The organism is Paraburkholderia sp. BL9I2N2, from assembly GCF_004339745.1.
Lineage (GTDB): Bacteria > Pseudomonadota > Gammaproteobacteria > Burkholderiales > Burkholderiaceae > Paraburkholderia.
In genome coordinates this window covers 2,356,767-2,587,452 of record NZ_SMGP01000001.1, presented here as the reverse complement: position 1 = coordinate 2,587,452, position 230,686 = coordinate 2,356,767, and the positions used below count along the sequence as shown (strand labels likewise).

The 230,686-nt window shown below is 62.0% G+C and carries 189 protein-coding genes, 4 tRNA genes and 13 pseudogenes (2 of these 206 only partly in view); 121 read left to right on the top strand and 85 right to left on the bottom strand.

Annotation, left to right across the window (positions count from 1 at the left end):
• Together recB and B0G74_RS11945 are read left to right on the top strand one after the other, a co-directional pair.
• Nucleotides 1–2,849, top strand: the 3' portion of a protein-coding gene (gene recB / locus B0G74_RS11950) for an exodeoxyribonuclease V subunit beta (RefSeq protein WP_132374963.1). 844 nt of this gene lie to the left of the window's left edge; only the last 2,849 of its 3,693 coding nucleotides appear in the window; its start codon lies beyond the left edge, outside the window; the stop codon is at nucleotides 2,847–2,849.
• A complete protein-coding gene (locus tag B0G74_RS11945) occupies nucleotides 2,846–5,080 on the top strand; it encodes an AAA family ATPase (protein WP_132374962.1) in 2,235 nt (744 codons plus the stop codon). Before recB ends, B0G74_RS11945 begins: the two co-directional genes overlap by 4 nt.
• A 152-nt stretch (nucleotides 5,081–5,232) precedes the next feature.
• Here B0G74_RS11945 and B0G74_RS11940 read toward each other — a convergent pair whose 3' ends face one another.
• Nucleotides 5,233–5,874, bottom strand: a complete 642-nt coding sequence (locus B0G74_RS11940) for a VC0807 family protein (RefSeq protein WP_132374961.1) — start codon at nucleotides 5,872–5,874, stop codon at nucleotides 5,233–5,235.
• Between the two features lie 154 nt (nucleotides 5,875–6,028).
• On the opposite strand from B0G74_RS11940, the gene arfB reads away from it, so the two are divergent.
• Nucleotides 6,029–6,433 carry an alternative ribosome rescue aminoacyl-tRNA hydrolase ArfB gene (arfB, locus tag B0G74_RS11935; RefSeq protein WP_012432640.1) on the top strand — a complete coding sequence of 135 codons (405 nt, stop codon included), beginning with the start codon at nucleotides 6,029–6,031 and terminating at the stop codon, nucleotides 6,431–6,433.
• Here arfB and B0G74_RS11930 read toward each other — a convergent pair.
• The gene (locus tag B0G74_RS11930; RefSeq protein WP_243658166.1) at nucleotides 6,430–7,752 is read right to left on the bottom strand and encodes an EAL domain-containing protein; all 1,323 of its coding nucleotides are present in this window, start codon (nucleotides 7,750–7,752) and stop codon (nucleotides 6,430–6,432) included. The two genes, arfB and B0G74_RS11930, sit on opposite strands and share 4 nt — an antisense overlap.
• A gap of 517 nt (nucleotides 7,753–8,269) precedes the next feature.
• Here B0G74_RS11930 and B0G74_RS11925 point away from each other — a divergent pair.
• A complete protein-coding gene (locus B0G74_RS11925) occupies nucleotides 8,270–8,560 on the top strand; it encodes a putative quinol monooxygenase (RefSeq protein WP_132374960.1) in 291 nt (96 codons plus the stop codon).
• A gap of 75 nt (nucleotides 8,561–8,635) precedes the next feature.
• On the opposite strand, the gene B0G74_RS11920 is transcribed toward B0G74_RS11925, so the two are convergent.
• From B0G74_RS11920 to B0G74_RS11910, 3 genes are all read right to left on the bottom strand, one after another.
• On the bottom strand, nucleotides 8,636–8,893 hold the full coding sequence (locus B0G74_RS11920) for a hypothetical protein (protein ID WP_007182306.1): 258 nt from the start codon (nucleotides 8,891–8,893) through the stop codon (nucleotides 8,636–8,638).
• A 253-nt stretch (nucleotides 8,894–9,146) separates the two neighbouring features.
• A complete protein-coding gene (locus B0G74_RS11915; protein WP_132374959.1) occupies nucleotides 9,147–9,383 on the bottom strand; it encodes a hypothetical protein in 237 nt (78 codons plus the stop codon).
• A gap of 261 nt (nucleotides 9,384–9,644) precedes the next feature.
• Entirely contained in the window at nucleotides 9,645–10,433 is a 789-nt protein-coding gene (locus tag B0G74_RS11910) for a YdcF family protein (protein WP_243658165.1), read from the bottom strand.
• 197 nt (nucleotides 10,434–10,630) lie between these two features.
• Between B0G74_RS11910 and B0G74_RS11905 the strand changes: the two genes are divergently transcribed.
• Nucleotides 10,631–10,954, top strand: coding sequence for a hypothetical protein (locus B0G74_RS11905; RefSeq protein ID WP_132374957.1), 324 nt, complete (start codon nucleotides 10,631–10,633; stop codon nucleotides 10,952–10,954).
• Nucleotides 10,955–11,291: 337 nt separating this feature from the next.
• Here the strand turns inward: B0G74_RS11905 and B0G74_RS46555 are convergent, their stop codons facing one another.
• Together B0G74_RS46555 and B0G74_RS11895 are read right to left on the bottom strand one after the other, a co-directional pair.
• Nucleotides 11,292–11,546 carry a hypothetical protein gene (locus B0G74_RS46555; protein ID WP_132374956.1) on the bottom strand — a complete coding sequence of 85 codons (255 nt, stop codon included), beginning with the start codon at nucleotides 11,544–11,546 and terminating at the stop codon, nucleotides 11,292–11,294.
• A 307-nt stretch (nucleotides 11,547–11,853) separates the two neighbouring features.
• Nucleotides 11,854–12,240, bottom strand: a pseudogene (locus B0G74_RS11895) (transposase); the annotation flags it as partial.
• A 409-nt stretch (nucleotides 12,241–12,649) separates the two neighbouring features.
• Here B0G74_RS11895 and B0G74_RS11890 point away from each other — a divergent pair.
• From B0G74_RS11890 to truB, 9 genes are all read left to right on the top strand, one after another.
• Nucleotides 12,650–13,552, top strand: coding sequence for a LysR family transcriptional regulator (locus B0G74_RS11890; RefSeq protein WP_132374955.1), 903 nt, complete (start codon nucleotides 12,650–12,652; stop codon nucleotides 13,550–13,552).
• Between the two features lie 303 nt (nucleotides 13,553–13,855).
• On the top strand, nucleotides 13,856–15,082 hold the full coding sequence (locus B0G74_RS11885) for a pyridoxal phosphate-dependent aminotransferase (RefSeq protein WP_132376923.1): 1,227 nt from the start codon (nucleotides 13,856–13,858) through the stop codon (nucleotides 15,080–15,082).
• 370 nt (nucleotides 15,083–15,452) lie between these two features.
• The gene (scpB, locus tag B0G74_RS11880) at nucleotides 15,453–16,655 is read left to right on the top strand and encodes an SMC-Scp complex subunit ScpB (protein WP_132374954.1); all 1,203 of its coding nucleotides are present in this window, start codon (nucleotides 15,453–15,455) and stop codon (nucleotides 16,653–16,655) included.
• Between the two features lie 64 nt (nucleotides 16,656–16,719).
• Nucleotides 16,720–18,597: a 23S rRNA pseudouridine(2605) synthase RluB gene (rluB, locus tag B0G74_RS11875; protein WP_132374953.1), complete on the top strand. Its 1,878-nt coding sequence runs from the start codon at nucleotides 16,720–16,722 to the stop codon at nucleotides 18,595–18,597.
• 536 nt (nucleotides 18,598–19,133) lie between these two features.
• The gene (gene rimP / locus B0G74_RS11870; RefSeq protein WP_007182297.1) at nucleotides 19,134–19,592 is read left to right on the top strand and encodes a ribosome maturation factor RimP; all 459 of its coding nucleotides are present in this window, start codon (nucleotides 19,134–19,136) and stop codon (nucleotides 19,590–19,592) included.
• On the top strand, nucleotides 19,589–21,064 hold the full coding sequence (nusA, locus tag B0G74_RS11865; RefSeq protein WP_091794906.1) for a transcription termination factor NusA: 1,476 nt from the start codon (nucleotides 19,589–19,591) through the stop codon (nucleotides 21,062–21,064). Before rimP ends, nusA begins: the two co-directional genes overlap by 4 nt.
• Before the next feature lie 93 nt (nucleotides 21,065–21,157).
• Complete coding sequence (gene infB, locus B0G74_RS11860; RefSeq protein ID WP_132374952.1) at nucleotides 21,158–24,124, top strand: translation initiation factor IF-2; 2,967 nt, start codon at nucleotides 21,158–21,160, stop codon at nucleotides 24,122–24,124.
• A 214-nt stretch (nucleotides 24,125–24,338) separates the two neighbouring features.
• Nucleotides 24,339–24,704, top strand: a complete 366-nt coding sequence (gene rbfA / locus B0G74_RS11855; RefSeq protein WP_042324072.1) for a 30S ribosome-binding factor RbfA — start codon at nucleotides 24,339–24,341, stop codon at nucleotides 24,702–24,704.
• Between the two features lie 93 nt (nucleotides 24,705–24,797).
• On the top strand, nucleotides 24,798–25,733 hold the full coding sequence (truB, locus tag B0G74_RS11850) for a tRNA pseudouridine(55) synthase TruB (RefSeq protein WP_132374951.1): 936 nt from the start codon (nucleotides 24,798–24,800) through the stop codon (nucleotides 25,731–25,733).
• A gap of 115 nt (nucleotides 25,734–25,848) precedes the next feature.
• Here truB and B0G74_RS11845 read toward each other — a convergent pair.
• The 4 genes and pseudogenes from B0G74_RS11845 to B0G74_RS11830 all read right to left on the bottom strand — a co-directional run.
• Nucleotides 25,849–27,423: pseudogene (locus B0G74_RS11845) on the bottom strand (DHA2 family efflux MFS transporter permease subunit); the annotation flags it as partial.
• Between the two features lie 19 nt (nucleotides 27,424–27,442).
• Nucleotides 27,443–28,726, bottom strand: a complete 1,284-nt coding sequence (locus B0G74_RS11840; protein ID WP_132374949.1) for an EmrA/EmrK family multidrug efflux transporter periplasmic adaptor subunit — start codon at nucleotides 28,724–28,726, stop codon at nucleotides 27,443–27,445.
• A gap of 81 nt (nucleotides 28,727–28,807) precedes the next feature.
• Complete coding sequence (locus B0G74_RS11835) at nucleotides 28,808–30,316, bottom strand: efflux transporter outer membrane subunit (RefSeq protein ID WP_132374948.1); 1,509 nt, start codon at nucleotides 30,314–30,316, stop codon at nucleotides 28,808–28,810.
• Between the two features lie 49 nt (nucleotides 30,317–30,365).
• Nucleotides 30,366–30,881, bottom strand: coding sequence for a MarR family winged helix-turn-helix transcriptional regulator (locus B0G74_RS11830; RefSeq protein WP_132374947.1), 516 nt, complete (start codon nucleotides 30,879–30,881; stop codon nucleotides 30,366–30,368).
• Between the two features lie 318 nt (nucleotides 30,882–31,199).
• On the opposite strand from B0G74_RS11830, the gene typA reads away from it, so the two are divergent.
• From typA to B0G74_RS11800, 6 genes are all read left to right on the top strand, one after another.
• The gene (typA, locus tag B0G74_RS11825) at nucleotides 31,200–33,026 is read left to right on the top strand and encodes a translational GTPase TypA (protein WP_132374946.1); all 1,827 of its coding nucleotides are present in this window, start codon (nucleotides 31,200–31,202) and stop codon (nucleotides 33,024–33,026) included.
• 375 nt (nucleotides 33,027–33,401) lie between these two features.
• Complete coding sequence (locus B0G74_RS11820) at nucleotides 33,402–36,263, top strand: 2-oxoglutarate dehydrogenase E1 component (protein ID WP_132374945.1); 2,862 nt, start codon at nucleotides 33,402–33,404, stop codon at nucleotides 36,261–36,263.
• A gap of 140 nt (nucleotides 36,264–36,403) precedes the next feature.
• A complete protein-coding gene (gene odhB, locus B0G74_RS11815) occupies nucleotides 36,404–37,690 on the top strand; it encodes a 2-oxoglutarate dehydrogenase complex dihydrolipoyllysine-residue succinyltransferase (protein ID WP_132374944.1) in 1,287 nt (428 codons plus the stop codon).
• A 161-nt stretch (nucleotides 37,691–37,851) separates the two neighbouring features.
• The gene (gene lpdA, locus B0G74_RS11810) at nucleotides 37,852–39,282 is read left to right on the top strand and encodes a dihydrolipoyl dehydrogenase (protein WP_132374943.1); all 1,431 of its coding nucleotides are present in this window, start codon (nucleotides 37,852–37,854) and stop codon (nucleotides 39,280–39,282) included.
• Between the two features lie 88 nt (nucleotides 39,283–39,370).
• A complete protein-coding gene (gene zapE, locus B0G74_RS11805) occupies nucleotides 39,371–40,468 on the top strand; it encodes a cell division protein ZapE (RefSeq protein ID WP_132374942.1) in 1,098 nt (365 codons plus the stop codon).
• Between the two features lie 160 nt (nucleotides 40,469–40,628).
• Nucleotides 40,629–41,078: a transposase gene (locus B0G74_RS11800; protein ID WP_132374941.1), complete on the top strand. Its 450-nt coding sequence runs from the start codon at nucleotides 40,629–40,631 to the stop codon at nucleotides 41,076–41,078.
• Nucleotides 41,079–41,190: 112 nt separating this feature from the next.
• On the opposite strand, the gene B0G74_RS11795 is transcribed toward B0G74_RS11800, so the two are convergent.
• The 3 genes and pseudogenes from B0G74_RS11795 to B0G74_RS11785 all read right to left on the bottom strand — a co-directional run bounded on the left by B0G74_RS11795 (nucleotide 41,191) and on the right by B0G74_RS11785 (nucleotide 42,949).
• Complete coding sequence (locus B0G74_RS11795) at nucleotides 41,191–41,676, bottom strand: DUF2147 domain-containing protein (RefSeq protein ID WP_132374940.1); 486 nt, start codon at nucleotides 41,674–41,676, stop codon at nucleotides 41,191–41,193.
• 264 nt (nucleotides 41,677–41,940) lie between these two features.
• Nucleotides 41,941–42,171, bottom strand: a pseudogene (locus B0G74_RS11790) (ShlB/FhaC/HecB family hemolysin secretion/activation protein); the annotation flags it as partial.
• A 163-nt stretch (nucleotides 42,172–42,334) separates the two neighbouring features.
• Nucleotides 42,335–42,949 (bottom strand): hypothetical protein, encoded by a 615-nt coding sequence (locus tag B0G74_RS11785; RefSeq protein ID WP_342960495.1) that lies wholly within the window; start codon nucleotides 42,947–42,949, stop codon nucleotides 42,335–42,337.
• 93 nt (nucleotides 42,950–43,042) lie between these two features.
• On the opposite strand from B0G74_RS11785, the gene B0G74_RS11775 reads away from it, so the two are divergent.
• Entirely contained in the window at nucleotides 43,043–43,765 is a 723-nt protein-coding gene (locus B0G74_RS11775; RefSeq protein WP_132374939.1) for a DUF2968 domain-containing protein, read from the top strand.
• A gap of 377 nt (nucleotides 43,766–44,142) precedes the next feature.
• Here the strand turns inward: B0G74_RS11775 and B0G74_RS11770 are convergent, their stop codons facing one another.
• The gene (locus B0G74_RS11770) at nucleotides 44,143–44,331 is read right to left on the bottom strand and encodes a hypothetical protein (RefSeq protein WP_132374938.1); all 189 of its coding nucleotides are present in this window, start codon (nucleotides 44,329–44,331) and stop codon (nucleotides 44,143–44,145) included.
• Between the two features lie 331 nt (nucleotides 44,332–44,662).
• Between B0G74_RS11770 and B0G74_RS11765 the strand changes: the two genes are divergently transcribed.
• The gene (locus B0G74_RS11765; RefSeq protein ID WP_132376922.1) at nucleotides 44,663–44,893 is read left to right on the top strand and encodes a hypothetical protein; all 231 of its coding nucleotides are present in this window, start codon (nucleotides 44,663–44,665) and stop codon (nucleotides 44,891–44,893) included.
• Nucleotides 44,894–44,913: 20 nt separating this feature from the next.
• Here the strand turns inward: B0G74_RS11765 and hfq are convergent, their stop codons facing one another.
• Nucleotides 44,914–45,405 carry an RNA chaperone Hfq gene (gene hfq, locus B0G74_RS11760; protein ID WP_132374937.1) on the bottom strand — a complete coding sequence of 164 codons (492 nt, stop codon included), beginning with the start codon at nucleotides 45,403–45,405 and terminating at the stop codon, nucleotides 44,914–44,916.
• A gap of 352 nt (nucleotides 45,406–45,757) precedes the next feature.
• Here hfq and B0G74_RS45730 point away from each other — a divergent pair, with 352 nt between their 5' ends.
• The 6 genes from B0G74_RS45730 to B0G74_RS11735 all read left to right on the top strand — a co-directional run bounded on the left by B0G74_RS45730 (nucleotide 45,758) and on the right by B0G74_RS11735 (nucleotide 50,134).
• The gene (locus B0G74_RS45730; protein ID WP_165923847.1) at nucleotides 45,758–45,895 is read left to right on the top strand and encodes a hypothetical protein; all 138 of its coding nucleotides are present in this window, start codon (nucleotides 45,758–45,760) and stop codon (nucleotides 45,893–45,895) included.
• A 14-nt stretch (nucleotides 45,896–45,909) separates the two neighbouring features.
• Entirely contained in the window at nucleotides 45,910–46,440 is a 531-nt protein-coding gene (locus tag B0G74_RS11755) for a sigma-70 family RNA polymerase sigma factor (protein WP_132374936.1), read from the top strand.
• Entirely contained in the window at nucleotides 46,440–47,291 is an 852-nt protein-coding gene (locus B0G74_RS11750; protein WP_132374935.1) for an anti-sigma factor, read from the top strand. The genes B0G74_RS11755 and B0G74_RS11750 overlap by 1 nt, the downstream gene beginning before the upstream one ends.
• A gap of 270 nt (nucleotides 47,292–47,561) precedes the next feature.
• Nucleotides 47,562–48,035, top strand: a complete 474-nt coding sequence (locus tag B0G74_RS11745) for a hypothetical protein (protein WP_132374934.1) — start codon at nucleotides 47,562–47,564, stop codon at nucleotides 48,033–48,035.
• 39 nt (nucleotides 48,036–48,074) lie between these two features.
• Nucleotides 48,075–49,652, top strand: a complete 1,578-nt coding sequence (locus tag B0G74_RS11740) for an FAD-binding oxidoreductase (RefSeq protein ID WP_132374933.1) — start codon at nucleotides 48,075–48,077, stop codon at nucleotides 49,650–49,652.
• Between the two features lie 41 nt (nucleotides 49,653–49,693).
• A complete protein-coding gene (locus B0G74_RS11735) occupies nucleotides 49,694–50,134 on the top strand; it encodes a hypothetical protein (RefSeq protein WP_132374932.1) in 441 nt (146 codons plus the stop codon).
• On the opposite strand, the gene B0G74_RS11730 is transcribed toward B0G74_RS11735, so the two are convergent.
• The 8 genes and pseudogenes from B0G74_RS11730 to B0G74_RS11695 form a co-directional block, all read right to left on the bottom strand.
• Nucleotides 50,131–51,009: a DUF1571 domain-containing protein gene (locus B0G74_RS11730; RefSeq protein ID WP_132376921.1), complete on the bottom strand. Its 879-nt coding sequence runs from the start codon at nucleotides 51,007–51,009 to the stop codon at nucleotides 50,131–50,133. The genes B0G74_RS11735 and B0G74_RS11730 overlap by 4 nt on opposite strands.
• Before the next feature lie 196 nt (nucleotides 51,010–51,205).
• Entirely contained in the window at nucleotides 51,206–53,020 is a 1,815-nt protein-coding gene (locus B0G74_RS11725; RefSeq protein WP_132374931.1) for an AMP-binding protein, read from the bottom strand.
• Between the two features lie 135 nt (nucleotides 53,021–53,155).
• A complete protein-coding gene (locus B0G74_RS11720) occupies nucleotides 53,156–54,457 on the bottom strand; it encodes an acetyl-CoA C-acetyltransferase (protein ID WP_132374930.1) in 1,302 nt (433 codons plus the stop codon).
• Between the two features lie 140 nt (nucleotides 54,458–54,597).
• Complete coding sequence (locus B0G74_RS11715; RefSeq protein ID WP_132374929.1) at nucleotides 54,598–55,533, bottom strand: MaoC/PaaZ C-terminal domain-containing protein; 936 nt, start codon at nucleotides 55,531–55,533, stop codon at nucleotides 54,598–54,600.
• Between the two features lie 2 nt (nucleotides 55,534–55,535).
• A complete protein-coding gene (locus tag B0G74_RS11710; protein ID WP_132374928.1) occupies nucleotides 55,536–56,957 on the bottom strand; it encodes a 3-oxoacyl-ACP reductase in 1,422 nt (473 codons plus the stop codon).
• 156 nt (nucleotides 56,958–57,113) lie between these two features.
• Nucleotides 57,114–59,613 (bottom strand): annotated as a pseudogene (locus B0G74_RS11705) (acyl-CoA dehydrogenase).
• Nucleotides 59,614–60,037: 424 nt separating this feature from the next.
• Nucleotides 60,038–60,904 (bottom strand): TetR/AcrR family transcriptional regulator, encoded by an 867-nt coding sequence (locus B0G74_RS11700; protein WP_132374927.1) that lies wholly within the window; start codon nucleotides 60,902–60,904, stop codon nucleotides 60,038–60,040.
• A gap of 346 nt (nucleotides 60,905–61,250) precedes the next feature.
• Nucleotides 61,251–62,471 carry an MFS transporter gene (locus B0G74_RS11695; protein WP_132374926.1) on the bottom strand — a complete coding sequence of 407 codons (1,221 nt, stop codon included), beginning with the start codon at nucleotides 62,469–62,471 and terminating at the stop codon, nucleotides 61,251–61,253.
• 400 nt (nucleotides 62,472–62,871) lie between these two features.
• Here B0G74_RS11695 and B0G74_RS11690 point away from each other — a divergent pair, with 400 nt between their 5' ends.
• The 3 genes from B0G74_RS11690 to B0G74_RS11680 all read left to right on the top strand — a co-directional run bounded on the left by B0G74_RS11690 (nucleotide 62,872) and on the right by B0G74_RS11680 (nucleotide 65,224).
• Nucleotides 62,872–63,246, top strand: a complete 375-nt coding sequence (locus B0G74_RS11690; RefSeq protein ID WP_132374925.1) for an MAPEG family protein — start codon at nucleotides 62,872–62,874, stop codon at nucleotides 63,244–63,246.
• 165 nt (nucleotides 63,247–63,411) lie between these two features.
• Nucleotides 63,412–64,743, top strand: a complete 1,332-nt coding sequence (locus B0G74_RS11685; protein WP_132374924.1) for a chloride channel protein — start codon at nucleotides 63,412–63,414, stop codon at nucleotides 64,741–64,743.
• 157 nt (nucleotides 64,744–64,900) lie between these two features.
• Nucleotides 64,901–65,224, top strand: a complete 324-nt coding sequence (locus tag B0G74_RS11680; protein WP_132374923.1) for a hypothetical protein — start codon at nucleotides 64,901–64,903, stop codon at nucleotides 65,222–65,224.
• A gap of 92 nt (nucleotides 65,225–65,316) precedes the next feature.
• Here the strand turns inward: B0G74_RS11680 and B0G74_RS11675 are convergent, their stop codons facing one another.
• Nucleotides 65,317–66,225 carry a helix-turn-helix transcriptional regulator gene (locus tag B0G74_RS11675; protein WP_279388576.1) on the bottom strand — a complete coding sequence of 303 codons (909 nt, stop codon included), beginning with the start codon at nucleotides 66,223–66,225 and terminating at the stop codon, nucleotides 65,317–65,319.
• 266 nt (nucleotides 66,226–66,491) lie between these two features.
• On the opposite strand from B0G74_RS11675, the gene B0G74_RS11670 reads away from it, so the two are divergent.
• From B0G74_RS11670 to B0G74_RS11615, 11 genes and pseudogenes are all read left to right on the top strand, one after another.
• Nucleotides 66,492–67,550: a porin gene (locus tag B0G74_RS11670; RefSeq protein WP_132374922.1), complete on the top strand. Its 1,059-nt coding sequence runs from the start codon at nucleotides 66,492–66,494 to the stop codon at nucleotides 67,548–67,550.
• 338 nt (nucleotides 67,551–67,888) lie between these two features.
• Entirely contained in the window at nucleotides 67,889–69,145 is a 1,257-nt protein-coding gene (locus tag B0G74_RS11665; protein WP_132374921.1) for an MFS transporter, read from the top strand.
• 70 nt (nucleotides 69,146–69,215) lie between these two features.
• A complete protein-coding gene (locus B0G74_RS11660) occupies nucleotides 69,216–70,064 on the top strand; it encodes a dihydroorotate dehydrogenase electron transfer subunit (protein WP_132374920.1) in 849 nt (282 codons plus the stop codon).
• Nucleotides 70,057–71,007: a dihydroorotate dehydrogenase gene (locus B0G74_RS11655; protein WP_132374919.1), complete on the top strand. Its 951-nt coding sequence runs from the start codon at nucleotides 70,057–70,059 to the stop codon at nucleotides 71,005–71,007. The genes B0G74_RS11660 and B0G74_RS11655 overlap by 8 nt, the downstream gene beginning before the upstream one ends.
• Before the next feature lie 89 nt (nucleotides 71,008–71,096).
• The gene (locus tag B0G74_RS11650; protein ID WP_132374918.1) at nucleotides 71,097–72,350 is read left to right on the top strand and encodes an allantoate amidohydrolase; all 1,254 of its coding nucleotides are present in this window, start codon (nucleotides 71,097–71,099) and stop codon (nucleotides 72,348–72,350) included.
• Nucleotides 72,351–72,377: 27 nt separating this feature from the next.
• Entirely contained in the window at nucleotides 72,378–73,433 is a 1,056-nt protein-coding gene (gene pyrC / locus B0G74_RS11645; RefSeq protein ID WP_132374917.1) for a dihydroorotase, read from the top strand.
• 23 nt (nucleotides 73,434–73,456) lie between these two features.
• Nucleotides 73,457–74,593: pseudogene (locus tag B0G74_RS11640) on the top strand (aspartate ammonia-lyase); the annotation flags it as partial.
• Nucleotides 74,594–74,689: 96 nt separating this feature from the next.
• Nucleotides 74,690–75,310, top strand: coding sequence for a response regulator (locus B0G74_RS11630; RefSeq protein ID WP_132374916.1), 621 nt, complete (start codon nucleotides 74,690–74,692; stop codon nucleotides 75,308–75,310).
• A 369-nt stretch (nucleotides 75,311–75,679) separates the two neighbouring features.
• Nucleotides 75,680–76,783 (top strand): porin, encoded by a 1,104-nt coding sequence (locus B0G74_RS11625; RefSeq protein WP_132374915.1) that lies wholly within the window; start codon nucleotides 75,680–75,682, stop codon nucleotides 76,781–76,783.
• 84 nt (nucleotides 76,784–76,867) lie between these two features.
• Nucleotides 76,868–79,420, top strand: a complete 2,553-nt coding sequence (locus B0G74_RS11620) for a glucose/quinate/shikimate family membrane-bound PQQ-dependent dehydrogenase (RefSeq protein ID WP_132374914.1) — start codon at nucleotides 76,868–76,870, stop codon at nucleotides 79,418–79,420.
• A gap of 380 nt (nucleotides 79,421–79,800) precedes the next feature.
• Entirely contained in the window at nucleotides 79,801–85,308 is a 5,508-nt protein-coding gene (locus B0G74_RS11615) for an ATP-binding sensor histidine kinase (protein WP_132374913.1), read from the top strand.
• A 44-nt stretch (nucleotides 85,309–85,352) separates the two neighbouring features.
• Here B0G74_RS11615 and B0G74_RS11610 read toward each other — a convergent pair whose 3' ends face one another.
• From B0G74_RS11610 to B0G74_RS11600, 3 genes are all read right to left on the bottom strand, one after another.
• A complete protein-coding gene (locus B0G74_RS11610; protein ID WP_165923846.1) occupies nucleotides 85,353–85,694 on the bottom strand; it encodes a response regulator in 342 nt (113 codons plus the stop codon).
• Nucleotides 85,695–85,914: 220 nt separating this feature from the next.
• Complete coding sequence (locus tag B0G74_RS11605) at nucleotides 85,915–86,562, bottom strand: response regulator (protein WP_132374911.1); 648 nt, start codon at nucleotides 86,560–86,562, stop codon at nucleotides 85,915–85,917.
• Nucleotides 86,563–86,833: 271 nt separating this feature from the next.
• Nucleotides 86,834–87,310 (bottom strand): hypothetical protein, encoded by a 477-nt coding sequence (locus tag B0G74_RS11600; RefSeq protein WP_132374910.1) that lies wholly within the window; start codon nucleotides 87,308–87,310, stop codon nucleotides 86,834–86,836.
• 994 nt (nucleotides 87,311–88,304) lie between these two features.
• Between B0G74_RS11600 and B0G74_RS11590 the strand changes: the two genes are divergently transcribed.
• Together B0G74_RS11590 and B0G74_RS11585 are read left to right on the top strand one after the other, a co-directional pair.
• Nucleotides 88,305–88,598, top strand: a complete 294-nt coding sequence (locus tag B0G74_RS11590; RefSeq protein ID WP_165923845.1) for a DUF3331 domain-containing protein — start codon at nucleotides 88,305–88,307, stop codon at nucleotides 88,596–88,598.
• Nucleotides 88,599–88,934: 336 nt separating this feature from the next.
• The gene (locus B0G74_RS11585; RefSeq protein WP_132374908.1) at nucleotides 88,935–89,957 is read left to right on the top strand and encodes a LysR family transcriptional regulator; all 1,023 of its coding nucleotides are present in this window, start codon (nucleotides 88,935–88,937) and stop codon (nucleotides 89,955–89,957) included.
• Nucleotides 89,958–90,164: 207 nt separating this feature from the next.
• On the opposite strand, the gene B0G74_RS11580 is transcribed toward B0G74_RS11585, so the two are convergent.
• A complete protein-coding gene (locus B0G74_RS11580) occupies nucleotides 90,165–90,875 on the bottom strand; it encodes an SDR family oxidoreductase (protein ID WP_132374907.1) in 711 nt (236 codons plus the stop codon).
• Between the two features lie 479 nt (nucleotides 90,876–91,354).
• Here B0G74_RS11580 and B0G74_RS11575 point away from each other — a divergent pair, with 479 nt between their 5' ends.
• Entirely contained in the window at nucleotides 91,355–92,029 is a 675-nt protein-coding gene (locus tag B0G74_RS11575) for a VOC family protein (RefSeq protein WP_132374906.1), read from the top strand.
• 41 nt (nucleotides 92,030–92,070) lie between these two features.
• Here B0G74_RS11575 and B0G74_RS11570 read toward each other — a convergent pair whose 3' ends face one another.
• Nucleotides 92,071–93,027 carry an enoyl-CoA hydratase/isomerase family protein gene (locus B0G74_RS11570; RefSeq protein ID WP_132374905.1) on the bottom strand — a complete coding sequence of 319 codons (957 nt, stop codon included), beginning with the start codon at nucleotides 93,025–93,027 and terminating at the stop codon, nucleotides 92,071–92,073.
• 515 nt (nucleotides 93,028–93,542) lie between these two features.
• On the opposite strand from B0G74_RS11570, the gene B0G74_RS11565 reads away from it, so the two are divergent.
• The 4 genes from B0G74_RS11565 (at nucleotide 93,543) to B0G74_RS11550 (ending at nucleotide 97,371) form a co-directional block, all read left to right on the top strand.
• Entirely contained in the window at nucleotides 93,543–94,868 is a 1,326-nt protein-coding gene (locus B0G74_RS11565; protein ID WP_132374904.1) for an epoxide hydrolase family protein, read from the top strand.
• 294 nt (nucleotides 94,869–95,162) lie between these two features.
• Nucleotides 95,163–95,363, top strand: a complete 201-nt coding sequence (locus B0G74_RS11560; protein WP_132374903.1) for a copper chaperone — start codon at nucleotides 95,163–95,165, stop codon at nucleotides 95,361–95,363.
• 652 nt (nucleotides 95,364–96,015) lie between these two features.
• Entirely contained in the window at nucleotides 96,016–96,957 is a 942-nt protein-coding gene (locus B0G74_RS11555) for an aldo/keto reductase (protein WP_132374902.1), read from the top strand.
• A 30-nt stretch (nucleotides 96,958–96,987) separates the two neighbouring features.
• A complete protein-coding gene (locus tag B0G74_RS11550) occupies nucleotides 96,988–97,371 on the top strand; it encodes a nuclear transport factor 2 family protein (protein WP_132374901.1) in 384 nt (127 codons plus the stop codon).
• Nucleotides 97,372–97,446: 75 nt separating this feature from the next.
• Here the strand turns inward: B0G74_RS11550 and B0G74_RS11545 are convergent.
• Nucleotides 97,447–97,632 (bottom strand): annotated as a pseudogene (locus tag B0G74_RS11545) (RidA family protein); the annotation flags it as partial.
• Between the two features lie 294 nt (nucleotides 97,633–97,926).
• Here B0G74_RS11545 and B0G74_RS11540 point away from each other — a divergent pair.
• Nucleotides 97,927–99,891 carry a beta-galactosidase gene (locus B0G74_RS11540; RefSeq protein WP_132374899.1) on the top strand — a complete coding sequence of 655 codons (1,965 nt, stop codon included), beginning with the start codon at nucleotides 97,927–97,929 and terminating at the stop codon, nucleotides 99,889–99,891.
• A 45-nt stretch (nucleotides 99,892–99,936) separates the two neighbouring features.
• On the opposite strand, the gene B0G74_RS11535 is transcribed toward B0G74_RS11540, so the two are convergent.
• The gene (locus B0G74_RS11535) at nucleotides 99,937–101,934 is read right to left on the bottom strand and encodes an enterotoxin (protein WP_243658163.1); all 1,998 of its coding nucleotides are present in this window, start codon (nucleotides 101,932–101,934) and stop codon (nucleotides 99,937–99,939) included.
• Nucleotides 101,935–102,381: 447 nt separating this feature from the next.
• Here B0G74_RS11535 and B0G74_RS11525 point away from each other — a divergent pair, with 447 nt between their 5' ends.
• Nucleotides 102,382–103,323 carry a LysR family transcriptional regulator gene (locus B0G74_RS11525; RefSeq protein ID WP_132376918.1) on the top strand — a complete coding sequence of 314 codons (942 nt, stop codon included), beginning with the start codon at nucleotides 102,382–102,384 and terminating at the stop codon, nucleotides 103,321–103,323.
• Nucleotides 103,324–103,450: 127 nt separating this feature from the next.
• Here the strand turns inward: B0G74_RS11525 and B0G74_RS11520 are convergent.
• Together B0G74_RS11520 and B0G74_RS11515 are read right to left on the bottom strand one after the other, a co-directional pair.
• A tRNA-Leu gene (locus tag B0G74_RS11520) sits at nucleotides 103,451–103,537 on the bottom strand.
• A gap of 241 nt (nucleotides 103,538–103,778) precedes the next feature.
• A tRNA-Leu gene (locus B0G74_RS11515) sits at nucleotides 103,779–103,865 on the bottom strand.
• A 338-nt stretch (nucleotides 103,866–104,203) separates the two neighbouring features.
• Here B0G74_RS11515 and rnr point away from each other — a divergent pair.
• From rnr to rpiA, 3 genes are all read left to right on the top strand, one after another.
• Entirely contained in the window at nucleotides 104,204–106,705 is a 2,502-nt protein-coding gene (gene rnr, locus B0G74_RS11510; protein WP_132374898.1) for a ribonuclease R, read from the top strand.
• A 195-nt stretch (nucleotides 106,706–106,900) separates the two neighbouring features.
• Nucleotides 106,901–107,644 (top strand): 23S rRNA (guanosine(2251)-2'-O)-methyltransferase RlmB, encoded by a 744-nt coding sequence (gene rlmB / locus B0G74_RS11505; protein WP_007182197.1) that lies wholly within the window; start codon nucleotides 106,901–106,903, stop codon nucleotides 107,642–107,644.
• Between the two features lie 65 nt (nucleotides 107,645–107,709).
• A complete protein-coding gene (gene rpiA, locus B0G74_RS11500) occupies nucleotides 107,710–108,405 on the top strand; it encodes a ribose-5-phosphate isomerase RpiA (RefSeq protein WP_132374897.1) in 696 nt (231 codons plus the stop codon).
• Nucleotides 108,406–108,439: 34 nt separating this feature from the next.
• Here rpiA and B0G74_RS11495 read toward each other — a convergent pair whose 3' ends face one another.
• Nucleotides 108,440–108,646, bottom strand: coding sequence for a hypothetical protein (locus tag B0G74_RS11495; RefSeq protein WP_243658162.1), 207 nt, complete (start codon nucleotides 108,644–108,646; stop codon nucleotides 108,440–108,442).
• 245 nt (nucleotides 108,647–108,891) lie between these two features.
• Between B0G74_RS11495 and B0G74_RS11490 the strand changes: the two genes are divergently transcribed.
• The 3 genes from B0G74_RS11490 (at nucleotide 108,892) to B0G74_RS11480 (ending at nucleotide 111,081) form a co-directional block, all read left to right on the top strand.
• Complete coding sequence (locus tag B0G74_RS11490; protein WP_132374896.1) at nucleotides 108,892–110,100, top strand: glycosyltransferase family 4 protein; 1,209 nt, start codon at nucleotides 108,892–108,894, stop codon at nucleotides 110,098–110,100.
• A gap of 262 nt (nucleotides 110,101–110,362) precedes the next feature.
• Nucleotides 110,363–110,662: a type II toxin-antitoxin system HigB family toxin gene (locus tag B0G74_RS11485; RefSeq protein ID WP_132374895.1), complete on the top strand. Its 300-nt coding sequence runs from the start codon at nucleotides 110,363–110,365 to the stop codon at nucleotides 110,660–110,662.
• Nucleotides 110,659–111,081, top strand: a complete 423-nt coding sequence (locus B0G74_RS11480) for a transcriptional regulator (protein WP_132374894.1) — start codon at nucleotides 110,659–110,661, stop codon at nucleotides 111,079–111,081. The genes B0G74_RS11485 and B0G74_RS11480 overlap by 4 nt, the downstream gene beginning before the upstream one ends.
• Before the next feature lie 246 nt (nucleotides 111,082–111,327).
• Here B0G74_RS11480 and B0G74_RS11475 read toward each other — a convergent pair whose 3' ends face one another.
• The 8 genes from B0G74_RS11475 to B0G74_RS11440 form a co-directional block, all read right to left on the bottom strand.
• Nucleotides 111,328–112,281, bottom strand: a complete 954-nt coding sequence (locus tag B0G74_RS11475) for a glycosyltransferase (protein WP_132374893.1) — start codon at nucleotides 112,279–112,281, stop codon at nucleotides 111,328–111,330.
• A gap of 2 nt (nucleotides 112,282–112,283) precedes the next feature.
• Nucleotides 112,284–113,669: an undecaprenyl-phosphate glucose phosphotransferase gene (locus B0G74_RS11470; protein WP_132374892.1), complete on the bottom strand. Its 1,386-nt coding sequence runs from the start codon at nucleotides 113,667–113,669 to the stop codon at nucleotides 112,284–112,286.
• Between the two features lie 36 nt (nucleotides 113,670–113,705).
• Entirely contained in the window at nucleotides 113,706–114,440 is a 735-nt protein-coding gene (locus B0G74_RS11465) for a Crp/Fnr family transcriptional regulator (RefSeq protein WP_006048767.1), read from the bottom strand.
• Between the two features lie 629 nt (nucleotides 114,441–115,069).
• The gene (locus B0G74_RS11460; RefSeq protein ID WP_132374891.1) at nucleotides 115,070–117,694 is read right to left on the bottom strand and encodes a glycoside hydrolase family 2 protein; all 2,625 of its coding nucleotides are present in this window, start codon (nucleotides 117,692–117,694) and stop codon (nucleotides 115,070–115,072) included.
• A 40-nt stretch (nucleotides 117,695–117,734) separates the two neighbouring features.
• The gene (locus tag B0G74_RS11455; RefSeq protein ID WP_132374890.1) at nucleotides 117,735–118,802 is read right to left on the bottom strand and encodes a DUF1839 family protein; all 1,068 of its coding nucleotides are present in this window, start codon (nucleotides 118,800–118,802) and stop codon (nucleotides 117,735–117,737) included.
• Nucleotides 118,799–119,863 carry an amino acid--[acyl-carrier-protein] ligase gene (locus B0G74_RS11450; protein ID WP_132374889.1) on the bottom strand — a complete coding sequence of 355 codons (1,065 nt, stop codon included), beginning with the start codon at nucleotides 119,861–119,863 and terminating at the stop codon, nucleotides 118,799–118,801. The genes B0G74_RS11455 and B0G74_RS11450 overlap by 4 nt, the downstream gene beginning before the upstream one ends.
• Before the next feature lies 1 nt (nucleotide 119,864).
• Nucleotides 119,865–121,151, bottom strand: a complete 1,287-nt coding sequence (locus B0G74_RS11445) for an acyl-CoA dehydrogenase family protein (protein WP_132374888.1) — start codon at nucleotides 121,149–121,151, stop codon at nucleotides 119,865–119,867.
• Complete coding sequence (locus tag B0G74_RS11440) at nucleotides 121,148–121,399, bottom strand: acyl carrier protein (protein ID WP_132374887.1); 252 nt, start codon at nucleotides 121,397–121,399, stop codon at nucleotides 121,148–121,150. The genes B0G74_RS11445 and B0G74_RS11440 overlap by 4 nt, the downstream gene beginning before the upstream one ends.
• Nucleotides 121,400–121,746: 347 nt before the next feature.
• Here B0G74_RS11440 and B0G74_RS11435 point away from each other — a divergent pair, with 347 nt between their 5' ends.
• The 7 genes from B0G74_RS11435 (at nucleotide 121,747) to lepB (ending at nucleotide 128,566) form a co-directional block, all read left to right on the top strand.
• Nucleotides 121,747–122,280 (top strand): GNAT family N-acetyltransferase, encoded by a 534-nt coding sequence (locus B0G74_RS11435; RefSeq protein WP_132374886.1) that lies wholly within the window; start codon nucleotides 121,747–121,749, stop codon nucleotides 122,278–122,280.
• A 460-nt stretch (nucleotides 122,281–122,740) separates the two neighbouring features.
• The gene (locus B0G74_RS11430; RefSeq protein ID WP_132374885.1) at nucleotides 122,741–123,574 is read left to right on the top strand and encodes a class I SAM-dependent methyltransferase; all 834 of its coding nucleotides are present in this window, start codon (nucleotides 122,741–122,743) and stop codon (nucleotides 123,572–123,574) included.
• A gap of 95 nt (nucleotides 123,575–123,669) precedes the next feature.
• Complete coding sequence (locus B0G74_RS11425) at nucleotides 123,670–124,884, top strand: sugar phosphate nucleotidyltransferase (RefSeq protein WP_132374884.1); 1,215 nt, start codon at nucleotides 123,670–123,672, stop codon at nucleotides 124,882–124,884.
• Nucleotides 124,859–125,476 carry a flavin reductase family protein gene (locus tag B0G74_RS11420; protein ID WP_132374883.1) on the top strand — a complete coding sequence of 206 codons (618 nt, stop codon included), beginning with the start codon at nucleotides 124,859–124,861 and terminating at the stop codon, nucleotides 125,474–125,476. Before B0G74_RS11425 ends, B0G74_RS11420 begins: the two co-directional genes overlap by 26 nt.
• Before the next feature lie 332 nt (nucleotides 125,477–125,808).
• Nucleotides 125,809–126,528, top strand: a complete 720-nt coding sequence (locus tag B0G74_RS11415) for an FCD domain-containing protein (protein ID WP_132374882.1) — start codon at nucleotides 125,809–125,811, stop codon at nucleotides 126,526–126,528.
• A gap of 145 nt (nucleotides 126,529–126,673) precedes the next feature.
• The gene (locus tag B0G74_RS11410; protein WP_132374881.1) at nucleotides 126,674–127,672 is read left to right on the top strand and encodes a Gfo/Idh/MocA family oxidoreductase; all 999 of its coding nucleotides are present in this window, start codon (nucleotides 126,674–126,676) and stop codon (nucleotides 127,670–127,672) included.
• 195 nt (nucleotides 127,673–127,867) lie between these two features.
• Nucleotides 127,868–128,566: a signal peptidase I gene (gene lepB / locus B0G74_RS11405; RefSeq protein ID WP_132374880.1), complete on the top strand. Its 699-nt coding sequence runs from the start codon at nucleotides 127,868–127,870 to the stop codon at nucleotides 128,564–128,566.
• Between the two features lie 18 nt (nucleotides 128,567–128,584).
• On the opposite strand, the gene B0G74_RS11400 is transcribed toward lepB, so the two are convergent.
• From B0G74_RS11400 to B0G74_RS11370, 7 genes are all read right to left on the bottom strand, one after another.
• On the bottom strand, nucleotides 128,585–129,244 hold the full coding sequence (locus B0G74_RS11400) for an amino acid ABC transporter permease (RefSeq protein ID WP_132374879.1): 660 nt from the start codon (nucleotides 129,242–129,244) through the stop codon (nucleotides 128,585–128,587).
• A 107-nt stretch (nucleotides 129,245–129,351) separates the two neighbouring features.
• A complete protein-coding gene (locus B0G74_RS11395; protein WP_132374878.1) occupies nucleotides 129,352–130,146 on the bottom strand; it encodes a cystine ABC transporter substrate-binding protein in 795 nt (264 codons plus the stop codon).
• A gap of 132 nt (nucleotides 130,147–130,278) precedes the next feature.
• Nucleotides 130,279–131,340, bottom strand: a complete 1,062-nt coding sequence (locus tag B0G74_RS11390) for a quinone-dependent dihydroorotate dehydrogenase (protein ID WP_132374877.1) — start codon at nucleotides 131,338–131,340, stop codon at nucleotides 130,279–130,281.
• A 96-nt stretch (nucleotides 131,341–131,436) separates the two neighbouring features.
• The gene (locus tag B0G74_RS11385; protein WP_132374876.1) at nucleotides 131,437–132,258 is read right to left on the bottom strand and encodes an arginyltransferase; all 822 of its coding nucleotides are present in this window, start codon (nucleotides 132,256–132,258) and stop codon (nucleotides 131,437–131,439) included.
• Nucleotides 132,259–132,374: 116 nt separating this feature from the next.
• Nucleotides 132,375–133,112, bottom strand: a complete 738-nt coding sequence (gene aat, locus B0G74_RS11380) for a leucyl/phenylalanyl-tRNA--protein transferase (RefSeq protein WP_132374875.1) — start codon at nucleotides 133,110–133,112, stop codon at nucleotides 132,375–132,377.
• 9 nt (nucleotides 133,113–133,121) lie between these two features.
• On the bottom strand, nucleotides 133,122–133,667 hold the full coding sequence (locus B0G74_RS11375; RefSeq protein ID WP_132374874.1) for an NUDIX hydrolase: 546 nt from the start codon (nucleotides 133,665–133,667) through the stop codon (nucleotides 133,122–133,124).
• Between the two features lie 377 nt (nucleotides 133,668–134,044).
• Nucleotides 134,045–134,121 (bottom strand) — tRNA-Met (locus tag B0G74_RS11370).
• Nucleotides 134,122–134,359: 238 nt separating this feature from the next.
• On the opposite strand from B0G74_RS11370, the pseudogene B0G74_RS11365 reads away from it, so the two are divergent.
• Nucleotides 134,360–134,859: pseudogene (locus B0G74_RS11365) on the top strand (heme-degrading domain-containing protein).
• A pseudogene (locus B0G74_RS11360) lies at nucleotides 134,786–135,142 on the top strand (multidrug efflux SMR transporter); the annotation flags it as partial. The pseudogenes B0G74_RS11365 and B0G74_RS11360, both read left to right, overlap by 74 nt.
• Before the next feature lie 95 nt (nucleotides 135,143–135,237).
• Here B0G74_RS11360 and B0G74_RS11355 read toward each other — a convergent pair.
• Nucleotides 135,238–135,630 (bottom strand): annotated as a pseudogene (locus B0G74_RS11355) (hypothetical protein).
• A gap of 75 nt (nucleotides 135,631–135,705) precedes the next feature.
• Nucleotides 135,706–135,898: pseudogene (locus tag B0G74_RS11350) on the bottom strand (hypothetical protein).
• A gap of 332 nt (nucleotides 135,899–136,230) precedes the next feature.
• Here B0G74_RS11350 and B0G74_RS46550 point away from each other — a divergent pair.
• Nucleotides 136,231–136,477 (top strand): annotated as a pseudogene (locus B0G74_RS46550) (hypothetical protein).
• A gap of 176 nt (nucleotides 136,478–136,653) precedes the next feature.
• Nucleotides 136,654–136,939 (top strand): annotated as a pseudogene (locus tag B0G74_RS11340) (DUF1488 domain-containing protein).
• 48 nt (nucleotides 136,940–136,987) lie between these two features.
• On the opposite strand, the pseudogene B0G74_RS11335 reads toward B0G74_RS11340, so the two are convergent.
• Nucleotides 136,988–137,986, bottom strand: a pseudogene (locus B0G74_RS11335) (NAD-dependent epimerase/dehydratase family protein).
• Between the two features lie 135 nt (nucleotides 137,987–138,121).
• On the opposite strand from B0G74_RS11335, the gene B0G74_RS11330 reads away from it, so the two are divergent.
• Complete coding sequence (locus tag B0G74_RS11330) at nucleotides 138,122–139,000, top strand: TetR/AcrR family transcriptional regulator (protein WP_132374871.1); 879 nt, start codon at nucleotides 138,122–138,124, stop codon at nucleotides 138,998–139,000.
• 46 nt (nucleotides 139,001–139,046) lie between these two features.
• Nucleotides 139,047–140,180 carry an enoyl-CoA hydratase/isomerase family protein gene (locus B0G74_RS11325; RefSeq protein WP_132374870.1) on the top strand — a complete coding sequence of 378 codons (1,134 nt, stop codon included), beginning with the start codon at nucleotides 139,047–139,049 and terminating at the stop codon, nucleotides 140,178–140,180.
• A 90-nt stretch (nucleotides 140,181–140,270) separates the two neighbouring features.
• Here the strand turns inward: B0G74_RS11325 and B0G74_RS11320 are convergent, their stop codons facing one another.
• A complete protein-coding gene (locus B0G74_RS11320; RefSeq protein WP_132374869.1) occupies nucleotides 140,271–140,696 on the bottom strand; it encodes a hypothetical protein in 426 nt (141 codons plus the stop codon).
• 504 nt (nucleotides 140,697–141,200) lie between these two features.
• On the opposite strand from B0G74_RS11320, the gene ssuD reads away from it, so the two are divergent.
• The 4 genes from ssuD to B0G74_RS11300 are packed head-to-tail and all read left to right on the top strand — an operon-like array spanning nucleotide 141,201 to nucleotide 144,522.
• Nucleotides 141,201–142,361, top strand: coding sequence for an FMNH2-dependent alkanesulfonate monooxygenase (gene ssuD / locus B0G74_RS11315; RefSeq protein WP_132374868.1), 1,161 nt, complete (start codon nucleotides 141,201–141,203; stop codon nucleotides 142,359–142,361).
• A gap of 56 nt (nucleotides 142,362–142,417) precedes the next feature.
• Nucleotides 142,418–143,260 (top strand): aliphatic sulfonate ABC transporter permease SsuC, encoded by an 843-nt coding sequence (gene ssuC, locus B0G74_RS11310; RefSeq protein ID WP_132374867.1) that lies wholly within the window; start codon nucleotides 142,418–142,420, stop codon nucleotides 143,258–143,260.
• Nucleotides 143,257–144,258 (top strand): ATP-binding cassette domain-containing protein, encoded by a 1,002-nt coding sequence (locus B0G74_RS11305; RefSeq protein WP_132374866.1) that lies wholly within the window; start codon nucleotides 143,257–143,259, stop codon nucleotides 144,256–144,258. Before ssuC ends, B0G74_RS11305 begins: the two co-directional genes overlap by 4 nt.
• Before the next feature lie 48 nt (nucleotides 144,259–144,306).
• Complete coding sequence (locus B0G74_RS11300) at nucleotides 144,307–144,522, top strand: molybdopterin-binding protein (RefSeq protein WP_012432764.1); 216 nt, start codon at nucleotides 144,307–144,309, stop codon at nucleotides 144,520–144,522.
• Nucleotides 144,523–144,528: 6 nt separating this feature from the next.
• Here the strand turns inward: B0G74_RS11300 and B0G74_RS11295 are convergent, their stop codons facing one another.
• A complete protein-coding gene (locus B0G74_RS11295; RefSeq protein ID WP_132374865.1) occupies nucleotides 144,529–144,843 on the bottom strand; it encodes a hypothetical protein in 315 nt (104 codons plus the stop codon).
• A 150-nt stretch (nucleotides 144,844–144,993) separates the two neighbouring features.
• On the opposite strand from B0G74_RS11295, the gene B0G74_RS11290 reads away from it, so the two are divergent.
• The 3 genes from B0G74_RS11290 to B0G74_RS11280 all read left to right on the top strand — a co-directional run bounded on the left by B0G74_RS11290 (nucleotide 144,994) and on the right by B0G74_RS11280 (nucleotide 146,006).
• A complete protein-coding gene (locus B0G74_RS11290) occupies nucleotides 144,994–145,191 on the top strand; it encodes a hypothetical protein (protein ID WP_132374864.1) in 198 nt (65 codons plus the stop codon).
• A 112-nt stretch (nucleotides 145,192–145,303) separates the two neighbouring features.
• Nucleotides 145,304–145,549, top strand: a complete 246-nt coding sequence (locus tag B0G74_RS11285) for a hypothetical protein (RefSeq protein WP_132374863.1) — start codon at nucleotides 145,304–145,306, stop codon at nucleotides 145,547–145,549.
• An 88-nt stretch (nucleotides 145,550–145,637) separates the two neighbouring features.
• On the top strand, nucleotides 145,638–146,006 hold the full coding sequence (locus tag B0G74_RS11280) for a glyoxalase superfamily protein (protein ID WP_132374862.1): 369 nt from the start codon (nucleotides 145,638–145,640) through the stop codon (nucleotides 146,004–146,006).
• A 149-nt stretch (nucleotides 146,007–146,155) separates the two neighbouring features.
• Here B0G74_RS11280 and B0G74_RS11275 read toward each other — a convergent pair whose 3' ends face one another.
• Nucleotides 146,156–146,422 carry a hypothetical protein gene (locus B0G74_RS11275; protein WP_091794641.1) on the bottom strand — a complete coding sequence of 89 codons (267 nt, stop codon included), beginning with the start codon at nucleotides 146,420–146,422 and terminating at the stop codon, nucleotides 146,156–146,158.
• 313 nt (nucleotides 146,423–146,735) lie between these two features.
• Here B0G74_RS11275 and B0G74_RS11270 point away from each other — a divergent pair, with 313 nt between their 5' ends.
• From B0G74_RS11270 to B0G74_RS11255, 4 genes are all read left to right on the top strand, one after another.
• Nucleotides 146,736–146,960 carry a hypothetical protein gene (locus B0G74_RS11270; RefSeq protein WP_132374861.1) on the top strand — a complete coding sequence of 75 codons (225 nt, stop codon included), beginning with the start codon at nucleotides 146,736–146,738 and terminating at the stop codon, nucleotides 146,958–146,960.
• Between the two features lie 89 nt (nucleotides 146,961–147,049).
• Entirely contained in the window at nucleotides 147,050–147,295 is a 246-nt protein-coding gene (locus tag B0G74_RS11265) for a hypothetical protein (RefSeq protein ID WP_132374860.1), read from the top strand.
• A 117-nt stretch (nucleotides 147,296–147,412) separates the two neighbouring features.
• Nucleotides 147,413–148,414: a tRNA dihydrouridine(20/20a) synthase DusA gene (gene dusA, locus B0G74_RS11260; protein ID WP_132374859.1), complete on the top strand. Its 1,002-nt coding sequence runs from the start codon at nucleotides 147,413–147,415 to the stop codon at nucleotides 148,412–148,414.
• Between the two features lie 88 nt (nucleotides 148,415–148,502).
• Nucleotides 148,503–148,578: transfer RNA gene (locus B0G74_RS11255), tRNA-His, on the top strand.
• A gap of 76 nt (nucleotides 148,579–148,654) precedes the next feature.
• Here the strand turns inward: B0G74_RS11255 and B0G74_RS11250 are convergent.
• Complete coding sequence (locus B0G74_RS11250) at nucleotides 148,655–149,023, bottom strand: hypothetical protein (RefSeq protein WP_132374858.1); 369 nt, start codon at nucleotides 149,021–149,023, stop codon at nucleotides 148,655–148,657.
• Nucleotides 149,024–149,372: 349 nt separating this feature from the next.
• On the opposite strand from B0G74_RS11250, the gene B0G74_RS11245 reads away from it, so the two are divergent.
• From B0G74_RS11245 to B0G74_RS11235, 3 genes are all read left to right on the top strand, one after another.
• The gene (locus B0G74_RS11245; protein ID WP_132374857.1) at nucleotides 149,373–150,965 is read left to right on the top strand and encodes a sulfotransferase; all 1,593 of its coding nucleotides are present in this window, start codon (nucleotides 149,373–149,375) and stop codon (nucleotides 150,963–150,965) included.
• The gene (gene cysC, locus B0G74_RS11240; RefSeq protein ID WP_132374856.1) at nucleotides 150,962–151,501 is read left to right on the top strand and encodes an adenylyl-sulfate kinase; all 540 of its coding nucleotides are present in this window, start codon (nucleotides 150,962–150,964) and stop codon (nucleotides 151,499–151,501) included. Before B0G74_RS11245 ends, cysC begins: the two co-directional genes overlap by 4 nt.
• Nucleotides 151,502–151,608: 107 nt before the next feature.
• Entirely contained in the window at nucleotides 151,609–152,259 is a 651-nt protein-coding gene (locus tag B0G74_RS11235; protein WP_132374855.1) for a trimeric intracellular cation channel family protein, read from the top strand.
• A gap of 66 nt (nucleotides 152,260–152,325) precedes the next feature.
• Here B0G74_RS11235 and B0G74_RS11230 read toward each other — a convergent pair whose 3' ends face one another.
• Both B0G74_RS11230 and B0G74_RS11225 read right to left on the bottom strand, forming a co-directional pair.
• Complete coding sequence (locus B0G74_RS11230) at nucleotides 152,326–152,571, bottom strand: hypothetical protein (RefSeq protein ID WP_132374854.1); 246 nt, start codon at nucleotides 152,569–152,571, stop codon at nucleotides 152,326–152,328.
• Between the two features lie 207 nt (nucleotides 152,572–152,778).
• Complete coding sequence (locus B0G74_RS11225) at nucleotides 152,779–152,991, bottom strand: DUF3820 family protein (protein ID WP_132376917.1); 213 nt, start codon at nucleotides 152,989–152,991, stop codon at nucleotides 152,779–152,781.
• Nucleotides 152,992–153,147: 156 nt separating this feature from the next.
• On the opposite strand from B0G74_RS11225, the gene B0G74_RS11220 reads away from it, so the two are divergent.
• Nucleotides 153,148–154,200, top strand: a complete 1,053-nt coding sequence (locus tag B0G74_RS11220; RefSeq protein WP_132374853.1) for an NADP(H)-dependent aldo-keto reductase — start codon at nucleotides 153,148–153,150, stop codon at nucleotides 154,198–154,200.
• Between the two features lie 138 nt (nucleotides 154,201–154,338).
• Here the strand turns inward: B0G74_RS11220 and B0G74_RS11215 are convergent, their stop codons facing one another.
• Both B0G74_RS11215 and B0G74_RS11210 read right to left on the bottom strand, forming a co-directional pair.
• On the bottom strand, nucleotides 154,339–155,622 hold the full coding sequence (locus B0G74_RS11215; protein ID WP_132374852.1) for an MFS transporter: 1,284 nt from the start codon (nucleotides 155,620–155,622) through the stop codon (nucleotides 154,339–154,341).
• A gap of 64 nt (nucleotides 155,623–155,686) precedes the next feature.
• A complete protein-coding gene (locus B0G74_RS11210; protein WP_132374851.1) occupies nucleotides 155,687–157,090 on the bottom strand; it encodes a M20 family metallopeptidase in 1,404 nt (467 codons plus the stop codon).
• A 226-nt stretch (nucleotides 157,091–157,316) separates the two neighbouring features.
• Here B0G74_RS11210 and B0G74_RS11205 point away from each other — a divergent pair, with 226 nt between their 5' ends.
• Nucleotides 157,317–158,279, top strand: coding sequence for a LysR family transcriptional regulator (locus tag B0G74_RS11205; protein WP_132374850.1), 963 nt, complete (start codon nucleotides 157,317–157,319; stop codon nucleotides 158,277–158,279).
• A 342-nt stretch (nucleotides 158,280–158,621) separates the two neighbouring features.
• A complete protein-coding gene (locus B0G74_RS11200) occupies nucleotides 158,622–159,044 on the top strand; it encodes a hypothetical protein (protein ID WP_106283591.1) in 423 nt (140 codons plus the stop codon).
• An 86-nt stretch (nucleotides 159,045–159,130) separates the two neighbouring features.
• Here B0G74_RS11200 and B0G74_RS11195 read toward each other — a convergent pair whose 3' ends face one another.
• Both B0G74_RS11195 and nodI read right to left on the bottom strand, forming a co-directional pair.
• Nucleotides 159,131–159,958 carry an ABC transporter permease gene (locus B0G74_RS11195; protein ID WP_132374849.1) on the bottom strand — a complete coding sequence of 276 codons (828 nt, stop codon included), beginning with the start codon at nucleotides 159,956–159,958 and terminating at the stop codon, nucleotides 159,131–159,133.
• A gap of 94 nt (nucleotides 159,959–160,052) precedes the next feature.
• Nucleotides 160,053–160,967 carry a nodulation factor ABC transporter ATP-binding protein NodI gene (nodI, locus tag B0G74_RS11190; protein WP_132374848.1) on the bottom strand — a complete coding sequence of 305 codons (915 nt, stop codon included), beginning with the start codon at nucleotides 160,965–160,967 and terminating at the stop codon, nucleotides 160,053–160,055.
• 288 nt (nucleotides 160,968–161,255) lie between these two features.
• On the opposite strand from nodI, the gene B0G74_RS11185 reads away from it, so the two are divergent.
• Nucleotides 161,256–161,720 carry a universal stress protein gene (locus tag B0G74_RS11185; RefSeq protein ID WP_091794608.1) on the top strand — a complete coding sequence of 155 codons (465 nt, stop codon included), beginning with the start codon at nucleotides 161,256–161,258 and terminating at the stop codon, nucleotides 161,718–161,720.
• 49 nt (nucleotides 161,721–161,769) lie between these two features.
• On the opposite strand, the gene B0G74_RS11180 is transcribed toward B0G74_RS11185, so the two are convergent.
• The 3 genes from B0G74_RS11180 to lexA form a co-directional block, all read right to left on the bottom strand.
• Nucleotides 161,770–162,396: a DUF2939 domain-containing protein gene (locus tag B0G74_RS11180; protein WP_132376916.1), complete on the bottom strand. Its 627-nt coding sequence runs from the start codon at nucleotides 162,394–162,396 to the stop codon at nucleotides 161,770–161,772.
• A 161-nt stretch (nucleotides 162,397–162,557) separates the two neighbouring features.
• Nucleotides 162,558–162,902, bottom strand: a complete 345-nt coding sequence (locus tag B0G74_RS11175) for a hypothetical protein (RefSeq protein ID WP_132374847.1) — start codon at nucleotides 162,900–162,902, stop codon at nucleotides 162,558–162,560.
• Nucleotides 162,903–162,974: 72 nt separating this feature from the next.
• Complete coding sequence (gene lexA, locus B0G74_RS11170) at nucleotides 162,975–163,625, bottom strand: transcriptional repressor LexA (protein WP_012432789.1); 651 nt, start codon at nucleotides 163,623–163,625, stop codon at nucleotides 162,975–162,977.
• Between the two features lie 313 nt (nucleotides 163,626–163,938).
• Here lexA and B0G74_RS11165 point away from each other — a divergent pair, with 313 nt between their 5' ends.
• The 6 genes from B0G74_RS11165 to B0G74_RS11140 all read left to right on the top strand — a co-directional run bounded on the left by B0G74_RS11165 (nucleotide 163,939) and on the right by B0G74_RS11140 (nucleotide 170,399).
• On the top strand, nucleotides 163,939–164,979 hold the full coding sequence (locus B0G74_RS11165) for a sulfate ABC transporter substrate-binding protein (protein WP_132374846.1): 1,041 nt from the start codon (nucleotides 163,939–163,941) through the stop codon (nucleotides 164,977–164,979).
• Nucleotides 164,980–165,117: 138 nt separating this feature from the next.
• Entirely contained in the window at nucleotides 165,118–166,020 is a 903-nt protein-coding gene (gene cysT, locus B0G74_RS11160; RefSeq protein ID WP_132374845.1) for a sulfate ABC transporter permease subunit CysT, read from the top strand.
• Nucleotides 166,017–167,066, top strand: coding sequence for a sulfate ABC transporter permease subunit CysW (gene cysW, locus B0G74_RS11155; RefSeq protein ID WP_207915637.1), 1,050 nt, complete (start codon nucleotides 166,017–166,019; stop codon nucleotides 167,064–167,066). The genes cysT and cysW overlap by 4 nt, the downstream gene beginning before the upstream one ends.
• Entirely contained in the window at nucleotides 167,066–168,124 is a 1,059-nt protein-coding gene (locus B0G74_RS11150) for a sulfate ABC transporter ATP-binding protein (RefSeq protein WP_012432793.1), read from the top strand. Before cysW ends, B0G74_RS11150 begins: the two co-directional genes overlap by 1 nt.
• An 83-nt stretch (nucleotides 168,125–168,207) precedes the next feature.
• Nucleotides 168,208–169,134: a CysB family HTH-type transcriptional regulator gene (locus tag B0G74_RS11145; protein WP_106283582.1), complete on the top strand. Its 927-nt coding sequence runs from the start codon at nucleotides 168,208–168,210 to the stop codon at nucleotides 169,132–169,134.
• A gap of 221 nt (nucleotides 169,135–169,355) precedes the next feature.
• Nucleotides 169,356–170,399: an asparaginase gene (locus tag B0G74_RS11140; RefSeq protein ID WP_132374844.1), complete on the top strand. Its 1,044-nt coding sequence runs from the start codon at nucleotides 169,356–169,358 to the stop codon at nucleotides 170,397–170,399.
• 159 nt (nucleotides 170,400–170,558) lie between these two features.
• Here B0G74_RS11140 and B0G74_RS11135 read toward each other — a convergent pair whose 3' ends face one another.
• The 4 genes from B0G74_RS11135 to gcl form a co-directional block, all read right to left on the bottom strand.
• Nucleotides 170,559–170,960 (bottom strand): DUF3597 domain-containing protein, encoded by a 402-nt coding sequence (locus B0G74_RS11135; RefSeq protein ID WP_132374843.1) that lies wholly within the window; start codon nucleotides 170,958–170,960, stop codon nucleotides 170,559–170,561.
• A gap of 555 nt (nucleotides 170,961–171,515) precedes the next feature.
• Nucleotides 171,516–172,424 (bottom strand): 2-hydroxy-3-oxopropionate reductase, encoded by a 909-nt coding sequence (locus tag B0G74_RS11125; RefSeq protein WP_132374841.1) that lies wholly within the window; start codon nucleotides 172,422–172,424, stop codon nucleotides 171,516–171,518.
• A 96-nt stretch (nucleotides 172,425–172,520) separates the two neighbouring features.
• The gene (hyi, locus tag B0G74_RS11120; protein WP_132374840.1) at nucleotides 172,521–173,330 is read right to left on the bottom strand and encodes a hydroxypyruvate isomerase; all 810 of its coding nucleotides are present in this window, start codon (nucleotides 173,328–173,330) and stop codon (nucleotides 172,521–172,523) included.
• Nucleotides 173,331–173,436: 106 nt separating this feature from the next.
• Nucleotides 173,437–175,212, bottom strand: coding sequence for a glyoxylate carboligase (gcl, locus tag B0G74_RS11115; protein WP_132374839.1), 1,776 nt, complete (start codon nucleotides 175,210–175,212; stop codon nucleotides 173,437–173,439).
• A 157-nt stretch (nucleotides 175,213–175,369) separates the two neighbouring features.
• Between gcl and B0G74_RS11110 the strand changes: the two genes are divergently transcribed.
• The 12 genes from B0G74_RS11110 (at nucleotide 175,370) to B0G74_RS11055 (ending at nucleotide 186,706) form a co-directional block, all read left to right on the top strand.
• Complete coding sequence (locus B0G74_RS11110; RefSeq protein ID WP_132374838.1) at nucleotides 175,370–176,284, top strand: LysR family transcriptional regulator; 915 nt, start codon at nucleotides 175,370–175,372, stop codon at nucleotides 176,282–176,284.
• A gap of 144 nt (nucleotides 176,285–176,428) precedes the next feature.
• Nucleotides 176,429–177,163, top strand: a complete 735-nt coding sequence (locus tag B0G74_RS11105; RefSeq protein ID WP_132374837.1) for an RNA polymerase sigma factor — start codon at nucleotides 176,429–176,431, stop codon at nucleotides 177,161–177,163.
• Nucleotides 177,153–178,097, top strand: a complete 945-nt coding sequence (locus B0G74_RS11100) for an anti-sigma factor (protein WP_132374836.1) — start codon at nucleotides 177,153–177,155, stop codon at nucleotides 178,095–178,097. The genes B0G74_RS11105 and B0G74_RS11100 overlap by 11 nt, the downstream gene beginning before the upstream one ends.
• Nucleotides 178,098–178,376: 279 nt before the next feature.
• Nucleotides 178,377–178,751, top strand: a complete 375-nt coding sequence (gene rpsF, locus B0G74_RS11095) for a 30S ribosomal protein S6 (protein ID WP_006048823.1) — start codon at nucleotides 178,377–178,379, stop codon at nucleotides 178,749–178,751.
• A 50-nt stretch (nucleotides 178,752–178,801) separates the two neighbouring features.
• The gene (gene priB, locus B0G74_RS11090; RefSeq protein WP_007182110.1) at nucleotides 178,802–179,101 is read left to right on the top strand and encodes a primosomal replication protein N; all 300 of its coding nucleotides are present in this window, start codon (nucleotides 178,802–178,804) and stop codon (nucleotides 179,099–179,101) included.
• A gap of 2 nt (nucleotides 179,102–179,103) precedes the next feature.
• Entirely contained in the window at nucleotides 179,104–179,379 is a 276-nt protein-coding gene (gene rpsR, locus B0G74_RS11085; RefSeq protein WP_007182109.1) for a 30S ribosomal protein S18, read from the top strand.
• 27 nt (nucleotides 179,380–179,406) lie between these two features.
• Nucleotides 179,407–179,859: a 50S ribosomal protein L9 gene (gene rplI / locus B0G74_RS11080; RefSeq protein ID WP_132374835.1), complete on the top strand. Its 453-nt coding sequence runs from the start codon at nucleotides 179,407–179,409 to the stop codon at nucleotides 179,857–179,859.
• 174 nt (nucleotides 179,860–180,033) lie between these two features.
• A complete protein-coding gene (locus tag B0G74_RS11075; RefSeq protein ID WP_064269887.1) occupies nucleotides 180,034–181,419 on the top strand; it encodes a replicative DNA helicase in 1,386 nt (461 codons plus the stop codon).
• Nucleotides 181,420–181,868: 449 nt separating this feature from the next.
• Nucleotides 181,869–182,873 carry a site-specific integrase gene (locus B0G74_RS11070; RefSeq protein WP_165923844.1) on the top strand — a complete coding sequence of 335 codons (1,005 nt, stop codon included), beginning with the start codon at nucleotides 181,869–181,871 and terminating at the stop codon, nucleotides 182,871–182,873.
• A gap of 535 nt (nucleotides 182,874–183,408) precedes the next feature.
• Nucleotides 183,409–184,623, top strand: coding sequence for an ImmA/IrrE family metallo-endopeptidase (locus B0G74_RS11065; protein WP_132374833.1), 1,215 nt, complete (start codon nucleotides 183,409–183,411; stop codon nucleotides 184,621–184,623).
• Nucleotides 184,616–185,689, top strand: coding sequence for a beta family protein (locus tag B0G74_RS11060; RefSeq protein ID WP_165923843.1), 1,074 nt, complete (start codon nucleotides 184,616–184,618; stop codon nucleotides 185,687–185,689). The genes B0G74_RS11065 and B0G74_RS11060 overlap by 8 nt, the downstream gene beginning before the upstream one ends.
• Nucleotides 185,690–185,860: 171 nt before the next feature.
• Nucleotides 185,861–186,706 (top strand): hypothetical protein, encoded by an 846-nt coding sequence (locus B0G74_RS11055; protein WP_132374831.1) that lies wholly within the window; start codon nucleotides 185,861–185,863, stop codon nucleotides 186,704–186,706.
• A gap of 192 nt (nucleotides 186,707–186,898) precedes the next feature.
• Here the strand turns inward: B0G74_RS11055 and B0G74_RS11050 are convergent, their stop codons facing one another.
• Nucleotides 186,899–187,498 (bottom strand): recombinase family protein, encoded by a 600-nt coding sequence (locus B0G74_RS11050; RefSeq protein ID WP_132374830.1) that lies wholly within the window; start codon nucleotides 187,496–187,498, stop codon nucleotides 186,899–186,901.
• Nucleotides 187,499–187,847: 349 nt separating this feature from the next.
• Entirely contained in the window at nucleotides 187,848–188,198 is a 351-nt protein-coding gene (locus B0G74_RS11045; protein ID WP_132374829.1) for a hypothetical protein, read from the bottom strand.
• 107 nt (nucleotides 188,199–188,305) lie between these two features.
• Between B0G74_RS11045 and B0G74_RS11040 the strand changes: the two genes are divergently transcribed.
• Genes B0G74_RS11040 through B0G74_RS11030 form a run of 3 tightly spaced genes read left to right on the top strand, consistent with a single transcriptional unit; the run spans nucleotide 188,306 to nucleotide 191,689 of the window.
• The gene (locus B0G74_RS11040; protein ID WP_132374828.1) at nucleotides 188,306–189,886 is read left to right on the top strand and encodes a recombinase family protein; all 1,581 of its coding nucleotides are present in this window, start codon (nucleotides 188,306–188,308) and stop codon (nucleotides 189,884–189,886) included.
• The gene (locus B0G74_RS11035) at nucleotides 189,879–190,793 is read left to right on the top strand and encodes a plasmid partitioning protein RepB C-terminal domain-containing protein (protein ID WP_132374827.1); all 915 of its coding nucleotides are present in this window, start codon (nucleotides 189,879–189,881) and stop codon (nucleotides 190,791–190,793) included. Before B0G74_RS11040 ends, B0G74_RS11035 begins: the two co-directional genes overlap by 8 nt.
• Nucleotides 190,790–191,689, top strand: a complete 900-nt coding sequence (locus B0G74_RS11030) for a plasmid partitioning protein RepB C-terminal domain-containing protein (RefSeq protein WP_132374826.1) — start codon at nucleotides 190,790–190,792, stop codon at nucleotides 191,687–191,689. The genes B0G74_RS11035 and B0G74_RS11030 overlap by 4 nt, the downstream gene beginning before the upstream one ends.
• A gap of 153 nt (nucleotides 191,690–191,842) precedes the next feature.
• Here B0G74_RS11030 and B0G74_RS11025 read toward each other — a convergent pair whose 3' ends face one another.
• Both B0G74_RS11025 and B0G74_RS11020 read right to left on the bottom strand, forming a co-directional pair.
• On the bottom strand, nucleotides 191,843–192,583 hold the full coding sequence (locus B0G74_RS11025) for a hypothetical protein (protein ID WP_132374825.1): 741 nt from the start codon (nucleotides 192,581–192,583) through the stop codon (nucleotides 191,843–191,845).
• Nucleotides 192,584–192,705: 122 nt separating this feature from the next.
• Nucleotides 192,706–192,927, bottom strand: a complete 222-nt coding sequence (locus tag B0G74_RS11020; RefSeq protein WP_132374824.1) for a hypothetical protein — start codon at nucleotides 192,925–192,927, stop codon at nucleotides 192,706–192,708.
• Nucleotides 192,928–194,177: 1,250 nt separating this feature from the next.
• Here B0G74_RS11020 and B0G74_RS11015 point away from each other — a divergent pair.
• The 8 genes from B0G74_RS11015 (at nucleotide 194,178) to B0G74_RS10980 (ending at nucleotide 213,788) form a co-directional block, all read left to right on the top strand.
• Nucleotides 194,178–196,298, top strand: a complete 2,121-nt coding sequence (locus B0G74_RS11015; protein ID WP_243658261.1) for a filamentous hemagglutinin N-terminal domain-containing protein — start codon at nucleotides 194,178–194,180, stop codon at nucleotides 196,296–196,298.
• 44 nt (nucleotides 196,299–196,342) lie between these two features.
• On the top strand, nucleotides 196,343–198,160 hold the full coding sequence (locus B0G74_RS11010; RefSeq protein WP_132374822.1) for a ShlB/FhaC/HecB family hemolysin secretion/activation protein: 1,818 nt from the start codon (nucleotides 196,343–196,345) through the stop codon (nucleotides 198,158–198,160).
• Nucleotides 198,161–198,170: 10 nt separating this feature from the next.
• Nucleotides 198,171–199,088: a peptidyl-prolyl cis-trans isomerase gene (locus B0G74_RS11005; protein ID WP_132374821.1), complete on the top strand. Its 918-nt coding sequence runs from the start codon at nucleotides 198,171–198,173 to the stop codon at nucleotides 199,086–199,088.
• Nucleotides 199,089–199,172: 84 nt separating this feature from the next.
• Complete coding sequence (locus B0G74_RS11000) at nucleotides 199,173–199,796, top strand: hypothetical protein (RefSeq protein WP_132374820.1); 624 nt, start codon at nucleotides 199,173–199,175, stop codon at nucleotides 199,794–199,796.
• Nucleotides 199,797–199,928: 132 nt separating this feature from the next.
• The gene (locus B0G74_RS10995) at nucleotides 199,929–211,469 is read left to right on the top strand and encodes a filamentous hemagglutinin N-terminal domain-containing protein (protein ID WP_243658159.1); all 11,541 of its coding nucleotides are present in this window, start codon (nucleotides 199,929–199,931) and stop codon (nucleotides 211,467–211,469) included.
• Nucleotides 211,466–211,903, top strand: coding sequence for a replication initiation protein (locus tag B0G74_RS10990; protein ID WP_132374819.1), 438 nt, complete (start codon nucleotides 211,466–211,468; stop codon nucleotides 211,901–211,903). Before B0G74_RS10995 ends, B0G74_RS10990 begins: the two co-directional genes overlap by 4 nt.
• A 919-nt stretch (nucleotides 211,904–212,822) precedes the next feature.
• On the top strand, nucleotides 212,823–213,116 hold the full coding sequence (locus B0G74_RS10985) for a hypothetical protein (RefSeq protein ID WP_132374818.1): 294 nt from the start codon (nucleotides 212,823–212,825) through the stop codon (nucleotides 213,114–213,116).
• A 3-nt stretch (nucleotides 213,117–213,119) separates the two neighbouring features.
• A complete protein-coding gene (locus tag B0G74_RS10980; RefSeq protein WP_132374817.1) occupies nucleotides 213,120–213,788 on the top strand; it encodes a hypothetical protein in 669 nt (222 codons plus the stop codon).
• 42 nt (nucleotides 213,789–213,830) lie between these two features.
• On the opposite strand, the gene B0G74_RS10975 is transcribed toward B0G74_RS10980, so the two are convergent.
• Both B0G74_RS10975 and B0G74_RS45725 read right to left on the bottom strand, forming a co-directional pair.
• A complete protein-coding gene (locus B0G74_RS10975) occupies nucleotides 213,831–214,082 on the bottom strand; it encodes a helix-turn-helix transcriptional regulator (RefSeq protein WP_132374816.1) in 252 nt (83 codons plus the stop codon).
• Between the two features lie 220 nt (nucleotides 214,083–214,302).
• A complete protein-coding gene (locus B0G74_RS45725) occupies nucleotides 214,303–214,791 on the bottom strand; it encodes a hypothetical protein (RefSeq protein ID WP_165923842.1) in 489 nt (162 codons plus the stop codon).
• A 548-nt stretch (nucleotides 214,792–215,339) separates the two neighbouring features.
• Between B0G74_RS45725 and B0G74_RS10965 the strand changes: the two genes are divergently transcribed.
• Nucleotides 215,340–215,861 (top strand): hypothetical protein, encoded by a 522-nt coding sequence (locus B0G74_RS10965; protein WP_132374814.1) that lies wholly within the window; start codon nucleotides 215,340–215,342, stop codon nucleotides 215,859–215,861.
• Nucleotides 215,862–216,487: 626 nt separating this feature from the next.
• Here the strand turns inward: B0G74_RS10965 and B0G74_RS10960 are convergent.
• From B0G74_RS10960 to B0G74_RS10950, 3 genes are all read right to left on the bottom strand, one after another.
• Entirely contained in the window at nucleotides 216,488–217,273 is a 786-nt protein-coding gene (locus B0G74_RS10960) for a hypothetical protein (RefSeq protein WP_132374813.1), read from the bottom strand.
• Nucleotides 217,274–217,389: 116 nt separating this feature from the next.
• Nucleotides 217,390–217,977: a hypothetical protein gene (locus B0G74_RS10955; protein WP_132374812.1), complete on the bottom strand. Its 588-nt coding sequence runs from the start codon at nucleotides 217,975–217,977 to the stop codon at nucleotides 217,390–217,392.
• 1,487 nt (nucleotides 217,978–219,464) lie between these two features.
• The gene (locus B0G74_RS10950) at nucleotides 219,465–220,274 is read right to left on the bottom strand and encodes a DUF6602 domain-containing protein (protein WP_132374811.1); all 810 of its coding nucleotides are present in this window, start codon (nucleotides 220,272–220,274) and stop codon (nucleotides 219,465–219,467) included.
• 266 nt (nucleotides 220,275–220,540) lie between these two features.
• Here B0G74_RS10950 and B0G74_RS10945 point away from each other — a divergent pair, with 266 nt between their 5' ends.
• The gene (locus B0G74_RS10945; protein WP_243658158.1) at nucleotides 220,541–221,407 is read left to right on the top strand and encodes a hypothetical protein; all 867 of its coding nucleotides are present in this window, start codon (nucleotides 220,541–220,543) and stop codon (nucleotides 221,405–221,407) included.
• 163 nt (nucleotides 221,408–221,570) lie between these two features.
• Here the strand turns inward: B0G74_RS10945 and B0G74_RS10940 are convergent, their stop codons facing one another.
• From B0G74_RS10940 to B0G74_RS10925, 4 genes are all read right to left on the bottom strand, one after another.
• Nucleotides 221,571–223,367 (bottom strand): ATP-dependent helicase, encoded by a 1,797-nt coding sequence (locus B0G74_RS10940; protein WP_132374810.1) that lies wholly within the window; start codon nucleotides 223,365–223,367, stop codon nucleotides 221,571–221,573.
• Nucleotides 223,368–223,604: 237 nt separating this feature from the next.
• Nucleotides 223,605–224,480, bottom strand: coding sequence for a hypothetical protein (locus tag B0G74_RS10935; protein WP_132374809.1), 876 nt, complete (start codon nucleotides 224,478–224,480; stop codon nucleotides 223,605–223,607).
• 107 nt (nucleotides 224,481–224,587) lie between these two features.
• Nucleotides 224,588–226,195 carry a hypothetical protein gene (locus B0G74_RS10930; RefSeq protein ID WP_132374808.1) on the bottom strand — a complete coding sequence of 536 codons (1,608 nt, stop codon included), beginning with the start codon at nucleotides 226,193–226,195 and terminating at the stop codon, nucleotides 224,588–224,590.
• Nucleotides 226,192–226,605, bottom strand: a complete 414-nt coding sequence (locus tag B0G74_RS10925; RefSeq protein WP_132374807.1) for an AlpA family phage regulatory protein — start codon at nucleotides 226,603–226,605, stop codon at nucleotides 226,192–226,194. The genes B0G74_RS10930 and B0G74_RS10925 overlap by 4 nt, the downstream gene beginning before the upstream one ends.
• 664 nt (nucleotides 226,606–227,269) lie before the next feature.
• On the opposite strand from B0G74_RS10925, the gene B0G74_RS10920 reads away from it, so the two are divergent.
• The gene (locus B0G74_RS10920; protein WP_012432805.1) at nucleotides 227,270–227,896 is read left to right on the top strand and encodes a DUF47 domain-containing protein; all 627 of its coding nucleotides are present in this window, start codon (nucleotides 227,270–227,272) and stop codon (nucleotides 227,894–227,896) included.
• On the top strand, nucleotides 227,896–228,906 hold the full coding sequence (locus tag B0G74_RS10915; protein ID WP_132374806.1) for an inorganic phosphate transporter: 1,011 nt from the start codon (nucleotides 227,896–227,898) through the stop codon (nucleotides 228,904–228,906). Before B0G74_RS10920 ends, B0G74_RS10915 begins: the two co-directional genes overlap by 1 nt.
• Nucleotides 228,907–228,961: 55 nt before the next feature.
• On the opposite strand, the gene B0G74_RS10910 is transcribed toward B0G74_RS10915, so the two are convergent.
• A complete protein-coding gene (locus B0G74_RS10910; RefSeq protein ID WP_132376913.1) occupies nucleotides 228,962–229,768 on the bottom strand; it encodes an SDR family oxidoreductase in 807 nt (268 codons plus the stop codon).
• 128 nt (nucleotides 229,769–229,896) lie between these two features.
• On the bottom strand, nucleotides 229,897–230,686 hold the 3' portion of the coding sequence (locus tag B0G74_RS10905; protein WP_132374805.1) for a C40 family peptidase. It continues 410 nt past the right edge of the window; only the last 790 of its 1,200 coding nucleotides appear in the window; the start codon falls outside the window, past its right edge; the stop codon is at nucleotides 229,897–229,899.

Sequence of the window (230,686 nt, the reverse complement as noted above, 5' to 3'; positions counted from 1 at the left end):
CGCAGGGCGACTGCCATGCGCCGCCGCCGAGGGCCGCGTTGAAGCTGACGGCATCGGCGTTGAAGAAGGCCACCAAGGTCAAGTTCGAACCGCCCGAACATGCGTTCTTCGAGCACGCTGAAGCGCTGGCGGCAGCCGTGATCGCGGCCGAAGCCGCGCAACGCGCGCGCTGGCTCTCGCTCGTGCAAACCTGGCTCGACTACGCGCCCGCTGAACTGGTGGCGCGCAAACGCACGCGTCGCGTCGTCTCGTTCGACGATCTGCTGTCCAATTTGTACCGCGCGCTCGCGGCGCATCCGTGGCTTGCCGATGCGTTGCGCACGCGTTACCCGGCAGCGCTGATCGACGAGTTTCAGGACACCGATCCGCTGCAGTTCGCGATCTTCAGCCGCATTTTCGCGCCGGCCGGTCCGCTGTTTCTGGTTGGCGACCCGAAGCAGGCCATCTACAGTTTTCGCGCGGCGGATCTGCACACCTATCTGGCGGCGCGTGAGGCAGCCTCCGCGTGCTACACGCTGGCCGTCAATCAGCGCTCGACCGCGCCCATCGTCGAGGCTTGCAACCGGCTCTTCGAAGCGAATCCGCAAGCGTTCGTGCTGGATGGCCTCGACTATCAACCGGTGCGTGCGGGCGAACGGCGCAGGCTGCCGTTTTCCGATCCGGACACGAGCGCCGGCGATTTCCGTATCTGGACCTTGCCGCAAGGCGACGCCGCGCTGACCAAACGCGAGGCTCAGCGTGAAGCGAGCGAAGCGTGTGCCGCCGAGATCGTGCGGCTCCTGCGCGGTGCGCGCGAAGGCGCGGTGACGATCGGCGATGCGCCGCTCGCGCCGGGCAACATCGCGGTCCTGGTGCAAACGCATAAGCAGGGCAGTCTGATCAAACGCGTGCTGGCCGCGTGGGGTGTCGGCAGCGTGGAGCTGGCGCAGGCGTCGGTGTTCGCGACGCTCGACGCCGAACAGATCGAACGCGTGCTGGCCGCCGTCGATACGCCTGGTGATCTGCGCCGTCTGCGCGCGGCGCTGGCGACCGATTGGCTGGGCCTCGACGCCGCGGCGCTGTGGCGGCTCGAGCAGGTCGCCGACGCGCCATCGGTCGCCGACGATCCCGCGCACGCCGCCGACGCGATGGGCTGGGTCGAACGTTTTTCGCGCTACCGCACGCTGTGGCACGAGCGCGGCTTCGCGGTGATGTGGCGCACGCTGATGCGTGAGCTACGCGTCGCGCAACGGCTGGTTGCCGCAGCGGACGGCGAGCGGCGCCTGACGAATGTGAACCATCTGGCCGAACTCGTGCAGGCGCGCGCCGCGACGCAGCCCGGTATCGCGCCGACCTTGCGCTGGCTCGCCGCGCAACGCACCCAGGGCGGTGGCGACGACGCGCAGTTGCGACTCGAGTCGGATCGCAACCTCGTGCAGATCGTCACGGTCCACAAATCGAAAGGGCTCGAATACGCGGTGGTGTTCTGTCCGTTCCTGAACGACGGCGCGTTGCGCGAGCCGCCGTCGTCCGGTTTGCCAGATGCGCGCGAGTATCACGACGAGACCGGCGATGCGGTGCTGCACTACGGTTGCGACGACGCGGAGGCCGAGCATGCGTCGCGTTACGCGGTGCGCGAACAGGCGGCGGAACGGGCGCGGCTCGTCTACGTGGCGTTGACGCGTGCGGTATACCGCTGCTATCTGGTCGCCGGCACGTATCTGTCGTCGCGCTCCGGCAAGGAGTCGCGCCGCAGCGTGTTGAACTGGCTCGTGGCTGGCGGTGGTCATGATTTCGGCGACTGGCTCGCCGAGCCGCCCGACGAAGCCGCGTTGTCGGCACGCTGGCAGGCGCTGGCGGGTGGCCCGATCACGTTGCAGGCGCTGCCCAGGCCGCAGCGCCGCGTGCCGCTCGAAAGCCTTCAGGACCGCGGCGCGCGAATGCAGGCGCGAGCCAACCGCAGGCCGTTGCGCGATCAGTGGCGCATGGCGAGTTTCAGCGGCCTGACCGCCGCTGGCAGTAAAGCCGAAGAGATGCACGCGCTGGCGGAAGAGGTGCGTCCCGATCACGACGAGATTGCCGACGCGCTCGTCGTCACGCCGGCGCCCATGCCACAGGCGCCGGCCTACGATGAAGACGACATCCTCGCGTTTCCGCGTGGCGCCGCGGCGGGCGATTGTCTGCATCGCATGTTCGAACTGGCTGATTTCACCGAGCCACGTACATGGACCGACGCCATCCGCGGGGCGTTGCGCGAGCGTCCGGCTCCGGCTGTGCCTGGACTCGCCGCACGCTTGCCGGCGATGATGCACAACCTGCTCAGGGACGTGGTCACTGCCGAACTGCAGCCCGGCATGACGCTCGCCAAACTGAACCCGCGCCGTCGCCTGAACGAACTCGAGTTTCTGTTCGCAGCGCCGTCACTGGATTTCCCTGCGTTGCGTGAACTGCTGATCGAACACGGCTATCCCGACGTCGCACTGGAACCCGGCGTGTTGCGCGGGTTCGTCAAAGGATTTATCGACATGATCGTCGAGCACGACGGACGGTTCTGGATCGTCGACTGGAAGTCGAACCATCTGGGCGACACCGCCGCCGACTACGCCGCCGCGCCGCTCGAAGCGGCCATGGCGAGCCACGCGTATCACCTGCAGGCACTGCTTTATACGGTCGCGCTGCATCGTTATCTGAAAACGCGGGTGCGCGATTATTCGTACGACACGCACATCGGCGGCTATCTGTATCTGTTCGTGCGCGGCGTGCGTCCGCATTGGCGCGACGCGGACGGACCAGCGGGCGTACATATGCGGCGCCCCGCATTCGAGCTGGTTGCGCTGCTCGATGCGGCCATGATCGGGGGTGTCGCATGAGCGCGTTCGAACAGAGCACATCGGCGCCGCCTGAGCTCGACGACATCGGCGTGAATCTGCCCGCGCCGGCGGATTTCAGTATCGCGCTCGCCGAAGGTTTCGCGCGCCGCATCGGCGCGCTGGCGCGGCGTGGCGGCGCGTCGGCTGAGGCGGTCAAGTGGGCGGCGCGGGGTGCATTCGCCGCGAGCCGCGCGACGGCTGAAGGGCACGTGTGCGTGCCGCTTGCGGTGCTGGCGCGACGCTTCGAGGCGTCGAGCGCCGAAGCTCGCGCGGCCTTGTTCGCTAGCGGCATGGCGAGCGATGGTTCGCAAAGCGCTGCGGCGTTGCGGCCGCTGGTGGTCGATGGGCAAGGGCGCTTGTATCTGGCTCGCTATTACGACTACGAGCGGCGGCTTGCACGCGCGCTGGTGGCGCATGCGGAGGCGGGGGCGGAAGCGGAGCAGCGGGCGGAGGCGCGGACTCGTGCGCTTGACACTGCGCACGACGATTCTCACGCGGGATTGTTTGCCGGCGCTTACGCCGATGCGCGTACAGGCGCGAGAGCGAGCGCTGCGGCCAACGTTGGCGCCGACGCTGGCGCGGGTGCGGGAACCAGAGTGAACACGAGCGCGAGCCCCGACGCCCAAACGCTACACGAGCGTCTCCTACGCTATTTCGGTCCGCCCAAAGACAACGAAGTCGACTGGCAACGTGTCGCGGCGGTCATGGCGCTGTCTGGGCAACTCACCGTCGTCAGCGGCGGACCCGGCACCGGCAAGACCACCACCGTGGTCGGCGTGCTGGCCTGCCTCCTCGATGCGCGTGCGGATTTGCGCATCGCACTCGCGGCGCCCACGGGCAAAGCCGCGCAGCGCATGCAGGAGGCCTTGCTCGCGCGCGCCGGCGATTTGCCGCCTGAACTGGCTGCGCGTTTGCCGCAGACGTCGTACACCCTGCATCGTTTGCTCGGCTCCGGTCCGGGAGGACGCTTCCGGCATCATCGGGACAATCCGTTGCCTTACGACGTCGTCGTGATCGACGAGGCGTCGATGATCGACGTCGCCATGGCCGCGCATCTGCTCGACGCCATTGCCCCGCAGACGCGTCTCGTGATGCTCGGCGACAAGGACCAACTCGCCGCCGTCGAGGCCGGCGCGGTGTTCGCCGAACTCAGCGCGCGTCCGGCTTTTACGCAAGGTGGTTTGCGGCGGATCGCCGAGGCGCTCGGCATCGACGAGACAGGGCTTACGCAGGCATTGCCGGGTGCATCGCGGGGCTTCGGCGCGGAGCCTAGCGATTTGTTCGCGCCGGACGACGATCTGTTCGCCTATACAGGTTCGCCGGATGCTTTCGATGAACCACCGGCGAGTGACCTTTTCGAAAGCGCAGCACCAGCGCCGACGTCCACCTCGTCCACGCAAAGCCCGCTTGCCGATTGCGTCGTCTGGCTCGAGCGCAACTATCGGTTCGGCCTGGAGTCGCCGATCGGCCGACTGTCGCTCGCGATTCGCAACGGCTCGGCGAGCGCCGCGCTCGATGTCTTGCACACCGATCCCACGGAAACTTGCGCTGCAGCGCTTCACGAAGATACGCATGCGACGCTTGCCGAGCGCACCGTCGCACGGCTCGCCGCAGGTTTCGCGCCCTACGCCGAGGCGCTTGCCACAGCGCTAGCTGCCGAAACGCCTGACCCATTGCCGCTGTTCGACACGTTGAATCGTTTCCGCATTCTGTGCGCGACCCGCTCCGGGCCACGCGGCGTCGATCAGGTGAACGCGGTGATGGCGACGCAGGTGCGGCGCGCGGCGGGGGTGACGCTGGCAGTGGGCGCGCAGTGGTTCGCCGGGCGTCCGGTGATGGTGACGCGCAACGATTACGCGCTGGGTCTCTTCAACGGCGATATCGGCATTGCGCTGCCGGGCGCGAGCGGCGCGTTGCGTGTGTATTTCCGGACCGGCGACGGCGGTTTGCGAGCGGTGTCGCCGGCGGCGCTTCCACCGCACGACACCGCGTTCGCGCTCACGGTTCATAAGTCGCAAGGCTCGGAGTTCGAGCACGCGGTGCTGATGCTGCCGTCGGTATTTAGCCGGGTGTTGTCGCGCGAACTGGTGTACACGGCGATCACTCGCGCGCGAGAACGGGTGGAAGTGATCGGCGGGCGCGCCGTGCTGGCGCAGGCGATTGCGACGCCGACACAGCGCGACTCAGGGTTGGCCGCGCGGATAGCGGAGGTGTGGCGCGGCGGTAAATAGTAGGTGCGGCTAGCGCGGGCTGCTTGGCGGCCCGATCACGCAAATTAAGCTGCCGGAACGGCAGAACGGCAGAACGGCAGAACGGCAGAACGGCAGAACGGCAGAACGGCAGAACGGCAGAACGGCAGAACCGCATTCCGCACCGAACCCGCTCAACTAGCAGCGCCACCCGACTGCACACGCGCCTCGACGCGCCCACGCATGCTCTTTCGATACCAGAAGGTCCACAGCGTGAGGCCGCCATAAATGCCGTAGCCGATAAACGGCGAGACCACCAGGAAGCGCTCGATCGGCCACGTTAGCGCCATCCACGCACGCAGCGTCGTTTCGCCAGTCAGGCCGATGCCCCACACCAGCGTCATCAGCCGCATCGCGCTGACGAGAGCGGGCTGCTCCTGCCACAGCGCTTCGAAGCGCGCCGCGCCGCCCTCCATTTCGCGGGCGACGGTGGCGCGCGCGAGATAGAAGATCAGTGGGCGGCGCATCGGCAACGAGAGCAGAAACACCACGCCGACCGCGCCGGACACCAGCGACTCGCGCAACAGCAGCATGCGCGGACTGCCACCGAGCGCCATCGCCGCGACCGAGAGCACGATGCCGGTCACCACCAGCACGCTCAGCGCGTCGACGCGCCGAAAACGCACGAGTTCGATCAGACTCCAGACGATCGGCGGCACGGCCGACGCGATCAATGCGCCGGTCTCGCCCAGGCGCGGCAGCGCAAGCCGGTACGCGAGCCACGGCAACAAAAAGTTGACGGCCAGTTCCAGCACAAAACCTGGACGGAGTTTCATGTGAATTTACGCTGTAAGCGAAAAAACGCAGTATCGATGAACTGGCCGCGTGGACGCAAATAGTTTTTCGCATCGGCAGACGCGCTCGATAGTCCGTAGTCGGTGATCGGTCGCGCGCTGTGTACACTCATGTATCCCGATTCAAGCTCGCGTCATGACATCCCGCTATCCAATCCCGCCGAACGAAATCGAACTGACCGCAGTGCGCGCGCAAGGAGCGGGCGGCCAGAACGTCAACAAGGTCTCGAGCGCCATTCACCTGCGCTTCGATGTGCAGGCTTCGTCGCTGCCCGAAGTGTTGAAAATGCGCCTGCTCGCGCTGTCAGATCATCGGCTTACGCGTGACGGCGTCGTGATCATCAAGGCGCAGGAGCATCGAACTCAGGAGATGAACCGCGCGGCGGCGCTGGCGCGGCTCGATGAACTGATCGAAAGCGTCAGCGTGACGCGCAAGCCGCGCGTCGCAACCCGGCCGACGCGCGCGTCGAACCTGCGGCGCCTCGACGGCAAGGCAAAACGCAGTGAGATCAAATCCGGCCGCGGCCGGGTGGACGATTAGCGCTTGCTGCCGCGCCCCGTCGGGCGCGCATCCGCGGTCGTGGCAGCCGGCACGAAGTCGACGCACAGTACATGCGTGCCGTCGTCGTACTCGAAGGCGAGGGCCGCGGTGTAGCAGTCCTGACCGTCGGCGAGCGAATAATGCGGACCCATCATCGCGACGCGCCCCGGTGCGGCGAGCGCATGCTTGAAATAGGCCCGCCGTGACCAGTTGCTGCGGGTATCGGTGTAGAGCGGCGCGAGCCGTAGCGGAGGCGGCGGCACCGAGGCGGCTGTGACCGAGGGCTGGGTCTGCTCGCCCTGTCCGTCGGTGATGAACACACGGCGTGCTTCGCGCAGATGCCAGACCTTTTGCGCCGCCTGGCGCAGATCGCCGGTGGACTTGTAAGTCTCGGCGGCCGCCAGCACTGCTTCAGCGAAGCCTTCGAAACCGAGGCGCTGGTGGCCGGCATGCTCGCGTTCGTAGTCGGCGAACTTGCCCCACATCGATTCGATCAGCGCAGGCACCTTCGCGCAGGCCGCCTGCACGGAACTCTTCGGTTGACCGAGCCAGAAACCCTGGACGAAATCGACGTCGGCCTCCATCAGGATCATCAGCTCTTCGTCGGTTTCGACGCCTTCAGCCAGCACCAACGTGCCGGATTGATGCAGCATCGAGACCAGGTGGCTGATCATCGAGTCGTCGCCTTCACGCTTGCCGGCGCGCGCGACCAGCGAACGGTCGAGTTTGACGATGTCAGGGCGGAAGCGCCACACGCGATCGAAGTTCGAGAAGCCGGTGCCGAAGTCGTCGATCGCGATCAGGAAGTCGCGCGGCTGCGACGCGGCGAGCATGCTGGCGACGGCGGATTCGTCGTCGGCGGGCTGCTCGAGCACTTCGATCACAATGCGCTCCTGCGGCAGACCGAAGTGCGCCGACAGTTCGTCGATGAACGCGCGTTGCGGCCAGCCGGTTTCGAACACCTGCGGGCGTGTATTCAAAAACAGCCAGCCGGTGCTGATGCCTTGTTCCATGAAATTCGCCACATGCAGGCAGCGTGCGATGCGGTCGAGCTCGCGGGCGTCGGCCGCCGAGCGGGTGCCGGAAAAGAGCACGTCAGGCGAGACCGGCAGACCGACCGGATCGAAAGCGCGCAGCAACCCTTCATACCCGACCACGCGCTGGTGTGTCACCGACAACACCGGCTGGAACACGCTGTGCAAAGTCAGCGCGCGCCACGTCGCGGTCCAGCCGGACTCGTCCCGGACCAGATGCGGGAGCAGGCCGCTCAGGGTCAATTCGCTGACGGATGGCATAAAGGCAGGCAAGAGAGCGGACATGGCGACATCGCGGCAAGCGGGTGACGGGACGCGCCAGGCCATTCGGCGCGCAACGGATGCACGGCCCACACGTGCGCTGGGCAGGTCGGATAAAGCCCGGAAACGCGGAGAGCGATGCCAGCCATGCTGGACTCCGGCGAATTAGTCAAAACCAGTCTAACAGTTTGCAATTCGCGTGAATGTGCGGGTAATCACAGACGCGGGGTCATATCCGCGGTGCTGCCGATCTCGACGCCAATCGGCCGTCTGGCGTGAGTTTTGCGCCCGTTTGCCCCGCGCAAAGCGCTTGCGCCTGGCGCTCTCAATCGCCTGTATGAAACCGAGCGTAACAGGGCGGCAAGCGGACACCCGCCAAACTCCAGGCAAGGACGGTACTCGGACGTCTGGAGGTTCGAACGGGTGATCCGGTCAGCGCGGCCGAAACCTGAACAGGCACGCCGCTGCCTTGCGCGCAGGCCACCAGCAGGTTCGGCGGGCGGCGGGTATGCTGCTGCTTTTCGTGAAAGGGAGGTCAGGCATGTCGGAAATCGCGGTGGTCGCAATCTCGGTGGCGAAGCCGGGCTATGAAGAGCAATTGCGGCAGGCGCTCGAAGGGCTGGTCGGGCCGACGCGCAAGGAGCAGGGAGCGCTTCAGTACGATTTGCACCGCGACGTGCAGGAGCCGCGCCGGTTCGTGTTTGTCGAGCGTTGGGAAAGTCAGGAAGCGCTCGCGGTGCATGCCAGATCGGCGCACATCGAGGCGTACAAGAAAGCGGCGGCGGACTGGCTGGAACACGCGGAGATTCGCGTCGTGTCGAAGATCGCCTGAACCTTCAGGCGAGTTGCACAACGGCGAGCGAACTGCCGGGCGCGATTAGCCCGGCACGGTGCTCGCCGTTTGTTTTTAATGCGTGGCTTGCGGGACGTCGAGAATCAGGATGATGGTCCAGTCGGCGTCGCCATCATGGTGATACTGGCGTTCCGCGACGATGAACGGCTGCTGCTTGCCGTCCGGGCCGAGAAACAGCACGTCGCCTTCCATCGGCAGGCATTCGACGGGCGGCAGCGCCAGAAACGCTTCCTGACCGCCGCGCGGCATCAGTTTTTCGATTTTGCGAGATGCCGCTTCAGTCCATTCGATATCAAGCTGGATGTTGCTCATGCTTCCTCCGCACCAAGGTGCGCACGGGTTAGGGGAGTCCGGCCAGACGCCGGTCGGTGCGCGACTTTAGCACACCGCCAGTTGGGCGCCGCCGGCCTTGAGCCGCCGGCGCGGGACAAGCCGTTGCGGTGCGCTGCTCCGCGTCTGGCGAGTCTTTTGCCAGTCCATTAAACAACAAAAAGCCGGAGCCGGCGGTGCCGGCTTCGGCTTTTCACCTTCGCGGCGCGGCCGCGGGTGAGTCGGGTAACCGCGCTTAGGAGCCGGCGTCGGCCTTGGGGGCCTTCTTGTGAGGGGCCGACTTGTGGTGTTTCATCGGCTTGGCCGGTGCGCTCTCCATTGCTTGCTGGCGGTTTTGCAAATCTTGCGCGCGCTGCTCGACGTCGGCGGCCTTGGCCGGATCGGTGCTCATCATGACGCCGTTGTCCTGCGCATAAGCCGCACCCGTTACGGCACTGAGGGAAACCAGGATCGCCAGGGACACTTTCTTCATCGCTACCTCCGCAGAGTGGTTGTGGACCCGAGTACTTGCCTGTCCAAACGGAAAGACAATGCATTCTAGCCAGCAATATCCGCTCCAACAGACGGTTTTGTAACTGCAATGACAATTCGTTACATCTTGTTACGCTCAAACCGCGGTCGCGATGCGCGGTGAGTCGAGCGGGAAGTCACGATAACCGGTTGCCGCTCAAGAGCATTCTTCGTATGTCTAAATAAATCGGCCTGTGACGCGGTTTGAGTTTCAGTATGAATTTCAGAACCAGCCGATCGCGCGATAGACGTGAAATTGCGCGATGCCGATCAATTCGTGCAGCGCAGTCTCCGCGGACACCAGGTTGTCATATCGCGGCAGTACACCGAGACGTGCGCCTATCGCGTTCGAGATCAGCGGTTGCGGCGCGAGGCCGAAGCGGTGGAAGTCGAGCAAGGCGCGCGGCATCTGGTAGGCGGAGGTGATGAGGATCAGCGAATCGTAATCCGAGCCCTGCAAGATGGTGGAAACGTTGCGCGCGTTTTCGTAGGTCGTGAGGCTGCTGTTCTCCAGCACGATGTCCGAGCGTGGCACCTGTCGGCGCAGCAGGTAAGGCAGATAGGTGTCGGCTTCAGTCGCGCGATGCCGCTGCGGATTGCCGCCGCTCACGATCACATGGCAGGTATCCGCCGCGCGTTTGCAGGCGGCGTAGTTCTCGGCGCTCGCCGCAATGCGCGCAAGCACGTCGCGCGGGGGCACGAGGACGTGGTCGTCGTCGTAGATCGTGCCGCCGCCCAGCATGATGATCGCGGTGCGCGGCGCGAACGTGGCGGGCGTCTCGGTCCGCCAGTGCGGCTGCGCCAATTTCAGCAAGGGCGCGGTGAGCCAGCCGGCGGCGAGCAGCCAGAAGAAGGCGACGGTGCAGACGGCTAGAGGTCGGCGTGCGCCTTTCCATAGCACGATTGCTGCAAAAAAAAGCGCTAATAAAGTGAATAGAATCAATTTAAATGCGGTAACGTATGTCTTTCGGGACAAATCCACGGGCTTGCTATGGCGCCGCACCGGTTGCATCGCCAGTTCGTGGACAGAACGCTAACATGCCGTTCAGACGGGGGTTCCGAAAACGAGACCAGGCAGCACCTGGCGGAATTCGACTGCACGAGTTGCGGTCAGCTTCCAGCCAAGGGCGGGTGCTACGCGCGTCACTGGTGGCGCGGTGACGTGTTGGGCATAAATGTGTCATAGCTGCACTTTAAGAAAGAAGTGAGATGACCACGTATTCCAACGAAGCGGTACTTGAAGCGCTGCGGCGGGCGCAATATCGCCAGGTCCCATGGGCTAGAAGGCCGGGTGTTTTCCAATATCTTCGCGCACTAGGCTTGATGGACACCGTTCGGCAGCGCACTGTCGCGCCGGCTCCGGGTTTCCACGCACCTGTCGATATCGCGGTGCTCACTGAGCGGGGCAGAGCCGAGTTCGCGAGGCTCGCCCATGACGAACGTCTGCTCACCTGGACAGCACAGCGCATGAACGACTACGTTGTCGCTACAGCCGACACGCGGCCCACCGCCGCGCTCGAAGTCCGGCCTTAGGTCCGGCGGGCTGGCAGGCGTTGTTTTCCGGCCGCTTCGCGCGGCTGGCGGTGTCTCCATTGCTGCGTCCGTCCGCTTCATGACACTTGCGTCGCGCCGTGCCTCTTGCGCGCCCGCAGGCGTCGCGCAGGTATCGCGCAGCCATCGATCACGCAGCGAAAGCCTGAAAAAAAGCCCGTATCGCGAGGATACGGGCGTACCGGAATTACTACTGCCACGCTGTGCTAATGGCGTTAAATCAGACTGGCACAACGCGCGGTGGTTCCCCCAATTATTCAATATGCGCTACGGAGTTTCGCGAGTGAGCCCCGTGGGCTTTGCTCACGTTCGACTCCGCCTAACGCCGGTGCGTCGGATCCTGGCGAGGCGCCTCCGGTCGTGTGCGCACGTTGCTGGCGATATCACCGCGCAAGTCTCCGCGCGGCGCCGGCGGTGTGAAATCGCGGGCGCGCGAATCGCTTTGCTGCCAGGCTTCGATGGTAGCCGGACGATCCGGCCGCCAGTTCCAAGCCTGTTGGCGCTGCTGGGCAAGCGCCGGTGCGGCCATCGATGAAACGACAATGCCGCACAGAAGCAGTGACATTGGTTTCATGCTGAGCTCCCGTCAAGCCGATCGACTCAAGGCCTGTTTGCATACACATAAGGTATGCCCAGTCGCGAAAGCACGCTGTAAGTAATAGTAAATGGATGTTTCACCAGCAACTATCGCGCTGCTTCAGACGTCTGAAGCAGCGCGCAAGCAGGCTGGGTGTAACGGGAAGGGACGACTGTGTTGGGCGCGCCGAAGAGCGGTGCCCATGACAGGTACGGCGTGCGTCAAGACGCGTCGACCTGAGGATTGATACGCGCCGGGCGCCCGCAGGCGCCCGGAGGAAAAGCAAGGTGCGTCAGGCCATCTTGACCGGCGCGCGCCACGATTCCGGATTGGTCCAGAACGCGCCGCGCAGGCGGTCACGGCTCGGCGGTGCCGGCGGTTTCGCGGCGGTCGCGCCAATTCGGCCGCGCAGCGAAATTTCACGGCCGCTCGTGCCGAGTCGCTTAACTATTTCGGCGAGCGTACCATCGGCCTGCCACTCGTCGAAGCGACGGCGGCAAGTCGGCGGCGACGGATAGCGGCCCGGCAGTTTGGACCAGCCTTCGCCTGTCGATAGCACCCACAGCACGGCGTTGACAACCGCGCGCGCTTCCACGCGTGGCCGACCGCGCCGTTCGCTCCGTGCTGGCTCCGCACAGAACAACGCCTCGACCAGCGCCCACTCGTTGTCTCTCAAATCGTCGAACAGCATCATGTTTCACCTCAGCGAAGCTAACTCCGGTGCGCTGCCCCGCGCCGCGCACTCTCCATGCACTCGATAGGCGAGTGCCAAGGAGGGTCGGGCTTGCCACGGTCTGCTATGCAGTCAGAATCATGGCGCCGACCCTTGTCTGCAGATAAACGCAGGAAGTGTGCCAAGTTGAGTCCAACCGCCTGAAAGCCCTGTGACGGCGGGCCAGCGCGGGCGCTAGCTAGGGGCGTATAAGAATCCAAAAAACCCATCTCGCAAATCGGGACAATCACCAATCTTGTGCAATCAGGCCCGGCCAGCGTGCGTTTGCGCCTTATCGCTGCATTGCAGCGAGATTGCGAAAAGCGACTGTGGCGCTATCTTTAGCCTTACAATACGCATCAAATGATGCAATTGATGAGGTTGGTAAATGAATGTCACGCTCCGCCAGCTCAGGGTTTTCATCGAGGTGGCCCGTTTGCAGAGCTTCAGCCGGGCCGGCGATGAAATCGGCCTGACGCAGTCGGCGGTCAGCCGTTGCGTGCGCGAACTGGAGGGCGAGATCGGCCTGAAGCTGATCGATCGCACCACCCGCGAGGTGCAACTCACGGATGTCGGCGGCAACCTCGTGTCGAGCGTGTCGCGTCTGCTGACGGATCTGGACGACGCGCTTCGCGAGATTCGCGAAATCGGCGAACAGCGCCGCGGACGCGTGGTGGTGGCCGCCAGCCCGACGGTGGCGTGCCGGCTCATGCCGCGCGTGGTGGCCTCGTGCGGGCAGCAATTCCCCTACATCGCGCTGGGCCTGCGCGACGACGTGCAGAGCGACGTGGTGCGCAAGGTCAAGTCGGGCGAGGTCGATTTCGGCGTGATCATCGGTCCGTTTTCCGCTGACGACCTGCTCAGCGAATCGCTGATGACCGATACGTTCTGCGTCGTCTTGCGCGACGATCATCCATTGGCGGCGAAGGAACGCGTGGCGTGGGCGGACCTCGACGGCCAGCAGCTCGTGATGCTCGATTACGCGTCGGGCAGCCGGCCGATCATCGACGCCGCGATGCAGGAATATGGCGTGAGCGCCACGGTGGTGCAGGAGCTCGGGCATTCCGCGACCGTTTTTGGGCTGGTCGAAGCGGGCGTCGGCGTGAGCGTGCTGCCGTGGCTGGCGTTGCCGTTGCCGGCGGGCGCGTCGCTGGTGGCCAGGCCGCTCGTGCCGCGCGCGGAGCGCACGGTCGAACTGGTGCGGCGGCGCGACCGGTCGCTGTCGCCGGCGGCGGAGGCGGTGTGGGGACTGATTCGTCAATTGCCGGGACGGGCGGAGGATTTGAGCTAGTCGGCGGTGGTGGGGCGTGCGTGACGTTCCCCAGGGCGGCAAAGGCGCCGTCGCGCGGGGAGTGCGATATTCCCGTGGGCAGTAAAGGTGCGGTCGCGTGAAGCGCGCGACGCCGCACGATCGGAGAGGGTGCGATGGGACGAGTGTTGCCGTTCTCGAAGCACGGCGCTTGGCCCATCCGCGACCGCCTCGTCCCGCCACGCATCTTATCCGCCGACTTCGCCGTCCCAAAAAGAAGCACCAAGCTAAACTGTCGCCTCTGTTGAATTTCAACCCATGTCCTTCACCCGCCTGGAAGCCTCGATGAGCGAATCGGATCTGCCCGTGCCATCCATCCCGAACGCGCGCGACGCCGTGCGCGCACTGCGTCCTTCGCAGATCCGCGAAGTCGCCAACGCCGGTTTCGGCGTCGACGACGTGCTGCCGTTCTGGTTCGGCGAGTCCGACCGCGTCACGCCGGCCTTTATCCGCGACGCCGCCAGTGCCGCATTGGCGGCCGGTGCGACGTTCTACACGCACAACCTCGGCATCGCGCCGCTGCGCGCCGCACTCGCCGGCTATGTCAGCGACCTGCACGGCGCGACGTCGGCGGAGCATATCGCGGTGACGAGCGCGGGCGTCAACGCGCTGATGCTGGCGGCGCAACTCGTGGTGGGCGCGGGCGACCGCGTCGTCGCGGTGACGCCGCTCTGGCCGAATCTGGTCGAGATTCCGAAAATTCTCGGCGCGCACGTCGAAACCGTCGCACTGGGCTATGGCGAGCGCGGCTGGCAGCTCGAGCTGGAGCAGTTGCTGGCGGCGCTGACGCCCGGCACGAAAATGCTGCTGATCAACTCGCCGAACAATCCGACCGGCTGGGTAATGAGCCGCGACGAGCAGCGCGCCGTGCTGGCGCATTGCCGGCGCCACGGTATCTGGATCGTGGCGGACGAGGTCTACGAGCGCCTTTACTATGCGGACGCTTCTGCGGATGCGACTGGCGTGCCTTCGCGAACCGCGCCATCGTTCCTCGATCTGGCCACGCGCGACGAACGCGTGATCTGCGTCAATTCGTTTTCGAAGGCGTGGTTGATGACAGGCTGGCGGCTCGGCTGGATCGTCGCACCGGCCGCGTTGATGGACGATCTGGGCAAGCTCGTCGAGTACAACACCTCGTGCGCGCCGGCCTTCATTCAGCAAGCGGGCATCGCAGCCATCGAGCAGGGCGAGCGCTTTACGCAGGAACTGGTGCGCGACCTGAAGGCGTCGCGCGACCATCTGGTGCGTGCGCTCGGCACGGTGCCTGGCGTCGACGTCAAGACGCCGCCCGGCGCGATGTACCTGTTTTTCTCGATGCCGGGCGCCTCGCGCAGTCTGGAGCTTTGCAAGGCGATGGTGCGTGACGTCGGGCTCGGCGTGGCGCCGGGCAGCGCGTTCGGTCCGCAGGGCGAGGGCTTCGTGCGCTGGTGCTACGCCTGCGACACGGCGCGGCTGGACGCGGGCGTCGAGCGCCTGAAACGGTTCCTTGCGGAACACGCAACGGCGCAATAAGTGAGTGGCGGAAAAGGTGGCTGCGCAAAGCTATTGACCCAACCAGGCGAAGAACAACCGAAGAAAGCGGGTTTTTATCAAATTAAGGCCGCTTTTTCGCAAAAGCACGTCCGCCAAAGCATGGCTGGGCAATGCGCGGGGGATTTCGTCTTTACGCACTGATTGTTTTTGCGTAATATGGCGCTCAGTCACGCGGTTCCTTTCAGGAATATCGCTGCTCCGTCCGGCTGGGTTTGGCTCGATTGTCTGTTTCGCCTCCCCCCGGTGCGTGCTCCCATCAATATGACCGATCAGAATCGGGCGAGCGCGTCTTCAGTTCCACATCGTCTGTTTGATCCGGTTCTTTGACCACAGGGTCTGACCTAGCTGCATGAATACCCAAGAGGCGAAGATCGTCCTCGAGACTGCCTTGATCTGCGCGCAGGAGCCGTTAAAGCTCGGCGAGTTGCGCAAGCTCTTTGCCGACGGCGTGTCGGCAGACACCGTTCGGACTTTGCTCGAAGACCTCAAGCAGGACTGGTCTGGGCGCGGTGTGGAGTTGGTCGGGCTGGCGTCGGGGTGGCGGTTTCAAAGCAAGCCCGCGATGCGTTCGTATCTGGATCGTTTGCATCCTGAGAAACCGCCGAAATATTCGCGCGCGGTGCTCGAAACGCTCGCGATCATTGCATACCGGCAACCGGTGACGCGTGGCGATATTGAAGAGATTCGCGGCGTCACGGTGAATACGCAGGTTGTCAAGCAGCTCGAAGATCGAGGCTGGATCGAAGTGATCGGCCATCGTGATGTGCCGGGCCGTCCCGCGCTGTACGCGACCACGCGGCAGTTCCTCGACGACCTCGGGCTGACAGCGTTGGACGAATTGCCACCGCTCGCCGATCCGTCGGCGCAGTTGAACGCGGATCTGCTCGGCCAGCACGCGATCGAGTTCGCCGACGCCGATGCCGCACAGGCTTTGGCTTCGAAACAAGAGCTGGTGGATTCAGGCGTGGTAGTTGAAGCAGGCGCTGTTGCAAGCGAAGCTGTTGCGGATGAATTTGCGAGCGCAACTGTCGATGGCGAGTCGGAGAATATTCCGCAAGCCACGGGCGAAGCGCCGCAATCCGACTCCGCTGACGCACCCAGCCATGCCGTTGACAGCCGGCCTGAAGCAGTAGACGAGGCGTCAGGAACGGAAATCGCTGAAGAAGAGCATCAGACGCAGCACACCGAGCCGGTGGAATCGGCGCAGGCGGCTGACAGCGCAGCGGAAGTCGAGGCACAAACCGCATCGGCATTCTCCGGGACGCACTCGGACGCCGCTATTGCGCCGGCCGCGCAGGACCAGGCTGAAACGGCAAATGCAGCACACGTTGCACCGCAGACCGGCACCGCCGAGTCCGCACAGAATCACGATCCGGTCTCCCAGGCCGATCCGGCAATACCCGCGCACGACTCGGGCGTACTCCGCAATACGGAGCACGCCGCCGAGCCGAACCCGACCAAGGCGGCGCACGGCGATCCTCGGGATCGTCGCGATGCGGCGCAGGACGCAGGCATTCTGACCGACGACGAACCCGAGTCGCGCAGCGCCTGACGTAACCGAACTTTTTTTGCCACGCCCGCAACGGGCGTGCGCGACCTGACATTTTGAGGTTGTTTTGACACATACCCACGACACCGATTCGTCCGAATCCGAGCGCGCCGTGCCGTCGGCGCGCGCTGACGAAACGCGCACCACGCAAGCGTCGGCAGGCGAGGGCGAGCGCCCGGCGCAGACCACGGAAGCAGACGGTGAAGACCGTCCGCGCCGCGGCCTGCGTCGCGGCCCGCGCAGCCTGATCGCCCGGCGCCGCGCCGGCGCGAAGACGAAGGGCGCCGAAGGCGCGCCCGTGCAAGGAGCGCCGGTCGTCACCGAGGCGCCGCCGGACGGCGAGGTCGTCGCGCAAGTGCGTATGCCGCGCAAGGACGCGAGCGCCAAGGGTCAAGGGCCGCGCCGCAATGCGGGCGGCGCGAAGCGTGAAGGCGGGCAGCGCGAGGGCGCACCGCGTGACGGCGCACCTCGTGAAGGTCAGCGCGAGCGTCAGCCGCGCGAAGGCGGTCAGCGTCAGAACAACCGCCGCGGCGGCGAAGCGCCGGTGGCAGCGGCAGCCGCCGGTCAGGACGACCTGTTCTCGTACGTCACATCGCCAGCATTCGACGCGGACAACAGCGCCACCGGCGGCGTGCGCGCGCCGATGCTGCGCCGTGGCAAGCCGGCCGCGCCCAAGCGCGTGCTCGCAGCCGACGACGACGCGCCGAAGTTGCATAAAGTGCTGGCCGAAGCCGGCATGGGTTCGCGCCGCGACATGGAAGAGCTGATCGTCGCCGGCCGCGTGTCGGTGAACGGCGAGCCGGCTCACATCGGCCAACGCATCATGCCGACCGACCAGGTCCGCATCAACGGCAAGCCGGTCAAGCGCAAGCTGGCCAACAAGCCGCCGCGCGTGCTGCTGTATCACAAACCGACCGGCGAAATCGTCAGTCACGCCGATCCGGAAGGCCGTCCTTCGGTGTTCGACAATCTGCCGCCGATGAAGACCGCCAAGTGGCTCGCGGTCGGACGTCTCGACTTCAATACGGAAGGTCTGCTGATGCTGACCACGTCGGGCGATCTGGCGAACCGTTTCATGCACCCGCGTTATAGCGTCGAGCGTGAATATGCGGTGCGCGTGGTCGGCGAACTGGCGGAAGGCATGCGTCAGAAGCTGCTGCATGGCGTCGAGCTGGAAGACGGCCCGGCGAACTTCCTGCGTATCCGCGATGGCGGCGGCGAAGGCACTAATCACTGGTATCACGTCGCGCTCGCCGAAGGGCGTAACCGCGAAGTGCGCCGTATGTTCGAAGCGGCCGGCCTGATGGTCAGCCGTCTGATTCGTACCCGTCATGGCCCGATCTCGCTGCCGAAGGGGCTCAAGCGCGGTCGTTGGGAAGAACTCGAAGACAACCAGGTGCGCGCGCTGATGGCATCGGTCGGCCTGAAGGCGCCGACGGAAGAAAAGGGTGGCCGCAGGGAAGCGCCGGAGCGCAAGCAGCCAGATCCGATGCAGACGTCGATGGGCTTCATCGGCCGTGAACCCGTGCTGATGTCGCATGGCCGGTTCGACCAGCAGCAGCCGCGCGGCCAGGGCCGGCGTGGTGCGGCAGGCGGTGGCTTCGGTGGCGGCGCGGGCGCCGGTTTCGGCGGTGGCTACGGCAATCGCGGCGCCGGCCGTGGCGCCGGTGGTTTCAGTGGCCCGATGGGCGGCGCGGCGGGCGGCCCGCGTGGCGGCCGTGAAGTCGATGGCAATCGCGCACCGTCGGGCAATGGCAATCGTCCGGCCGGCGGCGGCAAACGCGCCGGTGGCAGCGGCGGTCCCAATCCGGGCAGCGGCGGCAACAACCGCGGGCCGGGTGGCAATCGCGGCGGCGCTGGCAACCGTGCGGGCGGCGGCAACGCCAACGCCGGCGGCGCCAATCGTGGCGGCGGCGCACCCCGCGGCCGTTCGCGCGGCCGTTAAGCAGCACGCCAGACATGCATGGCGGTCAGCCGTGGATCGTTCTTCAATGATCTTTCGCCGGCAGCCGCCAGAATCGATCGACGAGCGCCATCGGTTTGGCGTCACGCGGTTTCATGTGACGCATAAAACCGCGACGCAAATGGAAGTGGGGGCGGATTTCATTTGCCCCGCCTGTCCAACTCGGGTTCGAGGCGGCATGAGCCGCCTTGCAAAAGGCCCGAAGCGCCGTCATATCGTTGAAAGATTCCCGTGAAATCAACCCGAAAAGCGCGTTGGGCGGCGTTCTGCGGTTTGCGTTTGTCCCGAAAAATGGCTACAATCGCGAAGTCGCTGGGCGTGCGGCTTTTTATGTGCGGCTCAGGTGCGACCACCGGCAATAAGATGATGGGCGTTTAGCCCATTTTTTTTTTGCCGATCAGTTCTCAGTGGTTCGGCATCTCGGGTAGCACGAACGTGCGCCGGCTTGGCGCGCGGCCCGCATTGGTTGTTTGCAAAACAAGCGGCAGGCTCGCTGCGCGAACATCTAAGAGGGCACTGTGCAACTGACGGAACTGATTGAAACCACGGTCGTGGGACTCGGCTACGAGCTCGTCGATCTCGAGCGCACCGGGCGCGGCATGTTGTGTATCTATATCGACCAGCCGGCCGGCATCGCGATCGAAGACTGCGAGAAAGTCACGCGTCAGCTCCAGCACGTTTTGACGGTCGAAAACATCGATTACGAGCGGCTTGAAGTATCGTCGCCGGGGCTCGACCGCCCGCTGAAAAAATTGGCGGATTTCGAACGCTTCGCAGGCAGCGAAGTGGTAATCACATTGAAAAAGCCATTGGACGGACGGAAATCGTACCGGGGCATCCTGCATGCTCCGCAAGGCGAGACGATCGGTCTGGAATTTGAAGGGAAGGAAGGCGCCGCGATGCTCGATTTCACGCTCGCGGACATGGACAAAGCACGCCTCGTTCCGAAAGTTGACTTTAGGAGCCGCAAACAATGAGTCGCGAAGTGTTGATGCTGGTGGATGCGCTGGCACGCGAGAAGAATGTCGACAAAGACGTGGTATTTGCCGCGCTCGAAGCGGCTCTCGCTTCGGCCTCCAAGAAACTCTTCGAAGAAGATGCGGATATCCGCGTCCATATCGACCGTGAAAGCGGCGAGCACGAAACGTTTCGCCGCTGGAAAGTGGTGCCGGACGAAGCCGGTTTGCAGGAACCGGATCAGGAAATCCTGCTGTTCGAAGCACGCGAGCAGAAGCCCGAGATCCAACTCGACGAGTTCATCGAGGAACCGGTGCCGTCGATCGAATTCGGCCGTATCGGCGCGCAGGCCGCCAAGCAGGTGATCCTGCAGAAGGTGCGCGACGCTGAACGCGAACAGATCCTGAACGACTTCCTCGAGCGCGGCGAGCACATCATGACCGGCTCGGTGAAGCGTCTCGACAAGGGCAACTTCATCGTCGAAACCGGCCGTGTCGAAGCGCTGCTGCGCCGCGACCAGCTGATTCCGAAGGAAAACCTGCGCGTGGGCGACCGCGTGCGCGCCTACATCGCGAAGGTCGATCGCACCGCGCGCGGTCCGCAGATCGAACTGTCGCGTACGGCGCCCGAATTCCTGATGAAGCTGTTCGAGATGGAAGTGCCGGAAATCGAGCAAGGCCTGCTGGAAATCAAGGCGGCCGCGCGCGATCCAGGCGTGCGCGCCAAGATCGGCGTGGTCGCGTACGACAAGCGCATCGATCCGATCGGCACGTGCGTCGGCATTCGCGGTTCGCGCGTGCAGGCGGTGCGTAACGAGCTCGGTGGCGAAAACGTCGACATCGTGCTATGGTCGGAAGATCCCGCACAGTTTGTGATCGGCGCGCTCGCGCCGGCAGCCGTCCAGTCGATCGTCGTCGATGAAGAAAAACATTCGATGGACGTCGTCGTCGACGAAAACGAACTGGCGGTCGCGATCGGCCGCAGCGGCCAGAACGTGCGTCTCGCCAGCGAACTCACCGGCTGGCAGATCAACATCATGACGCCGGACGAATCTGCGCAAAAGCAGAATCAGGAACGCGGTGTACTGCGTGACCTGTTCATGGCGCGTCTCGATGTCGACGAAGAAGTCGCCGACATCCTGATCGACGAAGGCTTTACGAGCCTCGAAGAGATCGCTTATGTGCCGCTCAACGAAATGCTCGAGATCGAGGCATTCGACGAAGACACCGTTCACGAACTGCGTAATCGCTCGCGCGACGCGCTGTTGACGCTGGCGATCGCGAATGAAGAAAAGGTCGAAAACGTAGCGCTCGACCTGAAGAGCCTGGACGGCATGGACGCCGACCTGCTCGCCAAGCTGGCCGAACATCAGATCCAGACGCGCGACGAACTCGCCGAGCTGGCTGTGGATGAACTGGTCGAGATGACCGGAATGGAAGAGGATGCCGCTAAGGCGTTGATCATGAAAGCACGTGAACACTGGTTCCAGTGAGAAATGACCATGGCGCACTAAATTGAAGCGGCCGTCAGGCCGCATGACCCGATGCTAACCGCAAGGAATCGGTCCTTGCATTAAGAGGAATGAATGGCGAGTAACAACGTAGCCCAATTTGCCGCGGAACTGAAAATGCCTGCAGGCGTGCTGCTTGAGCAGCTGCAGGCGGCGGGCGTCACAAAAGCGAGCGAAGACGATAGCTTGTCCGAAACGGACAAGGCGCGTCTGCTCGACCACTTGCGCAAGTCTCACGGCTCGACTGATGCTGACAAGCGCAAGATCACGCTGACGAAACGGCATACGTCGGAAATCAAGCAATCCGATGCGACGGGCAAGGCTCGCACCATTCAGGTCGAGGTGCGTAAGAAGCGCACTTTCGTCCGCCGCGACGAAACCTCCGCTGAAAACGGGGATGCATCGAATCATGTGGCCGAGGCCGACGTCGACGATCTCGAACTCCAGCGTCGTGAAGAGGAAGCTCGTCACGAAGCCGAGCTGCTCGAAAAGCAGGCTCAGGAGTTGAAGGCGCGTCAGGAACAACTCGAGCGCGAAGAAGCTGAACGTCAGGCGCGCGAGCAGGCTGCTGAAGCCGAGCGTCGCCGCGCGGAAGAAGAAGCGGCGAAGAAGCGTGCAGCGGCTGCGGCCGAGGCGGCAGCTCGCGAGCAGGCGCAGACCGCCAAGCCGGCGCAAGCCGCGCAGCCGGCGGTCGCGAAGGCTGAGCCGGTGGCTGCCAAGGCAGCGGAGCCGGCGGTCGCCAAGCAAAGCGAGCAGGACGACGAGCGCGCCGCCGCAGAACGCGCCGCGCAACGCGAAGCCGCGAAGAAGGCAGAAGACGCGGCGCGTCAGGCTGCCGAGAAAGCGCGTGCCGAGCAGGAAGAAATCGCCAAGCGCCGTGCGGCGGCTGAAGCCGAAGCGCGCGCGATTCGCGAAATGATGAACACGCCGCGCAAAGCACAGGTCAAGGCGCCGGAACCGGCACCGAAGCCCGCTGAGCCGGCCAAGGCCGTGGAAGCCAAGGGCACGCTGCACAAGCCGGCGCGTCCGGCGGGTGAAGCACCGGCGCGTCCGGCAGCCAAGAAGCCGGCTGCTGCGGCTCCGGCTGCCACGACTACGCCTTCCGCCGGCGACAAGAAGAAGCCGGGCGGCGGCAAGGGCGGCTGGCAAGACGACGCAGCGAAGCGCCGCGGCATCAAGACGCGCGGTGACACGAGCGGCGGTGTCGATCGCGGCTGGCGCGGTGGCCCGAAGGGTCGCGGCAAGCATCAGGATCAGAACACCACGTTCCAGGCGCCGACCGAACCGATCGTGCGCGAAGTGCACGTGCCGGAAACCATCACGGTCGCCGATCTGGCACACAAGATGGCGGTGAAGGCGTCGGAAGTCATCAAGTCGATGATGAAGCTCGGCCAGATGGTCACGATCAACCAGATGCTGGACCAGGAAACGGCGATGATCATCGTCGAGGAACTGGGCCACCACGCGGTGGCGGCCAAGCTGGACGATCCGGAAGCGATGCTGGTCGAAGGCGAAGTGTCCGATGCGGAAGCACTGCCGCGTCCGCCGGTCGTCACGGTCATGGGTCACGTCGACCACGGCAAGACGTCGCTGCTCGACTACATCCGCCGCGCCAAGGTCGCAGCGGGCGAAGCGGGCGGGATTACGCAGCACATCGGCGCTTACCACGTCGAAACGCCGCGTGGCGTCATCACGTTCCTCGACACGCCGGGTCACGAAGCCTTTACGGCCATGCGTGCCCGCGGTGCGAAGGCAACCGACATCGTGATTCTGGTGGTCGCAGCCGACGACGGCGTGATGCCGCAAACGAAGGAAGCGATCGCCCACGCGAAGGCCGGCGGCGTGCCGCTCGTCGTTGCGATCAACAAGATCGACAAGCCGGATGCGAATCCGGAGCGCGTGAAGCAGGAACTCGTCGCGGAAGGCGTCGTGCCGGAAGAATACGGTGGCGATTCGCCGTTCGTGTCGGTGTCGGCTAAAACCGGCGCGGGCATCGACGACTTGCTGGAAAACGTGTTGCTGCAAGCCGAAGTGCTGGAACTGAAGGCACCGGTCGAAGCGCCGGCCAAGGGTCTCGTCATTGAAGCGAAGCTCGATAAGGGTAAGGGTCCGGTCGCAACGATCCTGGTCCAGTCGGGTACGCTGAACCGCGGCGACGTGGTGCTGGCAGGTAGCGCTTACGGTCGCGTGCGAGCCATGCTCGACGAAACCGGTAAGCCGACCAAGTCGGCAGGCCCGTCGATCCCGGTTGAGATTCAAGGTCTCTCGGAAGTGCCGCAAGCGGGCGAAGAAGTCATCGTCATGCCGGACGACCGCAAGGCGCGTGAAGTCGCATTGTTCCGTCAAGGCAAGTTCCGCGACGTCAAGCTGGCCAAGCAACAGGCCGCGAAGCTCGAGAACATGCTGGAACAGATGGGCGAAGGCGAAGTGGCGTACATGCCGCTCATCGTCAAGGCCGACGTGCAAGGTTCGCAGGAAGCGTTGGTGCAGTCGCTGCTCAAGCTGTCGACCGACGAAGTCCGCGTGCAGATCGTGCACGGCGCCGTGGGTGGCATCAGCGAGTCGGACGTCAACCTGGCTACGGCTTCGAAGGCGGTCATCATCGGCTTCAACACCCGTGCGGATGCCCAGGCGCGCAAGCTGGCGGAAACCAACGGCGTCGATATTCGCTACTACAACATCATCTATGACGCAGTGGATGACGTGAAGGCTGCGATGTCGGGCATGCTGGCACCGGAGAAGCGCGAAGTCGTGACGGGTACGGTCGAAGTGCGTCAGGTCTTCAAGGTACCGAAGATCGGCGCGGTGGCCGGCTGTATGGTCACGGACGGTTTCGTCAAGCGCTCGTCGTCGGTGCGCGTGCTGCGCAACAACGTCGTCATCTTCACGGGCGAGCTCGATTCGCTCAAGCGCTTCAAGGACGACGTCAAGGAAGTCCGTCAGGGCTTCGAGTGCGGTATGTCGATCAAGAACTTCAACGACATCGTCGAAGGCGATCAGTTCGAAGTCTTCGAGGTCACCGAAGTCGCGCGTTCGCTGTAATTCACGCGGCACGGCTCAAGGGGCGGAGCGGGCTTTAACGCCCGCTCCGCCCGTTGTTTTTGGGGCCACGCGTTTGTCCGTGTCCGTCGCGCACCGCGTCCGCGGTCGAGTTTCTCCTGTTCTGGGCCGCCTGAATGCCGCCTCGACAAAAAAGCCCGCAGCGCGGCGGCGCGAACCACTTTTCTGCATCCGTTAGAACGGATCACATAACACCATGCCTAAAAAACGTTCTTCTCCCAATCGCAATGTGCAGATCGCCGATCAGATCCAGCGTGATTTGTCCGAGCTGCTGCGCGAGGTCAAGGATCCGCGCATCGGCATCGTCACGATTCAAAGCGTTGAGCTGACGCCGGACTATGCACACGCCAAGGTTTATTTCACGACGCTCACCGGCGATCCGCAACAGACGCTCGAAGCGCTCACGCACGCGGCCGGCCATCTGCACAATCAGCTTTTCAAGCGCCTGCACATTCACACCGTGCCGACGCTGCATTTCCATTACGACAAGACGATCGAGCGTGCCGTCGAGATGTCGCGTCTGATCGACGAAGCCAACGCCAATCGCGCGAAAGAAGACTGAGCGCGCTGTTCGCCGCGCGCTCGCTGCCATGCCTGAGTTGCCACGCGCTCAGTGCTGTTTTCCGTATCCATCGAAGACTTTCGTCTTTCTGACATGACCGCACCTCAACGCCCCCGCGTGCCGCGTCGCGCGCTCGACGGCGTGCTGCTGCTCGACAAGCCGCTCGGCCTGTCGAGCAACGACGCGCTGATTCGCGCGAAGCGTCTCTATCTGGCGAAAAAGGCGGGCCACACCGGCACGCTCGATCCACTGGCAACCGGCTTGCTGCCACTCTGTTTCGGCGAAGCCACCAAGTTTTCGCAAGACCTGCTCGAAGCCGACAAGACGTACGAGGCCACCATGCGCCTCGGCATTCGCACGACCACCGGCGACGCCGAAGGCGAAGCGGTCGACACGCGCGAGGTGACGTGCGACGAGGCGGCGGTCCAGGCGGTTCTGCCGGCATTCCTCGGCGAGATCACGCAGGTTCCGCCGATGTATTCGGCGCTCAAGCGCGACGGCAAGCCGCTGTACGAATACGCGCGCGCCGGTCAGACGGTGGAGCGGGAAGGGCGTCAGGTGACGATCCTCAAGCTCGAGATGCTCGCCTGCGCGTTTCCGGACGTGACGTTTCGCGTGACGTGCAGCAAGGGCACGTATGTGCGCACGCTGGCCGAGGATATCGGCGAAGCGTTGGGTTGCGGCGCGCATCTGGTGGCGCTGCGGCGCACCGGCGTCGGCGCGCTGACGCTCGACAATTCGGTGACGCTCGACGCGTTGTCCGACGCGACTGAAGGCGAACGCGATGCGTGGCTGCAGCCGGTGGACGCATTGCTGTCGACGTTCCCGCTCGTGCAGTTGAACGAAGACGCGACGCGCCGTTTTCTTCATGGTCAGCGATTGAAGCTGTCCGAGTTGACGATCACGGACGAAGCCGTGAATGCGCCGCGCGTCCGGGTGTACGCACCGGAAGGGCGTCTGCTTGGCGTCGCGAAGCAAGGTGAGGGCGTGCTGGCGCCGGAACGGCTGGTAGTCACGACGGCGAGCTGAAAGCCGCACAGACGGCGGAGCGCGAGAAAGACGCTGCAAAGAAAAAGGCGGAACCGCTACCAAGCGGTCCCGCCTTTTTTCATATCGTCTGCCGGATCGGAGCAGCGCCGAAAACTCAGTGCGCCGCAGCCGCCGCCGCACCCGCATCACCGCCTGTGCGTTCCGGCTTGGTGATCCAGATCAGCGCGATCAGCGCGATAAAGATGCCGGCGGACACGAAGAACAGATCATTCACACCGAGTTGCGCGGCCTGCTGCGTCGCCATCGTGTTGAACAGACCATACGCCTGCGGCTGACTGAAGCCCGCCGCGCCCATCTGCCGGATCGACTGGTCGAACACCGGGTTGTATGCGTTAGCCTGCTCGGCCAGTTGCGCGTGGTGCATGATGGTGCGGTGATCCCACGCGGTCTGGAAGATCGACGTGCCGATGCCGCCGCACATAATCCGCACGAAATTCGACAGGCCCGACGCCGCCGGAATCCGGTTGCCCGGCAGCCCCGACAAGGTGATCGACACCAGCGGGATGAAGAACCCGGCCATACCGATCCCTTGAATCAAGGTGGGGACCAGCAGCGAGTAGGTATCGACGCCGGTCGTATAACGCGAGCGCATCCAGAAGCACAGCGCGAACACGAGAAACGACAGGGTCGCGATATAGCGCGGATCGGTGCGCGGTAAAACCTTGCCGGTGATCGGCGACAGCAGCACGGCGAACAGGCCGACCGGCGCCATCACGAGGCCGGCTTCGGTCGCGGTGTAGCCGATATCGGTTTGCAGCCACAGCGGCAGCAACACCAGATTGCCGAAGTAGAGTCCGTAACCGATCGACAGCGCGACCGTACCGCCCGTGAAATTACGCCTGCTGAACAGCGACAGGTCGACCACCGGATGCTCGGCCGTCAATTCCCACACGATAAAGAACGCGAGCGCGATCACCGCGACCAGCGCCAGCACGACGACGGTCGTCGACGAAAACCAGTCGAGATCCTTGCCCTTGTCGAGCATGACTTGCAGCGAGCCGACCCAGACGATCAGCAAACCGAGACCGACGCCGTCGATCGGTGCTTTTCTGATGACGGAATCGCGATTGCGGAAGATCATCCATGTCGCCACGGCGGCAATCGCGCCGACCGGAATGTTGACGTAGAAAATCCACGGCCACGAGATGTTGTCCGAGATCCAGCCGCCGAGAATCGGGCCGGCCACCGGCGCGATCAGCGTGGTCATCGCCCACATGGATAGCGCCATGGGCGCCTTGGCGCGGGGATAGCTCGCGAGCAGCAGCGTTTGCGACAGCGGAATCATCGGGCCGGCCACCGCGCCTTGCAACACGCGCGAAGCGAGCAGGAACGGCAGCGTCGGCGCGAGGCCGCACATCCACGACGAGATCACGAACAGAATGATCGACGCCATGAAAAGGCGTACCTGGCCGATGCGCTCGGTCAGCCAGCCGGTGAGCGGCACGGAGATCGCGTTGGCGACCGCGAACGAGGTGATCACCCACGTGCCCTGGTCGGACGACACGCCGAGGTCGCCCGAAATCGACGGAATCGACACGTTGGCGATCGACGTGTCGAGCACGTTCATGAAAACGGCGAGCGACACCGCGACGGTGCCGATCACCAGTTGCGCGCCCTCGAGCGGCGGATGAGGGACTTGCGCCTGAGCCTGAGCCATTAAAGAAGCCTTGTCTGAATCGTCGCGAGGCTTACATCAGCTTCGCTGCGACCGGCTTCGCGCCGCCGGCCTGGGCCGACTTTTGCGCGCCGCCGTTCGGACCTGCGTTTTCCGAAATGATGCGAGCGATTTCCGCGTCAGCCTGGTCGCCGTACTTCTCGAACACATTGGTCTGATAGACCGTGTTCGGCGCCTGGCCGAGCTGGCCGCCGTTGTCGTCCTTGATGCTGACGTCGGCTTGCATGGACAGGCCGATACGCAGCGGATGCTGTTCGAGTTCCTTCGGATCGAGCGCGATCCGCACCGGCAGACGCTGCACCACCTTGATCCAGTTGCCGGTCGCGTTCTGCGCGGGCAGCAGCGAGAACGCCGAACCCGTGCCCGCCGAGAAGCCCACCACCTTGCCGTGGTACACCACCGACGAGCCGTACACGTCGGCCGTCAGTTCGACCGGCTGGCCGATGCGCATGTGCTTGAGCTGCACTTCCTTGAAGTTCGCGTCGACCCACACGCCGCCGAGCGGCACGATCGCCATCAATGGGGTGCCCGGCGAGACGCGCTGGCCGACCTGCACCGAGCGCTTCGCGACGTAGCCGGTGACCGGCGCCGGCAGGTTGTTACGCGCGTTGTTCAGGTACGCGTCGCGGACCTTCGCGGCTGCGGCCTGCACGTTCGGGTGGTTCGCGATCGTGGTGTTGGCGGTCAACGCGCGGTTCGACGCCAGTTGCTGCTGGGCGGCGTCGACGGCGGCTTGCGCGCTCTTCACGGCGTCGCGGGCGTGCGAGATTTCTTCCTGCGACACGGCGCCGGTTTGCGCGACCGTCATACGGCGCTTCAGGTCGTCCTGGGCGCGCGACAGATCGGACTGGCGCTGCGCCACTTGCGCCTGGTATTGGTTGTCGTCGGCGAACAGGCCGCGCACCTGGCGCACCGTCTGCGCGAGATTCGCTTCGGCCTGTTCGAGCGCGACGCGGGCGTCGGCCGGATCGAGCACGACGAGCGGGTCGCCGGCCTTCACCGTTTGAGTGTCGTCCGCGTTCACGGCGACGACCGTGCCGGTGACTTGCGGCGTGATCTGCACGACGTTGCCGTTCACATACGCGTCGTCGGTGTCTTCATGGAAGCGCGCGACGAGAAAGTAGTAAAGGCCGTAAGCGATCGCGGCGATCAGGATCACGATGACGAGCAGCGTCATCATGCGCTTGCGTTTGCTGTTGTTCGCCGGTGGTTGCGCCGGTGGTTGTGCCGGTTGCGTCGGCTGCGGGGCCGACTGAGTCGGCTGTGTAGTAGCCGCGGGCTGTTGGGTGGTGCTCATTGATGTGCTCCGGGTTCTTTCAGACGTCGTCGTTTATTCGGATGTTCGTGCGTGTGTTCGATCTGCCTGTGGCTTGAGCGCTCAGTTCGCAGCGGCGGTCGCGGCGGTGGCCGATGCCGGAGCATCGGTCGGCACCACGAGGCCGGTTTGCGTCGCGTCGAAACCGCCGCCGAGCGCCTTGATGAGGCCGATCTGCATGTCGCGGCGGCGCATCTTCAGGCTGGTCACCGTCTGTTCGGCGGCGAGGCGGTTCTGGTCGGCGGTCAGCACCTGCAACTGCGGCGACAAGCCGGCCTTGTAGCGGATCACAGCCAGCTGATACGCCTTGGTCGATGCGTCGAGCGCGCGTTGTGCGTCGCCTTGCTGCTGGTCGATCGAACGGATCGACGACACTTGCGTCGCGACGTCCGAGAGAGCGCTGATCAGCGTCTGGTTGTAGTTCGCCACGTCAAGATCGAAGTCGGCGTAGCGGCCCTTCAGTTGCGAGCGCAGCGCGCCGGCGTCGAAGATCGGCAGGTGGATGGCCGGGCCGAACTGGATCTGGCGGCTGCCCGCGGTGAGGAAGCGGCCCCAGCCGAACGCGTCGAAACCGAAGCCGGCCGCGAGATTCACGTCCGGGAAGAATTCGGCCTTCGCTTCCTTCACGTCGTGCATCGCGGCTTCGACTTGCCAGCGCGCGGCGACGATATCCGCGCGGCGCGCGACGAGGTCCGCCGGCAGGTTGTTCGGCAGCGCCACGATGTCGCCCTTGTTCAGCGCGGGCTGGGCGATTTGCAGGCCGCGATCCGGACCCTTGCCGAGCAGCGCGCCCAGCTGGTAGCGCACGACGGTGATCTGGCCGTCGAGGTCGGTCAAATTGGACTGGCTGGTCGCGATGTTGCCGTTCGCGGTTTGCCGCTCGACATTGGTGTCGAGGCCGGCGGTCACGCGGCCGTTGGTAATGCGGCCGATATCCTGGCGATTGGCGATTTCGCGCGCGGCGATGTCGCGGAACGCGTACAGCTGGGCGAGCTGGTTATACGTGCTGGCCACCGACGCCGCGAGCGTCACGCGTGCCTGTTGCATGTCGGCCTCAGCGGCCTTTTCCTGCGATACGGCCTGGCCCAGACGCTGACGATTCTTGCCCCATAGGTCCAGATCCCAGGACGCGCTTGCAAGCACGTTGTTCTCGTTGTACCAGGTGCCGCCGAAGGGCGGCGGGTAGATCGAGTTTTCCGAGAATATTTCGCGGGTCCACGAATAGCTGCCGTTGACCTTCGGGTACAGCGCCGAGCGCGAACTCTCGATATACGACGAGGCCTTGGCGAGACGCGCCTGCGCCTGCGCGATCGACGGGCTGCCTTCCAGCGCTTCGGCGATCAGCTTGGGCAGTTGCGGGTCGCCGAACTGATTGGCCCAGTCGAGCGAGGGCCACTGGCCGCCCTGGCCGGCGAGGCTCTGGGCGGACTCGTACTGAGCGGGCGACGACATCTGCTTGTCGCTTTTCATACCGAAGTAGTTCGCGCACCCCGTGAGGGCGAGCGCCGTCACCGCGGCGGCGACAGCGGCCCGGCTCGAAAGTGCGGGCGCGGACAGGGAAAGGGATTTCATCGCTCGACTCTTTGAGTGGAATGTAATGATGGACACTGCAAGCAATTTCTTACGATTTGCTGTCAAAATTGCTTGCTGCATCACGGGTTGGTCCCGTTTGTTCGCCGGAATTGATGAGCACGCGACGCAGCATGCTCTTCAGAAAACCCACTTCTTCCGGGGTGAAGCCGCCCAGCAGACTGTCCAGCACGCCGGTGAAAATAGCCGGCATTTTGGCGGCGATGGCATGGCCTTCCGGCGTCAGCGCGAGGCGCACGACCCGGCGATCCTCGTTGCTGCGCACCCGCGTCAGCAGGCCCCGTTTTTCCAGCCGGTCGATCAGACGCGTGACGGCGCTCGCGTCGATGCCGTATTCACGGGCCAGTTCGGCCGCCAGCAGGCACTTGCCGCTGGCCACCATGAACAGGATGCTGCCTTGCTGGCTGGTAATGCCCAGTTCGGCCATGCTGCGCTGGGTAACCAGGTTCGACAGGGTCGATTTCACTCGCGAGATCAGATAGCCGACGCTTTCGCCTAGCTGATATTCGCTGAGGTCCGGCGTAGGGGTAGAGGACGGCTCCGTCATGATTCTCGTGCGAATGCAATGGTTGACTAGGCAGGATTATAGAGGCCGGTTGATTGACGCGGCAAGTGTTATTACAGCTTAGGCAAGGAACTTTCCCCCCTCAAGTCATAATCCGCGTGATTTTGCGTAGGGTTTCGCCCGCGTGCTTACGTTTCGTTTCTGACGGTCCGCTGCGTGGACGACAGCGGGTCTATCAGGGAATACCAGAAAGCTTCATTTGCGCGTGCTACAATATTGGGTTCCCAAAAGTGCGCTTTGGGCTTTGTTGGCTTCGTACACAATGCTGCTGGCGGCGCACTCAACTGTCTCCAGGTTCCTATGACTCGCGCCCTACGCAACATCGCCATCATTGCTCACGTCGACCACGGCAAAACCACGCTCGTCGACCAGCTCCTCCGCCAGACCGCCACGTTCCGTGACAACCAGCAGATCGCTGAGCGCGTGATGGACTCGAACGACATCGAAAAAGAACGTGGCATCACGATTCTTTCGAAGAACTGCGCGGTCGAGTACGAAGGTACGCACATCAACATCGTCGACACGCCGGGCCACGCCGACTTCGGCGGCGAAGTGGAGCGCGTGCTGTCGATGGTCGACTCGGTGCTGCTGCTGGTCGACGCGGTCGAAGGCCCGATGCCGCAAACGCGCTTCGTGACCAAGAAGGCGCTGGCGCTCGGTCTGAAGCCGATCGTCGTGATCAACAAGGTGGACCGGCCGGGCGCGCGGATCGACTGGGTGATCAACCAGACGTTCGACCTGTTCGACAAGCTGGGCGCAACCGACGAGCAGCTCGACTTCCCGATCGTGTACGCATCGGGTCTGAATGGCTACGCCGGCTTGACGCCGGACGTGCGCGAAGGCGATATGCGTCCGCTGTTCGAGGCCGTGCTGGAACACGTGCCGGTTCGCCCGGCGGATCCGTCGGCTCCGCTGCAATTGCAGATCACGTCGCTGGACTACTCGTCGTATGTCGGCCGTATCGGCGTGGGCCGCATCACGCGCGGCACGATCAAGCCGGGCATGTCGGTGGCCGTGCGTTCGGGTCCCGATGGCGCGATTCTGAATCGCAAGATCAATCAGGTGCTGTCGTTCAAGGGCCTGGAGCGCGTGCAGGTCGACTCGGCTGAAGCCGGCGACATCGTGCTGATCAACGGCATCGAAGAAATCGGCATCGGCGTGACCATCTGCGCACCGGAACAGCCGGAAGCGCTGCCCATGATCACCGTCGACGAGCCGACGCTGACCATGAACTTCCTCGTCAATTCGTCGCCGCTGGCCGGCCGCGAAGGCAAGTTCGTCACGAGCCGTCAGATCCGTGACCGCCTGATGAAGGAACTGAACCACAACGTCGCGCTGCGCGTGAAGGAAACCGGCGACGAAACCACGTTCGAAGTGGCGGGCCGCGGTGAACTGCACCTGACCATTCTCGTGGAAAACATGCGTCGCGAAGGCTACGAGCTGGCCGTGTCGCGTCCGCGCGTGGTGATGACGGAAGTCGACGGCGTGAAGCACGAGCCGTACGAAAACCTGACCGTCGACATGGAAGACAGCCACCAGGGCGGCGTGATGGAAGAGCTGGGCCGCCGCAAGGGCGAAATGCTCGACATGGCGTCGGACGGCCGCGGCCGTACGCGTCTCGAGTACCGTATCTCGGCGCGTGGCTTGATCGGCTTCCAGTCGGAATTCCTGACGCTCACGCGCGGCACGGGCCTGATGAGCCACACGTTCGACTCGTATCAACCGGTCCGCGAAGGCGCGGTCGGCGAGCGTCGCAACGGCGTGCTGATCTCGCAGGACGACGGCGCGGCAGTCGCATACGCACTGTGGAAGCTGCAGGATCGCGGCCGTATGTTCGTGTCGCCGGGCGAGCCGCTGTACGAAGGCATGATCATCGGCATTCACAGCCGTGACAACGACCTGGTCGTGAACCCGATCAAGGGCAAGCAGCTGACCAACGTGCGTTCGTCGGGTACGGACGAAGCGGTGCGCCTCGTGCCGCCGATCCAGATGTCGCTGGAATACGCGGTCGAATTCATCGACGACGACGAACTGGTCGAAGTCACGCCGCAATCGATCCGTCTGCGCAAGCGTTACCTGAAGGAACACGAGCGTCGCAGCGCGAGCCGCAAGGGCGCAGTCGACTAAGCGCGCGGGCATTGGCTCCGGCTGGTGCGGCGCCATAGCAGTCAAGCAAAAGCCACCTCTGGGTGGCTTTTGCCGTTTCTGGACTTCAGCGACTTTATGCGCCGTTGAACGTGCTTCGCCGCTCGTTTGTCCCTGTTTCCCGCAGAAGATTGTTGCGGACCGTGAAAGTGGCCCGAAAGCCCGTCGCGACGGGCTTGAGCGGCAATCCGTCTGCTATCTGCACTATCGGTTCTGTGATATGCTCCCCGGGTGCAAAGTTTTAGGTCCTTCCAAGCAAGACTTGATTCGCGCAATCCGCTAAACGGTCAGGCCGTGTCGCGGAAGGTTCTGTAACCCGCTATTTCTCGAGAAACTCGAAGAAAGGTGAGCGTAAAAATGATGAAGCAATTCCAGTCGAACTCTTATCTGTTCGGCGGCAATGCTCCGTACGTAGAAGAAATGTACGAAGCGTATCTCGATAATCCGGCGTCAGTGCCCGAGAACTGGCGCAGCTATTTCGACGCGTTGCAGAACGTCCCTGCATCGGATGGCAGCAATGCCAACGACGTGGCCCATGGCCCGATCGTCGAATCGTTTGCTCAACGGGCCAAGGCTAACGCCTTCATCCCGCGCACGGCAGCTGGCGGCGAAGATCTCGCTACCGCTCGCAAGCAAGTCTATGTGCAGTCCCTCATCGGCGCATATCGCTTCCTCGGCTCGCAATGGGCCAATCTCGATCCCCTGAAGCGCCGCGAACGTCCCGCGATCCCCGAACTCGAACCCGCGTTCTACGACTTCACCGAAGCCGACATGGACCAGGAGTTCAGCGCAACGAATCTGTATTTCGGATTCGAGCGCGCGTCGCTGCGTGAGATCGTCAAGGCGTTGCGCGACACGTACTGCGGCACCATCGGCGCCGAGTACATGTACATCAGCGATCCGGAACAGAAGCGCTGGTGGAAAGAGAAGCTCGAATCGATCCGTTCGACGCCGAATTTCTCGAACGAAAAGAAAAAGCACATCCTGAATCGCCTGACGGCCGCTGAAGGCCTCGAGCGCTTCCTGCACACCAAGTACGTCGGCCAGAAACGCTTCTCGCTCGAAGGCGGCGAAAGCTTCATCGCGTCGATGGACGAAGTCGTGCGTCATGGCGGCGCCAATGGCGTCCAGGAAATCGTCATCGGCATGGCTCACCGTGGCCGTCTGAACGTGCTGGTCAATACGCTCGGCAAGATGCCGGCTGACCTGTTCGCCGAATTCGAAGGCAAGCACCACGACGACCTGCCGGCCGGCGACGTGAAGTACCACAAGGGTTTCTCGTCGGACGTCTCGACCGAAGGCGGCCCGGTTCACCTGTCGCTCGCGTTCAACCCGTCGCACCTCGAAATCGTCAACCCGGTGGTCGAAGGTTCGGCGAAGGCCCGTATGGACCGTCGCGGCGACGACAGCGGCCTGCAAGTGCTGCCGGTGCAAATCCACGGCGACGCGGCCTTCGCGGGCCAGGGCGTCGTGATGGAAACGCTGAACCTCGCGCAAACGCGCGGTTACGGCACGCACGGCACGCTGCACATCGTCATCAACAACCAGATCGGCTTCACGACGTCGGACCCGCGCGACTCGCGCTCCACGTTGTACTGCTCGGACGTCGTCAAGATGATCGAAGCGCCGGTGCTGCACGTGAACGGTGACGATCCTGAAGCGGTCGTGCTGGCTACGCAGTTGGCAATCGACTTCCGGATGCAGTTCCACAAGGACGTCGTCGTCGACATCGTCTGCTTCCGCAAGCTGGGCCACAACGAGCAGGACACGCCGGCCGTCACGCAGCCGCTGATGTACAAGACGATCGCCAAGCACCCGGGCACGCGCGCACTGTACGCTGAAAAGCTGGTGCAGCAAGGTGTGATCACCGCGGAAGAAGGCGACGAATTCGTCAAGGCTTACCGCAAGGCGATGGACGAAGGCCATCACACGGTCGACCCGGTGCTCTCGAACTACAAGAGCAAGTACGCGGTGGATTGGGTGCCGTTCCTGAACCGCAAGTGGACCGACGCAGCCGACACGGCCGTGCCGCTCGCGGAACTGAAGCGCCTCGCGGAACGCATCACCACGGTCCCGGAAAACTTCAAGGTTCACCCGCTGGTCGAGCGCGTCATCAACGACCGTCGCGCAATGGGCCGTGGCGAAGCCAAGCTCGACTGGGGCATGGGCGAGCACCTCGCATTCGCGTCGCTGGTCGCATCGGGCTACGCAGTGCGCCTGACGGGTCAGGACTCGGGCCGCGGCACGTTCACGCACCGTCACGCGGTGCTGCACGATCAGAACCGCGAACGCTGGAACGACGGCACGTACGTGCCGCTGCAGAACATCGCCGAAGGTCAGGCGAAGTTCACGGTGATCGACTCGGTGTTGTCGGAAGAAGCGGTGCTCGGCTTCGAATATGGTTACTCGACCGCTGAACCGAACACGTTCGTCGCATGGGAAGCGCAGTTCGGCGACTTCGTGAACGGCGCGCAAGTCGTGATCGACCAGTTCATCTCGTCGGGCGAAGTGAAGTGGGGCCGCGTATCGGGCCTGACGATGCTGCTGCCGCACGGCTACGAAGGTCAGGGTCCGGAACACTCGTCCACCCGTATCGAACGTTTCCTGCAACTGTGCGCAGACCACAACATGCAGGTCGTTCAACCGACCACGCCGGCGCAGATTTTCCACCTGTTGCGCCGTCAGATGATCCGCCTGTTCCGCAAGCCGCTGATCGTCGCGACGCCCAAGTCGCTGCTGCGCCACAAGGAAGCCGTGTCGGATCTGTCGGAACTGGCCAAGGGTGCGTTCCAGCCGATCCTCGGCGAAATCGACGAAGCCATCGAGGCGAAGAAGGTCAAGCGCGTGATCGCCTGCTCGGGTCGCGTCTACTACGACCTGCTCGCGCATCGCCGTGAATCGAAGTCGAACGACGTCGCGATCATCCGTATCGAACAGCTCTATCCGTTTGCGCATAAGCAGTTCGAAGCGGAGATGAAGAAGTACGACAACGCGACCGAAGTGGTCTGGGTGCAGGACGAGCCGCAGAATCAAGGCCCGTGGTTCTACATCGAGCACCACCTGAAGGAAGGCATGAAGGACGGTCAGAAGCTGGCATACAGCGGGCGTCCGGCTTCGGCTTCGCCGGCAGTCGGCTACTACGCGAAGCACTACGAGCAGCAGAAGGCGCTGGTCGAAGGCGCTTTCGGCCGCCTCAAGAGCGCGTCGATCGCTAAATAATCACAAGAGCTGAACCGGGAAAGCGCAGGGCGCTTTCCCGTGCCGCATCTGAAAGATCAGTGCGGCAGTCAAGGTTCGCAGGCGGTCGAGGGATCCATAGATCGCGCGCCGTCACCCGATACGTATTCAGGATATTCATAATGGCTATTGTTGAAGTCAAGGTTCCCCAGCTCTCCGAGTCGGTCTCGGAAGCCACGATGCTCCAGTGGAAGAAGAAGCCGGGCGAAGCTGTTGCTCAAGACGAAATTCTCATCGAAATCGAGACCGACAAAGTCGTGCTCGAAGTGCCGGCACCCTCGGCCGGCGTGCTCGCGCAAGTCATCGCGAACGACGGCGACACCGTCACGGCTGATCAGGTGATCGCCAAGATCGACACCGAAGGCACGGCAGGCGCCGCTGCTGTCGAAGCCGAAGTGAAGCCCGCTCCGGAAGCCGCACCGGCACCCGCCGCTGCACCGGCTCCGGCGGCTCAGGCCGCATCCGCAACGGGTGCGAACACCGCTGCTTCGCCGGCTGCCGGCAAGCTGATGGCCGAGAAGGGTCTGGGCGCGGGCGACGTCGCCGGCACGGGCCGCGACGGCCGCATCACCAAGGGCGACGTGTTGACCGCCGGTGCTCCGGCTGCCAAGGCCGCACCGGCTCCGGCACCGGCCGCCGCACCGAAGGCTGCCAAGCCGTCGCTGCCGGACGTCAAGGCGCCGGCTTCGGCTGACCAATGGCTGAAGGATCGTCCGGAACAACGCGTACCGATGTCGCGTCTGCGTGCGCGTATCGCCGAGCGTCTGCTCGAGTCGCAGCAAACCAACGCCATCCTGACCACGTTCAACGAAGTGAACATGGCCCCGGTGATGGACCTGCGCAACAAGTACAAAGACCGTTTCGAGAAGGAACATGGCGTGAAGCTCGGCTTCATGTCGTTCTTCGTGAAGGCGGCGGTTCACGCGCTGAAGAAGTTCCCGCTGGTGAACGCGTCGATCGACGGTAACGACATCGTCTATCACGGCTACTTCGACATCGGTATCGCTGTCGGTTCGCCGCGTGGTCTGGTGGTGCCGATCCTGCGCAATGCGGATCAGCTGAGCCTCGCCGAAATCGAGAAGAAGATCGCCGAATTCGGCCAGAAGGCCAAGGACGGCAAGCTGTCGATCGACGAAATGACCGGCGGCACGTTCTCGATCTCGAACGGTGGTGTGTTCGGTTCGATGCTGTCGACCCCGATTATCAACCCGCCGCAATCCGCGATTCTGGGCGTGCACGCCACGAAGGAACGCGCTGTGGTCGAAAACGGCCAGATCGTGATCCGCCCGATGAACTACCTGGCGCTGTCGTACGACCACCGCATCATCGACGGTCGCGAAGCGGTGCTGTCGCTGGTCGCCATGAAGGATGCGCTGGAAGACCCGGCGCGCCTGCTGCTCGACCTGTAAGCGCCGCTTCGGCGGGAGCCGGCTTGTCATTGAGCAAGCCGGCGCCATATAGGCCTTAAGCAAGCAACACGCAAGCAGTACGCCTCTAGCATTCCGCAGTACAGGAACGCCGCGCGCCACGAAGCGTGGCCGCGCGCCGTTCCGTTATCAAAAGGATTGTCATGTCCAAAGAATTTGACGTCGTCGTGATCGGCGCAGGCCCTGGCGGTTACATCGCCGCCATCCGCGCAGCGCAGCTCGGCAAGACCGTCGCATGTATCGAAAAATGGAAGAACCCGGCCGGCGCGCTGAAGCTCGGCGGCACGTGCCTGAACGTGGGTTGCATTCCGTCAAAGGCGCTGCTCGCGTCGTCGGAAGAATTTGAAAACGCGTCGCATCACCTCGCTGACCACGGCATCTCCGTGGAAAACGTGACGGTCGATATCGCGAAGATGATGGCCCGTAAAGAAGGCATCGTCGAAAAGATGACCAAGGGCATCGAATTCCTGTTCCGCAAGAACAAGATCACGTGGCTCAAGGGCCACGGCAAGTTCACCGGCAAGTCGGACGCCGGCGTGCAGATCGAAGTGAGCGGCGAAGGCGAAACGGAAACGGTCACGGCCAGGAACGTGATCATCGCCACGGGTTCGAAGGCGCGCCATCTGCCGAATATTCCGGTCGACAACAAGATCGTCGCCGACAACGAAGGCGCGCTGAGCTTCGACACGGCACCGAAGAAGCTGGCTGTGATCGGCGCTGGCGTGATCGGTCTGGAACTGGGTTCGGTGTGGCGCCGTCTGGGCGCGGAAGTGACCGTGCTCGAAGCGCTGCCGGAATTCCTCGGCGCGGCGGACCAGGCGCTCGCGAAAGAAGCGGCCAAGCAGTTCAAGAAGCAGGGTCTGGACATCCAGGTCGGCGTGAAGGTCGGCGAAGTGACGACCACGGATAACAGCGTCACGATCAACTACACGGACAAGGACGGCAACGCGCAAAAGCTCGAAGCGGACCGCCTGATCGTGTCGATCGGCCGCGTGCCGAACACCGACAACCTCGGTCTCGAAGCGATCGGCCTGAAGGCCAACGAGCGCGGTTTTATCGACGTCGACGACCACTGCGCGACGGCTGTGCCGAACGTGTACGCGATCGGCGACGTGGTGCGTGGCCCAATGCTCGCGCACAAGGCTGAAGATGAAGGCGTGCTGGTCGCCGAAATCATCGACGGTCAGAAGCCGCATATCGACTACAACTGCGTGCCGTGGGTGATCTACACCGAACCGGAAATCGCGTGGGTCGGCAAGACCGAACAGCAGCTGAAGGCGGAAGGCCGCGAGATCAAGACGGGCCAGTTCCCGTTCATGGCGAACGGCCGCGCGCTCGGCATCAACAAGGCGGATGGTTTCGTCAAGATGATCGCCGACGCGAAGACCGACGAACTGCTCGGCGTGCACATCATCTCGGCCAACGCATCGGACCTGATCGCGGAAGCCGTGGTGGCGATGGAATTCAAGGCGGCGTCGGAAGACATCGGCCGCATTTGCCATCCGCACCCGTCGCTGTCGGAAGTCATGCGCGAGGCGGCACTGGCCGTCGATAAGCGCGCGCTGAACATGTAATCGCGCGCACGCCTGACTGACAGTACTCCGGCATTACCACGAAGGCGGGCGGGTTCACTCCTCCCGCCTTTCTATTTGCAGCAACACGATGAACGTCACCGAATACTACGAAAAAGAACTGCAGACGCGGGGTTACCAATCGGACCCGGCGCAACGCGCGGCGGTCGACCGTCTGCAGCGGTGCTATGAAGAGTGGACCGAGTACAAGTCGCGCCGCTCGAACGCGTTCAAGAAACTGCTGATTCACCCGGATCTGCCGCGCGGCGTGTACATGTGGGGCGGCGTAGGGCGGGGCAAGAGCTTCCTGATGGACAGCTTCTACATGATCGTGCCGTTGCACCGCAAAACGCGTCTGCATTTCCACGAATTCATGCGCGAAGTGCACCGTGAACTGGAAGATCTGAAAGGCCAGGCCGATCCGCTCGACGAACTCGCGCGCCGCATTGCCAAACGATACCGGCTGATCTGTTTCGATGAATTCCACGTGTCGGATATCGCTGACGCGATGATCCTGTACCGCCTGCTCGACAAGCTCTTCGAAAACGGCGTGCAGTTCGTGATGACCTCCAACTACGATCCGGACACGCTGTATCCGGACGGCCTGCATCGCGACCGGATGCTGCCGGCGATCGAACTCATCAAGGAAAAGCTCGACGTGATCAACGTCGATGCGGGCATCGACTACCGGCAACGTACGCTGGCTCAGGTCGAGGTGTATCACACGCCGCTCGGCGCCGCCGCCGACAAGGCGTTGCGCGACGCGTTCGCGCGTCTTGCCGCGGTGCCCGACGAAAGCCCGATCCTGCGTATCGAAAAGCGCGAACTGAAGGCGCTGCGCCGCGCCGACGGCGTCGTGTGGTTCGACTTCGCCACCCTGTGCGGCGGTCCGCGCTCGCAGAACGACTATCTTGAACTGGCGAGCCGCTTTCACGCTGTGATCCTCTCCGGCGTGCCGCAGATGTCCGTGCGCATGGCTTCGGAGGCACGCCGCTTCACGTGGCTGATCGACGTGTTCTACGACCACAAGGTGAAGCTGCTGATGTCCGCCGCGGTGCCGCCCGAAGAACTGTATGTGGACGGTCCGATGGCCAACGAGTTCGCGCGCACGGTGTCGCGCATCGTCGAAATGCAGTCGAAGGAGTATCTCGATACACCGCGGCGGATTGTCGATACGTCGCTGACCTGAGGCGTCGCATGCCACGGCCGGCGGTGCTTTTACGATAGCCCGCACTCCGTCTGCCGACGACACGCCGTCGCTCGGCGTATTTTCAAGATTCGGATTGGTCTTATATTCCGTCCGCGGACGACTGGCTATCTTTTGTCAAGGTTTTGACAAAGGAGAAACCATGAATCCCTATCGCGATATCAACGACGAAGAATGGCAACGTGTCGCACCGTTGCTTCCCGAACTGCGGCCGCGCTCCGAACTGCGTGGCCGGCCGCTCGCCAATACGCGCTCAGTGCTCAACGGCGTGCTGTGGGTCATGTATAGCGGCGCCACCTGGTCCGCCATGCCGCGCAAATACCCGTCCTACCAAACCTGCCATCGCCGCTTCAAGGCATGGTACGAATCCGGCGTGCTCAACCGTGTCATGGAGCAATTGTTCGGCGCAGCGAGCGAAGAACTTTGCGGCCTGATGGAAGCGCGCATGCGTACCCACGTGAACGAGAAACCCAAGAGCGTCGAAGCCGAAAAGGCTCCGGTTGTCGCGCCCGCTGTCTACAGGCCGCCTTCGAGCCAACCGCTGCCGTCTTCGCCGTTCGCGTTCCATTCGCCCTTCAAACACGCTGCATGACCCATTCAACCCAGCGTCTTCAAACAAAAGAAACGGCCGAACGATTGCAATCGTCGGCCGTTTCTCATGGTTTTATACGGGCTCTGCAACGAGTACCTGAATTACCCGCGCATCATTGCTGACGAACCCACGTCTGCGAGCGGCCCAGCAGCGACACGCCGATATAGCCGCGCACCACCAGTTTGTTCCCACCATCTTCCAGGTGCATCTTGCACTTGTAGAGTTTGCCGTTTTCCGGGTCGAGAATCTGCCCGTGATCCCAGGCGTCGCCATCCTTCTTCATATCGCTGATGATCGTCATGCCGAGAATCGGCTGATCCTTGCGCGCGTCGGTACAAGCTGTGCAGCGACGATCCGGCTGGTCGTTCGCGCCGAGCCCCTTGATCACCTTGCCGCTGAGCGCGCCGCTGCCGTCCTGCGCGATCTGCACGAGCGCCTTGGGCTGGCCGGTGTGATCGTCGATGGTTTGCCACGTGCCGACCGGGCTGTCGGCCTGCGCCATGGCCGTCACGGCACTGGCGAGCAATACGCCGGCGAGCGCGGCATGTTTGACTGTGCGAAGCGCGATTGCGCGTGCACGTTGGGTGAATTGCGTCATTGTCTTCCTCCTTGATTAAAGACGGCGCGATCATGGTCGCGCGGCGTTATTGGCATCTCGGGCGGGCTTCAAACGACGGCCACCGTGATGCCTGGCATGGTCCCTCAGGTTCGACTTCTGCTGCCTTCGTGTGCCGCCGGAAGCCTGCGAGTTGCGAATTGCGGCTTGGGCGCCGCGAGCGACACATCGTCAGCGCAGAATACGTGAAAGTACGCGCGCCGTTTGATAGTGGACCCTCTAATCAGGACGCGGCACTTTTACCGATCAATTCAGCTGGTCCGAGAACGTCGAGTCGATGCGTGGACTGCGCGACGCGCTCTCCACGGGCGCGTCGCCGGCTGCTTTGGCCACCGGGAGATTCAGGCTGTAGTACTTCGAATTCGAGATGCGGAAGCCGAACGCGATCGACGATAGCCTCGAAGGCGAGGGCGCACCCGCAAGCAGATAGGCGCGCGCCATGCGAGCGAGACGTGGGGTATTACGTCGCATGCTCCGAGGGGCTTGAGCGCTCTCGGCAAAAGTACGGAGTACGTGATGAGTCGGACTGTTTATGCGCACTGCGCAGCTCGCGGTTGCATGCGCCATTCGGTGAACAAGCCGTATGGCAAGTCTCATCGAATGACTGATGCATGGGGCAGCCATAAAACATTTAGGCTACCTACTTATGGCTGACCGGCCACAAGCCGCCGAGCACGATCGTCAAGCCACTCGTCGCCGTGCCCGCACCACTCGTCGAACCCGCCGCCGAACTGAACGTGCCGGTCAACTGGTCGGCCAGTGCGGTCATCGGCGCGAGCGCTCGGCCACTGCCGCCCGAGTCCGAGCTGCCGCTCGTGACGCCGGAGAGCGCGCCCGTCAGCATCGACAGCGGATTCGACGCGCTACCCGAACCGCCTAAGGCCGAAGTCAGCGAGTTCAACGGCGAACCGCGAAAACCCGAGAAAGTCAGCGAACCCAGCGGCGTGCCGCTCAACGCAGAGGTTAGGCCGGCCAGCGGTGTGCCGCCGAGCAGCGTCGACAGCGAGCCGACCGGCTTGCGGCCGAGTCCGAGACTCGCGAGGGAGCTTTGCAGCGGGCCGAACGGGTTGCTGCTGGCGGGCGGCCCACTGGCGACGCTTGCGCTCGTGCCGCCGACAAGGCTCGCGATCAGCTCGGGAATCGGCACCGCGCCATTCAGGCCGTTCGGATTGACGAAACAGCCCGCGTTGGTCACCGTGTGATTCGATTCGTCCAGCCGCCAGCCGATCGGCGTTTTGTGGGAGAAGATGCGCAAGTATCAAATTTTTGACGAAGAGCCCGAAACACGCGAAAGTGAGTAATAATGAGACGGTTGTACTAAAACAAAAACTGTTCAAGCAGGAATTACATGGACCACAAGTCGAAACTACGACAAATTGCCCTCGTCGCATTCATCTCGATGTGGGCAGTGCAGGGCGTCAACGCGCAGACTCTGTCTGACAGCAACGCCAGCGCCGGGGGCGGCGTTCTTTCCCAGCCAGGCACGACGGCGGCGTTGCCGGCTAACTCAGAGGCAGGACAGGCACAGACCTCGGCGCTCACGCCCGACGAGGCGAAGCAATCCGCGGCAGGCAACGTAGCGGAATTGCAGCAGATGATCCACGGGTCGGAAATGCGCGAATTGCGCACCACGTATAACGGCAGCTACGGGGCGAGCTTGCTGTTTTACGGCAAGGAAATGACGTACTACGTGGCGCTGTTCCAGCAGAAAAATTTCTGGCGTGTCATCAAGACGCAGGACGCGGGGCGTGCCAACACGATCTACAAGGATTTCGCGCGTCAGACGGTGCAACTGTCGGACGTCGAGATTCGCCGCACGCAACTCGAGGCGCAGAAAGGCTTCACGGAGCGGATGATCGCGTTGTCGCAGGACCGCGCCAACCGCTTGCAGGCGGACCTCGATGTCGCGCGTCAGCAGCAGACTATTGTGGCCACCCAGCAGCAGCAGACGCGTGCCGAAGCCACGACGCTGGCGCAGCAGAAGGCTTCCGCGCAAGATCAGCTGCGTGCCGCGCAGCGTCAGGTGCGCGATCTGCAACGTCAGCTGGAAAGCGGTTTGCCTGCGCACTGAGAGTGGCGGTGTGACGAGCATCAGGTGGGCAGGGCGGCGGGGTGTTGAACGTGTTGCCCGGCTCACTGGAACGATGACTCGTTATTCGGCTATTTTCGTGCAACGCGTGTAGTTCGCGAGGTCCACGCGGGCGGCGTCGCCGTTTCGCGGACTCGCTCAATTCTCGATCCCCACAGCAGTAACAGCTCGCTACGTTTATTCCACGCGTGGTTGCGTGACGTTTCACGCGCGGCGCGTGCATGGCGCGGCGCAAATATCCCCATTTGTCTTGCACGCGCACGAGCGCCCACGCTCAACGCACCGCCCGTGCGGTGGCGGCCAGGCCCTGGCAGCTGCTTCGTTTCCCGGTGCTCCGCGAGACAAAAATACGGCCAGCTTTAATGCCGCTTCTTTCCCTCCGAAGACGCTCCCTTCTCCGGCGCATGATGCGGATCCGCCATATCGACGGCAATCGGATCGCTGGCGGGAAAGCTCTCCTCGAGCGCCTCGTCGAGACGGCTATCGGCGGATTGGTCGGATGCCTGTGTTTCGGCGGTTTTAGATTCGTGTTGCTTTTTGCTGGTCATGACGTGCTCCGTGGAAAGAGAGTCTGCAAATCAGCATAGCGCAAAGCGGCCCGCCGCGAACATCGGCCGAACGGTATAGGAGCGCGCGCCGTAAGCGGCTGCTCCAAAGCCGCGAGTCGAACGAGTTCCAAGCCGCCGCAATGTCATCAACCGGGACTTAAAACCATTGCGCATCAACTCGTTTTCCGTGTGTCGACAGAAAGCGGCGCGGGACAACAAAAGCAAGCGCCGGCCGCGTGGGCCGGCAGACCGCAACGCATGCCGTGAGCCGGCAGTGCCGCGCTCGGGAGGGGCGCCACCAGAACCCGTGAACAACAAGGCAGCGAACAACATGAACCGGAAAAAAACCGCGTGCGCGGCGCAGCGCCTGAACGCGTCACACGTCGTGGAAGCTGAACTGGAACACCTGGATTGGGCAACGAAGCAACCGGCGCAGCGCTTGCTGGACGCCGTGTATTGGCGCCGCCGCGTGCTGGCGGTCAAATGCGGATTCGAACTGACTGAACTGCAGGTGATGCGTCTGGAAAAGATCTTGCAGCGGCTCGGCCATTCACCGGAGTAGCCGAGCGCTGCGGCGGCCGCTTACTCGGTGCCGCCATTGCCGCCGTGATTGCCGCCACCACCGTGGTTGCCACCGTCGCCGCCCGTGCCGAACAGACGCCGGCGGCGCGTGACGACCACCGGGCCGTCCGAGGTGCCGCTGCTACGATCCGACGCAGGCCGGTCCGAAGACGGTGCACCATACGACTCGCGCGGTTCACGCGGTTCGCGCGGCTCACGATGATCGCGCGGTTCACGCGAACCGTGCGGGCCACGCGTGGTGTGCTCGCCGTGCGAGGGACGCCCCGCGCGGGGAGCCGGACGCGTGCCGGTGTCGAGCTGGATCGTCGAGATCGCGCGCTTGTAGATGCCTTGCAGCCCGACAGGCGTGCGCAGCATCACCAGATACTGATCGAACGACTCGATGCACCCCGTCAGGCGAATGCCGTTGACAAGATAGATCTCGACGCGCTTTCGTTCTTTGCGCGCAGCGTTCATGAAGTCGTTTTGCGGATGCGATTCTGCGGAAGCCATGGACAATTCAGGTTAGAAAGACGGTTGTTCGCCGCGATTCTACCCTGTGTGGGGGCGGAACGCGTCGGCGGGCGAACTGCGTCCACTATAACGGCTTGTGGGCGCATAAGCATCTGATAACTATTAGCTGTAACGTTGAGTTACGAATCTGCGGACGAATGCCGTGCTCTTCCGCCACGCGCGGGCCTGCGCGGCGCGGATGGCGGAAAAAGATAGCGCATGGTCGTGCTATGGGCGGAATAAATCACCGCCTGTCCGCGTTATATCAGGCATGGCGACGCTGCATCGTGCGCGTCGCCGATCGGCTTGCCGGCCGCATCAGGCGTCCGGGCGCTCATCAAGGAGACTCACCATGAAAGTATCGCGCATTCTTTCCGCCGTTTTCGTTCTGCTGGCACTCGCGGGCGGTACGCTCGCGACGAGCGCGTGTACGTCCGCGACGGATAGCGGCGCCTCCAGCTCGAGCGGCGGCAGCAGCGGCGGCTACTGAGCGCCGCCCACCGGGTGACTTTCGAAGCTGAAGTGATTTCGTGGCTCCCGCAGCTGCGCCGCTACGCGCGCGCACTGACGGGCGACCGCGCGTGGGCCGACGACCTCGTGCAGGATACGGCGGAGCGCGCGCTCGCCCGTTGGGCGGCGTTCCGGCCGGACAGCAATCTGCGCGCATGGCTCTTGACGATCCTGCGGCATCTCTACATCGACCAGTTGCGCGGCCGCCGCGAGATTGCCGTCGACGACGAGAGCGCGCCGTGGCGCAATCTCGAAGCGCCGCAAGGGGAAGTCGACGGCCTCGTGCTGCGCGATCTGCAGCGCGCGTTATATTGTCTGCCCGTCGAACAGCGCGAAGTACTGTTGCTGGTCTGCGTGGAGGAACTGTCTTATCAGGAGGCGTCACGCGCGCTCGGCGTGCCGATCGGCACGGTGATGTCGCGGCTCTCGCGCGCTCGCGAACACATGCGCGCGTTGCTGACGGAGGGACCGGCTCAGGGGCCGGTGCGTAAAAGTCCACCGTTGAAAGTAGTGAGAAACCCGTGATGAACAGCGACGACTACGATGCCAGCTTGCCCGAAGGGCTCGATCTGCGAGCGCTGTCGGCGTTTGTCGACGGTGAACTGCCGGACGCGGAGCGCGCCGCGATCGAGGCTCAACTGGCACAGCATCCGCAGGCCGCCGCGCGCGTAGCCGCGTGGCGCGCGCAGAAAGCCGCGTTGCGCGTGCTGTGCGGCGCGCCGCAGCGCAGTGAGCGTGATGAGCGCAACGAGCGCCATGAGCGCGAGGCGGCCGACGAGCCGGCCTTCATCGTGTTGCGCCGGAGAACGTCGTGGTGGCAGCGCGCCGGCGTCGCGGCCTGCTGGCTGGCGGCGGGCGCCGGGCTTGCGCTCGCCCTCGGGCCGCTCGCGCCGCGTCTGACGGGTGGCGCGTGGGACGGTCTGGGCAGCCGGCCGCCGAGCTTCGCCGAGCGCGCGGACATCGCCTACGCGGTGTACACGCCCGAGCAGCGTCATCCGGTGGAAGTCGCCGCGAACGAAGAAGAGCATCTGATCAACTGGCTCTCCAAACGGTTGAACCGGCCGCTCTCGGTGCCGTCATTGCAGGAATACGGCTACTCGCTGGTGGGCGGGCGGCTGTTGCCCGGCGAAGCGGGACCGGCGGCGCAGTTCATGTATGAGAACGCCGGCGGCGCGCGGCTCACGCTCTACGTCACCGGCATTTCTCGCGACGAAACCGCGTTCCGCCTGTTCCGCGACGGCAACCGGCGCACCTTCTACTGGGTCAACGACGGCATGGGCTACGCGCTGTCCGGGCCGATCGCGGAAGGCAAGCTGCGCACGATCGCCATCGACGTGTGCAGCGCGCTCGGCGGCAAACCGGAGTCATGGCAGTAGCGGTACACGCGGTTCCGATCTTGCCGCCTGTCGATCGGCCGGCTCTGCAACACCCGGTAACAGAAACCGCGTGCGCGCCCGCCACGCGCGCGGAATAGCGTCGCGCGACGCAACGTTTACCTGTTGCTGGATCGTGCTGTCGCCGCGTGTCTGCGCGCGGTCACGGCAAGGGCTTCGGCAAGGCAAACCGACGGTATCTCCACGGTGTCGACACGTTTTTTTCGGGTCGCAACGCCGGTGCGCGTCGGACAGCATAAAGGCAGCAAGATCATGCTCACATTTCATCAGTTCGGCAGCGGGCTGTATTGCGGCGTAGCCTGTGTGTGCCTGTGCGCCGCGTGCGCGGCGCCGGCCGAGGCGCAATCGGATGCGTCGGTGTGCCGGTTCGTGGCGGGGCAGGCGGAAATCGACGGCGTCATGCAGCAGATTGCCGGCCGCGCGTGCCTGCAACCGGACGGCACGTGGCAGATCGTCGAGGACGATGCCGCCGCGCAGGCCTTGGCGGATGGCCCCGTCTACTACTACGATCCATGGTATTGGGGGCCGCCGGTGGTGTTTGGTGTCGGCGTGTCGTTCGTGTTCGTCGACCGCTTTCATCATTTTCATCACATGGATCATGTGCGCTATGTGCATGGCGTGCGCGGATCGTTCGGCATGGGCGGCCGCGGCGGTTGGCATGGGGCGCGGCCCATGCACACATGGGGCGGCATGTCGCACGGCGGCGGAGGAGGAATGCGCCGCTGATTCACTGCTGCTGACTCGCGCGGCGGCCAAGGAGACGCTTTGATTCGCAGCTTGCCGCCGAAGGTGTCCGCCGCGCAGTTCGATCGCGCGCTCGCGGGTTGGCGCTCGATTGTCGGCGAGCCGCAGGTCGTGACCTCGGCGGACGGCCTCGCCGCCTATCTCGATCCGTTCGCGCCCGGCGAGCGCGAAGCGTTTTCGGCCAGTGCCGCCGTCTTGCCCGGCTCCGTCGACGAAATTCGGGCGGTGCTGCGCATTGCCAATCAATTTCGCATTCCGCTGTGGACCGTCTCGACCGGACGCAATTTCGCGTATGGCGGCGCGGCGCCGCGTCTCGCCGGTTCGGTCGTGCTCGATCTGCACAGAATGAACCGCATCATCGAAGTGAACGAGGCAATGGCGTACGCGCTGGTCGAGCCAGGTGTGAGTTACTTCGATCTGTATGCGCATCTGCGCGACAAGGGCTACAAGCTGTGGGTCGATCCGCCCGCGGCCGGTTGGGGCAGCGTGGTCGGCAATACGCTCGAACGTGGCTTCGGCTATACCGCGTACGGCGATCACGCGGCGTCGCAGTGCGGCATGGAAGTGGTGCTGGCCAACGGCGATGTGTTGCGCACGGGGATGGGCGGGATCGACATCGGCACCGCGTGGCAGTTATATCAGCCGGGCTACGGACCCTCGTTCGACGCGATGTTCATGCAGTCGAACTACGGCATCGTCACCAAGCTGGGTGTCTGGCTGATGCCCGCGCCGCCCGCGTATCTGCTGGGTGAAATCCAGTTCAAGCATGAAGCGGATCTTGAAGCGATCGTGGAGATTTTGCGGCCGTTGCGGCTCGATGAAACGATCCGCAATCACGCGGTGATCGAAGGCGGTTTGCGCCGCGCGGCAGGCTTATCGGCGCGCGCGCAGTGGTACGACGGACCGGGCGTGATGCCCGAGAGCGCCGTGACCGCGATGCTCGACAAGCTGAACGTGGGCCGCTGGAATCTGCATTTCGCGCTCTACGGCACGCCCGAATCGATCGACGCGCGCCACGCGGTCGTGCAGCGTGCGTTCGCGCGCGTGCCGCAGGCGCGCTTCCTGACGGCGCGCTACGCGGGCGATGCGCAGCCCACGGCGGGCGGCGATCGCAACCTCGCCGGCATTCCGGCGATGAGCGCGTTTCGCATGCTCGACTGGCGCGGCGGCGCGGGTGCGCATGTGGATTTCGCGCCGGTGTGTCCCGCGACCGGGCGCGACGCGTTGCGCCAATACACGATGGTCAAGGCGCGCGCCGCGGAATACGGCTTCGACTACTACGGCGGTTTTACAGCGGGCGTGCGACATCTGCATCACATTTTCGCGGCGATCTTCGACCGTGACGACGCGAACCAGGTCGAGCAGGCCGGCGCGCTATTGCGTTCGCTGATGAGCGACGCGCGCGCGGCGGGCTACGGCGAATATCGCGCGCATCTCGCGTATATGGATTTTGCCGCGGCCCAGTACAGCTTCAACGACGGCGCATTGCTGCGGTTCTCGGAAACGATCAAGGACGCGCTCGACCCGAACGGCATTCTCGCGCCGGGCAAGCAGGGCATCTGGCCGGCGGCGTGGCGCGACCGGCGCGGCTACACCTGAGTGCGCGGGCCGCACGTGCAACCTGACGACTGGAGCGATGAATGGACCGGCGCACTTTCATGATGACCGGCGCTTACCTCTCGACTGCGGCAGGCAGCGCGTGGCCGTGGCTCGTGCGCGCGGCGGCGCGTAGCAATACGGTGGCAGTGGTCGACTCCACGCTCGCGTACGGCGCCGTATTCGCGGGCTATGCCGCACACAGTCAGTTGCCCGTGTTCGAAACCGGCGACGATATCGGCGCGCTCTGGTACACGACACTCGCACCGCTGCTTTGCGCAACGCAGACATCCGCGCCCACGCTCTTATCGGCTTCGCTGATCGGCCTCACGCGCGCTTCCGATTACTTCGTGCTGAACCAACTCGCCAAAAGCGCGGGACATGTGATCGAACACAGTCACGAGCAAAGCATGGGCTCGGATACGCAGCATGCCCACGTCGCATTTGCGTTCGCCTTCGCGCCGCACGTATTGCACAAGAGCTAGAACTTGTACGCCTTGTTCTTCGGGTCGAAGGTCGAGTCGTCGAATGTTTTTGGCGTGATGGTTTCGAACACGATCTTCTCGAAGATCTTGCCGTCGTTGTCGTAAGACTCGACGGTGCGGAAATACGGATGCCGCAGATCGAGGCCGAGCGTTTCTTTCTTCGCGTAGAACTGCGGCTGGCCGGTCGGCGTTTCGAAGGTGAAGGCCACCACGCGCACGCCGTCGATCGTTTTGACTTCCACCTGGGTCGAACGCGGCAAGCCGGCCTCGATGTATTTCTTGCCTTCGCTGAGGTACTGGTTCGCAATGTATTCCGTGCCGAGATCGCGCACCTGATGGTTCGATTGCGCACGCGCGAGGGCGCCTTTCAGCGACGTCCACACCGGCATCACATTCATGATGCCGCCCAGATGCCCATACATTTCATCGGTCCGTTTGGACTCGTCGTAGATGATTTCCTGGCCGGCGCGCGCGCCGTCGGGCAGCCACTTTGCGTAGATGCGCAGCGGGTCGTGCGCGACGCGCACCAGCATGTGATCGGGCTTGTCGGGCCATTGGCCGTGAATGCGTTCCGAACGCGCCATCGTGAACTCGTACGACGGATAGCCGTTCGGCCCTTCCTTGACATAGCGCGGCAACGCGAGCGGATCGAGCGACTGGAACAGCGCGACCAGTTGCGCGTCGCCGAGTTTTTCCAGCGCGCCGCTCTGTTGCGCGGCGCGCAGCCATTTGACCTGCTGATCCAGCGTGAGCTTGCCGACCTGCGAGGACGGCGTGGCCGGCGCCTTGACGGCACTGGCGGTATCGAGAGCGGGCGGCGTGTCGTCGTTCTGTGCGAACGCCGTGGGCGTGGCCAGTGCGGTCGCTCCCGCCATGAGCGCGGCGATCAGCAGTTTGCGCGACCGCACGCTCCGTGATGACACACCGAAGGACGTGAATAAGCTCGCACGCAAACCATCGGTCCGCGGCGAAAAACGGGCGAGGCGCATGAAGGCCGGCGTGCGGCATGAGCGTGCGGACAGGCGGTGCTTCATGAATCTCTCCGAAAGGTGACGCGAAGCGCCTTCCCTGTCAGGCAGGCTTTTGCTTGGCGAGTTCCTCGTCGCGCAGGGCGCGGCGCAGAATCTTGCCGACGTTGGTTTGCGGCAGCTCGTCGCGGAACTCGACGAGTTTCGGCACCTTATAGCCGGTCAGATTCTTGCGGCAATGGGCGATCACCTGTTCCGCCGTCAGCGACGGATTGCGCTTGACGATGAACACCTTCACCCGTTCGCCCTGCGCGGCATCGGGCACGCCGATTGCGGCGACTTCGCGCACGTCCGGATGCGCCGCGATCACGTCTTCGACTTCGTTCGGATAGACGTTGAAACCCGACACCAGAATCATGTCCTTCTTCCGGTCGATCAGCCGGATGAAGCCGCGCGAATCCATCACGCCGATGTCGCCGGTGGCGAGCCAACCGTCGTCGTCGATCACCTTGGCGGTTTCTTCCGGACGGTTCCAGTAGCCTTTCATCACCTGCGGTCCCTTCACGCACAATTCGCCCGCCTCGCCGACGTTCGCCCAACTGCCGTCGTCCTTCCTGAAACGGACCTGGGTGGATGGCGCGGGCAAACCGATCGAACCTTCGAAGTCGCGCATGTTGGAGAGGTCGACCGGATTCATCGACACGATCGGCGAGCATTCTGTGAGTCCATAGCCTTCGATGATCGGTTTGCCCGTCACCGCCTTGAAGCGCTCGGCCACCGACTTCTGCGTCGCCATGCCGCCTGCCATCGCAAGCTTGAGATCGGAGAAGTCGCGCTTGCAAAACTCTTCATTTTCGAGGAATGCGTTATAGAGCGTGTTCACGGCGGTCATGCCGGTGAATTTCTCGTGACGGATGATCATCATCACGCGCTTCATGTCGCGCGGATTGGCGATCAGAATATTGCGCCCGCCGAGCCCCATGAAGATCAGCGCGTTCACCGTCAACGAATAGATGTGATAGAGCGGCAGCGGCGTGAGCACCGTTTCGGCGTCGCCGGTCAGTTGACCTTCAGACCACGCCTTCGCCTGCAGCAAATTAGCGATGATGTTCTTATGCGTGAGCATCGCGCCCTTGGCGACGCCAGTCGTGCCGCCCGTGTACTGCAGGAACGCGATGTCGTCGTGAGTGGGGCGCACGGGCGTCAGCGGGCGCGAGTAGCCGGTCGAGAGCGCTTCGAGCAGCGGCACCGCTTGGGGCAGGTTGTACGCGGGCACCATCTTCTTCACGTGCCGCAGCATGAAATTGAGCAGACGTCCCTTCAGATTCAGGCCGTTGGCAAGCAGATCGCCCAAACCCGTCACGATCACGTTCTGTATCCTGGTGCCGGGCAGTGCGTCTTCGACCGTCTTCGCGAAGTTCTCGAACACGATGATGGTTTGCGCGCCGCTGTCCTTCAACTGATGCGCGAGTTCACGCACCGTATAGAGCGGATTCACGTTGACCACCACGCCGCCGGCCTTCAGTATGCCGAACAGCGACACCGGGTACTGGAACGTATTCGGCAACATGATCGCGACGCGTTCGCCCGGCTTCACGCCGAGGCTTTGCAGATACGCGGCGAACGCCGTAGCCTTGCGGCCGAGTTCGCCGTAGGTCAGGCTCGCGCCCACGCTCACATACGCGACACGCTCGCGGAACCGCGCGATGCATTCGTCGAAGAACTGCACGACCGATTCGTATTGCGTGACGTCGATCTCATGCGGCACGTCCGCCGGATACGACGCGTACCAGATGCCGTCGGTGTTCGGCGCGTGGTGCGGCGCCCGAGCCTGCATGGCGGCGGGCGCCGGGCCCGCTGTGTTCGGCGCCGCGGCTCCGCTGGCAAGCGGAAGCGGGGCTTGAGTGGGTTCGGTCATGGTCGTCTCCAGAAGCTGTGGCTTCATCTGTTTATGTGCTGGTCTTGCGGCCAGTCATCGAAGCAATCCACGCGAGTGTGGCAGCGTGTGAAGCAAAAGCATGCGGCGAAGCAAACACTGGAACGCATGCAATGCTCAGCGCTCCAGGATCGCGACCACCCCCTGGCCGCCCGCCGCGCAGATCGAAATCAGCCCGCGCGCGGTGCCGGCTGGTTTGTCGAGTTGCGCGAGCATTTTCGCAAGGCCGGCGACGATGCGTCCGCCCGTCGCCGCGAACGGATGGCCGGTGGCGAGTGAACTGCCGTTCACGTTCAATTTTGTCCGATCGATCGCGCCGAGCGGGCCCGGCAAGCCGAGTTGCGTGCGGCAATACTCGTCATCCTGCCACGCCGCGAGCGTGCACAACACCTGGGCGGCAAATGCTTCGTGGATTTCGTACAGGTCGAAGTCCTGCAACGTGAGTCCGGCGCGCGCCAGCATGCGCGGCACGGCGTAGGCGGGCGCCATCAGCAGGCCTTCCTTCTTGTCGAAGAAGTCGACGGCGGCGGTCTCGGACCAGCTCAGGTACGCGAGCACCGGCAGTTTATGACGCGCGGCCCATTCTTCGCTCGCGAGCAGCACGGCGGAAGCGCCGTCGGTGAGCGGCGTCGAATTGCCGGCGGTCAGCGTGCCGGCGTCGCGGTCGAACACCGGCTTCAGGCTCGCAAGTTTTTCGAGCGTGAGGTCGGAGCGCAGATTGTTGTCGCGCGTGAGACCCGCGTACGGCGTCATCAGATCGTTGACGAAGCCGCGCGCGTAGGCCTCATTGAGCTTGCGGTGGCTGTCGTAAGCGAGCACGTCCTGCGCCTCGCGCGAGATGTTCCAGCGCTTGGCCATCAGCTCGCAATGCTCGCCCATCGAAAGGCCCGTACGCGGTTCGCCGTTGCGCGGCAGAAGCGGCTTGAAAAACATGCCGGGCCGCAGCTTGGTCAGCGCGCCGACGCGTTCTCCGGTGCTCTTGCCGCGATTGGCTTCGAGCAGAATTTTGCGCATCCGCTCATTGACGCCGATCGGCGCATCGGACGTCGTATCGACGCCGCCCGCAATGCCCACTTCGATCTGCCCCAAGGCGATCTTGTTGGCGACGAGAATCGCGGCTTCGAGTCCGGTGCCGCAGGCCTGCTGCACGTCGTAAGCGGGCGTTTCCTTGGCGAGCGTGGTGGACAGCACGGATTCGCGCGTCAGATTGAAGTCGCGCGAATGCTTGATGACGGCGCCCGCGGCGACTTCGCCCAGACGTTCGCCGTGCAGGTTGTAGCGGTCGATCAGGCCTTGCAGCGTGAAGGTCAGCATGTCCTGATTCGACGCGGTCGCGTAGGCGGTGTTCGAGCGGGCAAACGGAATCCGGTTGCCCCCGACGATGGCGACTCGGCGTACGGTTGGCAGCGGGTTGGACATGCTCGGCTCCTTCGGGTCGTTCGCTGGTTATTGAATGATGCGAATGGTGCAAATCCTGTGACGGTTCATGGCGACGCTCCTACTCCAACAACGATTTCATCCACCCTGAATTCCACTACCAGACGCGCGCCGCGCGCGCCTCATTGCAGCCTCCATCGCATGCGGCCGCGCAAATGCGGCTTCTGCCCGGCGATGTCGCGCACTTCGATATCGCGTTCGATCAGCGAAGGCGACGCGCTCCACAGCGACGCTTCGCCGGGCAGCAGCATCGGCAGTTTGAATTCGGCGCTGAGCGTGGCTTCCGCGAGCGGCTTCGGCGGCTGCAACGCGGAGGCGGCACGCGCCAGCGTCCACATGCCATGCGCAATTGCGCGCGGAAAGCCGAAGGCCTTCGCGGACAGCGCGGTCAGATGGATCGGGTTGTAGTCGCCGGACACGCTCGCGTAGTCGCGGCCCAGTTGCGACGCGAGCTGCCAGCGTGCGATGCGTTGCAGCGCTTCAGGCCCGAGTTCGAGCGGATCGAGCACGCTGCCGCTCGCCGGCACGCCGCGTTTCAGATAGACGCTGTCGCCGTCCCAGACCGCTTCGCCGCGCCGGTACATGCGGGTGTGCAGCACGAACGCCTGGCCTTTGTCGTGACGCAGCAGCGCGCCGAATTCCACCTCGACGCGCAGCATGTCCTTGTAGGCGAGCGGCCGGCGCAGGCGCACATGGTTGGCCAGATGCACCAGGCCGAGCGCCGGCCACGGAAACGCCGGGTCGGTCAGCATCAGCAGATGCAAGGGAAAGGCGAGCAGGTGCGGATACGTGAGCGGCACGCCATGCTCGGGGATGAAACCGCACACGCGCGCGTAACGCCAGATCGGCCCCGGGTCGAGCGGGACGGCGGGGCGCACCAAACGCAGCGGCGGCAGATGCGTCTCGCGCCCGCGTTTGAAGATGCCGGACACCGCGCGCGCATAGAGCTTTGCTGGCGCGGGCAAGGTATCGATCACGACGGTCTTGGGCCGCACCGCGTCCTGCCGCGCCGTGTTCGATAGTTGACTGCCGCCGAACGGATCACCGGGCTCACCCATGGTCACGCTCCAATCAGGCTTTGTCCGCACACGCGCACGATCTGGCCGCTCACGCCGGCCGATCCCGGATGCGCGAGCCACGCGATGGTCTGTGCGACGTCGACCGGCTGGCCGCCCTGGCTCATCGAATTCATGCGGCGGCCGGCTTCGCGAATCGCGAGCGGAATCTTCGCGGTCATCTGCGTTTCGATGAAGCCGGGCGCGACCGCGTTGATCGTAATGCCGCGTGCGCGCAGATGCGGCGCCATGCTTTGCACGCGGCCGATCACGCCGGCCTTCGAGGTGGCGTAATTGGTCTGGCCGAGATTGCCGGCAATGCCGCTGATCGACGACACGCCGATGATCCGGCCGCCGTCGCGCAGGATGCCGGCGGCGAGCAGGGCGTCGTCGATCCGCTCCTGCGCGGACAGGTTGATGTCGATCACGCTTTGCCACGCGGCGTCGGTCATCTTCGCGATGGTTTTGTCCTTTGTGATGCCGGCGTTGTGCACGACGATATCCACGCCCTGTTCGTCGAGCGCGGCGGCGATCTGCGCGGGCGCTTCGGGCGCGGCGATATCGAAGGCGAGGGCGGTGCCGGTCAACTGACGCATGCTTGCGTCGAGCGCGTCGCGCGCTGTTGGGATGTCGATGCCGATCACGTGCGCGCCTTCGGCCGCCAGCACGCTCGCAATCGAGGCGCCGATGCCGCGCGCCGCGCCGGTCACGACCGCGCGCCGGCCCGCGAGCGGCTGCCGCCAGTCGAACGCGGGCGTGGCATCGCCGCTTGTGGTTGAGCTGGCGGCGGCGATGCGCACGGCCTGGCCCGACACGTATGCCGAGCGCGGCGACAGAAAGAACCGCAACGTCGCTTCGACGCGGTTCTCGGCGCCTTGCTCCACATACACGAGATTCGCGGTGATGCCGCGCCGCGCTTCCTTGCCGAGCGAACGCGTGAAGCCTTCGAGCGCGCGTTGCGCGGTCCATTGGCGCGGCGTCGCGCAGCTTTCCGGCGGCCGTCCCAGCACGATGATGCGCCCGCACTTGCCGAGCGAGCGCAGCGTGTCGTGGAAGAAGCCGTGCAACGGTTCGAGCTGGGTACTGTCTTCAATACCGCTCGCGTCGAACAGCAGGGCTGCGAGTTTGCCTTGAGAGCCGGGGTCGGCCGGTTCGAAACGCCCTGTCATGAGACCGTGACGGTTGGCGAGCGGTACCCACAAGCCGGCGCTTGCATGCGCGACGCTCGTCACGCCGATGCTTGCCACGAGTGTTGCCAGCGCGTCGAGCAGATGCGGTTCGCGGCCCGCGCCGAGCGCCACCAGTCCGCCGAATTCGGGCTGGTCCGCGCGATAGCGGCGCAGCACCTCGGGCTTGGGCAGGCCGAGCGAACGCGCAAGGCGCGCGCCGAACGGCGAGTTGACGAAGTTCAGGTAAGAGTCGTTCATATTATTAGTCGCTCCGCTGGCCACGCCGCGAGGTTGCCCCCCGGGAGACGCCTCACAGGAAATCTCCCCGAGGGGCGTCGAACGTGTGTCAGTGTGCACCGAGTTCGGCGCCCGCGGCGCGCCTTGCCCGGATGTTTTTTTAAGCCGGCGCCGAACTCAGGCCGCGAGCCCCAGCGCCTTTTCCAACGTCTCCTTGCGCTTTTGCAGATTGGCGAGCATGTCGAAGTCGGCGGGGAAGTCGTCCACCTTCACGACTTGCGCGCCGTAACGCGCGTAGTCGTCGAGCACGCGCCGGTCGTCGGCGTCGATCAGGCCTTTCTTCTGCGCCGCGTCGGTCCAGGCAGCCAGTTGCGGCAGGCTCTGCGGCATCGGTTCGAGCAGGCCTTGCTTGACCGCGTCGCGCAGCTTCTGCTCGATCTGCGTGAAGCGCGGGTTCAGCTCGAACACCAGCTCGCCGTAGCCAAGCGCGTCTACATGCGGATGCGGCACGTATGAATCGGAGAGCAGACGATTGCGCGCGGCGCCCGGCGTTTGCATCAGTTCGGCGATCTCGCTGCCGAGCTGGTCGGACGGCTCGCGGTAGGGCAATCCGAACGGGAACGCGAGCACGCGCACGAGACCGGCGGCGAGGCGGTTCGGATAGTTGGCGAGCACGCCGTCGAGCGCGTGTTGCGCCTTGTACAGCGAATCCTCGACACCCCAGCGGACCAGCGGCAGGTCTTCTTGCTGACGGCCTTCGTCTTCGAAACGCTTGAGCGTGGCCGAGATCAGATAAAGCTGGGACAGCACGTCGCCCAGACGCGCTGAGATGCGCTCGCGGCGTTTCAGATCGCCGCCGAGTACGAACATCGAGACATCGGCGAGCAGCGCGAACGCGGTGGACAGGCGGGTGGCCGCGCGGTAGTACGCATGCAGCGGCGCGTGGGCCGTGCGCGGTTTGGCGATGAAGGCGCCGCCCGTTACGCCATAAACGAAACTGCGCACCACGTTGGAGAGCGTGAAGCTGACGTGGCCGAAGAACGCCTCGTCGAAATCGCGCAGCGCCCTGGCGTGGTCCGTTTCGCGCGTGGCGGCCATTTCCTTCAGCACATACGGATGACAACGAATCGCGCCCTGGCCGAAGATGATCAGGCAACGCGTGAGAATGTTGGCGCCTTCGACGGTGATCGAGATCGGCACCTGCTGATAGGCGCGCGCGAGAAAGTTCGACGGCCCCATGCAGATGCCCTTGCCGGCGGTGATATCCATGCCGTCGTTGATGACCATGCGGGCGCGCTCGGTGATGTGATACTTCGCGATCGCCGAGATCACTGAAGGCTTTTCGCCGAGGTCCACCGCGTGCGCCGACAGGCGGCGCGCGGCGTCCATCACGTACAGGTTGCCGCCCATGCGGCCGAGCGCTTCCTGCACGCCCTCGAACTTGCCGACGGCGGTGCGGAACTGGCGGCGAACCGCGGCGTAGGCGCCAGTGCCGCGCACAGCGATCTTCGCCATGCCCACATTCGACGACGGCAGCGAAATCGCCCGGCCCGCCGCGAGACATTCCATCAGCATGCGCCAGCCGTTGCCGACCTGCGCGCGCCCGCCGATCACCCAGTCGAGCGGAATGAACACGTCCTTGCCCGAGTTCGGGCCGTTCTGGAACACGGCATTGAGCGGCCAGTGACGGCGGCCGATGTTCACGCCCGGATGGTCGGTCGGAATCAGCGCGCAGGTGATGCCGGGTTCGTCCTCCGTGCTGAGCAGATGGTCGGGATCGAGCGCGCGAAAGGCGAGGCCGAGCACGGTCGCAATCGGGCCGAGCGTGATGTAGCGCTTGTCCCACGTGACGCGAAAGCCCAGTGTCTCGCGGCCTTCGAACGTCCCCTTGCACACGATGCCGACGTCCGGAATCGCCGCCGCGTCGGAACCCGCGTAGGGGCTCGTCAATGCGAAGCAGGGGATTTCCTCGCCGCGTGCGAGGCGCGGCAGGTAGTGGTTTTTTCTGCTCGTCGGTGCCGTAGTGCAACAGCAATTCGGCGGGGCCGAGCGAATTCGGCACCATCACCGAAACGGCGGCGGCCGAGCAGCGCGTGGCGAGCTTCATGATGACCTGCGAATGCGCGTAGGCGGAGAACTGCTTGCCGCCGTACTGCTTCGGAATGATCATGCCGAGAAAGCCGCGTTCCTTGATGTACTGCCAGGTTTGCGGCGACAGGTCCTGCCAGACCATGGTGGTCTCCCAGTCGTTCGCGAGATCGCAGAGCTGCTCGCATTCGACGTCGAGGAACGACTGTTCTTCCGCCGTCAGCGTGGCGGGACGGTAGCCGAGCAACGTGTCCCAATGCGGGCGGCCCGAGAACAGTTCGGCGTCCCACCAGACCGTGCCGGCTTCGATCGCGTCGCGCTCGGTCGGCGACATCTCCGGCAGGATCTTGCGGAAGATGTCGAGCACGGGCTTGGCAAGCCACGTGCGGCGCAGCGGTTTGAGCGCGAGCACGAGGGCGGGAAGGACGAATACGATGGCGAGCAGCGTCGAGGCCACCGCACCCGCGGCTCCGCTGACATGCGCGGCCGCCACCCACGAGATCATGAAGGCAAGCCACCATGCCGCGCGCGCCTGAACGTAGACGAGCGCGAACGCGGCAATGACGAGTACCAGGATGAACCACGGCATGACGTTTCCTCCTCTTTCGATGATGCGAGCGAACGCGTCTACGTAGGGCGGACGGTTCGCGTTCTATTGATTTTCTGCCTCATGCCCGCTGCCTCGCTGCGCGTGCTGCATTTGCTTTTGCGCGTCGTATATGCCGTTCGACAGCGCGGCGTCGCTTAGGTGCGGGACTTAGACGTGCTGCTCAGGTATGCGGCGTTCATGGTGGTCGGCTGCCTTCTTGCTGAGTGTTTGTTGAGTACTTGTTGCCTGTCTGGCGCTGACCGGTAGTGTAGGCATTGCCGGTCGATCACGGGTTCGAAGCTGCGGCATGCTTACTATTGCGCGGGTTGCCTGCATGGTGCGGTAGTGATCCGTCTGCCCGCTCTCACGGGCGCCGCGTGCGGGTGACGGCTCATGACGGCGCGCTGCCCGCCGCGCTCGATCGTTAAGCTGTGCGGTGAAATGCGTGCTGACGCGAACCTGCTTCCATGCCGCCGTCACGATGTTCGCCTTCCGATACGGCCGGTGAGGGCGACTCCGATCCGCCTCCAGTGTGTGCCGCGCTCGTGCCTTCCGCGCCGCCGTCGCCGGCGCACTCCGCGCCGCCGTCGCTGGCGTCGCCGAGGACCGCGGCGAACGCGGCCAGTTGTGTGCCGTCGGGCAACGGCGCCTTGAGCGCGGCCACCATCAGCGAGGCGAGGCGTGCGATGAGTTGCAGGTCGTTCATCGACTTGCCCTGCGAGAACTCGGAAATCAGGCTGTCCGTGTCGGTGCCGGCCAGCACGCCCGACAGCGCGCCGATCGCGAAGTGCAGACGCCAGCCGAGTTCCTCGCGCGGCAGATGCGGCAACGCGCGCTGGAACGCATCGAAAAAGCGCACCGCCACAGAGGCGTAGTGCCCGTTGAGAAAGTCGCGAATGAACGACGACGGATCGGTATAAGCGCGGCCGAGCAAACGCAGAAACGCCTTGCCGCCGACGCGCGGATCGCGCGACAGGCGCAGCGCCGGAATGAACATCGCGCCGAGCACGTGCTCGCAGGTCAGGCGCTCGCCGAGCATGGTGTCGAAGCGATCGAGCAGCTTGAGCCGCTCCTGGTTGAGGTGGTCGAGGCGGCGCGACAGCATCGAGTGAATCAGCGATTCCTTGCTGCCGAAGTGATAGTTCACTGCCGCGAGATTTACTTCGGCGCGCGAAGTAATCTGCCGCAATGACATGGCTTCATAGCCGCATTCGATAAAGAGTGTTTCGGCGGCGTCGAGGATGCGGGACTTCGTGTCGCCGGCATGCCGGCCTGTTGTGCGAACTGCCATATCGCGTCTCCCAGTTACCGGGCGTCCGGACCGCAAACAAGCAATTCAAATGCTTATTTGAAACGGCTGTTTTTTTCAGGATAAGAAGAAATGAGGTGTGCGATCAAGGGGTCACAGTCGACTAACTCCTCTAGAAGACCTGATGAACGTCGACTTTCCATGCTCGCGGCGCGTCAAACCGCGCGGAAATAAAAAAGGCCGTTCCGATGGAAATCGGAACGGCCTCGTATTGCTCGCCACTTGTTTGGCCTTGCTGCTATTTGCTGACGCGTGCTCTGCGTCGCGCGGCCTTTGCGCCTATTGTTCCAGATAATGCGTCGGCAAAATAGCTGTTTGGTTCGAACGCTTAAACCCGTGCCGCAACCTGCTTGGCCGACTGTGTCATGTCGATGCCGCGGCGCTCGCGGCTGAACGGAATCAGCGCGGCAATCACCACTGCCACGATACCGATCACAACCGCCATGATGAGCGCGTAGTTGTTGCCGTGCGCTTCGGCGGCGCTCGCCTGCAACGGTCCGTTCACCGACGCGATCAGATTGCCGAGCTGATACACGAGACCGGGGAACGTCGCGCGAATTTCATCGGGCGAGATTTCGTTCAGGTGCACCGGAATCACGCCCCATGCGCCCTGCACGGAGATCTGCATCAGGAAGGCGCCCACTGCGAGCAGCACCGGCGTGGTCGAGAAGGCCCACAGCGGCAGCACTGGCAACGCGATCAACGCAGCAATGAAGATCGCGCGCTTGCGGCCGATCTTTTCCGACAATGCGCCGAAGAACAGGCCGCCGCAAATCGCGCCGATGTTCAGCACGATCGTGATCCACGACACCGTGTGCGCGTCGAACTGATGCTGCACGCGCAGGAAGGTCGGATACAGATCTTGTGAGCCGTGCGAGAAGAAATTGAACGCGGTCATCAGAATGATCGCGTACAGCGACAGCTTGACGTTCTGCCTGAGCGTGGCGACGAGACCCGGACGCGCTTTCTTTTCGAGCGTCTTGAAGGCCGGCGATTCCGGCACGTGCGCCCGCACATACAGCACGAGCAACGCCGGCAGTACGCCGACGAAGAACATGCCGCGCCAGCCGATGTACTGATAGAACACGCCGAACACGACCGAGGCGAGCAGATAGCCGCTCGGATAGCCGGCCTGCAGCAGACCCGAGACGATGCCGCGCGACTTCGGCGGCACGGTTTCCATGGTCAGTGCGCCGCCGACGCCCCATTCGCCGCCCATCGCGATGCCGAACAGCGCGCGCAGCACGAGCAGAGTGGCCAGGTTCGGCGAAAAGCCGGACAGTAATTCCAGCAGGGAGAAACACGCGATATTGACCATCAGCGTGGGACGGCGGCCGTACTTGTCGGCGAGCCAGCCGAAAATCAATGCGCCGAGCGGACGCATCACCAAGGTCAGCATGATGCCGAAGGCGACCTCGGGGATTTTTGTATTGAACTCCGCCGCAATATCTTTCAATACGAACACCATTAGAAAGAAATCGAATGCGTCGAGTGTCCAGCCCAGATAGGCAGCGATCGTGACGTTTCTCTGTTCCCGTGTCCAACTCATTGATTGTTCTCCTGGTTCTCCAATCACCCGTGTTTGACGACAGGTGGCTCCGCAGCCCCGCACGCCCCGTGGCATGGGCTTCGAGCGAGTGTACGCCGACTGTTAAAAGCTTGCATGAATGAACGCGCGTTTATCCGTATTAATCCCTGGAGCAGATTTCATGAAGCGCGCCATTTATGTTGGCTAAATGTAATTATTGTATTAATGGTGTGTGCGATTTAGTTTTTTATTTGTAATCTATTTCGGATGTGATTTTCTTGCTGATCCGGTCATTTTGAGTTTAGTGATTCGCCTATCGGTAGAAGTGACGCTCGCGGAATTCCAGTTGGCGGCGGTGCGGGCCGCGGGTATAACAGCGGCTCGCGGCATTTCGTGCCGTGCATACAAGGGACACCAACCTATGACGATTCCGCATTTATGCCTGCTCATCGTGGCGCTGTTGCCGTTTCCGTGGACCATGCTGGCGAAGGTCAGCAAGTGCTACGACAATCGCACGCCACGCGCTTATCTTGCCGGTCTCGAAGGCTGGCGCGCGCGGGCACATGCCGCGCATCAGAACGCGTGGGAAGCGCTGGCGATGTTCACCGCGGCGGTCGTCGTAGCGGGACAGGCGGGCGGATCGGGTACGTGGATCAACTGGCTGGCGATCACGTTTGTCGTCGCACGTGTGTTGCACGGCGTGCTGTATGTCGCGAATCTCGCGTCGCTGCGTTCTTTGGTCTGGTTTGTCGGCGTCGCGTGCGTGGTGTCGATGTTCTTCGTTTCCACTCGCTAATTCTGTGCGATGGCACCGCGCCGGTCGCGCGGGGCGGACCGGAAAGTCGCCATTTTCAATATATGCACCTTGCGCATCAGTCGAGCTGAAAAATCAATTTGATTCATGTTGCGTCGCGGAATACCATGGTCGTCATCCCACTTATTTCGCTTTTGTCGACGCGCCATGTCAGTCAAATCAATCACTTCGGAGCCTGTACGCCGCGAGCGCAGTCCGTTTGCCGTGATCGCCGCGGTCACGTTGCTCACGGGTATCGGCGCCGGTCTCGGCGGCATGCTGCTCGCGTTGCTGCTGCACGGCGTCCAGCATCTTGCATACGGCTACAGCGTGACGCACGTGATCAGCGCCGAGAGTTTTCTACAGGGCGTCAGTGGTGCCGCGCCCGAACGCCGCCTGCTCGTGCTGACGATTTGCGGCCTGGTGGCGGGATTCGGCTGGTGGGCGCTATATCGATTCGGCCGGCCGCTCGTGAGCATTCGCCAGGCCGTCAAATCCGACGATCCGCGGATGCCCATAATGAGCACGACGATCCATGCAGTGCTGCAGATCGTCACCGTGGCGCTCGGCTCGCCGCTCGGCCGCGAAGTCGCGCCGCGTGAGATCGGCTCGGCGTTCGCCGGCTGGCTGTCGCGCCGCGCGGGGCTGTCGGTCGCGCAGAGCCGGATCATGGTGGCGTGCGGCGCGGGCGCCGGTTTGGCCGCGGTCTATAACGTGCCGCTCGGCGGCGCGGTGTTCGTGCTCGAGGTCTTGCTGGGCACCTTCGGCTGGCCCGCACTGGTGCCGGCCATCGTGACCTCGTCGGTGGCCGCGTTGGTCGCGCAACTGGGACTGGGCAACGAGCATCAATATCTCGTGCCGTCGATGACCCTCAGCCCCACGCTCGTGGTCTGGTCCGTGGTGTGCGGTCCGATTTTCGGCGTGGCGGCGTGGAGCTTCACGGAACTGATGAATCGCTCGCGCGCGGCCGCGCCGAAGAACTGGCGCCTGCCCGTGTTGTCGCTGCTGAACTTCGCGATGATCGGCGTCCTCGCGATGCATTTCCCGCAGTTGCTCGGCAATGGCAAGGGACCTGCGGGACTGGCATTCGATGGCGGCTTGACCATCAGTCTCGCCGCGATGCTGCTGGTGCTGAAGGTGGTCATCACCGCGAGCAGTTTGCGCGCGGGCGCCGAAGGCGGCCTGCTCACGCCGGGGCTCGCGAATGGCGCGCTGCTGGCGATCGTGCTCGGCGGATTGTGGAGCCTCGTGTGGCCGGGGGCGTCGTTGGGCGCATTTGCGGTGGTCGGCGCAACGGCGTTTCTCGCTGCCTCGATGCAGATGCCGATTACGGCGGTGGTGCTCATGTTCGAATTCACCCGCGTAAGCCAGGATTTTCTGATTCCTGTGTTGTTTGCCGTGGGCGGCGCGCTGTTGGGTTTTCGTGCGTGTGCGAAGTGGGCGCCTGCAATGCAGTCGAACTTTGGGTTTAGCTGGAGTGGCGCGAGCAAAGCGCGATAAGGCTTGTGCTATTCGCGACGACGCGGGTTGAGCGCCGCACGGCCAAATGCCGCCCGGCCGGTTGTCTTTTTTTTTAGACGGGAGCATGATGTGGTCTCCGGCACGTCTGCATGGCTCATGCAGCGTTGTCGCATCATTGTCGAATGAGGGACGCAAAATGAATCTTCAGCTCGCAAGCGTGTGGCTCGAGCGCTCACACGTCGGCTTCTCTGACATCCGCCATTTCGCATCGCAGTGCCGCGACGCAGCCACCGCTTCGGGGCGTGAATCGGCGGCTCTCGTGCTACTTGCGGAGCGGGCGAACGCTTTTAGCGAACGTCACGAGGGCGTTGCCGTATCCACCGGTTTGGTCGATGAATTTCTCGCTGAGTTGCGGCGCGATACAAAGGCACTGAAAGAGGCCAGCGAAGCCTCGGATGCCGCTTTTCTCGAGGCCCTCAACGCGTTCGCCGCGAAGGTGGCGCCGGCCATGGTCGTCTGACCTGGCGGCGTGCATCTGAAAATTGTCGTGTGCGCCTGTCGTATGATCCGGCGCTAACAGCGGCCGCGGCGAGGTCGGGGCATCCTGCGGGATTAACCGCGATCGAGTAGCAGTTGCAGGAGCTTCGCGCCGTCGCGCCCTTTGGCGGAACCGGCCCACACGCGCTCGATCAGGCCGCGGTACATCGCGACAGCATCGGCTGACGTTGTAATCGTCGCAATACCTGTTCGCACATTCGGGAGTTCGCCGAGGCGAAAGGGCGATACCGCTACATGCTGGCTGCCCGGTTCCTCGAAAATCTGGAAGGTCTCACTCGGCAGATTGTCGGTCACGATACCGACCTGGACGCCAATAGGGTCGCTGTTCAACACCTCGATCATGTGTGCGACTTCCTTGCGTGCCGCAATTTTTCGCTCGAGTTGCACGCCTGAAGGCAGGCCTAAACGGCCCACCAGCCCATGATGCAGGAACTGCTCAATCTGCCGGAGACCAATCAGGCTGAGGATGCCAGGACGCTGCTGTTCGAACACCTTGCGCCGTGCGGCCAGAATTTTCAGGACGTCGCTGTTGATCCGCTTCGAGCTTTCTCCGACCAGTTCGTCGGGCACGCTCTCGTCAAGCATGGAGCGCAGATGCTGCGGGTACGCTTCAGAGGTAAGCAGGAATGAAATCGGATCGAAGTTGGCGAGGATGCGCGTCGAGCGCGATTCGAGCTGGCGCATGCGCTCGAAGTAACTGACCGCGGAGTCGTGGTACTCGGACTCAACCCCGAGCAGATTGGGAAGCGTCACTTCCAGCAGCGCTGCCAGACGCTCGAGCGTTTCAATCTTGACGATTTCACCACGCTCGAGGTTGTAGACGGCGGCGCGGGAAATTGCGAGCCGTTCAGCAATGTCGTCGGAGCGAAGTCCGCGAGCCATGCGATAGGCGCGAAGGCGCTCGCCGATAGCGAGGAAGTCGAAAGTGGGCGCTGTTTTGCGGAAACCTAGAACTTCGGCCACGATACATCCTCGTATAAAAATCCAAACGAATTGTACCTCAAGGCGTCGTCAAAGCTGCATTACCAGGGAAGATACCGAGGCGTTTTTGGCAAAATTCTAGAGTTTTTGCTTTTTTGTACACTTGTCGTTTTATTTAGACGGTCGCAAGATTCTCATGTGACGTTCGCCCGGCGGCGCGTCACAGATGCCCGGTGCGCGTTTGCGATGTCGACGACGCAATCCGGAAGACCACGCGGCTGTCAGCTGAAACGAACAAGAGGCTTTTCATGTCTGGTGCAAAATTCAAACTCCTGCCGAGTCTTTGTCTCTTCGGCACTGCCGCGCTGAGCGCTCCGGCGTTCGCGCAATCCTCGGTGCAGCTTTACGGTCTGGTCGACGCGTTTGTCGGCTCCGTCAAAAACCCGGGCGCCCATGCGGCCGTGGTGACGCAAGGGGGCGGGCTGTCGACGTCTTTTTGGGGGCTTCGCGGGACAGAGGACCTGGGCGGTGGCTATTCCACATTCTTCGTGCTCGAGAGCTATTTCCAGCCGCAGAACGGCACGTACGGCCGCTTCACGAACGACAGTTTCTTCTCTCGCAACGCGTACCTCGGCATTGCCACGCCGTATGGTTCCATTCGTGCGGGGAGGTTGACAACGCCTCTGTACATTTCAACGATCAATCTCAATCCGTTCTTCAACTCCTATACGTTCTCTCCGTGGATTTTCCACACGTATAAGGGGCTCGGTCCGCAGGGCGTCGTGGGCGATTCCGGCTGGAACAACGCCGTAGCCTATTCGTCGCCGACGATCGGCGGCCTGAACGGTACCGTGATCTATTCGTTCGGTAACACGGCGGGTGACGCCGGTGCGCACAAGTGGGGTGGGACGCTCAACTATGCGAACGGCCCGGTCGTGCTCGCGGCCAACTACCAGTACATCAACTACAGCAATGTGGCGGGTGACATCGCGACGGCATTGCCGGCTATACCCGGTCTCAAGAGCCAGGAGACGATTCAACTCGACGGGTCGTACAACTTCAACGTGGTTCGCGTATTCGCCGGCTTCATGAACATCCGCGACAAGGCGACGCTGGGTACGACAACGACCAATTCGGAGCAGCTTGGCGTCTCGATTCCCGTGGGCGTGGGGTCGGTGCTCGGAGACTTTGTGTATTCGAAGTCGACGGGGCCGAACAGTGGCGGCGTTCACCGCACCACCTGGGCGGTCGGATACGACTATCCGCTCTCCAAGCGTACCGATGTGTACGCGGCGTTCAAATACGACCACTACGCTAGCCAGTCCACGGGACTGACATACGGCGCAGGCCTTCGCCACAACTTCTGAGTGCGTGGCGCGACCTGCGTTCGGCCAATTCGCGCTTACGGGTTTTCACTGACGGAAATCGCGTTGCAGGGTGCGCCAAAAGCGCGTAGTCTAAATATTTAGACGGCCCTCTGAACCGACAGAGTTCAGCGTCCGAGACAGCCACCTTTCTACGTAGTTCAAGACCCGGGACGTCACTACACAGCGCATTGCATGAAGTTTCCCGATTTGTGTCTTGCGGGATGATTTCAGGCGCGCTGATCGTCTATTTTTTTGTACGAATAGCGTTGTGGTTGACGCGCGGGTCCACAAAGACCGTTTTCGAATCGCTTGAAGGGAAGTCTCCACTGGAGGAAGTCATGGAAGCAAATGCAAGGGCGGCAGGGCACGATGCCAGCGCGCCAGTCGGGGCGGACGACCGTCCCAGCAAGTACGCCTGGAAAGCACTGGCCGGTTCGGCGATCGGCTACGCGATGGACGGATTCGACCTGCTCATTCTTGGGTTCATGTTGCCTGCCATCGCGTTGGATCTGCATCTGAGCACGCAGCAGTCGGGTGCGCTGGTCACGTGGACGCTGATTGGCGCGGTGGGCGGTGGCATTCTGTTCGGCGCGCTGTCGGACCGGTTCGGCCGCATCCGGGTTCTGACGTGGACCATCGTGATTTTTGCGCTCTTCACCGGGATGTGTGCCTTCGCTCACGGCTTCTGGGATTTGCTGGCCTACCGGACAGTCGCGGGTATCGGTCTGGGTGGTGAGTTCGGAATCGGCATGGCGTTGGCCGCTGAAGCATGGCCTGCAAGACATCGCGCGCGCGTGTCGTCGTATGTTGCGCTCGGCTGGCAGAGCGGCGTGCTTGCAGCCTCTCTACTCACGCCGCTGCTGCTTCCGCATATCGGCTGGCGCGGCATGTTCCTGCTCGGCGTGGCGCCGGCACTCGTTGCATGGGTCGTGCGCAACAAGCTGCATGAGCCTGAAGTGTTCGTGCGGAGTGCGAAGACATCAGCCAGGAAGCCTAACGCCTTCAGGCTGCTCATCGCCGACGGACGCACCGCCCGCACGAGTCTCGGCATCGTCATTCTGTGTTCGGTCCAGAACTTCGGTTACTACGGCATCATGATCTGGCTACCGACTTACCTCGCCAGAACGCTTGGATTTGGTCTCACCAAGTCGGCGCTCTGGACGTCGGTGACCATCGTCGGAATGATGGTCGGAGTCTATATCTTCGGCCAGTTGGCGGACCGCATTGGACGCAAGCCGACCTTCCTGCTCTTCCAGGCTGGCGCGGTGGCGATGGTCATTACCTATTCGAAGCTCTCAGACCCAGGCGTGATGCTGTGGGCCGGCGCGCTCATGGGCATGTTCGTCAACGGAATGATTGGCGGCTACGGTGCCCTGATGTCGGAGGCCTATCCGACAGCGGCGCGCGCTACCGCACAGAACGTTCTTTTCAATGTCGGCCGCGCGGTCGGCGGATTGGGTCCTATCGTCGTGGGTGGTATTGCCGCTGCTTATTCGCTGCAACTCGCGATTGCCCTGCTCGCAAGCATCTATGTGCTCGACATGGTCGCAACGATCTTTCTCATTCCCGAGTTGAAGGGCGCGGAACTGGAATAACCAGACAGTTTGCTGTGAACCGCTCTGTTCACCTGACCGGTCCGCAGCGTTATCGAAGAGTGGAGTCATCATGTCAGCAAGCCCGTGCGGCGTCGAGAACGCCGCAATTGTCGCTTCCTATCGTTGCAGAGTCGCAGAGCACTACTGGGTCAACCAGCGATACAAGTACATCCGTCTGGAAGCAGACGCGCCCATCGCGCGAATCACGAAGGCTGGGCAGTTCTACCAGCTCAAATGCCCGACTACGCTGGAACACGAACCGTTCCTGCTGCGCCCGATGAGTGTCTATGGTGCCGGTCCCGAAGACAACCGCATCGAGTTTCTCTACAACGTCACGGGCGTTGGCACGAAGGCGATGGCGACCTTGCTCGAAGGCGGTCGCATGGACATCGTCGGGCCGTTGGGCAACACCTTCACCTTCAGCGCCAACTATCGCCGCATTCTCGTGGTCGCGCGTGGCGTCGGTCTGGCCACGATGGCTCCGCTCATCAAGGAAGCGTCCCAAGCGGGTGTCGACATCACGGCCGTCATGTCGGCACGCTCGCCGGCCGACCTCATGGAAAAAGAGTTTCTGCGGGGCGCGACGGCGGATGTCCGCAGTGTTTTCGATGCGGACGGAACGTCTTCGGTCGAAGCGATGGAGGTGCTGCTGCGTGAGCTCATCGAGCAGCAGCGTCCTGATGCCATCTATACCTGTGGGTCGCATCGTCTGTTGATGCTGTTGCAGCGCGTCCTTTCCGACTATCCGCGAATCACCGCCGAAGTCGCGATGGAACAACGCATGGCGTGCGGCATGGGCGTCTGTCTTTCATGCGTGCGGTTGTTCGATTGCGACGGTGACCGCAAATTCCTTCGCGTCTGTCGCGAAGGCCCAGTGTTTCCCATCCGCGAGGTGGTTGGGGAGGTGGAATTTGGCTAATTTAACCGCCCGGGTTGGCAACATGATTTTGCGCAACCCCGTCATGCCGGCGTCAGGCTGTTTCGCGATTGAATACCAGGAAGCGCTGGACCTCAATCGTCTTGGCGCGCTCGTGGTGAAGAGCGTGTCGCCAACGTCGCGCGCGGGTAACCCCACGCCGCGCGTGGCGGATAGCTACAGCGGGATGCTCAATTCGATAGGCATCCCGAGCAAGGGGCTCGAGTATTACCGCGAGCATGTGCTGCCGCCGTATCTGAAGTTCGATACGCCGGTTGTCGTTTCCATTTCAGCCGATACCGCCGACGAGTTTGCCGAGGCCTGCGAGGAGATGTCGTTGCCGGAAGTGGCAGCGATCGAGGCGAACATATCGTGTCCGAATCTTGAAGCAGACGGCATGGCGTTCGCCATGCTGCCCGATACGACCTACAAGGCCGTGTCGGCAATTCGCCGGCGCACCGATCACCCGTTCTGGGTCAAGCTCACGCCGAATGCGAGCAATATCGCGGCCGTCGCGCGGGCAGCCGAAGACGCCGGCGCGGACGCCATCGTGATGGGCAACACGGTGCTCGGCATGGCGATCGATGTCCGGACCCGTAAGCCGAAGCTCGGCAATGTGATGGGCGGCCTGTCCGGTCCCGCCATCAAACCCATCGCGGTGCGGCTTGTTCACCAGTGCTATAGGGCTGTGCGGATTCCGATTATCGGCTGTGGCGGTATCCAGACCGCCGAAGACGCCGTCGAATTCATGCTCGCGGGTGCGAGTGCTGTACAGGTTGGAACGGCATCGTTCCGCGACCCGGGCGTCATGCAGAAAATCATCGACGGTCTTGAGGCGTACTGCACGGAAATGGGCGTCGAGAGCATTCGGGACCTGACCGGCCAGGTGAAGCTGGATCGTCAGTTGAGCGACCGCTGGCTGCGGTTTGCACAACAGTCAGGCTGAATCCTCGTTGCGTGAAGGCGGCTCGCTCACCGAGTGCCTTCGGGAAAGTGCCGGATAGCACCGGCACATTGTGCAAATGGACGGGCATCATGGAAATACTTGACCTCACCGGGCTCGCGCAGCAACTCTTCGATGATATTCGCGAACTCTCATCCGACGGTGTAGGTGTCACGCGAGACAGCTATGGCAAAGGCGAGTCCGCAGCGGCCGATTACCTGCGGCACTTTGCCGGGAAGGAAGGGCTGCATGTCGATGTCGACCGCGCCGCCAACCTTATTTTCAGTCTGCCCGAAAGCGACACGCAGCAGCCGGCCGTCTGGGTCGGCTCGCATATGGATTCGGTGCCGCAGGGCGGCAACTTCGACGGCCTTGCCGGCATCATCGCGGGCTTACTCTGCCTGGTTGCGCAGAAGCAGAGTGGTCGAGCGTCGGGTACGCCGCTGCGCGTCATTGCCTTTCGCGGGGAGGAAAGCGCATGGTTCGGCAAGGCTTATATGGGCTCGGGCTCCCTCTTCGGCAAGCTCTCCGCACAGGATCTCGAACTCAAGCATCGAACCTCGGGCAAGTCGCTCGCCAGCTACATGGAGCAGGTTGGCGCGGACACCGCCGCCATTGCGTCTCAGGAAATGCTCTTCGATCAATCCCGCGCCAAAGCGTATCTCGAACTGCATATCGAGCAGGGCCCCATCATGGTCGCCCGCAAGATTGCACTCGGGGTGGTGCCGGGCATTCGTGGCAACGTCCGGCACAACCGGATTACCTGTGTCGGCGAGGCGGGTCACTCGGGCGCAGTCCCTCGCTGGCTGCGTCACGATGCGATGTTCGCCGTGGCGGACCTGATCACCAGGCTGGACGAACACTGGCGCGTGCTGCTCGAGCGCGGCATAGACCTCGTCGTGACGACGGGCATCGTGGGTACGGACCCGTCCGAGCATTCCATCTCGCGTATTCCGGGCACGGTGCACTTCAGCTTCGAAGCGCGCAGCAAGAGCCATGACACGCTCGAAGGGTTCTACCAGTTGATGCGTACCGAGTGCGCGTCGATTTCGCGCGAACGTGGCGTGAAATTCGAATTCGACCGGCGCCTGGAGTCTTCGCCCGCCACGATGGACGAGAAGATTTGCGCCGCGCTCGCCGCGTCTTGCGAGCGCATGGCGACACCTTATGAGACCGTGCCTAGCGGCGCGGGGCACGACGCGTCGCTGTTTGCAAACGCGGGTATCCCCAGCGGCATGCTGTTCATCCGCAACGAGAACGGCTCCCACAATCCGCATGAAGCGATGGACATCGACGATTTCATGCTTGGCGTGCGTGTGCTTGCCGACACCATCGACCATCTCTAACGAGTCCGCTCAGGTCAAGGAACAGTCATGGTTCAGTCAATTACCATCCGGCGCCCGGATGACATGCATCTGCATTTGCGCGATGACGCGATGCTTCGCACCGTGCTGCCGTTTTCGGCGCGCCAGTTCGGCCGCGCCATCGTGATGCCCAACCTCAAACCGCCGGTTACGTCGGTAGCAGCCGCGCGAGCCTATCGCGAGCGCATCCTCGAAGCATTGCCCGCAGGCTCTGCATTCGAGCCGTTGATGACATGCTACCTGTGTGACGACACCGACCCTGCGGAAATCCGGAAGGGATTCGAGGCGCGCGTGTTCACGGCGGTGAAGCTGTATCCCGCCGGCGCCACGACGCATTCCGAGTACGGCGTGACCGGCATCGACAAGGTCGCAAGCGTGCTCGATGTCATGCAGGAACTGGGCATGCCGCTTCTCATTCACGGTGAAAGCACCGACCCGGCTATCGATGTTTTTGACAAGGAGACTGTCTTTATTGAGCGCACGCTCAAGCCCTTGCTCGACAGGTTTCCGGCGCTCAGGATCGTGCTCGAGCACATTACCACCGAAGAGGCCGCTGACTTTGTTGACGCGGACACCAGTGGCCGGCTCGCGGCGACCATCACACCGCAGCATCTGCTTTTGAACCGGAACGCGATGTTCACCGGGGGATTGCGGCCGCATTACTACTGTTTGCCGGTCCTCAAGCGCGAGCAACATCGACTTGCGCTGCGGCGTGTCGCGACTTCCGGCTCACCGTCGTTTTTTCTCGGCACTGATTCGGCACCGCACGAGCGCGGCGCCAAAGAAGCCGCGTGCGGTTGCGCCGGTATCTTTAGCGCGCCGACAGCCCTTGAGGCCTACCTGACGGTGTTCGACGAAGAACATGCGCTCAACCGCTTTGAGGCCTTCGCAAGCGATAACGGCCGCCGTTTTTATGACCTTCCACCGAACGAAGGCACCGTGACGCTGACGCGGGAACGCAATGACGCGCCACGAAACGTCGAACTCGGTGACGGCAAATCGATTGAAACATTCATGGGAGGCGGCGAATTGCCCTGGCGCCTCGTCGACCACTCGAACGCCTAGTAAAAGACCCGTCGGAGAGAGCTATGAGCAATCAGGAGTTCCGCGTTGAATATGACCTTCTTGGCGAGCGACAAGTGCCGCAAGAAGCGTACTACGGCGTGCATACGTTACGAGCGAAAGAAAACTTCGAGATTTCGGGGACGACCGTCTCGTGCTATCCCAATCTGATCATCGCACTTGCCGCAGTGAAGCAGGCTGCAGCCGTTGCCAACGCTGAACTCGGTCTGCTGTCGCCAACATTGCGCGATGCGATCGTCGCCGCGTGTATCGAGATACGTGAAGGTCACCTGCATGAGCAGTTCGTCGTGGACGTGATCCAGGGCGGCGCGGGGACTTCGACCAACATGAACGCCAACGAGGTGATCTGCAACCGTGCGCTCGAACTGATGGGCCACAAGCGGGGCGAGTACGCGCATCTTCACCCGAACGAACACGTCAATCTCGCACAAAGCACGAACGACGTTTATCCCACGGCTTTGCGCATCGCCACATTCTTTGCCATCGAGCACCTGCTCGAAGCCATGGCGCAACTGCATGCGGCATTCGATGAAAAAGCATTGGAGTTTGCGGGTTTGCTGAAGCTCGGCCGCACGCAACTGCAGGACGCAGTTCCAATGACGCTCGGGCAGGAGTTTTCTACCTACGCGGTTATGCTCGAAGAGGATATGGCGCGCTTGCGTGAGGCGTCGGCGTTGATTCGGGAGATCAACCTCGGTGCTACCGCCATCGGCACAGGCATCACCGCTCACCCCGATTACGCGCAGAAGGCGCTCGAAGCGCTGCAACGGATCACGGGTATCGAACTGAGCACAGCGCCAAATCTGATCGAAGCCACGCAGGACTGCGGTGCGTTCGTTCAGATTTCCGGAGTGCTCAAGCGTATCGCCGTGAAACTCTCGAAGACCTGCAACGACTTGCGCCTGCTTTCGAGCGGACCACGAGCAGGCTTCGGTGAAATCAACCTGCCGCCGATGCAGGCGGGTTCTTCGATCATGCCCGGCAAGGTCAATCCGGTTATCCCGGAGGTTGTCAATCAGGTGGCGTTCGAGGTGTTTGGAAACGACATCACCGTGACCTTTGCCGCGGAAGGCGGCCAGCTTCAGCTCAATGCCTTCGAACCGATCATCGCCTATGCGCTGTTGAACTGGAAGCGTTTCTCAAGGACCCGGTCGCGTGGTCGCACGCGCATGGCGGAATCGTATGGACGCCGCGTTAAGCCTGTCGGGCGAGGCACGCGCTAACGATAGAGGGGTTTCATGGACTGCGCGAGCGAACTGGTCTATGTGGTCGACGACGACACACGCGTGCGAGAAGCACTCGCTGCGCTGTTGCGCGCAAACGGAAGAGACGTCCAGACATTCGACTCTGGCGAAGCGTTTCTGGACACGCCGCATCGCAACGTCGTTGCATGTCTGATCGTGGATATGAGAATGCCAGGCATGAATGGCCTGGAAGTTCAGAAGCTAGTCGGCACGGACTCTTCGATTCCCGTTATTTTCATTACTGGAAGAGGCGATGTGCCGTCCGCGGTCCTTGCCATGAAGAGCGGGGCTGTCGATTTCCTCACCAAGCCGCTCGACGAGGATGCGTTGATACGCGCGGTCGAGGCGGCGCTTGCCACGGCGCACGTCCTTCGCAAGGAGGCGCAAGAGGCAGCGATGCTGCAGGCGCTCTATCGATCGCTGACGCCTCGTGAGCAGGAACTGTTGCCGTTACTCGCGAGCGGTTTGCTCAACAAGCAGGCGGCAGCCGTCCTTGGCATCGCCGAATACACCGTGCAGGTGCATCGCGGCAACATCATGAGAAAAATGCAGGCGGGTTCATTTGCCACTCTGGTCAGGCAGGCAAGCAAACTGCAACTCGAAACATCGCCTTGACGACGTTCTATGCCGCCTGGCTTTTGAAGGTGGGCTGCTTTGCACCCGCGCACCCGCGGCGTGACGATTCTTGAGACCATTGCCATTGCGGCTTTTCCAGCAGATCCGCAAGCGGTACAGGGTAACCGGCTACAACAAATATGTCATATCAAGTGGCCGCTGCGCCTCGTAGTATGCAGACTCAGAGTGCATTCCCATGTTTGGTACGTCATGGCAGTGCTCAACGATCCGGGCGAATCACAACGAGGGTTGGAGGGAGCGATTGTGTTGGCGGTCCGGCTTTGACTCGTTCCTGACGACGCTATCCATCAGCACAGCGGAGGCTGGGGCAGAAAGGAGAACGAAAGGAGAATCAACCTGGAACCTCTCGTGAAATATCAACTGTGCGGTATCGTCCTGCTCGCGGCCAGCACGGCTGCTTCGGCACAATCGAGCGTGACGCTGTATGGCCGTGTCGATGGCGGGATCGAATACCTGAATCACATTGCCAACGGCATGGGCGGCAGTTCGAGCCGTTGGAGCGCGGAAGGCGGCGACTGGGGCACCAGCATGCTGGGCTTCAAGGGCACCGAAGATCTCGGTGGCGGCATGTCCGCACTGTTTGACCTCGAAACCGCGCTGCAGATCATGAACGGCACGACTGGCGGTGGCAGGCTCTTCTCGCGCCGCGCGTATGTCGGCCTCAAGAACGAGACGTGGGGCCAGTTGCAGGCCGGGCGCAATCTTTTTATCGACAGCGACGGTGTCTGGGAATTCGATCCGTTCGTGCAGCAGGCCGTGTCGTCGGCTTCGCTCGTGCGCGGGCGCAATTGGCAGCAGACCAGCAACAACGTCGAGTACCACAGCCCGGTCTTTCATGGCTTCGACGTTCAGGGCCAATATGCCTTTGGCAATCAGGCGAGCGGTTTCAACAACGGCGCCGAGGGCGAGTTCGGCCGCTCGGACGGCATCATGCTCACGTACCATTCACCGCTCTTCGACGTGCGCGGCATCTACGACGAGCTACGCGATTCGAGCGGGCGCTTATCCAACATCTTCACGGCCTCGCGCGAGTATTTCGTCGGTGCGAACGTGCGCGTGCAGAAGTTCAAGATCCAGGCGGCCTACACACACTACGCGGCGCCCGATTCGCCCGCAGGCGTGGCCGACAGCGCCGACCACTACTGGCTGGGCGCCACCTATCAGGCTACGCCACGCTGGGCCATGACGGCGGCGGGCTTCTATATCCGGGTAGGCGAAGGTACCGGAGATGCTTCGCACGATCCTGGCAGCCATGCCTTGCTCTATGCGCTCGGGACCACCTATAACCTAGACTCGCGTACCTTTCTTTACGGGACCGTCGCCTACGTGAACAACAGCAGGAACGGTACGTTCTCGGTGTTCGCGACGCCGCGCGATTCGTCCTCGCCGACGAGCCCGATAGCCGGCGAATCGCAAACCGGCGTGTATGTCGGAATGATGCACACGTTCTGATATGCTTTTTACCGTGCTCCGGCGCGTGAATTCGGCGTCGGTACTGGCGGCAGGCTGCATCCACTCAAGAGGGTTGAGATCATCATGACCAGTCAGTCGAATTCGCGGGGCGTGATCGGCGTCATCACATTGCTCTTTACGGTGCTGACCGCGCTCTATCTGCTGATCGGTGGCGCATGGCTGCTCGCGGTCGGCGGCTCCGCCTACTATCTCATCACAGGCATCGTGCTGTTGGGCGTGGCCTGGCTGCTTTGGCGGCGCAGTCCCGCCGCGCTCGTGCTTTATGCGCTCGTGCTGATCGGCACGGCGATCTGGGCTCTGCTGGAGTCGGGGCCCGACTTCTGGGCGCTCGCGCCGCGCTCCGGTGTGCTCGTCATCTTCGGCGTATGGCTGCTGCTGCTCATGAGCTGGCGGCTGGAGGGCGAGCGCAAGCTGGGTGTCGCGTCGCTCGTGGTCGCGCTCGTGGCATGGGCGGGCGTGCTCGTGTACGCGAACTTCAACGATCCGCAGCAGGTCAACGGCACACTGAGCGCTGCTGCGCCCGCGAGCGGCGCCAGCGCCGGGATCGACGCCGCCGACTGGCCCGCTTATGGGCGCACCCAGGAAGGCACGCGCTATTCGCCGTTGCAGCAGATCACACCTGAGAATGCGAAGGATCTCCAGGTGGCCTGGACCTTCCGCACGGGTGATATGAAAGGGCCCAACGATCCTGTCGAGATTACCAACGAAGTCACGCCGATCAAGATCGGCGATCTGCTTTACCTATGCTCGCCACATCAGATTCTGTTCGCGCTCGACGCGAAGACGGGCACGCTCAAGTGGAAGTTCGATCCGAAGCTGCAGGCCGATCCGTCGTTCCAGCACGTGACGTGCCGCGGCGTGTCGTATGTCGATTTGTCGGCTAGCGCCACGGCGGCCGCACCCGCGGTTGCGCCGGCAAGCGATGCAGCAGCAGCCGCTACCGCGCCGACGAGCGACACCGCGGCTGCCACGCCAACGAGCGATACAGCCGCAACTGCCGCCGCGCCGACGAGCGACGCAGCCGCAACTGCCGCCCCGCCAGCGAGCGACGCCGCCGCAGCCGCTACCACCCCATCGAGCGATGCCACGGCCGCCTGTACGCGCCGCATCTACCTGCCGGTCAACGACGGCCACCTCTATGCGCTCGACGCGCTGACAGGCCAACGTTGCGAGGGCTTCGGCAACCACGGCGACCTCGATCTTCAACACGCCCAGCCGGTCACGACGCCGGGCATGTACGAGCCCACGTCGCCGTCGATCATCACCAGCAAGGTGATCGTCGTGGCGGGCGCGGTCGAGGACAACTTCTCGAACCGCGAGCCTTCGGGCGTCATCCGCGGCTTCGATGTGCGCACGGGCGAATTGCTCTGGGCGTTCGATCCGGGCGCGAAGGATCCGAATCACATTCCGGGCGCGGGCGAGCATTACACGTGGAATTCGCCCAACTCGTGGGCACCGTCCGCCTACGACGCGAAACTCGACATCGTCTATCTGCCGATGGGTGTCACGACGCCGGACATCTGGGGCGGCAACCGCACGCCGGATCAGGAGCGCTACGCGAGCGGCCTGCTCGCGCTCAACGCATCGACCGGCAAGCTCGCCTGGTTCTACCAGACCGCGCACCACGATCTGTGGGACATGGACCAGCCGTCGCAGCCCACGCTCGCCGACATCACCGGCAAGGACGGCCAGACCGTGCCGGTCGTGTACGCGCCGGCCAAGACCGGCAACCTGTTCGTGCTCGACCGCCGCACGGGTGTCCCCGTCGTGCCGGCGCCCGAAACGCCCGTGCCGCAAGGCGCCGCCCCCGGCGACCACGTTGCGCCGACGCAGCCGTTCTCGCAGCTCACGTATCGCCCGTCGAAGGACCTGACCGACGCCGACATGTGGGGCGCCACGATGTACGACCAGCTCGTGTGCCGTGTGATGTTTCACAAGCTGCGGTATGAAGGCACGTTCACGCCGCCTTCGTTGCAGGGCACGCTGGTGTTCCCGGGCAACCTGGGCATGTTCGAGTGGGGCGGCATTGCCGTCGACACCGACCGCCAGTTCGCCGTCGCGAACCCGATCGCGCTGCCGTTCGTCTCGCGTCTGATTCCGCGCGGCCCCGGCAACCCGCTGGAGCCGGTGCCGGGCGCCAAGGGCAGCGGCACGGAGTCAGGCATCCAGCCGCAATACGGCCTGCCGTACGGCGTGGTGATCAACCCGTTCCTCTCGCCGTTCGGCTTGCCGTGCAAGCAGCCGGCATGGGGCTACATCTCCGCGATCGATCTCAAGACCAATGAGATCGTGTGGAAGAAGCGCATCGGCACCGTGCGCGACAGTTCGCCGATTCCGCTGCCGTTCAGGATGGGCATGCCGATGCTGGGCGGTCCGATCGTCACCGGGGGCGGTGTCGCGTTTATCGGCGCGACGGCGGACAACTACATTCGCGGGTTCGACGTGAACAACGGCAAACAGGTCTGGGAGGCCCGCCTGCCCGCGGGCGGCCAGGCCACGCCGATGAGCTATTCGATCAACGGCCGTCAGTACGTGGTGATCGCGGCGGGCGGGCATGGCTCGTTCGGCACGAAGCTTGGCGACTATGTGATTGCCTACGCGTTGCCGCAGCAATGAGCGGCCCGTCTCGCCGGATGGTTTCAATGCGGGCGTATCGGAAGGCTCCAGCCTGATGTAGCGGCATGCTGCGCGCGCGAGAAGCGCGTCGCGCATGCCGTTTTTTTTGGGTCCGGTTTCTGGCGTGACGCCGGCGGTGATCCAATAAATGGGACGACGGTGCAAGCCATAGCCGGGAAGGCGGGAAGCGTGGACAATAATTTCTAAATGAAATTCGTAGCCTTACAGCAACCATCTTGCGTGGGATCGGAGTCAGTGCTTTGCATGGGACCAGAGTAGCGCGCTATGGACCAGAGTAAGCGCTAAAGCGCCAACTCTGGTCGACGGCCCGCTCCGGTCGATCGCCAAACCACTAGCTCCGGTCGACAGTGGAGTCCACCGTGGATCTCACCGGATATGAGTTGGAGCCGCTGCACGATGACGGCGACTTCTCCCTGTATCGAGCCCGGAGACCCCGCCATCCCGTCTCGGTGCTCGCGCTGGTCGCCACCCGCACGGCCACCCAGAGCATTACACGGCTCGAGCACGAATACGGATTGGCCTCGTTGCTCGATTCCAGCTGGGCCGCTCAGCCGCTCGCGCTCTATCACCGCAGAGAGCCGCCCATGCTCGTTCTCGACGACGACGGCGGCGAGCCCCTCCATCGCTCACTCGGCCGTCCGCTGGAGCTCACGCGTTTTTTGCGCATCGCCGTCAATCTGGCGAGAGTAGTCGGTCACGTTCACCGATGCGGGCTCGTTCACAAAGACATCAAGCCGGCGAATGTGCTCGTCGACGGGAACGGCAACGTGCGGCTCACCGGCTTCGGCATCGCCTCGCAACTGCCGCACGAACATCAGCCGCCCGCGCCGCCGGAGATCGTGGCCGGGACTTTCGCGTATATGGCGCCCGAGCAGACGGGCCGCATGAACCGTTCGATCGACACGCGCAGCGATCTCTATTCGCTTGGCGTCACACTGTACGAGATGCTTACCGGCTCGCTGCCGTTCACCGCATCGGACGCGATGGAATGGATTCATTGCCATATTGCGCGCAGGCCGGCACCGCCAGGCGAGCGCGTCGACGGTATTCCGAAGGCGGTCGAGGGCATCGTGCTGAAGCTCCTCGCCAAGGCCGCCGAGGATCGTTACCAGACCGCGGCGGGTGTCGAAGCCGACCTGCGGTCGTGCCTCGCGGCATGGGAGGCGCACCAGCGCGTCGACCCGTTCCCGCTGGGGGCGCACGACGCGTCCGACCGCTTGCTCGTTCCCGAAAAACTGTACGGACGCGAGGCACAGATCGAAGCGCTCGTGACAGCATTCGATCGTGTCGTGGGTAGCGGGGCGGTCGAACTGGTGCTTATCTCGGGCTATCCGGGCATTGGCAAGTCGTCGGTCGTCAACGAGTTGCACAGGGTGCTGGTGCCGCCACGCGGCCTGTTCGCGTCCGGCAAGTTCGACCAGTACAAACGTGACATTCCTTATGTGCCTTTTGCACAGGCCTTCCAGACGCTCGTGCGCAACCTGTTGAGCCAGAGCGACGCAGAGGTCGAGCCGTGGCGGCACGCGCTAATGGAAGCGCTCGGTCCCAACGGTCAGCTGATCGTGACGCTGATCCCCGAGCTCGCGCTCATCATCGGCGAGCAGCCACCGGCGCCGGCTCTGCCGCCGCAGGATGCGCAAAACCGCTTCCAGATGGTATTTCGACGTTTTCTCGGCGTGTTTGCGCGACCTGAGCATCCGCTCGCGCTGTTTATCGACGATCTCCAATGGGTCGATACGGCGACGCTCGACCTGCTTGCCCACCTCGTCACGCATCCGGACGTGAAGCACGTTCTGCTGGTCGGCGCCTACCGGGACAATGAGGTGGACGCGTCGCACCCGTTTGCGCGCACGCTCGAGTCGATCAGCCACGCCGAAAGAAAGGTGCAGCAAATAGAGCTCGCGCCGCTCACACCGGACAGCGTCACGCAACTCGTGGCCGATTCGCTTCACTGCGACAGCGCGACAGCCGGGCCGCTCGCGCAACTGGTGCATGAGAAGACCGGCGGCAATCCGTTCTTCGCGATCCAGTTTCTGACGGCGCTCGCCGATGAAGACCTGCTCACATTCGATCAGCGCGCCGCCGCGTGGTGCTGGGATTTGCCACGCATTCGCGCGAAGGGTTTTACCGAGAACGTCGCCGATCTGATGGCGGCTAAGCTGAGCCGCCTGCCTGCGCTGACGCGCGACGCGTTGGGGCAACTGGCGTGTCTCGGCAACGTCGCTGAAGTCACCGCACTGACGTGGGTTCAGGGCGGCTCTGAAGAGAAGATGCACGCGAACTTGTGGGAAGCCGTGCGGACGGGTCTCGTTTTTCGCGTGGGCAACGCCTATGAATTCGCACACGACCGCGTGCAGGAGGCCGCTTATGCGCTGATTCCCGCCGACGAGCGCGCCGCCGCGCATCTGCGGATCGGCCGGGCGCTGGTGTCGCGGACCCCGCCGGAAGCGCTCGAGGATCCCATCTTCGATATCGTCAACCATCTCAATCGTGGTGCGGCGCTGATCCAGGCGGAGCCGGAGCTTGAGCAGGTCGTCGAGTTGAACCTCATCGCGGGCCGGCGCGCGATGAATTCGACCGCCTACGCGGCCGCTCGCAGCTATCTGGCGCAAGCCGTGGCGCTGCTGTCGCCGGATGCGTGGACGCAGCGCTACAACAGCACGTTCGAACTCTATCTCGCGTTTTCGGAGTGCGAATATCTGGCCGGCGATTTTGCGCAAGCCGACGCGCTGGCCGACATGATGCTCGCGAGAGCGCGCTCCAATCTCGATCGTGCGAAGGTCTTCAGCCTGCGGATCGAGTTGTATCAGCTCGCCGGGAGATATGACGAGAGCTTCGCGGTCGCGCTGGTTGCGCTGCGCGATTTCGGCATTCTCTTTCCTGAGACGGATCAGGACGTTCAGGCGGCCGTCGATGACGGATTGCGGGACATTCGCGTCAATCAGGCCGGGCGTCCCATCGGCGAACTGGTCGAGGCGCCGGTGGCGACGGAACCCGCGATCCGTGCGATCGTCAACCTTCTCCTTCAGGCGATGAACTGCGCTTTTGCCGCGCGGCCGGCGTTTTACCCGCTCATCACGCTCAAGGCGGTCAATCTCTCCTTGCAGCACGGCAATACCGAGAACTCCAGTTTTGCTTACGGCAATTACGCGCTGATGCTGGTGTCTCTGATCGGCGATATCCCCACCGCGGTGCAATTTTCAGAGATGTCGCTCAAACTGAACGAGAAGTTCGGCAATCGGCGCCTGAATGGAAAGCTGCTTCACCTGTACGGCGCCCACGTCAATTTCTGGCGCTGCCACATTGCAGCTAATCTGCCGGTTCTCGAGCGGGCGACCGCTGCGTGCCTGGAAGTGGGCGACTTCGTTTTTGCAGGCAACGTCGCATTCAACGCGGTTTGGCAGACCATCGAGAAAGGGGCCGCCCTCGAGGACGTGCAAACGCTCTCGGAAAAGTACGCGGCGCTCGCGCGGGAGAGCCACAACGACGCGGTGTACGAGTTGATCCGGGTCGAGCGGCAATTCGTCATCAGTCTGCGCGGCAAGACGAGCGAACCGTTGAATCTGAACGACGAGACGTTCGACGAAGCAGCCTGCTTCGAGGCCATCATCAGATCGAATTTCGGCTGCGCTATCGGCGTCTATCGCATCATCAAGGTGATGCTTGCCTTTCTCGACGGCCGGTATGCCGACGCGCTGGAGGCCGCGGACCGGGCCGAGGCGGTCCTCAGTTCTGTCATGGCACTGGCGATCGAACCGACCTATCACTTCTTTCATGCGCTCACCTTGACGGCGCTTTATCCGCAGGCATCCGAGGAACAGCAGCAAGTCTATGCGCGCATGCTTGCGGCGAAACTCAAGAAGCTCGCAACGTGGGCTGAGCACTGCCCGGAGAACTATCAGAACCGCTACGCGCTGGTTTGCGCGGAGCTTGCGCGTCTGGAGGGCCGGGATCTCGACGCCATGCGCCTTTACGAACAGGCGGTCCACTCCGCTCATGAAAATGGTTTTCTACACCACGAAGGCATCGCCAACGAACTTGCCGGCCGCTTCTATCTAAGCAGCGGTCTCAGGACGAGCGCCGATGCGTATCTGCGCAACGCGCGTCATTGCTTCGCCTTTTGGGGCGCGGACGGCAAAGTCGCGCAACTCGACGGGCAATTCCCGCGCCTCGCCAATCAGGACGGGAGCAATGCTACGTCGACACTCAGCTTCGATTGGCGGCAGTTCGACGCCGCGACCCTGCTCAAGGCCTCTCAAGCCCTTTCCAGCGAGATCGAATTAACAGGTCTGATCGAGCGGCTGATGACGATAGCGCTGCAGACCGCGGGCGCCGATCGGGGCCTGTTAATTGTCCTGCAGCAGCCGGACGGCTACCGGATCGAGGCAGAGGCGCGCATCAATGGAAACGGGATCGAGTTGAACCGGGAGCCTGGCAATTCCGCCGTCCCTGCCGCCATTCTGCGTTACGTGATCCACACGCAAAAGAGCGTCATCATCGACGATGCGTTGATACCCAACATGTTCTCCCAGGACAGCTACCTGGCAAGCGGCGCCGCTCGGTCCGTATTCTGCCTGCCTCTGGTCAGACAGGGCAAACTCGGCGGCCTGCTGTATCTCGAGAACACGGCCACTTCGCATGTTTTTACGGCGCGACGCTCGTCGCTGCTCGATTTGCTGGCATCACAGGCCGCCATTTCACTCGAGAACACCCGTCTGTATGCCGACCTTCAGGAACGCGAGGCAAAGGTTCGGCGCCTGGTGGACTCGAACATCATTGGGATCCACATTTGGGACTTTGAGGGCAACGTCGTCGAAGCCAACGACGCTTTTCTGCGGATTGTGGGTTACAGCCGGGAAGATCTGCTCTCAGGGCGTATCCGGTGGCCCGATTTGACTCCGCCCGAGTGGCGTGACCTCGACGAATTGGTGAGAGCGGAATTGACGGCCACCGGAAGCGCTAAACCGTTCGAGAAAGAGTACTTTTGCAAGGATGGCAGCCGGGTGCCCGTGCTGGTCGGCGCGGCGGCGTTCGGCGAACGTGAAGGGCAGGGCGTCGCTTTCATACTCGACCTGACCGATCAGAAGCGGGCGCAACAGGACGTGCGCGATAGCGAACGGCGATATCTCGGACTCCAGATGGAACTGGCGCATTCAAACCGCGTGGCGACGATGGGGCAGTTATCGGCATCGATTGCCCACGAAGTGAAGCAACCCATCACCGCAACGGTTGCCTACGCCAGTGCGGCCTTGCGCTGGCTGGCGGCGCGCCCGCCCAATCTCGACGAAGTGCGTCAGGCGCTCAACCGGATTGTCGCGGATGGCGGCCGCGCCAATAACATCGTCGACCGCACCCGCGCATTCTTTAAAAAGGAGCCGCAGCGAAAAGACGGCTTGGACATCAACGAAGCGATTCTCGAGTTGATCGCGTTCATGCGAGGTGAAGCCGGCAAGCACGGCGTCGAGCTCGTCGTTCAGCTGGTTGACGGATTGCCGCAGATCCAGGGCGATCGGGTACAACTGCAGCAGGTGATGCTCAATCTCATGATCAACGCCCTTGAAGCGATGAGTGCAATAGACGTCGGCGAGCGAACGCTTTTGATCCGAACCGGCCAGTCCGGTGCCAACGAACTCTGCATTAGCGTGGAGGATTCTGGACCAGGTCTGGACGCCGAACATCTGGAAGGCGTCTTCGAGGCATTTTTTACGACCAAACCCAACGGCCTGGGAATGGGACTGCCGATCTGCCGTTCGATTGTGGAAAGTCACGGCGGACGATTATGGGTTACGTCGAACTCCGCCGGGGGCGCCACTTTTCAGTTCACGTTGCCTGCGCCAGGCAACGTCTCGCATCCGGGCAACGTTTAGGCGATCGCGCTACACGCTGACAAACGGACGGACCTTCGGCGAGGTTACTTCTGCAATATCGCGCCAATCAGCGCGAGCAGTCGTGCGTCGTCCACTGGCTTTGAGAAGAAACCGGCGGCTCCGCCGGCTTCGGCTCGCTCGAGAAGCTCCTGCGTCGCATAGGCAGTAATGAAAATGACAGGAACAGGCCGCTTCCATAGCTTGATCGATTCAAGCAGCGCGAAACCGTCCACGCCCGGCATGTGAATGTCCGCGACAACAAGCTTCAGTTCCGATCGGCGCGCATCACCCAGAAGATGGTTGGCGGACTCATAGACAATGACTCTCCAGTTTGCCGAACGAAGCAAACTGGATGTCGCCATCCGGACGAATTCGTCGTCGTCCACTACCCCGATAACTGCAGGAGAGCGCTTTGTTCTCATCTCGAGTCCGTACGGCATCGAAAGGATTCAGAAAGGCTGAATCCTTTAGGCAAATTACAGGCCTACGGACAAGGCGACAATAAGACCTTAGAATGATTTTAGTGACAGTTCGTATTAGCCGGGATCGATCCCGGCCGAAGATGGCGGCGAGAGTGCAGCGAATACAGAAATGGCTGACTCGCTCTTAGTGCAGAGGCAGCACCTGCTGTAACTTCCTGACCACATCAGGCACTGAGCGCGCCTGCAGCTTATGCATCGCCTGGGCCCGATGGATCTTGACCGTTACCTCGCTCAGGCACAGGAGGTCGGCGATCTGCTTGTTCAACAGCCCGTCGGCGACCAGCCTGATGACTTCCCGCTCGCGCGCTGTCAGCGAATCGTATGTTTGACGGATGCCCGCAACGATCCTTTCCTGGCGCTTTAATTCAATATCCCTTTTTAAGGCAGCGGCGATCGTATCGATCAGATCCTGATCCTTGAACGGCTTTGTCATGAAATCGAAGGCGCCCGCCTTCATGGCCTTGACGGACATCTCGATGTCGCCGTGCCCGGTCAGAAATATGACCGGGAATCGAACACTCTCTTTAAAGGGCTCCTGCTGCAGGGTCAAGCCGCTCGTGCCGCGCAGACGAACGTCGAGAATGAGGCAGCTCGGCACGTCCGGCATGTCCGTGGCCAGAAAATCGTCGGCCGATTCGAACGCCCGCACGTGAATGCCGACTGACATGAGTAGAGAGGTTAGGGCGCCTCGAATGGACTCGTCGTCGTCGACCACATACACAAGCGAGTCCGGCAATGATTCACTTCCCGCCCCAACGTTGTCATGTTTCATCGCTCGATCTTCGAAAAGTTCGTTACGCTAAGTGACGCCGATACTTTTCGTATAGTAAGCAATGCTCGCGCTTATCGCTACCCGTTGCGCATGGTCTTTCCTGATGTCATTGAGCGGCAATTCATACCGTTGCCTGGTAGCTCGAAGGCAATAAAGCAAGGATTCCGTTTCTTCTGACAAATTGAGCGGTCGGCATGACGGAAGTCGTATCCTGCGTATCCGAAGATCGATTCATACTTTGGGATAGGTGAGTCCTGAAGACTCGATGTGGCTATTGCCGGCGCGACTGCTTCGCTCGCGACGATGCGACGCCGAGTGCGATCACGCACGCGGCCTTGCTGAAGCATTCGATCGACGAGAAGATTGCTATCGCGAAGGAATGGTTGAATTCCATCGGTAGTGCGGGTGCGATCGCCAACACGCTCGCGCCGCAGAGAAACGCAAAAGTTTCGCGAGCAAAGCGTGCTTTGGCAACGGCAGCGAGACCTGTGCCGAGCACCACGAGCTTCGACAGGAGCAGGGCGACCAGCCCCGCGTGTACGTCGGATACACCCAACTCTAGCGGCGCCTCAATCAACGACCACCCACAGACGACAAGTACGAGTGTTTTGAATATCCGCTCGGAGCGTGCATTTACTGTGTCGGCGTCGGCGTCGGCGTCGGCGTCGCTCTGAATCCAGCGCGGTTTTGACGGGAGCGCGTCGCCGTGCAGACTGATCACCGGATCTGCTGTTTCCCTTGCATTCACGACTCGCCCTCCTGATCGGTGGCGCGCGAGACGCTCGCACTCGCCATGAGATCAAGGTACACGGCCCAGCCGCTGAAAGACATTGTACGAACGGGTGGCATGGCCTCTGAAAAAGCGTGTGGAACTCATACGACCGTATATCCAACAGGAGCGAAATCCGGTCTCGAGGATGCCGATGCGAGTAGACCAGCTATCGGCGAGTAATGAGCTCCTGGTTACACGGTGTAAAAAGTGAATTGAGGCTAGCCTGGTTCGTGGCACTACGATTCAGTTCTATGGTCCTTTTCGACAGACTTCACCCGGCGGCGTATCACCGTGTTCCTCAAGATAGACGCAACGGGCCTGCGCAACAGAGAAATTTTACGGAATCAGCTATGAAACTCATATTTGTAGGCGACCCAATGTGCTGCCCGTCTGATCAAGCCTACGGTCAATCTATTGACGGTCTTCGGCGCGTTTCAGCGGGCATTCTATGTTGACGGACTTGATACCACGGACGGTCGGATTCTCGCGGAGATCGGCGCGTCGGCGTTGAGGGCGGCGGGGTTCGTTGGGTGCAGACACGGAAGCAATCGGGTTCATGCCAGAAATGTTGCCGCGGAAAAAGCCCTTTTCCTAAAACGTGCATTCTATCCATACCTCAAACGCCATATCATGGCTTCGAAGCAAATATGCGGACGCACGGGCCGATAGATTGACGAGCCGCCACATCGAGCATGGCCAGGGAGAGAGACGCAGCGGCAACCGTACCCGAGGCACTTGAGTCATTGGGAGTCTGTTCGGTGCGCTTAATGCGTTGTTACCGGCGCGGCGTCCCGTTCAGTGAGAATTAAACGTTACGTTTCGATTCGTAAGGAGCGCGGCCATGCTGGTTAGCCATGTCGACCCGTGGGTTCAGACGATACGACTGTTGTCATCGGGATTACGATGTCCGAATGCGGGCGCTGATACGACGCCCGTGCCAAAACGCGGATCATCCTATGGCTTCGAGGCGATGCCAGGTACTAGCGGCTTGCCTCACCTGAAGGTGAGTCTGATTGAGCGGACCACGTCGCTCACCGTGACCATTGCGTGGCGGGACCCGACGAGCTGCTTCTACGGCGCCCAGGTCTGGCGGGTCGCGAACGCCAAGGTATCAGGGACATGCGTGTTGAGCGGGCAACGGATCAGGCGCGGGGACCGCATATTTCATCCGCAGCGTTCGAAACCCGCACCGGTCAATGCCCGCGCGATGATCCTCGAATCGGCCCTCAATGCGATCGAACCGTTGCAGGCAAACCAGGTCTAGATGTTCTCCTTTTCGCCGGCCGATTTCCTTCTTGTATTCTCGCCCTGGCGAAGTGCTACGGCGCCTCGATAGCACATCAAGCGGTGCGATAGCCGCGTCCTGAGATCAAGCGAAAGTGGCCGACAGAGCATTCGGACTGGATTGGTGCGCGCATCCGAACGTATTAGTCGAGCACGCGAGCGCACGATGCGTTACACCATATCGAACGATGGCGCCATGCGGCGTTCGCGCTTACCCTGCATTCGTTTCCCGGTTGTTTGGATTGCGCCGCCAGTGACGATCCACGGCACCTGAATACTCTGCTCTACATCTTTACATCGACCAGTGAGGTGCGAGATGGACCAGCTTTACATGTTGCGTGCATTCGTTGCTGCCGCGCGGTATCAAAGCTTCAGCAAGGCTGCGGAATCGTTGAATGTGACCACCGGGTCGGTATCGAAGGCGATCGCCAAGCTCGAAGGGTGCATCCAGACGAGGGTCTTGCTTAGAACAACAAGGTCCGTTTCTTTGACTGAAGCGGCACAGCCCTACTATCTGAGTTGCTGCCGTTTGCTCGAGGAACTCGACGAAGCGAACCGTCGCATTACGCGCTCGCGTGAAGTCGACAGCGGCAAGTTGCGGCTGATCGTGCATCCGATGCTGATGAGCGAAACCTTTTCGCGCCTGGTGCGGGGCTATCACGCCATTGCCCCTAATGTGAATCTGATCGTTTCCGTTCAGGAAGGGGCCGCAAACCTGTATGACGGCCGATTCGATATGGCGATTCTTCCGCCGCATCTTGTCGAGCAGTCTGCCGTGATTCGCCGTACATTGTCGAGGTCACAGCGCATCTTTGTCGCAGCGCCCGCTTATCTTGAGCAGTACGGTATTCCCAAAACCGCCGCCGAGTTGACCCATCACTTTCTTCTGCTGGACACGGATTCACGGAAAAAGGGCGTGGATGTTGTCGATCTGTTGGAGAGCGAAACGCGGGTGAGCGTGTCTCCCATGTCGTCGATGGACGGGAACGAGATATTGCTTAGGGCAGCGGCACTGATGGGGACCGGTATTGCCGCATTGCCTGAAACCATGGTGCGTGAGGATATCGAAGCCAGGCGCCTTACGCATATCTTGCCGCTGTGCACGACATCCGACAACAAAGTTGAGATCTGTCTCTTCTACTCGCACCGGGAACTGCTTCCGGCGAGGCTCAGGACATTCGTCGACTATTGCACCCAGTTTTTCAGATCGTCGGCTCGACATGACGTCAAGGAGGTAGAGGCGGTTTTGCCGTTGAAGGACTATCGGGAAGATTACGGTTGGCGGCCGGTTGAGGCGCGGTATGCGCGGCCTTCGCCGTTCGAACAGGTGGGTCGGTGACGCTGGCATCGTCGCAGTGAGGTCCCTCGCCAGGCAAAGCTGGATCGTCATTCACGCGGGTAGAAATCGAATTCGAGTCTATGCCGCCGGGTTCATAGACCACCGTGGCGATTGGCGTGATGTTCTCCTTGATCCTGTTCGACAAACCGGTTGCAGGCTAGCGGCGTCCGGTCGTGTGGACCGGAGCCTGCTATTGCATGGTCGCGCTTAGTGGCCAGCGCTCTGGCCGCCGTCGACGTGCAGGATCTCGCCGGTGACGAACGGGGCGGAGTCCAGATAAAGGATCGCGTTCACGACATCGCTCATTTCGCCCATATGACCCATCGGATGGAGCGCGCCGAGCGCCGCATGCGTTTCCGCCGGATGCATCGGCGACCTGATGATGCCCGGCGAAACCGCGTTGGCACGAATGCCGCGTTTGGCGTATTCGATCGCGAGGGAGCGGGTTGCCGCGTTCAGGCCGCCCTTGGTGAGCGCGGCGAGTACCGCAGGCACGCCGTCGATCGCGTGGTCGGCCAGGGTGGTGCTGATGCTAACGACGTGGCCGCTGGCATGCTTTTCCATATCAGCGATGGCGAGCTGCGTGATGTAGAAGAAGCCATTCAGGTTCACACCCGTGACCGCTGCATAGTCTTCGGCGGTATAGCTGGTAAAAGGCTTGGCGACGAAGATGCCGGCGTTGTTCACGAGCGTATCGATGCGGCCGAAGCGCGTCACGGCTTCGCCGATCACACGGCGGGCGGTTTCGGGGTCGGCGATGTCGCCGGCCACGGTCAGGATGTTCGGATCCTCCGACGGCTTGATGCTACGCGCGGTGGCGACCACGCGATAGTCGAGCTTGCGGAACGCCTTGACGACTTCCGCGCCGATGCCTTGCGACGCGCCAGTAACGACGATGACCTTTTGTGACGTGCTCATAGAGAACCTCCAAATCCATTGAGTGGGCTCTGTTGCCGATCGGGTCCGCGGCTCCGATAAGGGGTTAATCTAGGCGCTTTGGTGCTCGGTTCGAATACCCTCCAGCGACAAACAGACTTGCGTGTGAGGAACAAGTCAGGCGCGACGGGCACGGGTTGAAGGCGGGTGGCCACGATGACGGTTTCCGCACAGACGGTAAGTTGTCTGCAGCGTCACACCGGCTAGTACTTCGCAAGGCATTTGCTCTGCCGGCACTCGTGAGAGTTGTTCATTTTTGATTTTCCTCCTTTAATCTTTATTGGCACGGAGGTTTCCCCGGAGACTTCTCACATTAGCGACCGGCCCTTTGGTAAGTCATCGGATACAACAATCCGATCAGGCCGAAAACTGGAATTGGATATTCCAGATCAGGAAGGCAAGTCGCCGAGATCGCAAACGTATGAGTCACCCTTGAATCACCGAAACACGAGGAGCCTGACATGAGCAATGCACAAACAACCAACCAAGCCGACACGGCTGCCGGTACAGCGCGGACGGTCGACATGAAGCTCGAGATCGTTGTCATCCCGGTCTCCGACGTCGATCGCGCGAAAGAGTTCTATGCCAGGTTAGGTTGGAGACTCGACGTCGATATCGCGAAAGACGAGCAGTTTCGAGTTGTCCATTTCACGCCCCCAGGCTCGCAATGCTCGGTCCTCTTCGGCAAGGGCGTCACGACTGAAGAACCGGGTTCGGTGCAGGGACTCCATCTCATTGTGTCCGATATAAACAGGGCGCACGCAGAGCTTGTCGAGCGAGGCATCGACGTGAGCGAAGTCTTCCACGACGCCGGCGGCCTTTTCCACCATGCGGGCGAGGAAGGACGCGTGAGCGGCCCGCAACCGGAACGGCGCAGCTACGGCTCCTTTGCCTCGTTCAGCGATCCTGACGGAAATGGCTGGGTCTTCCAGGAAGTGACCACTCGACTCCCTGGAAGGGTGGACGCGCAGGTCACGACATTCGCTTCGGCAATAGAACTCGCAGGGGCGCTACGGCGCGCCGCGGCCGCGCATGGCGAGCATGAGAAACTCTCCGGACAGCATGACGAAAACTGGCCGGACTGGTACGCCAGCTATATCGTCGCTGAGCAGGCCGGCACGCAGTTGCCGACGTAAGTCTGGCGGCTGATAGCTCGGCCAACTGCGAAGCGCGTGGATTACTTGTCCGGTTGATTGACTTTGCCGGTGTACCGGTCGAGATGAATTTCCACGTCAGGCTTTTTCTGCAATCCAAGTTCCATCAGCCTCTTGATATCCTGCTGCGCCGCTGGACGCTGTACGGAGGTAATGAAAGCGTCCCACTGTGGCCCAACCTCGCTATCGGGAGGGAGAGTGGAGATGTTGACGAAGTGCTTGATCTCCCCGATGGTCTGCTTGTCGAAGGATGCAATGCGGCGAGCCAGGGTGTCGACGAACTTATCCAGTTCGGCATCCGGAAGTGAGCGGTTGACATAGCCATATCGTTCGGCAAGTTCGCCGTTGATATCGTTGCCGCTCAGCAGAATTTCCAGTGCGCGGCCTCGCCCCATCAGCCGGGGAAGACGCGACATCGGTCCGCCGCCGGGAACGAAACCGGCGCCTACTTCGAATTGGGACAGCACGGCTTTTTCGCGGCTGGCGAAGCGCATGTCGGACGCAAGGGACAACTCACTGCCAACGCCCGTAGCCCGGCCCCGGATCGACACGATCGACACCACGGAAGAGCGGCTCAGGCGAGTCAGCATATCGGGTAGCGGCGGCATGCCTGTCGGGCCGGGGGGCATGCGCGTCGTGACTTCGAGGGGCGGCACAAAGTCATAGTGAGTCAGAAAAAAACCGGGTACTGAGCTGTCGAACACCACGACCTTCAGTTCGGCATCGTTCTCTATCTGGGTGATCACGCTGTTCAACTGCGGTATGGATTCCGGACCGAAGATATTGAATGGCGGATGGTCGATGGTGACGCGCCAGTATGCCGGCGTCACGCGTTTTATCTTGAACTCCTGCTTCGCGCCAGTTTCCGGTTGCGCGCTTTGATTCGCGGCGGTGCTTGCCTGGTCGTTCTGTGCTATCGCGCTGCCGTTGTGAAACAGTGCACCTGCGGCCATTGCCACCACCAAGTGGGTCAGTTTCATGTTTGCTTCCTTTTCGATGCTGAAGAAATTCGCGGAAGAAAGAACGCGCGGGCATTCGGTCCACAGGAATTAGTGTAGGCACCCACTCGGCAGATACCAATGAGCATGACTGCATCGGTCAATCAAGAATCAGGACACCATATTGAGCGGTGTGAAGCAATGCGGATTGTGTAACCGATACTGTCGCCGCCGCATAAAACTCGCCAGTGTCTTTTCGCGCATTGTGTCCACACGGCAATGGCCAAAAAAGCCTGGCGCAACGCATTTGTTCGCGATCGACACAACTGTTGTTCTAACTTGGCCATTTACCCGGAGGGCTTGCTTCCACACAATCGCTACAACTACTGCAAACTGCTGTTTGCGGTCGGTTGAAGCGATAACGATGCGAGGCTTGCCAACTGGCTGCCTCTATAGACGACTCAATTGGACAATCGTGAACGTGTTTGCCCAGGATATTGCGTTGCCGCCGCGCCCATCGCTCCAGCTCATCTGATTCATTGCCAACAGGAGCTTGTATGGCTGACGATATCCTTCCCCAAACCCCATCGCGCCGTCGCTTTATCGGCGTGGCGGCGGCGGCCGCAATTGCGGGCTCATTGAGCCGACTTGCTTTCGCGGATACGAATCAAACCATCACTGAAGTCACGAAGTCGAGCGGCGGTGACAAGACCGCTATTCGTCGACTCCGCGTGCACGCGCCGGAATCGCAACTCATCGATTTGAAGAGGCGTATCAAGGCGACCAGGTGGCCTGAGCGGGAGACCGTGACTGATGCGTCACAGGGCGTGCAACTCGCGACAATGCAGAAGCTCGCACGGTATTGGGCGACTGACTATGACTGGCGCAAAGTCGAAGCGAGGCTGAACGCGTTGCCGCAGTTCGTGACCGAAATCGATGGGCTCGACATTCATTTCATCCACGTTCGTTCGAAAGACGCCAACGCGTTGCCGGTTATCGTCACGCACGGGTGGCCCGGTTCGATCATCGAGCAGTTGAAGATCATCGGTCCGCTGACCAATCCGACCGCTCATGGCGGGATGGCGTCGGACGCATTCGATATCGTGATTCCGTCGCTCCCGGGTTACGGGTTCTCAGGCAAACCGAGCGCGACCGGCTGGGACCCTGCTCGCATTGCACGCGCGTGGGTCGTACTGATGAAGCGGCTCGGATACACGCGATATGTGGCGCAAGGCGGCGATTGGGGAAATGCTGTCACGGAGCAGATGGCCCTGCTTGCGCCACCGGAACTGCTCGGTATTCACACCAACATGCCGGCCACCGTACCGGACAATATTGCAGAGGCGCTCAAGTATGGCAACCCGCCGCCGGCCGACCTCTCAGCCGACGAGCGGCACGCTTACGACCAGCTCGACTTTTTCTACAAGCACGGTCTTGGCTACGCCCAGGAGATGACGAACCGCCCGCAGACGTTGTACGGAATTGAAGACTCGCCTGTCGGCCTCGCCGCGTGGATGCTCGACCACGACGCCGCCAGCCAGGCACTTATCGCGCGCGTATTTGACGGTCAGTCCGAGGGGCTGACGCGAGACGACGTTCTCGAGAACGTGACGCTCTATTGGCTCACGAACACGGGAATTTCTTCGGCGCGGTTGTATTGGGAAAACAAGCTCAACTTCTTTGCTCCCAAGCACGTGGCCATTCCGGTTGCCGTCAGTGTATTTCCCGACGAAATCTACGCTGCCCCGCAAAGCTGGACAGCGAAGGCGTATCCCAAGCTGATTCACTATAACCGCCTTCCAAAAGGCGGACATTTTGCAGCCTGGGAGCAGCCGCAAGTATTCTCGGAAGAGATTCGCGTGAGCTTCCGGTCGCTGCGTTGAGCGCAAAGATGCGGGTGACGGGTCCTGGAAGAGCTCGCTCGCCGACCTCTTGCTTACTGGAAGCCGACGACGGGAAGACGCGCGCCACACACGTCTTGTCGCACGCAACAAGACGCCGGTTCAATGCGCACTGTCTTGTCCGGCATACGTTGCAACATGCCTGTATCGACAACTGGCGCAGCGCTTCGTCGACCGTCGAATGTGTAGTGCGTACAATCAATATGCGGACCCACTGACGCTGATGAATCGATAGGTCCTGCTTTATTCAAGCTTTGTTGACTGGAGAAGTGACAAATGAAATTCTCGATGAAAGATGAAATCCGTTCAGACGATGTGTCAACGATTGAGCATGCGATGAAGACCGTCGACGCCGACGCGAAGGTCAACGTCGACATTGACACCAAGATGGTGAGCGTCGATTCATGGCTGATGCCCGAAGAGTTTCTCGTCGCTTTCGAAGACGAGAACTATGAAGTCACCATTGTCGAAGCGTAGGCACGTGTGAGACTGAATTCAATCGCAGCGGCTGTAGGGGGCGTGGGGCGTTTCATGGTGGTGGTCATGCGGTCACGCGTGGTTCGAGTCCAACTGGCTGTTCAGGACCTTGATCACGCAACAGTTGACCAGCACCGAACAGTACGGATGCTTTGTTGCATGGACTGCATTCACTCCAACTACATGGTGTACTTTTACGGAACCGTCCGCTGCCGCGCAGTGATTCATTTGCTACACTTGATCAGGAAGCAGACTTGTTTGGCGCTCCGTTAACTCTGACGGTGGCGGCTGAGTTGCGAATCACCGCGCCCCGATTTGACGGCTTCAACTTCTGCACATTCAACATCAATCCGACCTGAGAAAGAGAAGGGCTTCAGGGTCACCGTTCTGCTCGCTCGGGTTGTCGAGCGACGCCGACTTCTCTGCCAAAGCTACGACGTCGAGCCTGACACTAAAGCGGCACTTCATATACCCTTAAGTAAAGAGACACGGTGTAAGCGGTTCACGAATTCGTCGGCCAGGAATCGCTACGAAGCGGTTGTCCGACTCGAGTACGTTGAGGTTTTTTTCCCTTCATGGACCTGGCGCCGCAATTGCGGACCCATGCGTCGGTCCTTCGTTGCAGGGCATGAAATAGTGTGGAGATGTCGACATGATTGAGTCTTCCGATTTCCGGAGCAAAAAGTTAGTGCTGAATCACGGAGGCGGCCGGATGCCCGCGCTTGGATTCGGCACGCTGATTCCCGATTCAGCTACGACTATCAGCGCTACCAGAGACGCGCTGGAGGCCGGCTATCGGCACTTCGATTGTGCCGAGCGATACCGTAACGAGCGCGAAGTGGGCGAAGCGCTGCGGATAGGGCTTGCCGCCGGAGGAATTGCGCGCGAAGACATCTTCGTGACTACAAAATTGTGGAACTCCAATCATCGGCGCGAGCGTGTCGAACCGGCTTTCGAAGCAAGTCTTGAAAGACTCGGGCTCGACTATCTCGATCTCTATCTGATACACACGCCGTTCGCATTTCAATCGGGGGATGAGCAGGATCCACGCGATGCAAACGGCGATGTCATCTACGATAAAGGCGTGACTTTGCTGGACACGTGGAGGGCGATGGAAGATCTCGTCGACCGCGGAAGATGCCGGGCCATCGGACTGTCCGATATTGGCCTGAACGACCTGCGGCCTCTCTATGAATCTGCACGAATCAAGCCGGCTGCGGTGCAGGTCGAAGCCCATCCGTATCTTCCGGAAACGGAACTTCTGGAATTCTGCAAGGAGAGAGAGATCGTGTTTTTGGCCTTTGCGCCATTGGGTCACGGAATCAGGCCGGGGCCGCTTGAGGACCCGGTCATCTCGCGGATTGCAGCACGAACTGGAAAGACGCCAGCCCAGGTACTGCTTGCCTGGGCGATCCAGCGCGGCGGAGCTTTGCTCACCACCCCTAAAACGGCGACCCGTGCGCGAGAGAATTTCGAAATCTCCGCGCTGCCAGCGGATGCATTCGACGAGATCAACCAGATTGAGACGAGGCAGAGGTACAACGAAGTCGTTAAAACGGGCAGCCCCGGGTTCATTCCGCGGCGTACGCAATAGGTAGATGTGAACGTTATCCGGAGGCACGCCATGCAGGAAGACAAGATACGTGAAGCTCTGGACGCGCACTGGAGCGCGTCGGCGGCGGGCGATCTCGACGCGGAGCATGATATTTACGATGATGATGCCGTCTGTGACTATCCCCAATCAGGTGAGCGAATTATCGGGCGAAGCAATTTGCAGGCACTGCGGAGCCATCATCCAGATAAGCCATCAGGCTTCAATGTCAGGCGGATTCAAGGAGAGGGTAATCTCTGGATCACGGAATACACCATCGCCTATGAGGGGCGAGCGGCGTACACGGTAAGCATCATGGAGTTCTGCGACGGCAAGGTCATTCACGAGACCCAGTATTTTTCCGATCCCTTCGAGGCACCGGGTTGGCGGAGTCAATGGGTCCAGCAGATCGCGTGACGTCGCGTGACGTCGCGTTGCGGCGCGATATAGCGCACGGTAACGCTCGATCGAGTCCTCCGTGATCGTCTCGCGTCAGGCCTTGATCGCATGCACGACAATTTCGATCAGACAATTTTCGCCAAGCAGTTCCTTGACGACCACCGTCGCCCGATTCGGGTTAGGCGGCGCCGTGAAATAGCGCGCGTAGACGCGGTTCATTTCCGGCGCGTCGGCTTTGTCGACCAGATAGATGGTCATCTGCGCGACATGCGCGAGGCTCGATCCTGCTGTGTGAGCAGGTAAAACGAGCGTCGCCCATCTGCGGAAATTGGCGGCACGATCGTTTTATCGCCAGACTTGCGATCAACGGTGTACCGAGCCTGCAACGTCCGGGCGTGGCGGGCCGCCCGCGTTAGTGTCGGCATAGCATGACAAACTGGTCGTCGACATGACGGCGAACGGAGACTACAGTTGTTTCCGTCACGGACGGACCACCGTGGGCGACCCGTGCTTCGCCGTCGTTCGCGCATTCCGCTGTGCCACGTCTCGATAGCATCCTGGGAAATGCAATCAATGGACACGAGAGAATCCTCAGCATTAACCGCGCCCCTACCAATCAGGCTGGCGCACGATATTGGCCATGACCCGGACGGCATTCGAACCGGACCTTCCGCAGTCGACATCCCAGCACCAACGATCCACAGCGGACATACTTTTTCTTTCAGCCAGGACGGCGAAAGCTTCCTGCTCGACGGCGAGCCGTTCCAGATCCGCAGCGGGGAGATGCATCCCGCCCGCATCCCCAGCGAATACTGGCAGCATCGGATCCTGATGGCCAAGGCGATGGGGATGAACTGCATCGCCCTCTACGTCATGTGGAATTACCACGAAACGAGTCCCGGCGTTTTCGATTTCCGCACAGGGAACCACGACGTCGAAGCATTTATTCGACTGTGCCAGCAGGAGGGCATGTGGGTGTTGCTGCGGCCGGGTCCCTATATCTGCGGCGAGTGGGATCTGGGCGGTATTCCGTCGTATCTGCTGAGTCATCCGGACATCCAGCTCAGGACCGACTCCGCTAACGATCCTCGCTACATGTCGGCGGTGGCCCGCTACATCAGGGAGTTGAGCCCGCGCATCGAACCACTACTGGTAAGTAACGGTGGGCCGATCCTGATGATTCAGATCGAGAATGAATTTGGCTCGTACGCCAGCAACCCGGCTTACCTCGAAGAGATACGGCAGCTCTGGCTTCAGGAAGGGATACAGGGACCGTTCTATACCGAAGATGGCATCAGGCAGCTCGAACAGAATCGCACGAACGTCGCCGGCGGCGCGATTGCGTTGAGCAATGGCGATGCGGAGCAAATCGCGGCCGTCCGGCGGGAATTTCCGGCCGTTCCGGCAATGGCCGGCGAAGTGTATCCAGGGTGGCTCACCCATTGGGGCGATGAGACGCTCAAAGGTACGGCCGTCGATATCTCCGGCACGTTAGACGCGTTCATGCAACGGAAGCTGTCGTTCAACCTCTATGTCATTCACGGCGGCACCAGCTTCGGCTTCTATGCCGGCGCAAACGTGGATGCCGATTCAGGCGAATATCAACCCGACATTACCAGCTACGATTACGCCGCACCCATCAGCGAGCAAGGCGTGGCGACGTCGAAGTACATGAAGTACCGCGGCGTGATCGCCCGCTATCTCTCGACGCCGCTGCCCGAGATACCCGAGCCCGTTCCGACTATCAGCCGCAAAGGAGGTCAGGCCTTGATGCCGGAACTTTACGCTTCCATTTGGGACAATCTGCCTGCCGCGCTCCCGGCGGCACAAACTGTTCATCCAGGGCCGTTCGAGTTGTACGGCCAGGCGTTCGGTTTCGCGCTGTATCGCAAGAAGCTGCAGGGTTACCGCGGCGGTGTGCTGGATCTCAAGGATGTTCACGATTACGCGACCGTTTTCGTCGGCGAGCAATACGTAGGCGGCGTGTCGAGAACTGTCATGCCGGAGCACCGCGCGCGGCAGTTGAATGTCACGCAGCACGCGCCGCTTACGGTTCCGTTTGTGTCGTCGTCGCCGGGCAGCGACGTATCATTGGATATCCTGGTCGAGGGCATGGGGCGCGTCAACTATGGCCACGCAATGATTGACCGCAAAGGCATTCTCGAACCGGTCACGCTGCAGGATGCGGGAGGTTCGAGCGCCACGCTCACCGGCTGGGAAGTCTTCCTGTTGCCGATGGATACCGCGTTTATCGCGAACTTGCGCGCCGTCTGTGCGAACCCTCGTAAGGCCGGACTGTTTTTCAAGGCGATTCTGCCGCTGGATACAGTCGGCGATACCTATCTCGACATGCGTAACTGGACCAAAGGTATGGTCTGGGTCAACGGGCACAATCTGGGTCGCTACTGGAATATCGGTCCGCAAGAGCGGCTGTATTGTCCTGCTCCCTGGCTGAGACAGGTTGACAACGAGATCATCATCTTCGATCTGCATCAGATTGAAGCGAGACCGGTTGAATTGGCGCGCACGCTATCGTAAGGAGGTCTCTGGAAGCGCACACCGGGAAATTCGCGGCCACCTCCATTACCCTTCGCCGCCGGCCGATACCAGTTCCAAAGTGAGTACTTCGAAGGGCGCGAGCGAGATATCGTGCGGCCGGTCGGCATCCAGCACCGGCGGAATATCCGGGGCATGGCCGCGCCACACGCTGCGCGTCAGGAATCGTCCCGCCGCGCCGGCCGGCAACTCCAATTGTCGCCGCAGATCGAGCAGGAAGCTGTTCGCCCCGCTGTCGGGATTGCGCAGGGTGATGATCGCCTTGACCGGCGACCATGCAGCCCAGCCGTACACTTCGAGTTCATCCGGCGCGCCGCCAATCCAGTGGCTGTCGCGCAGCACCTCGGCGTTCGCTCGCGCCCATCGGGCAGACTCGGCGAGAACGTCCCAGTCGCCATCGCTCAGCAACGACGGCGTGATGTACAACTCCTGCAGTTGTGCGCCGCTGCCGAAGTACGAATGCACTTCGTTTGCGAAGTCCTGCCCTTGAGCGGTATTCAACCGATCGTTGAACTGCGCGTAGATGATGCCGTGGAGCATCAGTGAGTTAAGCGGAAACAGCGGACTTCTGACAACGACGTTGCGGTAGGTCTGTGCGTCGCGGTAGGTAATCCAGCGTTCGCGATTGCTACCTACGCCGGCCAGGTCGTCATCCTTGCCGCCGCGCCAGATCGAATCAACGTAGCGTAGCCAGAACGGCGATGGATAGGTGCCGACGGTGAGGTTGACGAAGGCTTCGGGGCTGGCCTCGCGGATGTCCTCGATTAGCTGGATCGCCGCGTCCCAGTCGCTGCTGAAGCGGCTGCCGGGGACCACCGTATCAGCATTGCCGGTGCCGTCGAACTTGAATTGATTGATGCCGTGCCGCGTGAGCAGTTCCATCACGGCCTCATGGAAGCGTCGATAGTATTTCGGTCCGGACAGCGCGAAGCGGTCATCGATGATCTCGTAGCCGGCGGCTTGGCCTCGTGTCACGCGTTCCTGCCGCGTCGAGCCGTAGCCACCCCACGGCGACAGCCACACGCCGGGCGCCGCGCCATACCGGGCGGCGGCATCGCGCAGCGGCACGAATCCATGCGGAAAATCCTTGCCGAAATGCCAGCTGCCGCTGTAGTCGTCCCAGCCGTCATCGAACAGGAAGGAGTCGAGTCGTACGCCGCGCCTGTCGTGCAACTCGCGGCCGATGTCGCCGATACGTTCGAGCGCTTGCTGCTGCGTGTACGGCGTGAGGTACCCGATGTCGTACCAGCAGTTGTAGTGTAGGAACGGGCGGTATGGATGGGCTCGTTCGCGTTCGACATAGGCTGCGAAATCGCGGCGTAGCTGGCCGTCTCGAGCCACACCCGCCACCGCCGAGAAGGTCCAGGTCTTGCCCTTTTCCAGCGGCAAGGCCCGCGGCAGGATGAACCTGACGGTGTCGTCGCGAACCAGGCTTTCCGACAACGGAAGCTCGAATCCGAGGTAGACGTCGCCAACTATCACAGGGGTTCCCTTGAACTCACCGCCGGTTTGCGCACCGGACGTCCGCGTCTCCAGCAGCGAAACGGTGGCAACGTGCTCGTCCTTGCCGATCGCGGTAATTGCCGCTTGCAAGCGCAAGTACTGCGAGTCTTCGCGTTGCTCCACGCTCCACTCCACCCGCAGGCGATCCTGTTCGTCACCGAGGATGGCACGCACGCGTCTACCCGCGATTCGTTCGGCCAGTCGAGACGCCTTGGGATTTGCCGTCAGCATTTCTTCGCGCAGTGGCGCAAGCAGCTTCAGGTCGGCCATGCCCAGCGTGCGACCGTCGGCCAGCGATAGCGCGAACGGCGCGGTGACCGGCAGCGTGCGCTCGTGCAGGCGGTCGGTCAGGGCGAATTCGGCCAGATGCGGGTGCCTGACGGTCCAGTTCAAGGCGATCGCTGAGTTACCGAAGGAATGACAGTCGCCGTTCGTCTGGGACGCGGGCATGCCCGGATGCGTGGACACGGTTTCTTTGGCGTGCATGGAAGAAGCCCAGGATGAGGTGGGTGCCTGATCCATAGAATACTTCGGGCGGACTCAGCGGGTGCTCTCGTCCCACGGCACGGCGGCAACCACGCCGAGGAAGGCCGGTCAGCATGGTGAGCCTGAGGGTGGCACGGGCAATGAGCGACTTGTGGGGATCGATAGCGAGAACGAGCGGGGCGATGTCCGCAGGCTTGGTGGTCGTTGGTGCCGGCGACGTGCTACAAACAGTTCTGCGGTTTTCCGACGCGAAACCGGTCGACCTGGAAAATTGGGCGTCGTTAGACTTTCTGCCGAACCCTGGTTGAAAATAGGCGCAGGCACGGGGCTGCTCGCCCGGGTAGCGACGAGAAAATCTTCGTGTCATCGGTTGCCAGCACTCGCAAAGCTTTCGCAGTTTGTTTTCCTGTCGTCTCGCCAGGGGATGAGGTAAATCGGGCACGTAACGAGTTGAGGGGTAACCTCACCAGTGGGAAAAAGATAATGGACACGCTACATATGATGCGGATATTCGTTCGCATCGCAGAGGAGGGCAGCTTCACGGAAGCAGCCCAGCGCCTGAATATCACCAATGCCAATGCTTCACGTTCTATTGCGCAACTCGAGGCACATCTGCGGACGCGCCTGCTCAATCGCAGCACGCGCCGCGTCGCGCTGACTGAGGCCGGTCAACGCTATCTGGAGCGGTGCGAGCGGATTCTCGCCTACGTCGACGAAGCCGAGGCCGAAGCTGCGGACGCTCAGGTCAAGCCGTCTGGAAAATTGCAGGTACACGCGACATCAGCCTTCGGTCAGACGTACGTCTTGCCGGCCGTGTTGCGCTATCGGGAACAGAATCCTTCGGTCGCTGTGGATCTGACGTTGTCCCAGCACGTCCCCGATCTGCTCGATGAGGGGTACGACGTTTCGCTTCAGTTGAGTATGACGCACCTGCCCGATTCAGGCCTCGTCTCGCATCGGCTTGGCGATGTCCACAGCGTGCTATGCGCCGCACCCGCTTATCTGAAGGAACACGGTATGCCGCTTACGGTAGAAGAGCTCAACGGGCATGCTTGCCTGCAAATCGTCTCATCGGTTTTTCCGCGCGACCGCTGGCATCTGGATGGCCCCAACGGGCTGGAAACGTTCGAACTACCACCGGCGGATTTCAGGGTGAATGTGATCGAGGCACTGAGCGTTGCATTGCGAGACGGCATTGGAATCGGGGCGCTTCCCATCGCGAGCGCGTTGCCGGCGCTGCGCAGCGGCGCGCTGATTCGCGTGCTGCCCGAATATCAGTTGCAGAAGCTAACCGCCTACGTGCTGTACGCGTCGAGGCAGTACCTCGACGCGAAGATTAGAACCTTCGTCGAGTTCCTCCGGGAATTCGTTTCGCGGGCTCTAGAGGCCGACTTGTCGGCGCTATCTGCGCGCGTCCAACCGTGAGATCCGGTAAATGCAAAAACCATCGACGTCCGCAGAGCGCAAGGGATCCGCAGACAACAAAAAACCCCGTAAGACTTTGATCTTACGGGGTTTCTCGAACTTCTTCGGCTTACGCCTGAACAACCGTTGGTGCCCAGGAGAGGACTCGAACCTCCACGGTGTTGCCACCGCTAGGACCTGAACCTAGTGCGTCTACCAATTCCGCCACCTGGGCACGTCTTCAAGCTAGACCGCTATTTTAGCGTGATGATGTAGCGTGTCAATCCCCACATGCAAACTAACTTCGCTCCAACCAACCGCCCGGATATCGCGTGCAATGAAGGTATGCTTCACCGCTCGACAGCCGTCCTGCCAACTACTCATTGCGCCACGTAATCCACGCTGATAAACAGAATCGGATCACCCGGCTTCACACAAAAAGTAAAGCCGCTCGTAAGCGGCTTTACTTTTGAATCTGGTGCCCAAGAGAGGACTCGAACCTCCACAGTGTTGCCACCGCTAGGACCTGAACCTAGTGCGTCTACCAATTTCGCCACCTGGGCAGGTGATGAACAGCAAAGAACGCCATTATAGCGACAGATTAGAACCTGTCAAGCGTTTCTCAAAACTCGCTTAAACATCGCGTCGACGAGCGTGCGCGTGCGTCACGGCCAACCGCGCAGCGACTCTTGACGGGCCGCTTGGCGCGCAAGACGGGTGTTAGAATGCCTCGCAGTAGTTCGTTGGCACGGTGCACACGCCCGTCGGACTCAGCCTTGAACGAGCCGGACCCGAGCAGTCTTTTCTGTGCATTTGCAGGTGCAATTCAAGCGCAACTGAAGCGTAACTGAAGCGCTAAGCAAACGCTTCCTAAGCCGAGCCACATCGCCGACCGACGTCCATGCAACGAGAAAAAATCATCGACAAGCCCTTGAGCAAATTTCCGTATCCGATTCCAAGCCGCGAAGAAATCCTGGGCGTCCTGCGCACGAGTGAAGCGCCGCTTGCAGCGAACGACATCGCCGAAGCCCTGTCGATCAAACGCCAGGAGCGCGAAGGGTTTTTCAAGCGCCTCGGCGCGATGGAGCGCGACGGCCAGATCCGGCTCGATCAGCGCAATCTCTACCAACTGACTCATCCGTCGAACTTCGTCGCGGGCCGTGTGCAAGGCCATCGTGACGGCTTCGGCTTCCTGATTCGCGACGACGGCCAGGACGATCTGTTCCTGCCCACCGCGGAAATGCAGAAGGTCATGCACAACGACCGCGTGCTCGCGCGCATCGTCGGCTATGACAGGCGCGGCCGTCCGGAGGGGCATATCGTCGAGGTCACGGATCGCGCCAACAAGCGCGTGATCGGCCGCCTGCTCAATGAGAACGGCGCGCTGATCGTTGCACCTGAAGACAAGCGCATCGGCCACGATATTCTGATCCAGCAGAACACCAAGAAGGCCAAGGTCGGCCAGGTGGTGGTGGTCGAGCTGACCGATTTCCCCAGCCGTCATTCGCAGCCGCTCGGCCGCGTGGTGGAAGTGCTCGGCGATATCGACGACCCCGGCATGGAAATCGAAATCGCGGTGCGCAAGTACGGCGTGCCGCACGAATTCAGCCAGGCCGCGCTCGACGAAGCCTCGCGCCTGCCCGACGAAGTGCGCCCGGTCGACGCGCGTCATCGCATCGATCTGCGCGACGTGCCGCTCGTCACGATCGACGGCGAAGACGCCCGCGACTTCGACGACGCCGTGTACTGCGAGCCGGTTCAGGTCGGCCGTGGCGAGGGCTTCCGCCTGATCGTCGCGATCGCGGACGTCTCGCACTATGTGCATCCGAAGAGCGGGCTCGACGCCGACGCGATCGAGCGCAGCACCTCGGTGTATTTCCCGCGCCGCGTGATCCCCATGCTGCCGGAGAAGCTGTCGAACGGTTTGTGCTCGCTGAACCCGCACGTCGACCGTTGCGTGCTGGTGTGCGACATGATCGTCACCGCGCGCGGCGAAGTGAAGGCGTATCAGTTCTATCCCGGCGTGATGCACTCGGCCGCGCGTCTGACCTATACGGAAGTCGCCGCGGTCCTGAAGAACACCAAGGGTCCGGAGGCCACGCGCCGCGCCGCCTTGCTGCCGCAACTGCAGAATCTGTACGGCGTGTACAAGTCGCTGTTCGCCGCGCGCCAGAAACGCGGCGCGATCGACTTCGATACGACCGAGACGTATATCGTCTGCAATGCGCAGGGCAAGATCGAACAGATCATTCCGCGCACCCGCAACGACGCGCACAAGCTGATCGAGGAATGCATGCTGGCCGCGAACGTCTGCGCGGCCGACTTCCTCAAGCGCAACAAACATCCGGGGCTGTTCCGCGTGCACGCCGGACCGACCGCCGAAAAGCTCGAGAATCTGCGCACCTTCCTGCGCGGCATGGGCCTCACGCTGGCCGGCGGCGACAAACCGCACGCGAGCGACTACGCCGCCTTGATGGCGCAGATCCGCGACCGGCCCGACGCGCAGATGCTGCAAACCATGCTGTTGCGCTCGATGCAGCAGGCGGTCTACAGCCCGGACAACATCGGCCACTTCGGTCTCGCGTATGAAGCGTATGCGCACTTCACGAGCCCGATTCGCCGTTATCCCGACCTGCTCACGCACCGCGCGATCTACGCGATTTTGCAAGGCCGCAAGTATCAGCCCGAGCCGCCGCAAGGCGTCGAACTGAATACGGCGCTCTCGCCGCGCGCTCGCGCCATGCAGCAGGCCGATGACGAAAAGCGCGGCCGTCAGCGCTCGAACAACGTGGCGATCTGGGAAGAGCTCGGCCTGCATTGCTCGGCCAACGAACGCCGCGCCGACGAAGCCTCGCGCGACGTCGAAGCCTGGCTGAAGTGCTACTTCATGCGCGACAAGCTCGGCGAAGAGTACGGCGGCATGGTCAATGGCGTGACGTCGTTCGGGATTTTCGTGCAGCTCGATTCGCTCTTTATCGAAGGCCTCGTGCACGTCACCGAACTCGGCTCGGACTACTTCCAGTACGACGAGATCAAGAACGAACTGCGCGGCGAGCGCACCGGCATTCGTTATCGTCTGTCGGATCGCGTGCGGGTGCAGGTGAGCCGCGTCGATCTCGATGCGCGCAAAATCGACTTCCGGCTCGTGCGCGACACGCCGATCAAGCCGCCTCTGGTGCGCGGGCCGTCGGCCGACAAGTCGTCCGGTGAAAACGGTGGGGCACGCGTGCGCGTGTTGCCGCCGGTGGAAGGCGGCGCGGCAGCGCCGGGCGCGCGTCGCAAGAAGGCTGCGCCCGCGCAAACCGCGGCGGTCAAGGAAGCACGCGCCGCGCGTGGCGCGGCGAAGAAGCACGGCGCCGCGACCAAATCGGTGTCGAAACCGCAGGCACGCAAGAAGCGCTGAAGCCGCCTGCCTGCTTAAACCGCGCGCATCGGGCACGTACCAACGTGCCGGTTGCGCGCGGTCTGCGTTTCATCGTCATCAAGCATTCGAACACAGCAGCCGCAGTGCTGACATATAAGCACGCAAAGCACGCAGGTTCGTATTCATCACAGCAGCGCGCGTCGAACGCGCGCTCAATCAAAGGTTGTATCAGTCATGGCACGTCTTAAGGTTTTATACGGTTTCCACGCAGTGACCGCGCGTATCCGGCACGATGCGTCGACAGTCGAAGATGTCTACTACGACGCGACGCGCAAAGACCGTCGCATGACCGAATTCCTGCACGCGGCGAAAGAAGCCGGCGTGCGTCTGATCGCCGCCGACGAAACGCGTCTGTGGGGCCTCGCGCACACCGAGCGTCACCAGGGCGTGGTGGCGCGCGCGGGCGACATGCCGCTCGCCCAGAACTTGGCCGAGCTGCTCGACGGCATCAACGGTTCGCCGCTGATTCTCGTGCTCGACGGCGTGACCGATCCGCACAATCTCGGCGCCTGCTTGCGCGTGGCCGATGCCGCCGGCGCGCACGCGGTGATCGCGCCGCGCGACCGCGCGGTGGGTTTGAACGCGACGGCCGCGAAGGTGGCGAGCGGCGCGGCCGACACCGTGCCGTACATCACCGTGACGAATCTGGCGCGCGCGCTGCGTGAGCTGAAGGACGCGGGGGTGTGGGTCGTCGGCACGGCCGGCGAGGCCACCAAGAGCCTCTACGACACGGAGCTGGACGGTCCGGTGGCGCTGGTGATGGGCGCCGAAGGCGAGGGCATGCGCCGTCTCACGCGCGACACCTGCGACGTGGTCATGCAGATTCCGATGGCGGGCACGGTGGAAAGCCTGAACGTTTCGGTGGCGAGCGGCGTGTGTCTGTTCGAAGCGGTGCGTCAACGGGCGGTGAAGAAGTAATCCCGCCCGGCGCCAGGCCGTCACTCCGATAAACTAGCGTTTTTTACTGCTCGCCTGCCTTTCCCATGACTCAAGACGAACTCAAGCAACTGGTCGGCCAGGCCGCCGCCGACTACGTGAACGCCACCGTGCCCGAAGGCCTGGTGATCGGCGTCGGCACCGGCTCCACCGCGAACTGTTTCATCGACGCGCTCGCCGCCAACAAGGCGCGCTATCGCGGCGCGGTGTCGAGTTCGCTTGCCACCACCGCGCGGCTGCAATCGCACGGCTTCAAGGTGCTCGACCTCAACGAAATCGATTCACTGCCCGTGTACGTGGACGGCGCCGACGAGATCGACCACAGCGGCGCGATGATCAAAGGCGGCGGCGGCGCGCTGACGCGCGAGAAGATCGTCGCGTCGGTGTCGGACGTGTTCGTGTGCATCGCGGACGCCAGCAAGCTGGTCGAGACGCTCGGCAATTTCCCGCTGCCGATCGAAGTGGTGCCGATGGCGCGTACCGCGATCGGCCGCCGCGTCACGGCGCTCGGCGGCGTGCCGGTGGTGCGCGTCACGAAAGAAGGCGTGCCGTTCATTACCGACAACGGTAACGAAATCATCGACGTCAAGGGCTTGCGTATCAGTGACCCGCGCACGCTGGAAATGCACATCAACGCATGGCCGGGCGTGGTGACGGTGGGCCTGTTCGCCGGCCGTGGCGCGAATCTGTGCCTGCTCGGCACGGACACTGGCGTCGAGACGATCGAGTACAGCAAGGGCTGAGCAACGCCGGCCACGCATCGCGCGCGAGTTTGGGTCAACCGGCTCGCGCGGGCATCGAATGCGGAGTTCGCATCGGCATGCCGCACCGCCATAATTGGCGCGCGCTTTGCCTGATCTCCTGCGTCATCCGCTGCAAATACCGCTCCACTGATAATTCCGTTTGTGCATCGGCCAGCGCCTGTTTTGTGAGACGCTGCGCCAATGCCGGATCGGCACGCAACGTGCCGATCGCGTCAGCCAATGCCCGTGACATCCCCCGGTTTCACCAGCCAGCCGTTGCGCCCGTGCCGCACGATCCCGATCACATAGTCGGGCGATAGAAAGGCGACGTAATGGGACACGCGGGTTCGCACTAGGCGAACCGCGACGTTTAATTATTCGCGACCTGTCGCGCGTCGAATGTGGGCACGCGCACGCACAGCAGACGAAGCGCCACATACACTCGATCCTAAGCCTAAGAGGCGTCAATTAAAAAACGAGGGGATCATGAAAGTGGCGATCGTGCACGACTGGCTGGTCGCGCCGGGCGGAGCGGAGAAGGTGCTCGAGCAGATCTTCGAATGCTTTCCCGACGCCGACCTTTTCAGTCTTGTCGATTTCCTCGAAGACCGTCGGCAGCCAGGCGGCAAGCCCGTGACGACTTCATTCATTCAGCGCCTGCCATTCGCGCGACGCCGCTATCGAGCTTATTTGCCGTTGATGCCGCTTGCCGTCGGGCAATTCGATCTGTCGGGCTACGACCTCATTATTACGAGTTCTCATGCGCTCGCCAAGGGCGTATTGGTCGGACCAGATCAGACGCATGTGAGCTATGTGCATTCGCCGATGCGCTTCGCGTGGGATCTGCAACATCAGTACTTACGCGAAGCGAATCTGACGCGTGGCCCGAAGTCGTGGGCGGCGCGCGCCTTGCTCCACTATCTGCGCGGCAGGGATTCGCACTCGACGAACGGCGTCGACCGTTTAATCGCGAACTCGCATTTCGTTGCACGTCACGTGATGAAAACCTACCGGCGCGATGCGGCCGTGATTCCGCCGCCCGTCGACGTGCATGAATTCGAACTGTGCACGCGCAAGGAAGATTTTTATTTGACTGCTTCGCGGATGGTGCCGTACAAGCGCATCGATCTGATTGTCGAAACCTTCAATGCCACGCCGCACCGCAAATTGGTCGTGATCGGCGACGGGCCGCAGATGACGGCGCTTCGCGCCAAGGCCCGTCCGAATGTGACGATCCTCGGCGATCAGCCGTTCGAGGTGTTGAAGGACCATCTGCAACGCGCGCGAGCTTTCGTGTCCGCCGCCGAAGAGGACTTCGGCATCGTCGCGCTGCAAGCGCAGGCATGCGGCACGCCGGTGATTGCGTTCGGCAAGGGCGGCGCGCTCGAAACCGTGGTGCCGATCGGCGAGGCGCACCCCACCGGCGTGTATTTCGCCCGCCAGAGCGTGGTGTCGATACTCGACGCGATCGATTGCTTCGAGCGTCAGCGCGATCGGATCACGCCGGCGGCATGCCGCGCGAACGCGGAACGTTTTTCGGCGGCGGTATTCCGGCGCGCGTTCATGGCCGAAGTCACGCGGACGATCGCGGCGGCGGGACGGCGTAATCGGATTGAGACAGTGGGGCGGATCAAACCGGATCTCGCCAAACCGGATTTCCGCTGGCTCGGCGAGCCGGCGCAGAAGAGCAGTTGAGGCCGCTGACGTGCTCGAACGTGATGACGTCAGCCGGCCTGCGCGGGTTGGCGCGACGTCGCAGGAAAGCGGCAGGTCGTCTTATTGTTCGCGTATCGGGGACTTCGCAATACGCGAACAAAATGGTGTCGTCGTACCGCAGTAGGCTGTAAATAGCTGTTCGGACTATGCCGTCCGGCCGGCTACCGGTGTCGATTCGCTCCGTTTAGCCTTGCAGAGGAAGCGCGCGTGTTCAGCGCGCGAACATGCGCGAGGACATCCGATGCGGGTCGTTCCAAAGAAAGCGTTGCTGGACTTTATAAAGAGACATCCGGGGGCGCGCAGTGCGCTATTGGCGTGGTATTCACTGGCGCAGGCATGCCTCGCGTATGGCCATAACGACCTGAAGCAGACGTTCGCCGGCGTGGACCAGGTGCCGCCTCAATACATCGTTTTCGATGTAGGCGGCAACCGGTTCCGGATCGTTGCGGCGATTCACTACAACAGGCAGTCGTTATTCGTTCGTCATGTATTGACGCATGCGGAATACGACCTTTGGACGAGGAAGAATTTAAACTCATGAATGCCGATCGCCTTCCGGGAGCTTTTCCCGACATCGCTCAAACCTGGGCCGCGCTGCAAACGCAGTTGCCGATCACGCCGATTCGCAACGAGCAGGACTACCAGACCATGGTACGGCTCGCTAGCTCGCTCGCAGATCATCTGAACGGCAACGAGGAAGATCCGCTCTCCGATCTGTTCGCGATCGTGACCAATCTGATCGAAAGCTGGGAAGCGCATAACGTGACGATTCCAAAAGCGGAGCCGCGAGAGGTGTTGCGGCATCTGCTGGAAACGCATGGACTCAAGCAGAAGGACCTGATAGGTATCGCGTCGCCTACCGTGGTGAGCGATATTCTCGCGGGCCGCCGCGCCATCAGCAAGAAGGTGGCCAAGGCGCTAGCCGTGCGTTTTCATACGGACGTCAGCGCGTTTCTATAACAGCCGCGCGGCGCCGGCCTCGGGCCGCGCCGTGCCGTTGTGCTGACCGACAAGTTTTCTCGTCGCTTACCTCGTCCTTTCCACACCGCGCCGGCGGCATGTTCCAGGCCGTCGGCGTCGGTGCTTGCCGCTTTGGCGTCGCTCCTGTTTCTGCCGCTCGAATCACGCGTTCGAAGTTCGCGCGTTCTTGCTTTGCGCGTCGACCTGCGGCAGCGCGTCGGCGGAGTAGACTGATGCGTCGATCGGTCAGCGCATCGCTTCCTGCCATGCCCCGCGCATTGCGCGTAAACCGACTCGCCATTTGCGAAGCGCAAGTGCCACGCCGCCACGCTCGAATGCCAACGACAAGGCGCGCAGGAACCCAGGGTCCGCGCGATCGCCGATCAGCGTCGAATAGATGACGAACGCACATCGGCCAGGCGGCGTCAGGTATTCGCACATGATGAGCCGGAGATTGAATGACGCGTTGTAGAACGCCGCGTCGTTGAAAGTGAAACGCTGGTCTTCATCGCTGCGCAGGGCGGGGAAGTGCTCCACCAGCAGCGCCGGGTCGTAGATCAGCTTCCAGCCGCGCCGTTGCACGTCGAGACTGAAGGCCATCTCGCAGTGAACTTGCTCGCCGGTGCCGCGCAAGCGGCCGTCGAAGCGCAGCGCGCCGATCGCCTCACGGCGAAACGACATGTTCACGCCCTTGAGCACCTGGACTTCGCGCGCCTTGCCGTGGCCGACATGGTGATTGCCGATGGTTCGCCCATACCAGCGCACGATGCCCACGCGCGGCTTCTGCCCCTGCAGGATGCCGTTGCGTTCATGCACGATGTCGCGTCCGCCGAGGCCGCCGAGCGTCGCATCGCGTTCGAAGGCGCGCGCGATCCGCCCGACCCAGTCGGAATGCGGCGCGGCGTCATCGTCGGTGAAGCAGAGCACGTCGCCGCTCGCGCTCTCGATGCCGAGGTTGTATGCGGCGACCACGCCGGGTTTGCGCACCAGCACGACCGCGCGGCGCGGATCGGGCCGGTTGGCCTCGCGGGTGCGCAGCCAGTCGAGCGTGGCGTAATCGTCGTGACGCGCGATCACGATCACTTCGTCGGCGCGGCGCTCCTGCGAATCGAGTGCCGCGAGGCAGCGCGCCAGATCGGCGGTGCGTCGGTAGGTTGGCACGATCACGGAGACTTTCACGAACGGTTTCCGAATTGGCATGATCAGAATGCGTTGCGGTTGATGAAGCCCTTGAAGATCGTGATGAACACGATCTTCATGTCGAACCAGAACGACCAGTTATGAATGTAGAAGAGATCGAACTTGACGCGCGCTTCCATCTTTTCCACTTTGGTGGTGGCGCCGCGATAGCCGTTGACTTGCGCCCAGCCGGTGATGCCGGGCTTGATCCGGTAGCGGTGCATGTAGCCGTACACCTGATCCTTGTAGAGATCGTCGTGTTCGACCGCATGCGGACGCGGGCCGACCACCGACATCTGGCCGAGCAGCACGTTGAGAAATTGCGGCAGTTCGTCGAGACTGGTGCGGCGCATGAAGCCGCCGAGCTTCGTAACACGGGCGTCGTTGCGCGAGGCCTGGGTGAGCTGGCCCTGCGCTTCGTGATGCACGGTCATCGAGCGGAACTTGTAGATCGCGAACGGCTGGCCGTCCACGCCCTTGCGCGTCTGGCGAAAGAACACCGGACCCGGCGAGCCGAGCTTGATGCCGATCGCGAGCACCACGAACACCGGGGCGAGCGCGAGCAGCGCGGCCGCCGCGAACAGGCGGTCGAAGATCAGCTTGGGCCACATCTGCGGCGACGAGAAGGGCGTCGCGCTGAGATTGAGCGTCGGCAAACCGACGACATCGACCAGCGCGTGATTGAAAAGCGAGAGGCTGCGTACATCAGGAATGAAGCGCAGATTCACGAAGTCATGCCGGAACATGCGCGTGAACCGGTAGATCGTATGTTCTTCGGAAAGCGGCAACGCGAGCCACACTTCGTTCACGTGGTCCTCGCGCACCTTGGCGGCGAATGCGTCCAGATCGGTCAGGACCGGCAGGCGGTTCAGACGCGCGCCGTACGTCTCGGCCGCTTCAATGCTCGTATCGAATACGCAGACCGGTTTGAAGCCGGCTTGCGGCGCATGTTCGAGATGGGCGAGCAGCGTGCGCGCGAAACCCGGCGCACCGACGATCGCGACGGTGCGGTAATTCATCCCGCGGCTCCGCACGATGCGCAGCGCCACATGCACGAGGCACTTGGTGACGATGATCAGCGCGCCGGAGATCAGCGTCGAGTAACCGAACCACAAGCGCGACACCGCATCCATGCGATGCAGCGTGAACGCCAGCACGAGCGCGGTGAACACCACGACCATCCACGCGGCGGCAACCCTCGCCAGCATGGAGGGCAGCGGTTTGCCGCGCCAGGTTTCATAGACCCCGAAGCCGGGAAACAGCAACAGGAGGAGCACGCAGTTAAACGCGATCAGAAGACGTTCGGTGTCCGACAATGCAATCGGCGTCGAGAACCGCATCGAATGAGCGAGCAGCCCTCCCGCAATCACGAAGAGTACGTCGAGGAATCGCGCAGTATTCCTGAACATATTTGACTCTATTCATTAGTCAGACAAACCAGCGCTTTACTCGACGGTTTCAGCCTGACGCAGACGCGGCAGAAGGCGGTCGAATTCGCGCTTGACGAGGCCATAGCATTCGCAGGCGCGTGCTTCGAGTCCTTTACGATCGAGCACCTTGATGTGGCCGCGGCTATGATGGATCAGGCCTTCGTCGTGCAACTTGCCGGCCGCTTCCGTAATGCCTTCGCGGCGCACGCCGAGCATGTCGGCGATCAGTTGCTGGGTCACGGTCAGATCGTTCGACGCCACGCGGTCCACTTCGATCAGCAGCCAGCGGCACAGTTGCTTGTTCAGCGCGTGGTGGCGGTTGCAGGCAGCGGTTTGCGCGACTTGCGTGAGCAGGGCGTGCATATACAACAGCATCAGGCGGCGCAGGAAGTCGGAGCGGGCGAACTGTTGCTTGAGTGCCTGTGCGCTCATGCGGTAAGCGAAGCCGGCGCATTGCACCTGCACGCGGTTCGGCATGGTTTCGCCGCCCGTGAGCACCGGCACGCCGGTCATGCCTTCGCGGCCGACCGCGGCGATTTCGACCGAGCTGCCGTCTTCCATCGTCGAGAGCATCGAGATGATCGCGGTGGTCGGGAAGTAGACGTGATGAATGCGCTGACCGGAGTCGCACAGCAATTGCTCGGTGCGCAGATGAACCAGTTCGAGATGGGGAGCCAGCGCCTGCCATTCATGGGACGGCAATGCGCCGAGCAAATGGTTTCCGTGCAGATCGGATTGAAGTGTCAACATGATCGGTCCTCGCGTGAAAGTCGCGCTCTGCGTGACTTTCTGTTTTTGATCCGATGCCTGCATCCCTTTTAACGACGTGCTGCCTGGTGAGCAGCGAAGGATAAACAGGACCGGCCCCGTATTGGCCTGATGCGCCGCCGCCGTTGTTGTCGATGTCTCTGCGGTGACGCGGTGTTGCGCTCTTCTATTAGCGAGGAGCGTGCCAGCGGCGGGGAAAGCGAGCGCTGGTGCGGGGTAACGCACCAAGGCTTAGCGCCGCGCGAAGACAAACGTGACTTTTTGTTTCAAATCTGCACAACGTCCTGACGAGCGGCGGTTGGCCGCCAGGCGCATCCTGTTCGGCTCAAATCCTTGATGGAATTGGGTTGGCGGGTGCTGGGAGGGGCTTGACGGTACTTGTCCTCAGCGTTGAATCAGCCCTTCCATGCACGTTGTCACGCCGCGTCCGGGATGTGCCGGAAATGATTCAGATGTGTTCAACACGCTTGGTTCGGTGCCGTACGGATGATGTTTTTGGCGAGCCAAAAGTCTGAGAAAAACCAACAGTGATTCCGCAGACCAGACAGGTGGATACGCGCGGCGCGAGGTTTTACGCGCCTTGCGAAAGGGTGATTAGATCAGGGAGACCTTCAGCCGTAGAAGATGGCGGATATTGCATTGACCGCGCGAACTTCACCCGCGGGCGCCGCGTATGTTGCATCAGCTTTAAACACGGCATTCGATGCGTGAGCAACGAATCTTTCCTGCGGCGTGAGCGGGATGAGCGGCACGACGCAAGGCCGGTTCGGCGGCAGATGAAACCAGTCGCGCGCGGCCCTGTATTGTGTGTCAACGATATGAACGAAGCGCACAAAACGCTTCGCTTCGATCACGAGCTGCCAGCCGTCGCCGTTGCGCTCGGCCGTGACCGTCAAGCCCAGGTCGTGGCGCTCGCTCACGCGCCGCTCCGGCAGATGAAACGCTTCCGCAACGACCTGGCCGCTCGTCTGGTCGCGCAGTGTGGCGATCGTCACGTCGTGCGCGCGCGGGCCGAAGCGGTACGCGTGGGTGAAATCGAAGAACTGGCCAAGGCACGCGCCCGCACTGAGACGTTGCGCGCTGTGCGGCGCCAGTTCCACCTCGCGGCTTGCGGAGGCGACCTTGACGCTACCGTCACGCAGGCAGACCAGTTCCAGTTGCGCGCGCAACGGCTGCGCACGTTCGTTCAGCAGATGAATATCGAGGCCGTTGAGGCCCTCGTCGGTCATGACCACCTGAATGGGTTGCAGTGCTTGCGCGAGGCCGTGCAGGGCGCTTTTAGGCCGTCCTGCGGCATCGATCAGGCCCCAGCCGGCGCCGGGGCGCAAATCCTGAAGCTGCCAGACTAGCGCGCCGCCGCACGCGGAACCGGCGCGGCGCCATTCGGCGAGCACGTCGCCCATCAGTTCGGCGACCACCGCGCGCGACAGGTCCAGATAACGCTCGGGGTCTTCATAGCGCAAGCGCGCCGGATCGACACCATATAACGTCTGCAGATAGTGGTCGCGCACGTCGTCGAAATCCCAGCCGGCGCCGGGGTCGCGCGGTACGGCCGCTTTCCAGCGCGGATCGTGCAGATGAATCGTGCCGAGCGCGTCGTGCAGGGTGGCGTCGTCGGGGACGTTGGCGAAGGCGAGGCATTCGGCGGCGAAGCGCACCTGCGAGCGGCGCACGTCGTCGAGCGGACGCTGATAGGCGCCTACGCCGTAGTAGTGAGTGATGCCCTCATTAGTTGAAAACGGCCACGCGCCACCCGAGGGCGAGTTGCTGACATACGGCACGTCGGACCGTTCACGCGCGACGATGGCGGGCAACTGTTCCGTAAAGACTGGTTGCGCGCGCATCGAAGGCGGCAGGCCGAACATGGCCGCCTGCTGGTCGACCTCGCTGCCGCCGCACAGCACCGCGAGCGAAGCGAAGCGTCGTGTGCGCGTCAGAAACTGCGTGGCTTCGCGCTCGATCGAAGCGCTGAATGCGGCATCGCTCGGATAGTCGAAATTCGCCAATGCGAAGTCTTGCCAGATCAGCAGGCCGTATTCGTCGGCGAGTGCATAAAACGCGTCGGACTCGTACAGCATCGTGCCGCCCACGCGCAGCATGTTCATGCCCGCATCGCGAGCCAGCGTGAAAGTGTGACGCAACTGCGCCTCGCTGCCCGCGAGCGTGACGAGGTCCGCGCTGGTCCAGCACGCGCCGCGACAGAATACCGGCGTGCCATTGACGCACAACGCGAAGCCCATGCCGTCCGCGCCGTGGTCCACTTCAATACTGCGGAAACCGACCGAACCCAATGAATGCGACGTCGCGTGCCCGTCATCAAGCTGCAACGTCAATGGATATAAAGTGGGCTCGCCGTGGGTGTGTGGCCACCAGCGCTCGGCACCCGGCACGCGCACGCGGCCGGTCAGTGTATATGCATCGTTCCATTGCAAAGACGAAACAGCATCCCCGCATTTAAGCGAGGCGCGGCAGGTCGCGTAATCGTGCGGATGAACGAAACGTAGCGTGAGCGATACAAGGCCGTCGTCGTGATCGAGCCGGCTCGACACGTCGACGGTGTCGAATGCATGGGGCGCGTCGCTCAGAAGTTCAACCGGACGCCACGGGCCGACCGCTTGCACAGAAGGACACCAGCCGGGCATATGGCCGAGCAGGGTGGTGCGCACGTTGCGCAAGGTGGGCGGCGACACGAGCCGTGGACGCCAGCGCGCGCGCGAACGTTTCGCCGCCAACGCCGGAGCGAGAGAGCGGAAGCATAGCGCGAGCGTCGCGCTGCCGTTAAGTTCGATGTCGAGATCGTGCGCGACGAACATCGAATCGGAATCGAGTTGCTTGACGCCGTCGAGCCAGACTTCGGCGATGGTGGCGAGACCATGCAGACGCAAGCGGCGTTGGCCGGTGCCTTCGAGTTCGAGGCGATACCAGTGGTCGTCGAAGGCAAGCGGTGGTGGATGCGCAATGTTTAGGAGACCTGCGGCACGGCGCGCGCTCGCGACCGTGCCGGGCACTTGCGCGGCCAGCCAGCCGTGCGCGGGTAAATCGGCGGGCGTCGCGCACGCGCCCGCGGGCGTGCTCACACACTGCCAGCCGATGTCGAGGCGCCGCGGCCAGAGCGTCTGCGATGCATGCGCCGAAGTCGCATCGACATCGACATGCGCGGCTTCGTCAGGAGCGGGCGCGAGCACGCCGCTCGCGCCGCCTTCATCGGGCAGCAGCCCTATCGTCAGTGCATCCACGGCAAATCCCCGAGAAGTCCGCGAAGCCGCGCACGGCGCGTCACAGCACCAGAGCGGCGAGCGGTGGCAGCGTCTTTTCGTAAGCGCTTTCGAGCACGTCGAAGCAGTCTTCGCACAGATCGCGCCGGCCGCGGGCAATCGCCCGCACGAGCCGGAACTGCATCACCATCGACTCCGACGCGATGCTCTGCGCCGCTGCCGGAATCGCTGCCGGCACCTCGAAGCCTTGTGCGGAAAGCCACAACAGATACTTCGAAAGAAACTCGAAGTTCGCGCCGAGCTGCCTCATCAGGTTGAACGAGTACGGGTGGAAGAACTTTTCGCCACGTTCGAACAGCGTCTCGAGATGCGCGGGAAACGCGGCACGCCATTGCGAAATGGGATTCGTCAGCGGCCGGCGCCCGAGATGCGCGCACAGCAGTTCCGCCGACGCTTCGGCCAGCGCGGTGCCTTCGAGCGCGGGCCGCGCCTGCTTGGCGAACTCCACATACGGAAACAGCAGATCGGGCTGCTGCTGGAACTGCGGCAGCTTGCGAAACACGCCGTCGTAGTCTTCACCGTCGAGCAGGTGATAGCCGGTGTTGTGGAAATAGCCGAGACGGCGCGCGTCCGGATCGATGAAGTCGATGCCCACCGTGGTTTTCGGATGCTCACGCCGGTACGACGTGGCGCGCGTGTTCGGCAGGTAATAGCCGTCCACTTCCACCAGCACGGTATGGCCGCGCAAGGTCTGCGCGAGCACGCGCGTTTCGAGCGAATCGTAGATGGCCAGTTCCTGCACCTGGGTGCCGTAGAGCCGGTCGAGGTCTTCGAGCGGAAACTTGAAGAACGTGAACTGGTCGCCTTCGAAATCCTGCGTGACGGTAAAGCCGAGCGCGGCGCGCGGGTCGAGCCCGAAGCCGTGCAGCAGTTCGATCCACAGATCGACGTAGCAGTTAGTCTCCTGCCAGACGCGCTCGCCCTGATGCAGCGCATGCGGCGCATGCTCGCGCAAACGCGCGGCGGGCGCCGGTGCGGCCACGCCACCCGCGGCGGGCAGATCGACGCGCCGGGTCAGCAGGAAAGCGCCGTTCGCGCCGTTCGGTACAGGTGTCAGCGACGGATTCATACGCACTCTCCGGTGCCTTGCGCCGTTTCGGCGGACGACGGTTGCATGGTTGCGAGCCCATGCGCCACGCGCGCTTCGGCATCGCCCCACAGCAGCGCGCGCACATCGTCCGGCCACGCGTTCACGTCGAGCCCATGATGACGGAATAGCGCGAGTGTGATGCGTTCCATGCCGAAACCGACACAACCCGTATGCGCGACCGCGCCGTCTTCGCACGCGATCTTCCAGATCGCGCCGAAGTGTTCCATGTGATAGTTGAACGACAGGCAAGCCGTCTTGCCGCGCGGATCGGCCACCGGAATCAGCAGTTCGAACTTGAGCGCCTGGGCACGCTGGCTATCGGCGACGATCTTGCCGCCGCGGCCGAAGAACGGATCGTTGGCGAGATCCACTTCGACCGGCAATTGCAGCAGATTGACCAGCAGCGAGCCGCGTTCGATCCACATCTGCCGGAATGCCATCACCTGTTCGGCGCTGCCGAGACGCACGTATTCGCGCTGGCGGAACATCTGCATGCGGCCGGGATCGAGCGACGGTTCGTGACGGAAGCAATACGACAGCACGTCGATCGTGCGGCCGTCGGCGGGCAACGGACCGCGCCGCGCCATCACCGGATAGATCGGATAGCAGGCAGCCGGCGTGAGCACCACGCGGGTCGGCTTCTGCTGCGCCATCCACTCGTCGCTGCGATCGTCGTCGCTTTCCGTCATGGCGTCGTCGAGTGCGTGCAACAGGCGCCGGTGGCCCATGTCGTTGCCGCAGAACGAGTGGATCGTACCCGCCAGATTCGGGAAGCTCTTCAGATACTCGCTGTCTTCGAAGTCGGTGCGGCGCATGGCGGGCGGAAAGCGCAGCACTTCCGGCTGCTGGTCCGCGCCCAGATGCGTGATCGCCACGTTCAGGCGGTCCACCACGTCTTCGAAAACCTGGCTGCGGCCATACAGGCCGTTTTCGCCGGTGTCGATCAACAGGCCCGCGGCCAGCAGTTCGTCACGAAAGCTCGGCGCTTCGGCTGCTTGCGCGGCGGCGGCAAGAGCGACGGTATCGGTCATCGTGTTCATATCAGGCTCTCCCCGGGGCGGCAGGACGTTGCGCGAGCAAGAGGCTCGCGGTGTTCTGCGCAATACGGTCGTTATTGATCATCAGCGGCGCGGAGTGCAGGTCGCGCAAATGGCGCCCGACGCTGTACGGCGTGCCGTTCTTGTAACCCGCCATGCCGCAGATCATCAGCACTTCGTGCACGACCTGCAGCGCGGTGGTGGAGATGCTCGTCTTCAGCGTGTTCATGTCGGATGCGAATCCGAGCATGGCCGCGAGCGGCGCATCGGCTTGCGAGCCGCCGTGGCGCGCCTGGTGAGCGGCGCGTGCCGCCTCCAGCGCGACCGCGAGGCGCGCCTGCATCATCTGCAGCAGACCGACCGCTTCAGCGAGGCGCAAACCGGCCGGTGGCACCACACCTGGCTTCGCACGCGCCTGTGCACGGAAGAACGCTTTCGCGCGATTCACGGCGTCGGTGGCCACGCCGGTCCAAACCGAGGCCCACAGCGTGTGCGAGACCGGCAGCATGGTTTGATCGGCGATCTCGGCGAATGGCGTCGGCAGAATCTGTTCGGCCAGACCCGTGGCGACGAGCCGGAAGCCCTCGCTGCAGGTTCCGCGCATGCCCATCGAATCCCAGCCGCCGCGCTTTTCCAGTTGCGTGTCGGAACGCAACGCGACGATCAGCACCTGGTCGGCGGCTGCCGACTCGGCGGTGCGGCGCGCGGTGACGAGAATGCCGTCGGCGTGCGCGCCGTACGAAATCGTCGGTGCGAGCTTTTCGATGCGAAAGCGCGCAGCGTCGAGTTCGACCGAGCAGGCGCTGGTGCGCATATTGCCGCCGATGGTTTCCTCGGAAGTGGCCGATGCCAGCAGCCACTGCTGCTTGACCAGTTGCACGAGCAGCTGTCGATGCCATGCGGCATCGCTGCCATGCGCCTCGATACATGCCACCTGGATCTGATGCATCGCATACACCATCGCGGTGGAGGCGCAGCCTTGCGCGAGCGTTTCGCAGATCGCGCCGACGTCCGCGAGCGACAGGCCCGCGCCGCCGAACGCGGCCGGCACCATCGCCGAGAGCAGGCATTCGCGCTTGAGCGCGTCGAACGCTTCGCTCGGGAAGCGCGCCTCGCGATCCACCGAGTCGGCGAACTGCGCGGCTACCGCCGCACAGCGTTGCGCGGCCGCGCGCCAGCCGGGTTCGGTTTCGACGGCGGTCAGCACGACCGACGCGTCGGCGCCTTCGGACGCATCGTGCGCCTGCGTAGCGGCGGCGGCCGCCGCCGCGTCCAGCAGCGGGGCGTTCATGCTGCCGCCTTCGCCTGTTGCAGCTCGGTGATTGCGGCGGCCATCGAATCGATGCTGGAGAACAGGCGCCGTGTCAACAGACGGTCCGGAATTTCAATCCCGAATTCATCTTCGATTGCCAGCATCAGATGCACGGTCGCGAGCGAGGAGAGGCCCGCGGCGTACAGGTCGGCGTCATCGGCCAGGGTGTCCGCCGGGACATCCAGGCGAGCCGATTCGGAAAGGATGCGTCGCAATGCGTTTTTCATGGTGTGGTCCCCTGTTGTTGAACAGTCTTGAATTTGCGGACATCGATCCAGCGCACGTGATCGCTATTTCTGTTCGTTGCCGCGGCGCATGCCGGCGGAGTCCCTATGCCGGATGCGGCGCGTTCACATTGACTGCGTGCGCTTTCGGGCGGTTTTCTGCAAGCCGCGCCCCGATGTCTGCGTATTTAAGAATTGTCAACGCCCAGCGTCAGTGCGATGGCGCACGGAAACACGAGTTTCGTGGACGTACCGTGTAGCCATCAGAACGGGCCGGCCTATACAGCCAGGTCGTAGAAGCCGGCGCGCGATGCCGGCCTCATTGAACTTACTGACCGCTGGGGTACGTGATGAACTGGAAAACGCTGGAATTCGATCAGCTTTCGGCTCGCGAGTTGTATCTGATCTTGCGCGCGCGCAGCGCGGTGTTCGTGGTCGAACAATCGCATGTTTGTCTTGACGCGGATGGCCGCGACGAACACGCGTTGCATGTGTTCGCCGTGGAGGACATGGCGCGGTCGATGCCGATCCTCGCCTACGCGCGCCTGCAACCCGGCGACGCGGAAGATCCGGAGATCACCATCGACAAGGTGCTGACGAGTCCGCTGCGACGCGGCGACGGCACCGCCGAACTATTGATCGAACGCGTGCTGCAGGCGATTGTCGGCCGTTGGCCGGGCCATGCCGCGCGTGTCAGCGCGCCGCTTGGTTTGCGCGGCTTCTACGAACAATTCGGCTTTCGCAAGACGGAAGGGCCCTATCTCGAACACGGCGTGCCCTTCATCGGCCTTACGCGCCAGGTGCGCGGCAGCCAGCCGCTTTTCGGCGGGCGGCGCCGTGAGCGCGACAGCGCGGTGCTCGTGAACACGTTCGAGTTGTTGTGATGGGGCGGGCGCTCGTCACGCCTTCCAGTGCACAAGTTGCACGTGCGAAGCTGACGCCACGCGAGAGCGATGTGGCCTCGGCCGCGCGCGCTTCTCCTATCAGATGTGCTCGCCACGCGCTCGACGTTCGCGCTGCGCGCGTCGCATGGCGACGGACTACGCTGTCTATTTCTAATAGCGCGTATGACATGCATTCACCTTTGAATCGGACTCCAAGACAATGTGGCTGGACGTACATATCGATCATGCAACGTTTGTTGTAATGGATTGAGAGCGGGGACCTGGTGAGGAGCGTGGCGTGAGGCCAGTGGTGTTCGATGGCCGGTTCGGCTGGTGGTATCCGGCGAGCCAAAGGCCACGCGATGGCTTTTAAAGCGCGCGCGCGGGTTCCGTCTATTCGGGGAAGCGTTATGCATGCGCACGGATTGTCCAGCGCACAGACGCTTACGGGGAGCGCGTAGTGAACAGTCAATCCGAGTTGGACCGCATCAACCGAGTTGCATGGAATTCGTCGGACGCCGAGCGCGTTTTCATGCTCGACAAGACCTATTCCGATCCCGGCGAACGGGCTGCCTTTGCCTGGCTCGCACAGCGTTGCGCGGGTGAGCCCTTGCTCGATATCGGAATCGGCACCGGCCGCACGATTCCGTTGATGACGGCGATCTCCGACGACTACACCGGCGTCGACTACACACAAAAGCTGCTCGATCTCGCGAAGGCGCGCTTTCCCGAACGCGACCTTCGGCATATGGACGCGCGTGACATGTCCGCGCTGCCTTCGGATCATTACGGGCTCGCGCAATTCAGCTGGAACGGCATCGACTGCGTCGACTACGACGATCGCGCGAAGATTCTCGAAGAGATGTATCGCGTGGTGCGGCCCGGCGGCTATGTGCTGTTTTCGTCGCACAACCGCGGCGGCCCCGGCTACGGCGAAAACATCTGGCAACTGCTGCCGAAATTCACGTTCAATCCGCTCAAACTCGGCTGGCGCACGCTGCGCTCGGCGCGGCGTTTCCAGCTCGGCACGCTGAACTATGTGCGCAACGCCAAGCTGAATCACGACTACGGCGGCTATGCGGTCAACACCGCGGCGGCCCACAACTTCGGCATTGTGATCGTCTACACGACGCTGCGCGAGCAGCGCCGGCAACTGGCACAGGTCGGCTTGCAATGCGACGCGGTGTTCGACAGTTCCGTGGGCAATCTCATTACCGACGATGTGGAACCGAGCGACGCCTGGTGGTTTCACTTCATCGCGCACAAACCGCTCGCTGCTTGCCGCTTCGACTGACGGCGGCCACTGAACGAAGGCATGGCTTTACACGTAGCACGCAGGACAAATAGAACAATGCGCCGGACCAGTTTGACCGGATAGGGGACTTGCACATGAATCGCATCGTAGAACCAGGCAATCCGCTTGCCTCGGCCGGGGGCGTCAGCGAAACAGCCACGCGTCTATCCGTGCAGCCGGTGATTCTCGCCGGCGGCTCGGGCACGCGATTGCGGCCGTTTTCGCGCGAGCGCAGTCCGAAGCAGTCGATCGGCCTGGTGGGCGACGAGTCGCTGCTCGAAACCATGCTGAGCCGCCTCGACGCGTCTTTCGCCGCAGCGCAACGTACTAGCCCGGCATCCGGCACGCATTCCATTGCTGCGCCGCTGGTGGTTTGCTGCGAGGATCAGCACCTGCAAACGCTCGAACGTCTGGAGCGGCTCGAACCATCGAGCCGGCCGGTGCGCATGGTCCTCGAACCGATGTCGCGCAATACCGCGCCCACGTTGACCGTCGCCGCGCTCGCCGCGCGCGCGTCGGTTGTGGAAGGCGACGATCCGCTCATCGTGGCGTTGCCGGCGGACCATCTGATTGCCGATCACATTGCGTTCGGCTCGGCGCTCGCCGAGGCGCTCGACCACGCTGCACGCGGCGCCATTGTCACGCTCGGCGTGCCACCGAAGCGCGCGGATACCGGCTACGGCTATATCCGCACGGGTGGGGCGCTCGGCACGCGGGGCGCGCGCGCCATCGAACGGTTTGTCGAGAAGCCCGATCCGGAACTGGCCGAGCGCTATCTCGCTTGCGGCAATTACTGGTGGAACAGCGGCATGTTCGTGGTGCGCGCGTCGGTGTGGCTCACGGCGATCAAGCTCTGCCAGCCGGCGATTGCCGAGGCCTGCGCGGCCGCGTTCGAGCGTGCCACGGTCGACGGCGGCGGCGCGCTGCATCTCGCGCGCGATGCCTTCGCCCTGTGCCCGTCCGATTCGATCGACTACGCGGTGATGGAGCGCGTCGGCACCGACGCGCGGCTGATCGGCGTCGCGGTGCCGTTCTCCGCGGGCTGGTCGGAGGTGGGCGGCTGGAATTCGGCGGCACGCGGCACGGCCCACGTCACGCGCGGCGAGGAATGCTTCCTGCTCACGGAGAACCAGTCGACGGGCATTCCGCCCGGCGTCGCGAACCGGTTCGAGAATCCCGGCAGGACGCCGCTTGAAAGGATCGAGGTGCAATCAGGCCGCCATCTCGGCGAAGACGACATCGTGCGCTTTGACGACCAGTACGATCGCGAACAGGAGGCCAGCCATGCAGGCAAGGGTACTTCACGCTGAGGCGCCGCGCGCCTCGCAGGCGGCTTTCGACGAGCGGCGCTTTCGCCACGCGTTGGGACGCTTCGCGACCGGCGTCGTGGTGATCTCGACCGGCAGCGGCGACAATTTGCACGCGATGACCGCCAACGCCTTCATGTCGGGTTCGCTCAAGCCGCCACTGATCGTCGTCTCGGTCGGGCACCGGGCGCGCATGCACGAGCGTCTGATGGACAGCGCGCTGTTCGGCGTGAGCGTGTTGTCCGAGGCGCAGGAGCCGCATAGCCGCCACTTCGCCGGCGAACCGCAGAGCTTGCTCGCGCCGCGTTTCGCGGCGGTCGAAGGGCTGCCCGACGTGGAGCTGCTCGAACACGCGGCGGCGCGTTTCGCGGCGCGCGTGGTGGACCGGCATCCGTGCGGCGACCATACGCTCTTCGTCGGCGAGGTGCTGGTGTTCTCGCTCGATGAACACGCGCCCCTGATTTTTTTCGGCGGGCGCTATGGGTCGGTGACGGCGGGGTCGGTGACGGCGCCGGGTTGCACTCAGAGTTCCATTCAGGATTCGACGGCGGCTTCGACGCAGGACTCGCCAGCGGTTGCCGTGAGCACCCGCTGATGCGCACGTCATTCGTCGTTTCCCGCCAGCCTATCCGCCGAGGCATCGTGGATCAGACAAATCGTCTCGCAACGTGCGTCTTCGCACTATGCAAATTCTGCAATGCAGGCACGCTTGATATGCAAGCTTATGGCCCGTCAAAATATGCGGCGTTACAAGGAAGAAACAATTCTTCAGAGGGATAACCCTGTCAGGAAGTTTCCCAACTGGCGCAACCGTTTTGAAGCTAGCAACGTATCGTAGAAGAACTAAGTGACATCAATAGAACGACGTATAAGGGCCGCTTGATCAACAGGCTACGCGGGGGCAAACACCGCTTCGGGGAGAGTGTCATGGAACAGGCAAACAAAGATCGATCGCTCGTGAGCAAAGTCATGGATGGACTGGTCACGGGGATCGTCGAAGAGAAATACGGCGCCATACTGCCACCGCAGGATGTGCTGTCGAAGGAGTTCGACGTCAGCCGCACCGTCATGCGCGAGGCGCTGTCGATGCTGCTCGCGCGCGACATGCTGGACGTGCGGCCGAAAATCGGCACGCGCATCCGGTCGATGAGCGATTGGCGCATGATCGACGAAGACGTCGTGAACTGGCGTTTTCGCGCGAAACCCGATCCGCTGTTTCTGCGCGACGTGATCGAGTTTCGCATCCTGATCGAGCCGCGCGCTTCGGCGCAGGCGGCCGCGCGCGGCAGCGCGGCGGATATTGCCGCGATTCGCGAGGCGTTCGAGGCGTTCCGCACGATCCGGCCGGGCGAGCCGGGCTATCAGGAAGCGGACGAACTGTTCCACACCCGCATCGTGGTGGCGAGCGGCAATCAGTTCTTCAAGCAGATGGCGGCGATCATTCGCGGCGCGCTATCGACGGTCAATCCCATCGTCACCGACAGGGACGGACTGTGGGAAACCGCAGTGAATTCCCATCAACGCGTGGTCGAAGCGATTGAACGGCGCGATCCGAAGGAAGCGGAAATCGCTTCGCTCGCCATGATCGACTACACCGCAGAAGAAGTCAGCGGCCATTTTTCAGCGGAACCGCCGGCACTCGGCTGAGCGTCGCCGCCGCGGCGGCACGCTGGGTCTTTGGTATTTTCCTTGTGAGACTGTGTGGCAGAGGGCGCGAGTTCACGTCCACGCGAGAGCGTGCGGCATGCGCGACAATAGCGCCTGTTCTGAACTGCATGGACTCGAAGGAACGATGACAATCGCAACGCAGGAAATCCCCTCGGGCGGCACGATCCGTTGGGGAATCGTCGGGACGGGCCGCATTGCCCGTCGCTTCGCACAAGGTCTCGCTCATGTGCCGCACGCGCAACTGACCGCGCTGTGGTCACGCCGCGCGGAACCGGCCACGGCTTTCGCCGGTGAATTCGGCGGCGAAGTCTGCGCGAGTTTCGACGCGCTGCTCGCCAGCGGGATCGACGCGCTCTATATCGCCACCGTCCAGGACAGTCACGCCGACTACGCGATTGCCGCGCTGCAAGCCGGTCTGCACGTACTGTGCGAAAAACCCGCCACCATCAATCAGCCGCAGCTCGAGCGCGTGCTCGATGCCGCGCGCGCCGCGCAACGGCTGTTCATGGAGGCCATGAAGCCGCCCTTTTATCCGCTCTACAGAAAGTTGCGCGCGCATCTAGACGTCGATCCGATCGGCGCGGTCGGTCTGGTGCGAGCCGGCTGCTCGGTGCCGGGCGTGCCGGACGATCACCCGTCGCTGTCGTTCGAGCATGCGGGGGGCGCGCTGCTCGACATCGGCATCTACGAGATGTTTCTCGCCGTCGACTGGCTGGGCGCGCCTCGTGAGGTGCAAACGCTCGGGCGGCTCGGGGCGACCGGCGTCGATACGTTCGCGAGCCTGAACAGCCAGCACGAGGGCGGCATCGCCCAGTTGTTTTGCGGGCTCGATCTGCACGGCAAGGGTGATGCGCTGCTGATGGCCAAAGGGGGCCACGTCACGATTCACGAGCCGTGGTGGAATCCGTCGCGCGCGACCATCCGCTATGCCGATGGACGCGTGGTCGAACTCGACGAGCCGTTCGAAGGCGGCGGGCTGAACTACGAGACCGCGCACTTCTGTGAACTGATCAGGACGGGGCAACTGGAAAGCCCGGTGATGCCGCACAGCAAGTCGCTACAGATGATCGCGATGGCCGACGCGGCGCGCGCGGCGCTCGGGTTGAAGTTCGCGGGCGAATGAGGGCGCATTGAGCGTGCGTCGAGGCGTGCGAGCCCGTGCCGCCGCCATGCCATCTTGCGATCCCGCTATCGCAATCCGCCGCCGCTGTTGCCGCGTTGCACCCAGCAGCGGTGGTAGGATTTGCGCGGGCATGCGGAAAGAAAAACACTCCACGTGCCCGCTGCTTTCGAATTCCTTCCAATGGAGCCGCCTGCCATGCGCATGCTCGGAAAACTGTGGCGCGACAACAAGAGCCTCGTCGCGTTTCTCTTCTTGATGGTGCTGTTTCGCAGCGCCGTGGCCGACTGGAACGTCGTGCCGAGCGGCTCGATGCTGCCGACCATCCGCGAGGGCGACCGCATCTTCGTGGACAAGATGGCCTACGATCTGCGCGTGCCGCTCACGCACATCGCGATCGCGCATCTGCACGATCCGCAGCGCGGCGATATCGTGACGATCGATTCGTCGGCGGCGCATGAATTGATGGTCAAGCGTCTGATCGGCCTGCCCGGCGACAGCGTGGCGATGCGCGAGAACGTGCTGTACGTAAACGGCGTGCGCGCCGATTACCAGCCGCTGAAGTTCAAACCGCTGCCCGGCGACGCCGCGTCGCCCGGCGATTATCTGACCGAGCGCTTCGACGGCGTCGCGCATACCGTGCGGCTCGCGCCGCAAGCGCCGAGCCCGCGCGACTCGTTCGGGCCGGTGATCGTGCCGCCCGGCGAGTATCTGATGCTCGGCGACAATCGCGACGACAGCGCCGATTCGCGTTACTTCGGCTTCTTTCCGCGCAAGGAATTGATGGGGCGCACGCGTCACGTCGCGTTTTCGCTCGACCCGGATCACTATTACACGCCGCGCTTCGAGCGCTTCGGCGCGCCGCTGGATGCGGCGTCGCCGGTCGCCAGCCGTTAAGGCAGATGCACCACGGGCTCAGTGGCGCGACGGCAGCGCAAGGCGCCGTTCGTACCAGCGTTGCACGCTTTCGAGCACCTGGCACAGCACCCAGTAGATCGCGGCCGCGGCGAGATACAGCGGCAGCGGCTGATAGGTCGAGGCGATGATTTCCTGCGCGCTGCGCAGCAGTTCGGTCACGGTGATCACCGACACCAGCGAGGTGTCCTTGATCAGGCTGATCAGGCTGTTCGACAGACTCGGCACGGCAATGCGCAAGGCTTGCGGCGCGATCACGTAGCGCAGAGTCTGGCGGCGCGAGAGTCCGAGACTATAGGCGGCGAGCCACTGGCCCTTGTGAATGCCCAGGATCGCGCCGCGCATGCTCTCCGACAGATAGGCCGCCACATTCGCCGACAAGGCGATCACGCCGGCCGGCGTCGGATCGAGTGAAATGCCAAAACTCGGCAAGCCGTAATAGATCACGAAAATCTGCACCAGCAGCGGCGTGCCGCGCATCACGCTCACGTAAATGCGCGCGATCCAGTTCAGCACGCGGTTGTGGCTGACGCCCATCAACGCGAGCACGGCGCCGGCAATCAGGCCGAAGATCATCGACAGAACCGCGAACTTGACCGTCAGGACGGCGCCCTGCGCGAGCACAGGAAGCGATTGGACGAGCAGGGAAGTGGTGGACATGAGCGGTGGTCGGTTGGCGCGCAAAAGCGCACATCATAAACTTTGCTGCAAAAGCGCGAAGGGCGGCATCGCTGACGATGCCGCCCTTCGTTTCAGTCAGCGCGTCTTTACTTGATCGGCTTGCTGACGTCGATGCCGAACCACTTGTCCGAGATCTTCGAGAACGTGCCGTCCGCTTCGAGCTGGGTCATCGCGTCGTCGATCGCCTTGGCGAACTTCGGATTGCCCTTCCTGAACGGAATGCCAGACGGCGTGCCCGCGCCGACGTTGGCGCCGGTGCGCAGCGGCAACTGCGAGTTCTTCATCAGGTACGCGAGCATCAGGCGGTCGTTGAGCGCCGCATCCAGACGGCCGGCGGCCAGATCGCGCAGATACTCGGGCGCGCCCGGATACGTCTTCACGTCGATGCCCGGCACTGACTTGGCCATGTCCATGTAGTTCGTGCCCAGACCGACGCCGAGCTTCTTGCCCTTCAGGTCGTCGAGCGACTTGAACTGGCGCGTGTCGTCCTTACGCTGGATCAGTTGCGCGGCCGAGTACGTGTAGGCCGGCGAGAAGTCGAGCGCCTGCTTGCGCGCGTCGGTGATGCCGACCTGGTTGACGATCACGTCGAACTTGTTCGCCTGCAAACCGGCGATGATGCCGCTCCATTCGGTCGTGACGAATTCCGGCTTCACGCCGAGCTTGGCGGCCACGGCCTTGGCGATGTCGACGTCGTAGCCGACCAGTTCGCCCGACGGCGCTTTCGAATTGAACGGCGGGAAGGTGCCTTCGAGGCCGATGCGCAGCGTGCCGCGCTGTTTGACCTGATCGAGCAGGTCGTCGGCGTGGGCGGCGGCGGCGGTGAACGAAGCGCCGATCAGACCGGCGACGAGAATCTTTTTCAGCAAGCCAAATTTCATCGAGTTCCTTTTTGTTCGTCTGGCGTTTTAACAGACGAAAGCATAACAAAGCAGACTATCGAAACCAAAATACCGTTTGTTTATGTCTATATACCGGCGCGCCTCAGCGCGCCGCGCTCACTGAGGCCGCGCTTAGCGAAGCGCTTGTGCGCATTCGGCGATCAGCGCCGGTCCGCGGTAGATGAAGCCGGTATAGAGCTGCACCAGCGACGCGCCGGCCGCGATCTTGGCGCGCGCGTCGTCGCCGGAAAAAATCCCGCCGACGCCGATGATCGGCACAGCCTCGCCGACTTCCGCGCGCAGCCTGCGGATCACTTCATTCGACGCGTCGAACACCGGCTTGCCCGACAGGCCGCCGGCTTCGTCGCCGTATTGCATGCCGGCGACGGCCGTGCGCGAGAGCGTGGTGTTGGTGGCGATCACGCCTTCGAACTGATGGCGCAACAGCGTGTCGGCGATCGACTTGATCTGTTCGTCGTCGAGGTCCGGCGCGATCTTCAGCGCGAGCGGCACGAGCTTGCCGTGCATGTCGGCCAGGCGCTGCTGCTTCTCTTTGAGCGCCGCGAGCAGCGCGTCGAGTTCGCCGGCGCCTTGCAACTGGCGCAGATTCTTCGTATTCGGCGACGAGATATTGACCGTCACGTAGCTGGCGAACGGATACACGCGCTCGAGACAGTACAGATAGTCTTCGGCGGCGCGTTCGATCGGCGTGTCGGCGTTCTTGCCGATGTTCAGGCCGAGAATGCCGCGATAGCGCGCGGCCTGCACGTTTTTCACGAACTGGTCGACGCCCGCGTTGTTAAAGCCCATCCGGTTGATCACGGCGTTCGCCTGCGGCAGGCGGAACATGCGCGGCCGCGGATTGCCCGGTTGCGCGCGCGGCGTGACCGTGCCCACTTCGATGAAGCCGAAGCCGAGCGCGGCGAGGCCGTCTATGCAGGCGCCGTCCTTGTCGAGGCCCGCGGCGAGTCCCACCGGATTGCGGAACGTCAGCCCCATCACGGTGCGCGGCGCATCCGGCACGCGCGGCGCGAGCGCGCCGGCGAGGCCCGTGCGGCCGGCGGCGCCGAGCATGCGCAAGGTGAGGTGGTGAGCGTCTTCCGCGTCCATGCGAAAGAGTTGGGCGCGTACAAGCGGGTAGAGGGAACTGAACACGGGACGAAGCCGGGCGGCCGGAAAATGGGAACCCGCCATTTTACCGGCTTTGAGGCTTCAATGAGACCGACTGTCGGGATCGAGTCGCGGCCCGAGCGGGCCGCTGCTGCTACTGCCTTGCCATGTATGGCTTTGCTACGGCTTGAACGGCGCGCGCTTGCCCTGCATCGCCGGGTCGAGCGGCGGCAGGTCCACGTCCGTGGGATCGAGCACGCGCCAGGCGCCGTCGATCAAACCCTCGAGCGGCCGGAAATTCGCCTTGTACGCCATCTTCGGACTCTCGCGAATCCAGTAGCCGAGATACACGTAGGGCAGCTTGAGGCTGCGTGCCTGCTCGATCTGCCAATAGATGTTGTAGGTGCCGAAGCTCGTGTTCGGCAGCCCCGGCTCGAAAAACGTGTACACCGAGGAGAGCCCGTCGCCGAGGATGTCGATCATGCTGATCATGCGCAGAATGCCCGGCGCATTGGGCCGGTCCCGCAGCGGCTCGCGGAATTCGACCAGCCGCGAGTTGATCCGGCTCTGCAACAGGAACTGTTCATATTGGTCGCGGCTGTCGCGATCCATGCCGCCGCCCGCATGCCGCGCCGATTGATAGCGCATGTAGAGCGCGTAGTGCTCTTCGTCGTAGTGGAGCGGCGCGACGGTCGCGATCAGTTCGCCGTGTTTCTTCCAGACGCGGCGCTGCGTGCGGTTCGGCTCGAACTGGTCGACCGGCACGCGCACCGGCACACAGGCGCGGCAGCCGTCGCAATACGGCCGGTACGTGAACACGCCCGAGCGCCGGAAGCCGGCCTTGACGAGGTCGGTGTAGACGTCGGAGTTGATCAGGTGACTCGGGGTGGCGACTTGCGAGCGCGCGATGCGCCCGTCCAGATAACTGCAGGGATAGGGCGCTGTTGCATAAAATTGCAGCGCCGAAAGCGGGGAAAGAGGCAGCTCGTTGGGATGAGTCACGTTGGCAGCTCTCGAAGCATCTCTGGTAATGCAAACCCGGCGCCTTGCGGTGGACGACCCGCGGCTCGTGACCCGCGGCTCGGTAGGCGGCGGATCCGGATTCGGCCTGATTCTTCCTACGCCGCTGGCGCAACGACCTCGAGCAACGCGGTCTTGTCGAAGCGCCAGGGAATCGGCGGCGCCTCGACCGACGCGCGAACATGCGCGATGAACGCCTTGCGCGCTATCTCGCGACCGCCTAGCGACGCCAGATGCGACGTGTTCTGCTGGCAGTCTATCATTTCTATTTCGTGACGGCGTAAGTGTCCGACAAGCGCAGCCAGCGCCATTTTCGACGCATCCGTGACGTCCGCGAACATGGATTCGCCGAAGAACATTTTGCCGAACGACACGCCGTACAAACCGCCCACGCGCTTGCCTTCGAACCAGGTTTCGATGCTGTGCGCGTCGCCCACACGATGCAGCGACGAGTACGCTTCGACGACATCCGCGGTGATCCATGTGCCGCGCTGTCCACGTCGCGGCGCCTGCGCGCAGGCGCGCATCACTGCGGCGAAATCATGGTCGACGCGGATTTCCCACGCGTCTTCGCGCAGCACGCGCCTGAGCGTTTTGCGTAGCGACGGCGCCACTTTGAAGTCGGCGGGGCGCAGGACCATGCGCGGGTCGGGGCTCCACCACAACACCGGCTGGCCGTCCGAATACCACGGAAAGATGCCGCGCCGGTAGGCGTCGATCAGCCGCGACGGCAGCAGGTCGCCGCTGGCCGCGAGCAGGCCCGGCGCGCCGCTGGTCGCGCCGAGGGCGCGCTCGACGGGCGGGAACGGATCGTCAGGTCCGAGCCAGGGAACCATGCGCGCCGCTCAACCTTCGCGCAGCGAGCGGAAGATGTCGCCCGTGTGCAGGCCGAAGCTGCCGGCGGCGCGGTCGGCGAAAAAGAAACGCAGGGTCTGGCCGACGGTGGGAAAGGCAATCTCGTCCCAGGGGATTTCGTGTTCTTCGAAGAGCTTCACTTCGAGGCTTTCTTCGCCGGCGGCAATGTCGAGGTCGAGCAGGCGCGCCATATAGAACAGATGCACCTGATGCACGTGCGGCACGTTCAGCAGCGAGAAAAGGTTTTGCACTTCGACGCGCGCGCCGGCTTCTTCCAGCGTTTCGCGCGATGCCGCCTCGGCGGTCGTCTCACCCATTTCCATGAAGCCCGCGGGCAGCGTCCAGTAGCCGTAGCGCGGTTCGATTGCGCGACGGCACAGGAGCACTTTCTCGTCCCAGACCGGGACGGTGCCGACCACGTTGCGCGGATTCTGATAGTGCACCGTGCCGCAACTGCCGCATACGAAGCGCTCGCGGTTGTCGCCAGGCGGAATGCTCAGGCTGACGCCCTGGCCGCAGACAGAACAGAATTTCATAGGAAGGGGACGAGAAAGGGTGATAGGAGTTTATCACTGGCAAGCGGTTTTTCTCAGGCCGCAAAAATAGCGTCGCGCGGGATTCCGCGGGCAGTGAGGTCGGTGCCGAGGGGGCGTCCAAACTGCTCGCAAATGGCGCAATCATTTTGTTCGGAATCCGGAGTATCTTGCGCGCGAGGCTTGATCCGAGGGCGTGGATGGCGTCGTGGGTGGGGCGGATTTGCCGTCAGAACCGCTGCCGGAATCAGACTGGGGAAACGAGAAAAGCCGGGAATGCGCCACGCGCTATGAAATATTTGGAAAGAAAACAAAAAAGGCCTGCCGGTTGGGCAAGCCTTCAATGTTGTCTTCGACGTAGTCAACCAGCTTGGTGCACTTGGTTGCGGGGGTAGGATTTGAACCTACGACCTTCGGGTTATGAGCCCGACGAGCTGCCAGACTGCTCCACCCCGCGTCCGTCGAAGAAAAGATTATAGAACAAAGCCGATAGCTGTGCAATAGCTATTTAAGAACCGGCTTCAATCCGCGGGCCATGAATCTGCGCGCGGGCTCTGAAGGTCGCCGCACGCATCGCTCACGTCGCATGCCGGAAGGCCTGCGTAAGGCGCTGCGCTAGAATTCAGATTCCTCTCGCGACGCCGCCATGCACGCACGGCGGCGCACGCTCCACCCCTTACCTTGCTCTGAACTCCATGGATATCGCTCACGATCTGCAGGTGATTGCCGCTCAGGAACACGCGCTGGTGTTCCCACAATTCGATGCCGACCGCGCGTGGCAAGTCGGCGCCTATCTGCACGAGGTCGCCAAGGCGCGCGGTAATCCCCGTTGCGATCGACCTGCGCACCTTCGGTCAGCCGCTCTTCTTCAGTCTGCTCGACGGCGCGACGCCGGACAACGTCGATTGGGTGCGCCCGCAAGAGCAACACGGTTGCGCATTTCCGCCGCAGCTCGTACGCGATCGGCCTGAAGATGCAGCAGGCCGGCGGCACGCTCGCCGACAAGCACGGCTTACCTGCTACGGAGTACGCGTCGCATGGCGGCGCGTTTCCGCTGACGGTGGCGGGCGCGGGCGTGATCGGGTCGATCACGGTGTCGGGTCTGCCGCAGCGCGGCGATCATGAGCTGGTGGTGGAAGCGCTGTGCGCGCATCTCGGCCACGACTACAGCAAGCTCGCGCTTGCAAAGGCCTGAGGCGATGCGGCTGCCTCCTTATGCCTTGCTCGGCATCGCGATCGTGGCCGAAGTGATCGCGACGTCCGCGATGCGCGCGTCGGAGGGCTTCTCGCGGTTCCTGCCTTCAGCGGTGGTCGTGCTCGGCTACCGGCGTTGGCGTTCTATTGCCTGTCGCTCACGCTCAAGAGCATTTCCGGTCGGCATCGTCTACGCGGTGTGGTCCGGCGCCGGCATCGTGCTGATCACGCTCGTCGCGGTGCTGCTGTACCGGCAGGTGCCCGACGTGCCGGCCTTCATCGGGCTCGGGCTGATCATTGCCGGGGTTGCCGTGCTGAACATGTTTTCGAAAGATGCAGGCGCACTGAGCCGCCGCGCGAACCCAGGCGCCGCGGGCGCTTATTTGCAGCGCACGATCATCGAGCGGTTTTTCACGTTGGCCGAGACGACGTTCGTGACGCTGCCGCCGGCCGTGCCGCCTTCTCATTGTCTTTTCGACACGATGTCGTAGCCCGTCGCGCCGCATGCCTTGCCGGCCTGCACGTAGCAGGAGGCCCAGCTGGAAGCGGCGTCGGCGCCGCTGCAATTCACGGCGAAGCCGGTCTGGCCGTTTGGCAGATTGATCAGCGACGTGGTGTTCGACGATGCGCAGCCGGCGAGGCCCGCCGCGCCGAGCAGCACGGCGGCGGGAACGGCGGCTGACAGCGACGTCCGGCGAACCAGCGCAAACACTGCATTGGTTCGGAAGCGGTCGAGGCGGCCGGCGCGGCGCAGTTGCGTCATGAAATGCATCGTGTTGTTTCCTTTCAGATTGATATTCGGGCTTGCCACGTGGACCAGGAGCGCCTGTCGAGTCTCGCAAGACGTTCAGGGCGTTTCGATCGTAATGCCCGCCGCGCTGACCACCCGGCGGCTTTCCTCGCCCTCCTTGGTGGCCGCGTCTTCCCAGATGCTGATGGCTTTTGGAATGTCGATGCCGTGGCTTTCGGCGTAAGCAAACCATGTGTTCGCCGCCATCCGGCTCGGGCAATTCGTGGTTTTGCAGAAAATATTTTCCCATATTGCGCTCGCTGAACTCGAAAAGGCGTCGTCGCGGCAGCACGGACCGTGCCGATGATCCCGTTCGACCGGCGCGAACCGAACAAGTGCGATCGGGTCCGTCGCCGCGTGAGTCGGACAGAACTAATCGGCTCGCGAGGCGCCCTTACATACTGGTTGGCCGCGCGCCCGACGCGCGTGCTGCACCGGCCGCGCGGACGCAACCGGCGACATGAAGGTCAACGCACAGGCAGACGTATCGAACGCAGGTCCACGCGGCGTCCGCCTATGAATTGCAACGAGGAGAACGAATATGGCTGAAACGGGTCAGCGGCCCCTTACCGTGGTTATTACATCAGCGCCGCCGCGCGCCTCGTGCCGGCGGCCGTGGCCGACATGCCGGCCGCGGCCGCCGGCAGTGCGAGCGGGATCTACGTCGGCTCGGTGAGCCTGGCTGAACACGGTCCGGACGATCCTCACCGAATGGAAACCTTGCTTGAACTCGGCGACGGGCAGCGCTTCGGCAGCGAAGAGGAGGCGCTCGTCTTCGTCGAGCAGGCGGGCGCGCGATTACGTCGACCGCTTGTTGGGAGGCGCTTGATGGCAGTGAGTAAGGCGGAGCACAGCGTGACTGCGAACATCGACAATACCGCTGACGAAAGCGCTGCGGCAGGCTGGACCGCAATCCGGCCGCGCGAGTACCATATCGACGTTGTCCGGGGCCGGCCAGTTCTCGCCGGCGCCGGTTCCCTGCCGGATCTTTCTGATGAGGCGACCATGGAAATTCGGTTTCCCGCGGACGCGCCCGCTTACCGCGACTCGAATCTGACCGTTGTCTTTCCCCGCACTGGTGGACGGCGAGCCGGTGCCGTGCGCGATCTCGGTGGAAGCGCTCGAAGATCACTTCGGCGCCTACTCCGAGGACCTGGAAGGCTGGATGCGGGCGTTCGACGCCGGACGTCCGCGCATCGAAGCGGTCGCGCGCGAGCACTTGCAGATCAGCAACGGCACGCCCGTGCTGCTCAAGAGTGGCCACTTTCCGCCGGGCAACGTAGCGGGATAGTGGCGCTGCCACACCAGCGCCGTACCCGGACAGTGCTCGTATCCTCATTCACGCCGCGCTCGCGGCGCTTCTGTTCGCTCCTGCATTTGCCGATGCCGACTCACGCGCGGCATCGAACGCATGGCGGATGCCTTCTTCATACGACGTCCTGGCGATCGGGCCGATCAGTTCGGTCAACGCCGAGTCGTCGAGCACGACCGGTTCGGTCATCAGGTAATTCATCTCCACCAGTTCCCGCATCAACGGATTGAACAGGCCGAGGATGCGCAGCAGGTTTTGCCCGCCACCATCAGCTTCGGTTGGCGGCCCGCCAGCGCGTAGGCTTGCCGCGCCACTTCGCGCTGCGTGATGGTGCCCGCGCCGGCGAGGTGCCACCACCGTCCATACGCCTCGGGCGTGCGGGTGAGCTGTTCGACCACCGGTCCGATATCCGGCAGATAGATGAATTCATGTGGCACATCCACGGGGCCGATCACCTGCGCGCGTTTGCCGTTAGCCGCGGCTTCGAACACGCCGTTCAGCAGACTGCGTTCGATACCCGGACCGTAGAAGTCGGGCAGGCGCAGCACGAGGGTCGAGAGGCCGTCCTTGCCATGTGCGGCCAGCACCAGATTTTCCTGCGCGAGCCGCATTTGGCCCTTGAACGTATGCGGCTCACGCGGATGGTTTTTCGCGGATCGGATTGGCGCGGGCGCGGCCGTACGGATACACCGTGCCGATCAGAATGAGGCGCTCGACGCCCGCTGCCGTTACGCCGGCAAGCGTTCTCTCCATGAGCGGCGGATGCGCGGCGAACTGATCGTAGGGCACGCCGACCAGATAGATCACCGTCTGCAGGCCTTGCGACGCCGCGCGGATCGAAGCCGGGTCGTCCGGATTCCACGTGACGATCTCCGCGTGGGGATCGTGGCCGAACGCGGCCTCGAGCGGCTGGCGCGAGCGGCCGACTACCCGATAGTCGCGACCCGCCGCGCCGAGCGCCGCCGCGATGATCTGACCGGCCGCGCCCGCGGCGCCGAATAAACCCACCTTGCCTGTGACTTGCATGACGACTCCTTGAAGCGGCGCCGCATCGCGTCCGCATGAATTGCAACTGATGTTCGAAAATTTAATGAACACCGTTCAGTGAACAGTGTTCAGTTTAATTTGACTTTTCAGTTTGTCAACCCGAAAATGTTCGTCATGGGAATCGCCGAACGAAAGAACCGCCAGAAACAGGCACTGCGCGAACGCATCCTCGATGCCGCGCGGCGCATCGTGATGCGCGAAGGCTTTGCCGCGCTGTCCATGCGCAAAATCGCCGACGCCATCGAATATTCACCGGCCACGCTGTATCTGCACTTCGCAAGCCGCGATGAGATCGCGCAAGCGTTGTGCGCGGAGGGGTACGCGCAACTGCTGGAGACGTTCGTGCCGCTCGCGGGCATCGCCGATCCTGCCGAGCGGCTCAAGGCGCTCGGGCGGGCTTATGTGGCATTCGGCGTCGCGCATCCGGAAACGTACCGGCTCATCTTCATGGAAGATCCGAGCTACACCGGCGCGGCGTTGGGCGGCGCGGCGAAGGGTAAGGCGGTGGCAGGCGAGGACACTGGGATCACGGCGTCTGACGAGGCAAGCGGCGAAGCGGCCGCACCCGAGGACGATCCCGGCGAGGCCGCCTTGCACATCATGATTTCCGCGCTCGAAGAACTCAAAGCAGCGGGGCGTCTGTCGGCGTCGATGGATGTGGCGGTGTGGGCCGAGGCGTTCTGGGCGAACCTGCACGGCATCGTTGCCCTGAACCTCACGTGTCCCGTGTTTCCGAGCGCGCCGCTCGATACGGTGGTGGAGGTCGCGCTCGGCGCCTGGCTGGGCGCATCGCACGCAACGCAACCGCAGAGCACCAAGACCACCGCCGGCCCGCGCAAGAAAAAATCTCCTGATGTGCGCACCGAATCGTCGGAGGAGTTGGAGCCGGAACCAGACAACGAGCCCGCTGCTCAGCCTTCGGCCAAAAAATCGGCGAAGGCGGCGAGCAGTGTCAGCGTGCCCGCTCCCAGGCGCAAAGCCACGAGTGCGTGATAACGTTCAATTCCACCTCACTTTGCGCCGTTGCGCTTAGCTCTCCATGTCCATTTCCGCCTCGCCCGCCATCAGCGACGAAGTCGCGACTTACGTAGCCAACCGCATCGGTTTCATCGAACTGGAAAGGCCGAAGGCGCTCAACGCGCTGTCGACCGGCATGATTCGCGCGATGCACGCGGCGCTCGACCAGTGGCGCGAAGATCCGGACGTGCTCGCCGTCGTGGTGCGCAGCCAGCACCCGCGCGCGTTCTGCGCGGGCGGCGACATCCGCTTTCTCTACGAGTCGGCGCAGCGCGGCGAGCATGACGCGCGCGACACGTTTTTCATCGAGGAATACCGGCTCAACCACGCGATCTTTACCTATCCGAAGCCGTATATCGCGTTGATGAACGGCGTCGTGATGGGCGGCGGCATGGGCATTTCGCAGGGCGCGCATCGCACCGGCGGTCTGCGCGTCGTTACCGGTTCGATCAAGATGGCGATGCCCGAAACCCGCATCGGCCTCTTTCCCGATGTCGGCGCGGGCTGGTTTCTGGCCCGCACGCCGGGCGCGATCGGCCGCTATCTGGCCGTGACCGGCGAAACGATCGGCGCGGCCGACGCGCTCTACGCGGGTCTCGCCGACACCTACATCGATGACGCGGCCTTGCCCGCGCTGGTCGACACCTTGCGCGGCGAGCGGTTCGAGCGCGGCGCGGACGTGGTGGCGTGCATCGAACGCGAGACGCTTGCGCATCAGGTCGTGCCGCGACCGGAGGCGTCGTCGCTGGCGAACGCGCGTGCGTTGATCGATCGTCACTTCGCGTTGCCGGATGTCGCGCGGATTCTCGCGTCGCTTGAACGAGAGCGCAACGGCGGCGGCGCCGCCGATTGGGCCGAACAGATGATTGCGGTGTTGCGAGAACGTTCGCCGCTGTCGATGGCGGTGTCGCTGGAAGTGGTGACGCGCGCCGAGGGTTCGATGGCCGATGTGCTGCGTAGCGATCTCGATCTGACGCGCTCGAGCTTTCTGCACGGCGACACGATCGAAGGCATTCGCGCACGCATCATCGACAAGGACAACGCGCCGCGCTGGCGCTTTGCGCGCATCGAAGACGTGAACCCCGCCGAGGTGGAGAAGATGTTCGAGAGCCCGTGGCCGGCGAACGAACACCCGCTGCGGGATTTGCGCGGTTAAGGCGCGAGCGATTCCAGGTTCAGCATGCTATGCGGCCCTTGCCGGCGGCATAGCGTTGCGACTGACCCTGCGGCCAAGCGGCCAAGCCGCTCATTCCTCGTCTTCACTCGCCATGAACGCGCGCATGAACACCAGCGCGCCCCAGCCCCACATCGCATTCGCCGCGAACCCCACGGAGAGGCGCGGCAGCATGTTGCCGCTCGGCCAGATGCCGCGCAGCGGATCGATCACGAACACACTCGCCGCCGTCAACGCAATGCCGCCGAACACGAAAGCCGGCACCCACGGCGCACGCCGATGCGGCGCGACGCGCAAGAGCCACGCCATCAGCACGGCCCAGAACGCGCTCCAGATCGCATTGGCGATGAACTCAGGCAACCCGAGCGGTAAAAACGGCGCGGTCGAAAAACCGGTCGGGTCGATCATCCCGGCTGCATGCAGCAGCGCCAGCGTCGATTCGTGAAAGAACAGGGAAGCCAGAAAACCGGCGACGAACGGCAGGATGAGTTTTTGCATGCATTGCACCGCCAGGGTACAGGCGGCGTGGTTCGCATGGCCTGTACCGGGATTATTGGAAACGTGCGCCATTATATATAGTGACCCTGCCTTTCCAGCGTGCACAACGCGCAACATCCGTATGCTTTAGCGTCGGGCTAATCACGAAAGTGGAAAACCTAAGCTAAAAAAAATCGTTCAAAAGCCGCAGCCCGATCCATAGACTGTTTCTCCATGCAGACGGTGTTTGCCGCCGTCGCCGTTTAATCGAGCGCATGACGCGCACGTTTGGTCGAGGGAAGCCGTCGCGATGTCCTGCCTGATGCCGATCTTCACCCGCCACATGGCGCCCGCGCTCCGGTGGGTCCGCTGTCGCCGCTAACCAGCGCCGCTACCGAATTTTTTCCGCCTCTTTGCGATGCACCGTCCGGCTGTGTGCCGGATGGATGCGCGCGGCCGGCGTGTGCGCGAACGCTCGACGCACCGTCTTCATTCAATCCAGTTTCGACCATGCAGGAGCAGCAAATGAATGTGTTCTGGTTCATTCCGACTCACGGCGACAGCCGCTATCTCGGTACGTCCCAAGGCGCACGCGCAGCCGATTACGACTATTTCCAGCAGATCGCCGTCGCTGCCGATACGCTCGGCTACGAGGGCGTGCTGCTGCCGACGGGCCGCTCGTGCGAGGACGCATGGGTCGTCGCGTCGAGCCTGATCGCCGCGACCAAACGCCTGAAGTTTCTGGTGGCGATCCGCCCTGGCATTTCGTCGCCGGGATTGGCCGCGCGCATGGCGGCGACCTTCGACCGCCTGTCGAACGGGCGTCTGCTGATCAATGTCGTGACGGGCGGCGACGCGGCCGAACTGGAAGGCGACGGCGTGTTCGTCGACCACGACACGCGCTATGAAATCACCGACGAATTCCTGCACATCTGGCGCAAGCTGCTGGCCGCCTCGCACACCAACGACGCGATCGATTTCGAAGGCAAGCATCTGAGTTCGAAGGGCGGCAAGGCGTTGTATCCGCCCGTGCAGAACCCGCATCCGCCGCTGTGGTTCGGTGGTTCGTCGCCGGCCGCGCACGACATGGCGGGCGAGCATATCGATACCTATCTCACGTGGGGCGAGCCGCCCGCAGCGGTGGCGAAGAAAATCGCCGATATTCGCGCGCGCGCCGCGGCGCATGGCCGCCAGATCAAGTTCGGGATTCGTCTGCACGTGATCGTGCGCGAGACGGAAGAAGAAGCGTGGGCCGCCGCCGACAAGCTGATTAGTAAGCTCGACGACGAAACCATCACGCGCGCCCAGGCCTCGTTTTCGAAGATGGACTCCGAGGGTCAGCGCCGCATGGCCGCGCTGCACGGCGGCAAGCGCGGCGGCCGCGCGGAGCTCGAGGTTTATCCGAATCTGTGGGCGGGCGTCGGCCTCGTGCGAGGCGGCGCGGGCACGGCGCTGGTCGGCAGCCCGGAGCAGGTGGCGGCGCGCATGAAGGAGTACGCCGAGCTCGGCATCGACACCTTCATTCTGTCGGGCTATCCGCATCTGGAAGAGTCGTATCGCTTCGCCGAGCTGGTGTTTCCGCTGCTGCCGAACCGTCAGAACAAGGTGTCGAGTGGACCGCTGTCGGGGCCGTTCGGCGAGATCGTCGGCAACAACTATCTGCCGAAGGCGGCGAGTTCGAGCTGAACTCGCGTGTTGTGAGCAGCAGGCATCACCACCGATAAGCAATGAGGAACGCAAGCATGGCTCAATCCACTGTGAGCGCCGGGCAGCACGAAGGCGCCGAGGCCGGCGTGGCTTTGAACACGTTGCGCCGGATCGGCGCGCATCTCGCGCCGTGGCTCGCGCCGCTCGCGATTCTGCTGGCCTGGGAATTCGCCGCGAGGAGCGGCGTGCTGTCGACGCGCGTGCTCCCTGAACCGCTCGCGGTCGTGAAGGCCGCGTGGTCGCTGATCCAGTCCGGCGAAATGTGGGCGGACGTGAAGGTCAGCACGTGGCGCGCGGTGTCGGGTTTCGCGATTGGCGGCGGTATCGGCCTCGTGCTTGGACTCGCGACGGGTCTGTTCAAACCCGCCGAGATCGCGCTCGACTCGACCGTGCAGATGATCCGCAACATCCCGGCGCTGGCGATGATTCCGCTCGTGATTCTGTGGTTCGGCATCGAGGAGCAGGCGAAGGTGTTTCTCGTCGCGCTGGGCGTGTTTTTCCCGATCTACGTGAACACTTTTCACGGCATTCGTTCGGTCGACGCCAACCTGATCGAAATGGCGCGCAGTTATGGCGTAAAGGGTTTCGCGCTGTACCGGCACGTGATTCTGCCGGGCGCGTTGCCCTCGATTCTGGTCGGCGTGCGCTTCGCGTTCGGGCTGATGTGGGTCACGCTGATCGTCGCCGAAACCATTTCCGCGCAATCGGGCATCGGCTACATGACGATGAACGCGCGCGAATTCCTGCAAACCGATGTGGTGGTGGTCGGCATTCTGCTCTACGCAGCGCTCGGCAAACTCGCCGACGTGCTGGCCAAGAGTCTCGAGCGCGTCTCGCTGCGCTGGCACCCGGCCTATCAACGAGGAGCGAAATCATGAGCGCAACGACCTTGTCCGCGTCGTTCGGCGGGATTGCCGGCAGCGATCTCGAAGCCGAGTTGGCGCAAGCGCGCACCGTCGATCATGACGCGCATGAAGCCGCTGACCGCGAATATGCCGATGCAGCGCACCATCATCAGGCGCGTGTCGATACGGCGCTGTCGGCCGGCACGCTCGCGCGCAACGACGCCCGCCGCGCCGAGGATTATTCGGTGGAATTGCGCGGCGTCGGCAAACGTTATGGCGAGCGCCAGGTGCTGTCCGATTTCAATCTGTCGATCGAACGCGGCAGTTTCGTGGCGATCGTCGGCCGCAGCGGCTGCGGGAAGTCGACCTTGCTGCGGCTCGTCGCCGGTCTGGAAAAGACCACTTCGGGCGTGCTCGAAAAGCGCACCGAGGAAGGCGGCCCGCTCGACACCCGCATCATGTTTCAGGACGCGCGTCTGCTGCCCTGGAAGAGCGTCCTGCAAAACGTGATGCTCGGCCTCGGCCGCAGCGCCCGTGAGGACGCCCGCGCCGTACTCGCCGAAGTCGGCTTGCTGGAGCGCGCCAACGACTGGCCCGCGCAGCTTTCCGGCGGTCAGCGTCAGCGGGTGGCGCTGGCGCGGGCGCTCGTGCACCGGCCGCAATTGCTGTTGCTCGACGAGCCGCTCGGCGCGCTCGATGCGCTGACGCGCATTGAAATGCACGCGCTGATCGAGCGGTTGTGGCGCGAGCATCAATTTACCGCGCTGCTGGTCACGCACGACGTGCATGAAGCCGTGGCGCTCGGCGACCGGATCCTGCTGATCGAAGAAGGGCGCATCGCGCTCGATCAGCCGGTGCCGCTGGCGCGTCCGCGGGCACGCGCGTCGGCCGGTTTTGCCGCGCTCGAAGAACATGTGCTGCAACGCGTACTGAAGACGGCGCCGAATGACGACGCGCTGTCCCATCGCGCATACGACGCACGTGACGAAGGCCGTCTCAGGCGACCGACGGAAGTTCGCTGGGCCGTTTGACATTGCTTGACTGACTGTTTCTAAATCGCTTTTCTGGAGTCACTCGATATGGGCATTTCCGCAATCAATGTACGCAATCAGTTCAAAGGCAAGGTCAAGGAAATCATCCGCGGACCGGTGGTGTCCGAAGTCGATGTGGATACGCCATTCGGTATCGTCACCTCGGTGATCACCACGCGTTCCATCGACGAACTCGAGCTGACGGTCGGCTCGGAAGTGATCGCGCTGGTGAAGTCGACGGAGGTGTCCATCGCGCGCCTCTGAGGCTCACTATTTTGCGTTCGCGCCGCTGGCGGGCGGCTCGTGCGTCATCCTGTCGTTGGTCGGCTTGGTCGGACGCTTGATCGGCATGTTGTCGGGATTGCTCGAGCCGCCTGAGCCCGAGGCGGACTCGGGCGGCTTGACCATCGACGAGTTGTCGTTTTGCGGCGCTGCCTGGGCCGGGTTTTTCGTCGTTTGTCCGGTTTGCCCTGCTTGTTGCGCGGTTCCCGGTTTCGCCGTCTGTGCGAATGTCACCGTGCCACTCGTGCCGGCTACCGCCAGCGCGACGCCCGCTGTCAGCGCCGCCCATCTGCTTCGCTCCATGTCTGTCCTCCTTGGCGATGCCGCCTGGCGGTTTCGCCGCTGTTACGCTGGTGGGATGACTCCCGCCACGCAACCCGCGTGCCTCGACGCGCGCCTGCATACGTCCCCGAAACTTGCTAGGATGAATTGAGCATGTAGACGGAGACGGCCATGTCGAAGTCATTGAGTCCCGAAGCGGTTGAAGCCTTGCGGCGTCTGAACGACGTCGGCGTCGGACAGGAGGCGCCGAAACTGGCGCAGTCCATCACAGCCGAATTGCTGGCGGGCGGCCTGGTTGCCGAAGCGAGCGGCGGCGACGTCGAAATCACCTGCAACGGCCGGCAATATCTTTCTGGCGATTGCGATTGATCGTCAGCGCAAGGTCGGCCTGACGCTCGGGCCGAATCGTTCCGCGAGCCGTCGAGCGTGCTCGCCGGACAAGTCTGGCCATCACATTCACGGCGACACCACGGAGGCGCACATGGAGCCGAAGGGCCTCGACATGGGGGACTACCAGGAGCGCTATCAGGACTACGACATCGAGGTCGCCGTCGAGCAGGTGCTGACAGGCGTCAAAGCGCATTTTCGGGTGTTGCGGGGCGACGTGGTTGTGCTCGACTGGCGGCTCGTGCACATCGACACCTTATGGTGCACGGAGCATGCCGCGGCCGAGGCGGGCTTCCAGGCGGCGCGCGCAGCGATCGACGCGGGCGGCCTGGCCGCCTAGCCTGGCCGCCGTTCCTTGCGCGCCTGGGTGAAATTGCGAACGCGTTCGATTAAGCTGGCTGTCCCGCCATGACTAGCTGGAGACCGCTGTGCATTTCGCGCGTGCCATCCCGATCATCCGTATCTTTTCCGAGGAAAAAGCCCGGGAGTTTTACGTGGACTTTCTCGGCTTCACTGTCGAATGGGAACACCGGTTCGAAGAGAATTTCCCGCTCTATGCGCAGGTGCGGCGCTCCGATCTGATCCTGCACTTGAGCGAGCATCATGGCGACGCCACGCCGGGTTCGACGATTTTCGTGCCGATGCAGGACATCGACGCGTTTCATGCCGAACTTCAGCGCAAAGACTACAAATATGGAAAGCCGGGCGTTGAAACGTTGCCGTGGGGAAGGGTGCTGGAGACGGTCGATCCGTTTGGCAACCGGATCCGGTTTTGCGAATCGCCGAAGGGCGACTAGGCGGGCGCTCAGTCGCTGAGCAGTGAGCGGCGTGCAATGGTGCGGCTTGAATGCCGCGTAAACGCAACTGGGCGCCGGCATCGATACTGCATGCGCGGCGCCCAGTTTACCGGTTGCCCTCGTGAGGCAGCCGGTTCAACGGCAACTGCTTAGTGGCCGAAGAAAACCGATTGCGGGCCCGAAACCGGCTCTTTGGCGCCCGATTGCGACGACACGTTGTTCACGCCGCCGTAGGCATTCGATTCAGCGTTGGCGCGTTCAGCTGCGACGGTTTGTGCGTTCTGGCCTTGTTGCGAAGCCGGTGCGCCGACCGACGGACGGTAGAACGGTGCCGGGCCGTAGCCGCTAGCAAAGGCGGGAGCAGCGATCGAGGCAGAAACAGCAACCAGCAGGGCGGCGATGAGCTTGGTCTTCATGGTGTGACTCCGATAACGTTTCGACTTCAATTCAGGAAGGCGTCGCAGGGGCCGGTGAGGTGTGTCTGCAACGTCGATGGGAGGCAGTGTATACCCCTACTATTGAAAATTTGTGCCGATAATCTGAAATTACTGTTCTTGATTCTGAAATAATCGGCTGAAGGTAAGCGGGTCAAGCGTTAGCGGTGTTCCGACCCCGCCGGCCAAGCGTTTTGGGGCGTCAAAGACCCGGGTGGCGGTGCGGGTTAATCGCGATTGGCAGCGGGGTACGAATCGGCGTTCAGTCTGATTAGTTGCCTTGGGGAGCACTTCGATGGACCTGTGGATTCAACCGTGCGCCGACTGCTTCGAGCTTTTTGGCTTGCCGGCCGCCCATCGCCCGCATGACAACCTGACGTTGAACAGTCGCGGGGCAGTGAAGGACGAGCGAGCGGAGGAGCACTACACGTGCGTGCGCTGTCGAGCGGCGTTCGCGCGCGTCCTTGCCGGCGAGCCTCGGAAGCAGATATGGATGCTGTTGAACGCGGGGCAGCACTGATGGCTGATCTGTTCCGCGAGGGGCGACCGTTTCGCATGCTCTCGTGAGCCCGCTGTAAAGTTTTCGGCGCGCCTGCCGAAAACGGGAGCATGAAATACTTCTTCGACTACAAGCTCGCCGATAAATATGGCTATGGGATGGCCGTATATATCGCCGCTGAAACTTCCGATTTGCAGCGCGCGATCGATTTGACGAACGCACGGCGCCTGCGCGCCGGCCGACGCCTGATCGAGGACGCGCGCATCGAGGACGTGGTATCGGCCATGCGCAACACCGGCTTGCTGCAGGCTAAAACGGATGAGGGCGGAACGAACGTCTCGGGCGCGACTCGCTGAAGCTCAGCGTTTTGGTGTCAATCAATTGAAGCGCAGGTGACCAGTAACCCGCCCGGGCCGGCGATTTCACGCCTTGCGGTAAAATCGGTGTTTTGAATCAAGCCGTCTGGCCGCCCCATGTCTTCACCTCATATTCCCAGTCCGCGCCGCGTGTCGGTCGCACCGATGATGGACTGGACCGATCGTCATTGCCGTTCCCTGCATCGCGTGATCTCTCGCCATACGTGGCTTTACACGGAAATGGTGACGACCGGCGCGTTGTTGCATGGCGACGTGCCGCGCCATCTCGCGTTCACGCCCGAAGAAGCGCCGGTCGCTTTGCAACTGGGCGGCAGCGAACCTGACGACCTTGCGCGCTCGGCGAAGCTCGGTGAGCAATGGGGCTACGACGAAATCAATCTGAACTGCGGTTGCCCATCCGAGCGCGTGCAACGCGGCGCATTCGGTGCGTGCCTGATGAACGAGCCGCAACTCGTCGCCGACTGCGTGAAGGCCATGCGCGATGCGGTGTCGGTGCCGGTCACCGTGAAGCACCGCATCGGCGTGGATGCCGTGGAAGAGTATGGTTTCGTGCGCGATTTCGTCGGCACGATTGCGGAAGCCGGCTGCAATGTGTTCGTCGTGCATGCGCGCAACGCGATTCTCAAGGGCTTGAGTCCGAAGGAGAATCGCGAGATTCCGCCGCTCAAATATGAGTTTGCGTATCAGCTGAAGCGCGACTTCCCGCATCTGGAGATCATCATCAACGGTGGCATCAAGACGCTCGATGAAGTGGACGCGCATCTTCAACACGTCGACGGTGTGATGCTCGGGCGTGAGGCTTATCACAACCCGTATCTGCTGGCCGATGTCGATGCGCGCTTCTATGGTTCGACGGAAACGCCGCTGACTCGCGAGCAGGTCGAAGCGAAGCTGATCGAGTATTGTGCCGCTGAAATGACGCGCGGCACTTATCTCGGCTCCATCACGCGCCATGCGCTCGGTCTCTATCGCGGCGAAGCGGGCGCACGTGGATGGCGTCGCGTGTTGTCCGATAGCAAGCGGCTCGCCGCGCGCGACCTGACCATCTTCGACGAGGCAAGACAGCATCTGCGCGAGCCCATCGAAATTTTTGAATAAAGGACTAGGCAAACGGGATTCTTGTTCGTATAATCTCGTTTCTTCATCGACGAGCCAAGTTTTACGGCGAGTCAAGCAGATGTCAGTGGTGGCTGTAGCTCAGTTGGTAGAGTCCAGGATTGTGATTCCTGTTGTCGTGGGTTCGAGCCCCATCAGCCACCCCAAAGAATTCAAGCAGTAAAAGTTTTACGAACGGCGTTGTGAGAAATCACAACGCCGTTTTTGTTTTGGGTCGCGGTTTCAATGCCCATGTCCTCCGTGGCTGCCACCGCCGCTGCTCCACGAACTTCCCCCGCCGCTAGCGCTGCTGCCGCCGTGAGATCCGCCATATCCACCGCCATGCCAGCCACCGCCGCCGCCGTGCCATCCGTTTCCGCCGTGCCATCCATGGCCGCCATGCCAGTACCCGCCGCGATAACAGCAGGACCCACCCCAGCCGCCATAGATGCCGACGCTGCCATAAACCGGCGCATACGGCGGCCCGTAGGCATAGCCGTAGTCAGGGTAATAAGGTTGCGCGTAGCCGTAGTCATATCCCGGTGCGACCGCGCATCCGGTCAGACCGGCCGTCACTGCCAACAGCGCCATTGATGCAATGAGCTTGCTCACGATTTTCTCCTTCGCATGTGATTCAGAAAAAACGCACGCGCAGGAGTTCAGCTGCATTTGTGTCCACAAATTACGGTTTGCGCATGACACGGCGCGGCGCTCAGACTTGCATGGCCATCGAAAGCCATGGCGATAAGGCGGGGCGACAAGCTTTCCACGCCTTACCCATGCGTCGTGCTGTAACAGTTAGTTAAATATTCGAAACGCAACTGTAGGGCGCGCCTGTTAAGTTGCCTTCAGACAATTACCTTCGACTCCCGACCGTGCCGCTTGCCGGGCTGGATGAAAAGATCGCACTCGCTCACTGTCAGGACCGCTCGATGCGAAGCCTGCAAAAATCCAGCCGTCAATGAAGCAAGATCCGCAGCCGGCTACCGCATCGGAATGGCGCGCCGAAGGCGACGCCTGCGCCGCGCGCGGTGAACTCGACGCCGCGCTCCAACGTTACGAGACCGCCCGCGCGCTCGATCCTTCGGACGCACTCGTTCAGCAGCGCCTCGCGGCCACGCTCGCCGCGCTGAACCGTTTTCCCGAAGCCGTCGTCCGCTATCACGAAGCAATCGCGCTCGATCCACGCGATACGGATTCGCATCACGGCCTTGGCTGGGCGCTCGAGCAGATGCATCGGCTCGAACCGGCGGTGGAAGCCTATCGCGAGGCGACGCGCGTAAATCCTCAAGCCGACGGCTCGCACAACAACATGGGCAACTGCCTGCAGGCGCTCGGCCGTTTCGACGAAGCGCACGAAGCGTATCGCCGCGCGATCGAAGCCGCGCCGCAAGTGCCGCTGTATTACCGCAACTTCGTGCAGTCCAAGCGCCTCGCCGCCGACGATCCCGTGTTCCTCGCGATGGCGCGCCTCGTCGACGAGGCCGCGTCGCTCACGCCGGCCAATCAGGCGGAGCTGCACTTCGCGTACGGCCAGGCGCTGTCCGACGTGGGCCGCAACGACGTATCGTTCGATCACTTCCTGAAGGGCAATGCGCTGCACCGCGCCGGCGTGCGGTATAACGAAGCGGAAACGCTCGGCCTGTTCGCGCATCTGCCGGAGCTGATGACCTCCGACGTGCTGGCGGCGAAGCGCGGTCTCGGCGACGCATCGCAGGCGCCGATTTTTATCGTCGGCATGCCGCGCTCGGGTTCGACCTTGATCGAACAGATTCTTGCGAGCCATCCTCAAGTGTTCGGCGCGGGCGAGCGCACGGAATTCGGCGAGGCGCTGGTGAATTGCATCCGCCGCGATCTCGGCGATCCGTTGCGGATCGATATCGAAGCATTGTGGGACGTCGGCGCCGCGCCGTTGCGCACGCTCGGCGCGGACTATCTGCGTCGCATGCGCAATGCGTTGCCGGAACTCCGGGACTTCGCTCAAAACGACGAGTGCAGTCCGGCTGCGAACTACACGCACTTCACCGACAAATATCCGTTCAACTTCATCAACCTCGGCCTGATCCATCTCGCGTTGCCGAACGCCCGCTTCATTCACAGCCGCCGCGCGCCGTTACCAACCTGCCTGTCGATTTTTTCGCGGATCTTTCACGACGTGCCGTTCAGCTATGATCTCGGCGAACTGGGCCGCTACTACCGCGCGTACGACGCCTTGATGGCTCACTGGCAACGCGTGCTTCCTGAAGGTGTGATGATCGAGGTCAAGTATGAAGAACTGGTCGGCGATTTCGAAGCCAATGTGCGCCGCGTGCTCGCGCATTGCGGGCTCGACTGGGACGAACGCTGTCTGTCGTTTTATCGGACCACTCGCCAGGTGAACACGGCCAGTTCCGCGCAGGTGCGCCGTCCGCTGTACAAGACGTCGCTGCAACGCTGGCAGCCGCAACGCGCGTTGCTGCAACCATTGCTCGAGGGCCTGGGCCCGGAACTCGCTCCGGCGTGTCACCACGAGGCTGACGAGGTCGCGGCCAGCGGCACGGAGCGTCGCTCATGAGCGCGTCCCGCGGCGCCGTGATCTGGATGACGGGGCTTTCCGGCGCCGGCAAATCGACGCTCGCCAACGCCTTGCATCAGCGGCTGAGGAAAGCGGGGCATGCCGCGATCGTGCTCGATGGCGATGTGCTGCGGCGCGGACTGAACGCCGACCTCGGCTTCACGCCCGAGGACCGCACCGAGAACTTGCGGCGGGTCGCGCATGTCGCGGCGCTCTTCATGCAGCAGGGCTACGTTGTGATTGCCGCGGTGATTTCGCCGGAGCATCGGCATCGGCGTTCGGCGCGTGAAATTGTCGGTGACGGTTTCGTCGAAGTGTTCGTGAATGCCCCGTTGAAGGTCTGCGAAGCCCGCGATGCCAAAGGGCTTTACGCTCGCGCGCGGCGCGGCGAGATTCCGCATTTCACCGGCATTTCCGGGCCTTTCGAAGCGCCGCTCGCATCCGATGTGGAGATCGAGAGCGACCGGATGCCAGTCGACGAATCAGTGGATCGCCTGCTCGCGCATCTGGTCGCGACGGGGCGTCTGAGCGGTTAGCGCGCTTCGTCCTGAAACCCGGCGAGCCATGCGCAGATTTCTCACCCGGCCCACGACGTTTCGCTATACCGTTTCGATTTCTCGGGGACAGAAGGGGTGAAGCGTCGATGCCGACATTGCCGATACGAAAACTCAGGCTGAACGTCGAAACACTGGTGCTGGCGGCCGACCTGGCGGGCACGGTGGTCTTTGCGCTCGAGGGTGCGCTCAGCGCGATACGCGGTGGTCTCGACCTGTTGGGCGTGATGGTGATTTCGTTTGTCGCGGCGCTCGGCGGCGGCGTGATTCGCGATCTGCTGATCGGCGATTCGCCGCCGAACGCGATCCGCGACTGGCGCTATCCGGCGCTGACCTTCGTCACCGGTTTGCTCACCTTCATTTTCCACTCGACGGCGCAGCAGTTTCCCGTCGCGCTCGTCACCGTGCTCGATGCTGCCGGCCTCGCGCTCTTCGCCGTGGCGGGCGTGGAAAAAGCGCTGCTGTTCGGCATTCGTCCGTTCATCGCGATGTTGATGGGCACGGTCACGGGTGTGGGCGGCGGCGTGATTCGCGACGTGCTGCTGGCGCGCGTGCCGCTCGTCCTGCATGCCGACATCTATGCGACGGCTGCGTTCGCGGGGGCGTTCATCGTGGTGGTGGCGCGTCGCGCCGGCTTGACACCGGGCGGGGCGGCGTTGGCGGGCGGCTCGGCGTGCTTCATCTTGCGCGTGCTCGCGTTGACCTACGGCTGGCAGCTGCCGAAGGTGTCGCCCGTTTAAGCGATGCGCATCGACCGTAGGCACACGCACACGCATATGCAAGGCGCGCTTCGAATCGGCCTCGCGTTACCGCAACAACCCGGCCGAATGATGCAAAGCCGGGTACACGCCGATGATGAACGCCGCATAGATGGCAGCCATCGTGACGCCGGCGGCGGTGCCCCAGATGTCGCGCGATGCGGCGCCCTGGCGGAAATGCACAGGCAGTCCGACGACGAGGTAGCCGATCAGGAAGAACGCGATGACCGCCCGTACCGGCGAGAGGTCGTGGCCGATAAATTCGAGCAGCGCGGACAAGCTGAATTCAGACATGGACAGACAGGCAAGATGACAGGCGGACGATAGCGCGAATCATGGAAGTTTGCGCGAAGACCTACGTGGATTAAAGTCCATTCAGCCGGCAAGGTACAAGCAAAAGACTGTATAAATTTGTACAGGCCGACATTGCTTGCACGACGCCTGCAGGGCAACTTTCAACCATGCTTCACGGCGCTTCACGCGGCTTTCGCCGCGAGGCGATCAGCGCTTGCGCAATGGCTCGAGCAGCGACTTCAAACCGTTGTGATCGATCTCGTGCATTAACGCCAGCAGCCGGCCGATTTCGCCCGGCGGAAAGCCTTGGCTAGCAAACCAGTTTAGATAATGACCGGGCAGATCCGCAATGATGCGGCCTTTATATTTCCCGTAAGGCATGACGCGCGTGACCAGCAGTTCGAGATGTTCGGGATTCATTGCAGAAGGGTCGGCGCTGGGAAACCGCCGCGACACGTTTTGCGCGGCAAAGCGGGCGGCGCCCGCTGGAACCGCATTTTAGCCTGCCCTGCAGGTATCGCGCGGGCATGGTAACGTCATGCGCTTTTCGTTCAACCTATCAACAGGACAAGTTCAATGGAATACCGCAGACTCGGCGACTCCGATGTGCAGGTTAGCCTGATCGGTCTCGGCACCATGACGTGGGGCGAGCAGAACACGGAGCAGGAAGCGCACGCGCAGATCGATTACGCACTCGATCACGGCGTCAATCTGATCGACACCGCTGAAATGTACCCCGTGCCGCCGCGTGCCGAGACGCAGGGTTCGACAGAGCGCTTCATCGGCACGTGGCTCGCGCAGCATCGCAGCGCCCGCGAGAAAATCGTGCTGGCCACCAAGATCGCCGGCCCGGCGCGTCAACCGCACAACCCGACTCATATTCGTGGCAAAGGCAACCAGTTCGACCGCAAGAATCTGACCGAAGCGCTCGACGACAGCCTCAAGCGCCTGCAAACGGATTACGTCGATCTGTATCAGCTGCACTGGCCGGATCGCAGCACGATGACGTTCGGCCGCCCCGCGTATCCGTGGGTCGACGACGCCTATACGGTGCCGATCGAAGAAACGCTGTCGGTGCTCGCCGAATTCGTCAAGGCGGGGAAGGTGCGCCACGTTGGCGTGTCGAATGAAACGCCGTGGGGCGTCGCGCAGTTTCTGCGCGCGGCCGAAAAGCTCAGCTTGCCGCGCATCGTCAGCATTCAGAATCCGTACAGCCTCGTCAATCGCACGTACGAAGTGGGTCTGTCCGAGTATGCGCATCGCGATCACATCGGCTTGCTGGCTTATTCGCCGCTGGCCTTCGGCTGGCTGACGGGCAAGTATGAAGGCGGCGCGCGTCCGGCCGGCGCCCGCATCTCGCTGTTCGAGCGCTTTCAGCGCTACAGCAAGCCGCAAGCGGTGCAGGCGATCACGCGTTACGTCGAGCTGGCGAAGCGTCACGGTTTGTCGCCCGCGCAATTCGCGCTCGCGTTCGTCAATAGCCGGCCGTTCGTGACCAGCAATCTGATCGGCGCGACCTCGCTCGAGCAGTTGAAGGAAAACATCGCGAGCGCCGAGGTGAAACTCTCGCCGGAAGTGCTGGCGGAAATCGACGCGCTGCATGAATTGCAGCCGAATCCGGCGCCTTGATGCGCGAGCGTTGAGCGCATGGTTTGGGTCCGGCTCGAATCATGCGTGACTGTGCCCCGGCTTCGCGGCCGGGGCGTTCGCAAAGCGGTGGCGTGCTTCGCTTTTACAACGCCGCCGCCTTGACCTCGACGTACGCTCTCAGCGGATTTTCAGCTTCCCGCGTACAGCATAAAGCGCGAGCAAACTCGCCACCGCACAGAACATCAGATAGAAACCAGGCGCGAGCTTGTTGCCGCTTGCGTCGATCAGCCACGTGATCACGAACGGCGCAAAGCCGCCGAACACCGTCACGCCGATGTTGTAGCTCACCGCGAGCCCGGTCGCACGCGTCTGCGTCGGGAAAATCTCCGACATCAACGCGGGCAGCGCGCCGAAATACGTCGCCTTCAATACGCCGATCCAGATCAACGCGAGCAGCATCGTCACGAACGAGGGATGCGCGTTCATATACATAAAGGCCGGATACACCGTGAGCAGCATCAGCACGGCGGCCGTCGCCATGATGCGGATGCGTCCGAGGCTATCGGACAGATGGCCCGCGAACGGCGTCAGCACCGTGAGCACCACGCCGGTGGCGAGTGTCGCCGCGAAGCCGGTCGAGGCGGGCAGGTGCAGCTGCTTGATCGCGTAGGTCGGCATGTACAGGATCATGTAATTGGCCGCCGTGGAAATGATCAGCGAGCCGACCGCCAGCGTCATGCGAACCTTCTGCGTGCCGAACAGGTCGCGCAGCGGCGTGCGGGCTTTGGGCTCTGCATTGAACTCCGCGCCTTCATCCACGTAACGGCGGATGTAGAAGCCGACCGGACCGATCGCGAGGCCGAACAGAAATGGCACGCGCCATCCCCATGATTCGAGTTGCGCGCTCGTGAGCTGGCTCGTCAGCAACGCGCCGAAACCCGAGGCGAGCAGCGTCGCCATACCCTGGCTCGCGAACTGCCAGCTACCCATGAAGCCGCGGCGCTCGGGCGCATGCTCGACCAGAAACGCGGTGGACGCACCGAACTCTCCGCCGGCCGAAAAACCTTGCACGAGCCGCGAGAGCATGATGCCCGCGGGCGCCCACAGGCCGATCGCCGCATACGGCGGCATCACGGCGATCGTCAGGGTGCCGATCATCATCAGCGCGATCGACAGCAGCAGCGACGCCTTGCGTCCGGCGCGATCCGCGAGCGAACCGAGCACGAGTCCGCCGAGCGGCCGGATCATGTACGAGATGCCGAAGGTGCCGAGCGTGAGCATCAGCGAGATCGCTTCGGTGCGCGCCGGAAAGAACAGCTTCGCGATGGTCACCGCGAAGAAACCATAGACGACGAGGTCGAACCATTCGAGCGCGTTGCCGATCGACGCCGCGAGAATGATGCGATGGACCTTCGCGGCGGACGGCCGCGCGGCGCTGGCTTGCAAAGTGGACGTGCTCATCGTGGACGTGCCTCGTGACAGATGCGGATAACGGCGGCTTGCGCCCGGTTGGTCCGGGCGTCGCTCAGGTTGCGGCGTGAGGTACGGCGTGCGGCGAGTTCTCGCCGAGATCCCAGAAGAGGCCGGCCATGATCTGCAGACCTTCGCGCACGACCGGGCCGAGCAGGTGCTCATTCGGCGCGTGCTGCGAACAGGCGGGGTAGGAGTGCGGCACCCAGATGGTCGGCAGGCCGAGCGTGTCGGCGAACACTTCGTTGGGCAGCGTGCCGCCCAGATTCGGCAGCACGGCGGTCTTCTTGCCGGTGGTCTGCTCAAGCGAGGCGATCGCCCACGTGACCCACGGATCGTCCGGGTTCAGACGCGTGGCGGGCGCGCCGCGCTCGACGTCGATCCGCACCTGCGAGAAGCCGTGCGCATCCAGATGCGCGCGCAGATGCCGTTCGAGGTTGTCCCAATCGGTGCCGACCACGAAGCGCAACTGGCAATGCGCGAACGCCGACGACGGGATCGCATTGACCGGGTTCTCCGGATTGCCGGCCTTGAACGCGAGTATTTCGAAGCTGTTCCAGCCGAACACGCGCTCGGGCGCGGTGAGGCCGGGCTCGCCCCAGTTCTCGTCGACGGCCGGATCGCCCGGGCCGCCGCCTACCGTGATATCGGCGAGCGCACGGCGCACCGCTTCGGGAATCGGCGGCGGGCGCAAACCGTCGACAGCGATCACGCCGCGCGCGTCGACGAGGCTCGCCAACGCGTTCGCGAGCACCGTGGCCGGATTGCGCAGCAGACCGCCCCAATTGCCCGAATGATGCGCGCCGTCGCGCAGATTCAACGACAGCTTGAAGTTCACCGAGCCGCGCGAGCCGAGGAACACGGTGGGGCGGCGCGCGGCAAGACGCGGACCGTCTGAGGCGATCAACACGTCGGCGGCCAGTTCTTCACGGTGCGCGTGGCAGATCGCGTCGAGTCCCGGCGAGCCGGTTTCCTCGCCCATCTCGATCAGCAGCTTCGCGTTGAAGCCGAGCTTGCCGTCGCGCGCGGCGAGCACGCTCGCCAGCGCGGCGAGGTTGATGCTGTGCTGGCCTTTGTTGTCGGCGGTGCCGCGGCCGAACCAGCGCTCGCCTTCGACGGTCACGGCCCACGGCGTGAGCGGCGCGCGCCACTGGCTGTCGTAGCCGCGCACCACGTCGCCGTGGCCGTAGATCAGCACGGTCGGCAGATGATCGCCCTCGTGGCGGCTCGCGATCAGGAAGGGCCCGAAGCCATCCACCGGATTCGTGACGATGCGCGTGCGGAAACCGAGGGCCGCCGCTTCGGGCGTGATCTCGTCGGTCAGATACGACAGCAGTGTGGCGGCGCGATCGTCCTCCTGACTTTCGGTGCGAAAACCGACGCGACGGTTGAGGGTCTCGAGAAAGGCGCCGGATTCGAAATGATGGGTGGCGTGCTCGATGGCCTGAATGCGGCTCATGGGTGTCTCCAATGCGGGCGGAATGTGGGGGCGGGCGGCGCGTGGTCTTGTCTGATTTCGATTGGACGTGGCCTGCAGCTTCGAACCGATTCTAGAAGGCCGTTTTTTTTGTCACAATGATCGTCTTTCGAAGCTTGCGTTGCCGAAAAGGCAAAGCTTGCTGCATTGAGTTGAAGCGCTCGCGGACATTGGCTCGGCGGCGCATCCGTTGAACGAGGCACATGGCATGGCACTTTCGCTGCATGGCATCGCGCTGCGCTATTTCGTCGAGGTCGCTCGCACTGGCTCGCTCAGCGACGCGTCCGCGCGCTTGCATGTCGCTGTCTCGGCGATTAGCCGGCAAGTCGCGCGGCTCGAAAGCGACCTCGGCGTCGCGCTCTTCGAACGGCGTCCGCGCGGCATGGCGCTCTCGGAAGCCGGCGAGCGCCTGCTCGCCTACGCGCAGCGCAGCCTGCTCGATGCCGAGCATGTGATGAAGGAGATCGGCGGCCTCGAGTCCTTGCATGGCAGCATGATCAAGGTGGCGAGTTCCGAAGGCTTCGCCGCCGACTTCCTGCCCACCGCGATGGCAAGCTTCCGGGTTCAGTATCCGGGCATCGACTTCACGCTCTCGGTCATGTCGCCGGGCGAGGCGACCCGTCAGGTGCGCGACGGCGACGCCGACCTCGCGTTGACCTTCAGCCTCGCGCCGGAGAAGGGCGTCAAGGTCGAGCACACGGAACGCGCACCGGTGCTGGCGCTGTTGCGCGCCGATCATCCCTTGGCCATGCGCGCGAAAGTGTCGCTCGCCGACTTGCAGCGCTATCCGCTCGTGCTGCCTGAACCCGGCACGACGATTCGTCAGTTGATCGACATTACCTGTGCGCTCGAAGGCGTCCTGCTCGAGCCCGAGCTCACCTGCAACAACAGCGGCGCCATGTACCGCTACGCGCAGAAGTCCGGCGCGATCATGTTCACGGGCCTGCTGTCCGTGCGCGATCGTTATGCCGGCGACGGCTTCGTCGTGATGCCGATGACGCATCCGCAGATGCGCCAGCGCAGCATTCAGGTGCAGACCATGGCGGGGCGTGAACTGCCGCAGTCGGTGAGGGCATTCCGGGATCATCTGATCGCGGAAATCGCGGGCGCGAAGCCAGCCGACGCGGCTTCCTCTACGGCCATGCGAAAGCGCAGCAGGAGCACCCGCTGACGGCTCCAGGGCTTGGGAAATCCACGTGGCATCAACGCGGCGAAACAGGGTTTGCGAGCGCCAGCGCACCACGAAGCAGGCTGGCCGCATGCGTGCGATAGCGATCCATTCGCTACCAAATGAAAGGCAAATGTCCCAGCCGGAACGCGAATCACGACCTAAACTGTGGTGGACGGGGCGGGTTGAAGACGCGCACTGCATGGCAGGCAATGCTGCAGTGCACGCACCGAAGGAAGTCATCTTGGGGACACCGGTGGTAGGATTCAGCCCGAAAAATGGACAGCGGCGCGCGCTCGAATTCGCGTGCCATCCACAACAGAGCGATAGGACTCAGGACATCGAATGGCGCAACAAAAAACAAACCCAAAACTTGAGCAGGCGCTGACGCGCGGGGATCTCGCAATCCGTCAGGCGAATTCGGCGCGGGCCACGGCGTTGCTGCGCGCGTTGGGCAAGATGATCGTGGACGCGTCGGCGACGATCGGCGTGGAAGCCTTCACACTGATTCCCGACGGCGACAAGATCTACGATCCGGCCGATGGGCTGTGGCCGCAGGAACTGCAGATCTCGCTCGACGGTCCCGTCGAAGAAGCCGATCCGGACGAAGTGCGTACGGTCCGTCTGATCGCCGACGATCCGGGCACGGTGTTCCGGGTCGAGTGGCAGCGCGCCGACGGCAAGATCGGGCGTCAGGACGGCGGCCCATTCGCCACGGTGGCGTTTATCTCCGACGTGGACATTCCGTGGACGGACGACGAGGACTAAGCAAGCCCGGTTCGCGACAGGCGGTGATACCGGGTTGATTGCGGGTATCGGCGCCTGTGGTGCGTGGTTGTCGAAAGCCGGAAAACCTACTTCATCATCCGGCGCCGAAACAGAATCGCCGACACGATAAACCCGCCCACCGCATACGCGGCCAGCACGGCCACATGCCACAGCGCATTGTCGACGGGCCGGCCCAGCATGGCCGGCCGCATCAAGTCGACGGCATGCGCCAGCGGCAACAGCTGAGTGGCGCCTCGCGCCACTGCGGGCAGTTGCGACACCGGAAAGAACACGCCGGATAGCAACAGCATCGGCGTCAACACCAGCGTCTGGTAAAACATGAAGAAGTCGTACGAAGGCGCGAGCGCCGTCACGACCATCGCGACGCTCGCAAACGCGAGCCCGGTCAGTACGATGACCGGCAACGCCAGCAGCATCGACGGCAAATTCGCGTAGCCCAATGCGCCGGCCACCAGCATGATCGCCGCGCCCGAGAGCACCGCCTTGCTGGCCGCCCAGATCACCTCGCCGAGCACGATGTCGCCGAGCGTCAGCGGCGTATGCATGATCGCTTCCCAGGTGCGTTGCACGTGCATGCGCGAGAAGCCCGAATACATCGATTCGAAACTCGCCGACATCATCACGCTAGAGGCCACCGTGCCCGCCGCGAGAAACGCGATATACGACACGCCGTCGACATGCCCCACCATCAGCCCCAGCCCGAAGCCGAGGCCGAACAGATAGATCATCGGATCGGCCAGGTTGCCGAACATCGAGGCGATCGCGAGCTTCTTCCACACCAGATAGTTGCGGCGCCACACGGCGATCCAGTTGCTTGCGTTCGCGGGAAAGGCGGCGAAGGCTTCCTGTTTCGACGGCGTATCGCCCGGGGTTTCGTAAGTGCGTGCGTCCATTGCGTGTCTCGTGCGGTGTTCCTCTACGGAACTTCCTTTTGGGGTGTCTTTGTATCGGTAGCGCGTTGCGTGCGAGGCCGGTCTCGATGCGCCTCTAATCCTGCATCTCGCGCCCGGTGAGCCGTAGGAACACATCCTCCAGATTCGCCGGTCGATGCAGATAGCGCAGATCCGCGCGCTGCTTGAGCCGGGCATGCACCGGCTGCGCGTCGTTGACATAGCAGAACAGCGTCTCGCCGCTGATCTCGGTGCGCTCGACGAGCGGCGCCAGTTCATCGCGCAACGCCACCGGATCGGGCCCGAAGATCTCGATCACATCGCAACCGATCTCGGATGCGATCAACGCGCTCGGCGCGCCTTCCGCGATCTTGCGCCCTTCCTCGATCACGCACAGGCGGTGGCAGAGCCGTTCGGCTTCTTCCATGAAGTGCGTGGTCAGCAGAATGGTCTTGCCGCGCGCGAGCAAGGAGCGCAGCCGCTCCCAGATCAGATGCCGCGCCTGAGGATCAAGGCCGGTGGTCGGCTCGTCCATGATCAGCACATCGGGATCGTTGACGAGCGCGCGCGCCAACGTGAGGCGCCGCTTCATGCCGCCTGACAATTCGCTCACGCGCGCCTCCGCCTTGCTTTCGAGCCGCGCGAATTCGAGCAGCGACGGCACCATCGCACGGCATTGCGCGGCGCTCAGGCCGAAGTAGCGGCCGAACACCAGCAGGTTCTCGCGTACCGTGAAGTCGGGATCGAGATTGTCGAACTGCGGCACCACGCCGACGCGCGCCCGCGCCACGCGCGCGCGGCCGGGGATCGGCTCGCCGCACAGACGGATCGTGCCCGCATCCGGCGCCGCGATGCCGAGCAGCATGCGCAACGTGGTGGTTTTGCCCGCGCCGTTCGGGCCGAGCAGGCCGAAGCATTCGCCGGCGTTGACATGAAACGACAGTCCATCGACGACCGTTTTTTCGCCGTAGCTTTTTTTGACCTGATGAAATTCGATGGCGGCTTCGGGCATGGATCGAACGAGTCTCCGGGAAAAGACGTGAATGACGCGAATGGCCGGGGGAGGCCGCCTATTCTAGGGCATCGGCGGGACGCTGTTGGTTCGCCCCCGACAGTCCGAAGCGGGTTTCTTGCACTGCGGCATCGGCGCGCGGAGGACCCGCGGGCGGCTCACGCACCTGTTTAGGGCGTCGTTAAGGGGCAGTTAGCGCACAGTTAGCGTTTTCCATCCCTTGCAACCTGAATTGCGGCGCACCATGATTAATTCAGATCGCGCGTCCCGCGCGAAGGGAGAAAAATCATGGCGAGCTACCAGAAAATCCTGCTGTGCTACGACGGCTCGCGTGAAGGCCGCAAAGCACTACGTTGCGGCGCCGACCTGGCGTTGGATCTGAAAGCGGAAACGCACTTGTTGTCGGTCGTCGACATGCGTTCGAGCATTGCGCAAAGCGCGGGCCTGTTGACCGACGTGGCCTGTGGCAGTTTTGAAAAGACCGCGCGCGACATCCTGCAGGAAGGCGTGGACTGGCTCACGGAGCGAGGCGTGAGCGCGCAGGGGCATTTCGCGTTCGGCCATCCGATCGACGAGATTGCCAACCTCGCCAATGAATTGCATGTCGACCTGGTCGTGGTCGGCCACCGCTGCCGCACGGGTTTGTCGCGATGGTGGATGGGCGCGGGCAATACGCCGCTGCTCGACCGTGTCTCGTGCAGCATTCTGGTGGCGTGTTCTTCAGCGCAGGAGCAGCAGCAAGCGGCGGCTTGAGGCGGGCTAGTCACGTGACCGGCCGCCTCGGCCTGACGGTATCAGGCAATCACTCGTTCAGGTTGACCGCGGCCAGCTTCCACGTGAATACGCCCTCGCGCTGGAAGATCGCCGAGTAACGCGCGTCGCCGGCGCCGTGCTGGTACGTGACGACGAACTCGTTGAGGCTGCGATAGCCTGCCGTGGTTTGCGGCGGTTGCGGTGGCGCGGAGTTGACATTGGCCGCGTTGCCGTCTGCGGGAGCTGCAGGCGCAGGTGCGGTCGCAGCGGCGTCCGGCGGATTATTCGCGGCCGGGGGCGCGGGCGGCCGCTCGCCCGGATCGCCGCGCGGCGGCATGCCGTTCAGCAAGGCCGCCACGCCGTCCGGTGTGGCATACGCATCCACGAGCGGACCGATCAACGCAACGCCGATCATCGCGCCAATGGCGGCCAATGGATTGCCGTTGCTGTGCGCGCCAAGCCGCCGTGTCAGCAAGCCGGCGACTTGCTCCTTCAGGCTCTCACGCAACGCGGGGAAGTCGACATACTGATTGACGGTTTGCGCGTCGCGCGCATCGGCCGCGCGTTTGAGATTGTTCAGCGCGATGTACGGTGTCGCGTAAGCAAACCCCAGCGCGGCGATCACCACGATCACGATCAGCGTGACGATCAGCGGCCGGGTGGCGCCGCCATGCATGCCGCGCTTGCTGCCGCGCTTGCTGCCGCGTTTGGTACGTTTTGAAACTGCCATCGAGTGGGACTCTCCATCAGGTGTGATCTAACGTGGACCGCAGCCACGCGAAAACGATCCCACGCAATGCATCTCTCGCTGTCCCGTTCGAGACCCTTCAAGACCCATCAAGACTCGAACACCGCCCCATGCACGTTGGCTTCATCGGCGATGCAGCGGTCGATCATGCGGCAAACCGCGTCCATCGTGCCGACCATGATCAGACGCGACGGCCCGTGATAAACCCGCACCGGTGCGCGACGCGCCGGTTCGGCCGTATTCAAGCCCGAATTCAACGACACGCGGGCAAATGCCGGCATCGACGACGGCAGGCTCGGCGCGGCCTCGGGCGAGTCGAACAGCGACGGCGTGCCGAGCGTGGCCGCCTCGATCAATGAGCAGGGCACCAGCTTGCGAAGATGGCGCAGACGACCGAACTGGCGAAAGGGCAGCAGGCGGGCAAGACGTTCCATGAGACTCTCCAGGCGATGCAACGTTGATGCGGCGTTGGCGCGGCTTCTTATTTTGTCGAACGGGCGAGAGGGTTAAAACTCGCCGGGGCGGATCAGCCCCACGGCGATACCCTCCAGCGCGAACTCCGCACTGCCGGTTTCAACGAAGATGTTTTCGTAATCGGGGTTCTCGGCGATCAGCTCGAGCCCGTTCGGCCTGCGCTTCAGGCGCTTGACCGTGACGTCGTCACCAAGCCGGGCAATGATGATCTGGCCGTCTTTGGCTTCGCTGCGCTTTTGTACCGCGAGCAGGTCGCCGTCGAAGATGCCCGCGTCGCGCATGGACAGCCCGCGCACCTTCAACAGGTAGTCGGGCTTGCTCGAGAACAGCGCCGGGTCGCACGCGTAGTGCTGCGAGATATGTTCCTGCGCGAGGATCGGGCTGCCCGCGGCAACCCGCCCGATGAGCGGCAGCGACAGTTGCATGATGCTGGCGTGCGGCAGCGTGAACTGGTGCGGCGAGTCTTCCGGGCCGGCCAGCAGGCGAATGCCGCGCGATGCGCCGGCCGCGAGTTCGATCACGCCCTTGCGAGCCAGCGCGCGCAGATGTTCTTCTGCCGAGTTGGCCGAGCTGAAACCCAGCTCGGCGGCGATCTCCGCGCGGGTGGGCGGAAAGCCGGTGCGTTCGATAGCCCTGCGGATCAGATCGAAAACCTGCTGCTGTCGTGCGGTGAGTTTGGTCATGGCGCCACTGTATGTATGAACAGGTGACTGTATTTTTATACAGTATTCGGCGCAATTCAAGCTTTACTTTAAGTTCGGGGTGAAGGGTGTCGTTCCAGCGCCGTCAAGCGACGCTCAAACACCCGTTTTCGTGTCGCAACGCCTTATCCAGCTGTCATTACCACTTTTGCGTATTAAAGAATGAAGAAACATTATTTTTAATGATGAAAGCCCTTCGATAGACTGGCCTCCAGTTGGCGCTCATGTGCACGTGACCGCGACGTAAAAAGACACCACACGCTGTTTCAGCGGACACAACGCGGAGAAAGTTGACATGGATCACCAAGGTACGGGGCTGGCAGGCAGGACGAAAAAACTGATCGCGGCGCTCGCATTGGGCGCGGCGGGCGCGCTCGGCGTGATGGCGCAGGCGCACGCCGCCGACACGACGCTGCTGAACGTGTCCTACGACCCGACGCGCGAGCTGTATCAGGACGTCAACCAGGCGTTCGGCAAGGAATGGAAGGCGAAGACGGGCGAGACGATCACCTTCAAGCAGTCGCACGGCGGCTCCGGCGCCCAGGCGCGCTCGGTGCTCGACGGCTTGCAGGCCGACGTGGTGACGCTGGCGCTTGCATACGATATCGACGCACTGGCCAGCAAGGGTTTGCTGGACAAGGGCTGGCAAAAGCGCTTGCCGGATAACGCGTCGCCGTACACGTCGACGATCGTGTTTCTGGTGCGCAAGGGCAACCCGAAGCACATCAAGGATTGGGACGATCTGACCAAGCCGGGCGTGTCGATCGTCACGCCGAATCCGAAGACCTCGGGCGGCGCGCGCTGGAACTACCTTGCGGCCTGGGCGTATGCCGAGCATCAACCGGGCGGCAATGATCAGAAGGCCAAGGAATTCGTCGGCAAGCTCTATAAGAACGCCGGCGTGCTGGATTCGGGCGCGCGTGGCGCGACCACCAGCTTCGTGCAACGCGGTATCGGCGACGTGCTGATCGCGTGGGAAAACGAAGCGTTTCTGTCGCTGAAGGAATTTGGTCCGGAGAAGTTCGAGATCGTGGTGCCGTCGGTCAGCATTCTGGCGGAGCCGCCGGTCGCCGTGGTGGACAAGGTCGTCGACAAGCACGGCACGCGCAAGGTCGCCGAAGCGTATCTGAACTTCCTGTATAGCGAGCAAGGGCAGGAGATCGCGGCGAAGAACTTCTACCGTCCGCGTTCGAACAAGGTGCCGGCTGAGCTGACCGCCAAGTTTCCGAAGCTGAAGCTGTACACGGTGGACGATTCGTTCGGCGGCTGGGCCAACGCGCAGAAGACGCACTTTGCCGATGGCGGCGTGTTCGATTCGATCTATCAACCGCAATAACACTGCCGATGCCTGAACCGGCATAGGCAACCAGGCGGCGCGGCAACGCGTCACTCCCGAGCGCGCCCATGGGCGCGCTTTTGGCCGCCAGGGCCCGGCGGCCGGCAACACGAGCATCAACCTGAACGAGTAACGAGCATGACGACGTTGACCTTCCGAAAACCAAGCGCGTTGCCCGGTTTTGGCCTGACACTCGGCATCACGGTGGCTTATCTGAGCCTCGTGGTGCTGATTCCGCTTGCGGCGACCTTTCTCAAGACCGCGACGCTCGACTGGAATCAGTTCGTGCGTGCGGTGAGCTCGCCGCGCGTGCTCGCGTCGTATCGCCTGACGTTCTTCTCCGCGCTCGGCGGCGCGCTGATCAACGCGGTGTTCGGTTTTCTGGTGGCGTGGGTGCTGGTGCGCTACACGTTCCCGTTCAAACGTATCGTCGATGCCGTGGTCGATCTGCCGTTCGCGCTGCCCACCTCGGTCGCCGGCATTTCGCTCGCGGCCGTGTACGCGGGCAACGGCTGGATCGGGCAGTTCCTCGAACCGCTCGGCCTGAAGATCGCGTTCACGCCGGCAGGCGTGCTGGTCGCGCTGACGTTCATCGGTTTGCCGTTCGTCGTGCGAACGGTGCAGCCGGTGCTCGAAGAGTTCGAGCGCGAACAGGAGGAAGCGGCCGCGTGCCTCGGCGCCTCGCGCTGGCTGACGTTTCGCCGCGTGGTGTTGCCGGCGGTGTTTCCGGCCTTGTTGACGGGCTTCGCGTTGGCTTTCGCGCGTGCGCTCGGCGAGTACGGTTCGGTGATTTTCATCGCCGGCAATGTGCCGATGAAGTCGGAAATCACGTCGCTGCTCATCATCACCAAGTTGGAGCAATACGACTATGCGGGCGCGACGGCGCTGGCGGTCGTGATGCTGGTCGTGTCGTTCCTGATGCTGCTCTTCATCAACACTTTGCAGTGGTATTTGCAGCGCCGCACGAGTCGCGGCGGTGCAGGCCCGGCGCCTGCCGCTGCAAGTGTCGCGGCGATCGGTGTCGGCGGAGGTGCGCAATGAGCCGCCGCGCCGCGAACGAAGTGAATGGCGTGAACAACGCCGTAGCCGTGGCACCGCGCGCGCCGCTGAACGTCGCGCGCCGGCCCGATCCGGTCACCGAGCCGCCCGTTGTGCGCTGGATTCTGACCGGCGTCGCGCTGCTGTTTCTCGCGCTGTTTCTGGTGGTGCCGCTCGTCGCCGTGTTCTATCAGGCGTTGAACAAGGGGCTCGGTTTCTATCTGGAATCGCTCGCCGATCCGGACGCGCTCTCGGCGATCAAGCTCACCGTGATCACCGCCGCGATCGCGGTGCCGCTGAACCTCGTGTTCGGCCTCGCGGCTTCATGGTGTATCGCCAAGTTCGAGTTCCGCGGCAAGGCGCTGCTGACCACGCTGATCGATCTGCCGTTCTCGGTGTCGCCGGTGATCTCGGGCTTGATCTATGTCTTGATGTTCGGCGCGCAGGGCTGGTTCGGCCCGTGGCTGCAGGACCACAACATCCAGATCATTTTCGCGGTGCCGGGCATCGTGATGGCGACGATCTTCGTCACGTTCCCGTTCGTGGCGCGTGAACTGATTCCGCTGATGCAGGCACAAGGCAACGACGAAGAAGAAGCCGCGCACGTGCTCGGCGCGTCGGGCTGGCAGATCTTCCGCCGCGTCACGCTGCCCAACGTCAAATGGGGCCTGCTGTACGGCGTGATTCTGTGCAACGCGCGGGCGATGGGCGAGTTCGGCGCGGTGTCGGTGGTGTCGGGCCATATTCGCGGCCAGACCGACACGATGCCGCTGCACGTCGAAATCCTCTACAACGAATACAACTTCTCGGCGGCGTTTGCCGTGGCGTCGGTGCTGGCTCTGCTCGCACTCGTGACGCTCGGCCTGAAGCTGCTCGCCGAGCGCCATATGTCGGCGGAACTGTCGGCCGCGCGCGATGTGCCCGCGTACGCCGGCCCCGTCACGCCGCCGGCCAATGCCACACACGCAACACACGCAACACACGCAACACGCGCAACGCAAACAACGCATGCATCGCAGCAACACCCGCTCAAGCAAGGAGAGCTGTAATGGGTATCACCGTTCGTAACCTGCAGAAGCGCTTCGGCGATTTCGTCGCGCTCGATAACGTCTCGCTCGACTTTCCGCCGGGTGAACTGGTTGCGCTGCTCGGGCCGTCGGGTTGTGGCAAGACGACCTTGCTGCGCGTGATCGCGGGACTCGAATACGCCGACGGCGGCCAGGTCGTGCTGCAAGGCCAGGACGTGGCGACGGTCGGCGCACGCGAGCGGGAAGTGGGCTTCGTGTTCCAGCATTACGCGCTGTTCCGCCATATGACGGTGTTCGAGAACGTGGCGTTCGGCTTGCGCGTGAAGCCGCGCAAGGAGCGTCCCTCGGAAGCGGTGATTCGCGAGAAGGTGCATGAACTGCTCAAGCTCGTGCAACTCGACTGGCTCGCGCAACGCTATCCGTCGGAATTGTCGGGTGGCCAGCGGCAACGTATCGCGCTTGCGCGCGCGTTGGCGGTCGAGCCGAAAGTGCTGCTGCTCGATGAACCGTTCGGCGCGCTCGATGCGAAAGTGCGCAAGGAACTGCGCAGCTGGCTGCGGCGCCTGCACGACGATCTGCACATCTCGACGATCTTCGTTACGCACGATCAGGAAGAAGCGCTCGAAGTGGCCGATCGTATCGTCGTGCTCAATCGCGGGCACGTGGAGCAGGTGGGCAGTCCGCAGGACGTGTACGACCATCCGCAAACCTCGTTCGTCTACGAGTTTCTCGGCGCGGCCAACCGTTTGCACGGCAATGTCGACGCGAGCGGTTTCGTGGTCGACGGCGCGGCGCTGCCGGTCTCGATCAAGGCCGATTTCAGCGGCCCGGCGTTCGCCTACGTGCGTCCGCACGATCTGCAGTTGTATCCGCAGGCGTCCGGCCATCGCGAAGGCATCGTCGTCGACGTGCGGCGCGTGGTGACGCTGGGCGGCTCGGTGCGGGTCGAACTCGCGGGCCGCGAGGGCAATCTGCTCGAAGCCGAACTCGATCGCGAAGCGTGGCGCGATCTGCAACTCTCCATCGGCGACGGCGTGACCGCGGTGCCGCGCGCCTTGCGCGTTTTCCCGGCGCAATGAGTGCCGGCAGGCGCAAAGCAACACGACTCGGTGTTTCAATCAAACTCAAATAACTCAACTCTGGCTGAACCGGAGACATCAAGATGAATTTTCAGCAATTGCGCTTTGTGCGCGAAGCCGTGCGTCAGAACATGAATCTGACCGAGGTGGCGAACGTGCTGTACACGTCGCAGTCGGGCGTATCGAAACAGATCAAGGATCTCGAGGACGAACTCGGCGTCGACATTTTCATTCGACGCGGCAAGCGTTTGACGGGCCTCACCGAGCCGGGCAAGGCGGTGCATCAACTGATCGAGCGGATGCTGCTCGACGCCGAGAATCTGCGCCGCGTCGCGCGCCAGTATGCTGACCAGGATAGCGGCCACCTCGTCGTCGCCACCACCCACACGCAGGCGCGTTACGCGTTGCCGAAGGTGATCCGCCAATTCACCGAGGTGTTCCCGAAGGTGCATCTCGCGCTGCGTCAGGGCAGTCCGCAACAGATCGCGCAGATGATCATCAACGGCGAAGCGGACATCGGCATCTCGACCGAAGCGCTCGACCGCTTCCCGGATATCGTCACGTTCCCGTGCTATTCGTGGCATCACGTCGTGGTCGTGCCGAAAGATCATCCGCTGGTAGGCCGCCCGAATCTGACGCTCGACGAGATCGCCGAATTCCCGATCGTCACGTACGACCAGGATTTCACGGGCCGCTCGCATATCGACCAGGCGTTCGCGAAAGCGGGTGCATTGCCCGACGTCGTGCTGACTGCGATCGACGCCGACGTGATCAAGACGTATGTCGAACTCGGCATGGGCATCGGCGTGGTCGCGGCGATGGCTTACGATCCGAAGCGCGATACGGAACTGGTCGCGCTCGACACGCAGCATCTGTTCGAGGCGAGCACGACGCGGGTCGGTTTGCGCAAGGGCGCGTTCCTGCGCGCGTACGCTTATCGGCTGATCGAGATGTTCGCGCCGCAGTTGAACGAAGCGGATATCGCCGCGCAGTTGCGCGAAGCGGTTTAAGGAATGCGCCGGGCTATCGAGGTCCGGCGCGAAAGGCCAATGGCGTCGCGCGGATCGTCCGCGGCGTCAGTGTGAACTTCATGCGGGCGGCGGCTGGCCTTGATGCAAACGGCACGCAAACTCGTGGCGCACAGAGCGCTGGTCTCATCCAGCTTCGAAACGAACGGACATCCGTTTTTTCACGCATGGCGGCGTGCGGCGCATCGCTTACAATCGCCGCCATGAATACTCCGACTTCTTCCTCCGCTATACCTTCAGACGAAGGCGCCACGCCGCTGCTGCCGCGCATCGTCGTCCTGGCGACCGGCGGCACGATTGCCGGCGCGGCCGCGAGCGCTACCAACACATCCGGTTATCAGGCCGGTGTGATCGGTGTCGAGCAACTGCTGGCCGTGGTGCCGGCCTTGTCCACGGTGGCGCAAATCGAGCGCGAGCAGATTGCGAGCGTCGACAGCAAGGACATGGCGATGCCGCTGTGGACCACGCTCGCGCAACGCATCAACACGCTGCTCGCCGACGACGACATCGACGGCGTGGTGGTCACGCACGGCACCGACACGCTCGAAGAAACCGCTTACCTGCTGCATCTGACCATCAAGTCGGACAAGCCCGTCGTGCTGACGGCGGCCATGCGCCCGGCGTCGGCGCTGTCCGCCGACGGCCCGCTGAATCTGCTGAACGCCGTGACGGTTGCGGCGCACGCAGCCTCGCGCGGGCAGGGCGTGCTGGTGGCCTTCAACAACAGGATCCATAGCGCGCGCGACGTGGTCAAGACGAGCACCTACGCGGTCGATGCTTTTCATTCGCCCGAAATCGGCGCGCTCGGCTGGGTGCAGGACGGTCGCGTCGAATTCCAGCGCGGCGTGGTGCGTCCGCATACGCTCGCGACCGAATTTGTGATCGGCGCGAAGTGGCCGCATGTGGAGATCGTCGTGAGTTACGCGGGCGTCTCGCGCATTGCCGTGGACGCGTTGGTTGCCGCTGGTGTGCGTGGCATCGTCGTGGCGGGCACCGGCAACGGCTCGATTCACGCTTCGGTGCAGCAGGCATTGGCCGATGCCGCTTCGCAAGGCGTCGCGGTGGTGCGTGCTTCGCGTGTGGGTTCGGGACATGTGATGCGCAACGGCGCAGCCGCCGACGACGCACTCGGTTTCGTCAGCGCAGGTTCGCTAAATCCGTACAAGGCACGCGTGTTGCTGATGCTGGCATTGGCCGCGGGCGGCACAGGACCGGTTGCGTTGCAGAAGACTTTCGATACGTACTGATTGATTGAGCACGGACGGCCCTGTTCAAAGTCACAACCGTGTCTCGCGCATGAAGCTTAAATGACAACGCGGCGCCCAGGTCATCGACCCGAGCGCCGCGTTGTCGTTTCAGCTTGAGGTTTGTCGCTATCGCCGGAGATAGGCGGTGTCGGCAAGCAGTTAGTCCGCCAGATCCGCAGGCAACTTTCCGCCGTTCGCCGCCAGCGCTTTCATCACCTGCTTGTGCAGCCAGATGTTCATGCTCGCCGAATCGTTCGTGTCGCCGCTGTACTTCAATTCCTTGGCGAGCTCCTTGCGATGTTCGAGGCTGCTGTCGACGCCGAGCGCCTTCAGCGTGTCGACGATCGAGGTGCGCCAGTTCAGCGTTTGCCCGCTCTCGCTCACGAACTGGTCCATCACGACAGCGACGTCGACGTCGGCCAGCGGCGCGGGCGCCGGTGCAGCCGCCGGCGCAGCAGCTTGCGCCGCTGCCGGATCCGGTGTCGGCTCAACCGCGGGCGCAGGCTGGTCGGGCTTCGCTTTGCCGAAGAGCTTGTTTACGATGTCACCAAAGATGCTCATTCTGAATCCTTTGCAGAGGGGTTACTGGCGCGAGCACATTCCGCTCACGGGTTGAACACTGGTTGGGAATCGGGCGAATGATGCAGAGGACATGCGTTGCCTTGATCGGCAAGCCGCACTTGAATGCCGATACGCCCGCAACCAGACTCAACGAGTGTAGGAGAAAAGCGCGAGCCGATGTGTCAAAAAAGGTCGTGCAAAGGGGACGGAGTTGCAAGCAAATGCAAGCGGACTTGCGGGCACACGTGCGAGGAGACCTGCAAAGAGAGGTGCCGGCAGGTGGCGTCATGACGCGCCCGCTGCGAGAGTTTGGCCGAAAAAGCATAAGCATCGTTAAACATGAAATCCGACAGCCGGACACCCGACGACGACGTCTGACCGACCAAGGCTTCCCCGGCGCCGCCGGGTGCCGCTGCGGACCCCACTTGCCGCTCTCAGCCCAGAGCGGCACGATTTGCCCGTTCCGCCGTGCTTGCCGCACGACGAACCGGGCGCCCCACCTGCGACTGCCATGACGTTGAGCATGCAACGATCACGGCAGTCCGTATTACTTCCTCAAGCTGCCTTGGCTTCGCTGCCCGGCGCTTGCGCGACTTCGTAATTCGCCATGATTTCGAGCGCGCGCACCATCGCCGAGTGATCCCATGCCTTGCCGCCATTCGCCGCACATACGCTGAACAGTTGCTGCGCGCTTGCCGTATGCGGCAGGGCGATACCCAGCTTGCGTGCGCCGTCGAGTGCGAGGTTCAGATCCTTCTGGTGCAGTTCGATGCGGAAGCCCGGATCGAAGGTGCGCTTGGTCATGCGCTCGCCGTGCACTTCGAGAATCCGCGAGGAGGCGAAGCCGCCCATCAGCGCTTTGCGCACACGTTCCGGATCGGCGCCCGAGCGCGAGGCGAACAGCAGCGCTTCGGCCACTGCTTCGATGTTCAGCGCGACGATGATCTGGTTCGCGACCTTGCAGGTCTGACCGGCGCCGTTGTCGCCGATCAGCGAGATGTTCTTGCCCATCAGTTCGAACAGCGGCCTGGCCGTGGCGAAGGCTTTTTCCGGACCGCCCACCATGATCGTCAGCGTCGCTTCACGCGCGCCGACTTCGCCGCCGGAGACCGGCGCGTCGAGATAGTCGACGCCGAGCGCGTTGATCTTCTTCGCGAACGCTTGCGTGTCGAGCGGCGAGATCGAGCTCATGTCGATCACGAGCTTGCCCTTCGAGAGGCCGGCGGCGACGCCGTCGTCGGCGAACAGCACGTTGGCGACGTCGGGCGTGTCCGGCACCATGATGATGACGATGTCGGCGGCCTGCGCGACAGCGGTCGAATTCGCGACGACGCTCGTCGTTTTGCTCAGATCTTCCGGCACCGGGTATGCGCCATTCACGAACAGCGAGTGGCCGCCCTTGATGAGGTTGCGCGCCATGTGCGCGCCCATGATGCCGAGGCCGATGAAACCGATCTTTGCCATGTGTCTAAATCTCCAGTGTTGTTTGGTGTCCCGCAAGGGGACGTCCTTCGGGGCGAGAAGCGCCTGATCCGACCGATCAATGCAGCGATGCGGCGCTCAGGCGGCGACGTGAGCCGCGCCGCGGGTTTGCCCGGCCACGCTCTGCACCCAGCCGAGGCCGGCGGCCGTGGTCGTGCGCGGTTTGTATTCGCAACCGACGTAGCCGTCGTAGCCGAGCGAGTCGAGCAGATCGAACAGGAACGGGTAGTTGATTTCGCCGGTGCCCGGTTCGTTGCGGCCGGGGTTGTCGGCGAGCTGGATGTGTGCGATCTGCGGCAGGTTCTTCTTGATGGTCGCCGCGAGTTCGCCTTCCATCCGTTGCATGTGATAGATGTCGTATTGCAGGAACAGATTGTCCGAACCGACTGCGCGAATCACGTCGAGACCTTCGCCCGAGCGGTTCAGTGCGAAGCCCGGAATGTCGTAGGAATTGCACGGCTCGACCAGCAGCTTGATGCCGGCCTTCTTCAGTTCGCCCGCGGCGAAGCGCAGGTTGTCGACGATCGTCGAGCGTGCCTTGTCCGCATCGACGCCGGCCGTCGGAATGCCGACGAGGCAGTTCAGTTGCGGCACCTTCAGTGCTGTTGCATATTCGATCGCGCGGCCGACGCCTTCCTGGAACTCGCTCACGCGATCCGGCAGGCACGCAATGCCGCGTTCGCCCGCTTCCCAGTTGCCCGCGGGCAGGTTGTGCAGCACCAGCTTCAGGCGATTCTGCTGAAGACGTTCGCTCAATTCAGCGATCTGATACGGATACGGAAACAGGAACTCGACGGCATGAAAGCCCGCGTCCGCCGCAGCCGCAAAGCGGTCGAGGAACGGGACTTCGTTGAACAGCATGGTGAGATTCGCTGCAAATTTCGGCATGGTGCGTCTGTCTCTCTGGTCGGTCAGTGGAATAACTTTCGTGAGGCGGTTCGGTGTTGCTGAACCACGCTCAAGTGATGCTTATTTGTTCAACACGTCAGGCCGCTCAGTCGAGCATGCTGATCGCGGTCGGTGCGTCTTCGCGCTTCGCGGCCAGTTCTTCGAACTCGTTGATCGCGTCGATCTCGGTGCCCATCGAAATGTTGGTCACACGCTCGAGGATCACTTCGACGATCACCGGCACGTTGAATTCGGAGAGCATCGACTGCGCCTTCAGCAGCGCGGGCTTCAGTTCTTCCGGCTTGAACACGCGGATCGCCTTGCAACCCATGCCTTCCGCCACCGCGACGTGATCCACGCCGTAGCCGTTCATTTCCGGCGCGTTGATGTTCTCGAAGCCGAGCTGCACGCAGAAGTCCATGTCGAACGCGCGCTGGGCCTGGCGGATCAGGCCGAGGTACGAGTTGTTCACCACCACATGCACATATGGCAGCTTGAATTGCGCGCCGGCTGCCAGTTCTTCGATCATGAACTGGAAGTCGTAGTCGCCCGAGAGCGCCACGATCGAACGTTGCGGGTCGGCCGCACGCACGCCGAGCGCTGCCGGAATCGTCCAGCCGAGCGGGCCCGCCTGGCCGCAGTTGATCCAGTTGCGCGCCTTGTAGACATGCAGGAACTGCGCGCCGGCGATCTGCGAGAGACCGATCGTGCTCACGTAGCACGTGTCGCGGCCGAACACCTGGTTCATCTCTTCGTAGACGCGCTGCGGCTTCATCGGCACGTTGTCGAAGTGCGTCTTGCGCAGCATCGTCTTCTTGCGTTGCTGGCAGTCGGCGACCCATGCGCCGCGGTCCTTCAGCTTGCCCGCGGCCTTCCATTCCTGCGCCACTTCGACGAACAGTTCGAGCGCGGCCTTGGCGTCCGACACGATGCCCAGATCCGGGCCGAACACGCGGCCGATCTGCGTCGGTTCGATATCGACGTGCACGAACTTGCGGCCCTTCGTATACACCTCGACGCTGCCCGTGTGACGGTTCGCCCAGCGGTTGCCGATGCCGAGCACGAAGTCGGAGGCGAGCATCGTCGCATTGCCGTAGCGGTGCGAGGTTTGCAGGCCGACCATGCCGGCCATCAACGGATGGTCGTCGGGAATCGCGCCCCACGACATCAGCGTCGGGATCACCGGCACGCCGACGGTTTCAGCGAACGTGACGAGCAGGTCTTCAGCGGCTGCGTTCAGCACGCCGCCACCCGAGACGATCAACGGCTTGTCCGAGTTGTTCAGCAGCGTGAGCGCGGCTTCGATCTGCTTGCGTGTCGCTTTCGGCTTGTAGACCGGCAGCGGTTCGTACGTGTCGATGTCGAATTCGATTTCGGCGAGCTGCACGTCGATCGGCAGATCGACCAGCACCGGACCCGGACGGCCCGAGCGCATCAGGTGGAAAGCCTGTTGGAACACGCGCGGCACCAGCGCCGGTTCACGCACCGTGACGGCCCACTTGGTGACGGGCTTGGCGATCGATTCGATATCGACGGCTTGGAAATCTTCCTTGTACAAACGCGCGCGGGGCGCCTGGCCCGTGATGGCGAGAATAGGAATGGAGTCAGCCTGAGCCGAGTACAAACCGGTGATCATGTCGGTGCCGGCGGGGCCCGACGTGCCGATACACACGCCGATGTTGCCCGGTTGGGCGCGCGTATAGCCTTCGGCCATATGCGACGCGCCTTCGACGTGGCGGGCCAGCACGTGGCTGATGTTGCCTGCCTTGCGCATGGCCGAGTAGAACGGGTTGATCGCAGCGCCCGGAACGCCGAATGCGGTGTCGATGCCTTCTTTTTCGAGCACCAGCACGGCTGCGTCGACGGCTCTCATCTTGGCCATGAATGTCTCCTGAATGTCTGGGATTGGGCGAATTAAACGTGTTGAGTGCACTTTAGGCTTGACGTAAAGGTTTGATAAGATCAGTCCGGGTCGCTTATTTCGAAACAAAAAGTATGGAATGGCCCGCAGCCTGGCGCCCGGCCAGTTGGAGACAAAAATGGACCGCTTCAAACAGATCGAAACCTTCGTGCGCGTCGCGGACGCGGGCAGCCTGGCGGCCGCCGCGCTGGAGGAGGGCGTGTCGCCGGTGATTCTCGGCCGCCGCATCGACGCGCTGGAAAAGCGCCTCGGCGTCAAACTGATGTACCGCTCGACGCGCCGGCTGGTGGTCAGCGAAGACGGTGCCGCGTTTCTGGAGCGCTGCCGGGGCCTGCTGACCGAGTGGGATCAGGCGGAAAACGAACTGAGCGCCGGGCGGCGCGCCGTGAACGGCCATCTGATCGTGTCGGCGCCGGCCGCGTTCGGGCGCAAGCACGTCGCGCCGCTCGCGCCGACGTTTCTCGCCGACAAGCCGGAATTGCAGGTGTCGTTCAATCTGACCGACCGGGTGGTGGATCTGGTGCGCGAGGGTTACGACCTGTCGATCCGCATCGGCGGCGCGGTCGATCCGAATTTCGTGGCGGTCAAGCTGGCGTCGAACCGGCGCGTGGTGTGCGGCACGCCGGAGTATTTTCGCCGGCACGGCAGGCCGAAAACACTCGAAGACCTGCCGCAGCACAACTGTCTCGCGTTCAATCTGCAAGGCGGACAGAACCGCGGCTGGTACTTCCGCCGCAACGGCAAGCTGGCGACGGTGCGGGTGGGCGGCACGCTCGACTGCAACGACGGCGAGCTGCTGCACCGCTGGGTGTCGGAAGGGCTCGGGCTCGGCTGGCGCTCCACGTGGGAGATCCAGCAGCAACTGGCGCGCGGCGAGCTGGAAACGGTACTCGACGAATTCGCGCTGCCCGACTACGACATTCTCGCGGTCTATCCGCAGCAGCGGTATGTGCCGGCCAAGGTGCGGTACTTCATCGATTATCTGAAAGAGGTGTACGCCAGCGAGGATTACTGGAACCGCCCGGCCTACTGACAGGCGGGCGCGCGCCGGCCCGGTCGGATTTTTGGCGGATTTCGTTCGGCGGCGGGAATAAACTTCGCAAATGCCCGGTTATGCGCTGTAGAGAGTGTCACGACGAGCTCCATCGCATAGCCCGCAATGCCCTGGAGGGCCGAGGTGGTCCAGACCGATTCAGAACCTGTCCGCGCGCACGGCGAGTCCGAAGCAGCGAGGAGCCGGCGCTTTCAGCAGATGGCGCTGCCGCACCTCGATGCCGCGTATAACCTTGCGCGCTGGTTGTGCGGTAACGCCAGCGATGCCGACGATGTCGTGCAGGAAGCCTTCATGCGCGCGTTTCGCTTCTTCGACACCTTTCGCGGCGATTCGGCGCGGCCGTGGCTGCTGGCGATCGTGCGCCGCACCTGGTACACGGAATGGCGACGGCGGGCGTCGTCGCACGAAACGGTCGAGTTCGACGACACCATGGACGACACCACCTTCGACGGCTGGAGCGTGGGCGGCGCCGACCCGCAAGCGCTCCTGATCCGCGACGAGGACTCGAAGCTCGTGCACGAGGCGCTCGCGCAGTTGCCGGTCGAATATCGGGAAGTGCTGATGCTGCGGGAGCTGGAGGAGATGGGCTACAAGGAGATTGCGGCGGTGGCCGACGTGCCGATCGGCACAGTGATGTCCCGGCTCGCGCGGGGGCGTCGCAAGCTTGCCGCGCTGCTCATGGAGAAACAGGGGGGCGCAGCGGCGTCGCACAGGTCGTCCACGTGCGCGGGGCCCGGCCCAGGTAAATCGGCCACGGCGAGCGTGACCCCATTGCGGGCGTCCGCCAACGGCCGGCCACTCAACACGCCAGGCGGCAGCGCCGCCGGCAACGCTCAGGAGACGCCAGATGGACTGTAACGAAGCGCGGCCGCTCCTCGACGCGAACGCCGATCACGAATTACCCGCGCCGGATGCCCGGCGCGTCCAGCAGCATATCGAGAGCTGCGCCGCCTGCCGGCGCGAAAGCGAGAACCTGCGGGCCTTGAGTGGCGCGGTGCGCGCGGCGCCTTATCATCGTGCGCCGCAGTCGCTGCGTGAGCGGATCGTCGCCGGGTTGCCGCCCGTCGAGGAACCGGTTGCGGCGGCGGAGGTGCCGGTTGCCAACGTCAAGACGCCGCCGCGCCAGCGTGCGCGGCGGAGCTGGCTCGATCGCTGGCTGGACGGCTGGCGCGCGCCGCAAGGCGGCTTCGGCTGGCCGACGGGCGCGGGCGGCTCGGTTGGCTCAGGCGGCGTGTTTGCGCGCGGCTGGCTGACGGCGCTGGTCGTCGCGTTGTGTGCGGTCGCGGCGGGGGTGGCGTTGAACCTGCGCCGGCCGGCGGACTTCGGGCCGTTCGCCGACGAACTGGTGGAAAGCCATGTGCGCGCGCAGGTGTCGGGGCGCGACATCGACGTGATTTCGACGGACCGGCATACGGTCAAGCCGTGGTTCAATGGCCGGCTCGACTATTCGCCGCCGGTCGAGGATCTGGCGGCGAACGGCTTCGCGCTGGAAGGCGGGCGTCTGGACTACCTCGCGCATCAGCGGGTGGCCGTGCTGGTGTACCGCTACCAGAAGCACGTGATCGACGTGTACGTCTTTCCGCAGACCGGTTCCGGCGGTACAGGCCGAGACACCGGCGGCGCGGTGCCCGCGACGCTCGGTCGGGAAGGCTACTCGATCGCGCACTGGAACGCGGAAGGCATGACCTGGTGGGCGATCTCGGACGCCGCGCCCGACGCGCTGAAGGGGCTGGAAGTGGCGTTGAAGGCGCGGCTGCAAAGCGGCAGCGAGCGCACGGAAGCGGGCTCGTAGACTGCAAACGGCGGCTTGGCGGCCTTGGCGGGCCGCCTGGCCCGGCCGGCTGCTCTTGCTTAACGCGAAAAGGCTGACCGCCCGTTTCAGTCTGCCCGGCACGAAATGCCGCATCCGGCTTCGCGGCGCCACCGCCTAAACCCTTGAAAACACACCCGATTCACGCGCCGCAATAACGGGATATCTTGCAACCCGGCCCCATTCGGGTTACACTCTTTGGCTTCTCACTTGCCACACCGGTTCCGACGCCCGGGTGGCTTTAATCCACAAGGAGTGTGTATGCGTCATTATGAAATCGTCTTTATCGTGCATCCCGATCAGAGCGAGCAAGTGCCCGCCATGATCGAGCGTTACAAGAGCACGATCACGTCGCACGGTGGCCAGATCCACCGTATCGAAGACTGGGGCCGTCGCCAACTGGCCTACATGATCGAGAAACTCGCCAAGGCTCACTACGTCTGCATGAACATCGAATGCGACCAAACCACGCTCGACGAGCTGGAACACGCATTCAAGTTCAACGACGCCGTTCTGCGTCACCTGATCGTCAAGATGAAGAAGGCCGAAACCGGCCCGTCGCCGATGATGAAGGAAGTGCAGCGCGAAGAAGCCAAGAAGTCGGCTGCTACGCAACCGTCCGAAGCGCAGGCTTAAGACACACTATTTAAGCTACCAGATTCAGCGTCGTTCTCGCCAAAGGCTACATGAACCGGCTGCAACTCACGGCCAGCGTCGTCGAACGCGAACCGGTGCGGTACACCCCCGCCGGCGTTCCGATTGCAGGCTGCACGTTGCACCACCGCACGGAAGTCGTCGAAGCCGGCATCGCCCGGCAAGTCGAACTGACCATGCAGGCAGTAGCCGCAGGCGAGGCGAGCGGTAAGCTGGAAAGCTGTCAGATGGGCGTAGAAACGCTCTTCACCGGCTTTCTGGCGAAAAAGCACCGCAACGCAAGAACTCTGGTATTTCACATCACAGCATTGCAGGACATTGGAAAGGACTGAACATGCCCCGCCCGACTGGTAAGAAATTCGACAAGCGTCGTCAGCAACAAAATCCGCTCTTCAAGCGCAAGAAGTTCTGCCGTTTCACGGCCGCTGGCGTCGATCACATCGACTACAAGGACCTCGAAACGCTGAAGGACTTCATCGGCGAAAACGGCAAGATCACGCCGGCGCGTCTCACGGGTACGAAGTCGCACTATCAACGCCAGCTGGACACGGCAATCAAGCGCGCGCGTTTCCTCGCGCTGGTGCCGTACACCGACCAGCACAAGGCCTAACCCGACGACGCGATAAGGAGTCTCCGAATGCAAATTATTCTTCTGGAAAAAGTCGTCAATCTGGGCAACCTGGGCGATATCGTGAAGGTCAAGGACGGTTACGCACGTAACTTCCTGATCCCGAACAAGCAAGCTCGCCGTGCAACGAAGGAAGCCCTGGCTGAATTCGAAGTGCGCCGTGCAGAACTCGAGAAAGTCGCCGCTGAAAAGCTGGCTGCGGCTCAAGCTCAAGGCGAAAAGCTGGGCGGCTCGACGGTTCAGATCAATCAGAAGGCTGGCGTCGACGGCCGTCTGTTCGGTTCGGTGACGAACGCGGACATCGCTGAAGCTCTGGTCAAGCAAGGCTTCGCAGTGGAAAAGGCGCAAGTGCGTCTGCCGGAAGGCCCGCTGAAGATGGTTGGCGAACACGCAGTTCAAATCTCGCTGCACACCGACGTTCTGGTCGATGTGACGGTGGCTGTGATCGGCGAGCACGTCTAAGCCGACCGCGTCTAAGCCGACCGCGTCTAAGCATCAAATAGCATCTGCCAGGAGGTTGCTGGCAAAAGGCAGGGGCCGGGGAACCGGCCCCTGTTTTTTTTGTGCCCGTTTTTTTGTTTTTCCCGCTCGCCGCAGCCGCCCGCGCGCCCCCGATTTGCCCGATAATCCCTCTCCATGAACGCACCGTCCAAAGATCCCCAACTCGAGTCGCTGAAAGTCCCGCCGCATTCGATCGAGGCCGAGCAATCGGTGCTGGGCGGCCTGCTGCTCGACAATGCCGCGTGGGACCGCATCGCCGACTTCCTGTCGCAGAGCGATTTTTACCGCTACGACCACCGCATCATCTTCGAGCACATCGGCAAGCTGATCGCGGCCACGCGCCCGGCCGACGTAATCACCGTGTACGAGGCGCTCGGCACCTCGGGCAAGGCGGAAGAAGTCGGCGGTCTCGCCTATCTGAACGCGCTGGCGCAGAACACGCCGAGCGCGGCCAACATCCGCCGCTACGCGGAAATCGTGCGCGATCGCGCAGTGTTGCGCCGGCTGGTCTCGGTTGCCGATGAAATCTCGGCCGACGCCTTCAATCCGCAGGGCAAGGAAGTCCGCCAGCTGCTGGACGAGGCCGAGTCGAAGGTGTTTTCGATCGCCGAAGACGGCGCGCGCGGCACGCAAGGTTTCCTCGAAATCGGGCCGCTGCTCACGGAAGTGGTCGAGCGGATCGACACGCTGTATCACACCGCCAATCCGAGCGACGTAACGGGCACGCCGACCGGCTTTGTCGATCTGGACCGCATGACTTCGGGCATGCACGGCGGCGAGCTGATCATCGTCGCGGGCCGTCCGTCGATGGGTAAAACGGCGTTTTCGATGAACGTCGGCGAATACGTGGCGGTCGAGTACGGCTTGCCGGTCGCGGTGTTCTCGATGGAAATGCCGGGTTCACAGCTCACCATGCGTATGCTCGGCTCGGTCGGGCGGCTGGATCAGCACCGCATGCGAACCGGGCGCCTGACTGACGAGGATTGGCCGAAGCTCACTCACGCCGTGCAGAAAATGAGCGAGGCGCAGATTTTCATCGACGAAACCGGCGGTCTGAACCCGATGGAATTGCGCTCGCGCGCGCGCCGATTGTCGCGCCAGTGCGGCAAGCTCGGTTTGATCATCATCGACTATTTGCAGCTGATGAGCGGCTCGTCGTCGGGTGAAAACCGCGCGACCGAAATCTCGGAAATCTCGCGTTCGCTGAAGAGCCTCGCCAAGGAACTCGACGTGCCGGTAATCGCCTTGTCGCAGCTCAACCGGGGTCTCGAACAGCGTCCGAACAAGCGGCCGATCATGTCGGACTTGCGCGAATCCGGCGCTATCGAACAGGATGCCGACGTGATCCTGTTCATTTACCGCGACGAGGTGTACAACCCGGACAGTCCGGACAAAGGCACGGCCGAGATCATCATCGGTAAACAGCGGAATGGTCCGATCGGCCCCGTTCGACTCACGTTCCATGGCCAATTCACGAAGTTCGACAACTTTGCCGGTGCGCAGAATTTCTACAGCGATTGAGCGGAGAAGTGAAGCGATAACTGGAGCGTCGTTGTAACGGCGCTTTCAAAAGTGCGGCTCGGGTCTCGCAACGGTACAATGTGGCGGTTTTATGTCAGCCATAATGTGACCAATTTTCGGGATCCCAATGTTCGGTCGATTCATGCCCACCGAGGGCAAAATGTACCGTCCGACACCGTTCGGTGAGGTTCGCAGCGGGTGAAATAAGGTATTGATAATTAAGAAGTTTGTTCTATTTCGTTCGAGTTCGTCCGGCAGTGATTTTCCGTATAAAATCCGTATACGGAACTTGGCCGGGGTTTTACATGATGAGAATAAGCATTCAGACGAAAACGGCGCGCGCCAAACTTGCGTCGCGCCGTGAGCCGTATTGGGAGCGCATAAGCACGGGCGTTCACGTCGGGTACCGTAAGTTGGAATCGGGGGCGGGCACTTGGATCGGACGTCGCATGAGCGAGGATGGCAAATACCAGTTCAGCTCGTTCGGTGATGCACTTTGCGAATACAACGAGGCGCGCAAAGCGGTTGAACGGTGGGCGGACGAGTTGGGGGCGGGTGTTCACCATGACAGAAAAACGGTCGCCGACGTGTGTCGCTTATATGTCGAGAATCGGCGTTTGGAGAAGGGTGATGCTACCGCTCACGACGCCGAGGGCAGATTTAAGCGATTGGTCTATGAGAAGCCCATCGGCATGGTCAACATCGCAAGGCTACGCCCTCTGGATGTCGAGCGGTGGCGCAATGCGCAATTAGACGATGCTTCCCCCGATGATGAGGAAAGCTACAAGCGCGCCAAGGATTCCGTAAACCGCAACCTTAAGTCGTTGAAAGCGGCGTTGAATTATGCCAAGGCGCGACTCAAACTTGTTTCGAGCGACGCGGGCTGGAAGGAGGTCAATCAATTCGCTGATGTTGGTACCCGCCGGAAAGGCTGGTTGACGGCTGAGCAACGTACTTTCTTACTTCAGGCGATGCCTGGCGATTTACGCACGCTCGCGATCGCATTGCTGCATATTGGAGCGCGGCCGGGCGAAGTTGCGAGCGCGAATGTGGCCGACTTCGACTGTAGTGCGGGGGTCTTGATGCTCAACGGCAAGACGGGCAGTCGCAAGGTGCCGCTGTCGGACAAGGCGCGCGAATTCTTCGCGACGCAGGCTAAAGATAAGATCGCCAATGCGCCGTTATTGACCACTACAGACGCAAAGCGTTGGACCGCACCCATTTGGGGTAAGGCATTCCGGGAGGCTCGAGAAATCGCTGGTTTGTTGGATGCGGTTTTATATTGCATGCGGCATACCTATATCAGCGAGGCTATCGCGCAGGGCATCGACGTTTATACAGTGGCCGAATTGACGGGCACAAGCGTTGCGATCATCCAATCGAACTATGGGGCATTCACCGACAATATCGTTGAGCGCCTCAATCGCGTTTCCGTGATCGGCGAAAATTACTGATGCTCTAGGGGAGGGACCGTCTTGTTCTCCAATTCAAAGACGATTCACCGAACACTGAGTGAAGGTCCGCACACTTGGTCGAACGCGCCGGATATGGATGGAGGCCATTGATTGCCCCTTTTGTTTTGCGGATGTTTCGCGACCGTACCTACTATGAGTTGCGTCAAATCTTGGCTGCGCAGAGAAGCACGAACTTCCTAAATCGGGAATCTAGTTCCTTTTTTGGGAACTTCTGCTATACTCGGGCTCATGATACTGATCGGCCGCGCGCACATCATTCTTTACACCCGGCGATTTCCCTCAGCCGGAACGGCACTTGCCATGTGGCAGGCCATCGCCCGTCAATCTACGTGGCACAACCAAGCAGAAACAGCCGCCTCTTTTCCTACCGTCAAGTTTCTGACCCCCCGTTTGGCCCGCTTCTACCCGGTTGGGATTGGTTGTTCCATTACTGTGCAAATCGCATTTAACACTGGAATTTTGATCGTGCTTGCTGTGACGGAGACCGAATCACCCCAGATCCGAGAGTCATGATATGGAACTGCGCGTAATTCGCGACGAGCTGCAATATGAGGCCCTCCTTCAGCAAGCGAAGGAGTTGGCACTTTCCGACCCGATGCCAGGAAGCCAGGAGGCGGAGAGACTGGAGGTCATTTCGCTACTTCTTGAAAAATACGAAGAGAACCGGTTTAAATTTGACGCTCCCGATCCGATCGACGCTATCGTCTATCGCTTAGCCGAACTCGGTTTGAAACAGAAAGATTTCGCCGACATGATCGGCAGCAAAAGTCACGCATCGGAAGCTCTTGGACGAAAGAAGCCTCTTTCCTTGAGCATGATTCGAACGATTCATGAGCAATTGAAGATTCCTGCGGAGATCCTGATTGGGCACCCTAAGCAAGAGAGCATTGACGCCGCGGACATTGATTGGAAGAGGTTCCCCGTCAGAGAGATGCAAAAGCGTGGGTGGTTCGACATGGATTTCGCGGAAGGCAAAACCGGGGAACAGCTAATTCGCTCCTTCTTTGCCCGTACTTCGGTGCAGAACGCCCCTGTACTTCTTCGTAAGAGTCTGAGCGGGGTCAGTAAGGAAGAGAATCGCTATGCAATCTATGCCTGGATTGCACGTGTGTTAATTCGCGCTCGTGACTTTAAAAAGCCCGATGTTCGGTACGTGCATGGTTCCATTACTGATGAGTTTTTGAAACAGTTGGCCAAGTTGAGTCGGTCTGACGATGGCCCGTTGCTGGCGCGTGAGTTCCTTGCGATGAAAGGAGTAATCTTGGTAATCGAACCACATTTACCGAAGACAAAACTTGATGGCGCGGCAGTCCTAGACCAAGATGGAACGCCCATCGTTGGTCTAACTTTGCGCTATAGTCGGCCGGACTACTTTTGGTTCACGCTCATGCATGAACTGATTCATGTTCAGCGTCACCTGCGTCCGCAGAATTCCGCCTTCGTCGACGAAGACGAAATTAATGAAGAAGACGAGCGCGAAAATGAGGCAAATATTCTCGCTGCAGAGGCTTTCATTCCTCGCCAAATCTGGAAGAGCAGCGAGGCCTATCGAACAAAAAGAAGTGAAGCCGTAGTAAAGCTTGCCAACGAATTGATGATTCATCCTTCGATCGTTGCAGGTAGGATTCAGCGAGAGACAAATAACTACAGGATCTTGAAGGAGTTTGGGACACTCCAAAACATAAAGGATGTTTTCAAAATTTCCTCTACGGAAGACGAAAATGACTGACGTAACTTATACCCCGATCCTCAAGACCAAAGCTGGGGAAGCAAGAGCGGTGATTCAACTTGACCGTCAAGTGAAGGCCAGCATCATCCCATTCTTTGACGTGCTTGCATTGAAGGCTGGAACTGCCAACGGTGCTGACGTTCATGCGCACATGGAGAAGCAGGCTAATAACATAGCTGGCGCGTGGAACGGCCGAGGCCCCTGCTATGTTGACCTCTTCGACATTGCGCCATCGGCGCGTGGTTATGATAACGCGCATCCGGCCAACATCATCCACGATAGAATTTCGTTTGAGCGGGTTGAAGCGATTCCAGTGGTTGGCATTGAACGTGATGTCGCTTATAAGCTGGCAATTCGGCGCGTTGTGAGTGTGGGTGCTGATGCTATTGCCGTGCGGCTGGGAGTTGAGGACATCCAGTTACCTAGTACGCTGGTTCAACGAATTACTTCCTTGCTTTCGGAAATTGGCGCGGCCGATCTACCTTTGCACGTATTTATGGACTTCAGATCCATAGACAACGTCGCATCGGACACAATTCAAATGAGGGTCAGCAAAGCTCTGCCTGAACTTCGGAAGCTCGATCCGGCAAGAATCGTATTTGCGGCTTCGGCTATTGTTAGTGATATGGGGAAATTCAAGAAAAACAGCGTCAACAAAATCGCCCGCCGTGATTTTCTGGTATGGGAGTTGATTGCAGCCCACCACCCGGATGTTGAGTACGCTGATTACGGGATCATCCATCCCGAATATCTCGACATCGACCTCAAAGTGATCAAGCCCGCAGCCAAGATCCGCTACGCTGGTGAGAAGGACTGGCTGATAGTTAAAGGCGTCAAATGGGTGACGGACACTTCGCAATATCGGAAGCTGTCGAAGCTGCTATGTGACAGGGATGAATTTCGCGGCAAGGATTGCTGGGGTACGGAAAACATCCTCTCGGCCGCAAGCGGTGGTCGGGCGTATCGCCGTCTCGAAGATTGGGTAATGATTGACCAAAACACTCATATTACCCAAACCGTCAGGCAACTTTCACGCATCAAGGCTACAGGAGATATACCCGCCTGAGAATATGGTCTTGCGGTCAATGCGTGCTACGCGGGCGTATGGTTAACGGCGCTCAATAGAGAGAAGAAAACCCAACTCAGTGAGAAGCTAACTGTGTCAACGCAAAGAAGGCCTCGGGCGGATCAGTCTCAGGAAGTCCGGCAAGGCTTCAAGCTTAGCGCGGTGACTCATGTGACTCATGTTGAAAGTGCGATTGGCATTATCGACGCGGGAAAAATCAGGGCTCAACCGATCTCCAGTGATAGTGAACTCAAGGACGGCGACATCAAAGTCGTCTGGTTTTCTCCGAACGCGTGGCTTGGCTCGATATACGGCAACGTCGCCTTCCACTTCGATTTCGCGAGCCTACTTGCAGATCACAATTGCTATTTTGTTGAGGAGCCAGAGTTTGGCATCAGAACGTATCGATACCTGATCACGGATAAAAAATTTAAAAGCTTACAACGCTACAATCCAGACGCTGGAGGCGATGGCCCTTGGTGGATGGACAGCGAGACACGCGAATGCTTTTATCGAGAGGATTGCACAGTTCAGTTTCTTGTCGATATGGACGTGCCTGTCAACGAGCGCGTACAGATCGACTTCGTCGACCATAATCGCGACAAATGCATTCTTGGAAAAGGCTGCGCGAGTCTCGGGTGGCCTGCGCAACGAGGCGGCGCGCATTTTTTCATGCATGCAGTGGCTCGCGCCGCCGATTTGTCAGTGGCTAAAGAAATGCTGATGGCTGAGGGAAAGCTTACGGCCGCGGTACAGGGTGCTCTCGACCATCTTCGTAGCTCTATCGAGAATCGTTCTTTGTGTGTAGGTCACTTGAAATCGAGTGATCCAATTGCAGCCCCTTTGGCCCGGGGCATTTTGAACGCGTTTGCAAACGGACTCGATGGAGAGGGTCTCGCTCTCGCCGCTCTTTTTCGGAGGGGCTCGTTACGAGGTGCGCTCGACAGGGTGCTTGGTGCCTCTCTTGGCATTGAGAAATTGGACGACGTAAGTTTTGAATGGAACGTGGCCGACTAGAGATAACGCCGACGACGCGGCGTGGGCGCTGCCATGCCCCTATGTTGACGTGTGGCGCTCCGGCTGCGTTAGAGCGTGTGGAAATAAATCGTTCGGCAGATTGCCGCGCCGTTGCGGCCTCCGAACGTGGTAAACAAGTGCGGCCGCGCTTGTTGATTACCGGCCGCATTGATTTCCGTGGTTGGCTACCGGTCAGGACGGCATGTCCTCGGCGCACGCCCGCTTGACCGTAGCAGTGCCGACGCCGAACTTCTCGGCAGTCACCCGGATACTCGCGCCGCGTTCCGCCCGCCATGCCTTGATTGCAGCGTAGTCATGTGACCGTGCGCGCCCCTTGTATTTTCCTTCCGACTTCGCGATCGCCACGCCGCGTCGCTGCATTTCGGCGCGGTTCAGATAATCGGCTTCGCCCTGCGCGGCCATGAACGCCAGCACCGCGTCGCGCGTTGCTTTCTCGATGGCGTCTTTGGCCTTTCCATCAAAAACCATCCCGTTGAGTGTGCATTCGACCCGCACGCCCAGTTCCATTAGTCGGCGCATGGTGGCGTGCAACTCGTCGTAACGGCGGCTGATGCGGTCGAGCCAGCGCACGATAAGAATGCCGCCGTGCCGCAAATCGTGTTCGGCTTTGAGCCACTGTTCCCGCGCGTCAGGAGCAACGTGGTAGCCGCTGACACCCTCATCAATGAAAACGTCCTTGTCCTGCACGCCCTGGGCTCTTGCGTCCTCGTACTGGCTCGCGGCTGACTGGCCATCCGTGGTGGAAATCCGCCCGTAATAGAGTTTGCGCATTGTTTGGATTGGATCATTTGAATTGGTGGATCAATTTTAACATGGATCAGATAACCGGTTAATCCTGTTGATCCATGTTCAAACGGCCCGGCGCTTGGGCCGTTACGGTGTACCGTACCGTAATGAGCCACCGCAGTGTCTGCAGAAACGCAAAACCCAGCTTCGGCAGGGTTCATTTTTGAGCGCGGGTAGAAAGCAGCGCTCCACTTTTCGCGCGACCTCACGCTGAGCCCGCCAACGGCCCCACGATTGGTACGACCCGAGTCGCTGCATTTCGTCGCCACGCACGCCAATTGCATTGACCCAGTAACAGTCAGGCAACCAAGTTTTGCCGAATTAATCGGGCCAACTATGAAGAGCTACGAGCGGTCAGCAGAGCCAGCGCCTCTTGCAGCAAAGCAACGGACGTTGTTACATCCATCGCCGCGTCATCTTCCCTACCAGTCATGGATAAGTAAGCGATGTGTACCGCCGAGGAATGCGTGGCCAGTGCCACCAGGTGCGGGCCGCTTGGGCCACGAACGCCACCTAGCCAATTCTGGACCGTTCTTTCACTCGCACCGGTCCAGCGAGCGAGCTTCTTGATCGATTGCCGTGAGCCTCCGAGCTCCTGCCTTAGTGCCATGGCAATTGCCAAGGGATATTCGGCGACGATCTCTTCCTTCTTCAAGCGCAACTTCTTGCGTGTTGTCGGCAACATTTTTCGCGCCTCCAAAACTATATTCCCTGAACGCAAGCAACGAAATGGGGCCGCCCGCCTCCTTGTCTGGGAAGCTGGACGCGATCGGAGCCGACCCCTTGAGGTTCATGGGAGGCAGGGTGGAACGAACATCACGCAACAACACACCGAAAGACGCGGGCGGAAGAGGCCGCGCGGCGGCATACGTGCGGATGTCGACAGAGCATCAACAATACTCAACCGAAAATCAGAAGGACGTAATCCTGGCGTTTGCCGAAAGCAGGAACATGGACGTTGTTCGCGTCTACGCGGACGAAGGAAAAAGCGGTCTGCGTCTCGACGGTCGCGATTCGCTCAAGGCCCTTTTACGGGATGCGGAGTCCGGGGCAGCGGATTTTTCCGTCATTCTTGTATATGACGTTAGCAGGTGGGGCCGATTCCAGGACCCAGACGAAAGCGCAAGCTATGAAATTCGATGCAAACATGCCGGTGTCAAGGTGCTCTATTGCGCTGAGCAGTTCGAGAATGACGGCAGCCCGGTGTCGAGCATCATCAAGAGCGTCAAACGGACAATGGCTGGCGAATACAGTCGGGAACTCAGCGTCAAGGTGCATGCAGGCCAATGCAGACACATCCGTAATGGTTTTCGGCAAGGCGGCCCAGCGGGATACGGCTTGCGCCGCGTTCGTGTGGAACAGAATGGCGACAAGCACGAATTGCAGAGAGGGCAGCACAAGGCGATCCAGACGGACCGCGTCATCCTAACTCCAGGGCCGCCCCACGAACTGTCGACCGTGCGAGCCATCTACCGTTGGTTCGTTGAAGAAGGACGCTCCGAATCGGAAATCGCGTCAACCTTGAACGAGGCTGGTGCTCGTACCGATCGCGATACCCAGTGGACTCGCGGCATCGTTCATCAAATCCTGATCAATGACAAGTACGTTGGGGACAATGTTTGGAACCGCGTGTCGTTCAAGCTCAAACAGGAACGAATCCGGAATCCGCCAGCCTCATGGATTCGGGCAGACAACGCGTTCGAACCGATCGTCGATCGTATCCTGTTCGCGGCCGCTCGCCAAATCATCCTGGCACGATCGTACCGCTTGACCGATAGCGACATGCTTGACGCCTTACGGAAGTTGCTGCTGCGAAACGGATATCTCTCCGGAATCGTAATTGACGAGGCACCTGGTTGTCCTTCGAGCAGCGCATACGCGTGCCGTTTTGGTAGCTTGCTTCGAACGTACGACCTGATCGGCTACACCCCCGCCCGGGATTATCGCTATGTCGAGATCAATCGCCTGCTGCGCGAACTGCATCCTGGCATCGTCTCGCTTGCGGAACGGGCGATGATAGACGCAGGCGCGCGGGTTGCGAAGGACGCCGCCTCCGGGCTGCTGTGGATCAACGAAGAGTTTAAGGTTTCGCTGGCGCTGTCGCGTTGTCGGCCGACAGGAACCGGTTCGAATCGCTGGATCATCCGCTTCGACAACGCGTTGCGTCCGGACATTACTGTCGCGGTTCGAATGGAGCTCGATGCACGATCGATTCGGGACTACTACCTGTTGCCATCCATCGATGTCTCCTCGGACATGGTCCGTCTTGGGGATCACAACGACTTCGGGTTCGAGGCATATCGCTATGATGACCTTGGCATGCTTTGCCATCTCGCGCGCCGGGTCCCACTAAAGGGAGTCAGCTATGAATGACCGCGCCGAGAAGATCGTTCCAGCCTTTTCGCGAAGCGACCAGATAACGCTTATCCAGGTCGCGCGTCTTCGTGTACTCAATCCGCGAACACGTAATCCGTATTTTTTCTCGCAGCTTGTCGAGAGCATCGCGTCGGTGGGACTTAAACGCCCAATCACTGTCGCCCATGGCGGTCACGATGCGGAAGGCGAGTGGCACGAGGTTTTGTGCGGGCAGGGCCGGCTTGAAGCCTTGAAGGCGCTGGGCGAGACAGTGATTCCGTGCTGCATTGTCGGTGCCGACGAGATAGATCGATATCTGATCACACTGACTGAGAATCTTGCACGACGCCGCCATTCGACGGAAGAGCTCCTGAACGGCTTGCAGGTCCTGCGTGCGAAGGGCTACACAACCGAGGAGATCGCGAAAAAAACGAACCTTGACGACGGCTACGTTCACGGCGTCTTGCAATTGCTGGAGAAGGGCGAACAGCGTCTAATCCAGGCCGTGGAAACTCGTGTTATGCCCCTGTGGCTTGCCGTCGAAGTTGCCCGCGCGCCGACTGAGGAGGTCCAGGCCGCGATGGTCGCGGCATACGAATCGAAGACTTTAACCGGGGACCAGTTGCTGCGGGTCCGGCGGCTTCTCAGCAAACGGGAGGCGTCAGGGAAAAAGATACATGGCCGTGCTGTTCCCCGCGAGAAACCAACCCCGCAAAAACTGCTGCGAACCTACAAGAACGAAGTTCGTCGTCAAAAAATGGTCGTGCAGAACGCCACCCTACAAGAGCAGAGGCTGCTGATGATCACTTCCGCTTTAAAGCGTTTCCTCGGAGACGAGCATTTCAGGACGCTTCTGCGTGCCGAGGGCGTCACGGATATTCCCGAGGCGGTTGCCTTACGCATCCCACCGGAGCTTATGCCATGAGCAACATCAAACACGGATTTGAAGGAAAAGTTGTCGAAATTCCAATCGAGAGAATCGTAACGAGCTCCCAGCTTACGAAAGGCGCACTGGCGACGTCGAAATACAAAACGATCCTCAGTTCGATTGCGGAGTTGGGTGTCATCGAGCCACTCGCGGTGTATCGCTCAACACGGCATCTCGGTGACTACGATCTGCTGGATGGAAGACTGCGGCTTGAGGCACTCAAAGAGCTGGGAAGAGCAACTGCTCCCTGCATGATTTCAACAGATGATGAAGGTTTCACGTTCAATCGGCATATCACTCGCCTTTCAGCGGTGCAGGAGCACAAGATGATCCGGGCCGCGCTGGCCAAGGGTGCGTCGGAGAAGCGAATTGCTGAAGTGCTCCGAATGGATATCCGAAGCATTCGGGAGCGAGCACAACTACTGGACGGCATCGCGCCTGAGGCCGCTTCGATTCTCAAAAACCAGCAGACCGCACCAAAGGTTTTCGCAGTGTTGAAGAAGATGAAACCATTTCGGCAAATCGAAGCCGCGGAAATGATGGTTGTGGCCAACAAGTTTACAGCTACCTATGCGGAGATGATTCTCGTCGCGACCCGCTCAGATGCTCTGGTCGAGGGAGCGAAGCCCAAAAAGAAAAGCGAAATCTCGACAGAGGACCTAGCGAAGATGGAGAGCGAAATGGAGAGGCTGCGGCAGGACTGCCAGGCTGTGCAGGATGAAATCGGAGATACGATGCTTTCCCTTGTGGTCGCCAAAAGTTTCATGGCCCGTCTACTCCGCAACGATAATATTCACGGACACCTGAGGCGACATCATGGAGATTTGCTGGCTAGCCTTGTGTCGACGATGGACTCAATCGCTGCTGACAATCGAATCACTGAGCGAGAATGACAGATCCTCACCAGCGAAAGCGAGTCGATTTAACAATCGCCCTCACGCTCAAACTTTCACTTGACGGCGGTCTTGTTTGAGCACACGTTTGAATATCGAATCGCTAAACAGGTGAGCCACGATCAGCTTGAAGGGTGCTACCTCTCTCACGATCTAAACAGTCAACACAGAGCCTAGCAGTCGACCAATGTAAGCGAAGTCGTGGAATGCAAACGCTGCTAACGCATCGCAAGCGGCCAGAAATCCGACAATCGCCATTGCGCCGTAGTGCAACAGAAAGCGAGCGGAATCGTCGAAGTGGCGGGCTGTTAGATAAGCGGACATGAAATAAAGCAGTGACAACAGCAGCGCCGCGAAACCGACCACGGACAGGCAACTGGTCATGAGCGGAAGTACGATGCCTGTCCATGTCGCACCGAGCCCAAGGTTCGGCAGACCGTTTTCCGACAGATACCCAATGGTTGGATATATCCGGGATGCACTGTTTGCCGTGTTAGCAAGATACAGATGCGAACATATCGCAAGCCAGCATGAGAGCGCAGTGCCAATGACATAGAAAATGTCTGAGAGTCGCGACATGCCGTAACCTCGAACGGTCACGATGAGCGAAATGACGGCCAAGGGGGTACCGATAATGGCAAGGACGCCGAGTACGAAGTTGTATTGCAATCCCAGTACCGGGTAGGTAAGCACGATGGCAAGCACCAGCATCTGCCATAGGAGTTTGAAGCTTCTCTGCGTTGGTGCCAGTTTTTCGTTGACGATGACAATGTCGCCGTTTCCCTCGACGTTTATGTCCCGACTGACACGGAAATTGACCCGTAACGCCTTGATGGAAACAAGACTGGCGATGCTTATCGTTATAAGACCCTTGAGACTAAGGAGATCGTCCATGCTTCGATTTATTTCCGATATTGAGATTGTTGATCACTCTGCTCGATGAGACGCTTAAGGGGCGAGCAATGCGTGCCGCATATCATCCTGTCAACGTGCGCATCCTGAATGGCGGGTGGATGTCATGGCTTTCCTGTACTGAACCATTCAAGCTCTTTCGCCATATGTGCGGCGTAGCGTTGCCACCCCGCGTCGTTTTCGGTGAACATTGCGTTTCGGATAGCCGCCGAGAACTCACTCCGGCGTGGGCGCTGTTTTTTAAGTTCGTCTTTCCAAACAGCTAGTGCTTGATTCACCATACCGACATAGTCCAGTAGCGACATGACAGGGTCTACAAAATCCATCAGATCGCATGCGAGGTTGGCCGGTCGCTGGAGCCTCGACATGGGCGCGTTCAGACGATCACTATCGGCGCTGAAATGTCGAGTGATCTCTCGGATTATGTCCATAGCGTACGCGCTTTGAAGCATTCGCTCGCGAGCGGTCATGCGAGGTTCAGGTAGCGCCCGTAATACGACAGACACGACGCTGCGCCGCAGAGTAGATGGCATACCAGTTTAGATAAACAGACAGTAAAGCCGGGTTAACGGCCGGTGCAATTGAAAGTTGATAGCCGGGCGCGTGGTCGGTCGAAACGGCCATGGTGGCTTGGTTCCACCGTCACATCCAGAGCGATTCAAATTGCGCGTTGGCTGATCCGAAGTAGAAACTCGCTTTCGAGACGCTCCGCCTCACCACCAAATGCGCCTCCCGATGATGTTCTGCGCAAAGTGCGGTCAAGTTACCAACCGTATCTGCAATCAATTATCGCTCCGCGCTTTGCCTTCGCTGACGCCGAATCATCGCCGACGCTAACCAGACAATGACCGCCGCCACAACGAAGCAGTGGTTCCCAAGGCTGCAAATGAGCGCGATTTTCAATGGAGTATTCCCTCAGCTCCCGCACGAACTGTTCACGAGCCGACACAAGTTTCAGGCGTGCCGTTGAAATCTATCGAGGTAGCACAGCGATGCGAGCGCTCGTCACGTCGTTCTCCGTTGAAAAGGGCGTGCGAGTATGTTTAGTCAGAAATTTTTCGTCAACAGTTTGTCTGGCGACGCATTAGTCAATGTCCGCTGCGCGAAAAGTCAGGCGGCTGCTTCGGGTCGAGGCCGTGTGAAAACGCAAAAGTACTCGGTTTTCGGGTGTCGTTTTACCGTTCCCGAGTTGCTGCCAAGCCAATACGGCGCGATCTGAAAGGTCGATTTTTTCGAAGGCCATTCTCGGCACGCGTTTTCACACGGCCTCGGTCGCGTGTGGCCGATCGCCGACGGACAGTGACGGAGTCGAAAAATCTTTCCCGACCCAGGGCACCGTAGTTTGAAGCACTGAAGGCTCAACGTAATAAAAATATTTCCAGATATACCTAAAGAACCTCCTGGTAAGGACCGTTATTTGTCGTACGAAAGCTGCGATCGCACAGGTCGCGCGTATTGAGCGAATCCATCAAGAGAATCCGCGACGAATAGTTGCGGGCAAACAGGAATGTCCAGTAATGCACGGGGAAGCCGCGCGGGCCATGGGAGCCCACGTCGGCGCCAATTTCAGACCAGGCTGATTTCTGTAGTTCTGGCTGCCGTCCCTTGCAGTACATATGCAATTGGCATCGTTGTCGATGGCGGAACGGCCACCACGGTTTCAACTTCAGCGAACGGACATCAGACGGTCAATATCGCACCGGCCTTCGCAGGCGTTTCGAACAACACCTATAGCAGTTTCAATGTGGGCGCCGCCGGTGCTTCGCTGAATAACGTTGGGATTAACGCCAGAACAATTGTCAATCAGGTAACCAGCACCAATCCGACCATTATCAGCGGACCTATCGACGTAATCGGCTCGCGCGCAAATGTGATACTTGCCAATCCGAACGGCATTACGGTGAATGGCGGTTCATTCGTCAATACGGGCCGTGTCGCGCTGACCACCGGAACCGTCAGTTTCAAGGACACCATTCCGGTAGCGGGGATTGCGGAGCGGGACATCGTGCTCGACACCAGCACGGGGACGATCATCGTCGGTCCTCAGGGATTGACGAGCGCATTGGTCGGACTGGATCTGATCGCGAAGAATGTGCAGATCAACGGGCCGCTCACCAATGGCTTCACGTCGCAGACCGCTTACGTGCGCGCCGTGGCCGGCAATAGTCATGTCACGCTGAATACGGCTGTTTCGCCGAACGACAACAGCAACGACTGGCTCACGCTGAGTCCCACCGCCAGCGCGGCCACGGCCAGTTCTTTCGCGATTGACATCACCGCCGCCGGCAGCCTGACGAGCGGCCGCGTGCAACTGATCGTTACCGACAAGGGCCCGGGCGTGCGCAGCGCCGGGCCGATGAACGCGGCGCTTGGCGATTTCACGCTGTCGTCGAACGGGGCGGTTCAGATTGCCAATACGTCGCTGACGGCGCAGAACAATCTCGACGTGCAGGTGCAGGACAGTCTGGCGCTGTCGGACACGAAGGTGAAAACGAGTAGCGGTGCGGCGACATTGACCGCGAGTGGCGCCGTCAGCCTGACGGGCAGCAGCTTGCTCGCGAACACCGGCGTCGACGTGAGCGGCGCGGGCATCGCATTGGCGCAGGACGCCTCCGCGCAATCGGTGATCGCCTCGGCGACCAGCGGCGTGGTGCTGATCAGCACCGGCGATATCACCAACGTCGGTTCGCTGATACAAGGCCAGCAGAAAAATACCCTCGACAAGGCATCGCTCGGCGCGGTCACGCTGAATGCCACGGGCAACGTGCTGAATCAGTCGACGGCTACGGGCCTGCTCGGTGTCGTGTACGGCGCGAAGGGCGATGTATCCGTGACGGCCGGCGGTTCGGTGACGAATGAGAACGCGCGCATTCTGTCGAACCAGAACCTGACCATCACAGCGGGCGGCGACTTAGACAATATAGTCGACCATTCGGCCGGTGTAAGCGGCGGCGTGCCCGTTAGCTATTCGGACCGCAGCTGGCGCCTGATTTTCGTTGAACATCGTGACGACGGCTTCAACGTGGACTACGGCGCGCTCGCCGATCCGGACAAACTTTCCTACCTGAGCGCCAACGTCGGCAACGTGACAATCGCCGCGCAGAACGTTCACAACATCGGCGGCACGATTCTCGCGCAGATCGATCCGAAAAACCCGACCGTGGGCGGCTCGATTTCAATCACCGCGCGCGACCAGCTGCTCACGCAGGCCGTCTTCACCGGCCAGGCTTCGTTTCATCGAACGTGCTTCTTCTTTTGCAGTTCGAGTTCGTCGAGCACCGTGCAAGCCTTCGGCGGCGTGATCCAGGCGAACAATGACATCACCCTGAAGGCCGCCACGCAGATCACAAACACGGGCGGCCTGGTGTCAGCGGAAGGCACGCTCAAACTCGATGCGCCCAGAACGCTCGCACAAGCTGTAACGGGCTACACCGCGATCAATCGTACGCACGATCTCAAAGCGTGGTTCGGCAACTCGTGGTCGGCGATTTTCGCGGCCGATACTGGCGGCCTGTTCATCGGTGGCACCGGCCAGGTCGAACTGACCGGCGAGGCGGATATTGAAGGTGGTTCGTTCAACGCGCCGGGTGGTATCAAGGCGGCGGGCGGCGTGAATACGATTCGCGCGCCGTATCGCGCACCGGTCACGATTGGCGATCACAACCATCTCGGACTCGTGTCGTGGTTCGGGCTATGAAGCGAGTCGTCAAGCGGGCCGGGCCGAGGGCCGTGAAGCGGGCAATGGGCCGACACACGCCAGGGCTCGCTCGCTATACCCTGGCGATACTGACCGGCGCGGCCGCGGCGCGCGGATTCGCGCAAACGCCACCGGGTTTGCCGAATGCCGCGGGATTGGGGGGCGCGCCTTTCGGCGTGCCCGCACGCGCCGAGCAGGATCCGGCTCAACGGCTCCTGCAGGAGCAGCGTGACCGCCAGCGGCGCAACGAGATCCAGCAACCGCCCGCGCAGATCGAAGTGCAGCAGCCGACGGAATTCAATCTGCCCGAAGGCGCGGACGTCGAAACGCTGCCAGACGTTGCACCGCTCTTCAGGATCGATCACATCGATTTCACCGGCGACACCGTGCTCGGCGCAAGCGCGCTCAGGGAAATCGCCGCGCCGTTCCTCGGCAGGCCGCTCGGCCGCAACCGCATCAACCTGCTGCTGCGTCGTGTGACCGAAGCGTTCATCGCACACGGCTACATCACGACGCGCGCTTACCTCGGTGCGCAGAATCTTGCCTCCGGTACGCTGAAGATCAACATCGTCGACGGCAAGGTTTCGGCCTTCACGCTGAACGGCAAACCGCTGCGTCCGCGGGATCCGAACGCGTCGTGGTACACGACGCACGGCGGCGGCCTGCTGACCGACGCGGGCAGCGCGTGGGCCTTCGGCGACAGCACAGGCGACGTGCTGCGTTTGCCTGATCTGGAACAGGGCGTCGACCAGATCAACCGGCTGCGCCGCAATCAGGCCGAGATCCAGATCATGCCGGGTGAGACGCCGGGCGATTCGATTGTGGCCATTACAAACCACTATGGCGACCGCGTTTTCTACGACCTCGGCATCGACAACTACGGCAGCTCGCAAACCGGCACGCTGCGCTATCGCGCCGGTGTCGAAGCGGACAACCTGATCGGTTTGCAGGAGTCGCTGTCGTTCAGCTATGTCGGCACGCAGGACAGCAACGCGGTGGTGTTTTCCGCGGCTGCGCCGTACGGCTATCAGACCTTCAGCTACACGACGTCGCTGTCCGAGTACCAGCAGACCATCAGTGATGTCGCGTTGCTCCAGGGCCGCACCTTCAGCCAGATTCTCGGCTGGAACGATGTGCTGACCCGTTCGCGCGCAGGTCGCACCAGCGTCGACGTGACGCTAACCAAAATGCGCACGGAGCGCAGCCTGAACGGCATCGATCTCGCGACACAGGATCTCACGGTATTGCGCGTCGGCCTGAACGGCCTGCGCCGTTTCGTGGCGCACGAGCAGGCAGCCGCCGCGACATGGGATGTCGGCGTGTCGCAGGGTTTGCCGTGGCTCTCCGCGAGTCACGACGCCCCCGACATCGACGAAGTCGATGCACACAGCCAGTTCACCAAATTCGACGCAACCGCCACTCTACAGATCGCACTCGGCACGCTGGCGGGCACGCAATGGACCTATCGCGGCACGTTGCGTGGCCAGTACAGCCACGTTGCGATGTTCGGCAACGAGCAGATCTTCCTCGGCGGCATGGATTCCGTGCGCGGCTTTACCGAAGGTGGTATTGCCGGCGACAGCGGCTTCTATCTGCGCAACGAGGCTGCGTGGCAGAACGTGCCGGTCTGGCACAACGCGCATCTTGAACCGTACGTCTTTCTCGACGGCGGCAAGTCACATCTGGTCGCACAAGGCGGCTGGCCGACGCTCATGGGTACCGGCATCGGCGCACGCGCGCAATGGCGCTACAAAACGCAAACCTTCACGAGCGAGGTGCTGCTCGGTCAGGCCTTGCTTCAACCCGACGCGCTGGGAAAAAAAGCCACCGTGCTGCTCGCCACACTCAACTGGTCACTCTGAAGAGGTTCATATGAAACATCGTCCGATCGTCGTCAGGATTCGCAACGTCACGCTGATTGCCACGCTCGCCACAGCAGGTCTGGCAGCTGGATTCACGAACGCCGCGCACGCGGCCAACAAGCCCTCGGCAAAATCTTCCGCAGACAAGGCCGTCGAGGCGGTAGGCGGTCCGTTGCCCGCCAACGGCGTGGCGCGCGTGAACAACGTGGTCATTACGCAAGACCAGCTCGACCAGGCCGTGCGGACGCTGAGCGTACCGGATACGCCTGCGCTGCGGACGTCCGTCAAGAATCAGCTAATTGCGCGCGAGCTTTTCCGGCAGGCAGCAGAGAAGCAGCACTACGAATCGCGTCCGCAAGTGGTGGCTGCCGTCGAGCAGGCGAAGACCGCAGCGATGACTGCTGCGTACTTGCGCGATCAGGTCAAGCCCGCACCCGTCACCGACGCAGATGTGAAGGCCAAATACGACGCGGTCGTCGGCACGTTGGGCGAAAGCGAATACAAGCCGAGCGTGATCGCCGTCAAAGACGCTGACACTGCGCAGACAGTCCTCACGCAACTGAAGAAGGGCACCGACTTCGCGCAGCTCGCAAAACAGTACAGCCAGGGCCCGGGCGCAGCGCAAGGGGGCGCCCTGAACTGGGTGTCGTTCAAGACCCCCATCCAGGCCGGCAATACGCAGAACTGGCCGCAGCCGCTCGCCGAAGCGCTGGTCAAGGTGCCTCAAGGCGGCGTGTCGAGCACGCCGGTGCAGCTTGGCGACGCTTACTGGATTCTGCGCGTCGACGAAAAGCGTCCGACGCAAATTCCGCAGTACGACCAGATCAAGGACACCTTGCGCAAGCAGCTTGAGCAGGTCGCAGTGGAAAAAGCCACGGCACAGGTGGTGGTCGATCTGATGAAAAACGCGCGGATCCAGCAGCAGTAAAAGCGGCCGGAAACCTAGTCGTGCGTTGCCGCTACGACTCTTAGAAGAGTGATCTGTCAGAAAAATCAGAAGGAAATCGGGGAAATGAACTGCAACATCAAACGGACGCTTCTTGTCTGTTCTGCAGTGGCCGCGACGGCGACGCTCGTGGGTTGTGCCACGTATTACAAGCCATTCGGCGTGGCTGGGGGCTACAAGGACAGACAGATCGACGACCAGACGCTGCACGTCGAATTCAGCGGCAATGGGTACACGTCTCGCGACACGGTGCACAAGTACTTTATGTACCGTTGCGCGGAACTGACGCAGCAGCACGGTTTCAAGTATTTCATGGTTATTCCGCCCGCTCTGTCGGGCGCTATTTCGCCGACGAGCAATCTCGTCGGAAGCAAAGGCTTCGATCGCAAGCTGATGCAGAAGGTCCACGCTGTGCCAATCATCATCTATAGCGGTGGAGGCAGCGGCGTCAGGTACTTTTCCGATTCGGCGGACATCCGCATGTTCAACGACGACGCCGTGATGACGGCAAAGGTTGCCGGTTGGGACGCGGCCGAAGTAGTCGAACAACTCGGGCCGTTTGCCCAAAGCAACAGCAAGACGCCTGCCGAGCTTCCGAAGGCATGGTTGTTCGAGCCCGGTCATCCGAAAGTGCGTGCAGAAGATCTGTTGCCGAGCGCGCCGAAGAAAAGCACGGTTTCAGGAATCTGATTGCGCTACAGAAGCGTGGAACCCCGTGAGCGGGGGGAGTGTGGCAGACGGGGAAACGCTGCCACATCCGCGATGCAGATCGGCCAGCCTGCATCGCGTCTGACGAAAAAAAGACGAAGAACGAGAAAGACCATGAGAGTTTCGACGCGCAACGCTTTACGACAACTCGAGCAAAACCATCAGGCGCATGACGAGCAGCACGATCGCGGCTTGCAGTCCGCGATCGTGCGCTGGTCGGCGCCCATGCCTGCACGTGCGTATCGCGTGTGGCAGCGCGCGGTGTCGGCGCTGGTCGCGTTGACACTGTTCGCCGGCCCGCTCTCGATCACGTTCGAGCAAAGCCGCGACGCCGCCGGGGTGCTGGCCGCCGGCAACCATCGTCTGGATGACGAAGCATGGCAACGCATCATCGATCTGAGTGCGGTTCGACTCCGCTTCGCGATGCAAATGGCGCAGGCCGCACCGATCGTCGATCCGACCGCGCCGATCTCGTACCAGCCAAAAATTACACAGACCACCGGCGCGGGTGGCGGCGTGCCTGTCGTCAACATCTCCGCGCCGAATGCGGCGGGGATTTCGCTTAACAAGTATCAGAGCTTCAGTATCGATCCGGTTGGGCTGATTCTGAATAACAGCCTGATGGCCGGCACGTCGCTCACCGGCGGTGACCTGCAGGCGAATCCGAATCTCGTGGGCCGCACGGCAAGCGTGATCGTCAATCAGGTGACCTCAACGGGCGCCGCGTATGCGAGTCTGCTAAATGGCCCGCTCGAAGTGTTTGGCGCACCCGCGACCGTCATCATCGCGAATCCGAACGGCATCACGACGAACGGCACGGGCTTCACAAACACGATCGGAGTCACACTCTCGACCGGCACGCCGCAGTTTCTGAGCGACCTGAAAGGCACGGTCACCGACTTCGACAATGCGCTGGCGGTCGGTTACAGTGTGACCGGCGGCCACATCCAGATTGAGGGCAACGCGGGGGTGAATGGCCCCGGCGCCGGTATTGAAGGTACGGTCGGCACGATCGACCTGATCGGCGAAACCATCGGCATCAACGCGCCTTTGTATGCCGGCTCGCGGATCAACGCGATTGCCGGGCGACAGTTCGTGCTGCCGTCGGCGGTGAGCAGTAACGGCACCACGTATGCGACGTCCGCGAACGGTTCGGATAACTCCGCCAACGCGATCAATAGCGCCAATGGCCGCGCCAATAACGGTCTCGCTATCGACGCCACTGCGTTTGGCGCGATGACCGCCGGCCAGATCCAGGTGATCGGCACGGCAGCCGGCATGGGCGTGCGCACCGATGCGCAAATGGCGGCGAACACCGGCGATCTGCTGCTGTCGTCAAACGGCGATCTGACGGTGAACGGCTCGGCCGCGCAACAACAAGCCACACTGCAGGCCAGCGGCAATCTGTCGATGACCGGCGCGCACGTCGGCATCAACGGCTACACGATCAATGCGAACGGCGACGTCACGTCGACCGGCACGATTCAGACCGGCGGCAAGCTCGCCGTCACGGCGGGCGGCAACGTCAACGTGGCGAATGCGCAATCGAACGGCGACACGGCGGTCACGGGTGGCGCGAACGTCACGCTCGGCGACGTGCAAACCGGCGGCGCGCTCGCAGTGACGGCGCAAGGCAACGACGGCACAGGCGACATCAACCTGAACGGCACCTCCGTGATGAGTGGCGCGACGAGCTTGCAGGCCGCGCGCGACATCAACGTGAACGGGCAGACCAACGGCAGTACGTTGCAAGCGACAGCGCAGCGCAACGTCAACGTGAACGGCGCGCTGCAAACCTCGAGCGATCTCGGCTTGACCGCGACGCAAGGCAGCGTGACGAACAACGGAACCGTCAAGAGCGGCAACAATCTCGCGCTGACGTCCGGTCAGGACACGAGTGTGGTTGGGCAGGCCACTGCACAGAAAGCCGTGACGGTGACGGCAGGCCAGGACTTCTCAGTGAGCGGATCGCTTGCAAGCGGCACGACGCTCGCTGCCAATGTCGCGCGCGATATCTCGGTAGCGGGTTCGCTGCTCGTTGGCACCGATGCGCAAGTGAGCGCGGGGCGCAACCTCGACGTTCCGGGCGTGGTCATCGTGCAGCAGGATGGCGTGTTCAATGCACAGAACAATCTCACCGGCAGTGGGTCGGTGGCGTTCGGCCAGAACGGCACGTTGACGACAGGACAGGACGTCGCGTTCACCGGCAAGCTGCTCGCCAATGGTCTGCAAGTGACGGCGGGCAACAACGCGAGTCTCGCTGATGTGCAGGCGGGCGGCGCGTTCAACGTTGCGGCGAACGGGATCACCAGGAATCCGGCCGGCGGTGGTGACGTGACGTTCAACGGCAACGCTGCTTCGGTTGGCGCGGCGAATGTGCAGGCGGCACGCGATGTGGTCGTCAACGGCACGCTGGCGGGTGGCTCGCAGGTCACGCTGACGGCGCAGCACAACGTTGCAGTGGCCGCAGCGGGTACCGTGCAGGCGGTTGGCGATCTGTCGGTCGCGGCAGTGAATGGCAGCGTGAATTCGAGCGGCACGTTGAACGGCGCGGCGAACCTCATCGTCAATGGCGCGCAGGATGTCGCGTTGACAGGCGCGACGAGCGTCACCGGTGATACGACGCTGACGGCGGGGCATGACCTGACCATCGGTGGCACGCTGGCGGGGCGGGGGGCGGCGACGCTCCGCGCGGGCCACGACGTAATCGCGGGCGGCAGCAGCGGCTTCGTCAAGGATGTGAACGTCACCGCGGCGAACGATTTGTCGGTGAGCGGTGCGTTGCAAGGCGCCGGCGTCTCGCTGACTGCAGATCATTCGGTCGCGTTGAACAACGTGCAGGCGAACTCGGCGCTGCAAATCGCGGCGAACGGCGGCACGCTGGCGGTCAATGGTCTGGTTGCATCGTTGTCGACGGCGTCGCTGACTTCGAGCGGTGACACGTCGATCAATGGCGCGTTGCAGAGTGCGAACGCATTGAGCGTGACGAGCGGCGGTAACACGTCGATCGCCGGCAGGGTCGCGTCGAATGGCAACGTCACGCTGACGAATGCGGCGGGCTCGCTGACGAGCACCGGCAACATTCAGTCTGGCGACAACCTGCTGATCAATACGGCGCAATCTGTCGACCTGGGTACGCAAGGCACCTCCGCGCTCGGCGATCTGATTGTCAACGCCGGTCAGAACCTGACGATGAACGGTTCGGTGGTTGCACAAGGTAACGGCACGTTGACAGCCGGCGGTGCGATTGCAGGTGCGGCGACGAGCGCATTCGGCCTCGCGGCGACCGTGAGTTCCGGTGGCGATACGAACCTGACCGGTTCGCTGCGCGGCGGCACCGTGCAGACGAATGCGGGGGGCTCCGCAACGCTACACGACGTGCAGGCGGCGTCAAGCCTCGCGCTTGCGGCGACTCAGGATCTGAACATCACCGGTGCGGTGACGGGCGGTGCGGCGGTCACGCTGAACGCCGGCCAGAACATCGGCATCAGCGGGTCGATCCAATCAGCGAACGACACCACGCTGACCGCGCAGAACGGCAGCGTCGGTTCGACGGGCACGATTGCAAGCAACGGCGCGTTCAACGTGCAGGCCGGTTCCGACGTCAATCTGGGCGGCACGACGACCGCTGCGCTTGACACGATGCTAGACGCGGCGCGCGACGTCAACGTGACCGGCATGCTTGCGGGACAGGGACAAGGCATCGTGACGGCGGGCCGTGACATCGGTGGCGCAGGCACGATGACCTTCACGCAGGCGGCCACGCTGAACGCGGGCCGCGATGTGGGGCAGGGCGGGCTGATCCAGGGCCAGTCGGTTCAGGTGACGGCGGCGGGCAACATCGGCGTCAACAACGTCGAATCGGCCAGCACCGTCGCGTTGAACGCGAACGGCACGAATACGGCTAATGGCCCGGGCAATCTCACGGTCAATGGTACCGTTGCCGCGGCGGGTGCCGTGACGGCGACGGCGCAGAACGATGTGACTGTGGCGTCGACGGGCAAGATCGCCAGCGGCACGATCGTCGGTATCAATGCACAACACGATATTAACGTCGCAGGCGCAGGCGCGGTCGAGTCGGTCGCCGATGCGGTGCTCGATGCTCAGCAAGGCAGTTTGAATGCGACGGGCGGCATCAACAGTGGCGGCAAACTGAACATCACGACGGGTCTCGATCTGTCGCTCGGCGCGAGCACGAGTGCGGTTGGCGACGCAGCGTTGAATGCGGGCCGCGATGCGCTGTTGAACGGTTTGCTGATCGGCCAGGCGAACGGCTTTGTGACGGCGGGCCGCGATATCGGCGGTGCCGGTACGCAAGCGTTTACGCAAGCGGCGAACTACACAGCGCAGCGTGATATCGCGCTGACCGGTGGCGTGCAGGCGAATGTTATCAATGCGCTGGGTGGCAACAGCGCCACGCTGCACGACGTCAATTCGGCGACAACCTTGACGCTCACCGCAAACGGCAACGCAGGTGGTGGCGATGCGGCGATCACGGGCACGGCGACTGCACCCGGTCTGGTCACGTTAAGCGGCGCGCGCGACGTGCTGGTCAGCGGTTCGTTGACCACCGGCGATTCGTTAACGCTTGCAGCGCAACGCAACGTGTCGGTGAGCGGTACGACGCAAACCACTGCGGGCGATCTCACTGCTACGGCGGCAACCGGCAGCATTGCGCTGACCGGCATCACCACCACGTCTGGCGCATTGAACCTCACGTCCGCGCTCGATACGCAACTCGGTGGCACGATCAACGCGGCCAAAGATGTGGCCGTGCAGGCGGGCCGCGACATCATGCTGACCGGTGCGCTTGCCGGCCAACTCGACGGCATGTTGACGGCATCGCACGATATCAACGGCGCGGGCACGGCGGCGTTTGCTCAGGCGGCGACGCTGAATGCTTCGCACGACCTCGCATTGACCGGCGCGCTGCAAGGCGCGAGCGTCACGGTGACGGGTGGCAACAACGCGGGCTTGGGCAGCGTGCAGTCGGTGACCGGCAATCTTGCCGTGACCGCGAACGGTAACGCGGGCGGCGGTGACGTGACACTCGGCGGCACAGCCACGGCACTCGGTACGCTGGTACTGAAGGCGGCACGCGATGTCGGCGTGGGCGGTGCGATCAACACAGGCGGTACGACGACGATCGATGCCGCGCGCAATGTCACGCTCGCCGACGTTAACTCGGCGGGTGACCTGGCGCTTACTGCGACTAGCGGCAACGCGAGTGCAGCGAATGTCACGACGCAAGGCAATCTGAATGCGAACGCGGGCCAGGCGCTGACGTTCTCCGGTGCGACGACGGTGGGCGGCAATGCGCAACTCACGTCGGGCGGCGACATGACGCTGACGGGCGGCATCGGCGCGCAGAACGTGGGCACCTTGACCGCGGGCGGTTCGATTAGTGCAGGCTCTGTAGCTTTTGGCCAGCAGGCGACATTGAACGCGGGCGGCAGCATCGGCGTGACCGGCGGTGTCTTAACGAACGGCGCATTGAATGCGACGGCGGCCAATGATCTCTCGATGGGTTCTGCGCAAGCCGGCGGCGCGATTGCGTTGCAGGCGCAAGGACACAATGGCGCAGGCGACGTGAACGTGGGTGGCACGCTCGCATCCGGCTCGGCGGTCAGCGTGACGGCTGCGCGCGATGCGACGATCGTCGGTAACGCTTCGGCGACCGACAAGCTCACTGTGACGGCGGGCCGCAACCTGACTGCAAGCGGTACGGTCGGTGCGAATTCCGATGTGACGCTGACTGCGACGGGCGGCAACCTGAGCGTCGGCGGCGCGGTGACTAGTCAAGGAAATTTGAAGGCCACGTCGGGCGGCACGCTGGCGCTGAACGGCGAACTCGTCAACGGCGACACGACACTGACCTCGGGCGGTACCACGACGTTGACCGGCTCGTTCCTCGGCCTCGGTCTCGCGACGATTAACGCGGGCGGTTCGGTGAACGGTGGAGGCGCGCTGACGTTCGGCAAGGACATCACGATCGGCGCGGGCGCAGGCATCACGCTCGGCGGGATTCAGGGTGCGGGACTGTTTACGGCGACTTCGGTCGGCGATATGTCGCTCGGCGCGACGACGGCGGTGGGTAATGTCACGGCCACGTCTACGAGTGGCAGTGTGACTTTTGGCGGTGACTTGCAGTCCGGTGGCAACGTGGCGATTCAGGCCGCGCGGGATGCGACGGTGACGGGCGCGGTGTCGTCGATGGGCACCGTGAATGTCACGGGGATCTCGGGCAACGTGACCGTGGCCGGCGTGTCGTCGAACGGCGATACGACGATGAACGCCGGACAGATGCTCACGTTGAGCGGTACGAGCACGGTGGCGGGGCAGTTCACGCTAAGCGGTGGCAATGTCACTTTAAGCGGCTCGCAGGGCGGTTCGAAAAATGTCACGGTGACGGCGCAGGGGAGGCTCGACGCGAGCCAGGCATCGATGGTGTCGACGGGGAACATGCAGTTCAGCGGCACGAACGTGACGCTGGGAACGGCGATTGTTGGTGGGGCGTTGACGGCCTCCGCTACCAGTCAGTTGTCGCTGGTGGGCTCGGCGGTGGATGCTGTGGGCGCCGCGACTTTGACTTCCGGGAATGGGTTTTATAACGCGAGCCAGGTGCTCTCGGGTGGCACGCTCCATGTGTCCGCGCTGAACGTGACCAACGCGGCGAATGCATCGCTGGCATCGACGACGACCACGACGGTCAACGCGACAAACTTCACCAACGCCGGGTTGGTAAATGGCTCGGCGACGAATGTCACGGTCGGGGGCGCACTGAACAACTCGGGCGGATCGTTGATGGCGGTGAATGGCCTCGTGATCAATACGCGCTCGCTGAACAACCAGAACGGGATCATCTTTGCCGGGAATCCTAAAACGCCGAATGGGCCGACAACCGGTGATGTATCGCTGACGATCAGCGGCGGCGACGGTTCGTTCAATAACACCAGTGGGCAGCTACTGGCTCAGCGGGATCTGGGCGTGAGCGCAGTCAGCATGGCGTTCGATCCGTCACAGGGCACGATCAGCCAGGGTGGGCAGCTATCGATTACGGCGGGGTCGATCAGCAACACCGGCATGTGGAAATACGGGGGCCAGGGTGTGACGTTGACGGGCCTGAACGGGATCAGCAACTACGGGACGATGACGGGGACGGCACCGCTGACGCTGGTCACGAACGGCACGTTCACGAATGTCGGGCAGGTCACGGGTAACGACGTGACGTTCCAAGGCACGTTGAATAACGTAGCGGGCGCGGTGATGCATGCGGACAGTACGCTCGCGCTTTATGGGGATACGACGAACCGGGGCATGGTGGAGGCCGGTAGCCTGCTGTCGGTGACCGGAGGGGACTACGACAATCAGGGTGCGACGACACAGTCGAAAGGCGACGCAAACTTCAATATCGGCGGGACGCTGCTCAACACTGGTGGATCGATCTTCGCCGGAAACAACGTCAACATTAATGCCGGCGCGGTCGTCAATGACCAAACCGCGCCGGGTGCGCCCGTTACGACAACGTCAACAATTAGCGACCCATCGTTGCTCTGGACTGGCGCAGTCGGGACTGAAAGTTACTCATACGAGTATAAGTACGGCGGACAAAATGGTTACGAAGGCATCGCGGGCTTGACCGTGGATGCCACTCTGGGCGACCTTCTTTCACCGACGGGATCGACGACCGGCGCTTCGATAGGGCGAGGAATCGGTTTCTGCCAGGCGAATTGTGGCATTGTCGCGTCCCAGCCATACGGCGCTTCGGGCACCGTTACGTTCAATGAGTATCAGGGTGTCTGGTCCGTGGGAGCGGCTCCCGACCCAACCGCACAGGCCTCTCGCACGTTCACGCTACCGACGGTCTACCAGACCGCCCAGACGCAGCAGGCAGGAACGTCAGGTGTTATTTCTGGTGGCAATTCGATCACGCTGTCAGCAGGCTCGTTGTCGAATCGTGGTGGGCAGATTGCCGCGCAAGGCAATGTTTCGCTAAATGTCCAGTCGCTGGCGAATGGTGCTGTGGCACCTACACTCGCTTATCAATCCATCGAGGTTGTCGACGAGGGGCAATATTCCACATTTCTCGCACAGATTGCGGCACTGGGCGTGGTCGGAATATCAGTTGCCAGTCAATATAGTAGTGATGGGTGCGACTCACAGGGCTGTGGTATCGGCAGTGACCTGCCGCCAAACACATTCCAGATTGTTACGGGGTCGGCAGCGCCGACGTCTTCGGGCACACTCGTCTCGTCCACGCCTACGGGCATGATCGCCGCTGGCTATAACCTGGCAGTCAACGGTGGGAATCTCGTCAACGAGGGCCTGCTCTACGCAGGCAATAACGTTGTCATAGGTGCGGCGAGTCTCAGCAATCAGGGCGGTAATCAGCAAAACTACTCGACCCAGACGGGTTGCGCGGCAGGTGTTCCCAGTTCAGCGTGTGGCACGGGAGGTAACACGCGCGGTGGAAATCCGACCACGACGACATTCGGCTATAGCCAGAATGATGCGACGATCTACGCGGGGAACGACCTCGTCATCGCCGCAGGCCAGATCAACAATACGTTTGGTAACCTGCTCGCCGGGCACAACATTGTGATCGGCGGTGTCGGTACGACTGCCAGCTCAACGACGCCCGCTGGAAGCCTGAACAACACATCGGGCAATATCGTCGCGGGCAACGATATTACGCTCAACGTTTCGGGCGCGATCACCAACAACCTGCCGCCACCCGTGCCGGTGCACCAGAACTACGGGATGAACGAGCAATACTCCGGCTGCATGACGGCTGGAGGTTACAAGGAAAGCTATTGCGAAGGCTATGTTGACCAGCAATCCGGCAGTTCGTCGGTCATCAGCGCGGGTAACAACCTCCAGATCAACGCGGGCAGCCTGACAAACATCGGCAGCCTGATTGCAGCGGGCAATTCGGCGACGATCGCGGTCGCCGGGCCTGTCGTCAACGAAGCGCAGACGCTGAACGCGTACTGGCACTCGCACTGGGTGCAGGAGACAGGTGTCTTCAGCAGCGACCAGCGCCACGATGTCTGGGCCTGCGGGACGGCGGCTGAATGTACGGCGCTTTACGGCAGCGCCTATACAAGCGTCGGCGGCACGATCGATCCACCTCAGCCGGTGGGTAATATTGCCGCGACGATCCAGGCGCCCAATCTGTCGATCACATCGAACGGGCAGATCCAGAACGTCGGCAATGTGATTGGCACGTCCGTGACGCTGACGGGCCAGAAGCTTATCAACGGCATTACCACGGCGAACACCTACACGCCGCGCGTCAATGGGCCGTCACAGGTGATTTCCCTTAGCGCGGTCAGTCTGCCGGGACTCAACCTCTCAGTGCCACGTGCGGTGGGCGCGAAGCTTCCTGCGCCGGTCGCTGGTAAGGCATCCTTTGTCGATAATTCACTGGGTGGGTCCGCGCTGGGCAGTCTGGGCCCGCAGGATCTGCTGAATGCCTTGCCGGCCAGCCTTCAACCGGACTCGACGCTGTTCTACTACAACCCGCAGGAAGAAGACGTGATGCTGCAGCAGGCGGCATTGCAGCAGACGGGCAAAGCGAGTTTTGTCGACGGGTTGACGTACGACAGCAAGACCGGTAAGTCGGTGACGGAACAGGAGAAGCAGTACCTGTATCAGAACACGCTGGACTATGCGACGGCAAACAACCTGCAACTCGGCGATGCGCTGACGCAGACGCAGGTCAACGCACTCGACAAGCCAATGCTCTGGTATGTCGAGCAGACTGTGCCGGACCCGACGTGTTCGGCGACGGGCTCGGCCACATGCCCGACCATTACCGCGCTGATGCCGCAGGTGTATCTGCCGCAGAACACCGGAGCGATGTCGGCGGGTGGCAACATTACCGGCGCGGACGTCACGCTTAATTTCGGCAAGGACAGCGGCGGCAGCATTCTGAACACCGGAAGCATTACCGCTTCCGGCACATTGACGGTCAATACCGGCACGCTGACCAATCAGGCGAATCAGGTCAATGTCGGAGAGATCTGGAGCTACGTCCAGGACGCCGGTTACTCGAAGACGACCGGTACCGAGGTCCAGCCGGGCGGTTTCATGAGCGCCGCCAACATGGACCTGAACGTGCAGACGCTCAGCCAGATCGGCGGTGCGCTTCAGAAACTCAACGCCGGTGGCACGATTGACCAGAGCGGCACCCAGCAACTGCTGGCGAATCTGCAGCAGCAGCTCGGCGGCAACTTCACTCAGACCGCCGTTCATGACGACCTTCACACGGATTTTGTTGCCCAGGGCGGCGGGGTGCCAACCGTTGTCATTGCAGCGATCGCAATTGCCGCATCTGTTATAACGGGCGGCGCAAGCCTTGCCGCGTTGGGGCCGATCCTTTCAGGAGCGCTGGCAGGGGCGGTCGGCGCGTTCGCGTCGCAGGCGTTTTCCGGGAATGGTCTCGATATTACACAGATCGCGGAGGCTGCCGCTGTTGCCGGCCTGACGGCGGGCGCATTGAATGGAATTGATCCAGACAATAATCTTCAAACGATTAGCACAGCCATTGGGCAAGGCACGGTCACTGCAAGCCAGGTCGCGGAGGGACTTCAACTCATAGTCGAACGCGGGGTTGTGACTGCCGGGATTGACACTGCCGTGTACGGAGGCAGCTTTGGTAGCGCGTTTGAATACAGCGTAATCAGCGATGCCGGTGCAGTCGGAGCTGGTGCGATCGGGGCGAAGTCGGGAGATACCCAGTCGTGGCTGGCAAAAGGGAGCGCGGGCTACGTGCTTGCACATGCCGGTCTTGGATGCGCGCTCGCAGCAGCGGAGGGAATGGGCTGCGCAGGCGGGGCAATTGGGGGGGCAACGAGTGCGCTTGCGGCACCGTGGCTTGTGAGCCAGGCAGGTGGCCTGACGAACTTGACGAACGATCAGCGGGCACTGATTGTTGCGGCTTCGACTTTGCTGGGCGGTGCTGTTGCCGGCGCACTAGGTCAGAACTCCATTGGAGGGGCAAGCGCGGCATCCAACGAGTCATGGAGTAACGCCACCAATCCCAACGATCAGGCCCACGGCAAGGACTTGATTCCTCTCGAAGGCGGGGGAGGAAACGGGATCGGCACGGGCGGCAACAGCAGTGACAACACTGCGCTGACTGACATTGCCAGCGAGGCGAGCAGTGCCATCGCCGATGAACTCGCTAGTCTCCGCAATTCGGCGACCAATGCATGGAACTCTGCAGAGAACTGGGTCGAGACCGAGACTGGATTTGCGACCTCTCCGGCCGCGAACGGCGCAATGTCAGCGTCCCAAGCGCAGGCCTATGCAGCGGATCGTGCAGCACAACTGCAATCGGAACTGCCTGCTGGCTCACAGGGTAGAGTGACGATGGGGGTTGGAGTAGTGCGGGACGCCAATGGCAATCAGATAACAGTTGTTTCTACGAGTGAGCCGAATGGCTATCTACGGCCGGGCGTGACGCTAAATCCTGGCGAGGTTGTGATACCGGGCACGGGACATGCGGAGGCGGACATCGTAAACTGGGCGGCTCAGAACGGCTATACAGTTCAAACGATCGGCGCTGGAAGACCTATCTGCCCGTCGTGTGCTTCAGCGATCGGCGGCGCGAATGCGGTGCCTGCAACTCCATTGAAGGTTACAAAATGAGCACGAATACTCGGTTGACTGCCGTAGCGCCAGATTTGGTCGCGTTAGGAGAAGGATTATCCGCGAGCAAGCGAAAGGCTTTAGCTCGCTTGGTCGCAGGATGGGCTTGTGGTGAAACTGGCACGATGGCCTTCTTAGGCGAGGATCGAGTAAAGTGCCTGCTAGACGATGCGCATACGACTACGCAGCATGATCGAGAGCGCCTCTCTCGCGATGTAGACGATCTGGACGAAAAATATTTCGTCATTGTTGAGCAGTACGACGGTCTGGATGGTGGCGGCGAAGCTCTAACGTGGTTCCACAAAGCAAGGGCTGCGGCCGCATTACTTTATTCTCTCGATTCGGACGCGGTGCAAGGATTCTGCGAGACGCTGTATGAAGCGCAGGCGGCGACCGATGATCTGGCCGGTCTTAAGGCGTTGTGCCGACGATAGGCTCGCGCCCGCATTTTCCTGGGTTAGTAAAATTAATCGAAAGTAGACGCGCGATTTCGCACACCGAGCTTCTATGCTGACAAGGCTCGCGATTGCGTCCGCAACCCAACTTTGCGGATGCAATCGATGACTGAAGCCGACTGCAACGCAATACCCAGACTTCTTAGACGTGACCACCGCAGAATTCGAAATGTTGGTTGTCGCAGTGGTGAGCTGCTGGAAAAGTTTGGAAGACCGATTACGGATCGCAGAGCGTGCACACCGAAGTGGCGCAACAGGCTCCAGCGGAGAGTTTCGGATTGCCAAACACCTGAAATTCCCTGAAATGGCTTAATTTGCACAAAAAATGAGCAAATTTGCTTATTTTTCCTTCGGAAAGGGTGCCCCGAAAGCAGTGTTGCGCCGCAATAATAATTACAAAATTTTCATTATCGCAAGCGAGGGCATGGAGCGGCTGACGCTTCGAACCCACGCAGACCCCTTGGCGTGAGATGGATGGGCCGCTGGAGGGCTTGTGGTCGGGTTGAAGGGCGTTTTTAGAGTTCGAAAGTTCCGTGCAGATCCTTACGACACTCGGGCCGGGAAAAATAACGGGCCGGGTTGCATTGATCGATCCCTTTTATTGATCTGGCCATTTGTGTTACATTTCAATCGTGGAGCGACCGATTTTGGGTGACTTTTGATCATTTATGAAGAAAAATCCCGGTTTTGAGGCGTTTGCCTGATTCGCTCAAGTGATTTGTTCGCCAGCCTCGACTTCCGACATTTTCACGCTCGGCAACCGCTCTCATCAATGTCCCCGTTGAGCCGAGACGCGCTGTTGTAGCCTCCCGTTTCAGCTTTTTCACCCACCTTGAGCCTTTGCTACCGGAATTCAGCCGGGGATGACGCTCGCCTTAATTATTTAGGATGCCTGATCATGATAAAAAGCAATCGTAGATTTCTTTTTCCGCTAGGCCGCATCGTGATGACGCCCAGCGCACGCGAGCTGATGCACAGCACCGGAACTCATCCCTTCCAACTCTTCTTGCGACATCAGTGCGGCGACTGGGGCGTGATGGAAGCAGAGGATCGCACCGCCAATGAACACGCCGTGATATTGGGCGGGCGACTTCTGAGTGCGTACGAACTTGGGGAGAGCAAGGAAAAAATCTGGATCATCACTGAGGCCGACCGGTCAAGCACTGCGGCCATACTTCCGGCCGAGTATTAGGTCATGAGCTTTGTCGTCCAGCGACTTCACTCGCTCATCCGTCCGGGTTTGATTCTCGGCGCAGCCCGAACGAAGAACGCGGTCCACAGCCAGCAGTCCCGCTGGGACTCGGCGTGTGCGATTCACTGTCTCGCCATGCTGCTGAATATCTGCGGCCTTGTCTCTGATCCGTCGCAGATCGCCACGCGACGGCGCCGGCTTGAAGTGGCACTCTGGCGCAAGACCGCGGAAATCTTCCAGAAGGGCATGACGTTTTCCGAACTCGCGTCGTTTATCTCTGAACTCGATTGCGGCTTGCACACGAAGCTGTTCGAACGCGGTTCACACCGGGAAGCCATCGGCTTTGTCGAACGGGAGCTTACGCGCGGGCGACTTGTCATCGGCAGCGTGCGTGCGGTCGGTGACACGCAGAGTCACGCGGTGGTGGTGATCGGCGTCGAGGGGTTTCAGGCATCGCGGCAGTTCAAAGCCCATACGCTGCTGATTCTCGACCCAGCCGCAGGGCCACCGGAAGCGATGGCGACGTGCAATGCGCGGCTTCACTACACGGGCAAGCAATCCGGCCAGTTGCCACGGTACGCAAGGTACAAGACGGTCAGCGGGGAGATGTCTTCTGTGGTACTCAACGGGGCCGTCGCCGTCGCTGTGGCCGAGTCCGGAAAGCCGCCGTAGCTACCCCGATGGTAGGCAGTCGAAGACTACTTCAGTACAAGTTCAGGGTCGTTCGAACAGTCGGGCGGGCTCGACATCGAGAGCAATCGCAAGACGCTCTATGTTGTCGACTGAGACGTTCACGCGTGCTCGCTCTACCTGGCTGACGAAAGTACGGTCCAGCCCAGATGCAAACCCAAGCTCTTCCTGCGACAGCGACTTTTCGACCCGACTAGCGCGGACGTTGTATGCCAGCACGTCCCGGAGCGTGACGAGTTTGGCTTTCGGATCGGGGCCTCGGAGCGGTGCGGACATGCCCCAATCTTTACGATATGATGCGTTTTCATCTACGGATTTTGCATCACGTATCGGGATTTCAGTCTGGACTAAGTTCGACTGATCTACATCGAAGTCCCGTTGAAAAATGGTTGCGACGCGGCAAGGGAATCGCCAGTACGCACACACCTGTCGAGGCCAGACTTCGACTCATACGAATAAAATCAGGAAACTAAAGACTATGAATTTTTCGAGAATTTCAGCCGTCGTTCTGATGGCCGTGGCTCCCGCTGTCGCTCATGCCCAGTTCAATCAGCTTCTCGGTGTGATCCACTCGGTTCAGAATGTGGTCACTCAACCTGCCCAGGGTCAACCTCAGGTTCAGCAGTCCGGGCAGGAAACAATGCAGGACGATCAGCGGCTTGTAGCCCAATCGCAAGCACAGCAAGCTGCGATACAGCAGCAATCGCAACAGCAAGAACAGGACGGTAACGCGACCTTTCGTGCGCAGATGGAGCGGAGGACGGTTGCCGGACGACAGCAGGCGCAGCAAATGGTCGCGGATCAGGACGCAAAAGACATTGCGAAATACCGGGCGTCTCAGCAGCGCGGTCAGCAGGAAGCACAGCAGCAACTCGACGCCGCACGGAGGATCGTAGCCATGTGCCCCGACCTGACAAATGCAAAGTTCAACTCCGCCGAACGGATCATTCGCTGCCGAAACAAAGGGCTTACGGAGGAGCAGCAAATGACGCTTGTGGGCGGATTGCCGGTTTTGGCACAAGCTTATGCAGCTTCTATGGTCCAAGACGTCTATGAGGACAACGTCACCGATCCGGGGAGAGGGAAAGCAATCTCGGACTACTACAACGGGTGCCTCCAGCGCGGGACGCCGTGTGCCCGTCGGAAGTGGTAGATGTCGGCTTGTTGATGCCTGTTAATACCAAATCATGATGAGCTGATGCCAACAGCAACGGAACCTCGCGGGGTTCCGCTCAGGTGACAAAGTAGTCTCCACCACGCGTTTGGTGGGGCCAACTGTGTACACTTTGGCGCCATCGGTCTAGACGGTACTCGAGCAACGCTTACAACGATACCGCGCGCGCATACCAGAATTCCTCGCTGATTGTCGATTTCCGATCATCAGGTTCGTCTTCGGTAAACCTCATTCAAATGGCCTCCCATGATTTCGGATCCAGTACCGTAGGAAGCGACGATCTAAGTGCGCTTTCGGATGATCTCGGATAGATCATAAACCAGGAGGGGGCGCGTCAGGTGCCATGGCACAAAGACACCATGATTGCTCGATCGCAAGCTTTCGCATGCATCGGTTGGGGCTCGTTGATCTGGGATTCCAGAACGCTGCCGCTTATTGGCGGCTGGCGAATCGATGGTCCGATACTCCCCTTGGAGTTCGCGAGGGAATCGGCTGATGGCAGGATCACGCTCGTGATCTGCGAGCATGGCACTCCCGTTCGAACGCTATGGACGATGTTGGCCGTACCTGATCTCATCACGGCAAGACGCCAGCTCGGCATTCGTGAATTCGAACGTGCGACGCCGGAGTGGATTGACGTCCATATCGGCTTCTGGGATCGAGCAACCGGCCTCAAAGGCGGAGCCGGGGCTGAGACTGTCGCCCAATGGGCGGACTCTCAAGGTTTTGCCGGTGCAGTATGGACAAGCCTCGAGTGTGGCTTCAGGGGAGCGCGCAGGGGAACGATGCCGACCGTTGAAGAGGTTATCCTGCATCTTCAAAGCCTACACGGTGCAGAAAGAATCTCGGCGAAAGAATACATTCGTCGCGCTCCTCGTTAGATCGATACCGCTTATCGGAAGTCGATCACAGCCGCGCTGACCCCGAGCTGACAGGTCAACTCACTAAGCACGTCAGTGTCGCACCGTCCGCTTCGTGTGGGCGGAAACAGACGGTTGCGAAACAGTAGCGAACGTCGCATCGCGCGTCGGACGGTAGCCAAGCCGGAGCGGTCCACCGGGGGCAGCAGTTGATGACGGCCGCTTCTGTTAAGCGTTGTTCGACGCCTGCCCATGTCTGCCGCCGCGTGAGTACACGACGACGCATGCGGGCAGGCGTTGGACAATGCTTAACACTACCTGTCATTCAATCGAGTCGAGCTAGTGGTCATTTGACCGTCCGGTTCACTCTGAAATCAGACTAACCATGTCTGGCAAATAGCAAGACTCAATAACTGCCTGGAGAGTTCGGATTCGTCATCGTGGCCGGTTCTCCGCGACTGCCAATCAACTACTCGGACGTTTATCTCAAGCGGCAATGACTGAGAACAGCACCGGTCAGTTAACCTTCAATGTGAGCACCAACATCGTCTTAACGGAACGTGACGTCCCATCAAGAAAGTTTTCTCCAATTATCCGATGAAGCGATAAGGCTGGCGTCACGTCCTTTCCTTCGCCCTTCGGATGTGTCAATACCCATTCAACTCCGAAGTCGTAGTACGTCGCACTGCGCTTCTCCAGCCCCGCGCTTGCGTACACGTCGCGCGCACGCACGAACGTCGTAAAAAAATGCAGGCGCCAAAAAATACATTTGGGTAGAAATCGGCATCGATCCGTCCGTTGAAGCCGGCCGCGTTCCCGGCCGAGTTCGGCGCTTTGGAGTAGGTGATGCGATCGAGTTGCGTGCCGATTGTCGGATAAATCGTGTAAGCAATCTCTGGCTCCTCGTTGTAGGGCCTGCCGTTTCGCAGGACTTTGTACCAGACCGGCGTCGTGTTCGCCCGAAGGCCCACCGAGCGCTGCTTCTTCGCGTTGTCGTCGACGCCGTCAAGGTTGAACGCCGCCAGAAGGCCTAGGCTATCGGCCGGTGACGGCAAGGTGCCGTTTGCCGCAAAGCGGACCAAACGTCCGTCCACCTTGCTCTTCGTGGAGTTGTCCTTTGTCCATTGCGCTGCAACTGACGGCGTCCACCCCCAGTCTGGATTGAACATGGTTATCGGCAAGTCGTATCGCACGGCAATGCTGGTAGTGATGCTTGTTTGACCGTTGGCTGTCGACGCGCCGAATGTAGCGCCCTTCCCGGCGCCATCCTTGGAGTCCAGTTTCCCTGTCATGTGCACGTTTTTCACCCATGCAGGACCGTTGGCGTCAGGCTTTTTCGCTTCAACGGAGGACTGTTTCGCCGTGCCGTCCGCAGACTTTCCCGCCATTGCTTCCGGCGGTGGGGCCAACGTAAGGGTCGGTGTGGGCGTCATGCTGAAATCGAAATGTGGCGTGAACGTGAACGAAGGAGGTTGGACGCCCTCAAGTTTAGTGTCCGCGAGAGCGGAACTAGCCGCTCCGAAAAGGACCGCGAAGCCCACGATCTCCCTCATGGTGCCGCGACCCCAATATGTGCAGCCACTGCGCTCGTCAAATCGCCGAGGGTGGACATTTGGCCAAGCTGCTGGCTTGTGACATGGCCTTGACTGGTTTGGCGATATTGATCGATTACGTGATTTATCGCGATCGTCCGACCCTCGAGGCCGTTCTGATCGATGCCCATATCTGCATAGAGACGACTGGCGCCGGTGAGCTGCCCGTCCTGAACCTTCGGCGTAATCGGGCTTTGATCAGAAGCCACCTCGATCGCCTTATACAGAGCGTCTTCCCAAGGGGCCACGGTGACGAAGTGAGCGACAAAGTGGGCCACACTTCCGATTGTATTCATCTCCTTGAGGTCCGATATCGCGATGCCGCCCTTCGGACTGTTTCGCCGCCGATGCGCCCGGATTACCCCGTTGATGCTCTTGGTAAGCGCCGTGAGCGAGCGTGGCTTGATGCCGAGTTCGCTGAGTGTGGTTTCTGGACAGATCTCTCCCCTTTCGACCTTTGACGTGATGAACGCTGCGGTGGAAATTTCTTCGAGTGCATTGAAGAGAGCATCTGCCCATTCTGGGACGCTTATAAAACTGCCCATGTTGTCTCCCTCGTGTTTTTTTAGATTCACTCTCAAAGCGCTGCTTCATCGGAGTTTACGATGCAGAATATGCTGTCGCCAATCTCAAAATCGGACGTTATGGCGCTGACTATCGGCATATGTGGCTTATCCCACAGAAGTCCCAGTGGCCGGCGCCTGGCATATCGCGAAGCCCCGCTGAAAACGAAGGCTGCGCCAGCCGAGAAGTCGCAAGCGACCTCGCATGAACCAATGACTGCTGCGTTAGGCGCACGGCTCTCGTCGGAGCGGCGGGATATATGACGGCAACGGTTCGAACGTTCGCATTTTCTGAGCGGAATTAGACATTCATAGGCGCTAGCCAGCGAATGGCTGATTCCTGAGTACAACTGACGCATGATTGTTAGAGCGACAGTGCGGGCGAATGGCGCTTTGTGGCCGATTGGGTGCAGTCGCCAACGGCCGCTTAGCGCTACTCTAGTTGGCAGAACCTGAATGTGGCTGAGTGACCGGTTTAGAGAAAGTTATCTGACCGGATTGGGTTGATCGCGACTGCATAATCTGGGCAAAAAAAACGCCGACAACGATGGTCGGCTGAAAGGTCGGTCTTGGGAGCCGAGCCTGAGGCGTTGAGTCTAGGGCTCTGACCTTTCAAGAAAATAATAAGTTAACGCTGGACAAGAAAAAAGCCGACGTTTAACTGTCGGCCTGAAAGGTTCCACGTCCGAGGCGCAGGAACCTGAGAGAGCCGCAGTCTACCGCACTGGTCTTTCGAAATGTTTTCGTTTTAAGCGAGCAAAAAAAAGCGCCCCGAGTAGGCGCATGGAACGAAAATCAACTCTGCTGAAGGAGTCGCGATTATCCTACCTCGACTGGCGGCTACGGACAATCATTCGACCTGGAGATGATGCGCAAATGCCGCACGAACGAGCGTCAGGGCGGTCCTCGGGTGGTTGATTACGCATACGCTTCGCGCTCGTCGTCCGACAGGCGGTACAACGCAGCGATGCGTTCCAAGGCGATATCCAGCCGTCCCCTTATCCCGGCTAGGCCGAGATGAAATGTTTCGTGGCAATCGGCGCAAACTGGAATGAGTCTGACGAGACGCCGAAATTCGGAACAATGTCTTGGCCGAACTCTCGAAAGCGTTCGCCAATCGTCAAACCTCTCCACCAACTCAGGATGCAATATTGCCTTGGCCTCTTTAGCCGATTTTCAGCAATCTGGTCATGTGGAGACCGTCCAACTTCCGAAGCTTACCTTCAGCGTCATCTGGAGTGCCGCATACGATTTATCGGGAAAGGTTTCGAATCCCAAAGCTGTTCGCATCGACGAAGAACGCCTTTGAGAACGGTGAACAGTGATTGGTTTGCGAGCGGCGGAATTGACTATCCCCTCCGGCGCTAGCCGCTGGGATGGTTGCGATCAAGTTTGTCTAGCTGGACAGTACAAACAACGGCGTCATCCTTGGCTAACTGCGTCCAAAAAACCTTCGCGGCGCAGAACAGCTAGCCCCCCGTCTTGATGTCCACACGGAGCTTGTTCATGTACGGGACCATGTTCAGGAATGTGCCGTTGATGTTCATAGAGGCTTGCGTGAGCATCTGGAACAACCACAGAAGTGAGCCATGGGTTGCTGATGCGGCGACCCATCGTGTGTCAGGAGCACTGCTGCGGACATCATCGTTAAGGAAGCCGACGGGGAAATTATCAAACGTTACAAACCCTGTCCCGAGAAGGAACGCGCCGTCGATCGATTGACTGGGCGTCCTAATCCTTTCTTCACCAACGGGCAGCCGCGCACCGGCGATTCCTTGGGCCGCCTCTATTTCTGTGATCCAATTCAGAACCGTCTCCATCTGCTGCGGACCAGCATATGCCACCACAAAACTCAGAATCGCTGGCGGAACATAACCGCTGCTAAACGACCATGTCTCGCATTTCTTAAGCTGCTTTGCTGCCCTCGCTGCCGTGATTGCTTGTTGCATGCCGGCTTTATCGAGGGTGGACTTGACCTCTATCGTAGCGACCACCGATTCAGCTAAGAAGCCACTTATGCCGCCCCCAAAATCTAATTTTGGCAGACTTCGCTTGTATATCACGAGATCGAACTGCCGCCTTGGTTCGGCAGGCTGAGATTCGCTGTCGATCAATTCGCCCGAACCTATCGCGAGGGTAGATGGAAGGTGCGCCTCTAGAAACTCTTTGATAAAAGCTTCGCGCGGGGTTCCCTTGTGAAGGGAATGACCGCTATTGGCCGGTATTTTGGATGTGGCGAGTAGTTGATCCTCTACCGCTGCCATATGGGCGAAAAGCATAGCAATGCTCCAATCGGGCTGTTTTCTTCATAGGTCGGGTAAGCATCCTGCGAAGAGCATGATAACAAGACCTTCTCGGACCCGCGGGACACCAATATACCTCCGGTATTTGTCGAACGGCGCAGCGGGTTGCACCGGCAACCACCTTTGACTAAGGCCGCTGCGTGGGCAGTGCCTAAAGTTTTGTATGATGAATGCCGATATAGAGCCCGGACTAGGCTCTGGTTTGCCTGGCGTGACGTCCGCTCGACACAAGGAACTGCTGCATGCTTGACGAACTACTGGAAGTTTTAGGGAATTCTCACTTTGAGGCCTATGTGGTCGGGCCTTTGCTTGGTGTGCTCTTCGGGGTGATTTTCAACGCGCTAGGAAAACGTCCGGGGCCGGACAACTCCGGTAGCTCGCCTCGAGATGTCAAGCGTGAGATTGAAGAGTATCGCCAACGCTCATCCGAAAGGCAGGACGTTCACCACCATCACTACTACCATGGGGCTCGCCCATCGTCGCACGAGGAGGGGGGCGGGGTGATATTTCTTGCAGGTCTCGCAATGGTGGTCGCGCTGTTTTTATTTGCCGCATTCCTTCCGCAGATAGCAGGCACATTGTATTTCTTTAATACGACAGTCGCCATGTGCTGCATCACTGCAGCACTTCTGGCATGTTTAACGGGGCGGTTTAACACAATTGACTGGTGGTTGCAGGCCGTCTTTCCATCCGTCGTCTCGATTGGGTGCTTGTGGCTTACGGCGAAGGTACTGGCCGCAATCAGCCCGGATGTAATCGTGTATGCGCAGAGCCTTATTGCAGATAGGCCATTGAGTGTCGGAACGGTCCTGAACGCGTCGGTGAAGTTTTTCACCTCCTTGGGCAACGAATACGGCCAGTGGATGCTGTTCGACCTGCTCGCATTCGTGTGCGTCATCATGTGTGCACTCCTTGCTTTTCTGCGATTTGTTTTTTACGTCTCCCTTTCCAATGCCAGAGAAGGCGGCGGTGGTGGCTGGGTATGGCTGGCTCTGCGGACAGAAAAATTCGGCGGAAACGGCAGCGCATTTTTCGTAGTCTTCCTCTTCGTGCTGGGAACCTTTCTTGCGCGAGGGGACGTTTATCAGTTGCTTCACCAGGCGTCCTGACAGCTACGGACACGACAGAATAAAGTGGCCGTCGCGGTGGCACGCGCCGAGTGAAGAAGATTGCTGCCGGCGCGGAACCCCTAGCTTGCGACCGAAGTGGCGCACCGTTTTTACGTGATGACTGGCTGAGGGAGCGGCAACACATGAGCGGTTCCCCAGCCAGTCAGTTGGTATCCTGCACTCGATGAGCTACAGCCACTTTCTGCGAATCAAGTGTCGGCAAGACATTGCCAGTCAGGAATCGCGACGGCTCCGCAAATCTCTGCCCCGACGGTGCGTGATGGACTGGTGCGTGGAACAGATGGACCTGTTGCCGCGCACGCGTTACAGCAACATAGAAAAGCCGTCGCTCTTCGGCGATGTCGCCACGCTTCATCTCGCGGTAGAAGGGAATCGAGCCATCCGTCACCCCGAGCACGATAACGTGATCCCATTCGTCGCCTTTCGAGCCGTGGATCGTCGACGTGACGATCTTTGCCTGCTGTGAGAGCGCAAGCACGTGGGCGCGCAAGTCCCGAACGGTTTCGAACTGCCGACTGGCGGTTTGCCAGCGGCCGAGTTCAGCCGCCAGATTCGCCGGGGTGGCTCCGGCCGCCCGAACGAGGCGCAGGTAGATGCGAACGGCCATCATATAGCGTCCCTCGAACGACGGGATACGAGCCGCTTTTGCCAACCAGCGCAAACATTCTTCGATCAGGGGCCGTTTCACGTTCGCACTCACGATTCGATAAAGATGGCCAGCACGCCAATCCCGCCTCGGCTTTCTCCCAGCCTTCGCCGTTTCGATACACGTCAGCACCAGCTTGAGTACTTCGAGCACCCGGAACAGGTGCGCGTATTGCCGCTCGCTAAACCGGGAATCCGTCTCGATGTCTGCCGCGAGCAGCGCCTGTTCAGCCAGCCGTACCTGAGCTTTCGTGCGGCCGAGTATCGCGATACGATCCGGCTTTACGCCGTCGGCGATTAGCTCGCCAACCAGCTTGACAAGGGCATCTTCCTGCGCAATGGCCGAAGCGCATTCCGCAAGTTTCGGCGTGACACCGTGACGGCTCCCCGATACGCGGTACCTGCCTTGGCTCAGGACTGCATTCGCTAGAGCAGCGTTCTCGTGGGTGAGCCGGAACGAACGGGACAGTCCCAATGTCACGGCGTCACGGATCAAATTGCGCATATCTCCGGCACTTCCACCGATAAAGCCATACACGGCCTGCTTCGGGTCGCCGAACAACATGATATTCGGAACGCGGTCAGCGAGCACAGAGAGAAGCCGTACCTGCTCCGCGCTCATATCCTGAGCTTCATCAACGAGCACGTGCAGATACGGAGGCGAAGCCGTATTGAGTAGTGCGCCCGCCCGGCGCAGCATTGCCGGATAGTCGATGCCACCAGTAAACTCGACCATCTTGTCGTAGGTGAGCCGAATCGCGCGCAACTCGGGCAACACGTCCGGATAGTCCGAAAAGCCCGATTCATCATCGCGAGCGATGCGCGCAGCCAGTTCATTGCTGCCATTGCACCGCTTGATAAAGTCGGCAAGCCGCTGCGCTTCGTACGGCGTTGAGAGGTCAAGGCCGGTCTTTTCCTTGACGCTACGCCGTGCTTTCGGACACCGCTTTATCGTTTGCCGCAGCAGATCGAAGCTGCGCATCGGTGTGAGTAGCACCGGCATCTGCGATCTTGCCCGTGCCGTGCTACGCACGATGCCGAAACCAAAAGCGTGGAACGTCTTTGCCATCACGCCGGAAGGCAGGCGTTCTTTCAACACGGCGACGGCTTGCTCGGAAAAACTCAGCACGAGGATATGCTCAGGGCGCACGCCAAGATCGAGCAAACGACGAACCCGCGCGCAGAGCGTTTCGGTCTTGCCGGTTCCGGGGCTCGCCCAAACAACTGCGCGCGGAGCCGTCGTATTGATGACCGCCAGTTGCTCAGGCGTGTACTTGATTTTCTTCACGATCATTACCTGTTGGTATTCGGTGGGACACGTGACAGCGTGACAAGCATTCGGGCGCTGCAGATTGGCCGTGGAGGTTACGAAAATTCTGGTCGAAAATCACGTCCGAAAGCAGCATGAAAATGCGGAAACCGCTATACGTGTCGATGTAAATTGATTTGAAGTGAGCGTGCAGGAAGGGAAGGTTAGGGAAACATTTGGCAGATATATCATTGCCTCGTGCAGTCCCATCCCGTCACACTGTCACGGCGTCACGCCGCCGATGAACGGCGCGTTGTCGATACTCGTCACGAGGTCAGCGACAGTGGAATGCTCGCGGCAGCAATCCTGTAGGACGATAGTTTCGCCGTGGCGGTAGCGATCAAGCAGTCGGCTCGCGCGTTTCCTCAGTGCCGTGTCTGAGACGTTCGCGTTATCTGGCGCAAGGTGATATCCGAGTTCGACTTTCTTCGGCAAACTGAACAGTCGAAGGTTCTCACCCCAGAATGCTTGATGGGGGAAGTCGATGGCGTCGGTCAGCGTAAGCAGGCCATGCTGCGTCAGCGTTTCGATACCCTGAAACCGGTATTCCAGATGACAGCACGGCAGCGCAAGGCGACGGGCGGCCCACAGTTTGCAGGGGCGGTCCGCGTACATGACGACGTTGGTTCCGGTCTTCGTCCCGTCACGCGACGCACGGCGCGCGTAATATGCGGTGCCCTCCTTGAACTTGACTGGTTGGCGCATGTAGGGCACATGCAAGTGTCCCAGTATGAAGTAGTAAATGACTTGGGCGGCGTCGTAATCGCTCGTCGTCCAGTCAATTGCCGGTTCGGCGTAACGGATGAGGGTGCGGCAGCGTGGCCCGAGCGCGGCCTGGAGCTCAACCAACGCCTGACGGCCGGGCTGAAATATATTAATTTCGGTTTGCCAGGCCGGGTTGAATTGCAGCGAACGGCCGCTTTTTACCACCAGCTTCCGGCAGTGCTGCTGCAGAGCGCCCGACGGGATGTCCGGCGCGGGGTGGTCGGTCCAGAGGGTAAGGCGGTCGAAGCCCGTTTCCGTGCCCACAATAGAATTGTGCGCGCGACGCACTTTGACCGGACCTGTGATTTTCGGTTTCAAGCGGTTTTGTTTCATGGCGTAGTGGGGCGCCGCAGCGGTGGCGCGCGACGAACGCTGTACCGTAGCGTTAGAGATTAGGATCAAATGGAAAGCGGGCGGCCCACGACCGCCCGCGCAGATGACTACAGGGCGCGCAGAGTAGCGGCATCGACGGCGTAGAAACGCGTCCGGTCGCCGTTGATGCGCGCCTGATATTGCGCTCCGTCGCCATTCGTCACGAGCAGTTTGCGCTTGCGAAGGGCGTCGAGCACACGCGCTTTATCGAGATTGCCGACGACCGACACATCGAAGGTGCCGGCGTCGATCAGCATTAGTTCATTTCCGTTGATGGTCTTGAAGCGGACCTCACGGTCATTGAACTTCGCTCGGTGATTCGACGAGCCCGGGTTAGCCAACTTCTTTACAGCATCGAACACATGACGTTCGAACGCCGTCTCGCGCTTGCTACAGTGATCCGCCAACTGCATCACGCACGCGTCCATGACCTCGTGGGCAGTTTCCTTGCTCCTCGGAATGATGTCGAAGTTGTATCCGCACGTGAGCGCATAGCGCAACAACGCAAACGAGTGAACGGCAGCGAGATAGGCGCCATCGTTCTGCAAAGTCTTCGCCATGGCCAGATAGCGTTCTGCGAAATTCGTCAGATTCGTATCTGCCTTGTCAATGACAGTGTCCAGTTTGCGGAGCAGCGCCTCGATGTACGCTTCGGCCGCACCGGCGTGGCAGCACGCTGTTTTATCTGGCGACGCTTGAGCGGGGTTATGTGCGGCATCCAGACTCGACCCGTCGAGATGAATCTCGATGCAGCCGGGCGGCGGCGTCGGCGAAGCGAGGTTGCCAAGCGAGTTCACCTCCGTCGCGAGGATCAGCGTAACCGACGCGTGCGTGCCGCCGATGTTGCTGCCACGGCTGCCGCCGGTTGTGCGAGTTTCGAGCGCTGCCCGCGCGTGAGCGAACGCTTCTTTGCGTGACTTCGCCCTCACGAGCTGAATGAGCGTGTCGTCCGTCTCCATGCGGCGCGCATGCAGGGCGCTGGGCTTGCTGCCGAACGCAGAATTCGCGAGCATGGCGAGACGTTGGACTTCCGGAACCGGCAGGCCGGATAAAACTACCACTATGGGGCGGCAGTTGAGCAGATGTACCAGCGGACTCGCGAAGTGGGCCGCCATCAGAATGAAAGTGCCTGGCGCGCGGTCTTCGGCCAACGCTTCTAGTAGATTCTTGATGTCGCCGTCCTGCTGGGGTTCGGGGGCGGGACCATCAGCGAAAACAGTGACCGGTCCCGACGACGTATACGCCGTATTGCCGCGGCGATAGATCAGGCCCAAGTCGCAACCGCGCGACCAGCCACGTTGCACGTTATACATGCCGGTTGCCGGAGGTGTTGCATTGACGATCGCCGACAGCGTCGAATCATCAGGCACGATGGCGAGCGGGACGCCCGCCTTGGCCAAGGCATCGCGTGTGCGCTTGACCGATGTGAACGCGCGCGTCTCCACCAGGCGGCGTGCGCGGTAGCCCGAACCGTGCGGGAAGTCAACGACGCAGCGCGGCTGCTGGCCGTGCTGGTTGTACGCCATCGCGATCACTTCGATGCAGGGGCGTTGCGGAGCTTCTGACTCACCCGTGTTTTCGCGCGGGTTGGCCCGGTCGTCGCATGGTCCCGGCCGCGATTCTAAAGTCGCCGGTACTTCTGCTTCGATCGTCTCGGTTTTAATCTGCTCGCTCATTGCGCCTCCGTTCCGAGCGAAGCGACAAAGCGTTCGATTTCCGACAGCTTCCAGCCCACGGAGCGCGAGCCAATCCGGACCGAATGCGGCAGCACGCCTTTCTTCTGCAAATCATAGACGACCGTACGACTGATTTGCAGGATGGCCATCAGTTCGGGCAGGCGAAGAATGCGGTCACAAGCCAACTTGGCGTCGATAGTCGCTCGCTCTTCGGACTTGATATGCGCGTGCGACACGTCATGAGCAGTACGGCTGCGCAGGCTGGGCGGTACATCGGAGGATTTAGCAGCTTCTTTGCCGGACGCGCTACGTTCCGACACCGAACCACTTGCGGGCGGGCTGAGGATGGCTGAAGCCGCGCTAAATCGCGGCCAGTTGCGGGTATGTTTTGTTGAATCCATCGCGTTCATCAGGAAAGGGTCACTGTTCCAGACGCAAAGCCATTCCTGTATCAATCAGGCACACGTCACCAAACACGAAGAAACGTGCGTGACATGCGAGCGCGTCTGGCGCTCTTGCTGAAACACCGGAATGCCTTAGGCATTGGTGAGTGATACAGGAACTGCTTTGCCCGTCCCGTTCCTTGACTGCGAGGCTCTCAACATCGGTCGTATCCACGGACGACCGCGCTAGGCAGGAGTGAGATATTAACGTCTGGAAGAGGTTTGGCAATCTTCGCAGCTTTTTTGTTGCGAGCAGACAACGCGTGGGCTAAGCACCGGCACATGCGTTTGGTTTGCGCGCCGATGAGCGATTTCGGAAATTTGGTCGGCACCCCCTTTCCTAACGCGTCAATAACTAGACACTCACCCTATGCCCGCATCGTGTTGCGTTGTTCGCTTAGACGCTGTAGGCGGGTGAGGGTGGTCCTTCCGGGGGCGTTCGTCGCGCGCTTCGTAAGTACCGGGACTTACGGTCGTGGTTTCCTATAGAATCGGGCCAATCACAAATTTGTCACAATCAGATGTCGCGCTTGCTGAAATTCGTACAAACTCCGTACGGGGTGTCGGGTCGATGCGGGTGTTTCTGTAAGTATCTGATTGTATTGAAATTAATATAGATAAGCCATTTCATATGTTCGGTCGATTCATGCCCACCGAGGGCAAGTTCTTTGAAATTTTCAATGCGCACGCAACGTGCATCGTCTCTGCAAGCCGCGAACTCGAGCTGCTGATCGACAACCTGCAGGACGCCGAGACCCATAAGCAAAACGTGCAGAAAGCCGAGAAGGCCGCTGACAAGCTCACGCACGAAACCATCGACCTGCTGCACAAGACGTTCATCACGCCGCTCGACCGTGACGAGATCCACAAGCTGATCACCACGATGGACGACATCCTCGATTTGATGGAGGACGTAGCCACCGCCATTTCGCTGTACGACGTGCAAGCCGTAACCTCCGAGGCGAGCCAGTTGGCGCACATCTGCACGGCAACCTCCGAGCGTGTGCAGTTCGCCGTGAGCCTGTTGTCCGACATGAAGCAGGCGAGCCAGATCCTGAAGGCTTGCGAGGACATCGACCGTCTGGAATCGGAAGCCGACCGCGTGCTGCGCTCGGCCATGTCGAAACTGTTCCGCGAAGAAGACAACGTCAAGACCCTGATCAAGCTGAAAGCGATCTATGAATTGCTCGAAACGATCACGGACAAGTGTGAGGATGTAGCGAACATCATCGAAGGCATCGTGCTGGAAAACGCATAATGCAATCGATACAACTCGCAATCTGGGTCGTCACCGGCCTGGTCGCCGTCGCGCTGATTTTCGACTTCATGAACGGCTTCCACGACGCGGCCAATTCAATCGCCACGGTCGTCTCGACCGGCGTGCTGAAGCCGCAGCAGGCGGTGGCCTTCGCGGCGGCTTTCAACGTCATCGCGTATTTCGTGTTCCACCTGAAAGTGGCGGCGACCGTCGGCAAGGGCACGATCGACCCGAATATCGTCGACCATTACGTGATTTTCGGCGCGCTGGTCGGCGCGATCGGCTGGAACATCATCACCTGGCACTACGGCATTCCGTCCAGTTCCTCGCATGCGCTGATCGGCGGCCTGGTGGGCGCGGCGCTCGCCAAATCGGGCTGGGGCTCGCTGAATTTCGACGGCCTGATGAAGACGGTCGCCTTCATCTTCATTTCGCCGCTGCTCGGCTTCGTGCTCGGCTCGTTCTTCATGCTGGCGGTGTCGTGGATCTACTTCCGTACGCCGCCGAGCAAGGTCGACCGGCGTTTCCGGCGCTTGCAACTGGTGTCGGCGGGCTTGTACAGCCTCGGCCACGGCGGCAACGACGCACAGAAAACCATCGGCATTATCTGGATGCTGCTGATCGCGACCGGCTATGCGTCGTCGTTTGCGGATGCGCCGCCGCTGTGGGTGATCGGCGGCTGTTATCTCTCCATGGGCGTCGGCACGCTGTTCGGCGGCTGGCGCATTGTCCGCACGATGGGCCAGAAGATCACCAAGCTCAAGCCGGTCGGCGGCTTTTGTGCGGAGACGGGTGGCGCGATCACGCTGTTTACCGCGTCATGGCTCGGCATTCCGGTGTCCACCACGCATACCATTACCGGCGCGATCGTCGGTGTCGGCGCGACGCAGAAGCTGAGCGCGGTGCGTTGGGGCGTGGCCGGCAACATCGTGTGGGCGTGGATTCTGACGATCCCGGCTTCCGCGGCGCTCTCCGGCGCTGCATGGTGGCTCGGTCACCGCTTCCTGTAAGCGCGCGGCGGCGCTGGCCGCCGCGTTATCACACTCGGGGTTCGAAGCGCGCCGTCTAGATCAGCGGCGCGCTGCCTCCATCCATCGGGACGATTGCGCCCGTCACATAGCTCGCGCGGCGGCTCGCCAGAAACAGCGCGACGTCAGCGATTTCCTCCGGTTTGGCATAGCGTCCGAGCGGCACTTTGGCCTGCCCGCGCGCGAGCGCTTCCGCGCTCTCGATGCCTTGCTGCGTCGCTTCGAGCTTGACCGCTTCCTCGACACGCTCGGTCAGCGTCGCGCCGGGGTTGATCGCGTTGATGCGGATGCCGTAGCGCGCGTAATAGTGGGCGAGGCCGACGGTGGCGAGCATCAGCGCGGCGTTCGCGGCGCCGCCTGCAATATGGATGTCGCTCGCGATCTTGCCGCCCATGCCGATGATGTTGACGATCGTGCCGGGCTCGCCGCCGTTGCCGGATTTGGCGCGCTCGGCCATGCGGCGCAGCACTTCCTGCTGGGGATAGATGTAGGGGAAGTATTTCGCTTCCATGGTGGCGCGGAACGCGTCGGCATCGAGCGTTTCCGGGTCGTAGCGGCGCGCGGCGCCGGCGCTGTTGATCAGTATGTCGATCGGGCCGACCGCGGTGCTGACTTCCTCGACGATATCGGCGGCGCTGTGCGGTTCGTGCAGATCGGCGCGGGTCCGGTGCACGTGCAGGCCTTCCTGCTTCAACTGCTCGTAAGCGCGCGCGAGGTTCGCGGGATCGCGCGAGACGATCGCGACTTTCGCGCCTTCGAGCGCAAACGCGCGGGCGCAGGCGAACCCGATTCCCTTGCTGCCGCCCGTGATCAACACCACCTTGTCTTTAAGCCCGAGATCCATCGTCATCACCCGCTGTCGAAAGAATATCGATGACGATAGCAGATCGGCGGGGTCGTTGTGGCGTGCGGGGCGATGGCGACGCGCATGATGGCGCGCAAGTTGGCGCGGCTGAGCCCCGCGTGATGGCGTCAGTAGTTGCCGTTGGCGAAGCGGGCGATCGGATCGTCGTTGGTTTGCGTGGGGGCCGGCATGCCGCGCGAGGCCGTCGACGCGCGCATGATCTGCACGCTGCCATTCTCATCGGCTTGCTGCGCCTGTCGAGCCTGGCGCGCGGCGACGGACGCGGGCGGTGGCGGCTCGAACGCGTCGGCGGCAGCATCGATTGGATCGGGCGCGCGGGCGGCCGCCGTTTGCGCAGCGGTGCGTGAAGCCGTCGGCAGTTGTTGAGCGGGCGCGCCGGCGTCGTACGCGCTGCCTTGAGCCGCCTGAACCGGCGTTGGCGATACGGCGCCCGCCGCGCGTGCCTGGATCTGCGCTGCGCTCATTCCGGGCGGTGGTGGTTCGAACGGATCGGCTTGGGGCGTGGCCGCGGTCGTTGTCGGTTGCGCCTCAGTGGCCAACGGCGCGCGCGGCGTCGCCGCGACGCGGGCTGTCTGCTGCGACTGCGATTGGGGTTGCAGCGCGCCTGCGGCATAAACCGGCTGCTGTGTGGCTGTCTTCGCCGACGTCGGCGCCACGGCCGCCGCCGTACCCGCATAAGCCGGCGCCGTCTGCGCCACAGGCGCGACGCGCTCAGGCTGGGGCGCCGCCGCCTGATAACTCGGCGTATCGAACGGCGCCGGTGTCGCAGCCGGTCCGGCCACGCGGCGAATCCCGTCGAAACGCTTGGCCCAATACGGATTGGTCAGATAGTCGAGCCGCACCGTGCCACCGGTCGACGGCGCGTTGACGAAGCGCAGCTTGCCCACATAAATGCCG

Excerpts from the sequence above, each read along its gene's own strand:
- B0G74_RS11200 (WP_106283591.1), top strand. The coding sequence starts at position 158,622 with ATGGCGCAACAAAAAACAAACCCAAAACTTGAGCAGGCGCTGACGCGC.
- B0G74_RS11100 (WP_132374836.1), top strand. The coding sequence starts at position 177,153 with ATGGACTGTAACGAAGCGCGGCCGCTCCTCGACGCGAACGCCGATCAC.
- B0G74_RS11570 (WP_132374905.1), bottom strand. The coding sequence starts at position 93,027 with ATGAAACTGACCCACTTGGTGGTGGCAATGGCCGCAGGTGCACTGTTT.
- rpsR (WP_007182109.1), top strand. The coding sequence starts at position 179,104 with ATGCCCCGCCCGACTGGTAAGAAATTCGACAAGCGTCGTCAGCAACAA.
- B0G74_RS11585 (WP_132374908.1), top strand. The coding sequence starts at position 88,935 with ATGGACCAGCTTTACATGTTGCGTGCATTCGTTGCTGCCGCGCGGTAT.
- B0G74_RS11830 (WP_132374947.1), bottom strand. The coding sequence starts at position 30,881 with ATGACGGAGCCGTCCTCTACCCCTACGCCGGACCTCAGCGAATATCAG.
- B0G74_RS11535 (WP_243658163.1), bottom strand. The coding sequence starts at position 101,934 with ATGGATCAGGCACCCACCTCATCCTGGGCTTCTTCCATGCACGCCAAA.
- zapE (WP_132374942.1), top strand. The coding sequence starts at position 39,371 with ATGAACGTCACCGAATACTACGAAAAAGAACTGCAGACGCGGGGTTAC.
- B0G74_RS11265 (WP_132374860.1), top strand. The coding sequence starts at position 147,050 with ATGAAATACTTCTTCGACTACAAGCTCGCCGATAAATATGGCTATGGG.
- B0G74_RS11285 (WP_132374863.1), top strand. The coding sequence starts at position 145,304 with ATGGAGCCGAAGGGCCTCGACATGGGGGACTACCAGGAGCGCTATCAG.
- B0G74_RS11060 (WP_165923843.1), top strand. The coding sequence starts at position 184,616 with ATGACTGACGTAACTTATACCCCGATCCTCAAGACCAAAGCTGGGGAA.
- typA (WP_132374946.1), top strand. The coding sequence starts at position 31,200 with ATGACTCGCGCCCTACGCAACATCGCCATCATTGCTCACGTCGACCAC.
- B0G74_RS11020 (WP_132374824.1), bottom strand. The coding sequence starts at position 192,927 with ATGGATTTTGTAGACCCTGTCATGTCGCTACTGGACTATGTCGGTATG.
- B0G74_RS10995 (WP_243658159.1), top strand. The coding sequence starts at position 199,929 with ATGAGAGTTTCGACGCGCAACGCTTTACGACAACTCGAGCAAAACCAT.
- B0G74_RS11795 (WP_132374940.1), bottom strand. The coding sequence starts at position 41,676 with ATGACGCAATTCACCCAACGTGCACGCGCAATCGCGCTTCGCACAGTC.
- B0G74_RS11305 (WP_132374866.1), top strand. The coding sequence starts at position 143,257 with ATGAGCGCAACGACCTTGTCCGCGTCGTTCGGCGGGATTGCCGGCAGC.
- B0G74_RS45730 (WP_165923847.1), top strand. The coding sequence starts at position 45,758 with ATGAAAGTATCGCGCATTCTTTCCGCCGTTTTCGTTCTGCTGGCACTC.
- B0G74_RS11575 (WP_132374906.1), top strand. The coding sequence starts at position 91,355 with ATGAGCAATGCACAAACAACCAACCAAGCCGACACGGCTGCCGGTACA.
- B0G74_RS11180 (WP_132376916.1), bottom strand. The coding sequence starts at position 162,396 with ATGCATGGCGGCGCCACCCGGCCGCTGATCGTCACGCTGATCGTGATC.
- B0G74_RS11550 (WP_132374901.1), top strand. The coding sequence starts at position 96,988 with ATGCAGGAAGACAAGATACGTGAAGCTCTGGACGCGCACTGGAGCGCG.
- B0G74_RS11695 (WP_132374926.1), bottom strand. The coding sequence starts at position 62,471 with ATGAGTTGGACACGGGAACAGAGAAACGTCACGATCGCTGCCTATCTG.
- B0G74_RS11690 (WP_132374925.1), top strand. The coding sequence starts at position 62,872 with ATGACGATTCCGCATTTATGCCTGCTCATCGTGGCGCTGTTGCCGTTT.
- rlmB (WP_007182197.1), top strand. The coding sequence starts at position 106,901 with ATGGCACGTCTTAAGGTTTTATACGGTTTCCACGCAGTGACCGCGCGT.
- B0G74_RS11745 (WP_132374934.1), top strand. The coding sequence starts at position 47,562 with ATGCTCACATTTCATCAGTTCGGCAGCGGGCTGTATTGCGGCGTAGCC.
- B0G74_RS11770 (WP_132374938.1), bottom strand. The coding sequence starts at position 44,331 with ATGACCAGCAAAAAGCAACACGAATCTAAAACCGCCGAAACACAGGCA.
- B0G74_RS11330 (WP_132374871.1), top strand. The coding sequence starts at position 138,122 with ATGGGAATCGCCGAACGAAAGAACCGCCAGAAACAGGCACTGCGCGAA.
- B0G74_RS10920 (WP_012432805.1), top strand. The coding sequence starts at position 227,270 with ATGTTCGGTCGATTCATGCCCACCGAGGGCAAGTTCTTTGAAATTTTC.
- B0G74_RS11470 (WP_132374892.1), bottom strand. The coding sequence starts at position 113,669 with ATGTTCAGGAATACTGCGCGATTCCTCGACGTACTCTTCGTGATTGCG.
- B0G74_RS11930 (WP_243658166.1), bottom strand. The coding sequence starts at position 7,752 with ATGTCCGCTCTCTTGCCTGCCTTTATGCCATCCGTCAGCGAATTGACC.
- B0G74_RS11670 (WP_132374922.1), top strand. The coding sequence starts at position 66,492 with ATGTCTGGTGCAAAATTCAAACTCCTGCCGAGTCTTTGTCTCTTCGGC.
- scpB (WP_132374954.1), top strand. The coding sequence starts at position 15,453 with ATGAATACCCAAGAGGCGAAGATCGTCCTCGAGACTGCCTTGATCTGC.
- truB (WP_132374951.1), top strand. The coding sequence starts at position 24,798 with ATGACCGCACCTCAACGCCCCCGCGTGCCGCGTCGCGCGCTCGACGGC.
- B0G74_RS10975 (WP_132374816.1), bottom strand. The coding sequence starts at position 214,082 with ATGTCCGCACCGCTCCGAGGCCCCGATCCGAAAGCCAAACTCGTCACG.
- B0G74_RS11215 (WP_132374852.1), bottom strand. The coding sequence starts at position 155,622 with ATGAGCACGTCCACTTTGCAAGCCAGCGCCGCGCGGCCGTCCGCCGCG.
- rpiA (WP_132374897.1), top strand. The coding sequence starts at position 107,710 with ATGACTCAAGACGAACTCAAGCAACTGGTCGGCCAGGCCGCCGCCGAC.
- B0G74_RS11390 (WP_132374877.1), bottom strand. The coding sequence starts at position 131,340 with ATGGCGGGTTCCCATTTTCCGGCCGCCCGGCTTCGTCCCGTGTTCAGT.
- B0G74_RS11005 (WP_132374821.1), top strand. The coding sequence starts at position 198,171 with ATGAAACATCGTCCGATCGTCGTCAGGATTCGCAACGTCACGCTGATT.
- B0G74_RS11295 (WP_132374865.1), bottom strand. The coding sequence starts at position 144,843 with ATGGAGCGAAGCAGATGGGCGGCGCTGACAGCGGGCGTCGCGCTGGCG.
- cysT (WP_132374845.1), top strand. The coding sequence starts at position 165,118 with ATGACGACGTTGACCTTCCGAAAACCAAGCGCGTTGCCCGGTTTTGGC.
- B0G74_RS11525 (WP_132376918.1), top strand. The coding sequence starts at position 102,382 with ATGGACACGCTACATATGATGCGGATATTCGTTCGCATCGCAGAGGAG.
- B0G74_RS11680 (WP_132374923.1), top strand. The coding sequence starts at position 64,901 with ATGAATCTTCAGCTCGCAAGCGTGTGGCTCGAGCGCTCACACGTCGGC.
- cysW (WP_207915637.1), top strand. The coding sequence starts at position 166,017 with ATGAGCCGCCGCGCCGCGAACGAAGTGAATGGCGTGAACAACGCCGTA.
- B0G74_RS11075 (WP_064269887.1), top strand. The coding sequence starts at position 180,034 with ATGAACGCACCGTCCAAAGATCCCCAACTCGAGTCGCTGAAAGTCCCG.
- B0G74_RS11465 (WP_006048767.1), bottom strand. The coding sequence starts at position 114,440 with ATGTTGACACTTCAATCCGATCTGCACGGAAACCATTTGCTCGGCGCA.
- gcl (WP_132374839.1), bottom strand. The coding sequence starts at position 175,212 with ATGGCCAAGATGAGAGCCGTCGACGCAGCCGTGCTGGTGCTCGAAAAA.
- B0G74_RS11840 (WP_132374949.1), bottom strand. The coding sequence starts at position 28,726 with ATGAGCACCACCCAACAGCCCGCGGCTACTACACAGCCGACTCAGTCG.
- B0G74_RS11150 (WP_012432793.1), top strand. The coding sequence starts at position 167,066 with ATGGGTATCACCGTTCGTAACCTGCAGAAGCGCTTCGGCGATTTCGTC.
- B0G74_RS11300 (WP_012432764.1), top strand. The coding sequence starts at position 144,307 with ATGGGCATTTCCGCAATCAATGTACGCAATCAGTTCAAAGGCAAGGTC.
- B0G74_RS11735 (WP_132374932.1), top strand. The coding sequence starts at position 49,694 with ATGGACCGGCGCACTTTCATGATGACCGGCGCTTACCTCTCGACTGCG.
- B0G74_RS11565 (WP_132374904.1), top strand. The coding sequence starts at position 93,543 with ATGGCTGACGATATCCTTCCCCAAACCCCATCGCGCCGTCGCTTTATC.
- B0G74_RS10915 (WP_132374806.1), top strand. The coding sequence starts at position 227,896 with ATGCAATCGATACAACTCGCAATCTGGGTCGTCACCGGCCTGGTCGCC.
- B0G74_RS11580 (WP_132374907.1), bottom strand. The coding sequence starts at position 90,875 with ATGAGCACGTCACAAAAGGTCATCGTCGTTACTGGCGCGTCGCAAGGC.
- rplI (WP_132374835.1), top strand. The coding sequence starts at position 179,407 with ATGCAAATTATTCTTCTGGAAAAAGTCGTCAATCTGGGCAACCTGGGC.
- B0G74_RS11490 (WP_132374896.1), top strand. The coding sequence starts at position 108,892 with ATGAAAGTGGCGATCGTGCACGACTGGCTGGTCGCGCCGGGCGGAGCG.
- B0G74_RS11440 (WP_132374887.1), bottom strand. The coding sequence starts at position 121,399 with ATGAAAAACGCATTGCGACGCATCCTTTCCGAATCGGCTCGCCTGGAT.
- nusA (WP_091794906.1), top strand. The coding sequence starts at position 19,589 with ATGAGTCGCGAAGTGTTGATGCTGGTGGATGCGCTGGCACGCGAGAAG.
- B0G74_RS11400 (WP_132374879.1), bottom strand. The coding sequence starts at position 129,244 with ATGTCCACCACTTCCCTGCTCGTCCAATCGCTTCCTGTGCTCGCGCAG.
- B0G74_RS11220 (WP_132374853.1), top strand. The coding sequence starts at position 153,148 with ATGGAATACCGCAGACTCGGCGACTCCGATGTGCAGGTTAGCCTGATC.
- B0G74_RS11945 (WP_132374962.1), top strand. The coding sequence starts at position 2,846 with ATGAGCGCGTTCGAACAGAGCACATCGGCGCCGCCTGAGCTCGACGAC.
- B0G74_RS10955 (WP_132374812.1), bottom strand. The coding sequence starts at position 217,977 with ATGGGCAGTTTTATAAGCGTCCCAGAATGGGCAGATGCTCTCTTCAAT.
- B0G74_RS11420 (WP_132374883.1), top strand. The coding sequence starts at position 124,859 with ATGCAGGCAAGGGTACTTCACGCTGAGGCGCCGCGCGCCTCGCAGGCG.
- B0G74_RS11605 (WP_132374911.1), bottom strand. The coding sequence starts at position 86,562 with ATGAAACATGACAACGTTGGGGCGGGAAGTGAATCATTGCCGGACTCG.
- cysC (WP_132374856.1), top strand. The coding sequence starts at position 150,962 with ATGAGCGCGTCCCGCGGCGCCGTGATCTGGATGACGGGGCTTTCCGGC.
- rbfA (WP_042324072.1), top strand. The coding sequence starts at position 24,339 with ATGCCTAAAAAACGTTCTTCTCCCAATCGCAATGTGCAGATCGCCGAT.
- B0G74_RS11750 (WP_132374935.1), top strand. The coding sequence starts at position 46,440 with ATGAACAGCGACGACTACGATGCCAGCTTGCCCGAAGGGCTCGATCTG.
- B0G74_RS11320 (WP_132374869.1), bottom strand. The coding sequence starts at position 140,696 with ATGCAAAAACTCATCCTGCCGTTCGTCGCCGGTTTTCTGGCTTCCCTG.
- B0G74_RS11715 (WP_132374929.1), bottom strand. The coding sequence starts at position 55,533 with ATGGGTGAGCCCGGTGATCCGTTCGGCGGCAGTCAACTATCGAACACG.
- B0G74_RS11325 (WP_132374870.1), top strand. The coding sequence starts at position 139,047 with ATGTCCATTTCCGCCTCGCCCGCCATCAGCGACGAAGTCGCGACTTAC.
- B0G74_RS11905 (WP_132374957.1), top strand. The coding sequence starts at position 10,631 with ATGACCACGTATTCCAACGAAGCGGTACTTGAAGCGCTGCGGCGGGCG.
- B0G74_RS11590 (WP_165923845.1), top strand. The coding sequence starts at position 88,305 with ATGCCAGGTACTAGCGGCTTGCCTCACCTGAAGGTGAGTCTGATTGAG.
- B0G74_RS11485 (WP_132374895.1), top strand. The coding sequence starts at position 110,363 with ATGCGGGTCGTTCCAAAGAAAGCGTTGCTGGACTTTATAAAGAGACAT.
- B0G74_RS11110 (WP_132374838.1), top strand. The coding sequence starts at position 175,370 with ATGGACCGCTTCAAACAGATCGAAACCTTCGTGCGCGTCGCGGACGCG.
- B0G74_RS11210 (WP_132374851.1), bottom strand. The coding sequence starts at position 157,090 with ATGAGCCGCATTCAGGCCATCGAGCACGCCACCCATCATTTCGAATCC.
- hyi (WP_132374840.1), bottom strand. The coding sequence starts at position 173,330 with ATGCCGAAATTTGCAGCGAATCTCACCATGCTGTTCAACGAAGTCCCG.
- B0G74_RS11765 (WP_132376922.1), top strand. The coding sequence starts at position 44,663 with ATGAACCGGAAAAAAACCGCGTGCGCGGCGCAGCGCCTGAACGCGTCA.
- B0G74_RS11135 (WP_132374843.1), bottom strand. The coding sequence starts at position 170,960 with ATGAGCATCTTTGGTGACATCGTAAACAAGCTCTTCGGCAAAGCGAAG.
- B0G74_RS11710 (WP_132374928.1), bottom strand. The coding sequence starts at position 56,957 with ATGAACGACTCTTACCTGAACTTCGTCAACTCGCCGTTCGGCGCGCGC.
- B0G74_RS11290 (WP_132374864.1), top strand. The coding sequence starts at position 144,994 with ATGTCGAAGTCATTGAGTCCCGAAGCGGTTGAAGCCTTGCGGCGTCTG.
- ssuD (WP_132374868.1), top strand. The coding sequence starts at position 141,201 with ATGAATGTGTTCTGGTTCATTCCGACTCACGGCGACAGCCGCTATCTC.
- B0G74_RS11125 (WP_132374841.1), bottom strand. The coding sequence starts at position 172,424 with ATGGCAAAGATCGGTTTCATCGGCCTCGGCATCATGGGCGCGCACATG.
- B0G74_RS11010 (WP_132374822.1), top strand. The coding sequence starts at position 196,343 with ATGGGCCGACACACGCCAGGGCTCGCTCGCTATACCCTGGCGATACTG.
- B0G74_RS11800 (WP_132374941.1), top strand. The coding sequence starts at position 40,629 with ATGAATCCCTATCGCGATATCAACGACGAAGAATGGCAACGTGTCGCA.
- B0G74_RS46555 (WP_132374956.1), bottom strand. The coding sequence starts at position 11,546 with ATGAAACCAATGTCACTGCTTCTGTGCGGCATTGTCGTTTCATCGATG.
- B0G74_RS10965 (WP_132374814.1), top strand. The coding sequence starts at position 215,340 with ATGATTGCTCGATCGCAAGCTTTCGCATGCATCGGTTGGGGCTCGTTG.
- B0G74_RS11560 (WP_132374903.1), top strand. The coding sequence starts at position 95,163 with ATGAAATTCTCGATGAAAGATGAAATCCGTTCAGACGATGTGTCAACG.
- B0G74_RS10935 (WP_132374809.1), bottom strand. The coding sequence starts at position 224,480 with ATGAAACAAAACCGCTTGAAACCGAAAATCACAGGTCCGGTCAAAGTG.
- B0G74_RS11175 (WP_132374847.1), bottom strand. The coding sequence starts at position 162,902 with ATGGAACGTCTTGCCCGCCTGCTGCCCTTTCGCCAGTTCGGTCGTCTG.
- B0G74_RS11425 (WP_132374884.1), top strand. The coding sequence starts at position 123,670 with ATGAATCGCATCGTAGAACCAGGCAATCCGCTTGCCTCGGCCGGGGGC.
- B0G74_RS11415 (WP_132374882.1), top strand. The coding sequence starts at position 125,809 with ATGGAACAGGCAAACAAAGATCGATCGCTCGTGAGCAAAGTCATGGAT.
- B0G74_RS11820 (WP_132374945.1), top strand. The coding sequence starts at position 33,402 with ATGATGAAGCAATTCCAGTCGAACTCTTATCTGTTCGGCGGCAATGCT.
- B0G74_RS11885 (WP_132376923.1), top strand. The coding sequence starts at position 13,856 with ATGAGCGAATCGGATCTGCCCGTGCCATCCATCCCGAACGCGCGCGAC.
- B0G74_RS10980 (WP_132374817.1), top strand. The coding sequence starts at position 213,120 with ATGAGCTTTGTCGTCCAGCGACTTCACTCGCTCATCCGTCCGGGTTTG.
- B0G74_RS11920 (WP_007182306.1), bottom strand. The coding sequence starts at position 8,893 with ATGAGCAACATCCAGCTTGATATCGAATGGACTGAAGCGGCATCTCGC.
- B0G74_RS11185 (WP_091794608.1), top strand. The coding sequence starts at position 161,256 with ATGGCGAGCTACCAGAAAATCCTGCTGTGCTACGACGGCTCGCGTGAA.
- B0G74_RS11230 (WP_132374854.1), bottom strand. The coding sequence starts at position 152,571 with ATGTCTGAATTCAGCTTGTCCGCGCTGCTCGAATTTATCGGCCACGAC.
- B0G74_RS11890 (WP_132374955.1), top strand. The coding sequence starts at position 12,650 with ATGAATGTCACGCTCCGCCAGCTCAGGGTTTTCATCGAGGTGGCCCGT.
- B0G74_RS10940 (WP_132374810.1), bottom strand. The coding sequence starts at position 223,367 with ATGATCGTGAAGAAAATCAAGTACACGCCTGAGCAACTGGCGGTCATC.
- B0G74_RS10945 (WP_243658158.1), top strand. The coding sequence starts at position 220,541 with ATGCTTGACGAACTACTGGAAGTTTTAGGGAATTCTCACTTTGAGGCC.
- B0G74_RS11045 (WP_132374829.1), bottom strand. The coding sequence starts at position 188,198 with ATGTTGCCGACAACACGCAAGAAGTTGCGCTTGAAGAAGGAAGAGATC.
- B0G74_RS11165 (WP_132374846.1), top strand. The coding sequence starts at position 163,939 with ATGGATCACCAAGGTACGGGGCTGGCAGGCAGGACGAAAAAACTGATC.
- B0G74_RS11225 (WP_132376917.1), bottom strand. The coding sequence starts at position 152,991 with ATGAATCCCGAACATCTCGAACTGCTGGTCACGCGCGTCATGCCTTAC.
- B0G74_RS11140 (WP_132374844.1), top strand. The coding sequence starts at position 169,356 with ATGAATACTCCGACTTCTTCCTCCGCTATACCTTCAGACGAAGGCGCC.
- lexA (WP_012432789.1), bottom strand. The coding sequence starts at position 163,625 with ATGACCAAACTCACCGCACGACAGCAGCAGGTTTTCGATCTGATCCGC.
- B0G74_RS10910 (WP_132376913.1), bottom strand. The coding sequence starts at position 229,768 with ATGGATCTCGGGCTTAAAGACAAGGTGGTGTTGATCACGGGCGGCAGC.
- B0G74_RS11235 (WP_132374855.1), top strand. The coding sequence starts at position 151,609 with ATGCCGACATTGCCGATACGAAAACTCAGGCTGAACGTCGAAACACTG.
- B0G74_RS11685 (WP_132374924.1), top strand. The coding sequence starts at position 63,412 with ATGTCAGTCAAATCAATCACTTCGGAGCCTGTACGCCGCGAGCGCAGT.
- lepB (WP_132374880.1), top strand. The coding sequence starts at position 127,868 with ATGCGCATGCTCGGAAAACTGTGGCGCGACAACAAGAGCCTCGTCGCG.
- B0G74_RS11725 (WP_132374931.1), bottom strand. The coding sequence starts at position 53,020 with ATGACCGAACCCACTCAAGCCCCGCTTCCGCTTGCCAGCGGAGCCGCG.
- B0G74_RS11435 (WP_132374886.1), top strand. The coding sequence starts at position 121,747 with ATGAACTGGAAAACGCTGGAATTCGATCAGCTTTCGGCTCGCGAGTTG.
- B0G74_RS11720 (WP_132374930.1), bottom strand. The coding sequence starts at position 54,457 with ATGTCCAACCCGCTGCCAACCGTACGCCGAGTCGCCATCGTCGGGGGC.
- arfB (WP_012432640.1), top strand. The coding sequence starts at position 6,029 with ATGACATCCCGCTATCCAATCCCGCCGAACGAAATCGAACTGACCGCA.
- B0G74_RS11915 (WP_132374959.1), bottom strand. The coding sequence starts at position 9,383 with ATGAAGAAAGTGTCCCTGGCGATCCTGGTTTCCCTCAGTGCCGTAACG.
- B0G74_RS11775 (WP_132374939.1), top strand. The coding sequence starts at position 43,043 with ATGGACCACAAGTCGAAACTACGACAAATTGCCCTCGTCGCATTCATC.
- B0G74_RS11445 (WP_132374888.1), bottom strand. The coding sequence starts at position 121,151 with ATGAACGCCCCGCTGCTGGACGCGGCGGCGGCCGCCGCCGCTACGCAG.
- B0G74_RS11275 (WP_091794641.1), bottom strand. The coding sequence starts at position 146,422 with ATGAAGACCAAGCTCATCGCCGCCCTGCTGGTTGCTGTTTCTGCCTCG.
- B0G74_RS11480 (WP_132374894.1), top strand. The coding sequence starts at position 110,659 with ATGAATGCCGATCGCCTTCCGGGAGCTTTTCCCGACATCGCTCAAACC.
- B0G74_RS11195 (WP_132374849.1), bottom strand. The coding sequence starts at position 159,958 with ATGGACGCACGCACTTACGAAACCCCGGGCGATACGCCGTCGAAACAG.
- B0G74_RS11910 (WP_243658165.1), bottom strand. The coding sequence starts at position 10,433 with ATGCAACCGGTGCGGCGCCATAGCAAGCCCGTGGATTTGTCCCGAAAG.
- B0G74_RS11395 (WP_132374878.1), bottom strand. The coding sequence starts at position 130,146 with ATGAAATTTGGCTTGCTGAAAAAGATTCTCGTCGCCGGTCTGATCGGC.
- B0G74_RS11375 (WP_132374874.1), bottom strand. The coding sequence starts at position 133,667 with ATGAAATTCTGTTCTGTCTGCGGCCAGGGCGTCAGCCTGAGCATTCCG.
- pyrC (WP_132374917.1), top strand. The coding sequence starts at position 72,378 with ATGGTTCAGTCAATTACCATCCGGCGCCCGGATGACATGCATCTGCAT.
- nodI (WP_132374848.1), bottom strand. The coding sequence starts at position 160,967 with ATGCCCGAAGCCGCCATCGAATTTCATCAGGTCAAAAAAAGCTACGGC.
- B0G74_RS11410 (WP_132374881.1), top strand. The coding sequence starts at position 126,674 with ATGACAATCGCAACGCAGGAAATCCCCTCGGGCGGCACGATCCGTTGG.
- B0G74_RS11555 (WP_132374902.1), top strand. The coding sequence starts at position 96,016 with ATGATTGAGTCTTCCGATTTCCGGAGCAAAAAGTTAGTGCTGAATCAC.
- B0G74_RS10990 (WP_132374819.1), top strand. The coding sequence starts at position 211,466 with ATGAGCACGAATACTCGGTTGACTGCCGTAGCGCCAGATTTGGTCGCG.
- B0G74_RS11540 (WP_132374899.1), top strand. The coding sequence starts at position 97,927 with ATGGACACGAGAGAATCCTCAGCATTAACCGCGCCCCTACCAATCAGG.
- B0G74_RS11205 (WP_132374850.1), top strand. The coding sequence starts at position 157,317 with ATGGCACTTTCGCTGCATGGCATCGCGCTGCGCTATTTCGTCGAGGTC.
- ssuC (WP_132374867.1), top strand. The coding sequence starts at position 142,418 with ATGGCTCAATCCACTGTGAGCGCCGGGCAGCACGAAGGCGCCGAGGCC.
- aat (WP_132374875.1), bottom strand. The coding sequence starts at position 133,112 with ATGGTTCCCTGGCTCGGACCTGACGATCCGTTCCCGCCCGTCGAGCGC.
- B0G74_RS11050 (WP_132374830.1), bottom strand. The coding sequence starts at position 187,498 with ATGCGCAAACTCTATTACGGGCGGATTTCCACCACGGATGGCCAGTCA.
- B0G74_RS11040 (WP_132374828.1), top strand. The coding sequence starts at position 188,306 with ATGGGAGGCAGGGTGGAACGAACATCACGCAACAACACACCGAAAGAC.
- B0G74_RS10930 (WP_132374808.1), bottom strand. The coding sequence starts at position 226,195 with ATGAGCGAGCAGATTAAAACCGAGACGATCGAAGCAGAAGTACCGGCG.
- B0G74_RS10985 (WP_132374818.1), top strand. The coding sequence starts at position 212,823 with ATGATAAAAAGCAATCGTAGATTTCTTTTTCCGCTAGGCCGCATCGTG.
- B0G74_RS11035 (WP_132374827.1), top strand. The coding sequence starts at position 189,879 with ATGAATGACCGCGCCGAGAAGATCGTTCCAGCCTTTTCGCGAAGCGAC.
- B0G74_RS11475 (WP_132374893.1), bottom strand. The coding sequence starts at position 112,281 with ATGCCAATTCGGAAACCGTTCGTGAAAGTCTCCGTGATCGTGCCAACC.
- rpsF (WP_006048823.1), top strand. The coding sequence starts at position 178,377 with ATGCGTCATTATGAAATCGTCTTTATCGTGCATCCCGATCAGAGCGAG.
- B0G74_RS11000 (WP_132374820.1), top strand. The coding sequence starts at position 199,173 with ATGAACTGCAACATCAAACGGACGCTTCTTGTCTGTTCTGCAGTGGCC.
- B0G74_RS11650 (WP_132374918.1), top strand. The coding sequence starts at position 71,097 with ATGGAAATACTTGACCTCACCGGGCTCGCGCAGCAACTCTTCGATGAT.
- B0G74_RS11835 (WP_132374948.1), bottom strand. The coding sequence starts at position 30,316 with ATGAAATCCCTTTCCCTGTCCGCGCCCGCACTTTCGAGCCGGGCCGCT.
- B0G74_RS11700 (WP_132374927.1), bottom strand. The coding sequence starts at position 60,904 with ATGGCAGTTCGCACAACAGGCCGGCATGCCGGCGACACGAAGTCCCGC.
- B0G74_RS11025 (WP_132374825.1), bottom strand. The coding sequence starts at position 192,583 with ATGGACGATCTCCTTAGTCTCAAGGGTCTTATAACGATAAGCATCGCC.
- dusA (WP_132374859.1), top strand. The coding sequence starts at position 147,413 with ATGTCTTCACCTCATATTCCCAGTCCGCGCCGCGTGTCGGTCGCACCG.
- B0G74_RS11270 (WP_132374861.1), top strand. The coding sequence starts at position 146,736 with ATGGACCTGTGGATTCAACCGTGCGCCGACTGCTTCGAGCTTTTTGGC.
- lpdA (WP_132374943.1), top strand. The coding sequence starts at position 37,852 with ATGTCCAAAGAATTTGACGTCGTCGTGATCGGCGCAGGCCCTGGCGGT.
- B0G74_RS11660 (WP_132374920.1), top strand. The coding sequence starts at position 69,216 with ATGTCAGCAAGCCCGTGCGGCGTCGAGAACGCCGCAATTGTCGCTTCC.
- B0G74_RS11665 (WP_132374921.1), top strand. The coding sequence starts at position 67,889 with ATGGAAGCAAATGCAAGGGCGGCAGGGCACGATGCCAGCGCGCCAGTC.
- infB (WP_132374952.1), top strand. The coding sequence starts at position 21,158 with ATGGCGAGTAACAACGTAGCCCAATTTGCCGCGGAACTGAAAATGCCT.
- B0G74_RS11940 (WP_132374961.1), bottom strand. The coding sequence starts at position 5,874 with ATGAAACTCCGTCCAGGTTTTGTGCTGGAACTGGCCGTCAACTTTTTG.
- B0G74_RS11620 (WP_132374914.1), top strand. The coding sequence starts at position 76,868 with ATGACCAGTCAGTCGAATTCGCGGGGCGTGATCGGCGTCATCACATTG.
- B0G74_RS11145 (WP_106283582.1), top strand. The coding sequence starts at position 168,208 with ATGAATTTTCAGCAATTGCGCTTTGTGCGCGAAGCCGTGCGTCAGAAC.
- B0G74_RS11245 (WP_132374857.1), top strand. The coding sequence starts at position 149,373 with ATGAAGCAAGATCCGCAGCCGGCTACCGCATCGGAATGGCGCGCCGAA.
- B0G74_RS11455 (WP_132374890.1), bottom strand. The coding sequence starts at position 118,802 with ATGAATCCGTCGCTGACACCTGTACCGAACGGCGCGAACGGCGCTTTC.
- B0G74_RS11925 (WP_132374960.1), top strand. The coding sequence starts at position 8,270 with ATGTCGGAAATCGCGGTGGTCGCAATCTCGGTGGCGAAGCCGGGCTAT.
- B0G74_RS11730 (WP_132376921.1), bottom strand. The coding sequence starts at position 51,009 with ATGGCGGGAGCGACCGCACTGGCCACGCCCACGGCGTTCGCACAGAAC.
- B0G74_RS11450 (WP_132374889.1), bottom strand. The coding sequence starts at position 119,863 with ATGAACACGATGACCGATACCGTCGCTCTTGCCGCCGCCGCGCAAGCA.
- B0G74_RS10950 (WP_132374811.1), bottom strand. The coding sequence starts at position 220,274 with ATGCTTTTCGCCCATATGGCAGCGGTAGAGGATCAACTACTCGCCACA.
- B0G74_RS11070 (WP_165923844.1), top strand. The coding sequence starts at position 181,869 with ATGAGCGAGGATGGCAAATACCAGTTCAGCTCGTTCGGTGATGCACTT.
- B0G74_RS10960 (WP_132374813.1), bottom strand. The coding sequence starts at position 217,273 with ATGACGCCCACACCGACCCTTACGTTGGCCCCACCGCCGGAAGCAATG.
- hfq (WP_132374937.1), bottom strand. The coding sequence starts at position 45,405 with ATGGCTTCCGCAGAATCGCATCCGCAAAACGACTTCATGAACGCTGCG.
- rnr (WP_132374898.1), top strand. The coding sequence starts at position 104,204 with ATGCAACGAGAAAAAATCATCGACAAGCCCTTGAGCAAATTTCCGTAT.
- B0G74_RS10925 (WP_132374807.1), bottom strand. The coding sequence starts at position 226,605 with ATGAACGCGATGGATTCAACAAAACATACCCGCAACTGGCCGCGATTT.
- priB (WP_007182110.1), top strand. The coding sequence starts at position 178,802 with ATGAACCGGCTGCAACTCACGGCCAGCGTCGTCGAACGCGAACCGGTG.
- B0G74_RS11030 (WP_132374826.1), top strand. The coding sequence starts at position 190,790 with ATGAGCAACATCAAACACGGATTTGAAGGAAAAGTTGTCGAAATTCCA.
- B0G74_RS11065 (WP_132374833.1), top strand. The coding sequence starts at position 183,409 with ATGGAACTGCGCGTAATTCGCGACGAGCTGCAATATGAGGCCCTCCTT.
- odhB (WP_132374944.1), top strand. The coding sequence starts at position 36,404 with ATGGCTATTGTTGAAGTCAAGGTTCCCCAGCTCTCCGAGTCGGTCTCG.
- B0G74_RS11630 (WP_132374916.1), top strand. The coding sequence starts at position 74,690 with ATGGACTGCGCGAGCGAACTGGTCTATGTGGTCGACGACGACACACGC.